General features: G+C 54.3%; 181 protein-coding genes, 2 tRNA genes, 1 other RNA gene and 1 pseudogene (1 of these 185 cut by a window edge). 129 read left to right on the top strand and 56 right to left on the bottom strand.

The window, feature by feature from the left end; genetic code table 11:
* The 9 genes from B4A77_RS04180 to B4A77_RS04140 form a co-directional block, all read left to right on the top strand.
* Positions 1-37, top strand: partial view of a hypothetical protein gene (locus B4A77_RS04180; protein WP_290738582.1) — the 3' portion only. 1,583 nt of this gene lie to the left of the window's left edge; only the last 37 of its 1,620 coding nucleotides appear in the window; its start codon lies off the left edge, out of view; the stop codon is at positions 35-37.
* A gap of 21 nt (positions 38-58) precedes the next feature.
* Positions 59-1,180: a ribosome small subunit-dependent GTPase A gene (rsgA, locus tag B4A77_RS04175; protein ID WP_290728297.1), complete on the top strand. Its 1,122-nt coding sequence runs from the start codon at positions 59-61 to the stop codon at positions 1,178-1,180.
* Between the two features lie 24 nt (positions 1,181-1,204).
* Positions 1,205-1,819: a hypothetical protein gene (locus B4A77_RS04170; protein WP_290728295.1), complete on the top strand. Its 615-nt coding sequence runs from the start codon at positions 1,205-1,207 to the stop codon at positions 1,817-1,819.
* A 10-nt stretch (positions 1,820-1,829) separates the two neighbouring features.
* On the top strand, positions 1,830-2,468 hold the full coding sequence (locus B4A77_RS04165) for a nicotinate-nicotinamide nucleotide adenylyltransferase (RefSeq protein WP_290727044.1): 639 nt from the start codon (positions 1,830-1,832) through the stop codon (positions 2,466-2,468).
* 12 nt (positions 2,469-2,480) lie between these two features.
* Positions 2,481-3,929: a DUF2914 domain-containing protein gene (locus tag B4A77_RS04160; protein ID WP_290738579.1), complete on the top strand. Its 1,449-nt coding sequence runs from the start codon at positions 2,481-2,483 to the stop codon at positions 3,927-3,929.
* 3 nt (positions 3,930-3,932) lie between these two features.
* Positions 3,933-4,892, top strand: coding sequence for a pseudouridine synthase (locus B4A77_RS04155; RefSeq protein WP_290738576.1), 960 nt, complete (start codon positions 3,933-3,935; stop codon positions 4,890-4,892).
* Between the two features lie 225 nt (positions 4,893-5,117).
* Complete coding sequence (locus B4A77_RS04150; RefSeq protein ID WP_290727047.1) at positions 5,118-6,434, top strand: FKBP-type peptidyl-prolyl cis-trans isomerase N-terminal domain-containing protein; 1,317 nt, start codon at positions 5,118-5,120, stop codon at positions 6,432-6,434.
* On the top strand, positions 6,434-8,350 hold the full coding sequence (mnmG, locus tag B4A77_RS04145) for a tRNA uridine-5-carboxymethylaminomethyl(34) synthesis enzyme MnmG (RefSeq protein WP_290738573.1): 1,917 nt from the start codon (positions 6,434-6,436) through the stop codon (positions 8,348-8,350). The genes B4A77_RS04150 and mnmG overlap by 1 nt, the downstream gene beginning before the upstream one ends.
* A gap of 107 nt (positions 8,351-8,457) precedes the next feature.
* A complete protein-coding gene (locus tag B4A77_RS04140; protein ID WP_290736222.1) occupies positions 8,458-8,763 on the top strand; it encodes a hypothetical protein in 306 nt (101 codons plus the stop codon).
* Between the two features lie 61 nt (positions 8,764-8,824).
* Here the strand turns inward: B4A77_RS04140 and B4A77_RS04135 are convergent, their stop codons facing one another.
* The 4 genes from B4A77_RS04135 to fabF are packed head-to-tail and all read right to left on the bottom strand — an operon-like array spanning position 8,825 to position 12,732.
* Positions 8,825-10,534, bottom strand: a complete 1,710-nt coding sequence (locus tag B4A77_RS04135; protein WP_290738570.1) for an AMP-binding protein — start codon at positions 10,532-10,534, stop codon at positions 8,825-8,827.
* A gap of 23 nt (positions 10,535-10,557) precedes the next feature.
* Positions 10,558-11,328 carry a polysaccharide deacetylase family protein gene (locus B4A77_RS04130; protein WP_173380791.1) on the bottom strand — a complete coding sequence of 257 codons (771 nt, stop codon included), beginning with the start codon at positions 11,326-11,328 and terminating at the stop codon, positions 10,558-10,560.
* Between the two features lie 7 nt (positions 11,329-11,335).
* Positions 11,336-11,464, bottom strand: a complete 129-nt coding sequence (locus tag B4A77_RS04125) for a hypothetical protein (protein WP_290727049.1) — start codon at positions 11,462-11,464, stop codon at positions 11,336-11,338.
* Between the two features lie 20 nt (positions 11,465-11,484).
* A complete protein-coding gene (fabF, locus tag B4A77_RS04120; RefSeq protein WP_290738567.1) occupies positions 11,485-12,732 on the bottom strand; it encodes a beta-ketoacyl-ACP synthase II in 1,248 nt (415 codons plus the stop codon).
* 207 nt (positions 12,733-12,939) lie between these two features.
* On the opposite strand from fabF, the gene B4A77_RS04115 reads away from it, so the two are divergent.
* The 12 genes from B4A77_RS04115 (at position 12,940) to B4A77_RS04060 (ending at position 26,833) form a co-directional block, all read left to right on the top strand.
* Positions 12,940-13,326, top strand: coding sequence for a hypothetical protein (locus B4A77_RS04115; protein ID WP_290728280.1), 387 nt, complete (start codon positions 12,940-12,942; stop codon positions 13,324-13,326).
* Between the two features lie 195 nt (positions 13,327-13,521).
* On the top strand, positions 13,522-14,121 hold the full coding sequence (locus B4A77_RS04110; RefSeq protein WP_290736207.1) for a riboflavin synthase: 600 nt from the start codon (positions 13,522-13,524) through the stop codon (positions 14,119-14,121).
* Positions 14,108-15,349 carry a bifunctional 3,4-dihydroxy-2-butanone-4-phosphate synthase/GTP cyclohydrolase II gene (locus B4A77_RS04105; RefSeq protein WP_097036473.1) on the top strand — a complete coding sequence of 414 codons (1,242 nt, stop codon included), beginning with the start codon at positions 14,108-14,110 and terminating at the stop codon, positions 15,347-15,349. Before B4A77_RS04110 ends, B4A77_RS04105 begins: the two co-directional genes overlap by 14 nt.
* Position 15,350: 1 nt before the next feature.
* On the top strand, positions 15,351-15,815 hold the full coding sequence (gene ribH, locus B4A77_RS04100) for a 6,7-dimethyl-8-ribityllumazine synthase (protein ID WP_173380795.1): 465 nt from the start codon (positions 15,351-15,353) through the stop codon (positions 15,813-15,815).
* 37 nt (positions 15,816-15,852) lie between these two features.
* Entirely contained in the window at positions 15,853-16,290 is a 438-nt protein-coding gene (gene nusB / locus B4A77_RS04095; protein ID WP_290738564.1) for a transcription antitermination factor NusB, read from the top strand.
* Between the two features lie 2 nt (positions 16,291-16,292).
* Complete coding sequence (locus B4A77_RS04090) at positions 16,293-19,421, top strand: DUF2723 domain-containing protein (protein ID WP_290736198.1); 3,129 nt, start codon at positions 16,293-16,295, stop codon at positions 19,419-19,421.
* Between the two features lie 13 nt (positions 19,422-19,434).
* A complete protein-coding gene (locus tag B4A77_RS04085; protein WP_290736195.1) occupies positions 19,435-20,364 on the top strand; it encodes a glycosyltransferase family 2 protein in 930 nt (309 codons plus the stop codon).
* A 24-nt stretch (positions 20,365-20,388) separates the two neighbouring features.
* Positions 20,389-21,102 (top strand): polyprenol monophosphomannose synthase, encoded by a 714-nt coding sequence (locus B4A77_RS04080; protein WP_290728271.1) that lies wholly within the window; start codon positions 20,389-20,391, stop codon positions 21,100-21,102.
* A gap of 3 nt (positions 21,103-21,105) precedes the next feature.
* Positions 21,106-22,797: a glycosyltransferase family 2 protein gene (locus tag B4A77_RS04075; RefSeq protein ID WP_290738561.1), complete on the top strand. Its 1,692-nt coding sequence runs from the start codon at positions 21,106-21,108 to the stop codon at positions 22,795-22,797.
* 78 nt (positions 22,798-22,875) lie between these two features.
* Positions 22,876-23,133: a Trm112 family protein gene (locus tag B4A77_RS04070; RefSeq protein ID WP_290738558.1), complete on the top strand. Its 258-nt coding sequence runs from the start codon at positions 22,876-22,878 to the stop codon at positions 23,131-23,133.
* The gene (locus B4A77_RS04065; protein ID WP_290738556.1) at positions 23,134-25,740 is read left to right on the top strand and encodes a hypothetical protein; all 2,607 of its coding nucleotides are present in this window, start codon (positions 23,134-23,136) and stop codon (positions 25,738-25,740) included.
* Positions 25,733-26,833 (top strand): type IV pilus twitching motility protein PilT, encoded by a 1,101-nt coding sequence (locus tag B4A77_RS04060; protein WP_073114012.1) that lies wholly within the window; start codon positions 25,733-25,735, stop codon positions 26,831-26,833. The genes B4A77_RS04065 and B4A77_RS04060 overlap by 8 nt, the downstream gene beginning before the upstream one ends.
* Positions 26,834-26,903: 70 nt before the next feature.
* Here B4A77_RS04060 and B4A77_RS04055 read toward each other — a convergent pair whose 3' ends face one another.
* Positions 26,904-27,629 (bottom strand): endonuclease, encoded by a 726-nt coding sequence (locus tag B4A77_RS04055; protein WP_290738553.1) that lies wholly within the window; start codon positions 27,627-27,629, stop codon positions 26,904-26,906.
* A 63-nt stretch (positions 27,630-27,692) separates the two neighbouring features.
* Here B4A77_RS04055 and B4A77_RS04050 point away from each other — a divergent pair, with 63 nt between their 5' ends.
* The gene (locus tag B4A77_RS04050) at positions 27,693-28,991 is read left to right on the top strand and encodes a bifunctional folylpolyglutamate synthase/dihydrofolate synthase (RefSeq protein ID WP_290738550.1); all 1,299 of its coding nucleotides are present in this window, start codon (positions 27,693-27,695) and stop codon (positions 28,989-28,991) included.
* On the opposite strand, the gene xseA is transcribed toward B4A77_RS04050, so the two are convergent.
* Entirely contained in the window at positions 28,988-30,256 is a 1,269-nt protein-coding gene (gene xseA / locus B4A77_RS04045; RefSeq protein WP_290738547.1) for an exodeoxyribonuclease VII large subunit, read from the bottom strand. The two genes, B4A77_RS04050 and xseA, sit on opposite strands and share 4 nt — an antisense overlap.
* Before the next feature lie 123 nt (positions 30,257-30,379).
* Between xseA and B4A77_RS04040 the strand changes: the two genes are divergently transcribed.
* The 3 genes from B4A77_RS04040 to B4A77_RS04030 all read left to right on the top strand — a co-directional run bounded on the left by B4A77_RS04040 (position 30,380) and on the right by B4A77_RS04030 (position 38,848).
* A complete protein-coding gene (locus tag B4A77_RS04040; RefSeq protein WP_290738544.1) occupies positions 30,380-31,117 on the top strand; it encodes a DsbA family protein in 738 nt (245 codons plus the stop codon).
* 98 nt (positions 31,118-31,215) lie between these two features.
* Complete coding sequence (locus B4A77_RS04035; protein ID WP_290738542.1) at positions 31,216-34,404, top strand: carbohydrate binding domain-containing protein; 3,189 nt, start codon at positions 31,216-31,218, stop codon at positions 34,402-34,404.
* 82 nt (positions 34,405-34,486) lie between these two features.
* On the top strand, positions 34,487-38,848 hold the full coding sequence (locus B4A77_RS04030; RefSeq protein WP_290738539.1) for a carbohydrate binding domain-containing protein: 4,362 nt from the start codon (positions 34,487-34,489) through the stop codon (positions 38,846-38,848).
* Between the two features lie 64 nt (positions 38,849-38,912).
* Here B4A77_RS04030 and B4A77_RS04025 read toward each other — a convergent pair whose 3' ends face one another.
* Entirely contained in the window at positions 38,913-39,356 is a 444-nt protein-coding gene (locus B4A77_RS04025) for a hypothetical protein (protein ID WP_173366924.1), read from the bottom strand.
* A 19-nt stretch (positions 39,357-39,375) separates the two neighbouring features.
* The gene (glgB, locus tag B4A77_RS04020; RefSeq protein ID WP_290738535.1) at positions 39,376-41,592 is read right to left on the bottom strand and encodes a 1,4-alpha-glucan branching protein GlgB; all 2,217 of its coding nucleotides are present in this window, start codon (positions 41,590-41,592) and stop codon (positions 39,376-39,378) included.
* Positions 41,593-41,849: 257 nt separating this feature from the next.
* Here glgB and B4A77_RS04015 point away from each other — a divergent pair, with 257 nt between their 5' ends.
* Positions 41,850-42,284, top strand: coding sequence for an acyl-CoA thioesterase (locus B4A77_RS04015; RefSeq protein WP_290738533.1), 435 nt, complete (start codon positions 41,850-41,852; stop codon positions 42,282-42,284).
* Positions 42,285-42,301: 17 nt separating this feature from the next.
* On the opposite strand, the gene B4A77_RS04010 is transcribed toward B4A77_RS04015, so the two are convergent.
* Both B4A77_RS04010 and sufB read right to left on the bottom strand, forming a co-directional pair.
* The gene (locus B4A77_RS04010) at positions 42,302-43,732 is read right to left on the bottom strand and encodes an aldehyde dehydrogenase family protein (RefSeq protein WP_290738529.1); all 1,431 of its coding nucleotides are present in this window, start codon (positions 43,730-43,732) and stop codon (positions 42,302-42,304) included.
* An 85-nt stretch (positions 43,733-43,817) separates the two neighbouring features.
* Entirely contained in the window at positions 43,818-45,233 is a 1,416-nt protein-coding gene (gene sufB / locus B4A77_RS04005) for a Fe-S cluster assembly protein SufB (protein WP_290738526.1), read from the bottom strand.
* 52 nt (positions 45,234-45,285) lie between these two features.
* Between sufB and B4A77_RS04000 the strand changes: the two genes are divergently transcribed.
* The 9 genes from B4A77_RS04000 (at position 45,286) to B4A77_RS03960 (ending at position 62,862) form a co-directional block, all read left to right on the top strand.
* Positions 45,286-46,695 (top strand): sodium-dependent transporter, encoded by a 1,410-nt coding sequence (locus B4A77_RS04000; RefSeq protein WP_290738523.1) that lies wholly within the window; start codon positions 45,286-45,288, stop codon positions 46,693-46,695.
* Positions 46,696-46,782: 87 nt separating this feature from the next.
* Positions 46,783-48,177: a hypothetical protein gene (locus tag B4A77_RS03995; RefSeq protein WP_290738520.1), complete on the top strand. Its 1,395-nt coding sequence runs from the start codon at positions 46,783-46,785 to the stop codon at positions 48,175-48,177.
* A gap of 13 nt (positions 48,178-48,190) precedes the next feature.
* Positions 48,191-51,829 carry an FISUMP domain-containing protein gene (locus B4A77_RS03990; RefSeq protein WP_290738517.1) on the top strand — a complete coding sequence of 1,213 codons (3,639 nt, stop codon included), beginning with the start codon at positions 48,191-48,193 and terminating at the stop codon, positions 51,827-51,829.
* A gap of 394 nt (positions 51,830-52,223) precedes the next feature.
* Positions 52,224-55,112: a carbohydrate-binding protein gene (locus B4A77_RS03985; RefSeq protein WP_290738514.1), complete on the top strand. Its 2,889-nt coding sequence runs from the start codon at positions 52,224-52,226 to the stop codon at positions 55,110-55,112.
* A complete protein-coding gene (locus B4A77_RS03980; protein ID WP_290738512.1) occupies positions 55,112-56,989 on the top strand; it encodes a GDSL-type esterase/lipase family protein in 1,878 nt (625 codons plus the stop codon). The genes B4A77_RS03985 and B4A77_RS03980 overlap by 1 nt, the downstream gene beginning before the upstream one ends.
* Before the next feature lie 2 nt (positions 56,990-56,991).
* Entirely contained in the window at positions 56,992-58,740 is a 1,749-nt protein-coding gene (locus B4A77_RS03975) for a GDSL-type esterase/lipase family protein (protein ID WP_290728238.1), read from the top strand.
* A gap of 118 nt (positions 58,741-58,858) precedes the next feature.
* Positions 58,859-59,791 carry a TIGR02147 family protein gene (locus B4A77_RS03970; RefSeq protein WP_290727083.1) on the top strand — a complete coding sequence of 311 codons (933 nt, stop codon included), beginning with the start codon at positions 58,859-58,861 and terminating at the stop codon, positions 59,789-59,791.
* Complete coding sequence (locus B4A77_RS03965; protein ID WP_290728235.1) at positions 59,781-61,481, top strand: right-handed parallel beta-helix repeat-containing protein; 1,701 nt, start codon at positions 59,781-59,783, stop codon at positions 61,479-61,481. The genes B4A77_RS03970 and B4A77_RS03965 overlap by 11 nt, the downstream gene beginning before the upstream one ends.
* A gap of 43 nt (positions 61,482-61,524) precedes the next feature.
* Positions 61,525-62,862, top strand: a complete 1,338-nt coding sequence (locus tag B4A77_RS03960) for a carboxylesterase family protein (protein WP_290738509.1) — start codon at positions 61,525-61,527, stop codon at positions 62,860-62,862.
* Between the two features lie 157 nt (positions 62,863-63,019).
* Here B4A77_RS03960 and B4A77_RS03955 read toward each other — a convergent pair whose 3' ends face one another.
* The 7 genes from B4A77_RS03955 to B4A77_RS03925 all read right to left on the bottom strand — a co-directional run bounded on the left by B4A77_RS03955 (position 63,020) and on the right by B4A77_RS03925 (position 67,722).
* On the bottom strand, positions 63,020-64,096 hold the full coding sequence (locus B4A77_RS03955) for a TIGR04133 family radical SAM/SPASM protein (RefSeq protein ID WP_290736148.1): 1,077 nt from the start codon (positions 64,094-64,096) through the stop codon (positions 63,020-63,022).
* A 53-nt stretch (positions 64,097-64,149) separates the two neighbouring features.
* Positions 64,150-64,533 carry a hypothetical protein gene (locus B4A77_RS03950; protein ID WP_290738506.1) on the bottom strand — a complete coding sequence of 128 codons (384 nt, stop codon included), beginning with the start codon at positions 64,531-64,533 and terminating at the stop codon, positions 64,150-64,152.
* Positions 64,534-64,577: 44 nt separating this feature from the next.
* On the bottom strand, positions 64,578-65,246 hold the full coding sequence (locus B4A77_RS03945) for a hypothetical protein (RefSeq protein ID WP_290727092.1): 669 nt from the start codon (positions 65,244-65,246) through the stop codon (positions 64,578-64,580).
* 26 nt (positions 65,247-65,272) lie between these two features.
* Positions 65,273-65,755 (bottom strand): hypothetical protein, encoded by a 483-nt coding sequence (locus B4A77_RS03940; protein ID WP_173381537.1) that lies wholly within the window; start codon positions 65,753-65,755, stop codon positions 65,273-65,275.
* A gap of 111 nt (positions 65,756-65,866) precedes the next feature.
* The gene (locus B4A77_RS03935; RefSeq protein ID WP_173381538.1) at positions 65,867-66,181 is read right to left on the bottom strand and encodes a YbjQ family protein; all 315 of its coding nucleotides are present in this window, start codon (positions 66,179-66,181) and stop codon (positions 65,867-65,869) included.
* Between the two features lie 40 nt (positions 66,182-66,221).
* A complete protein-coding gene (gene thrH, locus B4A77_RS03930; RefSeq protein WP_290738503.1) occupies positions 66,222-66,839 on the bottom strand; it encodes a bifunctional phosphoserine phosphatase/homoserine phosphotransferase ThrH in 618 nt (205 codons plus the stop codon).
* A 4-nt stretch (positions 66,840-66,843) separates the two neighbouring features.
* The gene (locus B4A77_RS03925; RefSeq protein ID WP_290738500.1) at positions 66,844-67,722 is read right to left on the bottom strand and encodes an Hsp33 family molecular chaperone HslO; all 879 of its coding nucleotides are present in this window, start codon (positions 67,720-67,722) and stop codon (positions 66,844-66,846) included.
* Between the two features lie 49 nt (positions 67,723-67,771).
* Here B4A77_RS03925 and B4A77_RS03920 point away from each other — a divergent pair, with 49 nt between their 5' ends.
* The 6 genes from B4A77_RS03920 (at position 67,772) to B4A77_RS03895 (ending at position 72,102) form a co-directional block, all read left to right on the top strand.
* Positions 67,772-68,317 carry a DJ-1 family glyoxalase III gene (locus tag B4A77_RS03920; protein ID WP_290727096.1) on the top strand — a complete coding sequence of 182 codons (546 nt, stop codon included), beginning with the start codon at positions 67,772-67,774 and terminating at the stop codon, positions 68,315-68,317.
* Between the two features lie 43 nt (positions 68,318-68,360).
* Complete coding sequence (locus B4A77_RS03915; RefSeq protein ID WP_097035422.1) at positions 68,361-68,789, top strand: hypothetical protein; 429 nt, start codon at positions 68,361-68,363, stop codon at positions 68,787-68,789.
* Positions 68,789-69,949 carry an NAD-dependent epimerase/dehydratase family protein gene (locus B4A77_RS03910; RefSeq protein ID WP_290738497.1) on the top strand — a complete coding sequence of 387 codons (1,161 nt, stop codon included), beginning with the start codon at positions 68,789-68,791 and terminating at the stop codon, positions 69,947-69,949. The genes B4A77_RS03915 and B4A77_RS03910 overlap by 1 nt, the downstream gene beginning before the upstream one ends.
* 2 nt (positions 69,950-69,951) lie before the next feature.
* Positions 69,952-70,713, top strand: coding sequence for a glycosyltransferase family 2 protein (locus B4A77_RS03905; RefSeq protein ID WP_290738494.1), 762 nt, complete (start codon positions 69,952-69,954; stop codon positions 70,711-70,713).
* Between the two features lie 17 nt (positions 70,714-70,730).
* Positions 70,731-71,324 carry a fibrobacter succinogenes major paralogous domain-containing protein gene (locus B4A77_RS03900; protein WP_290728223.1) on the top strand — a complete coding sequence of 198 codons (594 nt, stop codon included), beginning with the start codon at positions 70,731-70,733 and terminating at the stop codon, positions 71,322-71,324.
* 187 nt (positions 71,325-71,511) lie between these two features.
* Positions 71,512-72,102, top strand: coding sequence for a fibrobacter succinogenes major paralogous domain-containing protein (locus B4A77_RS03895; RefSeq protein WP_290728222.1), 591 nt, complete (start codon positions 71,512-71,514; stop codon positions 72,100-72,102).
* A 35-nt stretch (positions 72,103-72,137) separates the two neighbouring features.
* On the opposite strand, the gene slyD is transcribed toward B4A77_RS03895, so the two are convergent.
* Genes slyD through B4A77_RS03880 form a run of 3 tightly spaced genes read right to left on the bottom strand, consistent with a single transcriptional unit; the run spans position 72,138 to position 75,792 of the window.
* Positions 72,138-72,755: a peptidylprolyl isomerase gene (slyD, locus tag B4A77_RS03890; protein WP_290738490.1), complete on the bottom strand. Its 618-nt coding sequence runs from the start codon at positions 72,753-72,755 to the stop codon at positions 72,138-72,140.
* A gap of 57 nt (positions 72,756-72,812) precedes the next feature.
* The gene (locus B4A77_RS03885) at positions 72,813-75,347 is read right to left on the bottom strand and encodes a U32 family peptidase (protein WP_290738487.1); all 2,535 of its coding nucleotides are present in this window, start codon (positions 75,345-75,347) and stop codon (positions 72,813-72,815) included.
* Between the two features lie 43 nt (positions 75,348-75,390).
* Positions 75,391-75,792, bottom strand: coding sequence for a hypothetical protein (locus B4A77_RS03880; protein WP_290728218.1), 402 nt, complete (start codon positions 75,790-75,792; stop codon positions 75,391-75,393).
* A gap of 131 nt (positions 75,793-75,923) precedes the next feature.
* Between B4A77_RS03880 and B4A77_RS03875 the strand changes: the two genes are divergently transcribed.
* Entirely contained in the window at positions 75,924-76,064 is a 141-nt protein-coding gene (locus tag B4A77_RS03875; RefSeq protein ID WP_173366671.1) for a hypothetical protein, read from the top strand.
* Positions 76,065-76,089: 25 nt separating this feature from the next.
* Here the strand turns inward: B4A77_RS03875 and B4A77_RS03870 are convergent, their stop codons facing one another.
* The 5 genes from B4A77_RS03870 to B4A77_RS03850 all read right to left on the bottom strand — a co-directional run bounded on the left by B4A77_RS03870 (position 76,090) and on the right by B4A77_RS03850 (position 85,366).
* A complete protein-coding gene (locus B4A77_RS03870; RefSeq protein ID WP_290738484.1) occupies positions 76,090-76,593 on the bottom strand; it encodes a RidA family protein in 504 nt (167 codons plus the stop codon).
* 159 nt (positions 76,594-76,752) lie between these two features.
* Entirely contained in the window at positions 76,753-78,429 is a 1,677-nt protein-coding gene (locus B4A77_RS03865; protein ID WP_290738480.1) for a sodium-dependent transporter, read from the bottom strand.
* Between the two features lie 42 nt (positions 78,430-78,471).
* Positions 78,472-79,743 (bottom strand): chloride channel protein, encoded by a 1,272-nt coding sequence (locus B4A77_RS03860; protein ID WP_173381553.1) that lies wholly within the window; start codon positions 79,741-79,743, stop codon positions 78,472-78,474.
* A 149-nt stretch (positions 79,744-79,892) separates the two neighbouring features.
* A complete protein-coding gene (locus B4A77_RS03855; RefSeq protein ID WP_290738474.1) occupies positions 79,893-82,166 on the bottom strand; it encodes an aconitate hydratase in 2,274 nt (757 codons plus the stop codon).
* 47 nt (positions 82,167-82,213) lie between these two features.
* Positions 82,214-85,366: a cellulase family glycosylhydrolase gene (locus B4A77_RS03850; RefSeq protein WP_290738471.1), complete on the bottom strand. Its 3,153-nt coding sequence runs from the start codon at positions 85,364-85,366 to the stop codon at positions 82,214-82,216.
* Positions 85,367-85,504: 138 nt separating this feature from the next.
* Between B4A77_RS03850 and metH the strand changes: the two genes are divergently transcribed.
* Genes metH through hisD form a run of 5 tightly spaced genes read left to right on the top strand, consistent with a single transcriptional unit; the run spans position 85,505 to position 93,667 of the window.
* Complete coding sequence (gene metH, locus B4A77_RS03845; protein WP_290738468.1) at positions 85,505-89,134, top strand: methionine synthase; 3,630 nt, start codon at positions 85,505-85,507, stop codon at positions 89,132-89,134.
* A 25-nt stretch (positions 89,135-89,159) separates the two neighbouring features.
* A complete protein-coding gene (locus tag B4A77_RS03840) occupies positions 89,160-90,053 on the top strand; it encodes an NAD(P)-dependent oxidoreductase (RefSeq protein WP_290727112.1) in 894 nt (297 codons plus the stop codon).
* A gap of 44 nt (positions 90,054-90,097) precedes the next feature.
* On the top strand, positions 90,098-91,063 hold the full coding sequence (gene hemB / locus B4A77_RS03835; protein WP_290728200.1) for a porphobilinogen synthase: 966 nt from the start codon (positions 90,098-90,100) through the stop codon (positions 91,061-91,063).
* Positions 91,060-92,346: a glutamate-1-semialdehyde 2,1-aminomutase gene (gene hemL, locus B4A77_RS03830; protein ID WP_290738464.1), complete on the top strand. Its 1,287-nt coding sequence runs from the start codon at positions 91,060-91,062 to the stop codon at positions 92,344-92,346. The genes hemB and hemL overlap by 4 nt, the downstream gene beginning before the upstream one ends.
* 31 nt (positions 92,347-92,377) lie before the next feature.
* On the top strand, positions 92,378-93,667 hold the full coding sequence (gene hisD / locus B4A77_RS03825) for a histidinol dehydrogenase (RefSeq protein WP_290728197.1): 1,290 nt from the start codon (positions 92,378-92,380) through the stop codon (positions 93,665-93,667).
* A 72-nt stretch (positions 93,668-93,739) separates the two neighbouring features.
* On the opposite strand, the gene B4A77_RS03820 is transcribed toward hisD, so the two are convergent.
* The 4 genes from B4A77_RS03820 to B4A77_RS03805 all read right to left on the bottom strand — a co-directional run bounded on the left by B4A77_RS03820 (position 93,740) and on the right by B4A77_RS03805 (position 99,077).
* Positions 93,740-94,999 (bottom strand): CobW family GTP-binding protein, encoded by a 1,260-nt coding sequence (locus B4A77_RS03820; RefSeq protein WP_290728195.1) that lies wholly within the window; start codon positions 94,997-94,999, stop codon positions 93,740-93,742.
* 120 nt (positions 95,000-95,119) lie between these two features.
* Positions 95,120-96,004: a phosphoribosylaminoimidazolesuccinocarboxamide synthase gene (locus B4A77_RS03815; protein WP_290727118.1), complete on the bottom strand. Its 885-nt coding sequence runs from the start codon at positions 96,002-96,004 to the stop codon at positions 95,120-95,122.
* Between the two features lie 33 nt (positions 96,005-96,037).
* Positions 96,038-98,584, bottom strand: a complete 2,547-nt coding sequence (locus B4A77_RS03810) for an ATP-dependent helicase C-terminal domain-containing protein (protein ID WP_290738461.1) — start codon at positions 98,582-98,584, stop codon at positions 96,038-96,040.
* Between the two features lie 28 nt (positions 98,585-98,612).
* Positions 98,613-99,077: a hypothetical protein gene (locus tag B4A77_RS03805; protein WP_173366802.1), complete on the bottom strand. Its 465-nt coding sequence runs from the start codon at positions 99,075-99,077 to the stop codon at positions 98,613-98,615.
* A gap of 107 nt (positions 99,078-99,184) precedes the next feature.
* Here B4A77_RS03805 and B4A77_RS03800 point away from each other — a divergent pair, with 107 nt between their 5' ends.
* The 3 genes from B4A77_RS03800 to B4A77_RS03790 all read left to right on the top strand — a co-directional run bounded on the left by B4A77_RS03800 (position 99,185) and on the right by B4A77_RS03790 (position 101,906).
* Complete coding sequence (locus B4A77_RS03800; protein ID WP_290728189.1) at positions 99,185-100,555, top strand: POTRA domain-containing protein; 1,371 nt, start codon at positions 99,185-99,187, stop codon at positions 100,553-100,555.
* A 122-nt stretch (positions 100,556-100,677) separates the two neighbouring features.
* Positions 100,678-101,268: an inorganic diphosphatase gene (locus tag B4A77_RS03795; RefSeq protein ID WP_173366102.1), complete on the top strand. Its 591-nt coding sequence runs from the start codon at positions 100,678-100,680 to the stop codon at positions 101,266-101,268.
* A gap of 230 nt (positions 101,269-101,498) precedes the next feature.
* Complete coding sequence (locus B4A77_RS03790; protein WP_173366103.1) at positions 101,499-101,906, top strand: hypothetical protein; 408 nt, start codon at positions 101,499-101,501, stop codon at positions 101,904-101,906.
* A gap of 113 nt (positions 101,907-102,019) precedes the next feature.
* Here B4A77_RS03790 and rnpB read toward each other — a convergent pair.
* Positions 102,020-102,394: RNase P RNA component class A (rnpB, locus tag B4A77_RS03785), an RNA gene on the bottom strand.
* A 99-nt stretch (positions 102,395-102,493) separates the two neighbouring features.
* Here rnpB and B4A77_RS03780 point away from each other — a divergent pair.
* Both B4A77_RS03780 and B4A77_RS03775 read left to right on the top strand, forming a co-directional pair.
* Positions 102,494-104,194, top strand: coding sequence for a hypothetical protein (locus tag B4A77_RS03780; protein ID WP_290738458.1), 1,701 nt, complete (start codon positions 102,494-102,496; stop codon positions 104,192-104,194).
* A gap of 30 nt (positions 104,195-104,224) precedes the next feature.
* Positions 104,225-104,557: a hypothetical protein gene (locus tag B4A77_RS03775; RefSeq protein WP_290727124.1), complete on the top strand. Its 333-nt coding sequence runs from the start codon at positions 104,225-104,227 to the stop codon at positions 104,555-104,557.
* 22 nt (positions 104,558-104,579) lie between these two features.
* Here B4A77_RS03775 and B4A77_RS03770 read toward each other — a convergent pair whose 3' ends face one another.
* Together B4A77_RS03770 and B4A77_RS03765 are read right to left on the bottom strand one after the other, a co-directional pair.
* A complete protein-coding gene (locus B4A77_RS03770) occupies positions 104,580-106,658 on the bottom strand; it encodes an ATP-dependent DNA helicase RecG (protein WP_290738455.1) in 2,079 nt (692 codons plus the stop codon).
* A 24-nt stretch (positions 106,659-106,682) separates the two neighbouring features.
* The gene (locus tag B4A77_RS03765) at positions 106,683-107,702 is read right to left on the bottom strand and encodes an MlaD family protein (protein WP_290738452.1); all 1,020 of its coding nucleotides are present in this window, start codon (positions 107,700-107,702) and stop codon (positions 106,683-106,685) included.
* 84 nt (positions 107,703-107,786) lie between these two features.
* Between B4A77_RS03765 and B4A77_RS03760 the strand changes: the two genes are divergently transcribed.
* The 8 genes from B4A77_RS03760 (at position 107,787) to B4A77_RS03725 (ending at position 116,526) form a co-directional block, all read left to right on the top strand.
* The gene (locus B4A77_RS03760) at positions 107,787-108,917 is read left to right on the top strand and encodes a hypothetical protein (protein WP_290738449.1); all 1,131 of its coding nucleotides are present in this window, start codon (positions 107,787-107,789) and stop codon (positions 108,915-108,917) included.
* Positions 108,918-108,974: 57 nt separating this feature from the next.
* Complete coding sequence (gene rpsF / locus B4A77_RS03755; protein WP_173366109.1) at positions 108,975-109,346, top strand: 30S ribosomal protein S6; 372 nt, start codon at positions 108,975-108,977, stop codon at positions 109,344-109,346.
* A complete protein-coding gene (gene rpsR, locus B4A77_RS03750; protein ID WP_173366110.1) occupies positions 109,346-109,597 on the top strand; it encodes a 30S ribosomal protein S18 in 252 nt (83 codons plus the stop codon). Before rpsF ends, rpsR begins: the two co-directional genes overlap by 1 nt.
* A gap of 14 nt (positions 109,598-109,611) precedes the next feature.
* Entirely contained in the window at positions 109,612-110,058 is a 447-nt protein-coding gene (gene rplI / locus B4A77_RS03745; protein ID WP_173366111.1) for a 50S ribosomal protein L9, read from the top strand.
* A gap of 73 nt (positions 110,059-110,131) precedes the next feature.
* Positions 110,132-111,568, top strand: a complete 1,437-nt coding sequence (locus tag B4A77_RS03740; RefSeq protein ID WP_173381482.1) for a hypothetical protein — start codon at positions 110,132-110,134, stop codon at positions 111,566-111,568.
* Entirely contained in the window at positions 111,568-112,290 is a 723-nt protein-coding gene (locus B4A77_RS03735) for a hypothetical protein (RefSeq protein WP_290727129.1), read from the top strand. Before B4A77_RS03740 ends, B4A77_RS03735 begins: the two co-directional genes overlap by 1 nt.
* A 54-nt stretch (positions 112,291-112,344) precedes the next feature.
* The gene (locus tag B4A77_RS03730; protein ID WP_290738446.1) at positions 112,345-113,460 is read left to right on the top strand and encodes an efflux RND transporter periplasmic adaptor subunit; all 1,116 of its coding nucleotides are present in this window, start codon (positions 112,345-112,347) and stop codon (positions 113,458-113,460) included.
* A 6-nt stretch (positions 113,461-113,466) separates the two neighbouring features.
* On the top strand, positions 113,467-116,526 hold the full coding sequence (locus B4A77_RS03725) for an efflux RND transporter permease subunit (protein WP_290738444.1): 3,060 nt from the start codon (positions 113,467-113,469) through the stop codon (positions 116,524-116,526).
* A 6-nt stretch (positions 116,527-116,532) separates the two neighbouring features.
* Here B4A77_RS03725 and B4A77_RS03720 read toward each other — a convergent pair whose 3' ends face one another.
* On the bottom strand, positions 116,533-117,288 hold the full coding sequence (locus B4A77_RS03720; RefSeq protein ID WP_290739169.1) for a TrmH family RNA methyltransferase: 756 nt from the start codon (positions 117,286-117,288) through the stop codon (positions 116,533-116,535).
* Positions 117,289-117,358: 70 nt separating this feature from the next.
* On the opposite strand from B4A77_RS03720, the gene surE reads away from it, so the two are divergent.
* From surE to B4A77_RS03685, 8 genes and pseudogenes are all read left to right on the top strand, one after another.
* Positions 117,359-118,162: a 5'/3'-nucleotidase SurE gene (gene surE, locus B4A77_RS03715; protein ID WP_290727132.1), complete on the top strand. Its 804-nt coding sequence runs from the start codon at positions 117,359-117,361 to the stop codon at positions 118,160-118,162.
* 21 nt (positions 118,163-118,183) lie between these two features.
* The gene (gyrA, locus tag B4A77_RS03710; RefSeq protein WP_290738440.1) at positions 118,184-120,868 is read left to right on the top strand and encodes a DNA gyrase subunit A; all 2,685 of its coding nucleotides are present in this window, start codon (positions 118,184-118,186) and stop codon (positions 120,866-120,868) included.
* A gap of 204 nt (positions 120,869-121,072) precedes the next feature.
* Positions 121,073-122,956: a glycoside hydrolase family 11 protein gene (locus tag B4A77_RS03705; RefSeq protein ID WP_290738438.1), complete on the top strand. Its 1,884-nt coding sequence runs from the start codon at positions 121,073-121,075 to the stop codon at positions 122,954-122,956.
* A gap of 189 nt (positions 122,957-123,145) precedes the next feature.
* Positions 123,146-123,817, top strand: a pseudogene (locus tag B4A77_RS12875) (glycoside hydrolase family 11 protein); the annotation flags it as partial.
* Between the two features lie 3 nt (positions 123,818-123,820).
* A complete protein-coding gene (locus B4A77_RS03700; protein ID WP_349678372.1) occupies positions 123,821-124,879 on the top strand; it encodes a carbohydrate binding domain-containing protein in 1,059 nt (352 codons plus the stop codon).
* A gap of 161 nt (positions 124,880-125,040) precedes the next feature.
* A complete protein-coding gene (locus tag B4A77_RS03695; RefSeq protein WP_290738435.1) occupies positions 125,041-126,066 on the top strand; it encodes a hypothetical protein in 1,026 nt (341 codons plus the stop codon).
* Positions 126,067-126,081: 15 nt separating this feature from the next.
* The gene (locus tag B4A77_RS03690; RefSeq protein ID WP_173381491.1) at positions 126,082-127,344 is read left to right on the top strand and encodes a CsgG/HfaB family protein; all 1,263 of its coding nucleotides are present in this window, start codon (positions 126,082-126,084) and stop codon (positions 127,342-127,344) included.
* A gap of 70 nt (positions 127,345-127,414) precedes the next feature.
* On the top strand, positions 127,415-128,356 hold the full coding sequence (locus tag B4A77_RS03685; RefSeq protein ID WP_290738432.1) for an outer membrane beta-barrel protein: 942 nt from the start codon (positions 127,415-127,417) through the stop codon (positions 128,354-128,356).
* Positions 128,357-128,486: 130 nt separating this feature from the next.
* Here B4A77_RS03685 and B4A77_RS03680 read toward each other — a convergent pair whose 3' ends face one another.
* Together B4A77_RS03680 and dapA are read right to left on the bottom strand one after the other, a co-directional pair.
* On the bottom strand, positions 128,487-129,170 hold the full coding sequence (locus tag B4A77_RS03680; protein WP_290738429.1) for a hypothetical protein: 684 nt from the start codon (positions 129,168-129,170) through the stop codon (positions 128,487-128,489).
* A gap of 8 nt (positions 129,171-129,178) precedes the next feature.
* Positions 129,179-130,135 carry a 4-hydroxy-tetrahydrodipicolinate synthase gene (dapA, locus tag B4A77_RS03675; protein ID WP_088638771.1) on the bottom strand — a complete coding sequence of 319 codons (957 nt, stop codon included), beginning with the start codon at positions 130,133-130,135 and terminating at the stop codon, positions 129,179-129,181.
* Positions 130,136-130,252: 117 nt separating this feature from the next.
* Between dapA and B4A77_RS03670 the strand changes: the two genes are divergently transcribed.
* The 11 genes from B4A77_RS03670 (at position 130,253) to B4A77_RS03620 (ending at position 141,263) form a co-directional block, all read left to right on the top strand.
* Positions 130,253-131,818, top strand: coding sequence for a peptide chain release factor 3 (locus B4A77_RS03670; protein WP_173381494.1), 1,566 nt, complete (start codon positions 130,253-130,255; stop codon positions 131,816-131,818).
* A 79-nt stretch (positions 131,819-131,897) separates the two neighbouring features.
* Positions 131,898-132,293, top strand: coding sequence for a hypothetical protein (locus B4A77_RS03665; RefSeq protein WP_173381495.1), 396 nt, complete (start codon positions 131,898-131,900; stop codon positions 132,291-132,293).
* Positions 132,293-133,465 (top strand): OmpA family protein, encoded by a 1,173-nt coding sequence (locus B4A77_RS03660; RefSeq protein ID WP_290738425.1) that lies wholly within the window; start codon positions 132,293-132,295, stop codon positions 133,463-133,465. Before B4A77_RS03665 ends, B4A77_RS03660 begins: the two co-directional genes overlap by 1 nt.
* Before the next feature lie 8 nt (positions 133,466-133,473).
* Entirely contained in the window at positions 133,474-133,680 is a 207-nt protein-coding gene (locus B4A77_RS03655) for a type II toxin-antitoxin system Phd/YefM family antitoxin (RefSeq protein WP_290738422.1), read from the top strand.
* 257 nt (positions 133,681-133,937) lie between these two features.
* Positions 133,938-135,506: a 2-isopropylmalate synthase LeuA2 gene (gene leuA2 / locus B4A77_RS03650; RefSeq protein ID WP_290738419.1), complete on the top strand. Its 1,569-nt coding sequence runs from the start codon at positions 133,938-133,940 to the stop codon at positions 135,504-135,506.
* Positions 135,507-135,518: 12 nt separating this feature from the next.
* On the top strand, positions 135,519-135,857 hold the full coding sequence (locus B4A77_RS03645; protein ID WP_290738416.1) for a hypothetical protein: 339 nt from the start codon (positions 135,519-135,521) through the stop codon (positions 135,855-135,857).
* 26 nt (positions 135,858-135,883) lie between these two features.
* Positions 135,884-136,798 (top strand): fibrobacter succinogenes major paralogous domain-containing protein, encoded by a 915-nt coding sequence (locus B4A77_RS03640; protein WP_290738413.1) that lies wholly within the window; start codon positions 135,884-135,886, stop codon positions 136,796-136,798.
* Between the two features lie 143 nt (positions 136,799-136,941).
* Positions 136,942-137,883, top strand: coding sequence for a fibrobacter succinogenes major paralogous domain-containing protein (locus B4A77_RS03635; RefSeq protein WP_290738410.1), 942 nt, complete (start codon positions 136,942-136,944; stop codon positions 137,881-137,883).
* Between the two features lie 16 nt (positions 137,884-137,899).
* Positions 137,900-139,222 (top strand): pyridoxal phosphate-dependent aminotransferase, encoded by a 1,323-nt coding sequence (locus B4A77_RS03630; RefSeq protein ID WP_290738407.1) that lies wholly within the window; start codon positions 137,900-137,902, stop codon positions 139,220-139,222.
* Between the two features lie 47 nt (positions 139,223-139,269).
* Positions 139,270-140,373 carry a glycosyltransferase family 4 protein gene (locus B4A77_RS03625; protein WP_290738404.1) on the top strand — a complete coding sequence of 368 codons (1,104 nt, stop codon included), beginning with the start codon at positions 139,270-139,272 and terminating at the stop codon, positions 140,371-140,373.
* Between the two features lie 251 nt (positions 140,374-140,624).
* Entirely contained in the window at positions 140,625-141,263 is a 639-nt protein-coding gene (locus B4A77_RS03620; RefSeq protein ID WP_290727144.1) for a hypothetical protein, read from the top strand.
* 123 nt (positions 141,264-141,386) lie between these two features.
* On the opposite strand, the gene B4A77_RS03615 is transcribed toward B4A77_RS03620, so the two are convergent.
* The gene (locus B4A77_RS03615) at positions 141,387-141,980 is read right to left on the bottom strand and encodes an FKBP-type peptidyl-prolyl cis-trans isomerase (RefSeq protein ID WP_290727145.1); all 594 of its coding nucleotides are present in this window, start codon (positions 141,978-141,980) and stop codon (positions 141,387-141,389) included.
* A gap of 38 nt (positions 141,981-142,018) precedes the next feature.
* Here B4A77_RS03615 and B4A77_RS03610 point away from each other — a divergent pair, with 38 nt between their 5' ends.
* The 15 genes from B4A77_RS03610 (at position 142,019) to B4A77_RS03540 (ending at position 155,694) form a co-directional block, all read left to right on the top strand.
* Complete coding sequence (locus tag B4A77_RS03610; protein WP_173365448.1) at positions 142,019-142,747, top strand: metallophosphoesterase family protein; 729 nt, start codon at positions 142,019-142,021, stop codon at positions 142,745-142,747.
* A 4-nt stretch (positions 142,748-142,751) separates the two neighbouring features.
* The gene (locus B4A77_RS03605) at positions 142,752-143,213 is read left to right on the top strand and encodes a 23S rRNA (pseudouridine(1915)-N(3))-methyltransferase RlmH (RefSeq protein WP_290727147.1); all 462 of its coding nucleotides are present in this window, start codon (positions 142,752-142,754) and stop codon (positions 143,211-143,213) included.
* Positions 143,214-143,348: 135 nt separating this feature from the next.
* Positions 143,349-145,010, top strand: coding sequence for an endo-1,4-beta-xylanase (locus B4A77_RS03600; protein ID WP_173365450.1), 1,662 nt, complete (start codon positions 143,349-143,351; stop codon positions 145,008-145,010).
* 36 nt (positions 145,011-145,046) lie between these two features.
* Entirely contained in the window at positions 145,047-145,229 is a 183-nt protein-coding gene (locus B4A77_RS03595; protein WP_290738401.1) for a hypothetical protein, read from the top strand.
* Positions 145,230-145,231: 2 nt separating this feature from the next.
* A complete protein-coding gene (locus B4A77_RS03590; RefSeq protein ID WP_290738398.1) occupies positions 145,232-145,558 on the top strand; it encodes a stress response translation initiation inhibitor YciH in 327 nt (108 codons plus the stop codon).
* 76 nt (positions 145,559-145,634) lie between these two features.
* Complete coding sequence (locus B4A77_RS03585; protein WP_173365453.1) at positions 145,635-147,173, top strand: hypothetical protein; 1,539 nt, start codon at positions 145,635-145,637, stop codon at positions 147,171-147,173.
* Between the two features lie 85 nt (positions 147,174-147,258).
* Positions 147,259-147,331 (top strand) — tRNA-Arg (locus B4A77_RS03580).
* 189 nt (positions 147,332-147,520) lie between these two features.
* The gene (locus B4A77_RS03575; protein ID WP_290738396.1) at positions 147,521-149,026 is read left to right on the top strand and encodes an alginate O-acetyltransferase AlgX-related protein; all 1,506 of its coding nucleotides are present in this window, start codon (positions 147,521-147,523) and stop codon (positions 149,024-149,026) included.
* Positions 149,027-149,034: 8 nt separating this feature from the next.
* Positions 149,035-149,271, top strand: a complete 237-nt coding sequence (locus B4A77_RS03570; RefSeq protein ID WP_173365455.1) for a helix-turn-helix transcriptional regulator — start codon at positions 149,035-149,037, stop codon at positions 149,269-149,271.
* The gene (locus tag B4A77_RS03565) at positions 149,271-150,599 is read left to right on the top strand and encodes a TldD/PmbA family protein (protein ID WP_290727153.1); all 1,329 of its coding nucleotides are present in this window, start codon (positions 149,271-149,273) and stop codon (positions 150,597-150,599) included. The genes B4A77_RS03570 and B4A77_RS03565 overlap by 1 nt, the downstream gene beginning before the upstream one ends.
* A 157-nt stretch (positions 150,600-150,756) precedes the next feature.
* Positions 150,757-151,206, top strand: coding sequence for a hypothetical protein (locus B4A77_RS03560; protein WP_290728135.1), 450 nt, complete (start codon positions 150,757-150,759; stop codon positions 151,204-151,206).
* Positions 151,199-152,323 (top strand): squalene/phytoene synthase family protein, encoded by a 1,125-nt coding sequence (locus B4A77_RS03555; protein ID WP_290738393.1) that lies wholly within the window; start codon positions 151,199-151,201, stop codon positions 152,321-152,323. The genes B4A77_RS03560 and B4A77_RS03555 overlap by 8 nt, the downstream gene beginning before the upstream one ends.
* A gap of 15 nt (positions 152,324-152,338) precedes the next feature.
* Entirely contained in the window at positions 152,339-152,968 is a 630-nt protein-coding gene (gene lspA, locus B4A77_RS03550; RefSeq protein WP_290738389.1) for a signal peptidase II, read from the top strand.
* A gap of 2 nt (positions 152,969-152,970) precedes the next feature.
* Positions 152,971-154,248: an RluA family pseudouridine synthase gene (locus B4A77_RS03545; protein ID WP_290738387.1), complete on the top strand. Its 1,278-nt coding sequence runs from the start codon at positions 152,971-152,973 to the stop codon at positions 154,246-154,248.
* Positions 154,249-154,266: 18 nt separating this feature from the next.
* Positions 154,267-155,694 (top strand): UDP-N-acetylmuramate--L-alanine ligase, encoded by a 1,428-nt coding sequence (locus B4A77_RS03540; RefSeq protein WP_290738384.1) that lies wholly within the window; start codon positions 154,267-154,269, stop codon positions 155,692-155,694.
* Positions 155,695-155,807: 113 nt separating this feature from the next.
* Here B4A77_RS03540 and B4A77_RS03535 read toward each other — a convergent pair whose 3' ends face one another.
* On the bottom strand, positions 155,808-156,803 hold the full coding sequence (locus B4A77_RS03535) for a diguanylate cyclase (protein WP_173381511.1): 996 nt from the start codon (positions 156,801-156,803) through the stop codon (positions 155,808-155,810).
* A 78-nt stretch (positions 156,804-156,881) separates the two neighbouring features.
* On the opposite strand from B4A77_RS03535, the gene B4A77_RS03530 reads away from it, so the two are divergent.
* Entirely contained in the window at positions 156,882-158,135 is a 1,254-nt protein-coding gene (locus B4A77_RS03530) for an amidohydrolase (protein ID WP_290738379.1), read from the top strand.
* Positions 158,136-158,145: 10 nt separating this feature from the next.
* Here the strand turns inward: B4A77_RS03530 and B4A77_RS03525 are convergent, their stop codons facing one another.
* From B4A77_RS03525 to nadB, 3 genes are read right to left on the bottom strand one after another with little or no spacing between them, the layout of a single operon-like run.
* A complete protein-coding gene (locus B4A77_RS03525; protein ID WP_290738376.1) occupies positions 158,146-158,838 on the bottom strand; it encodes a CvpA family protein in 693 nt (230 codons plus the stop codon).
* 18 nt (positions 158,839-158,856) lie between these two features.
* On the bottom strand, positions 158,857-159,885 hold the full coding sequence (locus tag B4A77_RS03520; RefSeq protein WP_290738374.1) for a serine/threonine-protein kinase: 1,029 nt from the start codon (positions 159,883-159,885) through the stop codon (positions 158,857-158,859).
* Between the two features lie 10 nt (positions 159,886-159,895).
* Positions 159,896-161,479, bottom strand: a complete 1,584-nt coding sequence (gene nadB, locus B4A77_RS03515; protein WP_290727163.1) for an L-aspartate oxidase — start codon at positions 161,477-161,479, stop codon at positions 159,896-159,898.
* A gap of 119 nt (positions 161,480-161,598) precedes the next feature.
* Here nadB and B4A77_RS03510 point away from each other — a divergent pair, with 119 nt between their 5' ends.
* From B4A77_RS03510 to B4A77_RS03500, 3 genes are all read left to right on the top strand, one after another.
* A complete protein-coding gene (locus tag B4A77_RS03510) occupies positions 161,599-163,524 on the top strand; it encodes a peptidylprolyl isomerase (protein WP_290727164.1) in 1,926 nt (641 codons plus the stop codon).
* A gap of 76 nt (positions 163,525-163,600) precedes the next feature.
* Positions 163,601-163,673: transfer RNA gene (locus B4A77_RS03505), tRNA-Glu, on the top strand.
* Between the two features lie 73 nt (positions 163,674-163,746).
* A complete protein-coding gene (locus B4A77_RS03500) occupies positions 163,747-165,714 on the top strand; it encodes an FISUMP domain-containing protein (protein ID WP_290738371.1) in 1,968 nt (655 codons plus the stop codon).
* A gap of 5 nt (positions 165,715-165,719) precedes the next feature.
* Here B4A77_RS03500 and ligA read toward each other — a convergent pair whose 3' ends face one another.
* On the bottom strand, positions 165,720-167,861 hold the full coding sequence (gene ligA, locus B4A77_RS03495; protein WP_290738368.1) for an NAD-dependent DNA ligase LigA: 2,142 nt from the start codon (positions 167,859-167,861) through the stop codon (positions 165,720-165,722).
* A gap of 80 nt (positions 167,862-167,941) precedes the next feature.
* On the opposite strand from ligA, the gene B4A77_RS03490 reads away from it, so the two are divergent.
* The 6 genes from B4A77_RS03490 to B4A77_RS03465 all read left to right on the top strand — a co-directional run bounded on the left by B4A77_RS03490 (position 167,942) and on the right by B4A77_RS03465 (position 179,122).
* The gene (locus B4A77_RS03490; protein WP_290738365.1) at positions 167,942-168,817 is read left to right on the top strand and encodes a hypothetical protein; all 876 of its coding nucleotides are present in this window, start codon (positions 167,942-167,944) and stop codon (positions 168,815-168,817) included.
* The gene (locus B4A77_RS03485) at positions 168,814-170,139 is read left to right on the top strand and encodes a hypothetical protein (protein WP_290738362.1); all 1,326 of its coding nucleotides are present in this window, start codon (positions 168,814-168,816) and stop codon (positions 170,137-170,139) included. Before B4A77_RS03490 ends, B4A77_RS03485 begins: the two co-directional genes overlap by 4 nt.
* Positions 170,136-170,972 carry an FISUMP domain-containing protein gene (locus tag B4A77_RS03480; RefSeq protein ID WP_290738359.1) on the top strand — a complete coding sequence of 279 codons (837 nt, stop codon included), beginning with the start codon at positions 170,136-170,138 and terminating at the stop codon, positions 170,970-170,972. The genes B4A77_RS03485 and B4A77_RS03480 overlap by 4 nt, the downstream gene beginning before the upstream one ends.
* 253 nt (positions 170,973-171,225) lie before the next feature.
* Complete coding sequence (gltB, locus tag B4A77_RS03475) at positions 171,226-175,650, top strand: glutamate synthase large subunit (protein ID WP_290738356.1); 4,425 nt, start codon at positions 171,226-171,228, stop codon at positions 175,648-175,650.
* A 15-nt stretch (positions 175,651-175,665) separates the two neighbouring features.
* Positions 175,666-177,030: a glutamate synthase subunit beta gene (locus B4A77_RS03470; RefSeq protein ID WP_290738353.1), complete on the top strand. Its 1,365-nt coding sequence runs from the start codon at positions 175,666-175,668 to the stop codon at positions 177,028-177,030.
* A 40-nt stretch (positions 177,031-177,070) separates the two neighbouring features.
* Entirely contained in the window at positions 177,071-179,122 is a 2,052-nt protein-coding gene (locus tag B4A77_RS03465; protein WP_290738350.1) for an NAD(+) synthase, read from the top strand.
* A gap of 84 nt (positions 179,123-179,206) precedes the next feature.
* Here B4A77_RS03465 and B4A77_RS03460 read toward each other — a convergent pair whose 3' ends face one another.
* Entirely contained in the window at positions 179,207-180,601 is a 1,395-nt protein-coding gene (locus B4A77_RS03460; RefSeq protein WP_290728102.1) for a cellulase family glycosylhydrolase, read from the bottom strand.
* Between the two features lie 515 nt (positions 180,602-181,116).
* Between B4A77_RS03460 and B4A77_RS03455 the strand changes: the two genes are divergently transcribed.
* Together B4A77_RS03455 and B4A77_RS03450 are read left to right on the top strand one after the other, a co-directional pair.
* Complete coding sequence (locus B4A77_RS03455; protein ID WP_290728100.1) at positions 181,117-181,896, top strand: GGDEF domain-containing protein; 780 nt, start codon at positions 181,117-181,119, stop codon at positions 181,894-181,896.
* Between the two features lies 1 nt (position 181,897).
* Positions 181,898-183,043 (top strand): GGDEF domain-containing protein, encoded by a 1,146-nt coding sequence (locus B4A77_RS03450; protein WP_290738347.1) that lies wholly within the window; start codon positions 181,898-181,900, stop codon positions 183,041-183,043.
* A gap of 76 nt (positions 183,044-183,119) precedes the next feature.
* On the opposite strand, the gene thiC is transcribed toward B4A77_RS03450, so the two are convergent.
* The 4 genes from thiC to B4A77_RS03430 all read right to left on the bottom strand — a co-directional run bounded on the left by thiC (position 183,120) and on the right by B4A77_RS03430 (position 188,703).
* Positions 183,120-184,808 (bottom strand): phosphomethylpyrimidine synthase ThiC, encoded by a 1,689-nt coding sequence (gene thiC, locus B4A77_RS03445; protein WP_290728096.1) that lies wholly within the window; start codon positions 184,806-184,808, stop codon positions 183,120-183,122.
* Positions 184,809-184,845: 37 nt separating this feature from the next.
* Positions 184,846-186,705: a dihydroxy-acid dehydratase gene (gene ilvD, locus B4A77_RS03440; RefSeq protein WP_290738344.1), complete on the bottom strand. Its 1,860-nt coding sequence runs from the start codon at positions 186,703-186,705 to the stop codon at positions 184,846-184,848.
* 117 nt (positions 186,706-186,822) lie between these two features.
* Positions 186,823-188,418 (bottom strand): glycosyl hydrolase family 5, encoded by a 1,596-nt coding sequence (locus tag B4A77_RS03435; RefSeq protein WP_290738341.1) that lies wholly within the window; start codon positions 188,416-188,418, stop codon positions 186,823-186,825.
* A 90-nt stretch (positions 188,419-188,508) separates the two neighbouring features.
* Complete coding sequence (locus tag B4A77_RS03430) at positions 188,509-188,703, bottom strand: hypothetical protein (protein WP_290727334.1); 195 nt, start codon at positions 188,701-188,703, stop codon at positions 188,509-188,511.
* Between B4A77_RS03430 and B4A77_RS03425 the strand changes: the two genes are divergently transcribed.
* A complete protein-coding gene (locus B4A77_RS03425) occupies positions 188,632-189,177 on the top strand; it encodes a DUF5662 family protein (RefSeq protein WP_290734827.1) in 546 nt (181 codons plus the stop codon). The genes B4A77_RS03430 and B4A77_RS03425 overlap by 72 nt on opposite strands.
* Here B4A77_RS03425 and B4A77_RS03420 read toward each other — a convergent pair.
* The 5 genes from B4A77_RS03420 to hisS are packed head-to-tail and all read right to left on the bottom strand — an operon-like array spanning position 189,174 to position 197,081.
* On the bottom strand, positions 189,174-190,514 hold the full coding sequence (locus B4A77_RS03420; protein ID WP_290738338.1) for a THUMP domain-containing class I SAM-dependent RNA methyltransferase: 1,341 nt from the start codon (positions 190,512-190,514) through the stop codon (positions 189,174-189,176). The genes B4A77_RS03425 and B4A77_RS03420 overlap by 4 nt on opposite strands.
* A 28-nt stretch (positions 190,515-190,542) precedes the next feature.
* A complete protein-coding gene (locus B4A77_RS03415) occupies positions 190,543-192,393 on the bottom strand; it encodes an MBOAT family O-acyltransferase (RefSeq protein WP_290729667.1) in 1,851 nt (616 codons plus the stop codon).
* Positions 192,394-192,402: 9 nt separating this feature from the next.
* Complete coding sequence (locus B4A77_RS03410) at positions 192,403-194,139, bottom strand: GDSL-type esterase/lipase family protein (protein ID WP_290738334.1); 1,737 nt, start codon at positions 194,137-194,139, stop codon at positions 192,403-192,405.
* Positions 194,139-195,767 (bottom strand): hypothetical protein, encoded by a 1,629-nt coding sequence (locus B4A77_RS03405; RefSeq protein ID WP_290729673.1) that lies wholly within the window; start codon positions 195,765-195,767, stop codon positions 194,139-194,141. Before B4A77_RS03405 ends, B4A77_RS03410 begins: the two co-directional genes overlap by 1 nt.
* Positions 195,768-197,081: a histidine--tRNA ligase gene (gene hisS / locus B4A77_RS03400; RefSeq protein WP_290729676.1), complete on the bottom strand. Its 1,314-nt coding sequence runs from the start codon at positions 197,079-197,081 to the stop codon at positions 195,768-195,770.
* A 116-nt stretch (positions 197,082-197,197) separates the two neighbouring features.
* Here hisS and B4A77_RS03395 point away from each other — a divergent pair, with 116 nt between their 5' ends.
* Positions 197,198-199,078, top strand: coding sequence for a CBM35 domain-containing protein (locus B4A77_RS03395; protein WP_290738331.1), 1,881 nt, complete (start codon positions 197,198-197,200; stop codon positions 199,076-199,078).
* 451 nt (positions 199,079-199,529) lie between these two features.
* Here B4A77_RS03395 and B4A77_RS03390 read toward each other — a convergent pair whose 3' ends face one another.
* On the bottom strand, positions 199,530-200,051 hold the full coding sequence (locus B4A77_RS03390; protein WP_290738328.1) for a hypothetical protein: 522 nt from the start codon (positions 200,049-200,051) through the stop codon (positions 199,530-199,532).
* A gap of 77 nt (positions 200,052-200,128) precedes the next feature.
* Here B4A77_RS03390 and B4A77_RS03385 point away from each other — a divergent pair, with 77 nt between their 5' ends.
* Positions 200,129-201,001: a sugar phosphate nucleotidyltransferase gene (locus tag B4A77_RS03385; RefSeq protein ID WP_290738325.1), complete on the top strand. Its 873-nt coding sequence runs from the start codon at positions 200,129-200,131 to the stop codon at positions 200,999-201,001.
* Between the two features lie 2 nt (positions 201,002-201,003).
* The gene (locus B4A77_RS03380; protein WP_173366692.1) at positions 201,004-201,798 is read left to right on the top strand and encodes an RNA methyltransferase; all 795 of its coding nucleotides are present in this window, start codon (positions 201,004-201,006) and stop codon (positions 201,796-201,798) included.
* Positions 201,799-201,801: 3 nt separating this feature from the next.
* Here the strand turns inward: B4A77_RS03380 and B4A77_RS03375 are convergent, their stop codons facing one another.
* A complete protein-coding gene (locus tag B4A77_RS03375; protein WP_290738322.1) occupies positions 201,802-203,025 on the bottom strand; it encodes a vWA domain-containing protein in 1,224 nt (407 codons plus the stop codon).
* Between the two features lie 210 nt (positions 203,026-203,235).
* Between B4A77_RS03375 and B4A77_RS03370 the strand changes: the two genes are divergently transcribed.
* From B4A77_RS03370 to B4A77_RS03360, 3 genes are read left to right on the top strand one after another with little or no spacing between them, the layout of a single operon-like run.
* Positions 203,236-204,315, top strand: a complete 1,080-nt coding sequence (locus B4A77_RS03370; RefSeq protein ID WP_173382241.1) for an ABC transporter permease — start codon at positions 203,236-203,238, stop codon at positions 204,313-204,315.
* On the top strand, positions 204,308-205,162 hold the full coding sequence (locus B4A77_RS03365; protein WP_290729693.1) for a patatin-like phospholipase family protein: 855 nt from the start codon (positions 204,308-204,310) through the stop codon (positions 205,160-205,162). The genes B4A77_RS03370 and B4A77_RS03365 overlap by 8 nt, the downstream gene beginning before the upstream one ends.
* A 1-nt stretch (position 205,163) precedes the next feature.
* Entirely contained in the window at positions 205,164-206,207 is a 1,044-nt protein-coding gene (locus tag B4A77_RS03360) for an ABC transporter ATP-binding protein (RefSeq protein WP_290738318.1), read from the top strand.
* A gap of 23 nt (positions 206,208-206,230) precedes the next feature.
* Here B4A77_RS03360 and B4A77_RS03355 read toward each other — a convergent pair whose 3' ends face one another.
* The 3 genes from B4A77_RS03355 to B4A77_RS03345 form a co-directional block, all read right to left on the bottom strand.
* Positions 206,231-206,401: a hypothetical protein gene (locus B4A77_RS03355; protein ID WP_173366685.1), complete on the bottom strand. Its 171-nt coding sequence runs from the start codon at positions 206,399-206,401 to the stop codon at positions 206,231-206,233.
* A 191-nt stretch (positions 206,402-206,592) separates the two neighbouring features.
* The gene (locus B4A77_RS03350; protein WP_290738314.1) at positions 206,593-208,257 is read right to left on the bottom strand and encodes a diphosphate--fructose-6-phosphate 1-phosphotransferase; all 1,665 of its coding nucleotides are present in this window, start codon (positions 208,255-208,257) and stop codon (positions 206,593-206,595) included.
* Positions 208,258-208,469: 212 nt separating this feature from the next.
* The gene (locus B4A77_RS03345) at positions 208,470-210,671 is read right to left on the bottom strand and encodes a CotH kinase family protein (RefSeq protein WP_290738311.1); all 2,202 of its coding nucleotides are present in this window, start codon (positions 210,669-210,671) and stop codon (positions 208,470-208,472) included.
* Positions 210,672-210,884: 213 nt separating this feature from the next.
* Between B4A77_RS03345 and B4A77_RS03340 the strand changes: the two genes are divergently transcribed.
* The 16 genes from B4A77_RS03340 (at position 210,885) to B4A77_RS03265 (ending at position 230,547) form a co-directional block, all read left to right on the top strand.
* The gene (locus B4A77_RS03340) at positions 210,885-212,828 is read left to right on the top strand and encodes a polysaccharide biosynthesis protein (protein ID WP_290738308.1); all 1,944 of its coding nucleotides are present in this window, start codon (positions 210,885-210,887) and stop codon (positions 212,826-212,828) included.
* A gap of 10 nt (positions 212,829-212,838) precedes the next feature.
* A complete protein-coding gene (locus tag B4A77_RS03335; RefSeq protein ID WP_290738305.1) occupies positions 212,839-214,737 on the top strand; it encodes an OmpA family protein in 1,899 nt (632 codons plus the stop codon).
* A gap of 10 nt (positions 214,738-214,747) precedes the next feature.
* The gene (locus B4A77_RS03330; protein WP_290738302.1) at positions 214,748-215,929 is read left to right on the top strand and encodes a DegT/DnrJ/EryC1/StrS family aminotransferase; all 1,182 of its coding nucleotides are present in this window, start codon (positions 214,748-214,750) and stop codon (positions 215,927-215,929) included.
* A gap of 132 nt (positions 215,930-216,061) precedes the next feature.
* Entirely contained in the window at positions 216,062-217,201 is a 1,140-nt protein-coding gene (locus tag B4A77_RS03325) for an ATP-binding protein (protein WP_290738299.1), read from the top strand.
* Positions 217,201-217,887 carry a sugar transferase gene (locus tag B4A77_RS03320; protein WP_290738296.1) on the top strand — a complete coding sequence of 229 codons (687 nt, stop codon included), beginning with the start codon at positions 217,201-217,203 and terminating at the stop codon, positions 217,885-217,887. The genes B4A77_RS03325 and B4A77_RS03320 overlap by 1 nt, the downstream gene beginning before the upstream one ends.
* A 1-nt stretch (position 217,888) precedes the next feature.
* Positions 217,889-218,779, top strand: a complete 891-nt coding sequence (locus B4A77_RS03315) for a glycosyltransferase family 2 protein (protein WP_290738293.1) — start codon at positions 217,889-217,891, stop codon at positions 218,777-218,779.
* Complete coding sequence (locus B4A77_RS03310) at positions 218,779-219,633, top strand: hypothetical protein (RefSeq protein ID WP_290738290.1); 855 nt, start codon at positions 218,779-218,781, stop codon at positions 219,631-219,633. The genes B4A77_RS03315 and B4A77_RS03310 overlap by 1 nt, the downstream gene beginning before the upstream one ends.
* The gene (locus B4A77_RS03305; protein WP_290738288.1) at positions 219,630-220,388 is read left to right on the top strand and encodes a glycosyltransferase family 2 protein; all 759 of its coding nucleotides are present in this window, start codon (positions 219,630-219,632) and stop codon (positions 220,386-220,388) included. The genes B4A77_RS03310 and B4A77_RS03305 overlap by 4 nt, the downstream gene beginning before the upstream one ends.
* Before the next feature lie 14 nt (positions 220,389-220,402).
* Positions 220,403-221,452, top strand: coding sequence for an EpsG family protein (locus B4A77_RS03300; RefSeq protein WP_290738286.1), 1,050 nt, complete (start codon positions 220,403-220,405; stop codon positions 221,450-221,452).
* Position 221,453: 1 nt separating this feature from the next.
* Positions 221,454-222,404, top strand: coding sequence for a glycosyltransferase family 2 protein (locus B4A77_RS03295; RefSeq protein ID WP_290738284.1), 951 nt, complete (start codon positions 221,454-221,456; stop codon positions 222,402-222,404).
* Complete coding sequence (locus tag B4A77_RS03290; RefSeq protein WP_290738281.1) at positions 222,401-223,405, top strand: polysaccharide pyruvyl transferase family protein; 1,005 nt, start codon at positions 222,401-222,403, stop codon at positions 223,403-223,405. The genes B4A77_RS03295 and B4A77_RS03290 overlap by 4 nt, the downstream gene beginning before the upstream one ends.
* Positions 223,406-226,057: a Coenzyme F420 hydrogenase/dehydrogenase, beta subunit C-terminal domain gene (locus tag B4A77_RS03285; protein WP_290738278.1), complete on the top strand. Its 2,652-nt coding sequence runs from the start codon at positions 223,406-223,408 to the stop codon at positions 226,055-226,057.
* Between the two features lie 19 nt (positions 226,058-226,076).
* A complete protein-coding gene (locus tag B4A77_RS03280) occupies positions 226,077-228,227 on the top strand; it encodes a polysaccharide biosynthesis tyrosine autokinase (protein ID WP_290738275.1) in 2,151 nt (716 codons plus the stop codon).
* Positions 228,228-228,318: 91 nt separating this feature from the next.
* Entirely contained in the window at positions 228,319-229,239 is a 921-nt protein-coding gene (locus B4A77_RS03275; RefSeq protein WP_290738273.1) for a hypothetical protein, read from the top strand.
* 8 nt (positions 229,240-229,247) lie between these two features.
* A complete protein-coding gene (locus tag B4A77_RS03270; protein ID WP_173382260.1) occupies positions 229,248-229,418 on the top strand; it encodes a hypothetical protein in 171 nt (56 codons plus the stop codon).
* Between the two features lie 82 nt (positions 229,419-229,500).
* The gene (locus B4A77_RS03265; protein ID WP_290738270.1) at positions 229,501-230,547 is read left to right on the top strand and encodes a nucleotidyltransferase family protein; all 1,047 of its coding nucleotides are present in this window, start codon (positions 229,501-229,503) and stop codon (positions 230,545-230,547) included.
* The last annotated feature ends 139 nt before the right edge of the window (positions 230,548-230,686 follow it).

The following is a 230,686-nucleotide window of genomic DNA, read 5'->3' as shown; positions in this document are numbered from 1 at the left end:
CCGAGGCAAGGTCATTTTCAAGATGCTTGTGGAATAGTTTTTTACGGGACCTTGTGCCATGATGCTTGAAGACGATGAATTCCGCGAAATCAGGACGACGCGACGGGCGCACCGCTCCCGCCGAATCGACGCCATGCGCGAATGGGATTCGGGAATCGTCGACGAGCGCCCGACCAAGGAACGTTTTAGCCGCGAGTTCAAGAAGGCTAAAATCAAGCGCATCAAGGACCCAGTCGAAAACATCGGCGAGGAAAACTGCGTCGAGGGCCTGGTCGTGGAAGTGCACCGCCGCACATGCGAGGTGCGCCTTCCGGAAGAAACAGTGACCGCCATGTACCGCGCGACGACCTCAAAGGCGCTGGGCGAGTTCCCGGCCGTGGGAGACCGCGTGCTCGTCGGTCTGGTGAACGACGGCGAGGATACGGGCGACGGCGTGGGCTCCCAGAAGTACTGCGTGGTGCGCGTGCTCCCCCGCAAGAGCGAACTCAAGCGCCCTGGCCCGCGCGACAGTTTCTACAAGCAGCAGACGCTTGCCGCGAATATCGACCAGGTGGTGATTGTCGCAAGCGTCACGCAGCCCGAATTCAACTACGGGTTCATGGACCGCTTCTTGCTTGCGGCGAACCTCAACAATTTGCCGTTTGTCCTTGTGCTTACCAAGATGGATTTGCTGGAAGGCGAACTTCCGGAGTCGATACGCGACTTTGCAAGCATTGTAGACAAGTTTATTCCTATTTCCGTAAAGAACGGGGAGGGCCTTGAAACGCTGAAAGCCGAGCTCCAGGGCAAATCCTCCGTATTCAGCGGTCAGAGTGGTGTTGGCAAGTCGACTCTCGTAAATGCGCTCGTTCCCGATGCGGGCCTTGAGACGGGCGCCGTGCGCGAAAAGGACGGCAAGGGACGCCACACGACGATTTCTTCGAGTCTTTTCGATTTGCCGGGCGGCGGCTATGTCATCGATACCCCGGGTATCCGCAGCATCGGCCTCATGGACATGGATGCGGAATCCCTCGCGAAAATCTTCCCCGGGTTTTTCGAGAGCGATCTTTTTACCTGCAAGTTCAGCAACTGCCTCCACGTGAAGGAGGTGGGCTGTTCTGTGCTCGAAAAATTGCGCGATGGCAGGCTTTCGAAAGCACGTTATGAAAGCTACCGGCGCATTCTCGGTTCAAAAGATTGATTATATTGTAATAAGAATCCCACTATGAAACAAGATATCCGAAAATTCCTAGTCAGCCTCCTTTGGCTTGTCGCCACCTGTTGCGGTGGCGCCTTTGCGCAGAGCTCGAACGCCCCCAAGACTTCTGCCGCCCCTGCGGCGACCGGAACGTCTACCACCAGCATCCGGACACCTATTTTTGTGGGTGGAGCGCTCGGCTTTGGCTCGGGAACGGGTGTCGGTTCGGAGAAGGGACTGGGGTTACGGCAGATTGAACCCATGCTGGGCATCTGGTTTCCTCACGTCGCGTTCTTCCGTGTGGGCTATGGATTCTTCGATTGCGATGAAAAGACGGATGACGGCGACAAGGTGGAAGTCGAACATACGAACCTCGATGTCGAACTGGGCGTCCAGCTGTTGGGCGATGTCTATCTTGTCGGCAACTATTCGAGACTCAAGGACCTTTCCGACGAGGGCGATGTCGCCTGGAACGAATGGGGAGTTGGCGTCGGGTCGCTCCTGAATATCTTTTCGAAGACGATGCTTTTTGCGGAAGTGGGCTACAGGAGGGTTCTGGAACATTACGATCCCTTCCTGAACAAGAAAGTCTCGGGTAGCCGCATCCAGTTAAATCTCGGATTTGCGGCTTACGTCTACTAGGCGGAGCGTGATGTCTGGTTTGAAGAATATTGCCATCATGGGGGGCGCGTTTGATCCCGTCCATGAAGACCATGTCAAGGTGGCACGGATTTGCCTTTCGCGTGGACTTTGCGACGAGGTGTGGTTCGTGCCGAGCCCTGATCGTTGGGACAAGACGCTGAACGCCGCGCCCGAAGACCGTTTTGCGATGCTTGAACTCGTTACTTCCGACGAACCCCGCTTTGTCCTTTCGGACCTTGAAATTGAACAGGGAGATTTTCGCGGTTCCTACGTATTCTTGAAAGGCCTTGCAGAAAGGTTCCCCGACAAGAATTTCCGCCTCCTGGTTGGTGCGGACAGCTACGAGAATATTCCGCACTGGCGCGACCCGCTTCATTTCTATGGCACGGAATATAACGGCCACCTCCTGCTTCGGGACTTTGAACTGATTGTCTTTGCGCGCAATGGCTACGTGCAGCCCGATGTCGCGGAACACAAGGCGAAGGGATATGCGGACCTTTTCTGGATTGGGGAAAAGGAAAATTTTGTCGGCCGGATTTCGAGTACGGGAATCCGCAAGAGCCTGCTTTGCAATCGTAGCGAAAGGCCGGACGGGCTTGCGCCAGAAGTCTACCGCTATATTCTGGAACATGATTTATACAGGGATTGAGTTGGAGTAACGATGCAACTGGTTGACAATTTGAGGCAGAAGCCTCTAGTTCAGAAAGTCGAAAAGTTTTTTCCGGCAATAGCCTTTTTGGCGGGGTTCAGCTGGGATTCCATAACGCTTGGTCAGCAGATTGACCAGTCCGATTTGCTCTTCCTTCTGGCGTACTATATCGGCGCGTTCATCCTGGTGATTCTTTTGTCGGCACATCTGGAACATCCCGAAGGATGGACGAAGGAACGCCTGCAGGCTGCGAAATCGGCTTCCCCGGTGAAGGCGGAATCGAAGGTCCCGGAGAAAACGGATGCGGTAGAAGCGCCTGCCGCTGCGCAAACAGAGGCTCCTGAGCAGGTGCCGTCGCAAAACCCGGCTCCGACCTCCAAGATTTCGGCTGTTGCCGGTAAAATGGCGAATTTCGCGAAACCCGCAACGACAGTGGTCGCCTCGAAAATCAAGAACGTGGCTGATGCCTCGGCAACGAAACTCAAGAATGCTGCGGACGCCTCGACTGCGGAAGCCAAAAAGCTGGCTGACAAGATTGGTTACGAGTCTACCGCCATCCCCAAGAATGCCATCGTGGTGGAACACCGCTTTTTGGACCGAGAATGGAGCGAGGTGTGGAAAGACCGTTTCTCCTGGATGGTGCAGTTCTGCTTCGGAAGTATGTTCAGCGCACTGGTCGTCTGCTACTTCAAGAGCAGCGGTTCGCTGGCCTCGTTCCTTCTGGTGCTGTTTTTGGCCGTATTGCTGGTCGGTAATGAATTCCTCAAAAAAAAGTATGAAAGCTTCGGCGTGAGCCTCGCGTTTTTTTGCCTGCTCGGGACGATGTTCCTGAATTTTGCGATTCCGCACCTGGTACACCGAATAGGATTTATCTGGTTCTTTTTGAGCACGCTTGCGTCATTTGGCATCTGCGTCGGAATCCAAAAGCTGTCGCACCACAAGAGGCGCGTGCTGATTGCTCCGGCTCTGATCAGCTCGGCCTTGGTCATCGCCTATATCATGAACTGGGTCCCGCCTGTTCCCCTCGTGCTGAAGCAGCAACTGGTCTGCCAGAATTTTGATAAGAAGAACTACTCCTGCGATATCGACAAGCCGACATTCTTGCAGACACTCGGGTTCAAACTTCCGTCGGTTCATCGAATCGACGGTGCGGAAGTCTATTATCTTTCGTCGGTTTATGCGCCTGCGGAATTGAAGGCGGAACTGGAATACCGCTGGTACGTGAAGGATGAGGCGACAGGGGAATACAGGCTTACGGATAGAGTTTCTTCTGGCAGGATGGTCATGCGGGGTGGTCGCGAAAACGGCTACCGGAGCTACACGAAAAAGAAGAAGATTCCGGCTGGACGCTACCTTGTAGAAACGGCTTACAAGAATGGCGCTGTCATCGGCTCGCAGAAGTTCGAGGTCTTCGAGGATGGCCCGGCCCCCAAGGGCTTCGAACGTGATTCCTTAAGGTAACCTGTGCGTGCTCCGAGCGACATGTATTTCGAGAGCGAAGTCCGCCCGGAACAGGATGGGCGCCTTTTGCTCGATTCCCTGGTGGAACGCTTTACTTACCACAGCCGCGACGAATGGGTCGATCGTTTTGCTCGCGGGCTAGTTTCCCTGAACGGAGCTGTCGCGAACCTTGAAACCGTTGCTCACAAGGGCGACAAGGTCGTGTACCATGTTGAAAACTACGAGGAACCCGAAGTCCCGACAGATTTCGACACCGTGTTCGAGGATGACGAGTTCCTGCTTGTCGCAAAGCCTGCCGGAATCCCGGTGCACCATACCGGACGCATTTTCTACAACACGTTTACTGCCGTGGTGCGCCGTGCGACCGATTGCGAGACTGCGGTTCCCATGCACCGTCTGGACCGCGATACGGGCGGGCTCATGCTCTTTGCGAAATATGCGGAAACGGCGGCGCGCTTTCAGAAGAACCTGGACCGCATTCTTCTCCGCAAGTTCTATCTGGCGGTGGTGCGGGGGAGCTTTCCCTATGAGGAATACCGCTGCGACTTGCCCCTGCGCGAAGATCCGCAAAGCGCAATCCGCCTGAAGATGTTCCATTTCGAGGATGGAAAGCCCTGCTCGACGGTTTTCCGGACGCTTTCGCGGTTCGAACGCGACGGCGAGCAGTTCTCCGTGCTGGAATGCGAACTTTTGACCGGCCGCAAGCACCAGATCCGTGCGCACCTTGCCGAACTCGGGTTCCCCATCGTGGGCGACAGGCTTTACTGGCGCAATGGCTTCTATTACGAGAAAATGGCGACTTCGGGGCTGGATGACGAGGATTATCGCGTTCTCGGCGCGCATAGCCACATGCTCTATGCGTACAAGGTTGAACTTCTCTTGCCCTATTGGGACAGCCCGCGCACGTTTGTCAGCAAGAATTTCCCCGTCGAGATGAAGACCCTCCTGGTCGACATTGACTAGCTTTTTGTTCTTGTGAATTTTTGCAGGATGCCCCGAGGAGTTTGCCCCTATCTATACATAAAAACGGATGAAACGTCCAAATGAGCCCAAAAAGGCCTAAAAATTTTGTTTACGCTTCGGTTTTGCGCTGTTGGGATAAATTTATAGCGTCTCCCGTATCTCGAGCACGTATTTTTTTTATTTTTTGTCCGTAAAATTTTGAACATTGGTTCAAGGAGTTGAAAAATGAAATCTAAAGTGCTGTTTGGCCTTGCGTCTGTTGCCATGATGCTTGCCGCCTGCGATATGCAGGGTGGAGCCCAGTCCGAAGCCAAGATTACCCCGAATTCTACTGACGATCAGAAGTTCGCCTATATGTTGGGTGCCCAGTTCGGCCTCCATAACTTCAAGATGATTCCGTTGCAGATGGGTGAAGAACTTGACGAAGATGCCGTTGTCCAGGGTATCAGGGACGCCTACAAGTCCGAGAAGGATACGAACTTTAGGCTCCAGGTCGAACCGGATACGCTGAGGGATATCGGCTTTGACTACAATTCCAACGCCCGTGCCCGTATGGCGTCCATCCGCCCGGATAGCGCGACGAACGCCTCCTTCAACGGAGACCAGGCTAAGTTCCGCGCCTATATGGATTCGGCTATGAAGGCCCTCCCTGTTGTGAAGGCTCCCGCCCCCAAGAACCAACCCGTCGTTCTCGGTGCCGAGGCTACCCGCAACCAGAAGTTCTCCTACTTCATCGGTGTGCAGTTCGAAAACCAGTTCAGCAGCATCGGTGCGCAGTTCCAGACCGAATTCGACTTGAACTACTTCGTGCTTGGCTTGCGTGAGGCGTCTGCGAATGTCCGCGATACGACTGTAGCTCTTGCACTCCCTGAAGATTCTCTCAAGGCTGTTGGCGAACGCTACAACGAAAAGATGAAGGTCCTTCGTGAAGAGGCTATCAAGAAGGCTCAGGAAGCCGAGGCGAAACTCAAGGAAGAGGTGAAGGGCCTCCGCGGCGATACGCTTGTTAACGGCATGCCTGCCAAGATGAACTACAAGGTGAAGGTCACCGGCATCACGAACAAGGCCGAAAACCTCGAAACCTGGGCCGGCAAGCCACTCCTGATTTTCTACTTCTCCGCGACCTGTGGCCACTGTGCACACGCCGCTCCGCAGATTCTCGACATCGCGAAGGAATTTGCCCCGAAGGGACTTACGACGGTTGCCGTTGCTAGCGGTGGAAACAACAAGCCCGGCATCCGCAAGTTTGCCGACAACGCGAAGTTCGACGATACCGTCAATATCGTGTGGGACGAATCCCGCCAGTTCGGTGAACTCTACAGCGACGGTTACGTTCCGAAGGTCTACCTCGTGAATCCGGATGCCTCGTACAAGGAATACACTGCGTTCGAAAGCGAGAAGGAAACCCTCAAGCAGGAAATCGCCGCCCTCATGGAAGGCAAGAACGTTGAGTGGAAGATTGACCCGCCCAAGCCGGCAGTGGTCGATACGCTCAAGCCTGCTGCAGCCCAGGCGCCCGAAGCGAAGCCCGCTGCCAAGTAATGTCTCTCATTGCAGAATTCGATGTCGTCGTAGTCGGTGGCGGCCATGCCGGCATCGAGGCGACTCATGCCGCCTGGAAGCTCGGCGTTAAGACCGCCATGCTTACGATGGATGTGAACGCCATCGGACGCATGAGCTGTAACCCCGCCGTGGGTGGCGTGGCGAAAGGCCAGATCGTGCGCGACATCGATGCGCTCGGCGGCCTGATGGGGCTCCTGACAGACAAGGCGGGTATCCAGTTCCGCATGCTCAACATGAGCAAGGGACCTGCCGTATGGGGCCCGCGCGCCCAGTGCGACATGAAGTATTATAGCGAAGTTGCCCGCGAGGTGATTACGAACCTTCCGGGGCTTTCGGTAATCGAGGGCGAACTGGCCGCATTTGAACGCATGCCCGATGGCCGCCTGGAACTTACGCTTTTGAATGGCGAACGCTACGTGACGCGTGCACTCGTGATTACGAGCGGCACCTTCCTTGCCTCCAAGATGTTCACCGGGCTTGAAACGAGTATCGGTGGGCGAGTGGGCGAGCCGAGTGCAGATAAACTTTCGGAATGCCTTGCCGCAAACGGCATTGTGCTTCGCAGGCTCAAGACGGGTACGCCGAGCCGGCTCGACCCGGATTCCATAGACTTTGATGAATGCGATGTGCAGTACGGTGATGATGTCGCCTGGCCCATGAGCGACCGTCATTTGGAAAATACTGTCCCCGGCCGCGATGCGGATTATTTCTGGGGCGATGCTGCAAACAAGTTTGTGCGAAACGACTGCGTCTGCTGGATTACGCGCACGAATATCAGGACGCACGATATTCTTCGCAGCGGGTTCAAGGATAGCCCAATGTTTAGTGGTCGCATCCACGGCAAGGGGCCACGCTACTGCCCGAGTATCGAGGATAAGATTAACCGCTTCGGCGACCGCGATGGTCACCAGCTTTTCCTGGAACCGGAACAGGCAGATATCGGGCGTGTCTACATCAACGGGTTCAGTTCAAGCCTGCCTGCGGATATCCAGCTTGCTGCAATTCACACGATTCCGGGCCTTACGCGAGCCCGTGTGCTGCAGATTGGCTATGCGGTTGAATACGATTCCGTTGATGCCACGCAACTTTTCCCGACGTTTGAATGTAAGAAGGTTCCCGGACTCTATTTCGCAGGCCAGGTCTGCGGTACGAGCGGCTACGAGGAGGCTGCGGGTCAGGGGCTACTGGCTGGCATCAACGCGGCTCTCAAAATAAAGGGCGAAGGGCCCTTTATTTTAGGTCGTTCCGACAGTTACCTGGGGGTAATGGCGGACGACCTCACGAACATCCTGCTCGACGAGCCTTACAGGATGTTCACGAGCCGCGCCGAATACAGGCTCTTCCTCCGGAGCGACAATGCGGAAAATCGCCTCAAGGAACGTGCGCATGCAATCGGGATGATTTCGGATAACGACTTTGCCGACTGGAAACGCCGCTGCTCCCTTGTGGAAACGGCCCGCATACGCCTCGCCGAAGAATCCGCGCTCCCCGAGCAGGCGAATTGCATTCTCGAGGCTGGTGGCCAAGCCCCCGCGACCGAGCGCACCCGCTGGATTAACGTTCTCCGCCGCCCGGGAATCGACCCCGAACAGCTGTTCAAGGTTGCGCTTCCGGACTTGCCGCTGACGCGCCGCGACCGTTGGTTCATGTACGCCGAAGAAATTTACGCAGGGTTCTTTGACCGTCAGGCCCGCGAAATCGACGACCAGAAGAAGATGGAATCCGTTCGCCTGCCCGAAGATTTCGACTACATGCAGGTGACGTCGATTAGCATCGAGAGTCGTCAGCGCCTGAACGCGCACAAGCCGCTCACATTGGGCCAGGCTAGCCGTATTCCCGGTGTGCGTCCCGCCGACATAACGGTCCTTTCGCATTGGCTCGAAAACCGGGGCTAGAGGACGGCTCTCCGAAAGACCGTACTTGCAAAATTAGCGTTTTTTTGCTATCTTTGCGCGCGTCAAATTAACATCATTGTCGATAGACATTTTCCAAGAGGTACATCATGGCAGAAGAAACAGAAATCAAAACCACAGAAGAAGTCAAGCCTCAGGAACCGAAATCCACAGAAAAAGCTCAAGAAAAGAAGGCCCCGGCCAAGAAGAAGCGCCCGTTGAACGCCAAGCGCAAGGGTGCCGCTCCTTCCGCCAAGAAACCGGCCGTCTTCAGTGATTCCCTGGAAGACCGTTTCCCCGCCCTCGCCGCCAAGCTCAAGAAGCAGATCGAGGACGGCATCAAGCAGAAGATCAAGGAAGCCCAGAACGACCCTAAGGTCAAGGCCGCTTCCAAGAAGTTCGCTGCTGAAAAGTAAAACCTTGACACTTTTGAAAAAAGAGACGCCCCGTGGGGGCGTCTCTTTTTGTATACCGAATCTATTTTTCTTCGGGTGCCTGTTCGGTGGCCTCGGCTTCGGCCGAAGCGTCTGCCTTGTCCTTGTCGCGGATGGTGGCGCGGCGGATTTTACCGCTAATCGTCTTGGGCAGTTCCGTCACGAAGTCGATGATGCGCGGGCTCTTGTAGGAGGCCGCGACGTTCTTCGCGAAAAGCTGCATTTCCTTCGCGAGTTCCTTCGATGCCTCGTAGCCCTTCTTCAAGACGACAGTAGCTTTCACGGCCTGGCCGCGGTCCTTGTCCTCGACGCCCGTCACCGCCACTTCAAGGACGGCGGGGTGCTTGTGGAGCACTTCTTCCACCTCGAAGGGGCTGATGCGGTAACCCGAACTCTTGATGAGGTCGTCGGTACGGCCCACGAACCACAGGTATCCATCCTTGTCGCGGGTGGCGGTGTCGCCCGTATGGTAGACTCCGCCCTCGAACACCTTCTCTGTGCGTTCCGGGTCGCGGTAGTAGCCGCCGAACATGCCGAAGGGTTTACCCTGGTCAATCTTGATGATGAGTTCGCCCACCTCGTCGGTGGCGCAGGGCTTGCTTTCGGCATCCACGATTTCCATGCGGTAGCCCGGGGAGGGCATGCCGATGGAACCCGGACGCGGTTCGGTGAACCCGAAGTTGCCCGTGGTAAGCGTGAGTTCTGTCTGGCCGTAGCCTTCCTGCAAGCGTATTCCCGTCTGCTCGTAGAACTTGTTGTAGATGTCGGTGTTGAGCGATTCGCCTGCGGTAGTGCAGTACTTGAGGCTCGAAAGGTCGTAGCGGCTCAGTCCGTGGTGCAATATGTAGCGGTAGACGGTGGGCGGCGCGCAGAAGGTGGTCACCTTGTATTCCGCCATCTTTTCGAGCAGCTTGCCCGGGATAAACACCTTCATGTCGTAGGTGAACACTGCGCTACCCGCAATCCACTGCCCGTATATCTTACCCCAGAGGGCCTTGGCCCAGCCGGTCTCCGCGACGGTGAGGTGCCTGCCCCCGTCCACTACGTGCTGCCAGTACTTTGCCGTCACGATGTGGCCGAGCGGGTAGGTGAACGTGTGCGCCACCATCTTCGGGTTCGAACTCGTGCCGCTCGTGAAGTACACGATCATGATGTCGTCGTTGTGGGTCGCCTCTTCGCCTTCGGGGCGCGGGAACCTGGCGGGGAATATTTCGTAGTCGTCGTAGAAACTCACCCAGTTCTGGCGTGCGGTCTGGCCTACGGTTACGAGCTTTTCGACGGACGGGCATTTTGTTTTTGCCTTGTCCACTTCCTTTTGCAGCGAGGGTTCGTCGTAACTCACGACCATCTTGATTTCGGCCGCGTTGAAACGGTATTCCAGGTCTTCTTCGGCAAGCATGTTCGTCGCGGGTATTGCAATCGCGCCAATGCGGTGGAGCGCCAGGAGGAAGAACCAGAACTCGTAGCGGCGGCGCAGGATGAGCATCACGCGGTCGCCCTTCTTGATTCCCTGTTCCTTTAGGAAGTTCGCCGTGCGCATGGAGGCAAGCGAGAGATCCTTGAACGTAAAGATGTGGTCTTCGTCGTTGTCGTCGCACCACACGAGGGCTTCGCGCTTGGGTTCGGTCTTCGCGTATTCGTCAACCACGTCGTAGGCGAAGTTGAAGTCTTCCGGGATAGTTATCTTGAAATTCTTGTAGAGGTCCTCGTACGAATCGAATTCGATACGGGAAAGAAACTTGCTTAACATCATGTTCGAATCCTGTCGTATTGGTTTTAGAGATCCCTGTACATGATTTTTTCGCGCATGGTGGAAATGTAGCGGACCATGTTCAAAATGCGTTTTTCGCCGATGGTCCTGAAATCCTTGTCGTGGAACACCAGGCGGTGCGTGCCACCCGGCAGGAGCATGCGGAGGCAGGCGTAGGTCTGCACGATTCCGAGCATCGCGGGCGGGTAGATGGAAAAACTGAGCGGCCTTGACTTGGTCTTCTTGATTCCGTTTTCCGTCTTCTGGTAGATGCCGTGGTAATCCTCGTAGTAGTCGAAGATGTCGAGGGCGAGGTTCTTGAGGTACTTGTTGCCGAACCAGATGGGCGGAATGAACCCGGAAGGCTTTTCTGTGCCGTGGGCGTTCCAGAGGGCTAGGCTGCGCTTGAGGAGCGTCTGCGTGAGTCGCTCGTTCAGGCCAGCGAATTCGGCCTCGTTGTTCGAAATCCAGAGGGCGAACTTGCCCTGCAGGCTACGCTTGATAAAGAGGTCTGCGCGGTGGCGGGCACCGTGGAGCATAATCTCGTAGCCTTCCTGCACGAACTTCTCGAGTTCTTCGCGGAATTCGTCCGCCTCGGATTCGGGCACGGCCCCGATGGAGGGCACGACTGCGATGCTTATGGGCGAACCTGCGGCGTCCGCAAGTTTACGGATTTGCGTGCGGGCTCTCTTGAAGTTCGTCGCGCTGAAGCTGTGGTAGCACAGGATGAACTTTTTCTTCTTGTGTTGGTTCGCTTCGGCCGCCTGGATGTCGAGGATGTCCTTGTTCTGTTCCATGGGTTACCTACTTGTCCTTGCTAGATGTGAAGGATTCTTCCTCGAGTTTCTGCGAAATGAAAAGGTGATAAAAGAAGAACAGGATTGCCGTCAGTGCGGAAATCTTGAGCCACGATTTAAACAGCCAGTCGGACATATGTCGCTCCTTGATTCTGGTTATTCCTTGAATTTCTTGATGACGACCACGCCGTTGTGGCCGCCGAACCCGAGCGATGCGGATACGGCGACGTCGATGTTGCCTTCGATGCCCTTGTGCGGCACGTAGTCGAGGTCGCATTCCGGGTCGGGGTTGTCGAGGTTGATGGTCGCGGGGTAAAACGAGTCCTGCACGGCGAGTGTCGAGATGATGGCCTCGATGACGCCTGCGGCGCCCACGCAGTGGCCGGTCATGCTCTTGGTACTCGACACCTTGATCTTGTAGGCGTGCTCGCCGAGCGCGATTTTCAGCATCTGCGTCTCGGTGAGGTCGTTCAGGTGCGTCGAGGTGCCGTGCGCGTTGTAGTAGTCCACGTCGGTGGGGTCGACACCGGCATCCTTCAGGGCGCGGGTCATGGCCTTTGCGCAGGTTTCTCCACCCGGGCGCGGGCTCGTGATGTGGTATGCGTCCGCAGAGGCGCCATAGCCTGCGAGTTCCGCATAGATCTTTGCCCCGCGGGCCTTCGCGTGCTCGAGTTCTTCCAGCACCATCACGGCACCGCCTTCGCCCATGACAAAGCCGCTACGGTCTTTGTCGAACGGGCGCGACGCCTTCGTGGGGTCGTCGTTGAACTTGTCGGTGAGGGCGTGCATGCCCGCAAAGCTCTTGATGGAATATTCGGTAATCCCGCTTTCGGAGCCTCCTGCAAGGCACACGTCGAGCCTGCCCGAGCGGATGGAATCCAGTGCGACCCCGATGGCGTCTGTGCCGGAGGCACAGGCGGTGCAGACCGTGTGGGCGAGTCCCGTAATCCCGAGGGCGATGGAGACGTTCGCGCACGCCTCGTTCGGGATGAGTTCCGGCATGGCGAGCGGGGAAACCCTGCGCTTGCCGCCCTCGATATACTTGTTGTAGGTTTCGTCGAGGATGTCCATGCCGGATAGACCGTTGCCGGCCACGATTCCGGTGGTGTCCTCGGCGAGCTGTTCGCGGCTGAGGCTTGCGTCCTTGACCGCCTCGTTGGCTGCCCCGACTAGGAACTGCGTGAAGCGCGCCATGCGGCGTGCTTCCTTGGGGTCAATTCCGTGTTCTTCGGGCTTGAAATCCTTCACTTCGGCTGCAATTTTCACGGGGCAGTTGCTTGCATCGAACTGCGTGATGGGGCCGATACCGCACTTGCCTTCGCGGATGGCGTTCCACATTTCGGGGACTGATTTACCAACGGGGGTCACGGCGCCGAGGCCGGTAATGACAACTCTTCTTCTCATGGAGATCCTTGTTTCTTATCAATCCAAAGATAGTTTTTTTGGGCGAATGGCGGATTTGGGGGCGTTCAGAAGATGAAAATGGCGAAAACGATGCGTGTGTAAGATTTTTGAAATGTTTTTGTAATTATATGAAAAATTGAAAAAAGGAACGTGCGGGCTTTTTTTTGGTTATATTTAGTCTCGAACAACTTAAAGGAGAAACATATCATGAAAAAATTATTGATTTGCACAGCAATCGCCGCTGCAGCCATGTTCACCGCCTGTGACGACGACGATTCTACCAGCGCTTCTGACAAGACCTACTCTTGCGAAGTCAAGGCCAATCTGGGGGCGCTTCTCGGAGACCTCAACATTTGTGCAGAATCTGCTGACCAGACCAAGATGACTAATGCTTGCGGCAAGGCTGGCGAAATGCTGAAAGCCCTTGGCATCGATGATGCCGCCAAGACCGGTTCCAGCTGCCCCAGCGGTTCCAAGAAGTCTTGCGATGGCAAGCTTGATGGCGTTGACTACACAGTTTATTCCTATACCGAGGACGATGTGGAAAAGTCCTGCGATGAAATTACCGCGCAAGTGGATCAGCTCTCCAAGTAAGAGCGATGCTCCTTCTTTAAAGGGCCCGGCGGTAATGCCGGGTCTTTTTATATGGGGTAAACTAATATTTTGCCCCTGCGCATACGCTTTTTTTTCTAAATGGCGTCCTTTCAGGACGCATATAGATCGGCTCGGCTATGCCAACGCAATGCTTGTGTTGGCGCAGCACTCGCCTTTTTCTATATTTGCCGGCGTATGTTTACGGGAATTATCCAATCTACCGGCGAAATCGTCTCGATAGAGTCTCGAGGCGATGCGCTTTCGATGCGCCTCAGGTCGCCGGGATTTTTCAAGAATTGTAAACTGGGCGATAGCGTCGCGAACGACGGTGTGTGCCTTTCTGTTGAATCTTGTACCGATGATGAAGCTGTTTTTTGCCTGATGCACCAGACGGTCGAAAATACCGCCTTCAAGCAGGCCGCAGTCGGTAAATTGGTCAATCTGGAACTTCCGTGCCGTGCCGATAGCTTTATGGGCGGGCACTTCGTGATGGGCCATGTGGACTGCGTTACCGAGGTCATCCAGGTGGTTCCGCGCGAAACGGGCGTGGAAGTCGACCTCAAGATGCCTGCGGACCTCAAGCGCTACATTATCCGCCGCGGTTCCATCTCCCTGAACGGCATCAGCCTTACGGTCGCCGAGAAGTTCGAGGATTCCATCCGCGTGTGCATCATACCGGAAACCCTTGCCCGCACGAACCTGCGTAACTGGGTTGCCGGGACCATCGTGAACGTGGAAGTCGACATGCTCGGCAAGTACATTGAAAATTATCTGAAGGAACGTGACCTTGCTTAATACGATTGAAGAGGCCATTGAAGATTTTAAGAACGGCAAGTTCTTGATTGTGGTCGACGACGAAGACCGCGAGAACGAGGGCGATTTCGTCATCGCCGCCGAAAAGATTACGCCCGAGAAGGTGAACTTCATGCTCCACGAGGGCCGTGGCGTGCTTTGCTGCCCGCTGCCCATCCAGCGCTGCCATGAACTGAATTTGACCCGCCAGACTGCGGAAAATACCTCGATTCTGGGTACGCCGTTCACCATCATGGTGGACAAGATTGAAGGCTGCACTACGGGTGTTTCCGCCCACGACCGTGCGGCGACGATTCTTGCCCTTTCGGACCCTGCTTCCAAGCCGAGCGATTTTGGCCGTCCGGGGCATATTTCGCCCCTCTACGCGCAGGAAGAAGGCGTGCTTCGCCGTGCAGGCCATACCGAAGCAGCCGTTGACCTCGCAAAACTTGCCGGACTAAGGCCCGCCGCCGCCCTTATCGAAATCATGAACGAGGACGGCACCATGGCCCGCATGCCGCAACTTCAGGAAGTGGCGAAGAAGTTCGGCTTCAAGATTATCTCCATCCGCGACCTCATCGACTACCGCCTCAAGAACGAGAAACTGGTGCAGCGCGTGGCCGCCCCGCATGTGAGTACCAAGTACGGCGACTTTACCGCATACGCCTACAAGAGCAAGACCGACGGCGTGGAACACGTGGCGTGGGTCGCGGGTAACCCCGACTTCAGCAAGCCTGTTTACGTGCGCGTACACAGCGAATGCTTGACGGGCGATATTTTTGGCAGTCTGCGTTGCGATTGCGGCGAACAGCTCGCCGCCGCCATGAAGTTCATCGGCGAACACGGCGGCGTGTTCCTGTACATGCGCGGGCAGGAGGGTAGGGGCATTGGCCTCTGCAACAAGTTGCGTGCCTACGAACTGCAGGAAAAGGGCATGGACACGGTCGAGGCGAATCTGCACCTCGGGTTCAAGTCGGACCTCCGCCAGTACGGTACGGGCGCGCAGATCCTTGCCGACCTCGGCGTGAAGGAAATGCGCCTCTTGACCAACAACCCGAGCAAGATTTCGGGCATTACCGCCTACGGGCTTAAGATTGTGGAGCGCGTTCCCATAGAAATCAAGCCGAACAAGGAAAACCTGTTCTACCTGCTCACCAAGCAGAAAAAAATGGGTCACCAGCTGCATATCGATGGCGCGGTGCCCGAAGAGAATTTGAAAGAGGAAAAATAAGATGGCTAAAGAAATCAAGAATTCCCTGAATGGCTCTGGCCTCAAGATTGCAATCGCGGTCGCCCGCTTTAACGAGGTGGTGACCGACAAGCTCCTGGAGGGGGCGCTCCGCCAGCTCGAACTGCTGGGCGTTGCCGAGAAGGACGTGACTGTCGTGCGCGTTCCGGGCGCATTCGAACTCCCGGGCGTTTGCCGCAGGCTCGCCGATTCCAAGAAGTACAGTGCAGTGATGGCCATCGGTGCCGTAATCCGCGGCGAGACGAGCCACTACGACGTGGTGGTGAACGCTTCTACCGGCGGTGTCGCAAGCATCGCTGCCGAAGGCAAGCTCCCCGTGATTCTCGGAATCCTCACGACCGATACCGTGGACCAGGCGATGAACCGCGCTGGCCTCAAGGCGGGGAACCTCGGTGCAAACTGGGCTTCCACCGCAGTGGAGATGGCAAACCTTTACAAATCTATCTAGAGTCCATCTAACAATTAAAGACTAAAAGATTACGATTATGCAGAAAAGTTTTCGACCAGCCCGAGTCTTTGCGATGCAGCTCCTGTATTCCATGGAAATCACGGGCCAGACGGCGGGGGAGGCGCTTCCGGGAATTCTCGAAAGCCAGCCCCTGGATGACGAACAGAAAAAATATGGGATGAAGCTTGTGGACCTGGTTCAGGCGCACCACGACGAACTTGATGAGAATATCAAGACCGCCTCCGCGCACTGGGAAATCGAGCGTATGGCAAAATTGGACCGGATTGTAGCCCGGATAGCGATGGTCGAACTTCTTTACGTGGCGGATATTCCGATGAAGGTTGCGATTACCGAGGCCGTTCAAATCGCGAACAAGTACAGCACGGATAACTCGGGAGCATTTATCAACGGCCTCATGTCTGGGTTCATTCAGGCGCATGGAATGGTTTCTAAATCTCAGGAAAAGGAGAATTAGTGATGATTAAGGAAAAATGGATGAAGCATATCTTTGCTGGGATTGCAGGGCTTGTCGCTCTCATTGTCTATGCATTGACGATGGCTCCTACGGTCAGTTTCTGGGATTGTGGCGAATTTGTCGCTTGCGCGAATACCTTGGGCATCCCGCATCCTCCTGGAACGCCTTTCTTCGTGTTCTTGGCCCGTGCGGTCATCGTGTTGCTTCCGTTCGTCGAAGAAATTGCGAAGCGGGTGAACTACATCTCGGTGTTCAGTTCTGCGGCTACGGTCTATATCACGGCCCTCTTTGCTTGGGAGCTCCTTGCCTCCGTTATCGATTCCGTCAAAACGGATGCGGACAAGCTCGGTCGTCCCATCTTTAGCAAGCTGTCCGACAAGTTAGACGGCAAGGCTCGCACCATCGTGCTCGGTTCTGCAGCCCTTGTTGCCGGTTTTCTTCTCACCTTCTCCGATACGTTCTGGTTCAACGCGGTCGAAGCCGAAGTTTACGGCGTTGCCATGTTTATCCTGATGCTTATCTCTTACCTCGGACTTCTGTGGTACAAGAATCGCGAAGACGAAGGCAGCGACAAGCTCCTGATTTTCATCTGCTATATCGCCTTCCTCGGTGTGGGTGCCCATCTTTATACGATGCTCACGGTTCCTGCAGTGTTTGTGCTCCTGCTTGTTGCCCAGCCCAAGAAGATTTTGGAACGTCTGCCCATTTGGATTACGGGAACGCTCCTCTGCTCCGTGATATACATGGTCTCGGCTTTCATCGAAATTTCCTTGGCCTGTCTCATCGTTCTTGCTGTGTTGACGTTGGCGAAACCGTTCTCTCCGAACGTGAACAAGGCTATCCGCCTTTCGCTCGCCTTTGCGTTCTTTGCGCTTGTCGGCTACAGCACGCACCTCTACATTCCCATCCGTTCGGAACTCAACCCGATTATTGACGAGAACGACCCGGAAATCAACATTCGCGATGACCAGGGCAACCTCCAGCTCGGCAACCTGTTCAAGGGCGAAAACTGGGTCGCGTTCAATAACTTCGTAGAACGTAAGCAGTACGGTTCCGAAAGCATGCTCACCCGTGCTTTCTACCGTCGCTCGCAGCTTGCGCACCAGGTGCTCTCGTTCCCGAACATGAGCTACGGTGGTTACCAGATGGCTCAGTATCTGCCTTACAAGGTGGGCGGTGTCAATTATTCGAACGGCGTCTATAGCTTTGATAAGTCCGAGAATGTGCCGCTGGAAAGATTAGGCCTCAAGTTCTCGACGCAGATGAGCACGATGGGCGACAAAATATTCCCGCAACTGCTCATATTCCTTATCTTTAATGGCCTCCTGGTTCTTGTCTGCGTATTCGTCTATAGGCATAATAAGCATCTGGGCATTTACCTCTCGGTGCTTTATGGATTGTGCAGCCTTGGGCTTCTGTTCTACATCAACTTTGCAGACGGAACCCGCATGGAACAGCGTGAACACGATTACTGGGTAAGCGTGATGACACGCAATGTGTCCGATTTGAATGCTGTTGGTGCCGGAATTTCGAAGGTGCCCGACCCGAACGAGCTCATCGACCTCCGTCAGGAAATCGAACACGCCAAGTTGAGCATCGAATCCCTGCGCAATCGTGGGGCATCCGCTGCGGAAATCGCAAAGTACGAACGAGTCGTCGACAAGGCAGAGCATTCGACGGCATGGGTCAACTGGAAGAAAATCGAGAGCGGTTTTGCTCAGCGTGGCCTGCGCGCTCCGTTCCCCGACCCCGTGCATATGGAAGTGCGTGAACGTGATTATTTCTACACGCCCGCATTCATCTTCATGAGCATGATTTTGGGCGTCGGCGCGGGTATCCTGGTGCTTACGTGTGCTACCGGTGCCTATGCTTCGTTTGCGGCTCCCGTGGCCGCCGCGCTTGTCCTGGTGTCCTTCCTTGTTCCTTGTGTTTCGAACTACAAGGAACACGACCGTTCTGGTCTGTGGGTCCCGTGGGATTACGCCTATAACCTGCTCAACAGCTGCCGCCCGAACGCTATCCTCTTTACGAACGGCGATAACGATACATTCCCGCTGTGGTTTGCTCAGGAAGTTGCCGGTGTCCGCAAGGACGTGCGCGTGGTGAACCTCTCACTCGGCAATACCGACTGGTACATCAAGCAGATGCTCGTCAACGAACCGATTCTCAAGTTGTCTTACGACAAGAAGACGATTGACAGCGACATGGTGCTCGACAACAGCTCCGCCCAGAATCCGAACCATTCTGTCGCGACTTGGGTGAACAGGGCTAACCGCCTCATGCCGCAGCTCAAGAGCCGCATCGAGCAGATGGAAGGTCAGCAGCTTTCGGCAGAAGATTCCGTGAAACTGTATACGTTCAAGACCCACTACCAGATCTGGGATGCCTTTGTTGAATGGGCTGCCCGCACCCGCAGTGGCGTGATGCTTACGCAGCACAAGCTGGTTCTTGACCTCGCGCTCCAGAACATGGACAAGCCCATCGAGATTTCGACGACGGTCGGAACCTCCAATTTCATGGGCCTCGAAAAGTACATGGTGCAGGAAGGTCTCGTCTACAACTTTATCAAGGGCGATCTCAATCCCAAGCGTAACGAGTTTGATGTTGCCTACGCCTCGGGCTTGATTGACAGCGTTTTCAAGTTCCGTGGCTTAGGTGATGGTACTGCGTTCATCAACGACGAAACTTCAAGGCTCCTTTCGAGCTATGTGTCGCTCTACCTCCAGATATCGTTCGCTGCCCGCGAAAAGATTGCGGCTCTTCGCGTCCAGAAGCCGTTTACCGCGGAAATGAAGGCCGAGGCGGAAAAACTTGCGGCATCGTCCGTCAAGTATCTGGAACTTGGCATGAAGCAGTTCCCGCAGGAATGGCGCTGCTACTGGGCCGCCGGTTTTGTCTATGACATCGTGGGCGAGAAGCAGAAAGCGCTGGATGCTCTGGAACAGGGCTTGAAGAGCGTTTCGGAGTATGACGATGTGGGACTCTACCGATTGAAGATGAGTGTTGAGCAAATCAAGAACAGTCCTGCGAAGCCGATGACGGTCGATGAAATTGTCCCGGCCGCAGCAGATAGCGTTCAGGCAGATTCTGCGAAGGTGGATTCACCCACGGTCGTTGCGGCGGTGAAGTAGTCCGGAGGCGAAAATGGATTTAAGCCTAGTCATTCCTGTCAAGGAAGAGAGCGAGAATCTTCCGGAACTCTTTAAGGAAATCGTTGACGCGCTTGCGCCGACGGGCTTCGAATATGAAGTCATCGTTATAGATGACGGAAGCCGCGACAATACTTGGGAAGTGCTGGAAAACCTTTCTAAGGAATATCCGTTCATGCGCGGTATTCGCTTCCAGTTCAACTGCGGCAAGGCCGATGCCCTTGCTGTCGGTTTCTCGAAGGCCCGCGGCCGCTACGTGGCTACCCTCGATGGCGACCTGCAGGATGACCCGCTCGAAATTCCGAAGATGATCAAGATTCTGGATGATGGCTACGACCTGGTTTCGGGCTGGAAAATCCGTCGTCTCGATCCCTGGCACAAGACGTGGCCCTCCAAGCTGTTCAACCTGACCGTGTCCATGGTGTGCGGCCAGCGCCTGCACGATTTTAACTGCGGCATCAAGGCGTACCGCAGTTCCGTGGTCCGCTACATCGAACTCTATGGCGACTACCACCGCTTTATTCCCGTGATGGCCAAGTGGCAGGGCTTCCGCATTACCGAAATGCCGGTTGCACACAGGGCCCGCGTCCACGGGGTGTCGAAATACGGCGTGTCGCGCCTTGTGTCCGGGTTCCTGGACCTGATCTCGCTCATGTTCATGCGCAGTTTTTCGACCAAGCCTCTACATTTCTTCGGACTTGTCGGGCTCGTGTTCATGCTGCTCGGCCTGGGCGTTTGCGGCTATTTCGGCTACGAGTGGCTGCAGACGGGGGCCATGCATGTGCGTCCGCTCCTGCTTGCGGGTGGCTTTTCGCTTGTGATGAGCGTGCAATTCTTCTCGCTGGGGCTTCTGGCCGAGATGTTGAATGGCCGCAAGCGGCGGATTTATCCAGTTGCCGAAACTTTTGGCGGTGCAGATTTGTAGATTGTTGCGTATTGGAGTTAGAATATGGCATTCCCGAAGAGCTTAGTCATTGTCCCTACCTATAACGAGAAGGAAAACATCCTTCTTATCATTTCGGCGATTCTCGAACAGAACGCGTGCCTCGAGGTGCTCGTTGTCGATGATGGCAGTCCCGACGGTACGGGCGACATGGTCGATGAGGAGTCTAGGAAGAATCCTCGCGTGCACCTGATTCGCCGAAAGGGCAAGATGGGGCTCGGTTCTGCCTATGTGACGGGTTTCAAGTGGGCGCTCGAACGCGACTACGAACGCGTATTCGAGATGGATGCCGACTTTAGTCATGCTCCCACGGACTTGAACAGGTTCCTCGAAGCCGCCGAGGAATCGGACCTGGTTCTCGGTAGCCGCTACCAGAATCACCGCATCAGCGTGGTGAACTGGGACTTGCGCCGCCTTATCCTGAGCTACGGAGCGAACGTGTACACGCGCATCGTGACCGGGCTTCCGATAAGCGATGCTACCGGCGGCTTCAAGTGTTTCCGTCGCGAGGCCCTGCAGGCGCTGAACCTCGACAAGATGAAGAGCGATGGATACTGCTTCCAGATAGAGACGACCTTCAAGATTTGGAAAAAGGGACTCCGCGTGAAGGAAATTCCCATCGTGTTTACCGATCGCACGCGCGGAACCTCCAAGATGAGCGGTGGCATTATCTCCGAAGCCTTCTTCCTGGTTCTTAAGCTCAGGTTGGGACTCGCATAGCGCATGTATTCCTGTTCCATTATCATTGTTGCCTACAATTCCTGCGATTTCATTCCTGCATGCCTGAAATCGGTCCGAGATGCGTGCGAGGGAATCGATGCGCAGGTGATTGTGCTTGATAATGGCTCGGTCGAACCGATTCTACCCGAAATCAGGCAGTTCTTCCCCGAAGTGGAATGGATTGATTCCAAGGAAAACCTGGGCTTTGGTAAAGGTTGTAACTTTGCCGAAAAGCATGCGACAAAGCCGTACCTGTTCTTCATCAATCCTGATACGATTATCTCGAAGAACGCCTTCCGCGAAATGCTCAAGTTCATGGAAGAACACCCGGAAGCGGGTACGGTCGGTTGCCGCATCTTGAACGAAGACGGTACGCTACAGTGGGCTTGCCGCCGTTCTTTCCCGACAATTGTTTCCGCTGTTTCCAAGACGATTGGCCTTGCGGCACTCTTCCCGAAGAGCAAGACGCTTGCCAGCTACAACATGACGTACGCCGACCCGGACGAGATGATTGAAGTCGATGCCATTAGCGGCTCGTTCTTCTGCATCCGTCGCGATGTCTACGAAAAGTTGAACGGCTTTGACGAAGATTTCTTCATGTATGGTGAAGACCTGGATCTATGCTTCCGTACAAAGCAGATGGGCCTCAAGAACTATTATACGCCGGTCACGAACATTCTGCATTTTAAGGGGCAAAGCTGCCGCACGCGCCGCTGGGGGTCCTACGTGGACTTCTACAAGGCGATGCTTATCTTTGTGAAAAAACACAAGGACCTTTACTTTGTCCCGAATTTCCTCGTGTCGTTCGGTATCATGTTTGCTGCCTTCGTGGGCATGTTCTCGCGCCTGATTCCGAAGTTCTGGAAGATGTTCCTCGATTTGGGCGTTGTGGCGCTGTGGGCGTTTTCGTTCCTGAACTATGAAAGTGTCGTGTCGGATGTGTGCTTCCAAGATTCCAGTTGCCTTGAAAGTGAATGCGCAGGGACTAGCACGATTATAAAGCACTCCATTATGGATTTTGCCCAGTTTGAAGACTGGTGGCTTGTCGCTCTGGTGGTTGTCGTGAACTTTGCGTTCCTCATTTTCCGTGGGGAATATACGGAATCGAGCCTCAAGGGCGAAAAGTTCTTGCGCTACCTTGTGCCGCTGAACTTGCTTGCTGTAGGCGGGTATGAGGTTTTCCGCTACTTTACCCAGATGCCTGTCGTGTCGAATGGCAATAATTTCTGGCCGTACGACCCGCATTTGATGGCGTGGATTACTTGCTCCAGCCTCTTTATTCCGTTTGCACTTTTGGCCTGGCGCCGCATTGCATTCTGGATAAACTATTTCTACCGCATCTTTGCCAAGAAGCGCCACCGCTCCATATTGCTCGGCGGTCGCGAGGATTCCCTCAACAACTGGTTCGACAGCTACAACGTGATTCCCGGCATCGAGATTCTCGGCTGCGTGAGCGGTGAACCCGAAAAGCTCTCCGAAGAGAACCGCAAGCACCTGCTCGGGCCCCTTTCGGACATGGAAAGCATCTGCAACCGCACGGGCTGCCGCGAACTTCTGGTCGTCTCCAATTTCTCCGGTTATCGCGAGGATTTTGACATCAATTGGCTCGATAAGCTCGGCCTGAGGGTATATTTGCTCATCGGAAACGGCAAAAACGGCAATTTTGCCCTCGTAGACCTCAAATATCTGCACTAAAAGCCCTCTCCGGTTATCCTTTTCTCGAAAATAGAGTTATTTTTATATCAACTATAAGTTGTTGATTATAAAGGCTTTATGTTCGACTATAAACTCTTGGATATTCTTTGCTGCCCCGAGACTCGGGGTAAACTCCGTATGGCAGATGACGCCCTTTTGGCGACCATCAACAAGGCCGGTGCCGCAGGAACCCTCAAGAATGCGGCTGGCGAAAAGATTTCTGAAACTTTGACCGAGGTCCTTGTGAACGAGGCGGGCTCCCGTGCCTATATCGTTCGCGAAGGAATTCCTGTTCTTTTGACGGACGAAGCGATCTTGCTTCCCCTGGAGGGATAAATGGCCGTTACACTGGATACCCTGAAAAAGTCTATTGGCAAGAAGAAGGCGAAGTCTATGGCTTTCTCCTGGCTTGCCGACTATGAGTTCATGGCGGGAGACGTCGACAATGCGCTTGCCCGCGTGGATGCCGGTTTGCAGCTTTATCCGGGCGACATTCCCGGCATGCTGGTTCGCGCCAAGATTTTGTTCCAGCAGGGCAAATTCCTGGATTGTGTCGAAGAATGCAAGCGTGTCCTGGAAAAGGATCCGTTCTGCCTTTCGGCGCAGAAGCGCATGGGCGATGCTTACGATCAGCTGATTGGCCTTGCTGCCGGGGAAGAGGAAGCGCAGGAAAATACGGGAAACCGCAACCGCTGCTATCGCCGTGTTCACGATATGGATCCGCTCGATACGTTCTGGAAAGAAGAATACGAAGCTGTTCCTGAAACCTTGGGTGCTGCCGCCGTTGCCGGTGCTGCAGCCCTGGGGGAGGCCGACTTTGCGATGCCCGATATGGATGCAGCTGCAGACGTGGCTGCCGAGCCCGAGATGGAAACGGCCTCTGCCGAAACCGAAGCGCCTGCTGCGGAAGAATCGGATTCCCTTTTCGACAAGTCCCTCGACATGGATATCGATACTCCGGCCGAGGAGCCTGCTCCGGAATTTACGCTGACCGAGGAACCCGCCGAACCAGCCAAGCCGGCCTCTCCGTTCTCCATGGCGGACGACGATCCGTTCGCTTCGTTGAAGTCGCTTGGTGTTGAAGATGACTCCGTCGATGAATCCGCGATGGATACCCTGGAGAACTCGCTGAATTCCGCGCTGGATTCTGCCGAGACGGACATTACTCTCGACGAGGATGCCGCTCCGAGCGAAGAAATCTCCGGCAATGACGTGGATTCCGCGTTCTCGAATTTCTTTGGTGACGAAAGCGATGATCTTGAAACTGAATCGTCTCAGTCTTCCGCTCCGTCTTCTCCGTTTGCACAGATGGATTTGCCGACGAGCCTGGACGACGAACCCGTGGCTCCGCAACCCAAGGACGAGGATGTTTTCGGTTCGGAGAATGTCGAGGACAAGCCGCAGAGCATTGACGATGCGTTTGGCGATATCTTCGGCGAAGACGAACTTCCCGAAGAATTGCCCTCTTCCGCTCCGGCACTGGAATCTACGCCTGCTCCTGAAGAATCCTCGTTTGGTTCGGGTCTCTTCGAAAAGTCGGCGGATGCCGATATGGGCGTGGGCTCTGATGAGAATTCTCTGAAACTCGACGAGCCCGAACTGGAGGAGCCGGAAGCCGACAAGCCGCAGAGCTTGGACAGCGCGTTCAACGATATCTTTGGCGAGGATGAACTTCCCGAAGAAAAGCCTGCTGAACCGGCTGCCGAGGATGCTTCTGCAAATGAAGATGAATTCTCCCTGGGACTTGATCTGCCGGTCGAGGATGCTCCTGCAACTGAGGCTCCCGCTGCGGATGACGTGTTGGATCTCGATAGCGAAGACCTGACGTTCGGCGAGGAAAAGGCTTCCGAGGACGAATCGCTCGAACTGCCGGCCGAAGAAGAAGCGGTTCCCGAGGAACCCGCTGCTGAAGAGACCGCTGTGGAAGAACCCGCTGCGGAAGAACCGGTTGTCGAGGAAACGAATGCCGAGGAACCTGCTGTCGAAGAACCTGTAGTTGAACAAACTATTGCCGAAGAACCGTCTGTTGCAGAGCCCGAAGTAGCTGATGATGGCGGTATCCATGTGCAAAGTGCTCTTGACGCTCTCTTTGCCGATGATGACGAACTTCCGGAAGAACATGCCCCTGCATCGGATATGCCCGAAGCTGTGGCCGAGGACTCCCTTGTAGAAAGTGCTCCCGAAGAAGAAAAGGTCGAATCTGTTGCTGATGAAAACAAATTAAATGATGAGGATTCGCTTTCCAAGGAAATGGGAGACGCCTTCTCGACGCTGTTCGCCGATGACGATGATTTGCCGGTAGATGAATCCAATGCTGATGCGTCTGCGGAACTTCCGGAACAGGAGGCTGTGGCTTCGCAGGAAGACACGGGTGCTGCTATTGAAGAAGCGCCGCTTGCCGATCCGACTCTCGAATCGGATTTGGACAAGTCGTTCAGCAGCCTGTTTGGTGAAGACGATTCTGTTGCAGAATCTGAACCTGCCAAGGATATTCCCGCTGAAGAATCTGCTCCGACCGCGGATGCCGATGTTGCGCAGGAATCCGTGGAATCTTCGACGGATCACGAAAGTCTTGAATCCGAATTCTCCGGTGCGTTCAAGGAACTCTTCAACACCGATGACGATTCTCTTGATGAAAAGGAATCGCTCCCGAACAACAAGGGGATGGATTTCCTGATGTCGGGGGATTCCGATGACGAAGTCGTTGCCGGACTTGTTTCGGATCCGAATGTTCCTTTGGACAAGCTGCCTTCCGAAATAGACCCGAGTAGGAACACGCAGACTCTTGCTGAAATTTATTTTGAACAGGGCTACTACGACAAGGCTCTCGACATGTACAGGGACTTGGCGAGCAAAGATCCCGAAAACGAGGCTATAGCCAAGCGTTTGACCGAAGTCCAGAAGGCCTACGATTCCAAGTTCGGAGGCGAACAGAATGGCTGATTTGAGAATCGAGCAGCTGCTCCGTGCGATGGTCGAGAACAAGGCTTCCGACTTGCACATCCGTACGGGCGTTCCCCCGATTTACCGTATTAACGGTGCACTGACAAAGTTGTTCGAAACCCGCGTGGATGCCGGCATGATGGATTCCTTCATGGACGACATCATGAACCGCGACCAGAAAAACCGTTTCGAGACGAACAAGGAATGCGACTTTGCCGTGGGCGCCCGCGACATGGGCCGTTTCCGTGTGAACGTTTTCCGCCAGCGCGGCACGATTGCCATGGTGATTCGTCACATCAAGGCGAAGATTCCTGCGTTCGAGGAACTTCACCTGCCCGAAGTTATCCGTGACCTTGCGCTTACTCGCCGTGGCCTAGTGCTTGTGACGGGTACGACGGGTTCGGGTAAGTCGACGACGCTTGCTTCCATGCTGGATTACATCAACCAGACGGAAGCGGTGAACATCATTACCGTCGAAGACCCGATTGAATACCTTTACCGCGACAACAAGTCCATCATTTCGCAGCGCGAGATTGGCGTGGATACGCTTTCGTACGCGAATGCCCTGCGCGCCGCCCTCCGTCAGGACCCGGACGTGCTGCTGGTGGGCGAAGTCCGTGACCTCGAGACGATGCAGATTGCGCTGACTGCGGCCGATACGGGCCACATGGTGTTTGCGACCATCCATACGACGAACGCGACCGAAACGATTCAGCGTGTGCTTTCGATGTACCCGCCGCACCAGCACGACGAAATCCGTATTCTCCTTTCTGAAGTGCTTGCGGGTATTATTTCGCTGCGCTTGTTGCCGACTGCCGATGGCAAGGGCCGTGTGCCCGCTGCCGAGGTGCTCGTGAATACTGCTGCCATCAAGGAATACATCCGTGACAAGGACAAGCTTTCGCTGGTGGAACACGCCATTGCCGAAGGCCACATGCAGTATCATAGCCAGACGTTCGACCAGGCTCTGCTCGAACTTTACAAGACGGAGCAGATTTCGCTCGAGACGGCAATGAATGCCGCCACGAACAAGGATGACTTCGATCTTAAGATTCGCGGTATTTCTGGTACGTCCGACCGCGGCTGGATGTAGTTTTACTCAGAGTCATACCGCAGCCTTACGAAGTAAGGCAAGTGTATCTACTAGAATCATCATGCCTGCATTACTGCGGGCATTTTTCGTACACGAAGGGGTTGTGGTCGCCTTGCACTTTGAAGATGCGGCGGTCGCGTTCGCATTCCTTTTCGGTGACGGGGTACATCTTGTTCCAGGCTTCGAAGAGCTTGCGGTCTTGATTCGATAGCTTTACGCCGTAGGTCTTTTCCATGTAGAAACTTGCGCGGGCGATGATTCCGCGGGCCTCCTCGCGGGGCTGCGCCTTCTTTTCCTTGAAGTCGACGATGGTCTTGCAGCCGCCGTACATGGGGGTGGGATTGTTGGTCCACTGGCTATACATGAAGTTGTTGCGGTCGCCGTTCACCTCGCCGATGGCGGGGTAGAGGTTGTGCATGTCGCCTTCCATCAGCTTGAAGGTCGTGTCGTTCGCGCTGCAGTTCTTGCGGCCGCCGTCCTTCCAGCACGGGCGAAAGTGCCCCATGTTGTGCGCGGTCACCATGTGTTCCCACTCGATGCGCTCGGCACGCTTGAAACTCTTGCGGTTCGGGTTCTCGCGCGGCTTGAAATCGCAACTGCTGAAGTCGACGTTCTTCTTGTCGTCGTATTTGCAGCCGCAGTAGAGCGTCTCCTGCAGCTCGCCGTAGTACACGCGCCGCAACTGCTTGCTCGCGTCGCGGTAGTTGTAGTGCTGCGGTGCGGCGGTCGGGTCCACGCGCGCAAAGGCAACGGCGGAAAAAGCCGCCAGGACGAGGGTAAGGCTCAATAATCTCATAATAAAAACCGTTTGTCGAACTTCGAAGAATATAACAAATGGCCAATATCTAAATTTGTGCCCATGCAAAATGCCGGTATGGAATATCTGGAATCGCGCCTGATGTTCGGGATGGTTCCCGGGCTTGAATCGACGCGTGCGCTTTGTGATGCGCTGGGCAATCCCGAAAGGAAGTTCAGGTCGATCCATGTGGTCGGTACGAACGGGAAGGGCTCTACGAGCTATTACCTTGCGGGCATATTGCAGGCGCATGGGAAAAAGACGGGCCTTTACGTGAGCCCGCACCTGGTAAGCCTGCGCGAGCGTATCCGGATTGACGATACGCCCATTTCAGATGAAGACCTAGACCGTCTATTGCTGCGCGTGAAGTCTGCGGCGCAGTCCGTGGCGGTGGAGCCTACGTTCTTTGAAGTCCTGACGCTGGTCGCCTTCCTCTATTATGCGGAACGGGGCGTGGATGTCGCTGTGCTCGAGGCGGGCATGGGCGGCAGGCTCGATAGCACCGCGGTCGCGGGTGGCGAGATTGCGGTCGTGACGAGCATCGGGCTTGAGCATACGGAAGTTCTCGGGCCTACCGAGTCCGCGATTCTTCGCGAAAAGATGGGTGTCGTGGGTGAATCGCGCGAGGTTGCATGCGGGAAAACATTTGTCGTTGGCGGAATCTCGGGCTCGCTACTTGCAGAAGCGCGTGAATACGCATCTGTACTCGGCTGCGACTGCGTTGTCCCTGAAATCCGCGACGACATTGAACTCCCGAACCTCGGCCATCACTATATCGAGAACGCGAGCCTTTCGCTTGCGGCCGCTGAGATCTTTTTGGACGGCGCGTATGACGATGTACTTGCGCGCGAAACGCTTCGGACCCGCTCCTGGGCGGGCCGTATGCAGCAGCTTACTGGCAAGGACTGCAAGACGCGTGTAATCCTGGACGGGGCGCACAATTCGCATGCCGTCCGCCGCCTGGTAGAATCGCTCGATACGTATTATCCGGGAAAGAAGTTCCATTGCCTGTTCGGCGCCCTCAAGGATAAGGACGTGGGGGAGATGCTTAAGCTCATGGCGCCGCACGTGTCGCACTGGCACCTTACGAAGACGCCGTACCCCAGGTTTCGCGAGCTTTCAGACCTGCGCGCGGAACTGGAATCGCTAAACCTTCCCGTGGCAAGCGAGGGCGAACTTTCGCGCGAATACCTGGACAAGGTTTTGGCCGCCTGCGATCTGGATGCGCAGAATGCCGACATGCCGCTCCTGATTACGGGGAGCCTCTACATGATTGGCGCGAGCATCGAACTGCTCCGCAACGATTACGGGGAACTTGCATTTTTCCGCGGGCTCTCCGCCACGACGAACGAACACCGCTAGCGTACGGTCGATTCTACGGTTCCGTCCCTGAACTTTGTCCGCAACGTGTCGCCGGACTTGAGCTGCGATGCGTTCCGCACGAACTTCCCGCTCGCATCGAGGGTGAGCGTGTAGCCTTTCGCAAGGGCCGTTTCAGGATCGGCGCTCTTGACTCTAAGCTCCAGCAACTTGTACTGGGAGTGAGCGAGGTCGAGAATCTTGCGCGTTCCCTGCCTCAGGCCTTCGCTGTTTCGGTCGAGCCTTGCGGTTTCGCCCTTTAGGATAAACTGCGTGTCTTTTTTCAGGTTGGCCGCGAATAGCGCGTGCTTTGTGCGTTCGGCGTGGATGCGGGCGGTCACCTTCTGCTGTAGCCACGAGGCGTTCTCGCTTAGCTTCTGGCGGCTCTCGGTGAGCATGTCGCGCGTGGAAATCGAGATGTTCCTTGCGACATCGACGAGGGCGTTCCAGCTTTCGCTGGCGCGTTCGACAAGCCGCTTGGCGCAATCCGTGGGCGTGATGCAGGAGAGGTGGGCCACCTCGTCGAGCAGGCTCTTGTCGATTTCGTGCCCGATGCCTGTAAATACCGGGATGGGGTAGTTCGCGACGGCACGGCAGAGCGCCTCGCTGTCGAAGTAGTTGAGGTCTGTCTTGGATCCTCCGCCGCGCACGATGCATACGACATCGATTTCGCTGTCGGCGATGAGTTTGTCCAAAGCATCGAGGACGCTGGATTCCGTGTCGTTGCCCTGCATCTTGGCATAAGCCGTCACGACGGTAAAGCGGAATGGCGATGCGGCGAGTCGCGTCGTGAAATCCTTGTAGGCGGCGGTCGATTCCCCCGTGATGAGCCCGACGCGCAGTGGCATCTGGGGTAGGGGTAGCGCCTTGTTTTTTTCGAGCAGGCCTTCCAGGGCAAGCTTCTTCAGGATGGCTGCCTTCGTGACGGCGAGTTCGCCCAGCGTATAGACCGGGTCGATGTCGAGGATCTTTGCCTGCAGCTTGCCGAAGGGAATGTAGACGTCTGCCTGGATGAGCAGGCAGACCTTGAGCTGTTCGCGGATGGTAAAAGGCGTGGGCGCGGTCTCCGTCTTGTGGCGGAGGGCGGCAAACTGGCCCGAAAAGCAGCTGAGGGCGATTGTCGCGATGGGTTTTACGTCCCCCTCCGCGAAATCGGCGATACTCATGTAGACAACCTTCTGTTTTTCGGTAATTTGCGTAATGACCCCATGGACCCACACTGCAGGGGTGTCCCTAAGCTTGTTGCTGATGGAGGTCATGTATTGCAAGACTGAAAATGTACGGGCGGGCTGTTCCATGATGGGAGAAGAATAGCAATTTTTTATATATTTCCCCATAAATGCGGGCGGACTTCGCCTGCCGGACTATTTGTTTCAACTAGAAGGAATAACATGAAACGTATCTCTATCGTCGCTATGGCAGTTCTTGCCGCAAGTCTCGTCGCCTGCAACCAGGCTTCTGCCGGTGGCTCGTTCAACCAGCAGGCCCGCCTCGACTCCCTCGAGAAGAAGGTTACCGAGCTGGAATCCAACCTGGAAGCTGTTGGCTACATTCTTGAAAAGCGCGCCGGCATGTCTATCGAGGATGCCAAGAAGGAAATGGAAGAGGCCAACAAGGTCTGGGACATCCCTGACGAAGACAGCCCGGTCTTTGGCAACACCAAGAACCCGAAGCTCACGATTGTCGAATTTACCGAATTCCAGTGCCCGTACTGCTCCCGTATCGCTCCTGTGATGGAGGAACTCAACAAGAAGTACCCGGACCAGATCAAGTTCGTCTACAAGCACTTCCCGCTCAGCTTCCACTCCAATGCCAAGGCCGCTGCCGCTTCCGCCATCGCAGCCCAGAAGCAGGGCAAGTTCTGGGAATACCGCTACGCTCTCGCTCCGCATAGCCGCGAACTCTCCGACTCCACCTACCTCGCCATTGCCAAGGAAATCGGCCTCGATGTCGAGAAGTTCAAGAAGGACATGGTTCTCGACTCCGCCATGAATGCCCGCATCGACAAGGATTTCCAGCTGGGCGTGAAGGTCGGCGTGCAGGGCACCCCGAACTTCTACATCAACGGCAAGCGCCAGGACCGCTTCAGCCCGGACCTCGTGGAGAAAATGCTCAAGGAAGCCAAGTAGTGTTTTCGGGCGTGCACGCAAATGATGCGGGCACGTCGCCGTTTTTGGCGGCAAAAATTTAAATTCAGAAAAACAAACAACAAACAAGGAAACGACATATGATTAAGCATACATTGAAAGTCGCGACCGTCATCCTAATGGGTGTCAGCGTGGCAGCAATGGCTCAGCCGAAACCTCCTCGCGTAGTTCCTTACAAGTTCTTCAACGAAGAGATGCCTGAAGGCGGCGATACCTATGCATACGGCGGCAAGAGCAAGGGCTTTACCGTTGATGACAAGAATGGTTACAAGTCCAAGGCGGCTCTCAACCTCAAGCTTGATCCTAGCGAGTACTCTGGTGCCCAGATTTGCTTGAAGAACGACTTCTTCTTTGATATGGAGAAGGTTATGCTTGACGGCAAACTGGAACTCATGGTCAAGGGCAAGAAGGGCGGTGAATCCCTTATCGTTGGTCTTCTTGACGAAAAGAATTCCGACGGCAAGGAAACTCAGGTCAAGCTCACTGTCAACAAGTACATCGAAGGCGGCGCCATTACGACGGATTGGAAGAAGGTTTCCATTCCTCTCGTGGACTTCCCGGACCGCGGCAAATACTGGGACAACACCCGTAAGTCCGAATTCCCGGCCCGTATCGACTGGAAGAAGATTTACGCAATTCGTCTTTCTATCGACAAGGGTTCCGCCAAGGATTTCGAAATCTGGGTGGACAACATCGAAATCGTGAAGACGGGCAAGAAGGCTCCTCCGAAGAAGAAGATTGTCTACTGGGATGAAAACGAGGACGTTATCAACGGCCCGAAGAACCCCGAAAAGCTCGACGGCAAGGTCAAACCTGTTGCCAACGGCGTGTTCTACGACAACCGCGTCAAGGGCTTCAGCTACAGCTACGGTGGCCTTTCTGCCCAGCGCGAAGCTGAATCCAAGACTGCGGGCAACCCGAACGTGCTCGCCCTCTACATCGATAACAACGACTGGTCCGGCGTGACCTACTCCATTGGCGAAGGCAAGTACATCGACCTCTCCAAGGTGCGCAATAAGGGCGGTCTCTACTTCTGGATCAAGGGTAAGCTCGGCGGCGAAAAGGTTTACGTCGGTATCCTCGATAACCAGGGCAACGACATCAAGAGCCAGACCAAGATCAGCCTGAACGACTGGATTGAAGGCTCCAAGGTCGGTACGGACTGGAAACTCGTCAAGATTCCTCTGAAGAAGTTCAATGACAAGGGCAAGGCTTGGGACGCCAACAAGCAGGCCGAAGTCGCTAAGGACGTGCAGTGGAACAAGATTCAGGAAGTCCGCTTCTCCGTCGGCAAGGGCGAGAACCAGGGTGAACCGGGCAAGCCGGCTCCTGTGACCATCTTCGTCGACCAGATCACCTTCACCGAGACCATCGACTGGGTTGACCCGGATATCAAGTGGGACAACTGGAAGTCCAAGGCTCCGGATGTCGTGATTTCCGACTTCGAAGGCAAGTTCGCCAAGGATAACTGGGAACCGTCCAAGGGCCCGAAGTCCAAGGTCGAAGTTGAAATGCCGTTCAAGACCTCCAAGCTCGACGGCAACTCCCTCAACGTGAAGCACTTCGAAATGTCCGACTGGGTGGACGTCGTGCTCGACTTCACCAAGAACGGTGCTAACCACGATAACAAGCAGCGTGACTGGACCAACCACTGGGGCCTCATGTTCGACGTCTACTCTGAACGTGCATGGCAGTCCATCACGGTCCAGATCGGTGATGCCGGCAACGAACTCTTCGTGTCCAACACCGGTGTGCCTCGCGGCCGTACCACTGTGATCGTGCCGTTCCGCACCTTCAGCAAGTTCCCGTACTACCAGCCGCCTACCGCCAAGGAAAACGGCGTGTTTGACCTCAAGGGTGTTGTCTCTCTCGACTTCAAGCCGGGTGGAGAAGGTTCCAACGGTAGCTTCGAAATCGACAACATCAAGCTCACCAACCAGAAGGAAGTCAAGGCTGCTGCCCGTCCGGCTGTCGTGAAGGTTGACGTGAAGGGTACCGGCGATGTTCTCAACCCGAACATCTCCGGCGGCCTCTTCGGTATCAACGCTGCCCTCTGGGATGGCGACATGCTTGACAATCCGAAGTTCAAGGTCCAGACCCGCGAATACGTGAAGCGCATCAACCACGGCATCATCCGTTACCCGGGTGGTCTCCGCGCCGATGACGACCACTGGAAGGAAATCCTCGACAACCACGACTGGATGGTCGATACCGACGAATTCCTCGAATGGCTCAAGAAGACCGGTTCCAACGCAATGTTCACTGTGAACTTCGGTTCCGGCACTGAACAGGAAGCCGCTGCCTGGGTGAAGCACACCAACATCGACAAGAAGGCCGGCATCAAGTACTGGGAAATCGGTAACGAAGTCTACGGTAACTGGCACCCGTACTATGAAAAGTATGGTAAGGACGGCGGTACCATCTATGGTAAGCGCGCCCGCAAGTTCATCGAGGCCATGAAGAAGGTCGACCCGACCATCAAGGTCGCCGTGCTCGGCGTGCTCGATGGCGCATGGAACGACAACGTGCTCAAGGAAACCGGTGACATTGCCGACGGCATCATCGTTCACCACTACCCGCAGCACTACGGTGAAGAAAACGATTTCGCCATGCTCAGCTCTCCGCAGGACCTCGTGCCTATCTACAGCCGCCTGCACAAGCTTGTGGACAAGTGGACCAAGCACTTCAACAAGGACAAGAAGTTCGAACTCTGGCTCACCGAATGGAACTCCGTGGACTTCAACCCGGGTCCGCAAACAATCTCTGTCGAAAACGGCCTGTTCGTTGCTGACTACCTCGCTATGCTCGCCACCGAGAACGTGGACAATGCACAGTACTGGGATATCCACAACGACATCACTCCGGAAGGCGGTGACTACGGTTACCTGACCCGTTCTGCCGAAGAGTGCATGAACTGCCCGCGTCCGAGCTACTGGGCATTCCAGATGGCTTCCGACGCTCTCCGCGGCAAGCTCCTCAAGACCGTGATTACCGGTGACAAGGAATCGCTCATCACGACCTACTACACCGAAAACGGCAAGAAGAAGAGCCTCCTCGTGATTAACAAGAGCCCGTACAGCGACTACGAACTCAAGATTGACATTCCGGGCTTCAAGGGCAAGGCCACCGTCCAGACGCTTGACAAGAGCTCCGAAAAGCTCAAGGCCGGCTGGGAAAATGACCCGTCCAAGAAGGCCAAGAAGGGTGTCGACGTGAGCAAGCCGATCAAGGTCGGCAAGCGCACCGTCACGCTCATCACGATTGAGTAAGCAATCGTTTCCAGAGTAAAGCATTCCCCTGCTCATTAAGAGCGGGGGATTTTCTTTTACTATTTTTTCCCAGGAGATGAAAATGTCAAGAAATTCGCTGTTGTTTTTGTTGCTGTTATGCTCGATTCTTCACGCGGGGCATATATATGTCGCTGTTGTCGAAACGATTTCTGATAAGAATGTCATTACCCGTGATGAAAAATTGTTCCTCACGGACAAACTTCGTGAAAGCGCCCAAAGAGTCTTGCCCTCTCGTATGGGGTATGTCATCATGACTCGTGAAAATATCCAAGAGATGCTGCCTCCTGGAAAGGTTATAGAGGATTGCGAAGGGCAATGCCTTGTTGAAACGGGTAAGAATATCAATGCAAATTACATCGCCCAAGCTCGCGCAGGGCGTGTGGGGTCAAAATTGTCCTTGACTGTTGAACTATATGCGACGAATGGGGCCAATGTTGTTAGTTATTTTACCATTCGAAGTTCTAATGTGGACGGTTTGGTTGATGAACTTGAACGTAAGGCCGATGGCATGTTTAGGGCTATTACTGTAGGAAAGTCGAATTCAGGTCATACGGGATTTAGTGATCTAGATTTGGGACAGGATTACAAAGGGGATTCTCGTTCGTTCTATTTAGTCCACATGGATACTCGGCCTACAGGAGCCATGGTCAGTATTGATGGCCGCCCCAATGCCGGTTGTAGGAGTACTCCGTGCGGTATTGAATTGGTAGAAGGTGAACATAGTTTTTCCTTTGCAATGGAGGAGTATTCCGACAAAGATACAGTTGTCAATGTACGTGCAAATGGAGAACGGTATATTGTGGATTTGATGCCGAATTTTGGTATACTTACGATTAATCCTGCTACAGATGAACGCTTCGATGACATTGAAGGCTTGTCTATTTTTGTAGATGATGCACTCGTTTCATCGAAGGAAATACGATTGTCTCCTCAAAGAAAACACAAGATTCAGATAAAGAGTGCCTGCTATGAGCCCGTTTCGTTCGAAGTGTCTGTGAAAAAAGGCGACAAGATAGTGTTCGACAAGCCTCTTGTTGCTGCCAAGGGTACTCTGCTTTTGAGGGCGACAAAGGATAATCAGCCTGTATCTGAGATGGTCTACATAGACGGTCGCCCTATGGGAAACACTCCTTTTAATAAGGATATTCCGATATGTTCCAAAATAGCAATTGGTAAAAACCAGAACCCGGTTCCGGTTAGAGTTAAGTATCATGACAAAACAGATTATACCTATGTTTTAGAGAGCAAGAAAAAGCCACAGAGCGAAGGTTCTGGACGGCCTGGGCAGACTTATGATTCCGATGGAGCCGATTTTGATACACCCCGTGATGTTGTTTATATATTTTTCGATGAGCAGTATCGTCCGGGTGGTTTCGACTACTCCTACGGTGGCACCAGCAAGGGTGTGACCATCGCGAAGGACGGCGGCTACAAGTCCAAGGCCGCCCTGAACATCAAGCTGGATCCCAGGGAATATTCCGGCGCAAGTATTTCTCTTTACAACGAAACTTTTAATTTGAAAAAATTGATGCAATGGGACTCTCGTTTGGAGTTTATGGTTAAGGGGAAAAATGGAAATGAAAATTTTTCTGTAGGTCTTCTAGATGAAGATATTTCTGATGGCAAGAAGACGATGGCTAGGCTCCCGGTGAATAAATTTATTCAGGGGGGGAGTGTGACTAGAACTTGGAAGAAGGTCTCTATCCCTCTTGCGGCTTTTCCGGCCAGGGGTCTATACTGGGACAATAAGCGCAAGGTGGAAATCCCCGCTCGTGTGGAATGGGATAAAATCTCCGAAATTCGTTTTGCTATTGACAAGAGCGGAGATAGGGAATTCGAAATGTGGGTGGACAATATTGTAATCGTGAAGGGAAAAAACCAAGTTTCGCCGAAAAAGGATATAGTCTATTGGGATGAAAATGATGATGTAATCAATGGCCCTCGCAATCCGGAACGGTTGGATGGCAAGGCAAAAGCATTTGCAACATTCTATGATAATGGTGTTAAGGGTTTTAGCTATTCTTATGGTGGACTCACTAGTCAGCGCGAAGCCCGGTCTGGAATGTCTGGTAATCCGAATGTTCTTGCCATGTATATTGATAACAATGATTGGTCTGGTGTGACGTACTCACTGGGCGAAGGCAAGTATTTCGACCTCTCAAGAATCCGTAACAAGGGCGGTCTCTACTTCTGGATTAAGGGTAAACTCGGCGGCGAAAAGATCTATGTGGGAATCCTCGACAATCAGGGTAACGATACCAAAACCCAAACCAAAATCAGTTTGAATGACTGGATTGAAGGCGGTAAGGTCGGCACCGACTGGAAACTCGTGAAGATTCCACTCAAGAGGTTTAGTGATAAGGGACGAGCTTGGGACGCAAACAAGCAGGTCGAAGTCTTAAAAGATATGCAGTGGAGTAAAATACAGGAAATTCGATTCTCTGTGAACAAGAACGAAAATAAGGGTGAACAGGGTAAGCCTTCTCCTGTGACTATCTTTGTGGACCAGATAACCTTCACCGAAAATATTGACTGGGTTGATTCGGATGTCAAGTGGGATGACTGGTCTTCTCGGGCTCGAGATGTGGTTATTACCGATTTTGAAGGTGTGTATGCACAAGATGTATGGGAATTGTCCAAAGGACCGAATTCCAAGGCTTCATTCGAAATGCCTTATAAGAGTACAAGGTTAGATGGCAACTCCCTAATGGTCAAGAATTATGAATTGCATGATTGGGTGGATTTTGTTCTTGACTTTATAAAGAATAAGTCTCGTCACTCGGATATACAACGGGACTGGAGCAAACATTGGGGGCTCATGTTTGATGTGTTTTCAGAAAAGGCGTGGCAACCTATCACAATTCAGGTGCATGATTCGGGTCATGAGCTTTTCGTGGCAAATACGGGAGCGCCGAAGGGGCGTTCCACTGTGATTGTTCCGTTCAAGAATTTTATCAAGTTTCCCTATTACCAGCCGCCTAATGCCAAGCAAAACGGCGTGTTCGACTTGAATGGCGTTGTTGCTCTCGACTTCAAGCCGGGTGGAGAAGGCTCAAGGGGTCGCTTTGAAATAGATAACATAGCCCTTACCAATCAAAAGAAGGTCAAGGAAAGTTCCCGTCCATCTGTAATCCCTGTGGTGGTGAAAGGTACGGACAATGTCTATAATTCGAACATATCAAAAAATATTTTCGGCATCAATGCTGCCTTGTGGGATGGTGACCTGCTTGACAATCCGAAGTTCAAGGTTCAGACCCGCGACTTCGTGAGACGTGTCAACCACGGCATCATCCGTTACCCGGGTGGTCTTCGTGCCGATGATGACCACTGGAAGGAAATTCTTGATAACAAGGACTGGATGATCGATACCGACGAATTCCTCGAATGGTTGAAGAAAACCGGTTCCAAAGCTATGTTTACCGTGAATTTCGGCTCCGGCACCGAACAGGAGGCTGCAGCCTGGGTGAAGCACGCCAACATCGACAAGAAGGCCGGCGTTAAGTACTGGGAAATCGGTGATGAAGTCTTTGGTAACTGGCATCCGTACTATGAAAAATATGGAAAGGATGGCGGAACCATTTATGGTAAGCGTGCCCGCAAGTTCATTGAAGCCATGAAGAGGGTTGATCCCTCCATTAAGGTTGCTGTTGTTGGTGTGCTTGATGGTGCATGGAACGACAATGTGCTTAAGGAAACTGGAGACATTGCTGACGGTATAATTATTCATCATTTCCCGCAACATTTTGGCGAAGAGAACGATTTTGCCATGCTCAGCGCCCCGCAAGAATTAGCTCAGGCAATCCTTCGCCTTCGTAAGGTTGTGGACAAATGGAGCGATCGTTACAATAAAGACAAGAAGATAGAGCTTTGGCTTACCGAATGGAATTCTGTTGACTTCAACCCTGGTCCGCAGACACTTTCTGTTGAACAAGGTTTGTTTGTCGCTGATTATCTCGGTATGCTTGCAACATTGAGGATAGATAATGCTCAGTATTGGGATGTCCATAATGACTTGACCGAGGAACGAGGCGATTACGGCTATTTGACACGTTCTGCAGAGCCTTGCATGAACTGCCCGCGTCCCAGTTATTGGGCGTTTCGGATGGCATCGGACGCTTTGCGAGGCAAGCTCTATAAAACAGAAATCAGAGGAGATAATGATTCGTTCCTCACGACTTACTATACGATAAATGATGGCAAGAAAAGCCTCCTTGTAATCAATAAGAGTCCCTATAGTGATTACGATTTGAAAATTGATATTCCTGGATTTAGGGGGAGGGCTACTATCCAGACATTAGACAAAACCTATGAGATTCTCAAAGAAGGCTGGGCAAATGATCCCTCCAAGAAGACAAAAACAGTTGATGTGAGCGAACCCATTAGAGTTGGCAAGCGCTCTCTGTCGCTTATTACCGTTGAATAAGGCTAAGCTAAACAGCAGAAAACCCCGGCATTTCGCCGGGGCTTTTTGTATAGGGAAGAATGTTTTAGTTTTCTTTTAGGGAGTCAGATGCTTGTCCGGCATCTTTCTTGTCTTTAGAGGGCCTGTCGAAACCGCCGGCATCTTCAAAACGCTTTTGGTCTTCGGCCGACATGTGGGCGACTTTATCTGCAATTGTGAGTGCCATGAAACAGGCTGGCATAATACCTGAATCACACTTTTGGGAAAGGTCTTTTGCTATTTGGGCTAGAGCTTCCGGTGTTCTTGCGTAACCGCCTGCATTTTCGAACCGTAGCTTGCCTTCGGGCGTCATTGCTGCGACAGTGTCGATAAAAGAGAGGAATACGAAGCAGGAACGGATGTCTCCTGATTCACATTTTTGCGAAAGCTCTTTGGCTTCTTGAGCTTTGGCTTCTGGATAGTTGTCGCTGGCACCTAGTGAGAATGCGGATGCCGCAGCGAGTGCAACAGCGAAACGCCGAAATTTCATAAGAAGCCCTTTGCCTGTATTATCGTTCGAGCTGGAAGAACACGGCGGCGAGCGGCGGCAGCTGGATGTTCAGGCTGCAATCGCGGTTCTGCCACGGGATGTCCTGCGTCCAGACTTCGCCGAAGTTCCCGACGTTGGAACCGCCGAACATGGCCGCGTCCGTGTTGAAGATTTCCTTCCAGGCTCCGCGCGAGGGGGCTCCCAGGCGGTAGTCGTTGCGTACGACCGGCGTGAAGTTGAACACGCACAGAATCTGGTTCCCGTGGTCGTCCTTGCGCACGAAACTCACGATGGAATTGTCCGCATCGTCGCACCAGATCCATTCGAAACCGGTGTAGTAGTGGTCGATTTCCCAGAAGGGCGCATTTTCCTTGTAGAGGTGGTTCAGGACCTTCATCATCTCGAGCAGCTTTCCGTGGCTGTCCCAGCTGATGAGGTGCCAGTCGAGCGACTGCTTCTCGTTCCATTCACGCCACTGCCCGAACTCGTTGCCCATGAAGTTGAGCTTCTTGCCCGGATGCGCGTACTGGAACGCGTAGGTGAGGCGGAGGTTCGCGAACTGCTGCCAGTTGTCGCCCGGCATCTTGCGGAGCATGGAGCCCTTGCCGTGGACCACTTCGTCGTGGCTGAACACCTGGATGAAGTTCTCGCTGTAGGCGTACATCATGCTGAATGTCAGCTGGTTGTGGTGGTACTTGCGGTGGATGGGTTCGTGCTCGATGTAACTCAGGAAGTCGTTCATCCAGCCCATGTTCCACTTGTAGTGGAATCCGAGACCGCCCTGTTCAGGCGGACGCGTGATAGAGGGGAAGCTCGTGGATTCTTCGGCAATCAGGATGGCGTGCGGAGTGAGGCGGCCCATGATGCTGTTCAGGTGCTTCAGGAACTCGATGGTATCGTAGTTGATGTTGCCACCGTCCTTGTTCGGCACCCACTGGCCGGGGCCCTTGCCGTAGTCGAGGTAAAGCATGGAGGCCACGGCGTCGACGCGGAGGCCATCGCAGTGGAATTCCTTGAGCCAGTACATCGCGTTCGCGATAAGGAAGTTCTTGACTTCGTTGCGGCCCAGGTTGAAGATGTAGGTGCCCCAGTGCGGGTGTTCGCCCTGGCGCGGGTCGGCGTGCTCGTAGCAGGCGGTGCCGTCGAAACGGCCGAGCGCGTGCGCATCCTTCGGGAAGTGGGCGGGAACCCAGTCGAGAATCACTCCGATTTCGTTCTGGTGGCAAAGGTCCACAAAGTGGCGGAACTGGTCGGGCGTGCCATAGCGGCTCGTGGGGGAGTAGTAGCCCGTCACCTGGTAGCCCCAGGATTCGTCGAGCGGGTGTTCCGCGAGCGGCAGGAATTCGACGTGCGTGTAGCCCATCTCCTTCAGGTAGGGGATGAGGCGTTCGGAAAGTTCGTCCCAGTTGAGGAAACGGTCCGGATTCGCGGGGTCGCGGCGCCAGGAACCGGCGTGGACCTCGTAGATGTTCATCGGGGATCCGAAGACCTTGGTGGCCCAGTGGGTCTTCATGTAGAGCTCGTCGCCCCATTCGTAGCCGTCGAGGTGGGTCGTGATGGAGGCGGTGGCCGGGCGGACTTCCGCGAGCTTTGCAAGCGGGTCGATCTTTACGTGCAGGTTACCGTCTGCGCCGTGGATTTCGAAGCGGTAGAGTTCGTTTTCGCCGAGGTTCGGGATGAATATTTCCCAGATACCGGAGCTGCCGAGCATGCGCATCTGGTGACGGCGGCCGTCCCAGCTGTTGAAGTTGCCGACGACGGAGACCGCGCGGGCGTTCGGGGCCCATACGGCGAACTGTACGCCCTTGAAACCCTGGTGTTCCACGAGGTTTGCGCCCAGCTTGCGGTAAAGTTCGTAATGCGTGCCGGTCGAAATCAGGTGGCGGTCGAATTCGGTGAGAACGGGCTGGAATGCGTACGGATCGGTAAGCGTGTATTCGATTCCGTCGCCCTGCTTGATGATGAGGTTGTAGAAGAACGGCTCGTAGTCCATGTCGAGGATGGCTTCGAAGAAACCCGTGTCGCCGAGCTTCATGAAGTCGAATTCCACTTCGCCGTCGCAGGATTCACCACGGATGAACGCGGCCTGCGGCTGGTACGTGCGGATGACCGTCTTGATGCCTTTATCGGTTTCGAGCGGGTGGATGCCCAGAATCGAGAACGGGTCCTTGGTCTTGAAGTCCCAGATGGCCTGCATGTCCTCGGCAGAAAGGCTCGTAAAGTCGTTCCAATCCATACAATCTCCTGTAAAACGCCTTGTTATACACATTAAATATAATTTTCCAAACGAAAAATAAATTTTAAAAGCGAGAATAAAAAACAAATTACAAGGTTTTTTTGCGTAAGAACAATAGAAGCGTCGGCCAAGGATGGGGAGGGTGCAGGGAGGGGCCCGTGCGGCCTTCGCAACTCTGAGCTGGGGCCCCTCCCGCATAATTATTTTTCAATGTTATTTGAGTTGAAAAAACTATTTTTAGAAAAAAAGGAAATATTATGGCTATTGCGATGGAAGAAACGGTGAACCCGATGCAGTTCACGCAAGTGTTCAAGGTGACACCCGAGATGATTGACGACAACCACCACTTCAACAACGTCTGGTCGGTCAAGTGGATCCAGGATATCGCGATTGCCCATTCCGATTCCGTGGGCGGCACGCAGCTGATGAAGAGCGTAGGTGCCGGCTGGATGATACACGTTCAGCACATCGAGTACAAGAACCAGGCGTTCCTAGGCGATGAAATTCGCGGGACGACCTGGGTGGCGGCGTACGGACGCGTGGCGAGCCTGCGCAAGTGCCGATTCGAACGCGTATCCGACGGCAAGGTCATCTTTGAATCCGAGACGCAGTGGGTGCTCGTGGACCTGAACCGCGGCCGCCCCATGGCCATCACCGACGAGATGAAAAAACTGTACGTCGAGGGCGTGTAGACCGCTTCGGCGTGACGCTAGCCTAGAACTTTTTTGGCAAGATGCTGGATTATTGCGCGCCAGCCCTTGTCGCTTGCCTTGTGGTAAGGCGGATACAGGAACGATAGCGGGTCGAATGCGCCCTGGTGCATCACGTTGCGCTCGTGGCTGAACGTCTTGAACCCGTAAATCCCGTGGTAATTGCCAGTGCCGCTCATGCCTACGCCCCCGAAGGGTACAGAGAGGTTCTCGATTTGCAAGATGCAGTGGTTCACGCAGGTTGAACCCGAGGTGGTTTCTCGCAGCACGCGGTCGATGTCACGGCTCGACTTCCCGAAGATGTAAAGTGCGAGCGGTTTCGGGCGTGATTGCACGAACTGGATTGCCTCGTCGAGCGAATCGTAGGCGACAATCGGGAGGATGGGCCCGAAGATTTCGCTTTGCATGATATCCATGTCGGGAGTGACGTCGGTAAGTACGGTCGCGGGCGTGTAGCGGTCTGCGCTCTCGCAATAGACGGCGCCGCCGATGACGGCCTTCGCGCCCTTCGCAATAGCATCTTCGATAAGCGCCTTGTGGCGTTCGACGGCCCTGCTCTCGACAATGCGCACAAAATTCTCGCAGCTGCGGCGGGCTTCTTCCGTGTCGCCGTACATCTGCTTTATGTTGTCTGCAACGGCTTCGGCGAGCGGTTGCACTAGACGGCGCGGGCATAGCGCGTAGTCCGGCGCGATGCAGGTCTGGCCTGCGTTCAGGCACTTGCCCCAGGCGATTTTCCTGGCTGCATCTGCAATCTTCACATCGTCGAGGATGATGGTCGGGGATTTGCCGCCAAGTTCGAGCGTGATTCCGGCATGAACCTTCGCGGCGCATTCCGCGACGTGCGCGCCGACCTGCGGGCTACCCGTAAAGAACATGTGGTCGAAGGGGAGGGCGAGCAATCTATCTCCGACTTCGGCTCCGGCACCCTGCACTACGGCGATTTCGTGTTGTTCGAATATGCCTGCGATAAGCGATTCGAGGAATTCGCTCACATGGGGCGTCTTGTGGCTCGGTTTCGCGATAACGACGTTGCCTGCGGCTACGGCCGCCGCCACCGGGGCGATAAACAGCAGGAAGGGATAGTTCCACGGCGCCATGATAAGCACGCGGCCCTTCGGCTCGAAGTGGCTTACGCTCCTGTTCAGCGGGAACATCCAGCTCCAGCTGGCGGGCTTGTCTTCCATCCAGTCGGGGAGGTGCGCGATGTTGTAGTCGATTTCTTCGAGAGCGGGGAAAACCTCGGTGAGCCAGGCTTCGGTTCTCGGCTTGTGAAAGTCGGCCCAGACGGCATCGTAGAATTCCTGCTGGCGGTCTACAATTGCCTTGCGCAGTTTCTGCAGCTTGACAATGCGTTCCCTAGCGGTCGTGTTCGCGACCGCCCAACGCATTTTACCCTGTGCCTCGAAAATTTCTTCTAGAGAGTTCATCGCTAGATATTATAGTAAAAGGACGCGTCGATCTTGAATGAGATTGCTTCGGGGCTATGCCCCTCGCAATGACATCCGGTAACGATTATCCGACAGAATGCTCGAGTTTGAGTGTCAGCAGTTGCCTTGCTTCCGTGGCGAATTCGCCCGGCAGTTCCTTGAACACGTCCTTGCAGAACCCGCCGACCATCGCCTGGATGGCGTCTTCGCGCTTGATGCCGCGGCTTTCGAAGTAGAAAAGCTGGTCTTCACTGATGCGGCTCGTGGTCGCCTCGTGCTCGGTGGTGGAACTGGCGTTCGCGACCGTGATGTAGGGGAACGTGTGAGCGGCACTCTTGTCGCCTACAAGCATGCTGTCGCACTGCGTGTAGTTGCGTGCGCCCGTGGCCGACTTGCGGATACTCACTTCGCCGCGGTAGGCGTTGCTTGAGTAGTCGGCGCTGATACCCTTGCTGATGATCGTACTCTTGGTGTTCTTGCCGATGTGAATCATCTTGGTGCCGGTATCGGCCTGCATGTGCCCGTTGGTAAGGGCCACGCTGTAGAATTCACCGACGGAATTGTCGCCTAGCAGCACGCAGCTCGGGTACTTCCACGTGATGGCGGAACCCGTCTCGACCTGCGTCCAGCTGATGCGGCTGTTCTTGCCGGCGCACTTGCCGCGCTTGGTGACGAAGTTGTACACGCCGCCGGCGCCCGTCTCGCGGTCACCCGCGTACCAGTTCTGGACTGTCGAATATTTAATCGAAGCGTTGTCCTTTGCCACGAGTTCCACGATGGCGCTATGCAGCTGCTTGCTCGAATACTCCGGTGCGGTGCAGCCTTCCATGTAGCTTACGCTCGCGCCTTCATCGGCGATAATCAGGGTGCGTTCGAACTGGCCCGCTTCCTTGTTGTTGATGCGGAAGTAGGTGGAAAGGTCCATCGGGCACTTGACTCCGGGCGGAATGTACACGAAGCTTCCGTCGCCAAAGACGGCGCTGTTGAGTGCTGCAAAGTAGTTGTCGCCTGCGGGCACCACGCTTCCTAGGTATTCCTCGATGAGTTCGGGGTATTCCTTGATGGCGTCGCTGATGCTGCAGAACAAAATGCCCATTTCCATGAGCTTGCGCTTGTGGCTGGTGTATATGCTCACCGAGTCAAAGACCGCGTCCACGGCCACGTTGGCAAGTCGCTTCTGTTCGTCCAGCGGAATGCCGAGCTTTTCGAAGGTCGCGAGCAACTCAGGGTCCACGTCTTCAATCTTTTCGTGGCTCTTCTTGGTCTTCGGGGCGGAGTAGTAGACGATGTCCTGCAGGTCCACTGGCGGAAAACTCAGCTCGCCCCAGTTCGGCTGCTCCATTTGCTGGAGCTTTTCATAGGCTTTTAGTCGGAAATCGAGCATAAACTGCGGTTCGCCGCGGAGCTTGGAGGCTCTTCGGATGACATCTTCGTTCAGGCCCTTCTCGAAGGCCTCGTTCTCGATATCCGTCACGAATCCGTATTTGTAGTTTTCGCTCATTTTGACCTGTTTGCCTAAAAATGCGACACAAATATAGTATATTTGAGGAAATATGAGTGAAAAACGCGAAGGTTTTGGATCTAGACTGGGCTTCATCCTGGTGGCCGCGGGGTGTGCAATCGGGCTCGGTAACGTGTGGAGGTTCCCGTTTATCACGGGGCAGTATGGCGGTGCCGCCTTCATCTTAATTTATCTGCTGTTCTTGCTGATTTTCGGGTTCCCGATTCTGGTGATGGAATTTACCGTGGGTCGCGCAGCCCAGCGGGGGGTAGGCAGGGCTTTCAATGTGCTTGAAAAGCCTGGCCACAAGTGGCACTATGCGGGTATCCCGATGATTGTGGGGAACTACCTGCTCATGATGTTCTACACGACGGTCACGGGCTGGATGCTCTATTACTTCTACCGTATGGTTACGATGGGCGACCTCATGGGAATGACGCCTGAACAGGTTGGTGCCGCTTTCGGCGACATGCTCGGAAACGGGCCGCTTCTTTGCTTCTGGATGATTGTCGCGACATTCCTCGGGCTTTCCATCGTGGCGCTCGGCGTGAAACGCGGTGTGGAGGGCGTCACCAAGGTCATGATGGTCGCTCTTTTGTTCATAATGCTTTTGCTTGTGGTGCGTGTACTTACGCTCCCGGGCGCGGGAGAAGGGCTCGAATTCTATCTCAAGCCCGATTTTGCGAAACTGAAGGAGGCGGGGATCGGGAAGGTCATGTTTGCGGCGCTTGGTCAGAGTTTCTTTACGCTCAGCATCGGTATCGGGTCCATGGCCATTTTCGGAAGCTACATCGGTAAGACCCACAGCCTCCCGAAGGAGGCGGCGAACATCTGCGTGCTCGATACAGCGGTTGCGCTGCTCGCGGGCCTCATCATCATCCCGAGCTGCTTTGCTTTCGGCGTAAAACCCGGGGCGGGTCCCGGCCTCATTTTCGCGACGCTCCCGAATGTGTTCGCGCAGATGCCCGCGGGTCGTATTTGCGGAGCGGCGTTCTTCCTATTCCTCTCGTTTGCGGCACTCTCGACGCTTGTCGCCGTATTCGAAAACATTATCGCCTACTGGATTGACGCCCACGGCGTGGAACGCACGAAGGCGGTCCGCTGGAACTTTGTTGCCATAGTGCTGCTTTCTCTCCCGTGTGCGCTCGGTTTCAACGTGCTTTCCGGATTCGAACCTTTCGGTGCCGGGAGTTGCGTGCTCGACCTCGAAGATTTCCTCGTTTCCAATACGCTCCTGCCGCTGGGTTCGCTCGTGTTCGTGCTTTTCTGCAACCACAAGTTCGGCTGGAAACAGAAAAACTTTCTCACCGAGGCGAATTTCGGAAAGGGCTTCAACATACCCACGAATCCCGTGCTTTGCTTCTACTTTAAGTGGATTTTGCCCGCGGTAATCGTGTTTATCCTCATCATGGGGTATATCGAGAAGTTCGCGCCGGGGCTTTACGCCAGTATTTTTGGCTAGACGGCGGTCTTAAATCTGGACGAAAACTCTCGGAAGAGGGTTTTGTTATTACATTTTGGCAAAAATGAAGTAAATGGAGTGTAATCCATGGTTTTGAAGCGTATAATAGTTTTGGGCTCGCTTTTAACGTGTTTCGCGTTTGCCCAACAGGCAGATTCAACCTCCGGGGCTTCTGCGTCCGATGGTCAGGGTACCACGGTTTCCGTGTTCGTCAAAAGTCCCGAAGAAATCAGAAAATTGAAGGACGATCTCAAGAATTTGCAGATAATGGCTGGTGATTCGAATCCAGAAGTTGCTGCCCTCCTCAAGCGGGCGAACCGAATCGCCGAGATGAACGATCGTTGCTCGTCTGTTTCGTTGAACGACCTGCTCGATACGACCTGTGCTCAGTTCTATGAAGTGGAACTCCCTACGTTTGAAAATGACTATATGGAATTGACCGGTGAAGTTCGACTCGGTTCTATGCGCATGGCGACGACTTTCGAAGAGCGAATTCGCCAGCTAGCTAGTTGTTCCGAGGCACTCACGAGCATTGTTATAAGCCGAGACCAGTTGCTTCGCTTGCGAGGGAACGTCTATCTGGAACCCATCAACTATGATGGCGATTTCGATGCGGAATACGATTTTAAACTTTTGTATGATTCCGTCCGCGTAAGCCAGCAGCAGAGGCTTGCGAACTTGTGGATTGAAAAGTGCGGCTCCATTGTTTTGCGCCAGTCGGGCAAGGAGTTCGCTCCGATGTTCGCGGCGACGTTGAAAGTGAAAAATGACTCCTTGAACAAGGCCGGGTCAAACGTGAAGTTCGCGATGAGTCAGAAGAACCTATCGCTGCGCGTGGATATGCGTCGTCCAGTGCATGGGGCCTACTACTTGAACGGAGTGCGCCTGTTCGAGGCGACTGTTGGGGCTGACAAAAAACATTCGAATTTGTTTTTCGACATGAAGAACAAAAAGGCGGACCTCGTCCAGCCGAAGGATGCTGTGCTTCTGTCTTTTGAAGGTAAGCAGGTGTTCAAGAAACTCAAGAAAATGGAAATGGTGGGGCGCTGGGCTTGGGACTCCGAAAAGTTGCCCGATGAGGTGTCGTTGGACGAATCGGAGCGGATGACGGCAGCCGATTCTGCTGCTTACATGCAGGGACTGGCCGAGCTCGAACGTGCACTCGCCGAAGATGAGGCTACGAAGGATGCGCAAAGTCAGTCGGCTGCTAATGCCGCTGATGCGGCGAAGGGGAATGCTTCCCAGAAATCCCGTATCCACTGGATTCCGCTTTCGATCTCTGCCGCCGTGGCGGTTGGCGGTGGCGTGATGGCGGCCGTGTTCAACAGCAAGGCCAAGTCAGCGAGCGAGGTGACGCCGGTAAATCCCGACGAGTATAACGAACAGCATGACAAAATTGAGAAAAACCAGACGCTGCGCAATGTAGGACTTGGCATCGCGGTGCTTGGTGTGGTTGGTGTCGGAGTGACATTCCTGTTCTAGGGAGGGCTGAATCATGACGAAAAGAAGTTCTATCGTAAAAATGGTGGCTATGTCCCTGGCTGTTCTGGGACTTGAGGCTTGTACAGACTACGTCGACAAGTACGAAAGCGATTTTAAGGAAGCCTATGGAAACGAGGAAGTGTTCAAGGCCAATCTCGACAAGGCGGATTGGGAATGGGCTTCTATCTGCGATACGGGCGACTGGTTCTGGTGCGCCATTCAAGATGGCAAGTTTGTTAGTGAAGCGCAGACGGGAGCTAATTGGGAACAATTTTCGTCTGGTTCGGCGAGGTTGAGCTTTGCGGGTAAGGATGGTCGGGCCTATGACTTTACGACGGATATCTTGCCGGAGGACCTCACTCCGTTCATCCGTCTGAATGGCGGTATTTCTATCAAGCTGGAAAATGCTTCGAAAGGTTCCAATGCGGGTGTTGGCATTTCGCTGGACGGTTTCAAGGCCGACGAAAATTCCGCGATTGTTCTTGCATACGGGAACGAATACCCGGGTGCAAAGCTCTGCCTTAGGGATGTGGTTAAGGATGGGGTGAATAGCGAATGGTGCTGGACACTTGAACAGGGTGGCGTGACAGCGCAGACGTTTGATTACAAGGACTTGAAGTACTCGATGGGTGAAGAGGACCTGGATACATTCATCGGGAATGTTGATTATGTTGCTGTAGTGTTGACAGAAGATGTGGAAGTCAAGAATGGGCTTACCGTTGTTGCGGTTGGTTTCAGCGGAAAGGGGTTGGCAGCGTCCTCAAGTTCAAACACCGCGAAACCATCCAGTTCAAGTTCGGTGAAACCCAGCAGCAGTGCGGAATCTGGTTCCGAAAACACAAGTGGATTCCTCTGGAAAGGATCTGATAAATCAAATGTCGTGAAAACAGATGTTGGTAGCGCGAAATGGACGACTAAACTCGATGACACGGATGGTGGCTCTACTGCCATCATCGAACCGCAAGGAAACCCTTATGATACGTGCAATGGTCTTTGTGGCCTTGTAAAGTATGGTGGCGCTGAGGGCAATGTCGTTTATCCGTGGGCACAAGTGCTCTTTGATCTGGATAGCAAGGGAGGGACGCATGATGTGTCTTCTTGGGAAGGTCTCTGTATTGCCTTCAACATGGACAAGGAAGCGACGTTGTTGCTGCAGCCTGCAGACGCATCCGATTACGGTTTCAATGTGCCTGCCGTTAAACTCTTGACTCCGGAAACTGGGAAGCAGTATAGGGTGCAGAACTTCAAGTGGGAGGATTTCGAGCAGGAGAGCGGATGGGGCAATGAAAACAAAATTACGGGAGGGGAGGTCGCCAAGGCTCTCAAGTCCATTGCTATCCAATTCAACGGAAATCCCTATCAAAGTCATTTCTTCAATATTTACCAGATCGGAAGCTATGGACGTTGTAACGTGCCGCCCGATACAGTAGAGGCAAAAGATATCGGTGTGGATTATTTTAAAGAGCTTAGCAAGGTCAGTGCTTTAGATTACTTGAACCCGGATATTAAATATGATTCCGTCCAGGATTCCCGTGACGGCAAATGGTACAGGACGATTGAGAAAGGTGGTCTGACCTGGATGGCGCAGAACTTGAATTATGAGTCCGAGGGTAGCTATTGCTATGATGACAAAGAAGATTATTGTGACAAGTTTGGCCGCCTTTACAAGAGGAATGTGGCCTTGAATGCCTGCCCTAGCGGTTGGCGCTTGGCTAGAAAGGCAGACTGGGATTCTGTATGGGGGCCGTATGCCAGCATCGCCGGAAACTCATTGAAATCCATGGTGGGGTGGAGCGAAATAAGGGAAGACCAGTATAATGCAGGTTTTTCTGCTGTCGCTGCTGGATATAGAAAAGACACGGGAGAATACATTTCGAAAGAGGATTATGCGTTTTTCTGGAGTTCATCGGTGAATGAAGACGGAAAACCATATTATGTTTATTTGGCCTATGATAGTGATGCTGCTATAGTAGGAAATGTTTCACGCGGTTCTGAAATAGCGCTTTCCGTCCGTTGTGTCAAGCAGGAAGTTGATAACGAAGGTTGCGAGGACACGGATTTGTGGTGCAAGAATACGTCATACCGTGTAAAGACAGGAATAGATGCCGGTAGCGGTAATTCCGGATACTGGAAGGTTGAAATCGATCAGGAAGAAGGTGGTGAATCGGTCGTTGAATGGCCCGTTGAGTACAATGCGCGTGAGGAATTTAGTGCTGTTGTTGACTATTGCAAGGGCCTGTGCGGAACAGTGAAATTGGCGAGGGGCGAGATGCCGGATGGTTATAATCCTTGGGTCATGCTCACGTTCGATATTGCGGGATCCCCGGATGGGTCTGACAACAAGGTCCCGGTTGACGTGTCTGGCTGGGGTGGGCTCTGCATTACCTATACGTCAGATTCTTCGGCTATGCTGGAAATGGATTTTGATTTGTTGAAGAATTCCTATCTTTGGTATAACAAGCCGTTTGTCGAATTGTCCGCTTCGAAGACAGAAAGAAGGCAATGTTTTGAATGGACCGAATTTCAGCAGTTGGATTTGGGTGGAAATGTCCTGTCTGGCCCGGATGGCGCAAAGAGCCTGCATTCCATTGATATAAAGTTTAGAGCGCCCAAGGGAAGCCCGAACTTCAACATCATCCGTCTGGAAAAGTACAAAAAGGCAGGAAAAGCCACATTATCTACTTTTGGCATGATTAAGGATTTGCGTGATAACAATTACTATAGGACTGTGGAAATTGCTGATTTGGTCTGGATGCGTGATAACCTTCGCTTTAAAACCTCGAATGCGGTCTATTTCAACGGAGATGATAAATATAAAGACTTAGGGTATTTCTACAATATTACGGAAGCCTTGAATGCATGTCCGGAAGGCTGGAGGATTCCCACGAACGATGAATGGCGCAAGGCGATTAAAGCGTCTGGAGGCGATCCGAACTCGATTTCTGCGGGAAAAATGATGGACACCTTGGATATGCACGATAATTCTGGCTATTATTGGGGTAATCAAGGCAAATGGTATACCGATGGGGTCGCTTTCTGGTCGAGTACCGAAAAAGAGGCGGATGTGTATGTCGTGCCGTATTTTGGTAATGGCACATACAATGGGACGAATTCGACGGGTGGTTTGAGTGATTTGAACAATGTCCGTTGTGTTCGTAAGGAATGGTACAGTCCGCTTACTAATTCGTTTAAGGATGAACGCGACGGCCAGGTCTATAAGACGGTCGTTGTTAATGGCAAAGTTTGGATGGGGGAGAATCTCAAGTACCAAACGGGCGAGGCTATTTTCTATAGGGACAGCGCTTCATATTCCGATAGGGGCTATTATTACACCTATACGGAGGTCAAGGATGCGTGCCCCGCAGGTTGGCAGCTGCCGACAAAGAGCGAATGGGAGGCGGCTGTCAATAGCGCAGTGAGTATAAAGGCGTTTGTGGATACGATGGGTATTGTAGATGGCCAGGGGTATTATATGTATGCTAATAGGAATCAAGAAAATCAGGGGTGGTATGAGGAAGGAACGACATTTTGGTCGTCGTCACCTCTTAATTCAGGGCACATGACTCCTTATTTCAGTGGATTCGCCTATTATCGCGACGATACGTATTCTGGAAATGCGGATCGGAACCTTGCCCGCTGTATCATGAAATAAGGGCGGATTTTTGGTGTAAAACCTTTTTGCAATTGCCAAAAAAACGGCTTTTTGGCCGTTTTTTGCGTTTTTGAGCAAAAATGAATCTGCAGTTGTGTCTACAGTTATCACAAAATGTAGACTTTTAATTGTAATTATTTTTCTTAAAAAACTAAAAATTTAAAAAATTTACAAAGTTTTGTAGACTTTTTATTTTCAAATGAATTATATTTAGGAAAGGGAAAACGGCGCGTTGTCCGTGGGCAACGGATTCATGCGCCCGAAAGCCTGTTTGTGATGCGTTTTGTATAGTTTATGTGTATGGGTGCTTTGCTTTATTTTGTTTAGAATATATATTAGGAACGGTGGGATGTGGTGTCCGGGCTGTTCCGTCTCTTAAAACTTGGAGAAAAGTATGGTGATTGGTTTCAGAACTACGGCCCTGCTTGCTTGTGCGGCAACTGTTTTCGGGCTTGCACAACCTTCCTTCGCGGCGACCCGCCAGATGGAAAAGCTTTCGCGTGGCCTTGCGGTTGCGAATACGGGTAAGGGAATGCTCGTGAGCTGGCGCCTTTTGGGTACAGATGACCCCGCGACGGAATTCAACCTCTACCGCGATGGCGAGAAGATCGCTTCCGTCGGTAAGACGGGTGGCACGAACTACCTGGACGCCGCCGGAAAGACGACTTCCAAGTATACGGTTGCCGCCGTGGTGAACGGTAAGGAAGGCAAGGCGGAAGGTGCGCTTATAGTCCTGGACCAGAACAGCAAGGGGTTTCCGTACAAGACCATCAAGGGACTCAATGTTCCCAAGGACCAGACGATGCCGGATGGTTCCACATGCAGCTACAGCCCCAACGACATGAGCGTGGGCGACCTGGATGGCGATGGCGAACTGGATTTGGTTCTCAAATGGGATCCGAACAATTCCAAGGACAATTCCCAGTCGGGTTACACGGGTACCGTGTTTATTGACGGCTTGAAGATGGACGGGACCCTCCTGTGGCGTATCGACCTCGGCAAGAATATCCGTGCCGGCGCCCATTACACGCAGTTCATGGTCTACGACCTGGATGGTGACGGTATTGCCGAAATCGTGATGAAAACTTCCGACGGCACTGTCGACGGCAAGGGCAAGGTCATTGGCGACGGTTCCAAGGATTATCGCTCCTCTTCGGGAACGATCATGACCGGTAACGAGTTCCTGACGGTGTTCAAGGGGAATACTGGCGAGGCTGTTCATACGATTAATTACTGGCCTGCCCGTGGAAAGATTTCGGGCGACAACTACGGCAACCGTGACAACCGCATGCTGGCGGCGATTGCCTACCTCGACGGGGTTCACCCGAGTGTCATTATGAGCCGCGGTTACTATACCGAATTCTTTGTGGCCGCCTATGACTTTGACGGCAAGGAACTCAAGACCCGCTGGCAGCACAGTTCCGACAAGGCTGGCCAAGGACTTTATGGCGAAGGTAACCACAACCTTTCCGTTGGCGACCTGGATGGCGACGGTTTTGACGAAATCGTTATGGGGGCTGCCGCACTCAATCATGACGGTACGCTCCGTTACCGTACTGGTTTTGGCCATGGCGATGCCATGCATCTTTCTGATATGGATCCTGACCATCCGGGTTTGGAAGTCTACGATGTTCACGAAGAAAAGCAGAATGCGTATAGTGAAGAATTCCGCGACAAGGATGGCAAGGTCCTCTGGGGAACGACTCAGACTCAGGCTGGGAATGTGGACAATGGTCGTGGCATGGCTGCCGATGTCGATTCCACGAATCGTGGCTTCGAAATGTGGTCGGGTACTAGCGGTGGAATGCGTACCGTGAAGGGGACTCTTTTGAATGAGACTAAGCCCTCGGTCAATTTCCGCATTTACTTTGACGGTGACCTGCAGGATGAACTGCTGGATGCTACAGGCAGTGGCGGCAGCGGTGGAAAGATTGAAAAGTGGAATTCCAGCAAGAAGACCGTCGATCGCTACTTCAGCTTCTATGAAGTGAATAGCTCGACTCTGAACAACTACACCAAGGCGAATCCCTGCATTGTGGCAGACCTGTTTGGCGACTGGCGCGAAGAATTCATTGCCCGTTCCAGCACGGATCCTTCGACAATCACGATTTTCCAGACTCCCGTGACGACTCCGCACAGGCTCTACACGCTGATGCACGACCCGCAATACCGCGTGAGTGTCGCCTGGCAGAACGTTGCCTATAACCAGCCGCCCCACGCGAGCTATTACCTGCCCGACATGGTAAAGAACTTGAAGAAACCCGACATTTACATGCTCGGCACCGAAGGTGTCGCGGGCCTCGCTCCTTCTATTTCGAAGGTGGGCGATGGGCTTGAAAACCAGGGAATCCTGCTGGGTAATGCAATCGAGAACTTTGGCTACAAGTTTATCGGCTGCGACGGCGTGAAGGTGACTGGACTCCCGAAGGGCGTGACCGCGAAGGTAGAGGGTTCGACCGTGACCATTTCTGGAACTCCGACGGAAGCGGGCGTATTCGCCTACACTGTCGTGACCGAAGGTGGCGAAGGCGATGCCGCATCTGCGAAGGGCGTGCTCTCTGTTGCCGCTCCGGGAAATGCTGAAGAGGTTGCGACGAAGAAGGAGGCTTCCAAGGTCGATGCTTCTACGCCGGATGCGGGAATTGGCTGGTCCGAGACGACCAATACGGGCTTTGTCGAGAAGGGATACTTCAACTTCGACAATTCCACCGCAAGCTACGGAACATGGAACCTGTATTCCGAACATACTGCTTCTACCACCATCAGTATCCGCTTTGCAAACGGTGGCAGTGCCGCACGCGATATGGAACTTGTGGTGAACGGAGTCAAGGTAGGGACGGTCTCCATGGATGCGACCGGCGGCTGGACGACTTGGCTTACGACCGATGCGAAGATTGACTTGGCAAAGGGACTCAATACGATTACGCTCAAGTCGACGACTGCCGATGGTGGCGCGAATGTGGATATGTTCTACTTCGATATCGAGGGCGTGAGCGCCTATGCGGGCCAGGTCGACGAGCAGACCACGATAAAGCCTGTTGCCGCACCTGTGCATGGCGTGGTGTTTAACCCCATGACCGGTGTTTTGTACACCCCGAAGGCAGGCCTTGCTGAAATTTACTTCTACGACATGTCCGGTGCGATGCGCCTGGGCGTTTCCAGGAACGTGACTGCTGGCGCGACCTCGGTTGCATATGATTGCGAACTGCTCCCGAAGGGCATGTACGTGGTGAAGGTGAAACTTGACGGCAAGCTTGTCGCCGCGACGAGGATGGTAAAGTAATGGGCGCGTTCTCTAAAATCTGGCAGTCTGCCGTAATCGCCTCGATGCTTGCCGCTCCCGCGGTACTTGCGAAAGTGACCATCTACATGTGTGGCGACTCCACCATGCAGGACTGGAACGAAGGCTACTATCCCAAGCAGGGGCAGGGTCAGGATTTCCATTACTGGTTTGATCCGACCAAGGCGGCGGTGGTGAACCGTGGCCAGGGCGGCATGTCGCTCGGTGGCGGTGGTAAGGCCAAGGATGGCAGCACTGCTGTCGGTTATTACGATATGTTCTTCAAGAAGGGGTGTTCTGCCGGTAACTGCATTGCCGAAAAGTTGCAGGCGGGCGATTACGTCGTAATCCAGTTCGGTATCAATGACGTGAACTACAGTACCGAGGATTTCTTCGCTTCCAACATGAAGAAGATGGTGAGCGATGTCCGCGCGAAGGGTGCATACCCGATTATCATGAGCCCGATTCGCCGCCTGTATTACGATTCCCCGACGCAGATTCATAACAGCTACCGCGGTTATCCGGCGCTCAACAAGAGCCTCGCCGAAGAACTCAACGTGCCGTTTATCGACATGAGCGAGATGGTCGCGAACTACATGATTTCGGTGGGCGAGCAGTATGCGGCTCAGTTCATCTTCAACTATGCGACCACGGCTGAATACAGCAATCTTGGCAGTGACCAGACGGACCAGGTGCACTTGCAGATGAACGGTGCGAACGCTTTCGGGCGTATCATTACCGAACAGATGCGTGCGCATACGGACCCGATTGTGAAAAAGCTCGGCGACTACATGGCGCCCATGTACCAGGTCGATGTCAAGGTGAGCCCCGAAGGTGCTGCCGATGCGACGTCTCTCGGTGCGTATTATCCGCAGGGAATGACCGTGATGCTCAAGACCATGCCGAAGAGCGGAAAGAAGTTCCTCGGCTGGTACGACGGCAACGGCAACAAGGTGGGGGCACCGAGCCGCTCCAATGTGAAGTCTCCCTACATCCATACGTTCGTGATGGGCTCTGCCGCAACGCAATATACTGCGGTTTATGAGGGCGGTACGGCGCAGAAGTATACCGGTGACGGCAAGGCGTTGACGGCTTTCCCGACGACGACTCCGAAGAGCCTTGCCGATGTGACCTTCGTTCCGTTTACTCCGATTGAAGGTACCGAGCAGATTGATGTCGAGGTCGACAAGAACATCAAGAAGTTTTTCGATGCCTATAGCCCCGATACGGGCGTCGGCTACAAGGAAAACAACTGGACCGGCTTTATGGGCGATGGTTTTTTCAATCTTGAAAACTCGCAGACTTCCTTCGCTTCTTACAAGGTCAAGTTCCCGGCGGCGGGCTACGTGACTCTTGCCGTGCGCTACGCCAATGGCGGAAGTTCTGACCGCATGTTCAATGCCTATCTGGACCACGACTACCTCGTGAGTGCGCCGCCTACGGGTGCCTGGGACAAGTGGGATACGGCCTACGTGGTGATGGATGCCCCGCAGGGTGAAACGGAACTCAAGATTATGTCGCTTACGAGTGACGGCGCGCCGAACATTGATGCCTTCGGTTTCAGCCTTGCAGGCGTGTGCCGCGTGAGCGAGGGCTGCCCCGAAGTTCAGGATTCGACTAAGGATACGACTGATACGTCGATGACGGTTCTGCGCGGCGTGGCCGCAAATGCGGGAGTGCAACTCCGTGGCAGCATGCTCTCTCTGGTGCGTGATGCCGACGTGAGCGTGTTTGACATGCGTGGCCGCCTGGTAATGCGCAAGACCGCTTCTGCGGGCGAAATGAATTTGTCCGAAACTGTGCGCACGGCGGGGCTTTACCGCGTCGTTGTCCGCTCGGGTAGCGAAAAGTTTGTCGCCACGTGGGCGAAGGTGAGGTAGATATGAAGGGAGTGTTTAAATTCCTCATCGCCGCTGCCGTGTTTGCGGGTGTTGCCGTGAGCGATTCTACGAGCTTTAAGGTCCACGTGATTGGCGACTCTACGGTCTGTAACTACAAGGACAATGCCTACCCGCAAACGGGTTGGGGGCAGATTCTGGGGAGTTTCTTTGACGGTTCCCGCGTTCAGGTGGTGAACTACGCTATCGGCGGTCGCAGTTCCAAGACGTTCGTGCAGGAAGGCCGCCTGGACGAGGTCAAGGCCAAACTGCAGAAGGGCGATATCATGATGGTCCAGTTCGGGCATAATGACCGCTATTTTGGAAGCAAAGCTCGCGAGGTCCCCTTTGATTCGCTTGGCTACTGGCTACAGCAGTATGCCGATGTGGCTAAAGGTGCGGGCGTTACCCTGGTGTACGTGACCCCGATGAACATGAACATGGGGGCGAATGGCCGCAATATCTTTACTGAATACAACGTTGTCGGCAAGATGGAAGAACTCGCCAAGAAAAACGGCGCCGTTTACGTGAACCTGAACGCGAAATCCTACAACGCCTACAGCAAGAGCTGGGACCCGGCGTATGTTTCCCGCTACCAGTTCAAGATGTTCCTGAAGGGAGAATACCCGAATTACCCGGATGGTGTCACTAACGATGGAACGACGCACTTCCAGGAATCGGGTTCCATTGCGCATTGCCAGTGGATTGCCGAGGAACTTGAAAGCGCCCTGAAAAATGAATCGTACATTTCTGCCGATAACAAGGCGAACTTGACGCAACTCGTGTCCGCCCTCAAGCCGCGCTACGCATTTACGGTCAAGGCGAATATTTCGAACAGCAAAGGGCTCATTACGCATAACCAGCAACTCCCTGGCGGCGCTCCGCTTACTTTGCATGTGAGCCCCGGTAGCTTTGGCAAGAAGTTCGTTGGCTGGTACGATGACGACTGCAATAAACTTTCTGCCGATTCGAACTACTACGGGAAAAAGACCCTCTACCGCGCTGCGACCTATACGGCTGTCTTTGACGGAGGGCCCGCCTGCCAGCCGACTTCGCACGGCGAAGAAAATTCTCTCGATAGCCCGACCTCTTCCAGCTCCGCTGGGCCTGAATCGTCGAGTTCGTTTGACCCGAAAATTTGTTTCGACGGTGTTGCCGACGAAGCTTGGCCTTCTCCGATTGACATGGCTAGCCCTGAAGCGGGGGATGGCTGGACCGAGGCGAACCACGAAGGCTATACGGGCCAGGGTTTCTTTAACTTTGACAACTCCGCCTACAGCACGGCTACTTACAATGTGACTTCGGACCAGTCCGCATCGAACGCCCGCGTGATGATCCGCTATTCGTTCCAAGGAAATACGGATCGCGATATGAAGCTGACTGTCGATAATGGTGAGTACGATGTGACATTCAAGTCTACCGGAAGCTGGGACAAGTGGGATACCGCTTACGTCGAGGACGTTTGGGTGGATGCGCTTGACTTTAAGGTGAAACTTGCCTCTGTCTCGGCAGACGGCGGACCGAATATCGACATGATTGCTTTCGACATCAAGGGCGTGTACCGCACCGGATGCAGCCCTGCGAAGGTGAAGGGCGATGTAGAATCGTCTTCGAGTGGAACGGATGCGATTGTGAAACGTCCGACGGATGTTCCTGCGGTTCGCGATGGCCGTCGCTTCAATGCCCTCGGTCGCATGGTCCCCGGCGAAAAGACGCATTCGAAACTCCCGAAGGGACGCTACTTCTCCAGATAGTTTTTTGGGGTGATTTATTCCGCGATGGTGTGGGGCAAATCACGTCAGGGAATTTTTTTTGAAGTGTAGACTTTTTAAATATTCGAAATGTAGACGCTTTTGTTATATTTAAGGTGAAATGATCAATCTATTTGAGTATTTGAATTATCGCGAGTTTTTGCGCGATGCCTACGAGGAACGCCATGCGGGTGACTGGCGCTTTAGCCACCGCTATATTGCAGAGCGTGCCGGTTTCGATGCGTCGATGTTCAACAAGATTTTGCAGGGCAAGCGCAATTTGACCGCACGCCTCGTTTCTGTTTTTGCCGATATCTTCTGCTCCGATGCGCGAGAGAAATCTTATTTTGCCGACATGGTCGCCTTCAACCAGGCGAAAAACCATTCCGAAAGCAGGCAATACCTCGAAAAGCTTGTCGCCACCAAGGAATGCAAGGTGGAGAACGTGGCGAAAGACCAGTTCGAATACTTTGATCACTGGTACCACGCTGTAGTCCGCGAACTTGTGACTTTTTACCCCTATGTGGGCGACGATGCTGCGCTTGGTCTCATGGTGCGTCCGCCGATTACGGGCTCTCAGGTGCGTTCTTCCATCGCGCTTCTCGAACGCCTCTCGATGATTAAGAAGAATCCGGAGACCGGGTTCTACGAACAGACGCAGGGTCTGATTTCGAGCGGCTCGGAATCTTACAGCACGGCGGTGAATTCGTATATTCAGCAGAACCTGAACGTGGCGCAAGATGCGATGGACCGCTTTGGCCGTGGCGAGCGCAATCTTTCGACGCTGGCTTTTGCTTGCGACGAGTCGACATATAGCGAACTGGTAGAAATGGTCCGTCGCTTCCGTCGCGAAGTCTTGGCGAAGGTTGGCCAGTGCGAAAAGCCGAATCGGGTCTTCCAGCTCGGGATGCAGCTGTTCCCGCTTTCGGACCCGTATCCGCCTCCCAAGCGCAGGGGTCGCAAGCGCCGTATAGCGGGGCTCGATGCTGCTGCGGGTGAAAATGCTACTGGTGTCGAGAAAGATGGTGATGTGGAGGGTTCGGATGAGGCTTAGTTTATCTAAAGTTTGCAAAGCGCTCTCGGCCGGACTCTCGGCCTTGCTGGGCGCGGGTCTGGTTTCGGCCTGTAGCAACGACGGGAAGGTTGCGGGCGGAACCGAGGCGGAATCTACATTCGCCCTGCAGGTGCAGCTTGCCGACGGGTCTCCTGCCCCTAAAGCGCGGATTCGCATGCTCCCCGGCGATTTCCTGAGCGATGGCGAAATTTCTGCCGAGTGGATGGAATCCGATGCGGACGGCTTCGTGGAAATGGCTGCGGAACCGGGGGCCTACGCGGTTGAAGTCAGGAACGTGCGCGATTCCAGGGCTTCGGGCGCTGTGCTCAAATTTACGCTCGATTCGAACGATTCCAGAATCGATACGGTCCGGCTCGGAGAACTTTCGAGTATCGAAGGCTTCGTTTTCCTTGGCTCGGAAGCTCCTGTGATTCGCGTGGTGGGTCTCGACCGCTTCGTTGTTCCCGACAGCAGTGGACACTTTGTCATCGACTCGCTTCCGGCGGGAATTTTCGACATCCATGTAGCCGATGCCGCCGAAAAGAATTCTGCAACGCTCAGCTTTGTTCCGGGCGATACCTTGTATGTGGATTGCACGGATCCCGAATCCGAAATAAAGGTGTTCAAGAACCGTGAGCCGGTAGCGAGCAAGTATCCCGGGAAGGACTGGAGCGAACACGATGCGCTGCTTGCCCAGATGGAGGGCTATGCTGTCGGTACTCTGGGTGCTGCGGGCATTACCGATACCCTGGGGAACATCTCTAAGGCGGAAGGCGAAATCTGCATCGTCACCACGACGGAAGACTACCTGATTGTCGAGGACACGACGGAGGTGGATTCTGCGGGCAATGCGAAGACTTCTGCCGTAATCGCTCCGGGTTCGCTTCGCGACTGTGCCTATCGCGAAGGCCCCACGTGGATTCTTTTCGAGAAGAGCGGTACATACAACTTGCAGTCTCCGCTCCGCCTCAAGAACGACAAGACGTTCGACGGCCGCGGACGCGATGTGCGCTTTGCGGGCATGGGAATCCTTACCGAAACATCGAGCAACCTGATTTTCGAAAACATCACGTTTACGGCTCCCGCGATAACCGTGCTCGATACCAGCTCGCGCAGGGCGCTCTCGATTCACAACCGCTCGCATCACGTGTGGGTGGACCACTGCACCTTCGAGGAATACCCGCTGGTGGAACTCGACGTGAAGCGCGGCTCGCACAACGTGACCATATCCTGGTCGCGCTTCGAAAATGCGCAGACGGGCGTGCTCTTTGGACTTTCGGGCGATATCATCAAGGATACCGCGCAGAGCCTGACCGTGCATCACAGCTACTTTGCGGGCCTGAGCAGAGATGGTGTTCTCTCGCATGGCGGCGTGCTCCATGCCTACAGCAACTTCTTCGATGGTGTCGAGTTGTCTGGCGTGGTCTGTTCTGATTCTGCACGCTGCCTTGTCGAATCCAACGTTTTCAATAACGAGATGGCCGTGACGCTTTACCGCTGGTATAACGAAGACGGCTCTCCGGTAGATTCGACGGTCGGCTTTGTCGCGATGAAGGATAACCTGTTCACGGCGGGCGGCAAGCCCGTTGATGGCGATGCTCTCGGCTACAAGCCCGATTACGATTACAACGTCGATTTCGCCGATGCGGATAATGCGTGGATTGTCCGGACCGATAGCGGCGCCCAATAATTTGTTATAATTGCGCATAGGATGCTCAAAAAAAGGATTTGCCATGAAAAAGGGAATTCTAGCTTTTCTTGCGCTTGCTTTTGCATTTTCCGTTTCGTATGCGGGAGAACGCTACAGGGACCGCATGTTCGATGTCTCGTTCGAGAAGGATGTCGTCTACGCATCCGATGTCCCGCACCTTAACAAGGCGACTTCTATCACGCGCTTGATGATCGCGATGAAGGGGGCCGAAAGTGCGATTTATCTTTACGAAAATGAAACGGATATGGCTCCTGTCGAATTGCACATGGATGTCTATTCTCCCAAGGACGATTCCGAGAACAAGCGGGCCGCAGTCCTTGTGATGCATGGCGGAGCTTTTGCGGCGGGAAACAAGGCCGATATGGACCAGCAGTCTGTCGCCTATTGCGATTCGCTTGCGGCCCGCGGCTTTGTGGCTATTTCGGTGCAGTATCGCCTGGGCATTGCCACGAAAATCGAAAACAAGGTCCTTTCCATCGACAGTCTCGATTTTTCGAGGTCGGTCTATCGCGGAATCCAGGACGTGCGTGCGGCGGTGCGCTATGTGCGTTCCAATGCCGATAAACTTGGAATCGACAAGGACCGCATCTATCTCCTGGGCAACAGCGCGGGGGCAATTTTGGCCCTTGAAAATATCTACATGGACAAGGCTTCCGAAATTCCGCCTGTTGCGCATGACTCTCCTGACCTGGGGGGCCTTAATCCTTTTGGTGTGGCGGGTGAGGAATCCGAGGCGAACGCCGTTGTTGCTTTGTGGGGCGCTGTCCATGACCCCTCTATCATCGGGAATACCGAAACCCCCGTGTTGCTCGTTCACGGTACCGCCGATAGCACGGTGCTTTTCAAGACGGGGCGGCCGCTAAGGAATATCGCCGCGACTTTGGGTGTGAACATGGTGCAGATGTCGCTGGCCGGAATAGATTCCTTTGAAATTCAGACTCCTACCTTGTATGGAAGCTTTGTTATCGATTCCGTTCTCAAGGCAAAGAAAGTTGATCACGAGACATACTTTGTCGACGACATGCCGCACGAATTTTACGACGAGGACGACTACGATACGAAAGTGAAAGAAAAAGTGTTCGGCTTTCTTTATGGACTCACGCAGAAGCCTTCGACGGTGCGCGTGGTTGGAGTGTTGGCTTCGCAGGTGTCGAAGCTCCGTATGGGCGAGGGCAACCGCAGTTTCGTATACACGGGTTCCCGCAACGTCCAGTATGCGGTCACGGATTTGCGAGGCCGCATCGTGATGGACGGCTTTGCTTCGGCTGGCGAGGAGGTTGATTTGAACCGCCTCGACCGAGGCGTGTACGTGCTCCGCGTGAAGGGCGAACGTCCGCTGCGCTTCGGCCTCGTTAAGTAAATCTGATGGGGCTATGCCCCGGCGGCTTCCAAGCGTTTTACATGGCAATAAGCCAATTCCTTGGTCTTTTGTACTTTCGCTTCGCTCAAGTACCAAATGCTAGGCTCGGTCATGACCAAGTACACTTGGTCGCGACTCTCGCCTTACGCATTTGTCATCACGCACCAGCGGCTTCGAGTCTCGCTACGTGGCAGTATGCAAGCTCTTTGGTTTTTTCATCACGTAAATGCAGGCTGGAGCCTTCGCAGTAGCGCCAGTACTTGCAGGTCTTGCAGTCGCCAATTTTTGCCCAGCTGCGGTCGCGCATTACCTGGTAGCGGTTCTGCCATACGTCCCAGAGGTCGTCCTTGTAGATGTTGCCCTGGATGTAGTCACCGCGCAGGCTCGGGCAAGCCGAGATGCTGCCGTCGCAAAGCACTGAAGAAACGTTCACGCCGGCTCGGCAGAAGAACGGGTAGTTGCGGGCATCTTTTTCGTAGCTGCCGAGGAACCCTTCGCAGCCGTAGTTCACGTTGATGACGTTCAGCTTCTTCACTTCACGGATAAAATCGAACACCTGGCGGAATTCCTGGTTCGTGAGCTGGAACAGCGGATTGTCCTTCGCGCGGCCCTTCGGGAACACTGTCGCGATACGCCAACGCTTCACGCCGATTTTCAGGAGGATGTCGAGAATCTTCGGGAGTTCCTTCAAGTTCTGGCGGTTCACGCAGGTCATCACGTCGAAAGTGAGGCCTTGCGTGTGAGCGGCCATGTCGATAGCTCGGAGTGCGTTATCGAAACTCGTGGGGGCTCCGCGGAAATGGTTGTGGCTTTCCTTGAGGCCATCCAGGCTAATCGTGAGCGAGCGCAGCCCTGCATTCAGCAGCTTGGTGTAGCGTTCGGGGGTCATCGCAAGGCCGTTGCTGACCATTCCCCAGGGGTAACCGCGTTTTTTGATTTCCATGCCGCATTCTTCGAGATCCTGGCGCATCAAGGGTTCGCCGCCGGTAATCACCACGATAAAATGCTTTGGATCAATATGCGGGGCGAGCTTGTCCAGCACGCCCATAAAATCTTCGCGGGGCATGTCGGGGATGGCGTCTTTCACGCAGTCGCTACCGCAGTGCAAACAGTGCAGGTTGCAGCGGAGCGTGCATTCCCAGAAAAAGTAAGTCAGCGGGTGCGCCTTGATTTCGTTGTGGCGGTAAAGGCGGTAAGCTTCGAGAGCGAGTTTCTTTTTGAGAGAGAGTTGCATAAAAAGTGTGGAGTGTAAAATGTGAGGTGTGAAATGTGAGGCGTGGTTAGGGATTAATGGATGCGTTGTCCATCCACGTAGTATTTTGACTTGAATTCGTCTTCGCTATAGAGCGTCTTTTTATCCTTTTCGTCGTGACAGTCGAAAGTTTTCGTTTCGTCGTCGGTCGATTGGAAACAGGTGACGTCGTCTTCACAATAGTACGTGTCTGTGCACGCCGGATACGACATGGTGCAATTCTCGAAGTTCCCGGCAATCGCATCTTCCTCGTTTTCGCAATCGTAGAAAATACCATATTCGGGGCATATCTGATCAAAATCGCAGGCAATAAGCTTGTTGCCCGCTGAAGGGCTATCGCTGGAGGAATCATCACTGCAGCCGCTCCAGAGCATGGAGCAGAGGCTCAATAGAATTTTTTTCCAATGCTTTTTTATCATATTTTTCGACTTTCGTCTATAGGCTCATAGAGCCGTTCTTTCGTCTATTTCTCCATGCACTTGTTGATGCGTTCTTCGATTTCCTTCATCTTGTCTTCGTAGACCTTCTGGAGTTCTTCGTCCAGGGCAGGCTTGTTCGCTTCCCACTCTTCCTGCATCTTGAGGAACCTGGCGTATTCTTCGCTGGGCCTGGTAGAGCCATCGCTGCAGGATTCTACCGCATTATTGATGACGGTCGGGGCGCCGTAAAGGGCTACGAACATGTCAAGTTCCCTGCGCAAGTTCTCGAGGCACATGGGCGTTTCTGCCAGGGTCTGCTTGATGGAATCAATCTTGTCTACGGCATCGTGCTTGGCCTGTTCCTCTTTCCACATCTTTTGGGTGTCTGCGCTGTAATCTGTAGCGAAATATGCGACACTGGAATCCATGGGTACACACGTGAAGTCTACTTCTACGCCGTAGGCGGGCATGATTTGTTCGAACACGCTGCTGGAACTTTCGGGTTTGGCCGCCTCGGAACTCGACGAAGCGGTTGTTTCGCTGGAACTGGACTGCGTGCCGTTTGCGTCGCTGCTTTCGGGGGCCTCCATGCAGTGGTTCGAATCGCAGGGCGGCGCTCCGTACATGGGCGCTTCATTAGGCGAGTTGTCGCAGCTGGCCCAGAAGAAAGCGGTCAACGTAAGTGCAATTTTTTTCCAATGCTTGTAGAACATGTTTCCTCCTAAATTATGTTTTGTGATTAATCCTGCTTTTCCGGACAGTCGATGATGGGGTGACAGCCTGCAAGCGAATCCAGTTCTTCGGAAATGTTCGGGTTCCGTTCGATGCAGACGTCACCATTTTCTGTGCAGTTTATGGCTTTTCCGCTGCCGGCCTTCGGGGCGAATACCTGGACTCCTTCGGGGAGCTCGACGCCTTCCGCACCCGCAGCAGAGGGGTCCCTCAGGTACTTGTTGCCGTCGGTGCAGTCGATAATCTTGAACACCTTGCCCGAATCGTTCGTTGCGGTATCGTTGTAGCAAAGGACTCCCTGTTCGATAATGACTGGAGCCTCTACCCCATAAAGGCAAACCGCACCCCCTATAGAGTCGGATGGCATTACCTGAACGCCATATTCGGGAGCAAACATAGAAACTTCATCGCTGGAGCCATCGTCTCCGCAGCTGGCCCAAAAGAGCCCGGCCAGCGCAAGTGCAATCTTTTTCCAATGTTCGTAGAACATGTTTCCTCCTTTCTGCCACTGAGGGCATTCCGAATACTTTAAATATATACAAAATAAAAGCCCCCCGCAACGGCAGGTGGCTTTTGCGTGATAAAAGATGCGGTTTTTTGTTTAATTCTTGAATTTTACCGCTGTCCCGTAGGCGATAATTTCGGCAGAGCCGGCCATTACGGATGCCGTAGCGAATCGCACGTTCACGATGGCGTCTGCTCCGACGGCGGCCGCTTCGCGCGTCATGCGTTCGATGGCGATGTTGCGTGCGTCGTTGAGCATTTCGGTGTAGCCGGCAATTTCGCCGCCGATAATCGTCTTGAGGCCGGCAAATACGTCGCGGACCACGTTCTTGCTGAAGACCACGCTTCCACGCACCATCTGGAGGGTTTCGAATTCTTTGCCGCTGATAAAGTCTGTCGTGTAGAGCTTCATTGTTGTCTCCTTTTTTTATCGACTAAAAAAGATGTTTGTCTCACAGCGTGTTTTGGAACTGGTGGAACTTCTCGAGGAGTTCCGCGTACGTCTTTGTGGCCTCGAGCTGCGGGAACTGCGCCACGATAGAGTCCGGCGCGCAGAAGAAGCATCCCTTGTCGGCCTGCTTGAGCATGCCCGTGTCGTTGAAGGAGTCTCCGCTCGCGAACACCTTGAAGTTCAGCTCCTGCAGGTGCTTCACGACCTTCGTCTTCTGGTCGCTCATGCGCAGGTGGTAGCCCCTGATGCGGTCGTTTTCCACCACGAGATTGTGGCAGAAGATGGTCGGAAATCCGAGGTTCTTCATGATGGGGTAGGCGAATTCCTGGAACGTGTCCGAAAGGATAATCACCTGCGTCTCGTCGCGGAGCTTGTCCATGAACTCGCGCGCGCCGTCCAGAAGCCCGAGGTTCGCGATGACGTTCTGGATGTCTGAGAGCTTGATGCCCTCGCGGTCGAGGATGGCGATGCGGCCCTTCATGAGCACGTCGTAGTCGGGGATGTCGCGCGTGGTGAGTCGCAGGTCCGCGATACCCGTCTTCTCGGCGACGGCAATCCAGATTTCGGGGGCGAGGACACCTTCAAGGTCCAGGGTAACGACACATTGCTTCGTAAACATAGGGCTATTTCTTTCTCTCGTTTATAATGCTCCGCAAGTCCGCGACCGTAATCTGGTACGGTGTGCGGCAGAAGTCGCAGACGACTTCCAGGTCCTTGCCTTCGGCTTCGAGTTCCTGCAGGTCCTTGAGCGGGAGCGTTGCAAGCGTCGCCACCATGCGTTCGCGGTTGCAGGGGCAGTAGGCCTTCGGGTCGATTTCCTTCACGATGTCGATTTCGTACGGCCCGCGAAGCTGGTCCAGCAGCTCGTCCAGGTCAAAACCCTCGGGCGTGTTCATGTCTTTGAACTTCGGCAGGTTCTGCACGATGACTTCGATGAGGTTGATATCCTTGTCCTCGAGGTCGGGGAAAGCCTCGATGTAGAAACCCGCGGCGTAGTCGAGCTTGCTCGGGTCTTCGCGGTTGAATGCCGCCTCGATACCCACGGCGGAGCGGATCTGCTCGGACTGCAGCAGGTAGGTGGCGAGGTTTTGGCCCATCGAAACGGCGGGCGCCTCGATGATGCTCTCGTGGACACGCTTGCCCTGTTCGTTGAGTTTGACGACCTGCACGCTCTGCGGGATGAGCGCGGGCTCGTTACCGCCCACGGCTTGGAGTTCTGCCTGTGGGATCATCGCGCGCACAAGCCCCATCGGCGTCGTGTCAGACGATACCTTCGTGATTTCGCCGCCGAAGCGCGTAGTCAGCGAGACCGTGCCCGCGTACTTGAGGCTTGCGCTCAGGAAAATGCTTGCGATGGAGTTTTCGGCCAAAAGCTTGAGGGCGAACCCCTGTGCGTTGTGCTGCTTGCCGATTTCGTTCATCGTCGCGGTCAAGTCGACGACAATCAGGCGGAAGGGCGTCTTTTTGCCCGTGGCGCGGATAATGCGGTCCTTGAAATTCATGGGCACAAATGTAGTAAAATTATTATATTCATCAAAAAAGAGGTTCGATATGCAGATACTTTTTCTTATGGCCGATGGCTTCGAGGAAACCGAATTCGTCACTCCGTTCGATTACTTCCAGAGGGCAGGCTTCGAAGTTGCGCTCGCGAGCGTTTCGGGAGATTCTTTCGTGACGGGTGCCCACGGGCTCAAGATTGCGGCCGATTTCGCGCTTTCGGGTGCCGATACCGCCAAGTTCGATGCCGTTCTCCTGCCGGGTGGCGGTCCGGGCGTGCAGCGCCTCAAGGCATCTGCCGACGTGGAACGCGTTGTGTGTGACTTTAACGACAAGAACAAGTGGATTTTCGCTATCTGCGCGGCCCCGCTCGTGCTGAGCAAGGCCGGGCTTCTTGTAGATCGCACGGCGACATGCTTCCCGGGCTGCGTGGAGGAACTGGTCTGCAACAAGTTTGTGGAAGACCGCGTGGTGGTGGACGGCAATATCGTCACGAGCCGCGGGGCCGGAACCGCCGAGGAATTCGCGTTCGAGTGCATCGCGCAGCTGGGCGGGCGCGATTTGTCCGAAAAAATCCGCAAGCAGGTCGTGGCCCGCTAGGCGTTTTTGTATATTGTTCACATAAACAACAAACGAGGAATTTATGAAGTTTACCCATGCTTTGATTCTTGCAAGTTCGCTCGCGTTTTTCGCTTGCGGTGACGATGAATCTTCCACCGGTCCGAGCAACAACGATACTGCGGACTGCTCCGTGACCGACGGTGTGAAGGTCGTTTCCCCGAAGGGCGGCGAGGAATTCAAGGTGGGCGAGACCATCAAGGTCGTGTTCGGCTCCGACATGGATTTTGGCGGCTTCGGTGTTGAGCTCCGCTTCGACGAGGGCGCGAAGAAGGTGAACCTGCTCGAAGAAAGCATCGACGACGCTGTAATCGATGGCAAGACCTGCAACGAGTACAGCATCAAGCTGGATGCCGAGGGCATTGTTGCGGCAGACGACGCCTACATCTACGTCTACCCGTATTCCAAGCAGTCCAAGGCGGGCAAGTCCGGGACCTTCAAGGTCAAGGAGTAATGACCTCCCGCTTCGACGACAGTAGTTTCACCGTGGCCATCGTGGGCTGCGGTGGTTTTATCGGTAGCCATTTGCTCGACGCCGTGCTGGAACGTACCCGCTGGCGTGTTTTTGGCGTGGATCTCGATTTCTACAGGCTGCAGCACCGCCTGAATCATGAGCGGTGCGAGTTCCTGTGTGCGGATTTGGCCGACCCTGCTGTCGTGGAGCGCATCGCGCAGTTTCCGCTGGTGGTGAATTTGGCGGCGATTTGTACGCCGAGCCGTTACATGGGGGAGGCGTGCGAGGTTATCCGGAGCAACTATGACCATCCGGCGGCTTTGGCCGAGGCGTGCGCGAAGAGCGGGGCCTGGCTCGTGCATTTTTCCACGTCTGAGATTTACGGGAAGACTGCTGCCGATTCGGGCGAGCTGGTGGAAGATTCGACGCCTGCCGTGTTCGGGCCCGTTACCGCGAGCCGCTGGAGCTATGCGACGGCGAAACTCCTGGCGGAACGGTTTATCGCGGGGCTGCCCGGCTTGCGCTGGACGGTGGTGCGCCCGTTCAATTTTGTCGGGCCGTACATGGACTTTATGCCGGGCGTGGACGGCGAGGGAATCCCGCGGGTGCTTGCGAACTTTTCGACGGCGCTTTTGCGGGGCGAACCCCTGAAGCTCGTGAACGGCGGTAAGGCGAAGCGCTGCTTTACGAGCGTGCACGACGCGATTGATTTCTTGTTTGCGCTGTTCGATGCGGGACTTGGATGCGCGTTGAGTTTTGGTGTCGGTGATTCGCCGGATGCTGGTTGTAAAACCGCGGCGGGCGCTGGTCACTCGGGTCGAGATGCCGTGGGTGTATCGAAGGTAGGTGCCGCGCCGAATGCTGGTGTATTTTCGCAGGCGTTCAATGTCGGGAATGCGGGGAACGAGGTTTCGATTGCGGAACTGGCGCAGAAAATGCGCACGATTTTTGCGAAGGTGCGCGGGGTTGATGTCTCTACGCTGCCGGAACCGCAGGCGGTCGCGGGCGAGGAATACTACGGCGCGGGTTATGACGATTCGATGCGTCGCATGCCCTCGGTTGCGAAGGCCGAGCGCCTGCTCGGGTTCAGGGCGCGCATCCCGCTCGACACGGCTCTAGAAGAATCGCTCTCTTGGTTCGTGAAGCATTATTCCGTTTAACAATGATTTTCGACTACTTCATCTTTGTCCCTGCATACAATGTCGCCGCGACTCTCGCCGGCGTGCTGGGGCGCATTCCTCCCGCGGTCATGGAACGCGCGCAGGTGCTCGTGATTGACGACGGCTCGAAGGACGATACCCGCGGGGCTTACGAAATGTTTGTCGGTGCAGCTCCGAATACAAAAAATGCCGCCCATCTTGAGTACATGCGTTTCGAATTCAACCGTGGGTACGGAGCCGTTGTCAAGTGCGGAATTTCCGAGGGGCTGCGCTCCGGCGCAAAATACATTGCTTGCCTGCACGGCGACGGGCAGTACCCTGCAGAACAACTTGGCGAATTCTTCGCGCATCTTGAAACAGCGGACATTTCCTCCGCGGGCAATTCTCCCGCAATCGCTCTGGTGCAAGGCTCGCGCCGCCTCGTCCCGGGGGCAGCCCGTGCAGGCAACATGCCCCTCCACAAGCGTATCGGCGGCGCGTTCCTTACGGCGATCGAGAACATTGCCTTCCGGCAGAAACTAACCGACCGCCACAGCGGTTTCATTGTCTACAATGCGGAATTTTTGAAGACGCTCGACCTCGCGAAACTCAGCCCGAGCTTCGACATCGACCTGGAAATAATCTCCATCGCCGATGCCTGCGGCTACCGGCTGGCCGAACTTCCGATACCTACGCGATACGCAGACGAAAAATCCAACCTGAACGTAGTGACTTACGGCCTGCGCGTCTTGCGGCAGGTTTTGCGTCGACTGTGTTTGCGCTAATGACAAAGGATCCTGATATGAAAAAATTACAGCTAATCGCTGCTGCCATCGCCCTTCTTATGACGGGCTGCAATGAGGATGCTCCCTTCACGATGAAGGACAAGGCCGGCAACGTCTATAAGACTGTCATGATCGGGAACCAGGTTTGGATGGCCCAGAATCTGAATGTCGAGACTGAAGAGAGCTGGTGCTATTTCGACAATCCCGCGAACTGCGAAAAGTATGGCCGCCTGTATACGTGGAGTGCTGCAAAGAAAGCTTGCCCCGAAGGCTGGCATTTGCCTGACACGACAGAATGGAATGTCTTGATCCAAACGGCTGGTGGCGGCGAAATTGCTGGCGGCAAACTCAAGTCCACGTCCGGTTGGGATGAAGACAAGGGCGAAAGCGGCAACGGGACGGATGATTTCGGGTTCTCGGCGCTCCCAGCCGGCAGCAGGGGCATCTATGCGGGCTTTACCCTCAAGGGCGGCGTTGCATCCTCATGGACTTCTACGGGGACCAGCCGCTACTACGCGTACAGCATGTGCTTGAACTACAACTATGCCACAGCAAAACTGGGTGTCAGCAACAAGAACTACGGGTTCTCGGTCCGCTGCGTGAAGGACTAGCTGTCTAAGCAAAAATAAGGCGCTTTTTGCGTTTTTTGAGGGGCTTTGTCAAAAATGTTAAATAAGCGGTGATGTCTGAAGTTCTTTGAATTTTTTTTCATTTGCTACGACATTTCAGTTTTTTTTATTTACATTGAATGTGATAGAACTAGTTTGAGGTTTTTATAGAAAACTAAAGGATGAAAATATGAAAAAATTACTGATAATTGCTGCCGGCATTGCCCTTCTTATGACGGGTTGCAATAAGGAAATTCCCCTGACAGTAAATGACCGGGATGGCAATACCTATAAGGTCATCAAAATCGGAAAGCAGGTTTGGATGGCACAGAATTTGAATGTCCGGACCGAAGATAGCTGGTGCTATGACGACAATCCCGCGAACTGTGAAAAGTATGGCCGTCTATATACATGGGATGCCGCTGCGAAAGCTTGTCCCGAGGGATGGCGCTTGCCTAGCAAGGATGAATGGGAAGATTTGTTCGATGCTGTTGGCGGCTCAATGAGTGCTGCCAAGAAACTCAAATCCACGTACGGTTGGAAAGAAGATGATGGTGAAAGTGGTAATGGTACGGATGATTTCGCTTTCACGGCACTTCCTGCTGGCGCTAGGGATAAGCGTGTGGGATCCTTTGATGAAGGCTACATTACGAGATTTTGGAGTTCTACTGAAATCAGCGCCGATTTGTTGTACAATATGGGCTTGTCGAACTCTGGCAGTGCGGACTTGGGCTCCAATGGTAAGTCCTTTGGAATTTCAGTTCGCTGTATCTTTGACTAGGCCTACAACCGTCAGAGCTTTTAGCCGGGCTTAAACTACCCGTTGCCGTGGTGCTTGTCGTGGTTGGGGCAGCCGCAGCCGCCCTTGCCGTCGCAGTTTTCCTTGTGGCCTTCGCCGCCGCATTCGCATTCATGGCCTTCCTCGCCACAGTGGCACTCGTGGTCGCCTTCGCCCTCGTGCTTTCCGCAGCAGCAGTGGTGGCCTTGCGGGTTGAGTTCCTCTTCGGTGGCCTCGCGCACGCTCACGACTTCGATGGCGAAGTTCAGGTTCTTGCCCGCGAGTTCGTGGTTCGCGTCAATCACGGCCTTGTCGCCCGCGACGGACTTCACGCGGATGGGCATCGGGCCCATGGGGGTCTGGGCGTAGAACATCATGCCGGGTTCCACCTTGTCAACTCCCTGGAACACGTCGACCGGGACTTCCTGCGTCATGCGCTCGTCGTATTCGCCGTAGCCTTCGGCGGGGATGACCTTCACATCGAACTTGTCGCCGACTTCGTGACCGACCATCGCGTTCTCGAGCCCCACGACGATCATGTGTGCGCCCTGGATGTACTGGAGCGGTTCGCGGCCTTCAGAGGAATCGATGACGGCTCCTTCGTCGGAGGTGAGGGTGTAGTGCATCTGGACGACGGTCTTATCGGCGATTTTCATGGTGTTCCTTTGGCCCTGAGTCTGGGCGGTGAAAATTATAGGCGCAATATAGAAAAATTAGACCTTCTTGCGGTCGTGCCACACGCTTTCGTTGAATAGCTGGCCTTCGGAAAGCCCGTATTTTTCTTCGACGCCGGCGAGGCGGATGGCCTCGTCGATGGATATTTTCCCGCGGATGGCCTGCGTGTAGATGAGCGCCTTCTTACGCACTGTTGCTGCGTCTTCCTGGAGCATTTCGAGGCGGAAATGGTTCACTCCGGCGGCGCGTAAATCCGGCAATAATTTCAGGGCGGATTGCGGTTTGCCTACGAACAGTGTGTTGCGGCATTCCGCGTCGCTCTGCAGAAAGTGACGTTCGCCCTTGTGGTCGAGAATTTCGACCTTGTGCTGGGTGCAAATCTTGCCGCATTCGGGGAATCGCCTGCCGGTAGTGAGCGCGCGGGCAAACGCGCAGTATTCGGAATGGAAGGCGGGCATGTACTGGTGGAGCGTGAGTTCCATGCGGCTCCCGTCGATATCATCCAGCAGGTCGAAAAGTTGAGTGGAGTTCAGGTCCCACGAGGGGTGGAGCGTCTGCAGCCCCTGCAAAAGCAACCAGTCGTAGCTCAGGCAGTTTGCTGCATTCAGGCTGTAGTCACCCGCGAGCGGAATGCCACTTTCCTTGAGGATGGAGAGCGCACCGAGGTTACGGACCAGCGCAAAGTCGGGGCATAGCCGCAGGATGTTCTTGAGGTAGTGGCTTTCGCCCGGCTTGTGGATACGGAGTGTGGCCATGCCTGCCCTGAAACCGAGTTCGCGGATTTGTTCGAGCGGTTCGTCGTATTTTACGCCCCAGTCGAAATCCATGACAACGTTGTCTATGTCGAGGCCTTCGAGGGCTGAGATTTGTTCGGGACTGCGGACGAGCACCGAAATGACCGGTCGCGCGGCAGTGGGCGCAACTTTCGTGCCGAACTTTACGCTGTTGAGGAGGGCACGGCCCGCTACTGCGCTCGGGTTCAGTTCCTTCCATTCGCAGCGTTTTGCGTCGAGCAGTTCTATGGCCTTCTGGCGTAACGTGCGCAGGAGTTTGCCCGGAATGAATGCGCCACGCTCAACATTGACTTCAAGATTCTTGAGGCTGTAGGCGGTCGCGCTCAGCCCCGAAAGTTCCTTCTGTGCGAGGTCGCGCAGTTTATCGCCCATGTCACCGTTCTTCGCGGCTTCGAGCACCGTGTCACTTTCGATTTCAACGCGGTTGCGCGGTACATCGTAGACGGCGAGCTTGAGCACATTGCCGATGCTTCCCGAAAGTTCCATCTTCACGGGAATGCGCTTTGCCTGCTCGCGGTCGGTAAACGTCTTGCGCAGTTCCTTTTCCAGTGCGGGGGAGTCGTTCCTGTAGGCCTTCATCCCGCGGGCGACCTGCCGCATGTCGAAATCGCGCCCGAATTCCATTTTCAGGAGTTGCGGGCCGCAGCCGTGCGTAGATGGCTTGCTCTTGTGCTCGTGCACGACTTGCGAGGCGTAGAGTCTTGCACCCGCGCTTTGCGCGAATCTCGGTTCCTCGAAGAGAATCCCGTCACCCGGCCGCGGCATCATATCCGCAAGAACATTTTCATCCAGTTCCACCACGACACACCCGCGCTCCACGCGTACGACCGTCCCGAGGAACATCCCGTGATGGTTGCTGAACGTGCCGTCCACGAGTTCCTGGTGGTTGTCCCCGTCGAGCCAGCCCGTGCGTAGTCCGCGGCTGAACAGCACTTCGAGCGGTTCCATGTCCTTGCCTTCGAGCGGGATGCGGCCAAGCGCCTTGCGGTAGGCTCGCGCGACCGCCGCAACGTATTCCGGGCTCTTGAGGCGGCCTTCCACCTTGAGCGAGCTCACGCCGATTTCTTCAAGTTCGCCGAGTCGCGGGAGGGCGCACAAATCGTGCGGGCTGAACAGGTATTGCGCATCCGTATCGCGGTATTCCTTGCCGTCCACGAATATGCGATAGGGGAGCCTGCAGCTCTGGGCGCACTGCCCGCGGTTTGCGCTGCGACCGCCGAAATTCTCGCTGGTGAGGCACTGCCCCGAATAGCTCACGCATAGCGCGCCGTGAATGAACACTTCGAGCTCGAGCGGGGTCGCTTCCTTGATGCGGGCGATTTCCTTGAGCGAAAGTTCGCGGGCGAGCACGGCGCGGTTGAACCCCAGTTTTGCCGCCAGGTTCACGCTTTCGGCGCTCGCGAGCGTCATCTGCGTGCTCGCGTGAATTTCCTGCGTGGGCGCGATGGCGCGTATCAGGCGCGCAAGCCCGATATCCTGGATGATGAAGGCGTCCGGTTCCAGCGAAATCACCTTCGTGAGGAATTCCGGCAACTCTCGCAGTTCGCGCTCGAATACGAGAACGTTCATCGCAAGGAACGTGCGCACGCCGCGTACCCTCGCATACCGGATCATCTCGCCGACGTCTTCGAGCGAAAAGTCCTCGGTGCGCCCGCGCGCGTTCCAGTGCGGAACCCCGAAATAAACGGCATCGGCGCCGTTAGCGACGGCGGCCTCGAGCATCTCGCGCGTACCCACGGGCAAGAGAAGTTCCGGAGATGGCCTAGTATTCGAATTCATTTTATCAAAGATATTTTTTTCGTCTTCGCAGGGCGCTTTATGTCTACACGATATCTTCGAGCTTGTATCCGAATTTCACGACGGCTCCGGATTCGCGTACCATGAGGACCTTGCGGTGGGCGAGCCCCTCGAGGATAGCCTCGTCCAGCCGATCCTGGATGTCTTCGGGGCTGCCTTCGAACGAAATTTCCTCGATTCCGTTAGGGAAAACTTCTTCTGCCCAGTCGCGTGCTGCCTTGTTGCCCGCTTGCGTGATGACGGCCACTACGGTGTAATCCGGGTCCATCTCGTAGAGGGCTTCGTGGATGAATGTGTCGTCATCAGGTGTGTTTGCCTTGCTGGTGAACAATCTCGGCAGGCCAAGGGGGGGAACATTCGCATCTTTTACCGAAACGGAACCCTCGAAACCCTGAGCGACGAACCATGACCAGATTTTGTCAATCATAATACCCTTTTTTAAAGCTGATGGACTTTATTCTCTTTATTTATAATTAAATTTCGGCTATGAAAAAATTTTTCGCTATTTTGGCAATAACAGGTTGTTTTCTGGGACTTAGCGCTTGCGCTGATCAAGAAATGAACAATGAAATCGCACGGCTTACAGCGAACAAGGTCGAAATGGAACGCCAAATCCAGGCGATGCAGCAGGAACTTGATTCGCTGAAGCGTCAGAATGCGAAACTGGCGAGCGAACTATCCGCGCTGGACATGAACTAGCCCGGCGCAGAAGCCTTTAAGTTTTTTATTGCTCAATCCAGTTCATGCGGCCGGTAAAGCGCACTTCTTCGGGGACAACCTGGAAGGTGCAGCTGATTTCGACGGCGGCATTCTTCGGAAGCGCGGAAACACCCACGGCGGTACGCGCGTGCTTGCCGTTTTCACCGAGAATCTGGACGGCAAGTTCGCTTGCGCCGTTCAATACGGCGGGCTGTTCGTGGAAGTCGGCTGCGGACTGCACGAATCCCTGCATCTGCACTAGCTTGAGCGTTTCGCCGTGTTCGAGTTTCGTCATGGCGGCGGCGATGTTGTTGAGGAGGCAGACGCGTGCGGCCTCGGTCGCCTTTTCTGCAGAAAGTTCAGTCGGGATGGTACCCGTGTAGGCCGAAAAATCGCCCTTGACGCTCGGGAGCTGTCCTGAGACGACGATGGTGTCGCCGAAGCGAACGGCGGGAACGTATGCGGCAAGCGGTGCCGGGCATTGCGGGAGCGTAAGCGCCAGTTCTTCAATTCTCTTTTGAATATCCATTTTTTCTTCCTCTTGTCATCCCCGCAGAGGCGGAGATCTTTTTGTTAAACTTACTTCTTTTTAAACACCTTCGAGAAACAGAAGATGCATAGCCCGATGATGGCCGCCCACGAGGTGAGCATGAAAATGAGTCCGCCTGTCGTAAATTCTGCGTCCATGCTACTTCTCCTTTTTCTTCTTGTTTGCCAAGCGGTTGATGTATTCGTCCGACTTGCCGAGCGGCATCTTGTGGATGCTCGTGTCACGACCCATTTCGGCGGTGCCGCCCTTGCGCCAGGCATAGGCGATGGCGATATTCAGGAGCAGGACTATCAGGAGCATGAAGCCGCGGAAAGCCCAGGTGAAGTGGAGCTTCGAGAATTCTCCCCCGAGGAACGTCACTTTGGCATCGGCGGGAATGTTGCTCAGTGTGATGAGCGGGAGACCGTCGGTGAATGTGAACGAAACGAGCAGGATAATCAGGTAGGCCGGACAAACATACTGGATGATGGGCCTGAAGAAGCGGGGGAGCTTGAGCTGCGAGCCCTCGTTCATCAGGGCGAAAGCCACGGATTCGCCGGGCTGCACAATCTGGGACTTCTTGCGACCGAGCACGAACGAGAAGATGATGGCCTGGATGGCGCCGAATACCACCAGCAGGAACGTGCCGCCCCAGAAGTCGAGCTCGTCGACCGTCCCCGCGGCAAGGCCGAAGATGGCGGTGAGGCTGCCGATGAAGATGATGGTGCTGATGGTTGTGACGGACTTCTTGCGGCTGAACTTGAGATCGTCTTCGCAGAAACTGATGAGCGGTTGGATGATGGAAATGGCGCTGGTGATGCCTGCAAAGAACAGGAGCGCGAACCAGAGTGTCTGCAACGCACCGCCGAGCGGAAGCGTTCCGAACACGTATGGCATGGTCTGGAATCCGAGGCCGAAGGTGCCGAGCTTCGCGCATTCCTCGATGTTGGCGCCCGCGATGATGACCGCGATGGGGATGACGACCGTACCGCCGACGATGATTTCGGCAAATCCGTTCGTGGCGCTAGCGGTAAGGGAAGAGAGCACCAGGTCTTCCTTGGGCTTGAGGTAGCTCGCATAGCACCAGATGATGCCCATGCCGAGGCTCATGGTGAAGAACACCTGACCCGCGGCCGCCATCCATACCTTGGGGTTGGCGAGTTCGCTGAAGTTCGGGTTCCACATGAAGGCGAGGCCCTTGCCTATGTTCGGAAGCGTAAGCACGCGCACCACGAGGACGATGCCCAGGAATAGCAGGATGGGCATGCAAATCTTGTTCACGCGTTCGATGCCTTTGCGCACGCCCAGGGCGAGAACGGTCATGTTGCTGGCGAAGGTGATGAGGAAGAAGATGATGGCAGACGGGATGGGGCCCACGCATGTCTTGAGCATGATGAAGTCACCGAAGAACTGCGTTACCGCGGCGCTACCCTGGGACGTGACTTCCATGAGCTTGCCCGTGAGAGAGTAGTAGGCGAACGCAAGGATCCACGACTGGATGAACACGTAGTAGAAGACGATGAAAATCGGTGGCAGGAGCCCGATGGAGCCGAGGTGCTTTGCCCAGGGCTTCTTCTTGTCGAAGATGATGTGGAGCGTGCTCGGGGCGGTGCCGTAGTTGTGGCGGCCCGCGTAGCGTCCGAGTGTCCATTCCATCCAGGCGAGCGGGATGCCGAGGAAAATAAAGGCGATGAGGTAGGGAATGATGAATGCGCCACCGCCGTTGGTGGCCGCCTGTACGGGGAATCGAAGGAAGTTGCCGAGCCCGACTGCCGAACCTGCGACAGCGAGGATGACTCCTATCTTGGAGCCCCAGTTTTCACGATTGTTTTGCATGCCTTAAAATTAAGACATTCTATGCGGTATGGCAACCCGCTTTTAGCGCAAACGCAGTTTCTTTTGTGCGTAAATGCTTTTGCCGCCGTTGCACACGTAGGCTGCCGTGCAGACTACGAAGAATGCAGGGAGCAGGTCGAACCCGAAAATCTCCGCTCCGACGAGGATGGGGGCGAAGAGCGTGTTCGTGCCGGCTCCGAAAACAGCCGCGTAACCGAGGGCGGCGGCAATCGGGAGGGGGACGCCAACGATTGCGGCAAGTACCGTGCCGAGAGTCGCTCCGATGGTGAACAGCGGGGTGACTTCGCCGCCCTGGAACCCGACCGAGAGCGTGACGATGGTGAACAGCATCTTCAGAATCCAGTCGTAGGCGTAGATATCGCTGGCGGCAGATGTCGCGGAACCCGAAAAAATCATGTCGGTGAGGTTCGTGCCGAGTCCGGAATAGCGGCCCTGCCAGCAGAGCAGCAAGAGAGCGCTGAGAACCACGCCCATGATGGCGACGCGCTTCACGGGGTTCGGGAACTTTTCCGCAAAGAATTTCTTGGAAAGCGGGAGGAGTCTTGCAAACCCGCCGCCGACTATCCCGAAAATGGCACCAAGGACAGCGAGTCTCAGAATAAAGTAAATGTCGAGTCCGCTATCGTTCCAAAGAATCCTCGAGATGTCGCTCGGGAATATGTCGTTCATGGCGATGACGGTAGTTTCTCCGAACATCTGCGAGACCTTGCAGGCGGTAAAGGCGGCGACTGCGGCGGGGAGGAGGGCCGCCATCTCGAGGTGGCCAGCCAGGAGGATTTCGAGCGAGAGCGCGATGGCCGCGAGCGGTGTCTGGAAAAGCCCCGCGAAGCCTGCCGCCATGCCTGCGACAAGCAAAATGCGGGGAGCGTTCTCCACGTGGATCTTTGAGCTGATGTTGTGCCCGAGGGTTGCGCCAATCTGCATGGCCACGCCTTCGCGGCCTGAGCTACCCCCGAAGAGGTGCGTGACCCAAGTCGTTACCATGATGAGCGGGATGAGACGGAGCGGAATTTCCCTTTCCTTGCCGTGCGCGACGTCGAAAATGATTCCCATGCCGCGTTCGGAGCCCTTGCCGATTTTCATGTAAGTGAGCACGATGGCGACGCCACCGAGGGCGAGAGCTGGAATCCAGTACAGCGGGTTTGTGTCGCGAATGGCACCGACGCGGTCGAGTACCTGGCCAAAGAATGCGGTAAGCGTTCCGACGATGGCGCCGAGCAGGAGCGCTGCAACCACAAGTATCGGCTGCGAAAACCAGCGGGCGAGCTTTTCCTTGATTTGTGCTTTGGCCATCTTCATGGCCTGCTCCTTCATCTCGGGGCTCATGTTCTTGTAGATTTCTTGCCAGTTCCTGTAATCCATCGCGTATCCTTTTTTCGCCGCCAAATTTAGAAAAAAGCCCCCGCTTTTGCGAGGGCTTATAAATGACTATTGACTTACGATTACTTGTTGTTCGCGCGGATGAGGTTGAGGGCGGAACCCGCCTTGAACCATGCCCACTGCTGTTCGTTGTAGGTGTGGCTGAGCGCGATGTTATCGACAGAGCCATCCTTGTGGTGGGCGACGAGCGTGAACTCGGAACCCGGAGCGAACTTGGTGAGACCAACGATGTCGAACACGTCCTGTTCCTGGATCTTGTCGTAGTCGGCGGCGTTCTTGAAGGTGAGGGCGAGCATGCCCTGCTTCTTGAGGTTCGTTTCGTGGATGCGGGCGAAGCTCTTCACGATCACGGCCTTCACACCGAGGAAGCGCGGTTCCATGGCAGCGTGTTCGCGGCTGGAGCCTTCACCGTAGTTTTCGTCACCGATCACGATGGAGCCCGTGCCCTTGGCCTTGTAAATCTTCGCAAGTTCAGGGACTTCCTTGTATTCACCGCACTGGCAGAGGACCTTGTTCGTTTCGCCGTTAAATGCGTTCACGGCGCCGATGAGCATGTTGTTCGAAATGTTTTCGAGGTGACCGCGGTAGTTGAGCCACGGACCGGCCATGGAGATGTGGTCGGTGGTGCACTTGCCCTTGGCCTTGATGAGGAGCGGGGCTCCGGCGATGTCCTTGCCGTCCCAAGCCGCGAACGGAGCGAGAGCCTGCAGGCGCTTGCTTTCGGGGTTGATGGAAACGGTAATCTTGGAACCGTCTTCGGCCGGAGCCTGGTAGCCGGCGTCCTTGACTTCGAAGCCCTTCGGCGGGAGTTCGCACTGTTCCGGCGGGTCGAGCTTCACGGCCTTGCCCTCATTGTTTACGAGGGTGTCGGTCATCGGGTTGAAGCGGATGTCGCCGCTGAGCGCTGCAATCACGGCCATGAGCGGGGAGGCGACGAATGCGTGTGTGTTCGGGTTGCCGTCGGCGCGCTTTGCGAAGTTGCGGTTGAAGCTGTGGACGATGGTGTTGAGTTCCTTCTTGTCAGCTCCGGCACGGTCCCAGCGGCCAATGCAAGGACCGCAGGCGTTCGTCATAATCGTTGCACCGAACTGCTTGAACAAGTCGATGAGGCCGTCGCGTTCGGCGGTGTAGCGCACCTGTTCGGAACCCGGGTTAATGAGGAGCGGGCACTTCGGAGAAAGACCCTTCGCGAGGGCCTGCTTGATCATGTTCGCGGCCATGAAGAGATCTTCGTAGCTGGAGTTCGTGCAGCTGCCGATGAGGGCGGCGCTCACGACCGGGGTAGATTCCGGCTTGGTTTCGGTGGCCTTGAGGCTTTCGGCCATGTCGGTCACGGCGTAGGCGCGGTCCGGGCTGAACGGGCCGTTGAAGTGCGGCACGAGTTCGCTCAGGTTGATTTCCACGACGCGGTCAAAGTACTTTTCAGGATTTGCTTCGACTTCGGGGTCGGCTTTGAGGTGTTCAGCAATCTTGTCGGCGGCGGCGGCAACGTCGGCGCGGCCAGTCACCTTGAGGTAGCGGCTCATGGAATCGTCGTAGCTGAAGGTGGAGCAGGTAGCGCCCACTTCGGCACCCATGTTTGCAATCGTTGCCTTGCCTGTTGCGGAGAGGCTGCGTGCGCCTTCGCCGAAGTATTCGATAATGGCGTTGGTGCCGCCCTTCACGGTGAGGATGCCTGCGAGCTTGAGGATGATGTCCTTCGCGGTTGCGAAACCCTGGAGCTTGCCGGTGAGTTTCACGCCGATCATCTTCGGGTACTTGAGTTCCCACGGGAGGCCCACCATGGCGTCCACAGCGTCTGCACCGCCCACGCCAATGGCGAGCATGCCGAGGCCGCCAGCGTTCACGGTGTGGGAGTCGGTACCGATCATCATTCCGCCCGGGAAGGCGTAGTTTTCGAGCACCACCTGGTGGATGATGCCTGCACCCGGGAGCCAGCAGTCAATGCCGTACTTGGCGGACACGGACTGGAGAAAATCGTAAACTTCCTTGCTTTCTTCCTTCGCGCGGGGGAGGTCCTTTTCGACACCTTCGCGAGCGATAATCAAGTGGTCGCAGTGCACGGAACTCGGCACTGCTACGCGGGCCTTGCCGGCGGTGGTGAACTGGAGGAGGGCCATCTGGGCGGTTGCATCCTGCATGGCCACGCGGTCGGGGTGGAATTCGGCAAAATCCTTGCCGCGCTCGTAAGTCCTGTTCTCGGCGCCATCGATCAGGTGGCTGTAGATAATCTTTTCGGCGAGGGTGAGCGGACGGCCCAGCTGCTTGCGGGCAGCTTCAACGCGGGCGGGAATGCGGGCATAGACGCCCTGGATCATGTCGAAATTGAAAAGCATAGTCTCTTTGGGTTATAGGTTGAATTTTCGGGCGTAAAGATAGAAAATTATCGGGTCACGATGCGGTGGGCGATGTTGTTCCACAGGTTGTCGATGTGGCCTTCGCCGAGCCGCAAGCGTTGTGGGAGCGTTGGCGTGCGGTCGTAGAGCATCTGGATGTATTCGTCCTTTTTGCCGCCAAAATCAAGAATCTCGACGGTATAGACGCTCGGTACGCTTTGGCTGCGGGTGTTGCGGATGGCAACGACAGTTCCCGTAACCTGCAAGGTGTACATCTTCTTCGATATGGTGAGGCTGATGGGCTCGCCTAGGTTCAGGATGTTCAGTTCGTCGGTAAAGATGTCCACTCCGTGTTCCGTCAACTTCGTGGTAATGCCCTCGATTTCGTGTCCGTCCTGCTTTTTCACCATCACGTTCTCGGCGGCAAGGACCTTCACTGGTTCGCTGTCGGAGTCGCGGCCCATCCCGAGGAACAAGCACATGGTGAGGTAGTAGGCGTTGCGGAAAAGCCAGAAGAGAACGGCGAGAATTTCGATGTATCCGAGTGCGATAATCATGTAGCCCATGTGGACGATACCCGCAAGAGTGAGTACGAGCAATACGGCAAACGGGGCGATAGTCTTCCCGTCGGCCTGCGGTCGGACTGCGCGCTTGTCTTTCTGGGTCACCTTGAACTTGGAAAGCGTCATACCCAGAGTCTCTTTGACGATGGGCAAAAGCAGGAACGGCATGACGGATGTCTCGTAAATGCCGCTCCAGCGGGCGCTAATCTTCCCGTGGCTTGTGAAGCGGAGGGCCCACATCGACATCAGGTGCATCGGGAGCCAGAAGAGGGCGAGGTCGATAAGCGTACACTTGAATATCGGTACGCAGAATACGGCGAACATCAGGGGCGAAAGCAGGTAGATCAGGTTCTTGAGGGGGGAGAACCAGTAAAGTACGGAACTCAGGTAACTCAGTTTTTGCGAGATGTTCAACTTGCGATTGAACATAAACTTGAGCTGCTTTGTGGTCGCAATGACGCCGCGTCCCCAGCGGGTGCGCTGCTGGATGTGTTCCTTGAATGTCGAGGGCGCAATGCCCGATGCGAGCGGTTGCGAAAGACCGAGGCTCACAAAGCCTGCCGATTCGATCAGCATGCCAGTTGCAAAGTCTTCCGTGATGGATTTCGTGTAGAATCCGCCGATGGCGTCAAGTGCCTTGCGCGAAATAATCGTGTTCGACCCGCCGTAAATCACGCTGTTGGTGGATGTCTTTGCAGCCTCGATGACGCAGTAGAAGTAGTCCTGCTCGTTAGGGACCTTCGTTTCGGCGTAGAGGTTGTGCTGGAACACGTCGGGCGTGTAGAAACTTTGCGGTGTCTGGATAAACCCGAGCGGGCGGCGCGTTTCTTCGGGGAGGCTTGCGTTGATGCGTTCTGCATCCACAAAATAGGGGATAGTCCTGAGCAGGAACTTTCTCTGCGGAATCATGTCCGCGTCAAAAGTCACCACGTAGGGCGAACTCGTGCGGGCGAGTGCCGCGTTCAGGTTGCCCGCCTTCGCGCCATCGTTGTTCGTGCGGTCGAAGTAGTTTATCTCCAGTTCCTCGGCGAGTTTGCGCATTTCGCTACGGCGGTTGTCGTCGCACAGGTAGATATGCACCTTGGAGCGGTCGGGGTAATCCATGTGCTTGCAGCCGATAATCGTCTTGCGCAAAAGTTCGGGCGGTTCGTTATAAGTCGAAATGAAAATATCTACGTCGGGGTAATCCGCGTCGGCAATTTCGGGCAGGGGATGTTCCCGTAGCTTGAGCATTCCGCCGTAGTGTATGAGTGATTCGATAAAGCCGAGGACTTCTATGGCGAGCAGGAGGCAGCTTCCGATGATGGCAATCCAGCCGTAGGCATACGGAATGGAACATGTAAAACGCCAGCACAGATATATTAACGTGAAGAAAGTGCTCAGGAAGAGAAACAGGTCGCCGAGTAATTGCTTTGCTGGCCTGGAGTTGAATTTTTTCGCGCTTTCGTTCTTGCTGAATTTAAGAAGGTCGTCGTAGGTGCGGATTTTCTTGTTCCTGAATCTTTTCTTGATTTTCTGGAACAGGAATATGATGGCGAGCAATACAAATACGGGAGCGGCAAATATGGCCCACACAATATAGGGCTTCGTGCGGGCGAGAATCTTGAAACTCAATACGGGCTCGTAGATAAGCGGAATCTGGTTCAGGTCCTTGCCTTGGAAAAGAGCCCGCGCGTAAAGCCCCGAAAGGCTCAGGTCGGCGTCGGTAAGGGAATCTACCGCCCGGGAGTCGGAGTGGACCATGGCGGATTCCTCTTCCTTGTTCGACATGCTCCAGATGGTGTAGCTCAGGTGCAGGGAATCTAGGGTGGCGTACCACTGCTTGACGCTTTCCAGGTCAATCTTTCCGTCGCCGCTCGCTTCGCAGAGTCCGCTTTCGGTAATGAAGATGGGGGTGCCGCCGCCTACGACTTCCTTGAGGAGCGCAAGCGATTCGCCCTTGTGAGAAGTGGCATAGAAGTGGAACGAATACATCACGTTGTCGAAGGCCACCGGGTCCTTTGCCGGCTCCTGGATTTCGCGGTCGTAATTCGGGGTGCCGATGAGAATCAGCGCGTCGGGCTTGTGCCTGCGGATAACGGGGATGATGATGTTCGCGTATTCCTTGATGTCTTCCCAGGTGCAGTCGCCGTTGGGCTCGTTGCAGATTTCAAAGATCACGTTTGGGACGTTCGCGTATTCCTTTGCCATCATGTTGAAGAAATTGATGGCTTCGGCAAGGTTCTCGTTCGGGTTGTTGTCGTTGAGAATATGCCAGTCCACCATCACGTACATGTCGTTTTCGATGGCATACTGCACGCCTTTCCGCAGAATTTCGAGGTTCTTTTCGCGGTCTCCGTGCACGTAGTCGTTCGAATACATGGCTAGGCGGATCAGGTTCGTGTTCCATTCCCTGCTGAGCTGGCGGAAAAGGTTGGTGTTTACGTATTGCGGGAACCAGGTGAGCCCGTGGGTACTCGCGCCCTTGATGACAACCTGGTTGCCATGTTCGTCGAAGAGGTTCGTGCCTTCTACATGGAGTTTGCCGTTTATGGAGGGTCGGGCGTTTATGACGCTGGTCGAGTCCGCGAAAGCCCATGCGGCAAGGAGAAAGACTACGGCTGTAATCAAACGTAATTTTTTTAGATAGAAGGTCATGATTAGAAATATACGAAAAGATTTTTCTTTGTTTTAAAGGGGAATATGGGAGGGGAGAGGGTTGACCGAGTTTTTTTTTTCTATATTTATGCATATAAACAAATAAATGCATAAAGACTGGTTGCGGCGGTTTGTGCTATGGAAAAGAAAATGACGCTACGTGAAGCTTTCGAAAATAAGATGTTGCTGCTGGATGGCGGCATGGGTTCCGTGATTCAGACTTACGGGATCAAGGGCGCGAACAACGACATGCTCTCCATCGAGAAGCCGGAAATCATTCTCGATATCCAGCGGCGCTATGTGGACGCGGGCGTGGACTGCTTGACGACGAATACGTTCTCGAGCCAGCGCATAAGCCAGCACGAATACCACCAGGAACACCGCATTGCCGAAATGAACCGCGCCGCGGTGAAGATTGCGAAGCAGGCGGCGGCAGAGGCCATGGAAAAGTACGGCCGACAGGTGTACATCCTGGGCGACGTGGGCCCCACGAGCAAGATGCTCTCCATGAGCGAAGACGTGAACGACCCCGCGAGCCGTAGCATTACTTTTGACGAACTCGAAGACGCCTATCTGGAACAGATTCAGGTGCTGGTGGATGAAGGCGTCGATGCCATCCTGATTGAAACGATTTTTGACACGCTAAACGCGAAGGCCGCCGCAAGCGCATTTACCAAAGTGATGGAAAATGTTTCGCGCCCTGTCGAAGTCATGTTTTCCATGACAGTGAGCGACGCTTCGGGCCGTACGCTTTCGGGCCAGACGGTGGAAGCATTCGCCGTGAGCGTGATGCACATGCACCCGCTTTCCATCGGCCTCAACTGCGGTCTCGGTGCCGATGGCATGGTGCCTTACCTGCGCCGCATGGGCAAGGTCGCTCCCTGCTACATTTCTTGCCACCCGAATGCGGGACTGCCAAACCAGTTCGGCGGTTACGACGACACGCCCGAAGACATGGTCAACAAGATGCATGTCTATCTGGACGACAAGCTGGTGAACATGATTGGCGGCTGCTGCGGTACCACACCGGAACACATCGCCGCCATGCGCAAGATGCTGGACGCCCTGCCGGCCGATTACGAACGCCGTAAGCCCGCGCCCAAGTATGCGACGAGCCCGCTACTCCGACTCGCCGGTCTCGAGCCGCTGTTCAAGGAACAGGTGCGCCCGAGCGACGGTGCTGACAGCTGCAACGCCGAAGACTTCGTGAAGGTGGGCGAACGCTGCAACGTAGCTGGCTCCAAGAAGTTCCTGCGGCTCATCAACGAAAAGAATTACGATGAGGCGCTCGACATTGCCCGCAAACAGGTCGAAGACGGCGCCGACGTGATTGACGTGAATATGGACGATGGTCTGCTGGACGCCACCGCCGAAATGCAGACCTTCCTGAACCTGATTGCCTCGGACCCGGCTGTGAGCCGCGTGCCCATCATGGTGGACTCTTCCCGATTCGAAGTCATCGAGGCGGGCCTCAAATGCATCCAGGGCAAGAGCATCGTGAACTCCATTTCCCTCAAGATGGGCGAACAGGCGTTTATCGAGCATGCGCTTACCATCAAACGCCTAGGTGCCGCCGTCATCGTGATGCTCTTCGACGAAGAAGGCCAGGCCACCAACTACGAGCGTCGCGTACAAATCGCCGCCCGCGCCTACGACATTCTGGTGAAGCAACTGGACTTTGCGCCATCGGACATCATCTTTGACCCGAATGTGCTGACGGTCGCGACCGGCATGGCCGAACACAACGCCTACGCCATCGACTTTATCCGCGCTGTCCGCTGGATTATGGACAACCTTCCCGGCGTACGCATTTCGGGCGGTCTTTCGAACCTTTCCTTCGCCTTCCGCGGCAATAACTACCTGCGCGAAGCGATGCATACCACCTTCCTGCATTACGCAATCCCGAACGGCATGGGCATGGCCATCATGAACCCCAGCGCGATTATCGAATACAAGACGATTCCGCTGGAACTCCGCATGGCCATAACCGAAGTGCTGTTGAACACGGAACCGGACGCGAGCGAAGCGCTCATCGAAATTGCAAGCCGCATGACCGCAGCCGCCGCTGCCGCCACGGAAGCGGGCACCAAGTACGACCCGAAGGCGATTTTCGCCATGAGCACGGGCGCGGGCAGTTCCGACGCGGGTAGCAACAGCGTCGCCGACTCCGCGCAGGCAAAAACAACGCCCGAAGAACGCCTGCAAGAAGCACTCCTCAAGGGAACTTCGACAACGCTTCAGCCCGACCTAATGGAACTCATCAACCGCGGCGATAGCCCCGTGGGAATCATTTCCGGCCCGCTCATGGACGGCATGAACGAAGTCGGCCGCCGCTTCGGCGAAGGCAAGATGTTCTTGCCGCAGGTGGTGAAGACTGCACGTACCATGAAGAAGGCCGTGGAAATTTTGCAGCCCTACATCGAGGCGGGCAAGGACGCGAACGCTTCGAGCCGCGGCAAAATCGTAATCGCCACCGTGAAGGGCGACGTGCACGATATCGGCAAGAACATCGTCTCCGTGATTATGGCCTGTAACGGCTACGAGATGGTGGACCTCGGCGTGATGGTTCCCGAAGACGTCATCGTGAAGGCGGTCATCGAGAACAAGGCCGACATCTTGAGCCTCTCCGGACTGATTACGCCCTCGCTCGAAGAAATGTGCACTGTCGCGAAGGCCATGCAGGACGCAGGCCAGCGCATCCCGATTATCGTGGGTGGCGCAACGACATCGCCCACGCATACGGCAGTAAAGATTGCCCCATGCTACGACGGTCCCGTATTCCACGTGCGCGACGCCGCAAGCAACCCGGGCCTCGTGCAGAAGCTTTTGGACTCGGCCACCAGCGAACAGACCATTCAAGAAAACCGTGAAGAACAGCAGCGCATTCGTGACAAGCAGAACGGCATCCAGACCGAAGCTGCAAACGCCATGGCCGCAGCAGAGAAGACTCCGCTCGAACGCCGCTACATTTGCGACTGGAGCAAGTACCAGCCCGTGGAGCCGCCGTTCATGGGCGAAAGCAAACTCCCGCCGATTCCGCTCGAAAAAGTCATCCCGCTTATCAGCTGGGAATACTTCTTCTTCACCTGGAAAATCAAGCCGGACCAAGAAGAAGCCAAAAAACTCAAGGCAGACGCCGAAGAACTTATCAAGAGCCTCACAAAGCCCGAGTATGCGCTGCGTGCCGTGCAGGCGTTCTACCCTGCAGCCGGTACGGAAAATTCCATCAGGTTCAACACGGGCCGTACCGGCACCGACTCCGACTTTGTCGAAGTCGAAACGGCACGCCAGCAGAACCCGGAAGGCACATGCCTAGCCCTTTGCGACTACGTGGCTCCTGCGAACGCGACGACGGCAAGCGTGTTTAACGCTCCCTCCGGCAAAGATGTTTTCCGCGACATCGTGGGCGCCTTCGCCGTCACCGTGAGCGACGCCTTCGTCAAACGCCTCGAAAAGCTTAAGGCCGAACAGGGCGGCAGCGATTACGACGTTCTCTTGATGCAGACCGTCGCCGACCGCCTCGCCGAAGCAGGAGCCGAATACCTGAGCCAGGAACTCGCACGCGTAAGCAACTGGAAGGGCATCCGCCCGGCCGTCGGCTACCCCGTGCTCCCGAACATCAAGGAAATCTTCAACGTCGCAAAACTCATCGATTTTAACAGCGTAGGCATCAGCCTCACCGAGAACGGCGCCATGTACCCGCAAGCCTCCGTGAGCGGCCTCTACATCAGTCACCCCGACGTTGACTATTTCCATGTAAAGGTTTAGATTCGAAAATTCTATATTTGTAGCAATGAAAGCCATCTTGATTATTGCTCATCATTGCATTTTGCCCGGAGCCTACAAGGGCTTCGAAGGTATTTTGGATAAACTTCATCATGATTTGCCCGGCACGCGAGTGGCAAGTACGAGCCTGTTGGATTTGGAAAACGACCTGCGCACGCTCCTCCGCGAGGATGTGGAATCGGTGACGCTCCTGCCTTTTTTGCTTTTGAACGGCCAGCATACGAAAAACGATGTTCCCCGTGTGGTCGCGAAATTGCAGGCGGAATACCCGCAGATTCCTATAACGCTTATGCCCTGCCTTGGTGACTGGAAGGAATTTGCAAGCATGGTCGTGGACGGCATCCGCAATGTCCAAAATGATCTTGCTCAAAGTGCCGCAGGTACGACCTCATACCCCAACGCTCCGCAGGAGCGCGCCCATAGCTCAAGCCTCTTCTCCATCGAACTGAATCTCGAAGGCAGGAACGTTCTTGTCGTGGGTGGGGGCCGCATCGCGCTGCGCAAGGTCAAGACGCTCCTCCCGACGGGAGCCCACATTACCGTGGTTGCCCCGCAGCTCGACCCCGAATTTACAACGATATCGTCTATCGTCTTGAAAAGCCGTCCCTATGAGCCGCTCGACCTTCGCGGGATCTTCATGGTCTTTATCTGCACCGACAAGCCCGCCGTCAACGCCCAGGTTTCTAACGATGCCCGTGCCCGCCGCATTCTGGTGAACAATGCCTGTGATTACCTCGACGGCGATTTCATCGTGCCCGCCCGCATGGATTTCGGCGAAAACATCGCCGTGACCGTCTCCACGCAGGGCCGCGCCCCCTCGCTTGCCAAGAAACTCAAGCAGAAAATCCAGGAGGATTGGGGCGAAAGCTTAGTGCAAGTCGAACGCGATTTTTTACATTAAACAATAATCATTCCACATCTAACATTCCACATTTCACACTTGATATGATTATCCGTCCTCGTCGCTTACGCAAGAATGAAACTATCCGCAACATGGTTGCGGAAACCGCAGTGAACCCCGATTCCCTCGTGTACCCGATGTTCGTGGTAGAGGGGGAGGGTGTCAAGGAAGAAATCCCCTCGATGCCCGGCCAGTTCCGGTTCTCTATCGATGAAATTCTCCAGGAACTTGAATCCTGCGTCATTGCGGGCATCAAGTCCATCCTCCTGTTCGGAATCCCCAATATCAAGGATGAGATGGCGACTTCGGCCTACGATGACGATGGCATCGTGCAGCGAGCGGTGCGCTCCATCAAGGCGAAGTTTCCCGACCTCTTCGTAATTACGGACGTATGTCTCTGCGAATATATGAGCCACGGCCATTGCGGAATCATCAAGGACGGCGACGTGGATAACGACCCGACGCTCGAACTCCTGGCGAAAACCGCTGTTTCGCATGCGCGCGCGGGGGCGAACATGGTTGCTCCTTCCGACATGATGGACGGGCGCGTGGCGGCAATCCGCGCAAAGCTTGATGAGAATGGCTATGCGGATACACCCATCATGGCCTACAGCGCGAAGTTTGCGAGCGCCTACTACGGCCCGTTCCGCGATGCTGCCGATTCCGCTCCACATTTCGGGAACCGCAAGAGCTACCAGATGGACGTGCGCAACGCTCGCGAGGCCCAGCGCGAAGTGGAACTCGACATCGAAGAAGGTGCCGACATCGTGATGGTGAAGCCCGGGCTTGCCTTCCTCGACATCTTGCGCCAGACTGCTGAAATCAGTACTGTCCCCGTGGCCGTCTACAATGTGAGCGGCGAGTACTCGATGGTGAAGGCTGCCGCGAAGATGGGCTGGATTGACGAGAATGCGATTATCCGCGAGAACCTGCTTGCGATGAAGCGCGCCGGTGCCGATATCATCATCACCTACCATGCGAAGGAAGCGCTCGAGAAGGGGCTGGTATGAACCGCACCTTGAGCGAAAAACTTTTTGCAGAAGCTAAGAACCTGATGCCGGGTGGCGTGAACAGCCCTGTTCGCGCATTCAGTAATGTAGGTGCGACGCCTCCGTTTATTGCCCGCGCGAAGGGCAGCCACATTTATGATGTGGACGGCAACGATTACATCGACTACGTGGGCAGCTGGGGCCCGATGCTCCTGGGACACGCTCACGACGCGGTAATCAGTGCTGTTGCAGAAACGGCGAAGAACGGCCTCAGTTTCGGGGCTCCGTGCGGGCTCGAATCCGAACTTGCGAAGCTCGTGATGAGCCTTGTGCCGAGTGTCGAGATGATTCGCATGGTGAACAGTGGGACCGAGGCGACGATGAGTGCCATCCGTGCGGCCCGCGGTTTTACCGGCCGCGACAAGATCGTGAAGTTTGAGGGCTGTTACCACGGCCATAGCGATAGCCTCTTGATCAAGGCGGGTTCGGGCATGCTCACGACGGGCAAGCCAAGCAGCAAGGGAGTTCCGGCGGATCTCGCGAAGTACACGCTCACGCTCCAGTACAATGATGTGGCAGGCGTTAAGGAACTCTTCGACAAGATTGGCGACGAGATTGCGGGGGTCATCGTGGAGCCTGTGGCAGGGAATATGGGGGTCGTGCCCGCGAAGCCCGAGTTCCTGCAGACGCTTTCCGCAGAAACCAAGAAGCACGGTGCGCTCCTGATTGTGGACGAGGTCATGACGGGTTTCCGCGTGGGCATCCACTGTGCGCAAGGGCTTTATGGCATTAAGCCCGACCTCACGACCTTCGGGAAGATTATCGGCGGCGGTATGCCCGTAGGTGCATACGGCGGCCGGCTCGACGTGATGCAGCAGATTGCGCCGCTTGGCGGAATCTACCAGGCGGGTACGCTTTCAGGTAACCCGGTCGCGATGGCGGCGGGGCTTTCCACTATGCGTGAACTGCATACTCACCCGGAGTACTACGTTCACGCCGAAGCGATGACGAAGCGCCTGATTGCGGGCCTCCAGGATGCGGCAAAGGCTGCAGGAATCCCGCTTGCTGCAAACCAGGTGGGTTCCATGGGCTGCATCTTCTTTACGGAAGGTCCGGTCTCATGCTTTGCCGATGTACAGAAGTCCGATTTGGAACTCTTCCGCAGGTATTTCCTCGGAATGCTTGAAGAAGGATTCTACTTTGCTCCAAGCCAGTTCGAAGCGATTTTTGTGAGTGCTGCGCATACCGAAGATGAGATCGACCGCACAGTCGAGGCTGCGCACAAGGTTTTCAAGTCCCTCTAAAATTCTATATTTGGCGAAAAAGGTGGAATTTATGCAAATCGTAAAAGTTACTCCGAAATCTGCTGAAATTGAACGCATTTGCGGGCGCGAAGTCGCCCCGAGCAAGGAAATTCACGACAAGGTGATGCAGATCCTTGCCGACATCAAGAAGGGTGGCATCGCGAAGGCGACGGAATACGCCCAGAAGTTCGACGGCCTAAAGGGCAAGAACATCCGCGTGCCGGTTTCGGCCATCGCGAAGTCTGCCGCCAAGTGCCCGAAGGAACTGCAGAAGGCCCTGAAGCAGGCCATCAAGAACGTGCGCGATTTCCACCAGAACCAGATGGAAGAATCCTGGCTCATGGAAGGGAAGGACGGCGTCGTGCTCGGCCAGCGCATCCGCCCGATGAAGCGCGTGGGCCTCTACGTGCCGGGCGGTGCGGGAATCTACCCGAGCACCGTCATCATGAACGCTGTCCCGGCTCTCGTGGCTGGCGTGGAAGACATCGTGGTCGTGACCCCCATCAAGGGCGAAATCAACCGTGCTGTGGCATTCGTGCTGCAGGAACTCGGCATTGAAGAAGTCTACCACATCGGCGGCGCTCAGGCTATCGGCTTGCTCGCTTATGGTGCGAAGGATGCCAAGGGCAAGACCGTCGTGGAGCGCGTCGACAAGATTGTGGGACCGGGCAACGTTTTTGCGGCCATCGCCAAGAAGGAAGTCTTTGGTGTCGTGGACATCGACATGGTGGCAGGCCCCAGCGAAGTGCTCGTGATGGCCGACAACACCTGCGATCCGGACTTCGTGGCGGCAGACCTTTTGAGCCAGGCGGAACACGGTTCCGGCTTCGAGGCGGCCATCTGCATTACCGACAACATGGAAACCGCCCAGATGATTAGCGCCTGCGTGGATATCCAGGTGGAAAATTCCCCGAAGAAGGAACTCCTCGAGAAGGTGCTCGGCAACTTCGGGCGCATCCTCGTGGTGAAGGACTGGTTCGACGGAGTGGAAATAGCGAACCGCATCGCTCCGGAACACCTCGAAGTTATGACCAGCGAAGCGGAATCTATGGCGGCGCAAATCGAAAATGCGGGTGCGGTGTTTATCGGCCCGTGGTCCTCTGAGCCGGTGGGCGACTACTTCGCGGGCCCGAACCACGTGCTGCCAACCAACGGCACGGGCCGTTTCTTCAGCCCGCTCGGCGTGTACGACTTCTTAAAGCGCATGAGCATCATCCGCTACAGCGAGAAAGCCATCAAGAAGAACGCGAAGGCCATTGCCGCCGTCGCTACTGAAGAAGGCTTTATCCACCACGCTGCCGCGGTTCTCAAGAGGCTGTAGAGTCTGTTTCGATAGAAATATGCAAAAGCAAAAAAGCCGGCATTGCCGGCTTTCTTTGTCTCTGTAGGAACCTTATTCGCCGAGGCAGTTGTCCATCGCGGCGATAATCTTCTTCTTGTCCATGTGCTGGCCGATGAAGACAAGGCGGATGATGCGGTCACCGTACTTTTCGTCCCACACCTTTACGAGGTCCGGATTCTCGCGCAGCAGGCGCTTCTGCTCTTCTTCGCTCTCGCTGGCGAACCAGGGACCGAAATTCTGTGCGGAAGCCTGCTTGCCGGCCTGCTCGAACAGGTAGCTGTTGTTGCGTTCGTCCTCGAACCACACGAGGCCCTTGGTGCGGATGATGCTCGTGGGGTAGTTGTCGAGGAACGTCTCGAACTTGTCGCGGACTAGCGGGCGGCGGCGTTCGTACACGAACGTGCTGATGCCGTATTCGTCGCCATGCGGATGGTCCTTGTCGTGGTGGTGGCCGCAGTGGCACACGCCGTGCTCGTGGTCGCAGTGGCTATGGTCTTCGTGGTCGTGCTCATCGTCATGGTCGTGATGGTGGTGATGCTCGTGTTCGTCGTGGCCATCATCGTCGTCTTCGGGCTTCGTCTCTTTCATGAGTTCCTTCGCCCAGGCGGCGGAGTTCCCGACCTTCTCGAAGTCGAACTGCTTGGTATCGAGGATGTCCTTCATCTCGACCTTGCCGTAGTTCGTCTCGATCATCTTCGCTTCGGGCTGGAGCGCGCGGACAACCGCCTTCACGTGTTCGAGGTCGTTTTTGCTGATGGAATCGACCTTGTTCATCACGATGGTGTTGCAGAACTCAATCTGCTGGATAAGGAGGTTCGCGATGTCCTCTTCTTCGAGGTCGTTCGAAAGCAACTTCTGGCCGCCCGCGAATTCGTCGGCGAGGCGTGCGACGTCCACCACGGATACGACGTTGTCGAGGTGGCAGGCGAGGGGGCGTCCGTCGCGGCTCTGCAGCTGGCTGCCCGCCATGCAGATGGTCTGCGCGATAGGCACGGGCTCGCAGATGCCGCTCGCTTCGATGAGGATGTAGTCGAACTTGTTCATCTCGAGGAGTTCGGCAATCTGTTCCAGGAGGTCGGTCTTGAGGCTGCAGCAGATGCAGCCGTTGCTGAGCGGCACCACCTTTCCGGAATCTTCCTTCGTGATGTTCCCGCCCTTCTCGATGAGCGTCTGGTCGATGTTCACTTCGCCGATGTCGTTCACAATGACGGCGACGTGGTAACCCTGCTGGTTGTTGAGGACAAAGTTCAGGAGGGTCGTCTTTCCGGCTCCGAGGTAACCGGTGAGCAGCGTAATAGGTACAGATTTCATTTTCATATCCTTCGGATGAAAGTTTTTTTTCTAAAAAACGCAGACTGTTCAGCCTGCGTAGTTCAATCGGAATGTCACCCTGGAGCCGTAGGCGATAGGGTCCAGAATGACTTTTCCCAGTTACAATTCCGGCTGCTTGCCGGTGAGGCGCACGAAGATTTCTTCGTACTTCGCGAGCGTGTTCTTCACGACGTCTGCCGGGATTTCCGGACCCGGGTAGGTCTTGCCCCAGTCGAGAGTTTCGAGCCAGTCACGCACGTACTGCTTGTCGAAGCTTTCCTGGTTCTTGCCCACCTGGTACTTGTCGGCCGGCCAGTAGCGGCTGGAGTCCGGCGTGAGCACTTCGTCGATGAGCACGGTTTCGCCGTCGATTTCACCGAATTCGAACTTGGTGTCGGCGAGGATGATTCCCTTGCTGGCAGCGTAGTCGCGGGCCTTCGTGTAGATGTCGAGGGACATGCTCTTGAGTTCGGTGGCGACCTTTTCGCCCACGATGTCGAAGGTCTGTTCGAAGCTGATGTTTTCGTCGTGGCCGACGTCGGGCTTGGTGCTCGGCGTGTAGAGCGGAGTCTCGAGCTTCTGGCAGAGCTGCAGGTTGGAGGGAAGCACGTGACCGCAGATGCGGCCCGTCTTCTGGTAGTCCTTCCAGCCGGAACCCACGATGTAGCCGCGGACGATGCATTCCACGGAGTGGCGCTTCGCCTTCTTCACGATCATGGAACGGCCGCGGAGGTAGTCGGCGTGCTTCTTGAGCACTTCGGGGTATTCGTTCACGTCGGCAGTGATGAGGTGGTTCTTCATGCCGAGGTGCTTGAACCAGAACAGCGAAAGCTGGTTGAGGATTTTGCCCTTACCAGGGATCGGGGTGGGGAGCACCACGTCAAAAGCGGAAAGACGGTCGCTGGCGACCATCAGGAAGCTGTCGCCCAGGTCGTACATGTCGCGTACTTTGCCCTGGTGGAACAGCGGAACTTCGGTAATGGGGGTATCAAATTTTAGACTCATAGTGTCCCCAAATATAGCAATTTACTCGACTTGCTATTCGACTTTTTCGGGCCAGGGGTGCTTGGGGTAGCGGCCTCGGAGTTCCTTCCGGACTTCGGCGTAGGTATTCTGCCAGAATCCGGTCAGGTCCCAGGTTTTCTGGATGGTGCGGAAATTCGGGGCGAGGATGTCGTAGCGGACTTTTAGCTTGCCATCGGCGATTCGGTGTTCGCCGCGGAGCTGCATCAGGTCTTCGATTCGGGCGGATATTTCGACCAGTACGCCGTCTACGCTCTGGACAGACTTCCCGTCTTCGCTATTGTTGACGGGCTGGTAGCTATAGCGTGCGCGTTTGCCGTTCGGGAGCATGTAGTGGTCAGGGAAGGTCTTGTTGAGCCAAGGCAACATGGATTTGCCGAAATAATCTTCCACGATGCCCCGGTAGCGGTCCTCGTTGATATCGCGCAGCAGGAATTTCCCGCTGGTAAGTTCGTCGAATATCAGTTCCATGTCCTCGTCGTTGAATTCGGGAAGCCCGTATTCGGGGTATAGCTTTGCGGCGAGTCGCATCTTGGTGAGGAGAGTCTGGACAGCCTCGGTGAGGTAGCGTCCGCTCCAGTTTTCCTTTTCGATTTTTTCGCTCCAGGCGACGGCTGTGAGTTTTTTCAGTTCGTCGAGAACTTTCGGCGATGCTTCCTGCGTGAGGATTTCCTTGCGTGAAAGTTCGGTGCGGCCTCCGTCTGCGTTTGCCGTTTCGCGGATCTCGATACCGATGAACCGTTCCTGTCCGTTTCTCCAAAGGAGCTCGTAGCGGGTGGAGGCGCTTTCGCCTTCGAGCATCTCCTTTGCGATGGGGGCGTAGAGGTTGACCTTGAGTTCGGACTTGGTGGTCCCGGTACGGAGCATGCAGAGGGCAAGGATCGCATAGAGCGGTTCTGCAACCTGTAAACGGATGACGCTCTGGTTTGCGAGTTTGTATGCACTTCCGCTTGGGGTGGCAAGTCTGTCGGGAAAGGCTTTCAGAAGCTGCTTGCAGACAAAGGAATGGTTCCCGTCTGCCGATTCCGACGGGGCTAAGGTGTCCCTGTAATCGCGCAACTGACGGAGCGTAAACATGACTTCGCGAGGTGCTGCCGCTGTCTTTGATAGCGTATCGGCTGCGAGCGTCAGAATGTCGTAGGCGATTTTGCTTTTTTGCAAAAATTCGGTGCCGGAATGAATCCAGGCGAGAGCGGCGAGCAACAAGTCGGGAAGCTCGCTCTTGCTTTTTGCGGAAGCGAGGAGCAATGCGAGCGGGATGTTTGAAACGGGAGTGCGGATGGCCTTGAGACCTAGTTCGGTAATGGCGCCGTCCTTGAGCATTCCGAAACCTTCGAGGAGCTTGGTCGCCGCAATTTCTCGGGCTTCCGGAATCGCCGTCGGGAGCGTTATTCCTGTCCCTGCGGAGGACGGAATCTCACGTTCTAGCGCCGCTTTTTGCAGCAACAGTTCCGAGGGCTCTATCTGAGTGACTTCGGGGACGATTCCGCGCGGCATGCGCTTTTCGCTTTCTTCGCTCCACAGGCGTATGGCGCATCCGTTCTGCGTGCGTCCGCTACGGCCGCTTCTCTGGATGGCGTTCTGCATCGAGATGGGTAGCGTGCGGAGAACATTTACCTTTTCGCTGTCGTCGTAGAGGCTCACTCGTTCGATACCGCTATCCACGACGCCCGATACGTTCGGGACGGTGATGGATGTTTCCGCGATGTTCGTTGTGAATATGACCCGCGGGCGTTCGGTCGTTTCGAAAATGCGGTCTTGCGTTTCGCGGTCCTGTCCGCCGTAGAGTTCCAGGAATTCGGCGCTGTTTTGTCCGAGCGCTTCGGCGGCGGCGCTGTGGCAGCGGGCGATTTCGGCCTTGCCCGGCAAGAACACCAGGGTGGTCTGCCAGATATGGTTGTGGTAAAGTGTCTTGAGCGCCCGCACCACTTCGGCGTCGATGCCCACGCCCGATGTAAGCGACGTTCCCGTGGCGGGGGCCTGGTGGATAATTTGCACGGGGTAGAGCGGGTGGCCGAGCGTGAGGCATTTGACGCCGAGAACCGCTTCGAGTTCCTCGCGGTTCAGCGCCGCCGACATCACTGCAATCCTTGGCGCAGCCTTCTCCGGCTCTTGCTCTCGATTGACGGGGTTGGCCGGGGTCTTTCGATTGAAAAACGCGAACAGCAGGTCCATGTCGGCCTTGCGCTCGTGGTATTCGTCGAATACGATCCAGTCCGCATCCATTTTCCCGTGCAGGAGTTCCTGCAAGAAATTTCCGTAGGTCTGGAAGAGGATTCGCGTCCCCGCGCTCTTGCAGCTATCCTGCCTGAACTGGTAGCCGACGGTCTTTCCGCAGGGTTCTCCGTGCAGCTTCGCCGAAAATTGCGCCAAAGCTAACGCCGCAATCCTGCGCGGTTGCAAAACGACAACGCGTCCTGTGCAGTGCTTGCTTAAAAAGTAGGGGATGAATAGCGATTTTCCCGATCCCGTGGGAGCTTCGACAAGCAGGTTGCGCGACTCCAGGAGGGCCGCTTCCAGCTTGCCTTTTTCTTCGGCGAGGGCGAGGTCTTTGTAGGTCATTCAGCTCTAGTCGAGAGAAATGGACCCATTACCTCGGGTACTTGAGCTTTTCGCCGGTGGCAACGTCCATGTAGGGCGGTTTGCCTTCGCGGAACTTCTGGTTGATGACCAGGTTTTCGATGCGGCGGCGCAGTCCCTGTTCCGTCTTGCAGAAGAAGTACACGACCTTGTTGGTGCCCGGCACGAGGAACATGGCGAGCTTGTACTTCTGCTTCACCGCACGGCGGAAGAACATCATGTCTTCCTTTTTCGGCATCACGAGGTTGCTTCCTTCCTTCGTTTCGCAAATCATGTCGGCATCGGCGAGGAGGGCCTTCGACTTTTGCTTCAGGGCCGCGAAGTTCGGTGCGGTGTTTTTCTGGATGGTTTCAAGGTTGAATGCTCCGCCGCCTTCCTTGAGGGCCTTGCGGAGTCCGCGGAAAGCAAAAATGGCAAGAACGATGACAACGACTGCGATGAGCCAGGGCCAGTAGTTTGCAAGAAAATCAAGCATGGAAACCTCGGTGCTTCTCAAATTTTTGACGCTCCAAATATAGAAAAGGATAGGGCGTTTGGTGTGGGTTGCGGGCTTCGGAGAGGCGAATTTCTATATTTTGTAAGGTGAACCGAATTCGTAAAGTCGTATACATGGTCCTTTTCGCGCTTGTCTCGGCTGCATTTGCGGCTGCGGATTCGGCGTCTGCCGGTTGCGCGGATGGCCTGGTGGTCGCTTCGATCAACTTCGAAGGGCTCGTGCATACGAACTCCCGCGTGGTGGAGCGCGAACTCGTGAACCGCGTAGGAGAGCCTTTTGCTGCCGAAAAGTTCGAGGCTGAAAAGCTCCGCCTGCAGGACCTCGACCTGTTCACCGAGATTTCCGTTTCTTGCGAAAAGGCCGGTGAGCCTGCCGAACCGGGTCTTGTAAAACTCACATATTCCTTCAAGGAAATCTTCCGCTGGATTCCGGCACCCGCGGGCAAGAAGACCGACCGCGACGGTCTGATGCTCGGAGCCGCGCTTGCGAACATCAATGTGGCGGGCGAAGATATTCGGCTTGAGGTGCAGTACCGCACGACGGTGGACCCGTTCTTCGACAAGAACGAGGCCGCCTTCTATGCGAGTTCCCCCTACCTGTTCGGGCTTCCGCTCGGGTGGAACTTCGAGTTCCTCTTGACCGACAGTTACGACAACATCCGCGATTTCCAGGAAAAAAGCATCTTGCTCGACCTGGATTTGGAATACAAGTTCTTGCCGCACCTGTCGCTGCTGGGGACTGCCGCCTACCGTCGGTTGAGGGACTTTGCGAATCTTCCTGAATTGGGGCTTGGCTTTGCTTTCGATTATCGTGACAGCAAACTCGACACGCGCGATGGCGTGTATTTCGAATATATGCTTACGCACGTGGGCGCGGGTGAAGAATATGTTGCGTGCGGCGTCAATATCGAATCGGACGAATCAGGTGAACCGGTCGAAACGGAATCGCGCTTTTGCAACAGGGATAACGGCGAAAACTACTGGGAACTCCTGACCGATGCGCGTGCCTACAAGACCTTCGGGCGCTTTGTAACAGGTGCGACGGCGCTCGTGCGTTACCGTCCGGGCGAGGTGAAGTTCTATGATTATTACTACCATGGCGGTGCCAATACGTTCCGCGGGCACGAGGCCGACTCGGGCTCTCTCGGCGTCCACGAGGCACTCCTTACGTTCGAAGAAAGGTTCGTGCTTTTGGAACGCCGTTCCGCAAGTATTGCCGGCGTGAACTTCTTCTATGGGGTGCAACTTGTGGCCGGTCTCGACGGAAGCCTGCTCTGGGACAGGGGCCGCCCCGGCTGGGACGATTACGAGGGCGCCGTCTATGGCGGTGTGCATCTCGTGATTCCGGCACTCGACCGCATCCGCTTCGAGGTCGGCTACAGTCCCGACAGGGGAGAACCGGTGTTCTATTTCGGGCTGTTCGACAAGGTGACATCATCCAGGTGGCGCAGTCGGTAAATGGTTTTCTGCGAGCCGGAACACTTGACTATTTCATACATAAATGTTAAATTTGCGTTACTTTTTGAAGAATAAATAGAGAGTAAATAAAATCGGGCTCGACGTGGGCCCCTGGAGTATAAATGGCTATTAACTATCTCGATCTCCCTATCGGACGCAAGTATCCCTATGAAGTGGATTGCGTCGTGGAAATCGGCAAGGACACGAACCTCAAGTACGAGTACGATGAACGTCTGCATGTGTTCCGCCTGGACCGTTGCCTGCTCAGTTCGATGAGCTATCCTTGCACCTACGGATTTATCCCGAGCACCAAGGCAGACGACGGCGATGCGCTCGATATGCTCATCTACAGCCCTGCTTCCATGATGACGGGTTCCGTCTGCACCTGTCGCGTGATTGGCGCTCTCGACATGACCGATGGCGGCAAGAAGGACTACAAGGTGCTGGGCGTGCCGACATTCAACCCGCGCCCCATCAAGGATATCGGCGACGTGGACCAGATGTTCCTGCGCATTACGAAAAACTTCTTCCAGAACTACAAGGAACTGGAAGGCAAGGACGTGCAGATTGGGGAGTGGCAGGATGCCGCGTTCGCCCGTGAACGCGTGATTGCCGCGCACAGGGCCTATTTCCAGAATCAGGTCCAGATTCCCGAGACCTTCTACCAGGAACCGGAAAGCGCGGAACACCTCCCGCCCGACGAACTGATCTGATTGCGTTTGTATAGAAAAATCGCCGGATTATTCCGGCGTTTTTTTGAGGTGTTTTTTTTTGGATGCCTGGAGTGGGGCTTCGGTTGCATGTTGCTTTTTTCGGGTGTTTCTAGTCAAAAAAAATGGCGTTTTATCTAGTTTTTTTTCTATAGCCGTGCTTTTCGATGAAAAAAAAGTATATTTAGGCCATAGTTAATCAGTAAACATAAACTCTTATGAAAGGAGAACAAATGAAAAAGTCCCTTCTTGCAGTTATCGCTGCAACGCTTGTGCTTTCGTCTGGTGCCTGGGCAGGATTCTCTGTCCATGTGGATAACAGGAAGTCTGAACGCCGTAGCGATCCTCCTCCTCCGCCGCCGCGCGAACGCCTGGAATGCCGTTTCGAGAAGCCGGACTGCCGTCCCCGTGACCGCAGTTTCCGACTCGATTACCGCAACCGCCGTGTTCAGGTTGAAGGCCGCTGCGAACGTGGCGATGCCGAAGGCCGTTTCGATTACTACTGCAATGACGGTACCCGCTGGATGATCGTTGACTTCCACCGCAACCGTCCGGAACGCGTCGACTGCCTCGATCCGCGCCGTGGCCGTATGTTCGCCGCACGCAACGTGCGTGAATGCGTCGACATCCACGACCGCTAGTCTATCCTAAATTTTATAGACGGCCCCTCCCGTACGGAGGGGCTTATTTTATTCAAAATGAAGGGGCGGCTACGGTGAAAAGGAGAAGGCCCCCGCGGTTGGCGGGAGCCTTCAAGTCGGGTATCTATAAGCCGGGTTCTGTACCCCTTGCGGGGCGATGACCATCTCTCTGGGCCAGTCGTTACCGACCGCCTCAAGCGACCTACCCGGATATCCAACAGCCGCGGGCCGCAGCCGGTCCTTGCGGACGGATTCCTGCTTGGTCTTGCACCGGATGAGGTTTACCGTGCCGTCCCTGTCACCAGGAACGCGGTGAGCTCTTACCTCGCCATTTCACCCTTACCTTGCTCAGGCTTGCGCCCGAACCTGGCGGTTTGCTTTCTGTTGCACTGTCTGTCGCGTTTCCGCGCCTGGACGTTATCCAGCATCCTGCCCTGTGGTGCCCGGACTTTCCTCCAGCATTGCTGCCGGCGGCCATCCGCTACCCGCAGGCAAATTTAGAAAAATGGCATGGTTCGTGCAAGATGCGTATTTTCTATATTGTGCGTGTGCGTTTCTTGATTGCTTTTTCATTTCTTTTACTGCTTGTGGCTTTTCCCGTGGCGGCCGAATTGCCTGCTGCGGATTCTACCTCCCTTTTTCATGTGGATAGCATCGTCTACGATATCGGCGATGCGTTCGACGATTCCAAGGTGCATACCAAGTACGATGCGCTTGCCTATCGCTTCTTGAACTGGATCCATATCGAGACCCGCGAGCACACGGTCCGCAAGCTCCTCCTTTTTAATCAGGGCGATTTGGCGAATCTCGACCTGATGCTTGAATCGGAACGCTTCCTGCGCGAGCAGCGTTTCTTGAGCGACGCCTCCATTACGGTCTCCGAGGATGGCGGGAAAAACATCGTGAATGTGCATACGAGCGACAACTGGACGCTGACGATTCCGGTTAGTTTCGGGTTCAGCGGCAGCGAATGGAGCTACGACAATTTCAACTGGGGTGTCGGCGTGCAGGAAAGCAACTTCCTCGGCCTCGGCCAGTTGCTCGGGTTCTATTTCGGGCATAACGAGTTTCGCGACATGTGGCAGGTGGAATACGGCGACCCGCATTTCATTTTCCGCTACAACCATCTCGATTTTCTCTACAGCTACAATACCGACGGCTACCTCGCGAGCTGGCAGATGTATGTGCCGTTCCTCAGCCGGAGCGTGAACCAGTGGGCCTACACGCTTGCAGGCCTCAAGAACGAGAGCTATTACTACGTTTATGGCAGTGGCGACATGCCTGCCGGGGCAGTTGAGTACCCGACGGACAAACCCCTGGATTCCTTGCAGAAATATAACGGCAAGAAAACGGTCGAACTCATGCAGGTAAAGAAGTTCGTGAGCGACTCGCTGAGCTTCAGGATTAGCCGTTCCTTTGGCGGAACGCAGCGTAAGATTTACCTCGGTGCGACTTACGACTACCGCAGGCTTACCGCGAGCAAGGGAGAACTTTCGCGGTACTTGTTTACCGATGGCGAAAAGTCCTATGCCATCGATTCGGCCTCGGCATGGAACGAATGGCTTCCGGAACGCAAGGATTCGAGGCTCGGCGCTTACGTTATGTATTCGAACCTGCGCTACGAGAAGATCCGCAACTTCCACAATGCGAAGTGGACCGAGGACGTGGATCGTGGCTGGACGGCGAAGGTGCAGGTTTCCAAGAACTACGAGCAGATCGGGGCTGCCGATAACGACATCCGGTTCGATTTCTGGATGAATCTCTACCTCGGTTTCGGCATGCACCACCTGACTCTTTCGTCGAATGCGCATTTTTACCTGGACCATGGCGAAAAGCACGACTTTTTCGGCCGGCTCAAGGGAGAATACATTTTCCACCCGAATGACCGGTTCTCGACGGTGCTGACCGGGCTTGCCGACTTCTATGACGATGCGCGCCTTGGCTACCAGCTTTCGCTGGGCGGCTCCGACGGCTTTGTTGGTTTCCCGACCGGATATTACACGGGACAGGCGAGGGTCTACGGCAGCCTTGAACAGCGCTGGTTCCCGCGATTCGAAATTCTCACGCTGGTTCCCGTTTTTGTCGGGTATGGAAGCATCGGCGAAACGGCGTGGAACTTCTCGGATATCAACCGCGACGACCTGGTCTATGTGCTTGGGCTAGGCGTTCGATTTGTACAGACCAAGTCCATCTCCAGGCTGGTGAACAAGGTCGACGTGAGTGTGCCCCTGAACGGGGAGCGCAAGGGGGATCTGCATTACTCCATTACGACGAGCTACTCGTTGTAGCGTCTCCCATCCTTTTGTATATTTTCGATTATGGATGAACAAAAACAAAACGAGGTCCGTTCCCTGGCGCGCAAGATAAAGTCCATGTTCCTGCGTGTAGAGGTCATCATCGGCTTTTTTGCGATGGTGGCGGGCATTGTCGTTACGGTGATGGTCTGGAACGAGGGCTATTTTGCGGGGGCGCTGATGATGGTGCTTACGGGTATCCTCAACATGTTCCTCGCTGTCAAGGAACTGATTGCGCCGACGGACGGCATCCTGCATTGGCAGGCGGTGTTCTTCATGATCGTGCGCCGCGCCATGTTCTTCTTGAATATCGCGCTCCTTGCGCTTGTGCTCGGCACGTTCACCAATTTGATTTAATTGCTGCTCGAAACGCGCAAGCCTAGTGCACGCCGTCTTCGTTTGCGAATTCCTTTTCGCCGTACCAGGCCTGGATTTTCATGCGGGCGCTTTCGTCGAATGAACCCGAATCCTTCAGGATGTGTTCTGCCGTTTCGAGCGTCTGGCTGATGAGTTCCTGGTCGGCGATCCAGTCGAACCAGCGGAACACCCATGCGCCGCTCTGTTCGTTGCCTTCGAGGTTGCCTGCGCCGCGGTTTTGCAGGTCGAGTTCGGCAATCTCGAAGCCATCTTCGGTTTGCGAGAACTGCGATAGCCGTTCCATGCTGGAATCCGCCGCGTCGCCCTCGGGAATCATCAGGAAGCACCATGCCTGGGCATCGCCCCGGCCTACACGGCCGCGCAGCTGGTGCAGCTGCGCCAGACCGAATCGGTCTGGCTGGTCGATGACCATGAGGTTCGCTGCGGGCACGTTCACGCCGACTTCGATGACGGTCGTCGCTACGAGAATGTGGATTTCGCCTTTCGCGAATCTTGCGATGATGTCGTCGCGCTGCGCCTCGTCCATCTGGCCGTGGACTCCCGCGACCTTGAGCGTTGCTCCTCCCGGGATGGCCCTGCCCGGCCCCGCGATGTAGTTCCTCAGTTCATCGACAATTTCGTCGACGCTCCGGGCGCTACCTTCCTCGTCCGTGCCGACGCGGCTCGCAATCCAGTAGCAGAGGTTCCCGCCGGCGGCTTCCGTGCAAATGAATTTCTTCATGTCGTCGCGCTTGCTTGCGTTTACGAGGCGCGTCTTGATGGGTTTCCGGCCTGCGGGCTTTTCCTTGATGCTTATGACCTTCAGGTCGCCATAGAGCGTCATCGCGAGACTTCGGGGAATGGGGGTGGCGCTCATCACGAGCATGTCGGGGTAGTCGCCCTTGGCAAGAAGCGCTTCGCGCTGGCCTACGCCGAAGCGGTGCTGTTCGTCGATGATGACGAACCCGAGCTTCGCGAATGTGACATCCTTGCTGAACAGCGCGTGCGTGCCGATGACGACGTTTGCAAGTCCCATCTGCAGTTCGCCGAGGATTGTCTTCTTTTCTGCGGCGGGGGTGGCGCCTACCAGCAGGCGCACGCTGAGCCCTGCCGCGTCAAAAAACGGCTTGAGGCTCTTGAAGTGCTGCCGCGCGAGGATGTCGGTCGGGACCATGAGGGCGCATTGTTCGCCCGCGCCGCATACGGCCATTATCGCAAGCATCGCTACAACTGTCTTTCCGCAGCCGACGTCGCCCTGCAAAAGCGCGTGGAACTGCTTTTTGCCGTTGAGCCCCGCGACAATCGTGTCGAGAGCCTCTTCCTGTCCGCGCGTGAGCGAGAACGGCAACCTTGCTTTTGCGGCCATTACCGTCCCGAGGTCGATTTGGCGCTCGTGACCGCGCAGTTTCTGGTTCTCGCGGCGCTTGACCATGCGCAGGCAGAACGGCAGTAGCTCGAGTACCTTGAGTTCGCGTTTCGCCTTGTAGATCGACGGGAAATCCTGCGGCTGGTGCAGCGTGCGGAGATTCGCCATGACGGGCGCGAAATGCAGGTAGTCGGTCAGTTCCCTGGGGCATAGCCCGGAGAGCGTGAGCCCCGGGAAGTTGAAAACCGTCTTGTAGAGACCGCGGAAGAACTTCTGTTCCATCCGGGCTTCGCGGCAGGCTTCGCTGATGGGGTAGATGGGCTGGATGCAGCCGTTGAATTCTTCTCCTTCGTCGATAGGCTGCAGGTCGGGATGCGTTATTTGCAGTCCGCGGTATTCACCGACCTGGCCCGTGACGAGCCAGCGGGTGCCGTTCTTGATTTTCCTGGCCCAGAAACTCGTGCCTCGGAAAAAAAGCAGCTGGATTTCGCCGGAGCCGTCGGTGAGGGTGGCGATAAATCTGGAACTGCGCCCCCGCACGATTCCGGAACGGCTGATGGTGCCGATAAGCACGACCTTTTCGCCCGGATGGCAGTTGCCGATGGTTGAAACCTTGGTCTGGTCGAGATAGGTGCGCGGTATATTGTAGAGGAGGTCCGCGATGGAGACTAGCCCCGATTTACGGAGAGCCTCGACGCGTTTGGGGCCGAGTCCTGGAAGCTGTGAAATTTCCATGGGTGGAGCCTTCTTGCTTGCGCGTTACTCGCTCTCGGCGGGGCCGGAATCCGGAAGGCTTTCTCCTTTTTCGGCACGGAGTTTCGCCTTTTCGCGGGCTGTCTTGCCGATAAGGTTCGTGTTCTTCCAGGTGAAGAGCCTGACTTCTTTGCCCTGGTCGTCGTACATCTTGACGCCCTTCGTGTCGATGGCGGCGATGAGCGCCTGCGTCTTCTTGACAAGGTCGTTCGCGCGGTCGACGAGGTCCTTCGTGTTCAGGAGCTTGTCCACGGCGGGGGTGCTCTCGATGGTTGCGATAATCTGTTCGGCCTTCTTCGTGCCTTCGGTGATGGCGTGGATGGCGCTGTCGGCCTGCGCAATTTTCTCGTTGAGGGCGTCCGTCGTCACCTTGACGGTCGTGTCCACCTGGTTTGCCATGTCGGTTACGGAATTCGCCGCTTGGTTCAGCTGTCCTACAAGCTGCTTGATGGCGGGGGAGAGCTTGTCGAGAGTCTTGTCGGCATTGTCGAGGATCCCTTCGGTCGTCTGCATCACGGTCTCGTAGATTTCCTTTACGGACTTGTGGGTGGAGTCGCCCTCGGTAATGAGCGTGATGACCTCGCGCACGTGGTTAAGCTGTTCGTTGACGTCTTCCATGTAGCGGAGCGCCTCGGCGATGCCGGGCTCGAAGTTGCCCTGGTGGATAAAGTCTTCGGGGAGGACCTTGCCGTTCTTGTTCGGGACGATTTCGAGCCTGCGCTGGCCCATGATGGCGTAGTTCACGTTGTTGAACTTCGTGCCCTCGCGGATGGTGCGGGGCTCGTCGAACTTGATTTCCACGCGGGCGCGGTCGCCCAGCCAGGTCACCTTACCGATGGTGCCCACGGTGTAGCCGCGGATGACCACCGGGTCTTCGGGCTGTAGCGACCCGAGCTCCTTGAAGTCGACGTAGGCCTTGTAGGTGACCTTTTCGTGTGCCTCGAACATGCCGTAGGCGATGCCCGCGAACAGCCCAAGTAGGGCGAGTAGCGAAAAGTAGCCGATAGCCTTGTCCGAAATTTTCATGTGGTGAAATTTAACAAAAAAACGAGAAAAAGGCGTGATTCGCGCCCGAAAAAACATATATTCCTATGTAGTGAGGTGTGCTCTATGGGTACAGGAAAATGTCTTTGGCGTTCAGTTTCGATTTTGGCTTTCGCGTGCACGGTTGCCTTTGCCGAGGAATCCCCGCGCGATACCTTCGGCATAGAGAAGTTCTATCCCACGAAGTCGGGTACTGTCGAATGGAATTCGGCGCACTGGGCTAACGGCCATGCGCGCGGTATCGAATGGGATGGCGATGCCGACGATCCGCTGGAATGGACGGACAACCGTAGCGCGGGCGACGCGTCTCCCTTCTTCAAGATAGACGGCAAGGGTGTCATGCAGATGATGAGTTCCGGCCCGCGCTTCCATATCAACAGCCAGACGTCTCGGGCCGCAAAGAAGCAGTTCTATCGCGACGTGGAGTTTACCGCCTACTACCGCAGGGGCGAGGCTTCCGCAAACGGCCCCGACTACGGCGGCATGGTGATGGGCGTGCGGAGCGGCGCGCTTGGGCATGCGAGCGGCGGGGGCAACAACTGCGATGCAAATACATACTATGCGCGCTTTAGGCACGACGGCAAGTGGGATTTCGAGAAGGAATGGAAGCACCCCGGCAGCTACTACCAGAGCGAGGGCGTTGTGGGCAAGCAGACGCCTCTTTGGGGTGGCGCGAAACTCCCGACCGACCGCTGGATTGGCATGAAGTTTATAGTGTACAATAGTGCATACCCGGATAATGGTGGCCCCGACGAATCTAGGACATCTGTCCGTCTGGAACTCTACATTGACTCGATCTCGAACGGCGAGCCTGCAAACGCCAAGTGGGAGAAGGTAGGCGAGGCGCTCGACGAGGGGAAGGACTGGTCGGGGGCCTCGGGCGGGGCCGCGAAAATCGACGGCTGCAAGGATTATAACGGTCTCGAGGACGCCCTCGCGCCTATCGTCGAGGGCGGGGGAATAGCCCTGATGCGCACCGACGGCAACCAGAGCAACGTGGTCCAGGGCGAATATAAATATGTAAGTATCCGCGAAATCGACCCGGAGGGCTCGTTCGGGGATGGTCCGACCTCCATCCGCCGTTCCCCCTACACGTACAGGGGCGTTTTTCCCTCGAAAGCGGCCAAGTTCGACCTCAAGGGCCGGTCCGTGTTGACAAAAAGGCCTCGTTTTCTATATTTGCCGCACCGATTTTAGTCGGAACCCTCCCGGAGCCAATGTCGGTAGCCGGGCGATAGACCAAAGGGACTCATTATGAGACAATACGAAACGATGGTTATCATCGACGCTATGATCTCTGACGACGCCATCAACGCTGAAGTCGAGAACATCGGTGCCATGATCACCAACGGCGGCGGTGAAATTCTCCGTCGCGACGACTGGGGCAAGCGCAAGCTCGCCTACACCATCAACAAGCGCCAGCACGGCTACTACGTGATTTTCTACTACAAGGCCGAAGCCTCTGTGGTGGCGAACATGGAAGCTGCCCTCAAGCTGAACGAGAACGCTCTCCGCTGGATGACCCTCGCTGATTATCCGATGAGCGAAATCGTCTACAACCAGGATATGGCTCAGTCCACCGAGGAAATCATCCCGGTCGACGCAGAAGAAGGGGAGGCTGAATAATGGCTTTTGAAGACAAGAAACAGGCTCCGCGTATCCGCCGCAAGAAGACTTGCTGGTTCACGGAAAACAATGTCAAGTTCATTGACTACAAGGACGAGAAGACTCTCCGTCGCTTCATCTCTGAACGTGGCAAGATTATCCCGCGTCGCATCTCCGGCACGTCCGCCAAGTACCAGCGTATGCTGAACGAGGCTATCAAGCGCGCCCGCCAGATGGCCATTCTCCCGTTCGTTTCGGACAGCCTGCGCTAAGGAGGAACTAGACTATGGAAATTATTCTTAAAGCCAATGTTCCCCACTTGGGCAAGATGCTCGACGTCGTGAAGGTGAAGGACGGCTATGCCCGTAACTTCCTCTTCCCGCGCAAACTCGCCGTCCGTGCTACCAAGGAAGCCAAGGCCCAGATCGAAAGCAACCGCGCCGCCCTCGAGGCCCAGTTCCAGAAGGAACTCGCCGCCGCCGGTGACGTCGCTGCCAAGCTCTCCCAGGTTTCTGTCAACCTCGAACGCCGCGTCGTGGAAGGCGAACGTCTGTACGGTTCTGTGACCGCTGCCGACATCGCCGATGCCATCACCAAGCAGGGTGTCAAGGTCAGCCGTGCTCAGGTTGCCCTCGAAGAGCCCATCAAGCAGCTCGGTGTCTACACTGTCACCATCAAGGTGTTCAGCGACGTAGAAGCTCAGGTCAAGGTTTGGGTGGTCGCTGAGAAGTAATAATTCTCGCAACTACAAAAACTTTTAAAAGTCGCTCCTGTTATGGGGGCGATTTTTGCTATTTTAAGGCTATATGCGTAAGTTCGCTCTTTCATTTGTGGCCTGCGTGGCCAGTGTCTTTGTGGGCCAGTCCCTTGCCCAGCCCCGCGACCTGTTCGCGGAGTTCGAGGCCGAAAACGAGGCTGCCCAGGAGGTTTCCAGTTCCTCGGTGGTGTTATCCTCGTCGAGTGTCGCCGTTTCTTCTAGCGCGGTTGCCTCGTCTTCCAGCGTACCCGTTTCGCCGTCGAGCGCCCCGCTCTCGTCTTCTGCCGAACAGCCTGCCGCTCCGGCTGATTCTGCTGCCCCCGCGGTTGCCGACACGACCGCCCCCGCTGTGGCGGACACGGCTGCTCCTGCCGATACGGCGGTTGCCGACTCCGCTGCCGGCGATTCCGCGATGCAGATGACTCCCGAGGAGGCATACGCTGCAGAGATGAAGAGGCTTTCCGAAGAGAACCGTATCCGCGATTCGCTTGCTGCCCTCAGCTCCAGCAGTTCCGAACAGCCGGCTCCGGACATCTCTTCCAGTTCCATGAGCCGCCGCGACCTTCTCGGTCCGGTGAAGGTGTCCAAGGTCTACGGCATTGACGAACTCAAGGGCCGTTACAAGAGCCCGCGCAAGGCGCTGTTCATGTCGCTCGTGGTTCCTGGTTCGGGCCAGCTCTACGTGGGCGGGTCCACGTTCACCTATGTCCGCGGTGGCGCCTACCTCGCGCTCGAGGCCGCCCTTTGGACCAGCTGGGGCTATTTCTCGGTCTACAAGTATAACGACCAGGTCGACAAGTACAAGAAGTTCGCGAAGAAGCACTATTCCATTGGCCGCTACGAGGCCGGCATGCGCGAACTTTACGGCCAGCTCTCGGACGAGACGGAAGAATCGCGCTTCGAGACCCGCTACATGAACAGCCGCGAGGCGTTCTGCGAGGCCATCTATGGCGATGCGGGCAACTCGGGATGCTACACGGCGGGAAGGCTCTTCTATAAGGACAAGGCGCATACGGACCGGTTCTCCGTCTCGAACGCGTCGGCGCTGGAAGATGCTTCGCTTGGCGATGAGACCAAGGCGGTGGGCGCATTCTTCGATGCTTCCGCCCTGTTCCAGCAGATTTCTGACAAGACCTATGTGCTCGGCTGGGACGATGTGGAAGACCCGGCGGTGGCCATCAACCTTGGGCTCGAGGACGACGAACTGGAAGACGGAATCGTCCCGCTGGGAAAGTCGTCCAACATGGACAAGTACCGTTCCATGCGCAACAAGGCGAACGACTACGCCGATTTGCAGGTGTGGTTCTTTGGAGGTCTTATCCTCAACCATATTATCTCGGCGGTTGACGCTGCGTTTACGGCCAATGCGCACAACAAGGCGCTCTATTCCGAAGAACTTTCGTGGTACGACCATCTCCACTTCGACAGCTACGTGAACATATTCAACGGACTCGACGTGGGCGTGCAGGCTAGCTGGGGATTCTGATGCGGCTGATCCTGTCGGTTCTCCTGGGAGTCCTCGTTGCCTCGTCTGCCGCTTTTTCGCAGGTCGTGATTTCGGTCGACGAGAGCGTGAGCAAGAACCAGGACAAGAGTCTGTGGTTGGCGTTGGGCGCATCTGCTCTCTTGCCAGGCATGGGCGAACTTTACTTGGGCGAGAAGTCTCTTGTGCGGCCTTTTGTATGGACTGATGCGGCCCTCTGGCTTACGACTTTCGGTTCGTATTTTATTGGCGAAAAATACATCGCTTCGGCGCATTCCTATGCTGTCCGGTATGCGGGACTCACGAGTTCTAGCAAGAAAATCTCGATGCTCAATACGGTGGGCGACTACCGGAGCCGTGGTGGCGTTGCGGGGCAGAATTCCTCGCCCGACATGGACGAGGACTACAACCAGGCGATGATCCGCGCGGGCAAGGATGTCAACAGCGAACTCGACGAGAGCATCCAGTGGGACTGGGGAAGTTCTGACAATCCCGAGACGACGGAACATATCGACGAGTTCAAGAGTCGTTTGCGCCATTACCGTGTTAGCCGCATTATTTTCCAGGTGTCGGTGGGGGCGCTGGTGCTGAACCGCGTCGTCTCCATGCTCGATGCCATGCGCATCTACCGCGCGACGTCCTCCAAATCGTTCACGGAGCGCTTCAAGGTGACCCCCGAGTTCTATGAAGACGGCAGCGGGCTTCTTTTCAATGTGAAATTTTGACCGGGGAATTTCATTTAAATGCAACCATTAGTACCCGATATGCATCTAAATCGCGTGAAAAAGTTTATTGTATTCGTTTTTGTAGCCCTTTTCCTTGCCGCCTGCGGTGGCGAAGATTCCGCTGCGAGCGGTGCGAAGGGTGCCGGTGTTCCGGGCAAGGGTGGCCCGAGCGGGAAAGGCGGACCGGGAGGCAGGCCTGCACGCGAGATTGCTGTGGAAGGCTATATTGCCGAAGCCCACGAGGGCGGCAAGACGTTCTCTGCGATGGCGACGCTCGAACCCCTCAACAGTGTGGAACTGACCGCGGCAACATCCGGCAGGCTCATGAACCTTTACGCGAAGGATGGCGCCCAGGTGCAGAAGGGCTCGCTCCTTGCAAAGATTGACGATTCTGAATTGAGGGCGCAGCTCAAGCAGGCGGAATCGAACAAGCAGCTTGCCCAGCAGAAGTACGACCGCGCGAAGGGACTCTACGAGAAGGACGGTGCGACTAAGGCCGACATGGAAGCGGCGGAAGCGTCGCTCAAGTCTGCGGAAGCGTCGGTGGAACTCATCAGGGCGCAGATTGCGAAGACCGAAGTTCGTGCCCCGTTCGCTGGCAAGCTCGGTTTCGTGAACGTTTCGGTGGGCGCGTGGCTCACGACCGGGACCTCGGTCGCGACTCTCAGCGAAGTGAAGAAGTTGAAGGCGAAATTCGCCCTCCCGCAACGCTATGCATCGGCCCTCAAGCCGGGCGATGCCGTGGAACTCAAGGACGAGGAACGCAATATTTCCGCAAGCGGCAAGGTGAAGGCCCTGGAAGCGGGACTTTCGGAAAGTAGCCGTACCCGCCAGGTGCTGGTGGAAGTCAATAACGCGGGGGGCGAACTCCTTGCAGGTTCTTACGCAAAAGTGAACGTGACTATGCAGGCGGGAGTCGCAAAGAGCATCCCGATTCCGGCCGAGGCGTTCACGCTGGACAAGGACGGCGCCTACGTGTTCGTGGCTACGGGCGGGAAGGCGAAAATCAAGCACGTACAGACCGGGCTCCGCACGCCGATTACGGTCGATGTGACCGGAGGGCTCGACGAGGGCGATACCGTGATTACTTCGGGCCTCATTAGCCTGCGCGAAGGCATTTCTGTGCGCATTCGTGAAATCCGCCACAACGCCGATTACGAAGTGGAGTAAACGCGGATGAGTGTCGCGAACCTTTCCGTACGTCGCCCGGTACTCATGACGGTGATGGCGCTTGTCATCATCTTGCTCGGTGCGTTTGGCGCAAGCAACCTGGGCGTGCGCGAATACCCGAATGTCGACTATCCCTTGATTCAGGTGCGTACCTCGTACCCGGGCGCTAACGCCGCGGTGGTGGAGGCCGAAGTCACCGAAATCTTGGAAGCATCCATCAACAGCGCATCGGGCATCAAGGCGCTTACCTCCACGAGCCGAGATGGCTTCTCGTTCATCAACATCGAGTTTGAAACGGGAATGGATTTGGAGGCGGCCGCGAACGAAATCCGCGACCGCGTGAGCCGCGTGCGCCGCAGGCTCCCGGACGATGTCGATGAACCGACGGTCTACAAGTCCGATAGCGACAACGACCCGATATTGATGGTGAGCCTCGTGAGCGACAAACTCGACCCGATGGAAGTTTCCGAAATCGCGAACAACTTTGTGAAGGAACGCCTGCAGACTATCAACGGTGTGTCGGAAGTCGCCATCTGGGGCGAAAAGCGCCCGACGGTGCGCCTGTGGATTGACCCGGTGCGCCTGCAGGCACTTGGCGTTTCGGGTGCCGAGATGTCGGCGGCGCTCAAGCGCGGCAACCTGGAACTGCCTTCCGGCTCCATCGAAGGTAGCGAGACGACACTTTCTATCCGCACACTGGGCCGAATTCTCGACCCGAAAGCGTTCGAGAATATCGCGGTAAAGACGGCTGCCGACGGGACCGTCATCCGCATTTCCGATGTGGCGGATATCCATTACGAACCGAAGGATACGCGTACCGGGTTCCGCCGTAACGGCAAGAACTCCATCACGCTCGCCCTGATGGCGCAGCCGGGCTCTAATCACGTGGAAATTGCAAACGAGTTCTACAGGCGCGTGGAGGATATCCGCCGCGAGATTCCCGAGGGCGTCCAGGTGCTTTACGGGCGCGATACTTCCATCAACATCCGCGCTTCCATCAAGGAGGTGGTGGAAACCATCTTCATCGCGTTCCTCTTGGTGATTGCGATTATCTTTGCTTTCTTGCGGCAGGCCCGCACGACGCTCATCCCGATGGTGGTGGTGCCTGTGGCCGTTATCGGAAGCTTCTTCGTGCTGTACCTGTGCGGGTTCAGTATCAACGTGCTGACCTTGCTTGCGATGGTCTTGGCGATTGGCCTTGTGGTGGACGATGCCATCGTGATTGTGGAAAACATCTACCACAAGATTGAACGCGGCATGACTCCCAAACAGGCGGCGGTCGCGGGTACAAACGAAATCTTCTTCGCGGTGATTGCGACCTCGGTCGTTTTGATGGCGGTGTTCGTGCCGGTGCTTGCGCTGGGCGGTACTACGGGTCTCCTTTTCCGCGAGTTCGTGGCGGTGATGATCGGGACTGTTTTCCTCTCGACGCTCTGTGCGCTCACGCTCTCGCCGATGCTCTGTTCCAAGTTCCTGAGCCGCCAAAAACAGGGCTGGTTCTTCCGCGTTACCGAGCCGTTCTTTGACGGGCTCAACCGCATTTACGCTGTGCTTCTCGGTGGGTTCCTCAAGTTGCGATTCTTGCTTTTCCCGGTAGTGGCGGGCCTCCTGGCTATTGCGTACCTCTGCTTCAACAACATGAGTAGCGAGATGGCCCCGACGGAAGATTCCAACGCGGTCATGGTGAACCTGAACATGCCCGAAGGCGTGACGCTCACGCGCACCAAGCGCATGGCCGATGCCTTTGCCGAAGAAGTCATCGCGCTCATGGATACCAACGAGTACACCGAAATCCAGGCAGGTGCGTGGAACGCGGGCAACTCCAGGATGCGCATATTCCTGAACGATGACAAGAAGGCGCGCCGCCCGCAGAGCGAAATCGCCCGCAGCATCCAAGTACTCGGTAATGAGTACCCCGACCTTCGCGTGATGGTGTTTGAACCGCAGAGCATCAGCACGCAGCGTGGCGGCCTCCCGGTGCAGTTTGTGTTGCAGGCTCCGAATATCGAAATTCTCCGCACGCTCGTGCCCAAGTTCGAGGAAGAGGCGAGCAAGAGCCCGGTGTTCAGCGTGGTGAATACGAACCTGAGGTTCACGAAGCCCGAACTGCATATCGAGATTCTGCGCGACAAGGCGAATGAGGAAGGCGTTTCGGTGAACGACATCGCCCAGGCGGTGCAACTTGCGATAAGCGACCAGAGCTATGGCGAGTTCTACAAGGACGGACGCCAGTACGATATCATCGGTGCGGTGGGGTACCAGTACAGGAGTATGCCCGAGAACATCGCGATGCTCACGGTCAAGAACGCGAAGGGCGAACTTGTGAGTCTTGATAACTTCATCACGTTTAGCGAGCAGTCCGCATCGCCGTCGCTCCCGCGATTCAACCGATTCAGCGCCGCCACCATCCAGGCGGGCCTTGTGCCCGGCAAGACGATTGGCGACGGCGTGGAAGAGATGCGCCGGATTGCGAAGCACTTGCTGAAGGATTACCCGAGCGTGAGTACCGCATTGAGCGGCTCCTCCAAGGAGTTTGAGGAAAGTTCCAGCGGTCTCTACATCGTGTTCCTGCTTGCGCTTGCGCTTGTGTTCCTGGTGCTTGCGGGCCAGTTCGAAAGCTTCCGCGCTCCCTTCGTGATATTCTTTACGGTGCCTCTTGCGCTTGCGGGTGCGCTTGCTTGCCTGTTCATTACCGGCCAGACGCTCAATATCTTTAGCGAGATTGCGCTCATCTTGCTTATCGCGCTCGTGACGAAGAACGGCATATTGATTGTGGAATTTGCAAACCAGATTGCGGCGAATACCGGGTGCTCTAAGCTCGAGGCGGCTCGGCTAGCGGCAGAACGCCGCTTCCGCCCAATCCTGATGACAAGCCTGTCAACAGTATTGGGCGCAGTGCCGCTCATCATGACCGGCACCCCGAGCCGCATCGCGATGGGCATCGCCATTGCGGGTGGCCTCACGTTTGCCACGTTCCTCTCGCTGTTTATTGTGCCTGCGGCCTACAGCTTCTTTGCGGGCAAGGTCGATGCGACCAATACCACCGACGCATCGAAGATGGCATAGGGAAAGCTATTCCTTACAGTCGGTCCTGATCTTGAATGCCATGATGGCGAATGCGCCCGCGACGTTCATGCTCGCCTTGCGGCCTGCCATCGGGATGGTCACCTTCATCGTCGCTTCGGCCATGAGCTCGGGGGCGATTCCCAGTTCTTCGTTTCCGAGGAGGATGAGTCCCTTTTTGGGCCACTTCACATCGTTGATGCTCGGGATGTCTTCGCCGGTTTCGAGCGCGATGATTTCGTAGCCGTTGTCCTTGTGCCACTTGACGCAGTCGAAGGGGGAGTCCCAGCGCTTGATGGGAATCCATTCCTGGCATCCGCGGGCGGCGCTTTTTACCGTCACGTGGTCGGGTCCGCAGCTGTAACCGCTCAGGTGGACTCCTTCGAGCCCAAAACAGTCGGTGCTCCGGATGATGGATCCCACGTTAAAGGCGCTGCGCAAGTTGTGGACGAGCACCGCGAAGGGGAGGGGCTTTTCGTTCGGGGTTTCGCGGTCCCCCGGTTCCTGTTCCAGGTAGACGTCGCGTTCGAATCCGAGGCCTGCCCTTGTGCGGAACGTCTTGTACAGGTCAATCATCTGGGCCTGGTTTTTGCCTACGAGACGCTCTGTTTCGGGGAGTTTCATCCATCCGGCGTAGGTCTCGAATTCGCGCCTTGCGCGAGCCACGTCGTCGCCCAGTTGGAGTATGATGACGCGCAGGAGTTCCGCCATGCGTTTTGCCTTGGAGGTCTCTTTCATTGCGAGGAATTTCGGTTCGGTATACATCACGTAAAAAGCTAGAAAAATATGCTGATTTTTCCTTAAAATTTCCTGTTTTTTCTATATTTCCGATGACATGCAGAACACGCAAAAACCACGCGTCCTCATCTCGAACGATGACGGGATAAAAAGCGGCTATATGCTTGCTTTGGCGAATGCTCTTGTGCCCATAGCGGAGGTTTACGTGTTTGCTCCCGAAGAAGAACAGAGCGGTGTCTCGCATGCCTTTACGGTACGTCGCGGGCTCTCGGTAAAAAAGGTGAACCTGGGGAAGGATTGTTCCTCTGTTGAAGCCTATTCGATGTCCGGGACTCCTGCCGATTGTGTGAAATTTGCCCTCGGGCATTTTGCCTCCCATGGTCTTTCTACCGAGGGGGCCGGTCCGGGGCCCTTTGACGTGTGTTTTTCGGGCGTGAACCAGGGTGAAAATTCCGGAGTCTCCTCGCTTTACTCGGGGACGGTTGCCGGTGCGCGCGAGGCTGCCCTCTGGGGGGTTCCTGGCATTGCGCTTTCGCTGCACGGGGTGACGCCGAACATGCTTGAATTTGCAAAGGTATTTGCGGAGCGGGTCGTCCAAAATCGCCTGTTTGAAAAAATTCCCGCAGGAGTGTTCTGGAATGTGAATTTTCCAAAGGCCACTGCCGAAACATTCAGGGGTTTCAGGGAAGCAAGAATGGCCCTTGGAATGTTTACGGACCACTACTCGCATGAGGGTGGACTTTGGCAACTGGATGGCGACAAGTTGTGGGAAAAACAGCCCGAGGATAGCGACGATTACTTGCTCCATCAGGGCTACGCGACGATTACGCCGCATCGCATCGACCAGACCGATGAAAAAAGTTTAGAAGTGATAAATAAAATGCTTGCCGGGAACGGCTAGGCAATAACTAGAGGATAGAGAATGTCAGAAGAATTGGTTCCAGGATCGCAGTTCAAGAGCCTGATTGAACAGGACATGCAGGATAGCTATCTGCGCTATTCCATGAGCGTGATTGTCGCGCGTGCGCTTCCCGATGCACGAGACGGCTTCAAGCCGGTGCATCGCCGCGTGATGTTCAGCATGCACAAGCTGGGCGTGGTCCCGAACAAGTCGACGGTGAAGAGCGCCCGTATCGTGGGTGATGTCATCGGCAAATACCACCCGCATGGCGACTCGGCTGTCTACGAAACCTTGGTCCGCATGGCCCAGGACTTCTCGCTGCGCTACCCGCTGGTGTTCGGCCAGGGAAACTTCGGCAACATCGACGGTGATGGCGCAGCCGCCATGCGTTACACCGAAGCGAAGATGAACAACGTGGGTGCCCTGATGCTCGAGGATCTCGAAAAGGATACCGTCGACATGGGCCCGAACTTCGACGAAACCCTCGAAGAACCGCTGGTGCTGCCTTCCGCGCTTCCGAATATGCTCGTGAACGGAACGACGGGTATCGCCGTGGGTATGGCGACCTCGATGGCTCCGCACAACCTGCGCGAAATCGCCGCTGCAATTCATGCGGTTGCCGAAAATCCCGAAATCCCGGGCGAAGATCTGCTCCAGTACGTGAAGGGTCCGGACTTCCCGACGGGCGCCATCATCTGCGGTCGTTCCGGTTTCCGCGAAGCTTACCTCACGGGTCATGGCCGCGTGCGCGTGCGCGCCCGTACCGAAATCGAAACTGATTCCAAGGGCAAGCCGCGCATCATCGTGACCGAAATCCCGTACATGGTGAACAAGTCCGAACTCTGCAAGAAGATAGCGGACCTCGTTCGCGAAAAGCGCGTGGACGGCATTACCGACATCCGTGATGAATCGGCGAAGGATGTGCGCATCGTGATTGAACTCAGGCGCGACGCGGTGGGTGAGGTTGTCCTGAATAATTTGTTCAAATACACGCAGTTGCAGACGACCTTCAGCATCTACAACCTCGCGCTCGTGAACAACCTGCCGAAGCTTTTGACCCTCAAGGATCTCGTCCAGATCTATATCGATCACCGCATGGACGTGGTGACCCGTGCTACGCAGTTCGATTTGAACAAGGCGAAGGCTCGCCTGCACATCATCGAGGGACTTCGCATCGCGACCCAGAATATCGACGAGGTCGTGCAGATTATCAAGTCGAGCAAGACGACCGAAATCGCGAAGCAGAGCTTGCAGGATCGCTTTAATCTCGACGAAATCCAGTCGCAGGCGATTGTCGATATGCGACTCTCCCAGCTTACGGGCCTCAACCTCGAAAAGTTGGAAGCGGAATACAACGAACTCATCGCGACGGTTGCCGACTTGGAAGATATCCTTGCCAAGCGCGAACGCCGCATTGCGATTATCCTCAAGCGCCTCGATGAAATTGTCGACAAGTACGGTGACGAACGCCGCACCACGATTGGCGAATCTGTGGACGATAGCGACTACGAAGACCTGATTGCCGAAGAGGAACAGGTGATTACCCTGAGCAAGGAAGGCTACATCAAGCGTCTTCCGATTGATACGTTCAAGGCCCAGAACCGCGGCGGCAAGGGCATCATCGGTGCCACCCTCAAGGAAGAAGACAACGTGGATCAGATTTTCACGGCGTCTACCCACAGCTACCTGCTTGTATTCACCAACAAGGGGCGCGCCTACTGGACCAAGGTTTATCGCTTGCCCGAAGGCACGCGCAACGGCAAGGGCCGCCCGATAGTGAACTTCGTGGGACTTGTCGAGGGCGAGAAGGTACAGGCGATTGTTCCGGTGCGCAAGTTCGGTGGCTATTTCTGCCTCGTGTTTGCGACCAAGAAGGGCGTTATCAACAAGATGGATTTGACGCTGTTCAGCCGTCCGCGCAAGGCGGGTGTGAACGCCATCAGCCTCGACGAAGGCGACGAACTCGTGAAGGTTCAGCTCGTTGGCATGTCCGAAGAAGAATACAAGGCTTCCTTGAATGCCGGTGAAGGCGACGATAACGCGCCCGAAGCCGAAGTCGCCGATGCGCCGGAAGTCGAAGGCGACGACGCCGACGATTTGGAAGCCCGACCGATTCCTAAGGACTTGCTGATGCTTGCGACCCGCAATGGTCAGGCCGTTACATTCCCGATTAGCTGCTTCCGCGCCATGGGCCGCGGCACGCACGGCGTGAAGGGCATAACTTTGGCCGAAGGCGACGAAGTGATTTCTCTCCTGTGGCTCAAGGCCGGCAACAAGATTGTGACCATCACCGAAAATGGCTACGGCAAGCGCAGCGAACCTTCGACCTACCGCATTACCCGTCGCGGTAGCAAGGGTGTGCGCAACTTGAACGTGACCGACAAGGTGGGCGCCGCCGTGTTCGTTGAAAGCGTTGCAGACGACTACGACTTGATCATTACCAGCCGCGAAGGCCAGGTGATTCGAATCAAGGCTGCCGATATCCGCCTCACGGGCCGTAACGCCCAGGGCGTCAAGGCGATTAGCCTCCGCGAAGGTGACGTGGTGCAAGATGCGACTGCGCTCCCGAGCGTGGAAGACATCGAGCAGGATAGCGCCGAGGCGAAGGAAACCTTCGATCACGTGGAGGGTGTCGAAGTCGATGACGATTCCGTCGAGAAGGTCGACCCCGCCGATGCCGCTCCGGAAGCTCCCGCCGAAGAATAGCTCCGGCAACACATATAACATATATTAACAAAGGCGCCTCCGGGCGCCTTTTGTCGTGAAAAAAGTTTACAAAAACTGCCCGAATTTTGACAAATTCTGCGTTGAAATTTACAACAACGCTTTGTTTATCTTGTGTAAAAGAAAAGAACGTTTTCAATATAAATTATAGATAAGGGATCGCATCGATTCTTTATAGGAGTAATTATGAAGAAATGTTCTTTGGCCGGTATCGGCCTTGCCATGACGCTGGGGTTAGCGGTATCGGCTTTCGCTGCTGATGCCTGCAACGACAACATGGGTCATACAGGAAACGGCTCACAAGTGAGCGGCAACAGGGTGGGGTCTATCAATGGGACCCCTTGGGGCTACGAACAGTGGTATCAGGGTGGCAACGCCTCGATGACCTACTACAGCAATGGTACGTTCAAGGCCAACTGGAGTGGTTCTAGCGACTACCTGACTCGCGTGGGCTACCAGTACAACGGCAACGGCATCAGCCACAAAACAAAGAACTTTGCGGTCGACTACAAGTATACCAAGAGCGGTAACGCCCAGTACGGTTACATCGGCGTTTACGGCTGGACCAAGAACCCGGAAACGGAATACTACATCGTGGACGACTGGTTCAGTAAGCCGAGCGAACAGTATGTGGGTGAAAAGTTCGGCGAAATCACGGTGGATGGCGCCAAGTACTCCATCCACGCGTTCCTCCGCCAGCAGGAACCCTCCAAGTCGGGCACTTCTACGTTCGTGCAGTTCTTCAGCATTCGCGAGACTCCGCGTCAGTGTGGCCATATCGACATTTCTGCCCACTTCAAGAAGTGGGATGAACTCTTCACCGGCCAGCAGAAGCAGCTTCGCGGTTCGAAGGGCGGTGGATCTGCTTCGCTCAAGTTCGGTAACGTGACCGAAGTGATGCTCATGACCGAAGCGGGTGGCAATGCTACGGGTTCCGTGGACTACACATACTTTAATATGGTCGACAATGCTACGCCGTCGCCGACTTCTAGCGCCTCGTCGAAGTCTAGTTCCTCCGTGGCAAAGTCTAGCTCTTCTAAGGGTGGGACTGCAGTTTCGGGCACCATCGACGCCTGCAAGGACGCTATGGGCCATGAAGGCCAGAGCAAGACGGACAATGGCCGCAATAACTCAAGCTCTACGGGCAATATCGGCTCCACTGGTTACCATTACGAAATCTGGTACCAGGGTGGCAACAACTCCATGACCTACTACGACAACGGAACCTACACCGCCAAATGGAGCGGCACAAACGATTTCCTTGCCCGCGTAGGCTTCAAGTATGATGAAAAGCAGACTTATGAACAAGTTGGTCCCATCGATGCTTACTACAAGTGGAGCCACCAGGGCAGCGCAGGCGGTTACAACTACATCGGTATCTACGGCTGGACAGTTGACCCGCTCGTAGAATACTACATCGTGGACGACTGGTTCAACAAGCCGGGCGCAAACCTCCTCGGCCAGAGAAAGGGTGAATTCACGGTTGACGGCGATACCTACGAAATTTACCAGAATACCCGCTACAACGCCCCCTCTATCAAGGGCGACCAGACCTTCCCGCAGTACTTCAGCGTGCGTAAGAGTGCCCGTCAGTGTGGCCATATCGACATCACGGCTCACTTCAAGAAGTGGGAATCCCTCGGCATGAAGATGGGCAAGATGTACGAAGCCAAGGTACTCGTAGAAGCGGGTGGTGGAACGGGTTCGTTCGACGTGACCTACTTCAAGATGACCGACGCCAAGCATCCGCTCCCGCAGCCGGAACCGGAATCTAGCTCCAACGTGGCCAAGTCCAGCTCCAGCGGTAGCGCTAAATCCAGTTCTAGCCGTGGCGGTTGGAACTGGGGCCGCAGCAGTAGCAGCACGGATGCTCTCCCGTTCATGACCCAGGCTCTCGCGACTATGGATGGCCAGTTCATGGTGTTCGACATGCAGGGCCGCTCTCTTGGCGCAATTGATGTGCCGGCCGGTTCTACGGTTGCATCTGCCATCAAGGCGAAGTTCAAGAATACGGGCATCTACCTCGTGAAGCAGGGCAAGACCTTTCTCCGCGTGAAGGTGACTCCGTAAAAAACGCTTAATCTTCAGATACTCCTGAACGAGATTCCCTGCGAAAGTGGGGAATTTTCGCTAAAAACGGCAATTTTTTGCTCGTTGCGTGTTGTTTTTTGCAACAACGCCTTTTTGTTGGTTGTATTCCAGTTTAGAGTGTTCTGATATATCTTTAGGGCAGAAACCTAAACATTCAGGAGTTAGAAAATGAATAGGAGTATTGCAAAAATTACGAAGATGGGGATTGCCATAGCCGCAATTATGTCTTCCGTTTCCTGGGGGCAGACCACCCTTAACTGCTCTAATGGCCAATCCCAGAAAATGGGTAGCGGCGCTGGCTATGATTACGAACTCTGGAGCCAGAATGGTGCCGGCAACGCAACTATGACGCTTAACCCGAGCACCGAAAATGGTGGTGCATTCTCCGTTGAATGGAGTGGTACTATCAACATGTTGGCCCGTTCCGGAAAGCGTTGGGGGTCTAACTCCACTGTTACCGTTCAGAATGTGGGTAATATTACCGCCGAATTTGAAGTGGAATGGAGCTCCACCGACAACGTGAAGTATGTCAGCGTCTATGGCTGGGGTTATTACGACCAGCAGGACATTCCCAGTGGTTTCAGCAACGAAATTGAATACTACATTGTCCAGGATCGCGGAAGCTACAATCCTACCCAGGGCGGTAAAAAGTTCGGTTCTGCAGTTATCGATGGTATTAGCTACGATTTCTATACGACCGACCGTATTCAGCAACCTTCTCTTTCGGGTACCAGCACCTTTAAGCAGTATTGGTCCATCCCGTCGAATACGAGCCAGCATCGCACCAAGGGCACCATTTCTATTTCCAAGCACTTCAGCGAATGGGCTAAAGTGGGTATGAAGATGGGTAGACTGTATGAAGTTGCTTCCATGAAAATTGAATCCTACACTGGAAATACGGGCACTGCAAAAGGTCATGCTACCGTTAAGAAGAACCTGCTGAAAATCGGTGGCAGTGCCGATGAACTCGCCCTCAATGTAACTGCATCTCCGGCTGCTGCAGGTACTGTGACAAAGAGCCCGAGCGCTAACTATTATGCTCCCAAGACAACTGTTCAGCTCACCGCCAAAGCCAACGAAGGCTGGAAGTTTGTGGGTTGGGAAGGTGCTGTTACCGGCACTACCGAAACCATTTCTGTAACTATGGACAAGGAAAAGGATGTGGTCGCCAAGTTTGAATTGGTTGGCGAAACCACAGTGAACCTTCTTAAGGATGGTGATTTCCCGAGCAGCAGCGTGATTTCTACAAACCAAGATGCATCTTGGTTCCTAGGTCAGGGTTCAAACTGGGGTAACTCTGCTGCAAAGACTTCTGTTTCTGGTGGCACGGCTACGGTTGACGTTACCACTATTGGTTCAGAACCTTACCAGCCGCAGCTTGTTCAGTACAATCTGGCTCTTGATAAGGACATGACGTACAAGCTGTCCTTTAAGGCTAGCGCTGATGTAGATCGCAAGATTGAAGCTACTTTCCAGCAATCCGTAGACCCCTGGGGTGCATACGCCACTAAGGAATTTGACATCACCACTACGGAAAAGGAATACTCATTCATCTTTACTATGGAAGAAGCTTCTGATGATGCCGCTCAGTTTGCCTTCAACTTGGGACAAGCTACAGGTTCGGTCAAGTTTAGTGACGTCAAGCTGGTCTTCACCACTGCTAAACCGGGTTCCGAAAACGGTCCGGGCGACGATACGACGACTGTTATTGCCCAGCAGCTCCGCATGGACTATGCGCAGACGGTCAGTGTCTTTGACATGCAGGGCAAGTTCATGGGCAAGGTGGAACTCTCTGCGGGCACGTCGCTCAAGGATGCCGTCGCTGCAAAGTTCCAGAAGTCCGGCATCTACATGGTGAAGGGCGCCATGGGCGTCCAGAAGGTCCGTGTGGTGAACCGCTAGTTTATAGCATACTCCCTCTTTCTTTTGAAAATCCCTGCCTTCGGGCGGGGATTTTTAAGATTATGGGGGATGCCTTTTATTTTCAATGATTAGCTATTGACGGCAAGTAAAAAAAAACTTAAATTCAGAATAGCTTTATACCCTTTTCGAAAGAGGCGTGTATGAAAAAAATATCGACTTGTTTCCTGGCGTTGCTGGCGACGCTCGTTTTCGCTGTTGCAGGCTTTGCCTACGATCTCACGGGCGGCGGATACGGCCAGGTCCAGAAGAATCGTCCTTCCATTGCGTTCGTTCTCACCACGTGGGAAAAGAAGGGAATCGCCATTTCCAAGACGACAACCCAGGATACCAAGGTCCAGGGCTCCCGCGAGGAAGCTTCCGAGGATGGATTCGACGGCTCCAGGACCGATATCGAGACGAACAATCGTACCCAGACCGATGTCACGATTGGAGTCTTTACCGAAAATATCTGGAAGAAGATTCCTGACGCCCAGATTGTTGACAAGTTCCAGCAGCAGTTCGTGAAGCAGCAGTTCAACGTGAAGGCTTCCGATCTCGCTCGCAACATCGCGCTTGCGCCCTCGCTTGCCAAGACGGGGGTGGATCCTTCGGATCGTGCTGCCGTTCGCAAGCTTGCCGAGAAGGAGGGCGTGAATTTCGTGGCCCGTGGCGAAGTGGCGGTCATCAGCTACCAACGCGCATCGGGCAACAAGATCAAGGCTTCGCTGCAGATTGGCGTCGAAGTGGTCAATGTGAATTCCGGTGAGATTGTAGCCACGTTCTCCAATGCGGTGCACACGGTCGCATCTACCATGGAAGTTGCCCGTAACGGCGGGATCAACAAGGCTGCTGTCGTCGCTGCCCGCAACCTTTCCGAACAGGTTCTGGAAGCCTGGATCAACGCTGCGGACAATGGCTCGCAGTATACGGTCGAGCTTCGCAACATGAAGTCGGCCCGCAGCCAGAGGATGCCGTTTGAAAAGGCTCTCAAGGGTATCGCGACGCTCAACTCGCAGTCGCAGCCTCAAAAGGATATCGTGACCTACGCCGTGACGTTCAGGGGCTCCAAGAGCGACCTCGGCATGGCGATTCTTGAAGCGATTGGCGACAAGCCCGGCTTCGACGAAAAGTCCTTCGAGGGTCCGAACGACGACGAAGGCAAGATTGTATTTGAATTCCTAAAATAACGGAGTATCCTCAGAATGAAAAAGACATGGCTAGCCCTGCTCTCTGCAGCCACATTTGCTCTCATATCTTGCGCCGCGACAGGTCCGCACGTAGATGCTTTCAACCGTGCCCAGAAGGCATATAATGATGGCAAGGACGACAAGGCTATCGAAGAGGCTCTCAAGTCCTTGAAAATCAAGCCCGACTATCAGCCTGCTATTGACTTCCTCAACAAGACGTTTGACGATGTGGTTTCTGCGAAGAACGACACGATTGCGATGTTCAAGAAGCGCGATGACCCGAACCCGAAGCGCTGGGACAAGATTGTTCACATGGAAGAACAGAAGGCGGAATACGCAAAGCAGATCAAGCTGATTGCCCGCCGCAACGAGAAAATCAAGTTGAGCGTGGACTTCAACCCGAGGGATCTTAAGGTTGCAAAGGATAGTGCCGCTGCTTCGCACTATGCCGCGGGTCTCGAAAAGATGAACGGCCGTAACAAGTCCGACCAGCAGCAGGCCGCCATCCATTTCCGCAAGGCGTTTACCTACCACGATGATTACGAGGATTCCAAGAGGCTCTATGCGGAATGCAAGAAGCGCGGAACCGTACGTGTGGTCGTGGACCCGTTCAAGAACGACTACAGTGGCCGCATGGACGCAGCCCTTATTTCGGAACTCCAGAAGAACAAGGAAGCTTCCGAGTTCCTGTTGTTCCTCACGCGAGCCGACCTCGATCGCCTGCTCGACGAACAGAACCTGAGTTCTTCGGCAGACTTCCAGGATAGCGAAGGCGAGGAGATGATGGGCAAGCTCCGCAGTGCCGAATACCTCATCGCGGGTTCCATCGAGAAGCACGTCTGTTCCGATGATGAACGCGACGTGGAACGCGACCGCGAAGAGAAAGAAAACACCGCGCGCGTCCAGTATGGCAGCCACCAGGAATGTGAAACTCTGAAGAGTGGCAAGCGCCGTTGCTACAACGTGCCCGACTACAAGACGGTCTATGCGCACATCGTTATCGACTCCCTGACCAAGAAGGCTTCGACCTCCGGCTTTATCCAGATTCTCGATTTCGCGACGGGTGAAATCAAGAAAAAGTCAGACATTCGCGTGGGCGTGCTCTCGTCGGGAATCGTTGCCGGTTGCACGGGTGCGCCTGAAGCGTACAAGCCGGTGTGCAAGCATACGACGATTACGCTCCGCGCTTGCAGCGAGATGAACGACCAGATGACAATCGACTTCGCGCGCAAGTCCGTGAACGAGATTGCGAAATTTACGAAAGAATTCAAAAAGTAACATTGGTTCCGAGCAACCTTTTCCTAAATTTTACATTCAACAACAATACCCCCTTTAAGGAGAGATCATTATGAAGAAGATGTTCCTGTTCCTTGCTGCCGCAAGCCTTGTTAGCGCGACGGCATTTGCTCAGGATGACTATGACTACGGCGAGGACTACGGTTCTTCTGAATCCGCACCGGCGTCCGAAGACGGCTATACTGACATGGGTAGCAGCGACGAATCGGCCTCCGACAATTCCGGTTCTGACGTCGAATACAAGAGCATGGACGACGAGAGCAAGAAGACCAGCCGCACCGAAGGCGAAGGCGGCTCCGTTTTCGATAAGCCCTACAACCTCGGCTGGAATGTCGGTGTCGGTTTTAGCGGCTTCTTCAGCACGGAAGTTTGCAATCCCAATATTCCAGGCTCCTGCATTGACTACGGTGGAGACCTCTTCGGTGGCGCTATGGAGTTCGGTGGATCTTTGAACTACCACTTCAACAACAACCTCAGCTTGATTGCCGAAGCGAACATCGACATTCGCTTCTACATGGCCAACCTCGGTCAGTTCCGCATCTCTGGCTATGACGATTACGGATATTATGGCTCCTACTACAGCGACGTGACTGTGGATGCCTTTGTCTTTGGTCTCCAGGTCCCGGTGCTTGCCCGCTACAATTTCACCCCGACCATCTATGCCGAAGCCGGTCTGCAGTTGGAACTCAACCTCGGCACGAGCATCAGCTTCTCCGACGAAGACGGCACGGAAGTGACTGGCATGACGGAAGAGATGATGGGTAAAAAGTGGATCTACAATTACTTCGATGCCCAGTCCTTCGTGGCTTCGATTGTCATCGGTGGCGGTACCACGATCGATGTCGGCAAGTTCTATACCGATGTTGGCGTCCGCGTCATCATCGACTTCCTGCCTTACATCAAGCTTGATGACATGTTCACTAACGCTGGTTACGAAGAAAGCTCCGCCAAGTCCTGGCAGATCCAGTTCTACATGAACCCCTGGTTCAAGTAATCGGCTGACGATTCAGGAATTCGGCCCCGCTTCGGCGGGGCTTTTTCGTTTGCTGTTGCGATGGTTTTTGCTGCAATAAAAAACACCCTCGCGGGGGCGAGGGTGTAAATATTTGCCTTGAAACGGCCCCTTACTTCTTGTTCTTCTTGGGCGGGTGCGCGGCAATCTTCTTTGTGCCCTTGGCCTTGGCGGTTGCGGCCTTTGCAGCCTTCTCTTCGGCTTCGTAAACGGCCTGTGCCTGACGGAGAGCTTCGGTCGGGTCGATTTCGATAGCTTCGGAAGCTTCGTCCACGAGTTCTGCGAATTCGTCGTACCAGTCAGCGAAGATTTCCACTTCGAGGTGGTCGACGCCCGGAACTGTGAGGCGTGCACCGCAGGCTTCGCCGATGCGGTCGAGGAACTTCGCCATCTGCGGCTTCAACAGCGTGAGGTCGAGTCCGTCGAGGTCCTCGGGTTCAAAGTACACGGCGTCGACATCGCTGTCGTCGTCCTTCGCCTTCTTGCCCTTCTTGCACTTGCAGTCTTCGCCGCAGCACTTGCATTCCACGTTCTCGTTGCCGTAGAGCGCCATGTACTCTTCGTCGTCCATGCCGCTGTCGTAGTAGAACTCGTCGTCTTCGAGGTAGAGTTCTTCCACGAAGATTCCCTTTGCGCCGAGCGTCTTGGCCGCGGCAATGAATTCCTTGAGGTCGCCGCCGAAGTAGCGGGTCGTTTCCGCTTCCTCATTCAGGGTCTGAACGGGAATGGGGGAGAGCTTCTGCTTCTTGAGGTAGTCGCAGATTTCGTCAGTAATGGATTTCTGAATCTTAGCCATGGGGCCTCCTATACGTGATACTTCTTGAGGCTCGGGGCCTTTTCTTCGATAAGCTTCATGATGCGGGCGACAGCGTCGGCGCCGTTGGCCGTGTCCTTCACGCTTACGAGCGGCTGGAACAGCGGGCTGTTGAACAGCGTGCCCAGCGGAATCGGGTTCTTGCGGCAGAACGTGATGTCGATAAAGTCGCGGGCATCCTTCTGCAGGTTGTGCGCCTTCTCCTTGTCGCCGGCCTGGAATGCCTTGTACAGTTCTACGAACGTCTTTGTGGCCTCGGGGATGTTGCCCGAAGCGCTGATGAGGCCCGTGCCGCCCATCTCGAGGAGGTCGGCGAAGAGGCCGTCTTCACCGCTCATCACGGCGAAGTCCTTGCCCTTCGTTTCCTTGATGACGCGCATCGTATCTTCGTGGAATTTTTCGCCAAAGCCGAATTCCACGGCCTGCTTGAGGCCGATGATGTTCTTGTCTTCGGCAAGTTCGATGAGGGTGTCGGGGTGCACGTAGCTGGAGGTGCGGCCCGGAACGTTGTAGATGACAATCTTGGCGCCCGTCTCGCTGCTGAGCGTGCGGTAGTGCTTCAACAGGCCTTCCTGCGGCGGGTTGTTGTAGTAGCCGGTAACGCAGAGGACCGCCACCGGGGCAATCTTCTGCACGTTCTCGATCATTTCGATGGATTCGCGGGTGCAGTTGGAACCGGCACCGGCAATCACGGGCACGCGGCCATCCACGTAGTCGAGAGTAAACTTGATGACATCGAGGTGTTGCTGCGGAGAGACCGTCGCACTCTGACCCGTGGTCACGGCAGGGAGCACGCCACTTGCGCCGTTTGCAATCACGTCGTCAATCATCTGACCCATCTTCTTGTAGTCGATGGAGTTGCGGAGGTTCTTGGGGTCGTCGTTCTTGAGCGGGGTGAACAACGCGGGGAAAACACCAGTAAGTTGAGAAGCGTTAGTAATCTGCATAGTGCCATAAATATACTAAAAGGCGAGAGTCGCGGCAAAAGCTATTTTGTTTTTGACATGGATGCCCGCGAAAAAAACTATATTTGTCGCCTGATTACAAAAACGGGCTTTTGAACCATGAACGCAGAAATCGAGAAACGCCGCACCTTCGCCATTGTCAGCCACCCGGACGCGGGTAAGACCACCATCACCGAGAAGTTCCTGTGGTACGGAAACGTGATTCGCGAGGCGGGCCACGTGCGCGCCAAGGCGAACCGCAGCTACACGGTGAGTGACTGGATGAAGATCGAGCAGCAGCGCGGTATTTCGGTCTCGAGTTCCGTTTTGAATTTCCCGTTCGAAGGTTGCATGTTCAACCTCGTCGATACCCCGGGGCACCAGGACTTCTGTGAAGACACCTACCGTGCCCTGACTGCCGTGGATGCAGCCCTCGTGCTTATCGATAGCGTGAACGGCGTGGAAAAGCAGACCATCAAGCTCATGGACGTGTGTCGCATGCGCCACACCCCGATTATCACGTTCATCAACAAGATGGACCTCGACGGTCGCCATGTGCTCGACCTGCTCGACCAGATTGAAAATGTCTTGCACATCAAGACGGCCCCGTTTACGCTCCCGATTGGCGTGGGCAAGCTTTTCAAGGGCGTGTATTCCATTGCCGAGAATACGTTCCATACCTTCAACAAGGAAGAAGGCCACCAGGAAATCATCCAGATGGAAGGCCCGGACGATCCGCGCCTCGTGGAAATGTGCGGCGAGAACTGGGTGAACCAGTTCAAGGAAGAATACGAGATGGTCACGGGCGGTATGGATCCGTTCGACCACGAGAAGTTCCTGAAGGGCGAGATGTGCCCCGTGTTCTTCGGTTCTGCGGTGAACAACTTCGGTGTGCGTCAGCTTTTGAACGCTTTCGCAAAGCTTGCGCCGCCCCCGATGGTGCGCGAGACCGACAAGCGCCCGGTGAGCCCCGACGAGGATGCCTTCAGCGCATTTGTGTTCAAGATTCAGGCCAACATGGACCCCAAGCACCGCGATCGCACGGCTTTCCTGCGAATTTGTTCGGGAAGCTTTACCCGCGGGGAGAAAGTTTTTCACGTGCGTACCGGTCGCGAAATCCGCCTGGCCGCCCCGACGGCGTTCCTCGCGAAGGACAAGGAAGTCATCGACCACGCCTGGGCGGGCGACATCGTGGGTATCAACGACCCGGGACTGTTCCGCATCGGCGACACGCTCACGGACGGCGAGAAGATGAACTTCACGGGCATTCCTGACTTCGCTCCGGAACACTTCGCCCGCGTTACTTTGTTGAACCCGCTCAAGTCGAAGCAGATGGCGAAGGGCCTTGCCGAATTGAGCGAAGAAGGCGCAACGCAGTTGTACGAACCGCTCAAGTCCGCGATTCCGGTTATCGGCGTGGTGGGCGAGCTGCAGTTCGACGTGCTCAAGTTCCGCCTGCAGAGTGAATACGGCGCCGACGTCTCGCTGGACCGCGTGCCTGCCCACGGAATCCGCTGGGTTTCTGGCCCCGAGAAGGACGTGGGCAAGTTCGCCGAGGAATACGCGATGGACTGCATGATGGACAAGGAAAGGAACCTCGTGTGCCTCTTCCCGAACGAGTATCGTCTGAACCTCGCGATGAAGAACTACGAGAATTTGAAGTTTGCCGAGACGTCGCAGGGTTAACCCTTGCGGGTTCCGGTGGTCTAGAGCCGCTGTTCTTTACTATATTGTTGGGTGATTGGTTTAAATAAAGGAGTTCTCTATGAAATTGAGATTTTTTGCAGCGGGTGTAGCCGTTACGGCGGTTGCCCTGCTGTCTGGTTGTGCCGGAAGCGTAAATGCGACACGGTCGATTGAATATGCATCTGCCAATAAGGCGATTGCCGAGGAGGCGAAAGCGGATCCCGCACAGGTCGAATCGACAAATGCGAAACTCGATTCCGCAAAGGCCTTGCAGGCAAGTGGAGAAGACGAGCAGGCTGCCGCCCTTGCCGAACAGAGTGCCCTTGAATACAGGCTTGCCGTTGCGACGGCCGAGCGCGATGCGGCAAAGAAGGAAGATGAACGCGTCGAGAAGGAACTTCGTGGCGATGTCGAACGCAAGCTCATCTACCAGAACATTCTTGACCAGGAAACGAAAAAGGCGGAGGCGAAGTAATGAAGACAAGGAATCTGTTTGTTATTACTGCTCTGGTGGCATCCGCTTGCTTTGCTGCCGAAGAAGCCAAGGCCGAAGCTCCTGCTGTTGAAGCCCCTGCGGCTGAAGCCCCCGCTGCAGAACCGAATGCCGTTGAGGCGTGCAAGGCGTCTATCAATGCGGCGTCCAAGGATGTTCCCGCAAATGCCGTTTCTGCAAAGTATTCTCTCGCAGCCGCAAAGGCTACTCTCGCCGACCTGGAAGCGGCGTTCAATGATGACCCCGAATCCGATGGCGTAAAGGCTCTTGCGAACAAATGCGACATGACGGCGAAAATTGCTGCGGTCCAGGCCGAAACGCAGGCTCTTCGCAACCATACCGCCGAGAACTGGGAAAAGCGTGCAGCGACAGCGCGCTCCATTGAAGCCATCCAGGAACAGATCAACCAGGCCCGTAGCGGTAAGGTAAACGACCTTGAGGCTGAAAAGGCCAAGATGAAGGACCAGGAAGCCCGCCTCCAGGCCGAAATGCAGCAGAATCAGGAAAAGTTCCAGGCTGAAGCAGCCGCCAAGGAAGCGGCTCTTAAGGCCGCCAGCGAGCGCGAAGCCAACCTCCAGAAGCAGCAGGCTGCCTTGCAGCAACAGCTTGAAGCTGAGAAGAAGGCCCTTGCCGAGGAGCGCGCGAAGGCCGAAGCCCGCCAGGCCGAAGCCATGAACAAGCTGAACGAACTCCAGTCCAAGCTCATCCAGGTGACGAAGGACGCCCGCGGCATTATCCTGTCCATGTCCGACATCCTGTTCGACGTGAACAAGGCTTCCCTCAAGGCCGACCTCAAGACGAGCCTTGCGAAGGTGGCGGGAATCCTCTCCGTGTACCAGCAGTTCAACGTGTCTATCGAGGGTAACACGGACAACACGGGTTCTGCCGAGCATAACATGAAGCTCTCGCAGCAGCGTGCCGACAACGTGAAGAACTTCCTCGTGGAACAGGGCATCGACGCAGGCCGCCTTACCGCCAAGGGGCTCGGGATGACCATGCCCATTGCCGACAACAAGACGAAGGAAGGTCGCCAGAAGAATCGCCGCGTGGACCTCGTCATTCAGGACAAGGCCTTGCAGAACGCTGAACCTGCAGCTGAACCCGCTGCTCCTGCCGAAGGTGCCGCTCCGGCCGCTGAACCTGCAAAGAAGTAAGGTTCCGTATGGCAAAGACAGTCTCCGCCATGGAGGCGAGGCAGAACTTCGGCAACTTGCTGAACCAGGTCTCGCTCTCGCAAGAAGAAATCGTGATTGAACGTGCGGGCAAGCCGCTTGCGCGCCTCGTGAACGTTTCTTCTTCGCGTTCCGGCGGTGAACTGGACTTTCGCGATATCGGCAAGCTCCCGAACGGAATCTGGGAGGAACGCTAGATCGCGGGCGTCTCGAAACAGCCCCTTGCCACGTAGCCTAAAACTTTGTATATTCTATAGCATGAGAAAGATCCTTAACCTTCGACTTCTACTTGGCATCGCGCACGGAGCGAGGTTTTAGGCTATTTCGTTTTGAATAGGAATTAACTTAAAAGGCCCGCTTCCGTGACGAAGCGGGTTCTTTTTTAAGGCAAAATGCTATTTTTGAACAGGAAAAGGAACTTTGCGGCGCATGGAAGCCGGCAAGGAGATGAAAAATGAGCGAAAATAAGAACACGATTGAAAGACAACCCTTCTTTTACGATGTCACCCTGCGTGACGGTAACCAGGCTCTTCCGAAGCCCTGGAACAACGCCCAGAAGAAGGACGTATACCTGCAGCTCTTGAAGCTCGGCGTGCAGGGTGCCGAAGTCGGTTTCCCGGCTTCGAGCGAGATGGACTTTGAATCGTGCAAGGAACTGGCGCAACTCACCGCGAAGATGGCCGAAGAAGGCGACGAGGTGGCAAAGCGCGTGGTTGTCTCGGGCCTGGCCCGCTGCGTGGAAAGCGATATCCAGCGCTGCTGGGAAGCGGTACAGTTTGCGCCGCACCCGCGTATCCATACTTTCCTTGCGACAAGCCCGCTCTCGATGGAGCACGTGCTGCACCTGACCCCCGAACAGGTCAAGGAGAAGGCTGTTCATTGCGTGAAGTTTGCAAAGTCGCTCGTGGGCGACAAGGGCGACGTGGAATTCAGCGCCGAACATTTCGGTGACTGCCTCGAAAACATGGATTTCGTGATTGACGTGCTGAAGGCTGTGGTCGAAGCCGGTGCGACGACCATCAACCTGCCGAATACGGTGGAACGCTACCGTCCGTTCCTGTATGTGAACCAGATTAAGCAGGTGTACGAGGCGCTCCCGAAGGACGTCACGATTTCGGTGCACTGCCATAATGACCTTGGCATGGCGACGGCCGCCACCGTCGAAAGCTTCTTCGTGGGGGCAACCCAGCTGGAAGTCGCGCTGAACGGCCTGGGCGAACGCTGCGGCAACACGAACTTCTACGAAGTCGCGGTCGCGCTGCACAACTCTGGCGTACAGACCGGGCTCCACATGGAACGCATCTACGAGACGGCGATTCTCATCTCGCAGTGGTCCGGCATCAACATCTACAGCCGCGCCCCGCTGATCGGCGCCGAAGCCATCGTGCACCGTAGCGGCATCCACCAGGATGGCGCCTCCAAGACGAAGGACATGAAGAAGGGCGCCTACCGCCCGATTGACTACTCCATCATCGGCCGCCACCAGAACGATGCCTTGAGCTTCACGAGCCAGAGCGGCCGCACCGCCGTGTACGAGATTATCACGAAGTTCGGCTACAAGATGACGCTCGCCGAAGCCGCCGAACTGCAGCCGATCCTGAAGGCCTACAGCGAAAAGGAAGGCGAACTCAGCGCCGAGCGCGTGCTGGACGTGTTCCGCGAGCAGCGCGTGAACGTGAACGGCCGCCTGGTGTTCAACAACATCGAGGTCATCCCCGACGAGAATCGCTTCATTTTCCACTTCAAGAAGGATGGCGAACCGCTGGTGAGGTCCATTACGGCAGAAGGCCCGATCGAGGCGGCCCTCATGCTCATGCGCGAAATCGGCATGCCGGTGGAACTCGTGAAGTACCGCCAGCTTGTGGTGCCTGAAAAGGACAAGTTGTGGGCTGGCCGCGGGCTTAGCCGCATGCTCCTGAAGGCGGGCGATGTTGAGGTCGAAGGCCGCGGCGTCTCTAGCGATACGCTCAAGGCCAATATGCGCGCCCTCTTCGGCGGCGTGAACCTGCTGTATAAGAAGTAATTCGGAGGCCCCATGCTCGAACAACTCAAGCGCCCTTTCAAGAGACACTACGAAAAGTACCGTTCCAAACTGGACGGCTTTGTAGGCCCGGTCAAGGAATCGGCGTCTAAGTTGTTCACTATGCTCCCGAAGGGGGAGGCCTTCGCGGGTTCCGAGGACTTGGGCCAGGAATCCGACGGTTCCACCTCGGGCGGCAAACCCGGCCTGCTAGCCAAGCTCAAGGATTTCAAGAAGTCGTTGAAGGGACTTTCTGATTTCCAGAAGCTCATCCTGTTGACCATCGCCGTTGTGCTCCCCGCGGGCATCCTCATCGCGGTGGCGTTGGCTGGCTTCCTGCGCCGTAAGAAGTAGTTTTTTTGTAAAGAGGAGGAGAAAAAATGAAGTCGGTTTCAAGGTTGTCTTCGTGGAAGTTGCTGGCCCTAGTCGGGGCTTTTGCTTGCACAATGCTTGTCGCTTGCGGAGACGATGGAAGCGATGTCTTCCTGACGCGCTCTGACACGGAGTCTTCGGATGTCTCGTCATCTTCCGCCCAATCATCCTCGTCTTCGGACAGGTATTCTTCGAGCGTGAGGTCTAGCAGCGCTCGCTCCAGCAGCAGTATAAGCGTGGCTTACGCGGAACCTTGTAGAGACGAGTACTTTGATGATTGCGAATACGGAACCCTGGTTGACGAACGTGATGGGCAATCCTACAAGACCGTAAAAATCGGTGACCAGTGGTGGATGGCCGAGAACTTGAATTTTGCCTACCTGCAGCCGACCGAAACTCGAGATTCCTCCAGTTTTTGCTACGATGACGATGCTTTGAATTGTGAAAAATATGGTCGCTTGTATTTATGGGGCGCAGCGATGGACAGTGCCGCTATTTATAGCGATGACGGCATAGGATGCGGGTATATTCACGATTGCAATCCCGCTGAGAGGGTGCAGGGTGTTTGCCCTCAGGGTTGGCATGTGCCTACAAGGGCTGAATTCATGGTTCTTTATGAATCCGTAGGCGGTTATGACGATAATGTTGTTGCAAAGAAAAAATTAATGGCGGTCGATGAATGGCGCGACTGCGGTGCTGGGTGTACAGACTCCTACGGGTTCACTGTTCTGCCCGTAGGCTATTTCGATGAAAAGTATGAGGACTTGGGCAGCAATGCGCTTTTCTGGAGTTCTACTCCATATGATGAGGGGTCTTCTACTGATAACGCCTACTATATGTATGTCAATTTTTATATGGGTTTTGGTACTGCTGACAAAGATGATGTCAACTCTGCGAAATCGGTCCGTTGCTTAAAGGACTAAACTTGATGCTCTCTTCCCGTTTGCCTAAAGATCTTTCTCCGTCGCCGTTTTTTGTGTTCTGTCTAGCTATTTGTTCCATTGTCGGAATAAAGTAACGCTCAGTAGTGAACTTATTGTATATTTACGGAAAAAAGGAGGATTTTGTGAAAAAAAGTCTTTTGCTACTTGGAACCGGCATCTTCTTGACGGCGCTTTTCTCCGCTTGCGGCGATAACGGTTCGTCTACGGATGTTGTCGATTCGTCTTCCAGTGTCGCAGACGACAACGGATATTCGTCATCTTCCGTTTGGGCATGGGATACCCTTCCAGCGGCACTGCAATATATAGCAGATTCGCTACCCGAAATGAATCCGACGACGCCACCTTGCAAGACGGATAGCACGGATACTTGCGAATATGGATCCTTGACTGACGATCGTGATGGTCAAACTTACAAGACCGTAAAAATTGGTGACCAGGTCTGGATGGCGCAAAACCTGAACTTCGAAACGGGGAACAGCGTTTGCTTTGGAGACGCCGATTCCAATTGCGTTGAGTACGGGCGCTTCTATACATGGGCGGAGGCGATGGATAGCGCCGCCGTTTTCAGTACGAATGGTGAGGGTTGCGGGCATGAGCATGAATGTTCGCCGACTTACCCCGTACAGGGCATTTGCCCCGAAGGTTGGCATTTGCCTACAAGGGATGAATGGTGGATTTTGCTTCGAGCTGTGGTTGACACGAGTTTTAGAGGTAATCAGTTGGATACCGCAGGTTCCATGGCAGGAATGGTGTTAAAATCAACGAGTGGCTGGAACGCTAGCGAATATGGCGGATGGTACATCCCCTGTAATGATTCGATTTCTTGTTTTGTTCCTAGTGGAAACGGAACGGATGAATATGGGTTCACGGCATTGCCTGTAAGCAAACAGTCTTTGTTGGGGGAATGGGAATATGGTGATTATGCCTACTTCTGGAGTTCTTCGGAGTCTGATGAAACTCCTGGTTGTGCTGGTGTAATGGGGCTGACAGGTGCGTATTTTAAGGCTTCGCTGTTCGACTCTAGAATGTATAATCGAAAGAGTATTCGTTGCCTTAAGGACTAGCTATTAATCACTTCCTATGCTTTCTTCCCGCTTGCCTAAAGATCTTTCCCCATCGCCGTTCTTTGCTGAACTGGAACGCGTGAAGGCGTGTGCGAAAAAGGATGCTGCCGAGGGTGGGCTCCCGTTCATCGACATGACGGTAAGCAGCCCGGTGAAGGCGGGATTGCCGATAGACTTGAATGCGGCGGTGGAGGATGCTCGCAAGGATTTCGGTTGCTGGAATCCCGATGCTGCGGGTTGGAAGTCTGCGCGCGAGGCGGTGGTGGAATATTACCGCGAACGCGGCGGGAACTTTACGGCGGGTCAGATTATTCTGACTGCAAGCACGAGCGAGGCCTACTCGGTGCTGTTCAAGACCTTCTGCGACCCGGGCGATGTGATTCTGACGCCGATGCCGGGCTATCCGCTGCTCGATACGCTTGCGCAGTTGGAACACCTGGAATGTGCGCCGTACTTTTTAAAATTGCAACGGGAGAAGAAAAAAAAGATCCCCGCCTGCGCAGGGATGACATCGGGCGTGGATTTTCGATTCATACTCGATACTGATAGCTTGCTGGCTGCGCCGGAAAAGGCGAAAATCCTGCTGTTGGTTTCGCCGCATAACCCGACGGGACATTGCGTGTCGCGCGAAGAATGGAATGCGGCGGTTCGTTTTTGTGAAAAGAACGACATGATTCTTGTGGTGGATGAAGTCTTCGGCGATTACGCTTTTTCGCCGGAGGTCCGCCGTAGTTGGGAATATGTGTTTGGCGGAAAGAGAGATTCCCGCCTGCGCGGGGATGACTGTGGGCGAGAGTCTCTTTGGGATGCCGGTGGCGGCGACTTCATTAACCTTCCCGAAGACGGCCCCAAGTGCCCCATATTCTGGCTGAACGGCTTAAGCAAGGCCGTAGGTTCCCCGCAGCTCAAGCTCGGCTGGATGGCTTTTTACGCGCCCCGCGAACGCTTTGAAGAAATCCGCGCGGCACTCGAATTCGTGGAAGACGCCTACCTGAGCGTGTCCGCCCCGGCGCAGGCTCTCGGCACCGCGCTCCTCAAGCAGTCCGCCGCCTACGAATCGCGCGTCAAGGGACGCCTTTTGCAGAACTGGCAGACCCTTCGTGAAGCCTTCCCGTCCAAGTACTGCCCCGAGGTCCTCGGCGGCTGGTATGCGGTTATCCGCCTGGGCGAAGAAGACGAGGAACTCACACTCCGTTTACTCCGCGAAAAGCACGTGCTGGTGCAGCCCGGGTTCTTCTTCGACTTTGACGAAGATGGCTGGGTGGTTATCTCGCTCCTGCAGGAACCGGCGCTGTTTAAGGAAGCAGTAGCGAGGATGCGCTCGCTTGCGGATTCCTAGTACCTGAAAATTTGTATATTACACGCGGAAATTGAACAGGTCGTAACGTGGAAAAGAAAAAGATTTTGCTTATCAACTGGCGCGACATCAAGAACCCGGAAGCGGGTGGCGCCGAACTGTACTTTCACGAGATTTTCAAGCGCATCAACACCCGCAACTACGAGGTGACGGTCCTTTCGCATAGCGTGAAGGGCCTGCCCGACGAAGAGGTGGTCGATGGCATGCGCACCATCCGCACGGGCAACAAGTTCCTTTTCAACTACACGGCGCACCGCTATGCCCACAAGCACCAGCACGAATACGACCTCATCGTGGAGGACCTGAACAAGATTCCGTTCTTCACGCCGTGCAACACGAAGGTCAAGCGTCTCCACATGGTGATGCACTTTTTCCGCAAGTCGATTTTCCGCGAGACGTTCTTCCCGATGGCGCTGTACGTTTACCTGATGGAACGTGCGGTAGCGCTCTTCTACAAGGGCGAGAACTTCCTCGCGATTTCGCAGAGCACCGCCGACGAGATTGCCGACATGGGAATCAAGCCCAGGTGGACCGAGGTGGTGGAGCCGGGCATCGATACGGTGTACTTCCATCCGACACAACCCAAGGCTGACCCTCCGGTGATTTCTTACGTGGGCCGCCTCATGAAGTACAAGAACGCGCAGTTCGTGATCAACGCCATGCCGCGCCTCCGCGAACTGGTGCCGGGCGTCGTACTTGAGGTCGCGGGTGGCGGGGACTACCGCGCCGAACTCGAAAAGTTGGTCGATAAGCTTGGCGTGCGTGATTCCGTGAAGTTCCTCGGACGCGTATCCGAAGACGAAAAGCGCGACCTCCTGAGCCGCTCCTCCCTTTTCATAAACCCCTCGTTCAAGGAAGGCTGGGGCATCAACAACATCGAGGCGAACCTCTGCGGTACGATTTCGATGAGCAACAACGTCGCTGGCCTCAAGGATTCCGTGGTGGATGGCGTGACCGGCCTCCTGTACGAGAATGACGATCCCGAAGGCTTCTGCGAGAAGGCCGCGGCCGTTCTGCATGACAAGGCCCGCCTTGCCGAACTCGAAAAGAACGCCCGCGAACGTGCCCTGACCATGAGTTGGGACGCAATGGCCGAAAAAATGGAAAAAGTTGTTGAAAAAGCGTTTGTATAACGTTTTTTGACACAAAATTTTGTTAAATTTCCGCCCGTGATTGCCCCCTGCGGTTCATCGCTGCGGCGAAAACCGCCCTGCTCCAGATTCCTGAGCCGGACTCAAGTCCGCTGGATAGGAGCCCCTGGCCGTCAAGCTTCCCTAGAAGCGCTATTAAGATGGCCCTAAACTACACACACTCGCAATCACCCCTACGGCGGGTCTTTTCCAGCCTTCCGTTGTGGCTTAACCCTTATTTATGAGGTGCCCAGATGGAAACATACATCGCAATTGCTCTGTCGCTCGTCGCAGTGATTCTGAGCATCGTTATCCTGACTAAGGTTAACAAGGTTCTCGACAATCTCCATACTCCGATTGTTAAAAAGCTCACCCCGGACATGAACTTGAAGCCGAATTCCCGTCGCCCCGTAAGCGCACAGGACATGGCTCAGCGCGGTGACCGCAACAACAAGGACCATGGCAAGGATCGTCAGAACAACAAGGAAGCTCGCGGTGACAAGCAGGCCCAGCCCGCCCAGAACCGTGACCGCAACGAACAGCGCTCCGACCGTGGCCCGCGCCGTGACCGCCGTGAAGGCCGTCCCGACCGTCCGCGTCGTGAATTCAACAAGCCGGCTGCCGAAGTCGCAGCTCCTGCCGAGGCCGTCCAGGCTCCGGCCGCCGAAGCTGCCGCTCCCGTTGCAACCGAAGCCCGCCGTCCGCTCGCTCCGCGCATCCCGGTTGAAACTCCGGCTGCCCCTGCCGCTCCGGCTGTCGAAGCTCCTGTGGCCGCTCCCGCAGCCGCCGAAGCTCCGGTGATTGCCACTCCGACCGAGTTCGACCCGAACAAGGTCCGCTATGGCCGTCGCAACGTGATTAAGAAGCTCCCTGAGCTCGCTGACGAAGCATAATCGCGGTAGCCAAGCGCACAACAGGCGAAAAGCTTGAAAAAAGTCCCCTGGTCCTAGACCGGGGGATTTTTAGTTTGTGCGAAATACGGTGGTGTAGGCTACAGGCGCCTGCGGGCCTGCGCGTTAGAATTTTTCGTCGTAGCGGTCGCTGTAGCCGTCGTCGTAGCCGTCTTCATAATCGTCGTCGTCCGGGAATCCCGATTCGAGTTCCGTGAAGCTCGGTTCTTCGATGGAGACGACCTCCACCTCGAAGGTGAGGTCCTTGCCCGCAAAGGGGTGGTTCCCGTCTACGAGTACGGAATCGCGGTAGATTTCCTTGACGATGAAGATGCCGTCGCTTTCGTCGCTGTCGAGGTTGAGGTCTTCAACGAATTCGTCGGCGGTATCGGGCAACTGGAATTCGCGGATGTCGTTGTCCATGAACATCTCGAGCTCCATCCCGAGCCAGAGTTCACCCACGTCCTGGAGTTCTGCCTTGGGCACCTTCATGATGAGGTCGTCGCGGTAGGGGCCGTACCCGAGGTTTGCGGGAATGTCGACAGAAAACCTTTCTCCGAGCTTTCGACCGGCAAGAGCGGATTCGAGCCCCGGGATGATGTTGTTGTACCCGTGAATGTAGACAAAGGGGTAGGAGGCGGGAATTTCTTCGAGAATACGTCCCTTTTCCTTGAGTACATAGGCGATACTGACCTTTGTCCTGTCTTCGATAACTTCCATACGCGCGCAAATATAGATTTTTTTGCTACATTGCTGCCATGCTTTACGGAATTTGCTCTGACATTCATTCCAACGCGACGGCGTTCGAGGCGGTGCTTCAGTCCATGGAAGAAAACGGGGTCGAAAGGCGCGTCTGCCTGGGCGACCTGGTGGGCTACGGTGCAGACCCTGACGAATGTGTAAAACTCGCTCGCGAAAACATGGATATCTGCCTTATCGGAAATCACGATAGCGTGGCCATCAAGTACGAATCGAGCGTCGGGTTCAACCCTTATGCGAAACAGGCAATCGACTGGACACAGGCGCACCTGAGCGAAGAATCGGCGGATTACTTGAAGGCGCTTCCTTATATCCGTGAAGAAAATGACATCACGTTCGTGCATGCCTCTCCGCTTTCGCCTGCGGATTGGGTCTACGTGACCGACCTCGAGGAGGCGCTTGAGGCGTTTGACCATTTCCGTGGCACCTACTGCTTTATTGGCCACACGCACAGCCCTGTGATTGTCGCGAGCCGCCCGATGGCCATCCCCAAGATTTTGGACGAGTACGAATACACCATCGTGAATACGGAGCGTTTGCTCGTAAACGTGGGAAGTGTCGGGCAACCGCGCGACCGCGACTGCCGCGCCTGCTGGTGCCTTCTCGATACCGAGACCAAGTGTGTGAGGCTCATCCGCGTAGAATACGATGTGTTCCAGACGCAGGAACGCATGCGCAAGGCGGGAATGCCGAGCTTCCTCATCGACCGCCTGAGCGTGGGCCGCTAGCGCCATGAAATGGGTCCTCGCTGTTTTCGGTAAGGCCGGTTCGCCGTTTATCGCCGACGAGGTGGACAAGTACGTGAAGCGCTTGCGGGGCGGCATGTTTCCGCTCGAGGTCGTGGAACTCAAGGAATCAAAACTCGATGACCGCGTGCAGTCGCTTGCGCAGGAGGCCGCGCTATTCGAGAAAAAGTTCCCGAAGTCGGAATACCGCCGCGTCATCCTTTCCGAAGAGGGCAAGCTCATGGATACGGTAAAGCTTTCGGACACGCTCCGTGACCGCTTCTCGGGCAATATCGTGTTCTTGATTGGGTCCGCCTACGGGATCGACGAGAGCCTGAAAAAGACGGCGGACCTGCTGCTGTCGCTTTCGCCTCTGACGTTCACGCACGACCATGCCCGTGTGATTATGGCAGAACAGCTCTACCGCGTGCAGATGGTGATGCAGAACCACCCGTACCATCACCGATGATACGGGCTTGATACACTTGCTACACTTTGATATTTTTATAAAACACTTCTGTTTTTTCTTGTAAACGAAAAAAGGCATTTTATAGGGTGAACGTTGGTTTCCACAATCTATATTGTGCTAAAAAAGAGGTTTACTATGGATTTTTCGAAGACTGCGACTGCCCTGGCTCTCTCTGCCGCTTTTCTTGCTGCGCCCTCGATGGCGAAGAACGTGCTGAGCAACGGCGATATGGAATATGGAGACGGGGGCTGGTACCTGTGGAACAATCCCGACGGTCCGGCGAAGGTTGAGATGCAGCTTGCCAAGCCCGGCCTTGGATTCGACGGCTCGCAGGGCGTTAAGGTGGTGGTGAAGGATCTTCCTAAAATTTGGTGGGGACTCCAGCTGCAGCCGCCCCAGTGGCTGGCCGATTCAGCCTATTACACGCTCACCTTCAAGGCGAAGGGCAACATGCCTATCAATGCGGTGGTGCAGGGCGGGCCGCCCGACTATCGTCAAAAAGAAAGCGGGAGCTTCCAGCTTACCGACAAGTGGCAGACGTTCTCGATGACCTTCCTTGCCGACCAGAAGGGTTATGGCCTCAACAATGTGACGTTCCATGTAGGCCTGCAAAAGGGCTGGCTGCAGATGGACGATGTGGAAATCGAGAAGTCCGAGGCCATGGATACGGCCTGGTACAATAATGCGGAAACCCGCATCGACAGTCTGCGCAAGGCGGACTTCACGGTGAAGGCGGCTCCCGGTTCCCAGGTGTCCGTAAAGCTTGTCGAACATGCGTTCCCGTTCGGAACCGCCCTCAACATTACCACGAGCGACAAGAGTGACAGCATCGAGAACTGGTACAAGGGCGAAGCGAAAAAGCTCTTTTGGCATGCGGTGAGCGAGAACCAGTTCAAGTGGCCGGAATACGAACCCAAGAAGGGCAAGATTCTGAAGGACGAGATGTACCGCTACGTGGATTTCACCAGGGAAAACGGCTGGAAGCTGCGTGGACATGCGCTCATGTGGGGCCACCAGGGCTATGGTTTCGACAAGCACTACTCCAACCCCAAGAATGCGAAACAGTGCAAGGATTTCGCGAAGTTCCTCAAGGCCCGTATCGAGCGCGACCTCAAGGAATACAAGGGGAAAATTACGGAATATGACGTGTGGAACGAACCTCTGCATGAATCTTACACGTTCAATACTTGCGGCTGGGGCATCCTTGACAGTGCGTTTGTCTGGGCGCACCGTGCCGACCCGGACGCGAAACTCTACATCAACGAGTATAATGTCGTCGCGGCAGGGGAGACGGACCGCTACGTGAGCCTCATCAAGGGAATGCTCGCCCGTAAGGTCCCTGTCCATGGAATCGGCGTGCAGTGCCATTTTGGCCTGCGTCCGGTTGTGCCGGGTCTCATCAAGGAACGTCTCGACAAGCTTGCGAGCCTCGGGCTTCCGATCAAGGTGACCGAATTTGACGTTGGCGACTGGCAGGTAGGCATGAATGACCCCGAAGAAGTGCAGGCAGAAAAGTTCGAGACCTTCATCCGTACTGCGTTTAGCCACCCCGCTATCAACGGAATTGTGCTCTGGGGATTCTGGGACAACCGCCACTGGGTCAAGAACGGAGGCATCGTCGCCGCTGACGGTCGCGAAAAACCAGCCGCCAAGCGTGTCTATGACCTGTGGCACAAGGTGTGGACTACCGAGGCGACGGTGAAGGCCGGTGCGGACGGTGTCGCGAAGTTCCGCGGGTTCAAGGGCAGGTACAAGGTAACTGCTGACGGCAAGACGTTCGATTTGGAAGTGAAGTGACATCGCTTCATTTGCGGAAAAACTATATTGTGGGGCATGAAGCATCTTCCCGGCATTCTCTTTCTGCTTGCCATGCCCTGCTCGGTTTTCCTGTTTATCAAGGTTTCCGACAAGACTGGTTCCGATATCCTGGCCCTTGTTTCGGCGGTGGCGCTCTACGTTCTTGTCGGGCTCCTGGTTGCATTGGTCATGAACCGTAAATCTTCGGACAAGGAGTAGCCATGTCTGTCGAAGAACGTTCCACGCTCGTTTTTGCGACCGGGGTCGGCCGCGTCAAGGAAGAAAAGCCGAAGGTCGAGCGCCCGCAGGGCGACGGCGTCGTGCGCATTCAGTTAAAGCGCCTCGGGGGCGGCAAGATGGCGAGTGTCGTCTCCGGAATTCCGCTCGATGAAGACGAACTCAAGGATCTGGCGCGCGGTCTCAAGCAAAAATGCGGTGTCGGAGGCTCCGTGAAGGACTTCAACATCGAGATCCAGGGCGACAAACGTAATATTTTGAAAACAGAACTGGAGAAAAAGGGCTTTACGGTCAAGCTCTCCGGTGGCTAAACACGCTGTTTTTGCCCTGCTTTGCTCTTTTTCGGGGAAAGTTGTCTATATTTTATTCCTGTAAAGGAATTAAAAGATGACAAAGACCTTTTTAAAAGTTTGTGTTGCCCTGGCTGCGGTTGTCGCTGCGGCACAGGCTCAACAATTTAGCTCGAAGTATTTTGACTGCTGGATGGAGAATGTCGCGCACGTGAATGCGGACGAAATCCAGCGCCTTGGAATCAAGACCTATGGCGATGCGTGGATTTGCGGTTGCTTCAATGTCGAGGACACCGAAGGCGAGGACTGGCAGGAGGGCGAAGTGCTCACGAAGGTGAACAAGGTCTGGGACCTGCCGCCGTTCGAAATTTATCCCTGCCGCGCGAAGGACTGCAGCGATACGAGCGAGACCTACAACAAGAGTCTCGACCTCTGCGTCGACCACCTGAACAACAGCAGCTTCAAGCTGTCCGATTTCAAGGAGGGCGGCAAGGTTCATGATGCAATCGCTCAAAAATTCCCCGAGTCCAAGAAAAAGGCGAAGAAGGGGGAGGATTCCAATCTTACCGATTTCGGCAAGTATCTCGATGAACGCAAGGACCGTTCTGATAGTGTCCTCTGCTTTTTCCAGTATCATGAACGTCCGGGGACGGAACGTTTTCTGGATTGGGACAAGAAGGGGGTTTTCAGCATCTCCGGGCTCCCCGAAAAGCTGCTGCCCGAATCCATCGGGAGTTTCCCCGACTATAGCGATGTGCGCTGCAAGGACGGAAACGAATGGTCGGGATTCCTCGTGAACGGCTACATCGAGAACGTGATGCACGTGGATGCCGAAGGCAAGTTCCACGGCCGCGAGACGGGTTACGGCAACGACCTTACGCTCCCGGCGCGTCAGGGCAAGGATTTTGGCAAGGTCCTCTATACGGTGGACTATGTCCACGGAGTCAAGAACGGTACGGCCAAGTTCTACCGCTACAGCGCGATGGACAACCTTAGCGTGACCGACAAGAAACTCCATAAGAAGCTTGAAAAGTATTACTTCCTCCATCTCGAAGTGCCTTACCGCAAGGGCGCTGTACATGGCGTAGTCAACATGTTTTCGCACAAGGGCTTCCTCATGGCCGAAATCCCCTACTGGGATAACACGATTCATGGCAGGGTCGTGGTCCACTACCCGTTTGTCGAAGACGTGAAGGCGATTGAAGCTGCCGACAAGAAGGAACTGAAGCGCATTTCCAAGATCAAGAAGAAGAAAGACAAGGAAGAGGCCATGGAAGCCTTCAACAAGATGAAGGAAGAGCGCGAGAAAAACAAGCCGAAGGACAAGGTGACCATCGATTACAAGAAGGGCAAGCTCAATGGCCCGAACGACCTCGGATACTCCTTCGGCAACTACCGCGACGGTAAACTCGATGGCAAGTACATGACCTTTACCGTCAAGGAAACTTGCTATGAATGGATTCCGGTAAACGGGGTTGAGGGAATCGATCCCGAAACGACCAACAAGGTTTGCTTGACCGAGAAACAGGACAAAAAGAGCTGGGGCACGTTCCGCAACGGCGAACTCCAGGGCCTTATCGAATGTGCGAACGGAATCAAGGGCAAGGAGAACGTCGACTGCGACCACGCTTACTAGGCGGACTTTCGCCCCGATGACAAAACGGGCGCTTTTAGTTATATTTGTCGCGAACTTGAAAGACCGCAAGGCCTGAAGGTTGCATGCCTGGTTAGTTTAACAGGATAAAACGCGTCCCTCCTAAGGATGAGCTCCGCGTTCGAGTCGCGGACCGGGTATTACGCTGGTGGTTGATTCCACCAGCGTTTTTGTTGTCATCCCCGCTATACGATACTTGGCAACTTGTTGCCATAGTAGAGTTATCCTCTTTGGGGAGAAGGCGGGCGGACAGCACTTAGAGCTATGCTCTTTAGTGCGCGTGGCCACCATGGTGGGGATCTCGCAAATTTTTTTTCTAACTTTACATCGTGAAGAAAGTTTATCTCGTTATCGTAGTTCTATTTGCTTTGTTGTTGCTGCTGCCGTTTACGGTGCAGACCGTTGTGGATTTGCGTGGCGATAAACGGTTTGTTTCTTTCGATATTTTCAAGGATGTTCTTTATACGCCGTTTGTGCGCGAGTCGCGCATGGAGATGCTTTCGGCAAGGCTCGATAGCACCTGGAGGACCGCCCGTGAATCCATTGCTGCTGGTTCGGAAACCGCGGACGCTTTGGAACCGGTCATCGGTGCGCTTTCGGACTTGGAGGCGGTCGCGCTGACCGTCAACGCGTATGCGTCGCTCGATACCGCGGAGGCGGGCTACAAGCTGCTCAAGCAGGCAGACACGCTGCTGGCAAGCCTCGAGGACGAGCCCGAAAGTTTCAGGGGCGTCGATTCGACTCTCAAGGCGGTGGTGGGCGAGTTCGGGCATTTCTCTGTTGTGCGGGCAATTTCGGGTGTCAAGCATTACGGCGTATGGACGAGCCGCTACCTGCGGGCTTTCGAGAAGAAGGTTGAAGACGAGAATGCGCTGGTGCTTGCGGTGCGCCCGCGTTACCAGCTCGCGGTGTGGAATATCTTTAACGATCCGGGCGAGAAGGTGGTTCTCGGTGCGGGGGAAGACCGCTGGCTATTCTACCGGCAGGATGTGGAATTCCTGGTGCAACCGTCCCCGCTGGATGTGCGCAGTGCAAAACTGGATAACCCGATTGCAGCGATTGAAAAATTCCGCGACCAGCTGAAGGCGAAGGGCGTGGAACTCCTGGTGGTGATTACTCCGGGCAAGCCGAGCATCTATCCCGAAAGGCTGACCGGCGCATCCCCGGTCGCAGGCTTTAACAGCACAGGCCACGGCAAGGCGATTCTCGATTCGCTCGCACGGCTCGGGCTCCATACGGTGGATTTGTACACGCCGCTCCTTGCCGCGAAGGCTGACGATGCAAAACTCGGGCCGCTCTACCTGAACGACGACACGCACTGGACTCCGCGCGGAGCTGAACTTGCGGCAGGCGTGATTGCGGGCAAGGTGCGCGAGATGGCGGACGCGGGCATCGTAGATATTGGCGAACCGTCTATGGAATACGTCGCATCTGATTCCGTTGCCGACCGCATGGGCGATATTGGCGAGATGAGCGGACTCAACAAGTTCGGCGTGTTCAAAGTGCAGAAGGTAATCGGGCATGTGGTTTCCGATTCTTCACATATTCCCTTCAAGGACGATTTCCGCAAGGCAAAGATTTTGATTCTCGGAGACAGTTTCAGCCGCATTTACCAGACCGATTCGCCGGTGAACGCCGGATGGATTGCGCACTTCGCGAAGGATATGAACCGCCCGGTAGCTTCCATTGTGAGCGATGGCGGCGCTTCGACCTTGGTGCGCGAGAAACTTGCCCGCAAGGCAGGCGTACTCAAGGGCAAGAAATTGTTAATTTGGGAATTCGTGGAACGCGACCTCCGCTTCGGTGCGGAAGGTTGGAAAGACGTGGAATTATAGAGGTCTTTATGGCAAGGCATGGAACCCCCACTCCGGGGCAGGCTATTCTGGAAGGTATCGAATGGCTCAAGATGGACAAGGCCGAATTCGCGCGCCGCATCGGGGTGCCGATGGAAACGCTTGAAGGCTTGATTGCGGGAACGGTGGAAATCACCCGCGAACTTGCCGAATCGCTCGAATCCGTGACAGGTAGCCCTGCGGCCTACTGGCGCATGCTCGCATCTAAAGCAAAGAGGAATGCATAATGAATATTACCGATGCCGTTTCTTGTATGTGCGATCTCGCGATGGGCGAGGCGGAACAGTTTGACATTATCGCTTCGAATTCGCATTCCGAAGGCTTGTCCGTTTTCCAGGGGCAGGTGCAGAATACCGAAATTTCCGATTCCGTAGGGCTTGGCCTCCGCGTGATTAAGGATGGTCGCCCCGGCTACGCGCATACCGAACGCCTCACGAAAGAGGCGATTGCGCAGACCATCAGGGATGCCGTATGCCATACGCAATGGACCGAGCCCGTGAATATCAAGCTTCCTTCGCCCGCCAAGATTCCGGAAGGAAACCCAAACTACAATCCTGCGCTCGAAAAGCTTTCGCTTGCAGAGCTCAAGGATTTTTGCATTGAGCTGGAAAAGGAAACATTTGCACGTTCCAAGGAAATCGTGAACATCCCTTATCTGGGGGCGGACTTGAACCGCGAAATCTCGATAGTGGCGAACAGCAACGGGCTTTTCTACACCGACAGGGATAATTCGGTTTCGGTCGGGGCGGGGGCCGTAGCCATACGCGACGGCATAAGCAAACTTGGCAATTTCGTAAAGAGCAGCCGCGACTGGAACGAAATCTCGATGAAGGAAATCGCCGACAGGGCTGCGACGTATGCAACGGAACTTTTCGGGGCAAAAAAGATAGAAGGCGGCAAGATTCCGGTAGTGTTCTCGGAACGTATTGCGGGACGCTTTATGAACATGTATGCGTCTCCGTTTATTGCGGAATCCATGCAGAAGGGAACTTCGCGCCTTGCGGACAAGGAAGGCTTGAAAATTGCTTCGGACAAGTTTTCTCTGTGGAGCGATCCGAATTCCGAAAACTTCTGCAACAAGGTCTACTTCGATTCCGAAGGCTCGCTCACGCGCCGTGTGGAAGTCGTGAAGAACGGTATTTTTAACGAGGCCCTCTACAATCTTGAAACCGCAGCCAAGGCGGGGCGCTCTTCGAGCGGGAACGCTGCGCGCGGTTTTGGTTCCAAGATGGGCACGACTTTTTGGAACATGTTTGTCCCTGCGGGTGAGGCCTCGACGGCGGAACTCCTCAAGATGTTCCCGAAGTGCCTTCTGGTCGTGCGTCTCGAAGGTGGATCCGGCTGCAGCGCCGTTTCCGGCGAGCTCAGCATCGGGGCGCACGGGTTCTGGTGCGAAAATGGCGTCGTTCAGCACCCGGTTGACGGGGTGACGCTTTCCGGGAACTTCTTCGACATTATCCAGAATGTCGTTGGAGTCGGGAACGAGTATTATGACCGTTTCTCCGGAATCAAGGTCCCCGCTCTCGCCATTTCGGAACTGGCGGTTAGCTGCTAGATTATCGTTTTGGATTGTCGGTTTAATTTTTTAAATTTACTCTCGTATGCAAATTCTTGAAAGTATGGATTATTGGTTTTGGACCCCGCTTCTTTTTTGGGTCGGGCTTTATTTCTGGTTTTATCGAGTTTCCTACCCGACATATCTCAAGAAGCAGATGAAAAAGGGACACAAGTGGGCTTTCGTGCCCGAATGGAAGGGCTATTGGATTCCGCTGGATATCGTGTTTGGCGTGGTCGCGTCGGTCGCGTCCGTCATTCCCGTCGCATGGGCGCTGATGAAGCTGAGTGATTTGCTGTGGTTCTACGGCTTTGTTGCCGTTCCGCTGTTCTTTGCAATAGTGGCGGTTCTGAGCAATGTGGCGAAGAAGCGTACGGCACTGCTTTTCCAGTCTGCATATTTCCTTGAATACCGCAAGGTGCGCTACGAGACCGAAATCAAGGGCAATTTCCGCAGCGAGGCCGATGTCCACAACCGTACCATCTGGAGCTTTACCAAGAAGCTCAAGAATGCGGAAGCGCACGGACGTCTTTGGAAATATGTGAACGCCATGGCGAAAACCAAAAAGATTCCGCCCGACGTATATGCGGAGACCACCTATGTCTAAGAATATTTTGGACACGCTCGGAATGGGCGAGGAAGTTTTGGACGGGAAAAAGGCCTGGCAATATGCCGAGGAGATTTTGCTTCTCGTATCGAGGACGTTTGCGCTCAACATCAACGTGTTGAAGGGAAAACTCCACAAGAGCATCCTGCTTGCCTACCTTTACCTCCGCATTGCCGATACGGTGGAAGACGACCCCGACATGAACGCATCCGAGAAGGAAGAATTGCTCGGGCTGTTTGCCGACATTTTCCGCACTCCCGACTTGAAGGAGGAGGCTGTTATCGCATTCGAGGCGGCGCTCCCCGAAAGCTGGCGCAAGTCCGAACACCCCTACATGAACCTCTGTCTGCATACGCATGTGGTGGTGCCTCTGTTGAAGGAATTGCCGGAGGTTTATGCTGCTCCGGTCCGCGATGTCACTATCGAGATGTGCCGCGGCATGGCGAAGTTTGCCTTGCGTCAGGAGGCGGCGCTGAGCTCGGGATGGTTTACGCTCGAAAGCGTCGCCGATCTGGACGAATACTGCTACTATGTGGCGGGTATCGTCGGAAAGCTGCTCACGAACTTGTTCGCTGCGGATACGTGCCTGATTGGAGACGCCCGCAAGGCTCAAATGCAAAAGCTCGATGTGAGCTTCGGGCTTGCGCTCCAGGTCGCAAACATCGTGAAGGACTGCGTGGAGGATTCTGCACGTCGCGTGTGCTTTGTTCCCGAAGAAATCTGCCGCCGTCATGGCTTTGCGCATTCCTACGAGATGTTTGTTGCTCCGGCCGGTGTTTCTGAGGAAGTGAGGGCCGATTTTGATGCACGCCGCGCTGCCGTGATGGGCGAACTTGTCAAGAAGGCGTGGATGCATCTGGACGATGCGATTGCCTATACGAAACTTGTGCCGAACTTGAAGATGCGCACGAGGCTCTTCTGCCTTTGGCCGCTGTTCATGGCTGCCGAAAACATGAAGCTCATTGGTGACGGCTCGGGGCTTTTCGTTTCTGACAAGAAGATGAAGATTTCGCGAGATACGGTGAAGAAGATTATCAAGTCTACTTCGACGCATTTTTATTCGGACGGGTGGATTGAAAAATCCTACAGCAACTTGAAGAAGGAGGCGGGTGTCTAGTCGCCCGGTGTATTGATGAAGTTCTATAACAAGTGGCCGTTCCATATTGGTGTAATCCTTTTTAGCATTGTGGCAGACCAGCTCACGAAACTGTGGGCGCTTGCCCGGTTCACGAACGAGACGGGTGCGCCGAACCATGATTTTATCAACGTGATTGGTGAATTTGTGCGCTTCCAGCTGGTCTTTAACAAGGGGGCCGCGTTCAGCAGCCGCCCGCAGGACCTGATGCCGTTCTTGCCTCCTTGGTTATTCTTCTTGCTGATTTCGGTTGTCGCGACTGTTGTACTTTTATGGTTTTACAAGTCCATCGACAAGCGCGACTGGATGAGTCGCTTGGGCGTGGTGATGATTCTCGGCGGAGCCGTCGGAAACTTCATCGACCGCATGCGCCTCGGCATGGTTGTCGATTTTATCGATTGCGACTTGCCCGACTTTATCATGACACGTTTCCCGACGTTCAACGTCGCGGATTCCTTCGTTACGGTAGGTGTTGCCATCGTGATTCTGTCGCCTGTTGTTTTGAAGAAACTGCATAAGCAGATCAAGGAAGAAAAGGAAATAGAGAAACAGAAACTTGCCGATTCCAAGGCGCCCGAAGCTAACCAGGAATCGCAGGTGTCTGATGCAACCGAGCCGAAGGATTAGGCATGAACTACCTCGTACAAGAAAAACATTCCGGCGAGCGCATCGACAAGTTCCTTGTCTGCGCAATGGAGAACGTTTCCCGTACCGACGTGCAGAAGTTGATTGCCGCGGGGGAGGTGAAAGTCGGCGGTGCTCCGGCTTCCAAGAATTTCCGCGTGGAGACCGGCATGGTCGTCGTCGTGGAAAAACTTATCGAGAAGCCTTCGAGTACGCTCGAACCCGAGGATATCCCGCTAGACATCGTGTACGAGGACGAGGACATTGTCGTGCTGAACAAGCCGCGCAACCTGGTGGTGCATCCGGGGAACGGTGTGAGCAAGGGAACGCTTGCCGCAGGGCTCCTGCACCATTTCAAGGACAATCTCTCGGCAGTCAACGGCCCGCTTCGTCCAGGTATCGTGCACCGCCTGGACAAGGATACGCCGGGCCTCATGGTGGTGGCTAAAAACGACGCCGCCCACAGGCATTTGGCGCACCAGCTCGAAACCCGCACGCTGCACCGCACCTACAATGCGCTTGTGTGGGGCTGCCCGCGCGACCTGGAAGGCTGCATTGATGCCCCTATCGGTCGCAACCCGAAAAATCGCCTGAAGATGGCTGTGGTGAAGGGTGGCAAGGAAAGCCGTACGCATTTTGTTGCAAAGCAGTTCTTTGCGATTGCTACTTTGCTCGAACTGCAGCTCGAATCGGGTCGCACGCACCAGATTCGCGTGCACACCCGCTATACGGGCCACCCGGTGGTGGGCGACCCGCTGTATGACGGCCGCGAGGAGAGCCTGAACCGTGTGCCGCCCCTGATGAAGGAAATCGCGGAGAAGATGTTGAAAATAGCTCCGGCGCAGCTCCTGCAGGCGGTGAAGATTGAACTCATCCACCCGCGGACAGGCAAGAAGATGAAGTTCAAGGTTCCGATGGAAGAACCTTTCGCGAAGGTGCTGAAACTCCTGAAGAAGGAATGCCCGGCAGATGCGCCCGTGTTCGACGAGGAAGAAGGATTCCATGAGTTTGATGCGGACATCCGCTTTGACGAAGGTTCCGATGACGAACTCGATGAGGAATCGCTCGACAAGTTCGATGAATGCGTCTTCCCGGAGCTGAAGGAGCGTAAAACCCGCGCCCAGCGTCATGCAGAGAAGGCTGCTACGGCCGCGCAGCGCAGGGCGAAGGCCGCTGAACGCAAACTCATCAGGCAGATGAAGTCCGCGCGTCGTAAAGGGATTTCTGCCGAGGACTTCGTGGAACCCGGTTACGAACCCACGATTGACCCGGATTTGCTTTAGTTTTTAAGGTCTTGGACGATGACTGATTCATATTTCTTTATCGGTGTTGCGGGCGTGGGCATGAGTGCTATCGCCCAGTACCTGGCGGGCAAGGGAGTCGCGGTGAGCGGGTCCGACCGTCAGTTCGGTGAATTCCTGGCGGGCAAGTGCGAAAAGCCGCTCGTGATGGGCCAGCTCGAGGATTGCGGAATCAAGTGCTTCGCGCAGGACGGCTCGGGCATTGTCGCGGGCCTCTCTGCCGTGGTGGTGAGTACCGCCATCGAGGATACGAACCCCGACTTGAAGCGCGCGAAGGAACTCGGCGTTCCTGTTATGCACCGTAGTGAAATGCTCGCGAAGATTTCGAAGGAAGCCCGCACGATTGCGGTGAGCGGTACAAGCGGTAAAAGCTCCGTGACCGCGATGATTTACCACATCCTGGAATACGCCGGATTGCAGCCTTCCGTGATGACGGGCGCTGGTCTCGTGAACCTGCAGGCGCAGGGGAAGATTGGCAATGCCGTCAGTGGCAAGGGCGAATGGCTTGTGGTGGAAGCTGACGAGAGCGATGGAACGCTCGTGCGCTATGAGCCGGAAATCGGCTTGATTTTGAATGTGGACAAGGACCACAAGGAAATGGATGAACTGCAGGAAATCTTCCTCAAGTTCAGCCACAACATCCTTGACAACGGAAAGATCTTGATCGTGAACGACGCGCACCCGCTGGCGAAGAAGTTCAGTGCGGGTCGTGAATTTGATTTCGGGTTCGAGAACTACGTGGGCGTGCAGGGCACGGACTTCAAGACTGCCGGTACGCATATCAAGTTTCGCGTGCGCCATAAGGCGGAACTCGTGAACTTCGAGGTGCCGCTCCCGGGCAAGCACAACATGGAAAATGCGCTTGCGGCGACGGCTGCGGCGCTCTTTGCGGGCGTTTCGCTCCATACGTGTGCCGACGCGCTTGCAACGTTCCCGGGCGTGTTCCGCCGCCATCAGATATTGGGAACGTTCAATGGCGTTACCCTCGTGGATGACTTCGCGCATAACCCCGCAAAGATTGCGGCAAGCATCAAAAGCGCGCAGGACTTTACCGAGGGCCGCGTGATTGCCTGGTTCCAGCCGCATGGCTTTGGGCCTACGCGATTCCTCCGTAAGGATCTTGTGGAATTCATCGCGAAGACGCTTCGCCCGAAGGATTTTGACTTCGATCGCGACAACGACATGATGTTCTTCAGCGAAATCTACTATGCGGGCGGTACCGTCACGCGCGATATCAGCGCGGGCGACCTTGCCGACGACCTCCTGCTGAAGGGCTGCGAGGCCATCTACATCGAGAACCGTGACGAATGCGCGAAGAAGATGGTCGAATGCGCCCAGCCCGGCGACACCATCTTGTTGATGGGTGCCCGCGACCCGAGCTTGCAGGCGTATGCGCAATCGGTACAGAAACTCCTTGAAAACAAATAAAGATCCCCACCTTGGTGGCCACGCGCACTAAGCAACAAGTTGCCAAGTGCTGTCCGCCCGCTTGCGCGGGGATGACATTCAATGAACTGAAGCTTTGGCGGCTCTTTTTTCGATTACAGTAAATTGAACTTGCCGCCGCCGAGATTCTGACAGACGCGGTTCCTTCCGTTTTCTTTTGCCTGGTAGACGGCCTGGTCGGCGCGTTCGATGAGGCTTGCGACGGTGTCCCCGTCAACGCGTTCGGCAAAGCCGATGCTCACCGTAACAGGGATGACGTTTCCGTCGGGGAGCACCACGCTCATGTTTTCCATGTTGCTGCGGATGCGTTCGGCGATAACCTTCGCGTTTTCGGTCGTGGTTCCGGGGAGGAATACGGTAAATTCTTCGCCGCCGTAGCGCACGGGCATGTCGGAGGGGCGGAGGCTGTGCACTAGGGTCCTTGCTACAGAGATAAGCACCTGGTCACCGGCGAGGTGGCCGTAGGTGTCGTTCACGTTCTTGAAGTGGTCGACATCGATCATGAACGCGGTGAGCGAGAAGTTGCCAATGTTGCTGCGGTTGATTTCGCGCGTGTACATCTCTTCGAGCCAGCGGCGGTTGTGGAGCCCGGTCATGGGGTCGATTTTCGCGAATTCTTCCATGCAGCGGATGTGGTACTGTTCCTCGCAGACGACCTTGTTGTTGTTGCGGAGCCTCTGGCTCAGGATATGCAGGAAGTTCAGGCAAAGTTGGTGTGATGCGTGGACCATGACCGTTGCCACGTCTGCCGGGATGATAAGGAGCTTGCTTTTTTCCTTGGCGCTTACGGTTGCGCTAGGCTTGATGTCGTCAAAGATGGACATTTCCCCGGCGCAGTGTCCGGGTTTAATGGTGTCGGTGAATTCTCCGCCCTGGGATTCGAGCTTGACTTCGAGAAGGCCTTCCAGGAGGATAATCAGGCGTTGATTCTCGAGTTCCGGGTAGATGAGCTTGGTTCCCGGTTCGACAATTTCAGTCGAGCAGGAAAGGAGAAAGCCCGCCAGTTTTTCGAACTGCACGTTCTTGAAGATATCCAGATTGTAGAAGGTATTTCTGGAAATGGGTAGTGTTTCGAGTTCGTCGTAGTTCATAGGATTATTATATATTTTATTTTGCGATATAGAATAGCATGGTATATAAAAATAGGCTTTAAATTGAAAAAAATACTTTTGAAATCGGCCCTGGTCGAGGCGGAATGCGATAAAACGTCGCGAAAGGACATTGTTATAGGGGACGGGCGGTTCCTGAAAATAGCGGATGCGGCTGCTCCGGCAGATGCCGATGGGGCCGAAATTGTCGATTGCTCGCATTTTGCCGTGCTCCCGGCGTTTTACAACGGGCACACGCATGCGGCCATGACGCTCTTGCGCGGGTATGCCGACGATATGCCGCTCCAGAAGTGGCTGCAGGAATACATCTGGCCGTTCGAGGCCAAACTTACGGGTGACGATATCGACGTGGCTTGTCGACTTGCCCTTCTCGAGATGATTAAGTCGGGTACGGTTTTCTTTGCCGACATGTACTGGCATCGCGAACGTACCATCAAGGTTGTCGGGGAGATGGGCATACGTGCTGCAGTGGGCGTGACGTTTGCGGAATCTCTCATGTCGCCAGAAGCGATTGAGGGCAATTTCAAGTTCCTTGCCGCGCATACCGGTGAATCGGAACGCGTGCGCCTTGCGGTTGCCCCGCATTCCGTATACACAGTGGGCGAGACGCTGCTGAAGCGCTGTGCCGACTTTGCCCGTTCCGAAAATTTCATGGTCCATACGCACCTCTCCGAAACGAAAAAGGAACTGGAAGATTGCGAAAGGCAGTACGGGTGCAGTCCGGTCCGCCTGCTGGAACGTGCGGGAATGCTCGGTTCGAACCTCGCTGCGGCGCATTGCGTTCATCTCTCGGATGACGACATGAAGGCTTTCGTGGATTCGGGCGCGACGGCGGTATTGAACCCGAATTCGAACTTGAAACTTGCAAGCGGTATCCCGCCGATTGACCGCCTGTTGCGTGCCGGTGCAAATGTCGCCCTCGGTACGGACGGCGATTCTTCGAACAACAACCTCGACATGCACGAGGAGATGAAGCTTGCGGCGTTGCTTGCGAAGGTGCAGGGTGGCGCGGAAACTTTGCCTGCGCACGACGCGCTTAGAATGGCGACGGTGAACTCTGCGCGCGCCTACGGGCTAATGGATGCCGGCGAAATCAAGGAAGGCTACCTCGCGGATTGCCTGCTGGTCGACCTGAAGAACGAGCGGATGGTGCCTGGTCACAACCTGGTAAGTAACTGGGTGTACGCTGCCGACAGCAGTTGCATCGATTCGGTTATCTGTAACGGAAAGTTCGTAATGCGTGGCCGCCACGTGGATGGCGAAGAAGAAATTGTGCGTGAAGCCGAAGCCTGTGCGAAACGGCTAGCCTATTAAGGCGTGCCGCTTACTTGTCCGCCTTTTCCTTGACCTTGGAAACGGCGGAGTCTTTTTTTGCGTCAATCTTCTTGACTAGGGAATCCTTCTTTTCTTCGATTGCTTTTACGGCGGCTTCCTTGGCCTGCTCTGCGGCCTGGACGGAGGATTCCTTGACCTTTTCGACGGCTTTGTTCGTTAATTCGTTGCTGAGCTTCTTTGCCCTTTCTTCGGCCATTCCCACGAGGTCAACTTCCTTGGACGAGAATCCGAACAATTCGATGTTCCTTTTGTAAAGGCTGTAGGCGATAGCGTCGTTGCGAGCCTCGTGCAGGTCGCCGGAAACGGGCAGGATGTGGAGGATGGTCAGCAATACGAAACAGATGAGCCATCCCTTGCATAAACCCAGGATGCCGCCAAGGATGCGGTTTGCTTTTCCGAGCGAGGTGTCCTTGATTTTTTTTTCGAAGAAATGCCCGACGACGAACAAGGTGAGAAACGGGATGAGGAACCCGAGGCAGATGCAGACAATCCTGACGGTGAAACTGCCGATTTGCAGGTTGGACGCAATGGTGTTTCCCAGGAGGTCGTACGAGAAATATGCGCCGGCGATGGCGGTGGCCCAGGCGAGCACGCGGAACAACCCTTTCAGGAAACCGCGCCACACACCGATGAGTGTCAAGACGAGAATGCAAATGAGGCTGAATATGTCAATCCAATTCATAGTGACCTTTAAGTTCTTTTAGATGCTTGAAATGAGCAAGAATGCGCCTGCTGTAACTGCGATGGAGGACAGTGCGGTAATCGCGATAATCAGTTTGGACCTGTTTGCATATGTTTCCGGCTCGATGGTTGTTTTTTCGCCCTTCATGGTGGAGTTGACCCAGTCGGCGAGGTAGGGGGTAAGGTCGCGCGGGTAAATTCGCATGATGCGGCTGAGCTCTGCGGCTGCGTCGGCTGCCGAAAGAGGCCTCTTGGAGGGCTTCTTTTCAAGAAGACGCGTGATGAGCTTTACCAGTTCCTTTGGTGTGTCCGGCGGGAAAGCCTTTTTGCCAATGACCATCCTGCGGATATTTTGGAACGTCTCGTTTAGCGACTGTCCGCGGAATACGTTCTCGCCAAGGAGCATCTCGCTTGCGATGATGCCCATGCTGAAAAGGTCAGAAGCGGGCGTGGCTTCGTCTCCGACGGTCTGTTCGGGACTCATGTAGGCGCCGGTGCCGATTTGCGAGCCTGCCATGGTGAGCGTCATGTCGTCTTCGTAGCGCTTGTCGACGTGTGCGACGCCGAAATCGAGCAGGCGGATTCGGCCGTCGCGGTCAATCATCATGTTCGCGGGTTTCAGGTCGCGGTGGACGATGCCCGCACGGTGCACGGCGCTCAATGCGAGGAATATCTCGTGGAGGATCGCCATCACGACCCATACGGGCGGACGCTTGCACACATCGAGGATTTCGCGCAGGTTCTTTCCCATCACGAATTCCATCGAAAGCGAAAGCTGGCCGTCGGCTTCTTTCCAGAGGGCGTAAGGAACGACGATGGCGGGGTGGTTGAGGTGGGCGAGGATGGTCGCCTCCTGCTGGAAGCGGTAGATGAAGGAATCCTGGTCCAGAAGCTTCGGGATCATCTGCTTCACGATGACCATGCGGTCGAGCGACTCGTCGTGACAGAGCCATACGTTTCCCATGGCTCCGTGCCCGAGCATCTGCGTCGGCGTGTAGCCTCCGATTCGCTTCGGCAATGCGTCCTTTGTCTTTTTTGCCACAGCCATCTTGTCTGCCCTACTTCTTGTCGTTCAGGTAAATCGTGTGGTGTTTCGTTTTCGGGTCGGGATTCGGGTAATCGAGGATGTAGTGCAGTCCGCGAGATTCCTTGCGGTGGAGCGCCGCAATCAGGATCATCTTCGAAACCTGGAGAGCGTTCAGGAATTCGATGAAGTAGAAGTTGTCCGTCTCCTTGTTCTTGACGGCGGCATCCACGTCCTTTTCAAGCCCTTCGATAATTTTGAGTCCCTGGTTGAGTCCTGCGACGGTGCGGACGATTCCGCAGTGTGTCCACATTGTATCCTGGAGGATTTTTTTGCGCTTGTGCCAGTAGGCGCCCTTCGTGAAGGTGACGTGCTCTTTCTTGTTGGATTTTTTCACGTCGATCTTCGCATTGAGAAGTCCGCTTTCGAGGATGTTGTCGACGGCGCGGATGGCAAAGACGACGCTTTCGAGAAGCGAATTCGAGGCGAGACGGTTTGCGCCGTGGACGCCCGTCGCGGCGACTTCGCCGCAGGCGTACAGGCCCTTGATCTCGGTCCTCGACCAAGTATCGACCAGTACGCCTCCGCACATGTAATGTGCGGCGGGCACCACGGGAATCCACTCCTTCGTGATGTCGATTCCTGCATCGAGGCACTTCGCGTAGATGTTCGGGAAGTGGCTCTTGATATCCTTCGGGGTGCGGCCGGAGAGGTCGATAAACATGTTGGGCTTGCCGAGCCGCTGCATTTCGCTGTGGATGGCGCGGGCCACGATGTCGCGGGGCGCGAGCGAATGGAGCGGGTGCACCTGGTTCATGAATTCTTCGCCCTTGTAGTTCTTGAGGATGCCGCCGAATCCGCGCACCGCTTCCGAAATCAGAAAGGGCTTCTTGAGGCTCGGGGCGTAAAGGCTTGTGGGGTGGAACTGCATGAATTCAATATCCTGGAGGGCAGCGCCAGCGCGTGCTGCAATCGCCATGCCGTCGCCACAGCTGTCGGGCGGGCATACGGTATACTGCCAGATGCGGCCGGCACCGCCGGTCGAAAGGATGGAAGCCTTTGCAAGCAGGTCTTCGACAAGGCCCGTCTTCTGGTGGATAATCTTTGCACCCACGCAGCGCTTGTTCTTGCCTTCGCCCTTGCAGATGAGGTCCTTGATGTAGCAGTTCTCGATGTAATGGATGTTCTTGTGCTTGTGGAGCTCGGCGAGGAGCGCCCGCATGATTTCCTTGCCGGTGAGGTCCGCCGCGTGCAAGATGCGGTGGTGGCTGTGGCCGCCTTCGAGGTGCAGGTCGAACTGTGTCTTGTCGGCGGGCGAGGGGGTGAACTGCACGCCCCACTTGACGAGCTGCTTGATGGTCGCGGGCCCGCTCTTGGTGAGGATGTTCACCGGCTCTTTTTTGCAGAGGCCGGCTCCCGCTTCGAGCGTGTCGTCAATATGGAACTTGAACTTGTCTGTCTTTTCGGTGACGGTCGCGATGCCGCCCTGTGCGTAGTTCGATGAACCATCCGGCTTTGCGCCCTTTGTTAAAATAACGACCGAGAGGCCTTTTTCTGCCGCGTGAATGGCGGCGGAGAGGCCGGAAATGCCGGCCCCGAGGACTAGAATATCGTACATGACCAAACTCCGTTGGTTGGTTTTATGTCCCAACGATAGAAAAAAAGAGCCTTCTTGATTATATATCGCATTTATTTGTTATATTTTGCCCCGACAAAAATTTCTATGGAGTCTAATCTATGTTAACGTGGATTAATGAAAAAGCTAAATGGGTCATCGTCATTTTCGCGGTGGGTATCGCTGTCGGTCTTCTTGCCATGGACCGCGTCCCCAAGACGGCGCAGAGCTATCCGATTGTGGAAGTGAACGGCCACAAGGTGTCTTCTGTCGAATTTGATACCCGTATCAAGATGATTCAGCAGAACCAGAATGGCGAACAGCATCTCGATGACGAACAGTATGCCCAGCTTCGTAATGATGTCCTTCGCTCTTTCGTCCGTCAGATCCTGCAGGACGAACAGATTGAAAAAGCCGGACTGGCAGCCTCGGTTGTTGAACTCAAGGCCGAATTCAAGAACAATTCCAATGCTGTCCGTAGCCGCTTGGTGCAGGAAGCCCAGTACCGTCTTGCCGCTATCCAGCAGCAGGCGACTTCCCAGGAAGACTTGATGCAGCGCAGCCAGGCCTACATCGCCAGTCTTCCCAAGTTCATGGTCGATACCGCGGCCACCAAGGAAGATTACGAAGCTTGGCTCGAAACTCCCGAAGCTTTCAAGTGGGGCTCGATGCTCCAGATTGAAGAAGAACTCAAGACCAAGAGCGTTCCGATGCGTCAACTTCAAGTGCTGGTCGGGGCTTCCGTCCATCCGACTTCGCTCGAAGCCAAGTGGTCGGCCAACCGCCGCCTGACCGATTTCGATGTTGATATCGCTTTCGCTTCCAATAGCGATTTTGCCGTTGCCGACGATGTCGTCGATACCGCCATGGTGAAGGGCTACTTCAACGCTCACCAGGATAGCTTCTTTGTCGAAAACGATGCAGTGAAGTTCAATTACGTCGTGCTTCCTGTTGCGGCGACTGCCGGCGACGAGGAACGCATCCGCGAATACGCGATGACGATTTACTTCCAGCTTGCCGACACGTCCTCGACGGCTGATTTCGAAGAAATGGCCCGCATCTCTTCCGAGGACCCGGGCAGCGCTGCCAACGGCGGTATCCTGGAACAGCCCGCAGGCAAGGGTCTTTTCGTGCCTGAATTCGAGAAGGCCGCTCTCGCCCTTGATTCCGGTGCCATTTCCGAACCGGTTCGTTCCCAGTATGGCTACCATATCATCAAGAGCTTCGGCAAGACGACGGATTCTACCGGTGCCGTGACGGCCAAGGTCGGCCACATCCTGCTTGTCGTGAACGCATCCTCCGAAACGATTGACAGTCTCGAACGCATCCTGACGGGGATTAAGACCGAAGTCGATGCCGGAAAGGATTTTGCCGCTGCCGCCAAGGAACGCGGACTTGAAGTCAAGGAATCTGAATGGATTGGCCACAACGGAAGCATTTCCGCTGTCGGATACCTGAGGGGTCTTGTCTCGTATGCTTGGCCCAACGAAAACCTCCCGGACGAAAGCGGGATCGCTTCTCCGGTTCTCAAGAACAGCAAGTATGTCGCTTTGGCTGTGAAGGCTAAGGAACTCAAGGCTGGTGCCCGCGACCTGGATATGCATTTCGATGCTATCAAGAACAACCTGAAGGCCAAGAAGTCTGCCGCTGCCGCTGCCGCCTATCTCAACTCCGTCGCCGCCAAGGTGAAGGAATGGAAGGGCGCTGCCGATTCTACAAAGATCGAGAAGGTTAGCCTCCAGAACCAGAAGTCTTCTGCTGAAGGTTTCGTTCCCGGATTCGGTTATGCGAGCACGAACCTCTACAAGGTGCTCAATGGCCAGAAGGTTGGCGAATGGGGCCCGGTCATCGAAACGGAACTCGGTGCTGTCATGGTCCGCGTGAACAACAAGATCGAACCGGAAGCCTCCGCTGTCGAAACGGCCGTCAAGGACGAAGTTGAAAACAGCAGCCGTTTCGTCGGCATGACCGTGTTCAACGAGTTTGTCGGCAATCTCGAAAAGGGAACGCCTGTAGAGAGCAACCTGGACCTCTTCTACAAGGAATAAAAAAATTGCGTCGGCAGCTTCAAACCTGTTGACGCGGGTGTAGATTTTTTCTATACTTGTGCCGCTTGGCACACTTGCCCCTATCGTCTAGTGGCCCAGGACTCGGGATTCTCATTCCCGCAACAGCGGTTCGAGTCCGCTTGGGGGTACTAAAGAACTCATTTCGGTGAGTTCTTTATTTTTTTTTGTGAAAATGGTGCTTTATTAAGTTATTTTATTTGCATGAAGAAGAAAGTGATAATTTTTGTGCTCTTGATGTCGACTGTGCTTTTTGCGGTTGAACCGATGCCGGACCTGGTGGACTCGCGAGACAAGCAGGTCTACAAGACGGTGCAGATAGGCGAACAGCGCTGGATGGCCGAGAATTTGCGCTTCAAGCTCAAGGGAACCGAATGCTACAACAAGCAGGAAGTGAATTGTGAGGAATATGGCCGCCTTTATACATGGGCGGCGGCGATGAGGCTTGTCGATTATTACAATTCCACATCCATTACCAAGCTTAAAAAGCGCGTGCACGACGTTTGCCCCGCGGGTTGGCATGTCCCGACCAACAAGGAATGGAAGAAGATGAAGTATTTTGTGGGCAAGACGGGAAAGAGCGACGGTGTGGGCATCAGCCTCAAGTCCAAGGATGGCTGGGACCGGGAATTGCGCCTGCCTTTCGGAAGCGACGAGTTTGGCTTCAATGCCCTGCCTGCCGGCGAAAAGTATTTCATCGGCGAGTTCATGGACAAGGGGGCGTCGGCCCAGTTCTGGGCGGCAACCGAGTACGATGCGGGCGGAGCTTATTTTTGGCGCTTGACATACGACTCCAAGTCATTCGACAAGGTTCTCGATACCAAGGACAACGCTGTTTCCGTCCGCTGCGTCGAAGACAAACTCTACAAGATCAAGGAGCCGCCTCCGCCTCCGGTTGTCGTGAAACCCGAGGTCATGAAGGTGCAGAACAGGGAGATCTATGCGATACATATCGGCGACCAGGTGTGGATGGCCAAGAATCTGGATGTGGATGTCCCGGGAAGTTTCTGCTATGGAGGCGATTCGGCGAACTGTGCGAAGTACGGCAGGCTCTACACTTGGGCTGCGGCGATGAAACTTTCGAACGACTACTCGGAATTGACTGCTCGCGATTCTGTCAAGCGCGTCCATCGAGGCGTGTGCCCTGTCGGCTGGCATGTGCCGAGCATCTATGATTTTGAGCGCCTGAATGCGTATATCCAGGACATAGATGACGCGGTGGCCGTGGGAACAAACCTCAAGGCGCGCGATGTGTGGCCGGAAACGGAAAATTCGATGCCCGGTGAAAACGGGTTTGGTTTCAACGCGTTGCCGTCCGGTTTCTTGCCCGCTGTCTCTGCGTTTACCGGAAAGGATTCTGCAACCGGATTCTGGAGTACGGCCGAGAAAGATTCCGTGTCGGCCTTCTTCTGGTCGCTACGCTATGATGGCGACGACCTGTTGCGTGACAGTTCAGGAAAGGCGGCAGCCTTCCCGGTGCGCTGCGTGATGGATCCGCCCGGTATCGATGAAATTTACGACAGTACGGCGATTTACGATTCCCGCGACGAAAACCACTACAAGACGGTTCTCATCGGGAACAAGAGGTGGATGGCCGAGAACCTGCGCTTTGCCGCTCCCGGAAGCTTCTGCTACGAGGACAAGGATATTCGGTGCCGTAGCTACGGTAGGCTTTATCCGTGGCATGTGGCGATGAGACTTCCTGCCGACTTTATTGTTAATCCGGTCGAGGGCGCAATTCTGGAAGAACATCAGGGAATTTGCCCGGTTGGCTGGCATGTGCCTTCGCAGAAGGAATGGGACGAACTTGTCTCCAGTATCGCTCAGATTGGGAAGGGGAGTGTCGCTTCCGCGATGAAGATGCGCGAAGGCTGGGTCCGTGGCGGTGCGCCCATTACAGAAGTTTCTGGCTTTAACGCGATTCCTGCGGGGGCGCGCTACAGCGACGGCGAATTCATGGAACTCGGCTCCAGCGCCTATTTCTGGGAAGCGTCCGGCGGTGGGGACGTAGGCGCTGCCTACTGGAATCTCATCAACAGCAAGGATGAGCTGATGCGTGCGGAAGATTTCGAAAGCACGTCGTTTTCCCTGCGCTGCGTCCAGGATACACCTAGAGAAGCCGTGAATGATTCTCTGTTGCAAATGATGACGCAGGATCCGGCCAAGCCCTGACGATTTTAGAATAGGCTGAGCTGCCCGTTCGCATCTGCGACGGGCTTTTTGCTGCCGTCATTTTCGGTTGTATCGGGACCGGCGCTTTCGCCGGAATCCTCGCCGCTATCGCTGTTCGCGATTTGTGCGAGGAGCCACGCCTCGTCGTGTACGGGAATCCCGAGTTCATTCGCCTTGGTGAGCTTAGATCCGGCGGCTTCGCCCGCGAGGACCCAGCTCGTCTTCTTGCTTACGGAACCCGATACCTTGCCACCGTTCTCTTCGATTAGCTTGCGGGCCTCATCGCGGTCCATGCTCGGGAGCGTTCCGGTGATGACAGCTGTCTGCCCCTGGAACAGCGTCTTCACGATGCCCTTGAATTCGGTGGGACAGCCGAGCGCAATGAGTTCTTCGACCTCGTTGCGGTAGCGTTCGGTGTGGAAGAAGTCGTAGACGGATTTCCCGATGCGTTCGCCCACGTCCGTTACGTTTTGCAGGTCTTCGACGGTGGCGGCGCGGATTTTATCGAGCGTGCGGAAATGCTTGGCGAGATTCCTGGCGCTGGTGCGGCCCACGAAGCGGATGCCGAGGCCGTGCAACAGGTTTTCGAGGCTTTTTTCCTTCGATGCGGCGATGGCGTCGAAGACGTTCTTGGCGCTCTTCTTGGCCATGCGTTCCTGCGATTCGAGGTCTTCGAGCGTAAGGCGGTACAGGTCCGGAATGCGCTTGATTTTGCCCGTGGCAATTAGGCTTGCGATGAGGGCGGGGCCGAGGTTTTCGATGTTCATGGCCTCGCGGCTCACGAAATGTTCGAACAGGCATTGGACTTGCGCCGGGCAGTGCATGTTTTCGCAGCGCAAAATCACTTCGTCGTCGATGTGGGTGAGCGGTTCTCCGCAAACGGGGCATTTTTCGGGTGCTTTTACGGGTTCGGCTCCGATAGGGCGGAGTTCTTTTTTGACGTCGGTGATTTTCGGGATGATTTCGCCGCCCTTCTCGACGCCGACGGTGTCGCCGTAATGCAGGTCCAGGCGCGAGACTTCGTCGAAGTTGTGGAGGGTGGCGCGCTTGACGGTAGTGCCTGCGAGGCGCACGGGGGCAAGGTTTGCCACCGGCGTTACGGCCCCGGTGCGGCCCACTTGGAATTCTACGGAAAGGAGCGGCGTGTAGGCGCGCTCGGCCTTGAACTTGTAGGCGATGGCCCAGCGCGGGCTCTTGCTCGTAGTGCCGAGCGCGCGTTGCATGGCAAGGTCGTTCAGCTTCACGACCATGCCGTCGATTTCGAAGGGGAGGCTGTCGCGGCTCGCACCGATCTGCTCCGAAATCTTCATGATTTCTTCGGTATTGTCGGCAGTCCAGTAATCGTTCGTGTGGAACCCGAGCTTCTTGAGCTGTAGCAGGTTCTCTTCGTGCGTCTTGTTGTCGCTCTGCGGAATGTGGTAGGCGAAGAAACGCATCGGGCGCGTCTTGCATTCGGCCACGCTCTTGAGCTTGAGCGAACCCGAAACCGTATTGCGTGGGTTCTGGAAAATCTTCTTGCCTTCCAAGATGAACTGCTCGTTCAGGCGCTCGAAGGCTTCGCGTTCCATGTAGACTTCGCCGCGGACTTCGAAAGTGCCCTGTGGGATTTCGCTCGGGTCGATTTTCAGCTTCTTTGCATCGAGTTTTTCTGGAATATCCGCAATCGTGAGCGCGTTCAGGGTGACATCGTCGCCCTGGGCTCCGTCGCCGCGGGTGGCTGCCTGCTTCAGGCGCCCGTTCTCGTACACGATGGAAAGCGAAACGCCGTCGATTTTCCGCTCGCAGATCCACTTATGCGCGGAGGTCGTGCGCTTGTCGTCACCGAGGCTTTCGATCCCTTCCTCGGCCGCCTTGACGAACTCCGCCATTTCTTCGGCGCTGTACACGTTCGCGATGCTGAGCATGGGCACGGCGTGTGCGACCTTCGCAAAGTCGTTCGTCAAGTCGCTTCCAACCCGCTGCGTGAGCGATGCATTGCCGCGCAGTTCCGGATACTTCGCCTCGAGCGCTTCCATTTCCTTGAGGCCAAAGTCGAAATCCTGGTCGCTCATGGGGGAGACGCCTTCCTTGTAGTAAAGGCGGCTAGCTTCTTCCAGCTGTTTTTTCAGCTCGAAATACCGGGTACGGTCAATGTCTTTCTGGTCCATCGTCTTGATCTCTTTTCATCCTAAATATAAAAAAGATGGCTGTACGGGTGTGTTTTTTATTATTTTTCTCTATACAAACTATGCGAAAGATTTGCCTGCTGATTGTGTTTTTCTGCGCTTTTGCCGCGTGGGCGGACGATTATGTCGTGCTGTCGCCCAGTTTTGTACCGCAAGCGCTTTTGGCAAGGCAAATTGCTCCAGGAAGTTCGCGCATCTTTTCGTTCTCGACTTCTATTGGATCTTGTGATTACTGTAATATAACGGGGAATATCGTTAGCACTAGCGAGGATTTGCAAAGTCATTACTCGCGTGACAAGGTTGATGGGTCGAGCTTCCGCTTCGAAATGAACCTGGTCGATTTCAAATGGCCCAGAACAAAAAATACCGCGGGTGCGGAACATTGGGCAGGCCATCGTCTTGGTGGCGGATTGTTCCTGAATGCCTATTATTCTGCCCTTTTGAAAGTGGGTCTTTATCCCATGGTGGTTCAGTGGTTGGGCCCCCTTTATCTGGCGGCGACGTACGATCTGTCATACGGATGTTATTTTGGTTATGACGAAGATAATGCCATGACGACCGATGTCCATGAGAGTTTGCTTACGGGTAGCCTTAATGTCGGCGGCGGAACCATGGTGTTCATGAACAACCACGGCCTTGGCTTCGGACTCCATGGCGGACTCCGGCAGATGCATATCATCAATCCCGGTTTCCGTGAGTATACCCGTACGGATTATAGAACGGGAAATCATATAGACCCGGCCCTCCGGGATGGCTACCATGTCGAGGACTGGATTTATTACTATGGTATTGATTTTGTTGGCTATACAAACATCCCGTTGTTAAAAGAGTCTAACACCAAAAATCATCAGGGGTATATATTCTCTTTCGAAATGGGAACGCGTCCGGACGATAACCCGCTTATTTATTGGGCTTTTTCAATGAGTCTGCTCTTATGACGGTCGGATTGAAAAATAAGGCGGCCCTGTTTTTGCTCCTTTTGCTTGCCGCATGTCTTGCTGGCTGCAGTTCCGTGATGCGTCCGCCTCCGGCGGCGGCCTATATGGATAGCTATGCAAAAGATGGTGCGGTCGGGAGTTTCGGATTGTCATATTATGCGGGCGACCTGGAAAATGGCAGACACGAGAACAATTCCTACAGCCATTACAGCTATGCCGAGTGGTGGGGCGACGTGAACCTTGCCAGCTATATTAGCGGAGGCTATTTTACATTTGGGCTGGGTTACCAGACATTTTCTCCGTTCATGCAGATGGGTTTTGTCTCTCCCTATTTGGGGTTTACGGCTTGGAGCAACATGAACGCGATTGTCATACCCGCAATAAAATCCGATGAACGCGGTGCGCTGTGGCGTTATTCCGGCGGCGGAATGGCGATAGAACAGATTCCGTTGAACGACAACTGGAAAATCGGTTTTACGGAACACGTTTCTAGGAACGGCCGCGAAGTCTATTATGTCGATGATGATTGCTTGTCGATTGATTGCAAAATTCCGGTTCCGCGGCCCCGCTTTTACACGGAAGTTGGCGGCGGATTCTATGTGTCAAAGAAAATAGGGAACGACAGCAGGGTTTCGTTGGAATTCCGCTACGGTCGCGACTTGGATGAAGACCGGAACCGCTTTGCTCTGACTTTGGATATCTGGTCATCCACCACGGCGACACTCGGCGGAAACGACGTGATGCGTTCGATGGCGAAAAAGAATGCCAAGAAAATGAGGGAAATTGATGCAGTATATGCCGACAGCTTGCGGGATGAAAATGGGAAAATCGATTCGCTGCATACCATCAAGCGTCAGTGGTTCCGGATTCCGGATACATCGAAAACCATGTCGCTTGCGGAACATCCGAGCGATTCCATAACTGCGGTTACGTCCAAGGGGATCTGTTATGACGAAGGTTCCAGGAGTGTATGGCTCAAGCAGGATTACGGGAATACGGCCTACAGGGTGCCCGTCGATTCTTTCGATTACTGTCAACAGATGGAACACAAGGTTCTTTTCTGGCCATCTTTGTTGGTCGGGACGTTGTCCTTCTTGCCTGGGGCTCTGGCTACCAATAGTGGTGTAGGGGGACTCATGATTGGCCTTGGAGTTTCTGTGGCCTATTGGGCCGTTTCGAATTTTGCACTTGATCCCGAAGACCTCGTGCCGAAGGTTTATCCGGAATTGTGTTCCGAAAAACATTCTAGGGAAAATATTCTCGCTTGGCTGAAACAGTACCCTTGCCGAAGTGAAATGCAATCGCAGGAGGCGGGGAAATGAGAGTGAATGCGAAATTCCTCTTGCTGGCCTTGTGCGTCTTGATGCTTGCCGCATGTCTTGACGAAGGTGTTGCGCCCAGGGATATCCGCGGGGATAAAAGGTACGATATCCCGGTCTCCAGTTCGAGCGTTGCCTCGAGTTCTTTTGTGCCCCAGTCGTCGAGTTCCAAAGAATCCTTGTCGAGCTCCGAAGGAACTTCATCGAGTTCCCTTGAATCGTCTAGTTCTCAGCAATATACCGTCGGATATATTGCCCATGACGGTGATGCGGATTACAAGTTCACGTCCTTTATGGGGTTCACCTGGATTGCGAAAAACGAGGTCTCGGATTGCTACGATTTCTGGAGGTCCGACTGCGCGGATTCTTTGGGGGTCTGCTACGACATGGATGAGGAGAATTGCGCAGAGTACGGAAGGCTTTACACCTGGGCCGAGGCGATGCACCTGCCGGATTCGTGCAATTACACGCAGTGCGAATATTCGGAGAAGCAACGGAGCGTATGCACCGCTGGCTACCATGTTGCGACCTACCAGGATTGGCAGAATCTGGACTTTGTATTGGAAGAATCATGGGACTTTGAGAAGATGTCCTATTATCTGAAATCTTCTGACGAGTGGAACGGCGTAAATCAGTTCGAGTTTAACATATTGCCCGGCGGCTACCTGCAAGACGACGGATCGTTCGAGGGGCTAGGGGAGGCGACCCGGTTCTGGGCTCCGCATGATGGTGGTTTGTCGGGCTTTATGTTATTTGACAATTCGGATAGCGCGACTTTCGTAACCAAAACACCGCCGGGACTTGTTCGTGCCTATATCCGCTGCGTGCATGACTAGGAAAACGAGGGGGTATTCTCTCTTTTTCTTGTTTATTACGGAAATTGTAATAAACGCTATTTCTTTTACGTTTTTTGAAATTGAAAATTTGACTGAATTATAGAATTTGGTTTCTATTTTACATTTTATTTCCGCTTTTTCAATAATTGGCGGGTTGTACCGAGATTTGGCACGGTTTTTGCAAAGTCCTTTCGCAAAAAAAGGAAAAATGCGCGAATTTGAGAATGATTCGCAAATTTAGGAAAGGACGAGTATGAACGCTCAAGCATTATACGACCCGATGAATGAACACGACGCCTGCGGTGTCGGCCTGGTCGCCAATATTAATAATGTTGCCTCGCACCAGATTGTGCTGCAGGGCATTACTGTTTTGAAGAGGCTCATGCACCGCGGTGCAGCAGGTGGAGACCCGGAAACCGGCGACGGTGCGGGTCTCTTGCTTTCGATGCCCCACAAGTTTTTCCGCAAGGTGAACCCGGAATTGCCTGCCCGATACGGCGTGGCGATGTTCTTTGTGGAGAATACGCTTGCGGCGGATGCCTTTGACGCGAAAATCAAGGAGATTGCCGCTGCCGAGGGCATGCCGGTGTTGAACTTCCGCGAGGTGCCGGTGAATCCCGAAAAGATTGGCCGCACTGCCCGCGAGACTTTGCCGCATATCCGCCAGGTGTTCTTCGACGGATCCGCTTTCGAATCCGACAGTGCATTCGATATTAAGTTGTATGTTGCCCGCCGCCTGATGGAAAAGGCCTGCAAGGGCTTGTATGTTTGCAGCTGCAGCCGTCGTAGCATTGTCTATAAGGGCCTGCTTCTGGCAAGCCAGATTGAGGGCTTCTACAAGGACCTGAACGATCTCGATTTCGAGAGCCCGATTGCGCTTGTTCACCAGCGCTACTCCACGAACACGTTCCCCACATGGCCCTTGGCGCACCCGTTCCGCTACCTCGCTCACAACGGTGAAATCAACACCCTGCGCGGAAACCTCAACAGCCTGCGCGCCCGCGAGCCGCACCTGAAGAGCGAGATTATCGGCGACGACCTGCAGAAACTCTTGTCGCTCGTTCCGGCGGGGCAGAGTGACTCGGCCAGCCTTGACAACATGTTTGAGCTCCTCGTCGCTGCGGGTCGTAGCCTTCCGCATGCGATGATGATGCTCATGCCTCAGGCCTGGGGCAAGAAACATTACCTGGGTCGCGATGTGCGTGGGTTCTTCGAATATGAATCCATGCTTATGGAACCGTGGGATGGCCCTGCTGCCGTGGCGTTCAGCGATGGCGTAAACGCGGGTGCAATCCTTGACCGCAACGGCCTTCGTCCGGCACGTTACACTCTGTGTAAAGACGGTCTTTTCGTGATGGCCTCCGAGACGGGCGTGCTCGATTTGCGCGACGACGAGGTGGAAGAAAAGGGCCGCCTCAAGCCTGGCGAAATCATTTATCTGGATTTGGAAAATCACCGCATCTTGAAGAATGCGGAGATGAAGGCGCAGGTGGCACGCGCCAAGCCTTACCGTCGCTGGGTTGCCGAGAACAAGATGAGCGTTCGCGGGCTCTTCAGCGAAATCAACCCGTCCGACGTTCCCGACGACATTCTGGTGCAGCAGAAGCGCTTTGGCTATTCTGCCGAAGACCTCTCCATCATTTTGCAGCCCATGGCGAAGAACGGTGCCGAGCCGATTGGCTCCATGGGTAACGATGCCGCACTGGCTGTACTTTCGGACAAGCCACAACCGCTGTTCAACTACTTCAAGCAACTGTTCGCTCAGGTGACTAACCCGCCGATTGACCCGATTCGCGAAGAGCTGGTGATGAGCCTTACGACATACATCGGGAACCACGGCAACATTCTGGAAGAAACTCCGGAACAGGCGCACCTTATCAAGATTCCGCGTCCGATCGTGACCGAAGATGAAATCCGCCGCTTTGAAAATATCGGCGACAAGGCGTTCAAGGCGAAAGTGCTCAAGATGCAGTTCCCGCTGGGCGGTGACGGTTCCGTGCTGGAAGCGGCGCTCCAGAACCTCGCCGGCGATGCCGTGCGCGCCGTGCAGGACAACTACGATATCATCGTGCTTTCGGATAAAAACATCGACTGGGGCTACGTGCCTATACCCTCGCTCCTCGCGACGGCTTGCGTGAACCGTGCCCTGGTGGAAGCGGGTGTTCGCCCCGAAATCGGCCTGATTGTGCAGAGCGGCGAAGTCCGCGAAGTGATGCACTTTGCGTTGCTGCTCGGTTACGGTGCGACGGTCATCAACCCGTATCTCGCCTTCGAGAGCATCACCAATATGTGCCACAACGGCGACCTGGATGTGGACCCGGTAACGGCTGCCGCAAATTATGTAAAGGCTGTGGATAAGGGCCTGCTCAAGATTATGAGCAAGATGGGTATCTCCACGCTCCGCAGCTACCGCAGCGCCCAGATTTTTGAAGCCGTGGGCTTGAATCACGAGCTCATCGAGAAGTTCCTGCCGGGTACCGCAAGCCGTATCGAAGGTATCGGCCTGGAAGAAATTGCCCGCGAAGTGGGCGAGCGTCAGAAGATTGCATTTGCCGATGCAAGCAAGGTTCTGCAGTCGGGCGGCCAGTATGCATTCCGCAAGGAAGGCGAGAAGCACCTGTGGACTCCGCAGTCGCTTGCCGCATTCCGCCAGGCGGTGCAGGGAGGCGATTACGAGAAGTTCAAGGTCTACAGCAAGCTGATTAATGACCAGTCTGAACGTCAGGCGACTTTGCGCGGACTATTCAAGTTCAAGAAGGCGACCCCGATTGACATTAGCGAAGTCGAATCTCGCGAATCGATTATCCATCACTTTGTGGCGGGCGCCATGAGCCTTGGCTCCTTGAGCCCGGAAGCCCACGAGACGATTGCGATTGCCATGAACCGCATCGGTGCCATGAGCAACTGCGGTGAAGGTGGTGAAGACCCTGACCGCGATACTCCGGCCGCTAACGGTGATATCCGCAGTTCTGCAATTCGTCAGGTTGCCTCGGGCCGCTTTGGCGTAACCATCGATTATCTGCGTCATGCAAAGGATTTGCAAATCAAGATGGCCCAGGGCGCAAAGCCCGGTGAAGGTGGCCAGTTGCCGGCTCACAAGGTGAACGAGTTCGTGGCGCGTATCCGTCACTCCATCCCGAACGTGTCGCTGATTTCTCCGCCGCCGCACCATGATATTTACTCCATCGAGGACTTGGCGCAGTTGATTTACGACCTGCGCAACGCCAACCCGAAAGCCCGAGTTTCCGTGAAACTCGTGTCCGAAGTGGGCGTGGGTACCATTGCTGCGGGTGTCGCGAAGGCTCATGCCGACGTGGTACTGATTTCCGGTCACGATGGCGGTACGGGCGCATCTCCGCTCACTTCCATCAAGCATGCGGGCCTCCCGTGGGAACTCGGTATTGCCGAAGCGGAACAGACGCTGGTACTCAACGATTTGCGCGGACGCATCAAGCTTCAGGTGGATGGCCAGCTCAAGACGGGTCGCGACGTGGTGGTGGCCGCTCTCCTCGGAGCCGAAGAATTCGGTTTTGCGACAAACCTTCTGGTAAGTCTCGGTTGCGTGATGGATCGCAAGTGCCATACGAACCAGTGCCCGATGGGTATCGCCACGCAGGATGCGGACTACCGCAAGCGCTTTGCAGGCAAGCCCGAATACGTGGAAAACTTCCTCTTCTTCATTGCCGACGAAGTCCGCGAGATTCTCGCAAGCCTTGGCCTGCGCTCGTTGGCAGAAGCCTGCGGCCGCAGCGACCTCCTGGAACGCGACGAGGCGATTGCCTTCTACAAGGCTCACAACCTTGACTTCTCCAAGATTTTCGAGACCGTTAATGGCGGCATCAAGTCCTTCGACAAGAACTTCGTGAAGGAACCGCTTGAAAACTTTGACCGTCGTGAACTCCTGCCGTTCGTGGCAGACACGCTCAAGAGCGGCAAGGCCGTGGAACTCTGCACGGTGGTGCACAACGTCGACCGTACGGTGGGTACGGAACTTTCCGGCGAGGTGGACGAACACTTCGGCGTGAAGGGACTCCCCGAAGATACTATCAAGGTTCACCTTCAGGGTGTCGCGGGCCAAAGCTTCGGCGCCTTCCTCGCTCCGGGTATTACGCTCGACCTCGAAGGCGAAGCGAACGACTTTATGGGCAAGGGCCTCTCGGGTGGTAAGATTATCGTGCGTCCGCCTAGCAACGCAAGCTTCAAGGCCGAAGACAACGTGATTGCGGGTAACGTCATCGGTTATGGTGGAACTTCGGGCAAGATCTTTATCAACGGTCTTGCTGGCGAACGCTTCGGTATCCGTAACTCGGGTATGCTCCTGGTGAGTGAAGGCGTGGGCGACCACGGCTGTGAATACATGACGGGCGGTCGCGTTGTAGTGCTTGGCCGCGTGGGCGTGAACTTCGCCGCCGGTATGACGGGTGGCTTTGCCTACGTGTACGACGAAACGGGCCACTTTGACCTGAGCTGCAACGTGGATTCTGCCGACCTCGAAAGCGTGCTCCCCGGTACCGAGAGCGAAAGCGAATTGCTTGATATCATCAACCAGCACGTTCAGGCGACGGGTAGCGAGAAGGGCAAGCGCATTCTCGAGAACTGGAATAGCGAACGTCCGAAGTTCGTGAAGATATTCCCAGTGGATTACAGGAACGCTCTTTTGAAGGCCCAAAAGGCATAGGGATTTGAGGTTAATATGCAGGAAATCAACCGAATTGCAGACATCTACCGCCCTGTCGAAGAGCGTGTCAAGGACAACAACGAAGTCGAGCGCAAGCTCACCTCGATAGAGGTCATCAATCAGGCGGGCCGCTGCCACACATGCGGAATCCCGTTCTGCCATGGTGCGGGTTGCCCCCTCGGTAACCTCGTCCCCGAATTCAATGCGGCTGTTGCCGTGGGGAATGCGGAACGCGCTTACGATATCATCAGCAAGACGGCGTTCTTCCCGGAGTTCACGGGCCGCGTTTGCCCGGCGCTCTGCGAATCCGCCTGTACCGGCAACGTACATAACGACCCGGTGATGGTGCGCCAGATCGAGAAATTCATCATCGAGACCGCCTTTGAGGAAGGTCGCGTGGTGTTGCCGACGGCTGAGCCCAACGGAAAGTCTGCCGCCGTCATCGGCTCCGGTCCTTCGGGACTGTTTGCTGCCGAAGCCTTGCGCCGCAAGGGCTATGCCGTCACGGTTTTCGAGAAGCAAGCGAAGGCGGGTGGCCTTCTGCGCTACGGTATCCCGAACTGGAAACTGGACAAGTCCATTATCGACCGCCGCATCGCCTTGCTCGAAGCCGCCGGAATTAAGTTTGTCTACAATACCGAAATAGGGAAGGACATTGCCGCGGAATACATCCACAAGAATTATGACGAGATGTTTCTCGCGATTGGAACGCCGAATGCGCGTGACCTGAAAATCCCGGGCCGCGAAGCCGAGGGAATCTTCCTGGCCCTCGACTTCTTGCACGGAGCCGAAAAGCCGGGCGAAGCAAATCCCGAAAAGTTCAGCGCCAAGGGCCGCAAGGTCCTGGTGATTGGCGGTGGCGATACGGGTAACGACTGCGTGGGCAAGGCCATCCGTGAAGGGTGCGAAAGCGTGCTCCAGGTGGAATTCATGCCCAAGCCCCCCGAGGAACGTTCTCCGTCTACGCCATGGCCCGATTGGCCGTACATGCTGCGCACCAGCTATGCCCAGCATGAAGGCGGTGAGCGCCGTTGGAATGTTTCTTCCAAGCAGTTCATCGTGAAGGACGGTCGCGTGGCTGGCGTGGAAGCGGTTCGCGTGGAATGGGAAATGTCCCCGCAGGGTCGCCCGCTCAAGCCGAACGAGGTCCCGAATTCTACCGAAGTCATCGATACCGACCTGGTGGTGCTCGCCATGGGATTCACCGGCGTGCCTGCCGAAGGCATCGTGAACGACCTGGGCCTGCAACTCACCCCGCGTACGGCGATTATCGCAGATCCTGCCCGACACATCCATGCGGTGGGCGACTGTGCGAATGGCGCCTCCCTCGTGGTGCGTGCTATGGCCGACGCGAAGGTGAAAGTCGCGGCGCTGAAGTAATGGTTTACAGCTTGTCGTAATATAAACTGCGCGCAAAATTATGTTTGGATTTTACCGGTTCGCATGTGTTTCTCCGGTGTTGAAGGTGGCCGATACCGCCTGCAATACCGAAGAAATTATCAGGAGCGCGAAAATTGCTGCCTTTAACGGGGCGGCTTTTGTCGTTTTCCCGGAACTTTGCATTACGGGCTATACTTGCGGCGACTTGTTCCACCAGGAACTGCTTTTGCAGAACAGCACCCGCGCGTTGGTGCGGATTGCGGACGCCTTAAAAGAAAGCGGCGCCGTGATAGCGGTTGGCCTGCCTTTGCGCTTATTCGGAAGGCTGTATAACTGCGCCGCCTTTGTACAGCACGGGCGCGTTGTGGCGATTACGCCCAAGATTCACTTGCCGAACCAGCGCGAGTTCTACGAGAAACGGCATTTTTCGAGCGGGCGCGATTTGTTGCGCGGGGCATGTGGCGCTTCGGCAGGGAGTGCCGCGGGCGCTGTGACGTGCTTTATAGAAGGCGCAGGCGAAGTACCTATCACGAATTTCATCACCGTGAGCGGCCGCGCATCTGGCGGTCTGAATTGTACATCTAATAATCCGAATTGCGCATCTTGTAGCGATGGTTCCGAGGTCCGCGTGGGCGTGGAACTTTGCGAAGACTTGTGGACGCCGGCGCCACCCAGCGGGGAACTTGCTCTTGCGGGCGCGAACGTTATCGTGAATCTCTCTGCAAGCGATGCGCTGGTAGGCAAGCGCGACTACCGCAGGAACTTGGTGATGAACCAGTCGGCGCGTTGCATGGCGGCCTACGTGTACGCCTCCGCCGGAGTGCACGAATCTACGACGGACATGGTCTTCAGTGGCCATCTGATGATTGCAGAAAATGGGAGCATGCTCGCCGAAAGCAAGCCGTTCTCGCGGGAAACCGAAATCGTGTATGCCGAAGTGGACGTGGAACGACTGAATATGCAGCGCCTGAGCGAAGGCTCGTTCCAGGATTTTGACAGCCGTGCCATTATTGCGCGGGCGGCGACACTTGACTGCCTGCGTGGTTGCGATACGCTCCAGTACCGCTATGTTTCGCCGACGCCTTTTGTTCCCGGCTCACCTGAAACCCGCGATACATCTTGCATCGAGATTTTCAACATACAGTGTGCGGGGCTTGCCAAGCGCCTGGAGGCGACCCGAAGCAAGCGTGCGGTAATTGGCCTGAGTGGCGGCCTCGATTCTACGCTGGCGCTTCTTGTGGTTGCGGAAACGTTCATGCTGTTGAACCGTCCTGCCTGCGAGATTCTTGCGCTCACGATGCCCGGATTCGGGACAACGAATCGCACCAGGAACAATGCAGTTGAACTTGCGAAACTCCTGGGCGTGGAACTCCGCAGCGTCGATATCCGGAAGGCATGCCTCCAGCATTTTGCCGACATCGGGCACGACCCGCAAAAGCTCGACGTGACTTACGAGAACGTGCAGGCCCGCGAACGCACGCAGATTCTGATGGATATCGCGAACAGCGAAGGCGGAATTGTTATCGGCACGGGAGACCTCTCCGAAATTGCGCTCGGGTGGAGTACCTACAACGCCGATCACATGTCCATGTATGCGGTGAACTGCGATATTCCCAAGACGCTGGTGCGCCACATTGTGCGCTGGTATGCCGACCGCGCAATTCACAACCCGAGCGAAACCGGTGTGCATCTTGAAACCCGCGAAAAAGGCGCAGAACTTGCCGCAGTCCTCCGCGACATCCTCGATACGCCCGTCTCTCCGGAACTCTTGCCCGCCGATTCAAACGGCCAGATTGCTCAAAAGACGGAGAGCATTCTCGGTGCGTACGAACTGCACGACTTTTTCCTTTACCACTTTGCGAAATACGGAGCCTCTCCCGAAAAGCTCCGCTACCTCGCAAAATACGCATTCGCAAACAGACATTCTGACGAAGAAATCGACAAGGCTCTCGCCGTCTTTATCCGGCGCTTCTTTACGCAACAATTCAAGCGCAGCTGCATTCCCGACGGCCCGAAGGTCGGTACCATCTCGCTATCGCCCCGCGCCGACTGGCGCATGCCCAGCGACGCGAGCGCTTCTGACTGGCTTTAATACGGTGCTTCTTGCTTAAAAAGCATGGAAAATCCCGGAGGCCGTAGCCTCCGGGACTTCTCTCTCTTTGGTGTAAACAATGTCTTAGCGGACCTGGAAACGGACCTGCTTCATGTTTGCGCCCTGGCGTACACGCACCAGGTAGGTTCCTGCCGGGAGCGTCTCGAGGGCAATCCCGTTGATACCCGATGCGAGCAGCATCTTCTTCTGCAGGCGGGAATTGCCGAGGATGTCGAATACGTCGATGCTCGTCTCGCCGCTGGCGGTCGACTGAAGCATGAGCGTGCGGTTTACGACGGACACGTTGAAGCGGTCGCTGTTCATGTCGAACGAGATGGCCGAAACGGAGGAAGAGCTTTCGGGAACATTGGCCTTGCAGGCGGTGTAGCTTGTGGGGTTGGAGGCAAGGTAGCCCTTGACCATATTGCCGGAAGTGGTGTACTGGAGCGAGTTTTTGGAGGAAGAACCTTCAAAGGCGGCGGTTCCTTCGCTTACTTTTGAAGCACTCCAGTTTGCCCACGAAAGCTGGTTCCCGTCCATCCAGTTTTGCCAGCTTGTATTGCGGCTCTGGTCCGGGTTGCCACCGCCGTCGGCATTGGCGGTACCCCATTCCGAAACGAATACGGAAAGACCGGCATCGATTGCCTGCTGTGCGTTGGCGCCTTCGCAAGGAGTGTTCCAGGACGTCTGCCCGCTCCAGCAGTGGGAATTGGCGTAATAGTGGAAGGTGTAGGCGATGTTTTCGCCGGAGACGGTGTTGCCGATGGCCTCCTGCGGATTCTGGTCGTACTGCCTGTTGCCCACGAGAATCAGGTTGTCGGAATACTGACGGATAACGGGCACAATCTTTTCGGCGTAAGACTTAATCGTGCTCCAGGAAATGTCCTTGGGCTCGTTGAAAAGTTCAAAGATGACGTGGTCGTACTTGCCCCACTTCTGGGCCATTTCGGTAAAGAACTTGGTGGCGTTGCTCACCTCTTCGTTGGCCTGGTGCGAATGCCAGTCGATAATGACGTAGATGTCGTTTTCGATAGCGGCTTGCACGACGGTGTTCATGATGTTCGTCTGGAATTCGGGGTTGCTTGCGTAGCCGGTGATGTGCTTCGACTTGTCATCGCCGCAGCTTTCCGTGCCGTCGAGACAGCCCCACCAGTCGTCGCTGGTCGTTCCCATGGCGGCGCGCACAATCTGGATGTTCATGTCGCGAACCATGGTGGATATGCCTTCGGGAGTCCAAAATTCGGTCGCCTTGGGAACCATGCTCCAGTAAAGGCTCATGCCGCGTACCTGCACTTCCGCTCCGTCCTTCACGCCATCACAGCTGCCGTAGATACGGCCCTTGCCCTGCGCGTTCTTGCCGGTGACGAGCTGACCGTACTGGCTTACAGGCCCCACGCGGGTAGGGGTGATTGTTTGCGCGAAGGCCGCTGCGCTAAGGGCAGAGACCAGGGCGAGGGATGTGAAAATAGAATGCGACATGCAAACCTCCATACATTGTCTATAATATATCTGCATTTGCAGAATTTGGGCCAAAAAAACCAAAAAAAGGTGTTTACGCAAGAAAACGAGTGATTTTCCGCATATTTCTCAAAAAAAGATGTTTTTTTTAATAAAAACTTTTTATTATTAAAATGTTATTTGGGTCTGTGATGACTTTTTACGTGACGATAAATGTCCTCTGCTCCATCATAATCGTAATCATGATTGTTATGATGAAGTTTGGGGTTATGCATGAGACTGAGCAGAAGATATTCTTCAATCTCTGCGTCCAATGCCTTTTGTTCTTTTTCCTGGATGTTTTCTGGGTCCTGCTGGACGGTGCTGGTTTTGCTGGGGCTAGAACGTTAAACCTGTGCGTGAATGCGGCCTATTTTTCACAGCTAGGAATATTGTGTTTCTTTTGGAGTCGGTATTCCTTCTTCCTTGCCGAGTATAGGATTCGTTCGACCGATCTGCGCATCCTTTATTGTTCTCCACTGTTTATCAATGTTGCGATGTCTGTCGCCTCTATTTGGACGGGCTGGTTTTTCAATGTCGATGCGGATGGGCGCTACCATCGCGGCGACATCCTCTTTATCAATGTCCTGCTGGTATTCCTCTACCTCCTGACATCGTTCTTTGTGGCCTTTTTCATGGTTAAGCGCAAGAAGAACGTGGTAAAGAAAAACCGCCTTTATGCAGTGTCTGCGCTCGGCGTCATCCCTTTTTTGACCGAAATCCTTCAAATACAGCTTCCTGGTCTCTCCATCATTTGTGCGGGAACGACGATTGGCCTTATTGTGGTCTTTGTCGAAATCCAGAAGGAGATGATTTCCATCGATCCTCTTACGAAGCTTAATAACCGTAACCAGGCGAGCCTCTATTTGGATGCCCGTTTCAAACAGACGGTGCCCGGCAAGCGGCTTTACCAGTTCGTGATGGACCTTGACAAGTTTAAGCAGATTAACGACCATTATGGCCACATAGAAGGTGACCGGGCCCTTTTGGCGGTTGCCAATGTCCTTAAAGAAGTTTGCGGCCCGAGGGGGCATTTTATATCGAGATTTGGCGGTGACGAATTTGTCGTTTTCGCGAATCTTTCTACGGACACGGCGGCGAAGGCACTTTGCGAAACTATTTCGGCAAGGCTTGCCGAGGAGTCTAGTGGATTCCCCTTTAAGTTGTCGATGAGTTTTGGTTTTGCTTTCCGGAATGCGGGCGAAAGCGAGCAGGAACTGTTTGCCAGGGCGGATTCTGCCCTCTACGAAGCCAAGACGGCGAGGGAGGCCGGCTAGTATGTACCTGATGGGTTATGCCGAAATCATCCTCTTCTGCATCGCGGTTGTGCTGGTGATGCTCCTGGCGCTTCGATCCAGCATGAGCCGATTGGCAAACCGGAATATTCTCTCGCGCCTTTTTTTGCTGGTAATCTTTTCTCTCGTCCTGAATCTTGTAACGAAATGCCTTGCCGGAACCGATTTCCGGTGGAGCAATGCTTTGAATTCGATACTCAGCTGCGTCTACCTGGTATCCTGCCTCTGGGTGATTTTCATGAGCTGGAGGTTCGTTGGATACACGATGGAACTGGACTTTTGGAACAATCGTCGAAAGCTTCTTCTGTATGCAATTCCGAGTTTTGTTGGGTCCGCCTTCTCGATTGTTAGCATCTGGACAGGATGGGTATTCTACATCGGGAATGGGACTATCTATACGCGCGGCCCGCTGTTCGTTGTTTATGTCATTTGTTGTTACCTGTACTTGGTGTGGATGAGCCTCGTTGCGGGGCGTCGCATCTTCATGAAACGCTATTACGCAGACAGGTTGCTCTATTTGTCCCTTTCGTCCTTTGGGGCGTTCCCGATAATCGGGGTGCTGGTGCAGGTCCTCTATCCCGACATTCCGGGGGCGGCATCAGCCATGGTGCTTTCCATGCTTCTTGCGTTCCTTACGACGCAGTCGCGCATGATTTCTACGGATCCGCTAACAAAGCTCAACAACAGGAGCCAGCTGAATGCGTTCCTGGATGCTAAGCTCAGACAGCCAACTTCGGACAAGGGACTCTACTTCTTTGTGCTGGACATTGACAATTTCAAGTCGATCAACGACAATTTTGGTCACATGGAAGGTGACCGAGCTCTTAATTTAGTTGCAAAAATTTTGAAAAAGACGTGCGGCCCGAAGGGGTGCTTCATCTCCCGTTTTGGTGGCGATGAGTTTAACCTCGTGGCTACGCTCGGTGGTCGCGAAACTCCGGCAGATATCTATGCCCCGATTCGAGAGGCGCTTGCCTTGGAATCTGAATCTCTGCCCTACAATCTTTCGATGAGCATCGGTTATGCCGAATGCCTCGGCAATGGCGAGATGCTTCCCGACCTTTTCGCCCGAGCCGACGAGATGCTTTACGCCGAGAAGAAGGCGAAGAAGCAAAAGAAGGAAGAGTAGGCTTTCTTGCGAATAAATAAAACCCTTTGACGGATGTCTAAGGGTTTTGGGTAAAAGGGTGAAGTGTCCCGGGTGTCTAAACGTCGCCCACTTCGCCGGTCTTGACGAAATTCCGCACGGCGCGCGTGATGCGCATACTGCAGAAGTTCGGCCCGCACATGCTGCAGAAGTGGCTTGCCTTCGCCTGGCTGCCGGGGAGCGTCTTGTCGTGGAATTCCATCGCCTTCTCGGGGTCGAGCGATAGCGCGAACTGGTCGTTCCAGCGGAAGTCGAAGCGGGCGCGCGAAAGGGCGTCGTCGCGGAACTGTGCTGCGAAATGGCCCTTTGCAAGGTCGGCCGCATGGGCGGCGAGCTTGTAGGTGACCACACCTGCGCGCACGTCGTCGCGGTCGGGGAGTCCGAGGTGTTCCTTGGGCGTCACGTAGCAGAGCATGGCGGTGCCGTACCAGCCGATTTGTGCCGCGCCGATGGCCGACGTGATGTGGTCGTAACCGGGGGCGATGTCGGTGGTGAGGGGGCCGAGCGTGTAGAACGGGGCTCCGTGGCACTTTTCGAGCTGGCGCGCCATGTTGTCCTGAATCTTGTGCATGGGCACGTGGCCCGGGCCTTCGATAATCACCTGCACGCCGTATTCCCAGGCAATCTTCGTGAGCTCGCCGAGCGTGTCCAGTTCTCCGAACTGGGCCGCGTCGTTGGCATCGGCGAGGCTTCCCGGACGCAGACCATCGCCCAAAGAAACGGCAACGTCGTAAGCGGCGAGAATCTCGCAGATTTCGCGGAAGTGCGTGTACAAGAAGTTCTGCTGGTGGTGGCGCATCTGCCAGAGGGCAAGGATGGAACCGCCGCGGCTCACGATACCCGTGGTTCGCTTGGCGGTAAGCGGAATGTGTTCCAGCAACAGGCCCGCGTGAATCGTGAAGTAGTCCACGCCCTGTTCCGCCTGCTCAATGAGCGTGTCGCGGTACAGTTCCCACGTGAGTTCTTCGGCCTTGCCGTTCACCTTCTCGAGCGCCTGGTAAATAGGCACCGTTCCGATAGGTACGGGGCTATTGCGGATAATCCATTCGCGTGTTTCGTGGATGTGCTTTCCGGTGGAAAGATCCATCACGGTGTCGGCGCCCCAGCGCACGGACCAGGCCATCTTTTCGACTTCTTCTTCAATAGAAGAGGTGATGGCGGAGTTGCCGATGTTGCTGTTGATTTTCGTGAGGAAGCGGTTGCCGATAATCATCGGTTCGCATTCCGGGTGGTTGATGTTCCCCGGCAGAATCGCACGGCCCGCGGCGATTTCGTCGCGCACGAATTCCGGCGTAATGGGGGAGCCTTCAATCTTGATTTTACCCTGGGCCATGAGCTCGTCAAGGCGCTGGTTTTCGCGGATGGCCACGTATTCCATTTCCTTGGTGACGATTCCCTTGCGGGCGTAGTCCAGCTGCGTTAAGTGGTGGCCCGCTTTGGCACGGAGCGGGTGGTGTTCCGCGTTAAAGCGCAGGTGGTCGAGTTCGTGGTTTGCACGGCGGGCGCGTCCATAAGCAGACGTCATGTCGTCTAGCTGTTCGGCGTCGCCACGTTCCATAATCCACGATTCGCGGAAACGTTCGATGCCCTTCGTCACGTCGAGCTTGGCGTCTACATCGCTGTAAGGGCCACTCGTGTCGTACACGGGAACCACCGGCGTTTCGGGGTCCTCGGTCAAAATTTCGCGCATTCCCACGCGGATGTCCGGGTACATTTTTCCCGGAACATACACCTTGCGGGAATTCATAAAAGGTTTAAGGAGAGAATCCATTACTTTCCTTTTCTTACTTAACTCCAATCAGAGACAGGTCGCGCACAGCACCCTTGTCAGCAGACGATGCCATGGCGGCGTATGCCTGCAGAGCCTTGGACACAACGCGGTCGCGGTGTTCCGGCTGCCATGCCTTGGCGCCGCGGGCTTCCATTTCCTTGCGGCGTTCGGCCAGTTCTTCGTCGGTGAGCTGCACGTTGATGCTGCGGTTCGGGATGTCGATTTCGATGACGTCGCCCGTGTGCACGAGGCCGATGTTACCCTTGTTGGCGGCTTCCGGAGAAGCGTGGCCGATGGAGAGGCCGCTCGTACCGCCGGAGAAGCGTCCGTCGGTGAGGAGGGCGCAGGACTTGCCGAGGTGACGGCTCTTGAGGTAAGAGGTCGGGTAAAGCATTTCCTGCATGCCGGGGCCACCCTTCGGGCCTTCGTAGCGGATGACGACCACGTCGCCCGCCTTCACCACGTTCGGGTCGAGAATGCCCTTCACGGCATCTTCCTGGCTTTCGAACACCACGGCGGGGCCGGTGAACTTGAAGATGGATTCGTCGACGCCGGCGGTCTTCACGATGCAGCCGTCCACGGCGAGGTTACCGTACAGAACAGCGAGGCCGCCGTCCTTGGTGTAGGCATGTTCGCCATCGCGGATAGCGCCCGTGGCGCGGTCGAGGTCGTGGTCGGGGTACATGAAATTCTGGGAGAAAGCGACCAGGTTGTACTTGCGGCCCGGGCCGGCGAGGTAGCGCTGCTTGGCTTCGGCGGTCGGGTTACGCTTGAGGTCGTTCACTTCGAGGGCTTCGCCCATGGTAGCGGCGTGAACGGTCTTTGCATTCTTGTGGATGAGGCCCATGCGGTCGAGTTCACCGAGAATGCCCATGATGCCACCGGCGCGGTTCACGTTTTCCACGTGGATGTTGTGGACGGTCGGGGCGACCTTGCAGATGCACGGCGTGTTGCGGGAGAGGCGGTCGATGTCCTTCATGGTGAAGTCCACGCCAGCTTCCTGGGCCACGGCGAGTAAGTGAAGCACGGTGTTGGAGGAGCCGCCCATGGCGATGTCGAGGCGCATGGCGTTTTCGAAAGCGTCCTTCGTGGCGATGCTACGCGGGAGGATGCTGTCGTCGTTCAAATCGTAATACTGGTGGCAGAGTTCCACGATGCGCTTACCGGCGGCTTCGAACAGCTTCTTGCGTTCGGCGTGGGTAGCGACGATGGTGCCGTTGCCGGGCAAGCTGAGGCCCAGGGCTTCGGTCAGGGAGTTCATGGAGTTCGCGGTGAACATGCCGGAGCAGGAACCGCAAGTGGGGCACGAGTTCGCTTCGATGGCGGCCACGTCTTCGTCGCTGATGGTGTTGTCGGCGGAATCGATCATGGCGTCAATCAGGTCGAGGGCGCGGTCCTTGCCGTCCTTCGTGGTCACGTGGCCGGCTTCCATCGGGCCGCCCGAGACGAAGATTGCCGGAATGTTGAGGCGCATGGCGGCCATGAGCATGCCCGGAGTCACCTTGTCGCAGTTGGAGATGCACACGAGGGCGTCGGCGCGGTGGGCGTTTGCCATGTATTCGGTGGAGTCGGCGATGAGGTCGCGGCTCGGGAGGCTGTAGAGCATGCCGTCGTGGCCCATGGCGATACCGTCATCGACTGCGATGGTGTTCATTTCCTTCGCGACACCGCCGGCGGCTTCAATCGCGCGGGCGACCACCTGGCCCAAGTCCTTCAGGTGAACGTGGCCCGGAACAAACTGGGTATAGCTGTTCACCACGCAAATCACCGGCTTGCCAAAGTCTTCCACCTTGGTTCCTGTTGCGTGCCACAGGGCGCGTGCACCGGCCATTTCACGGCCTTCCATAGTCTTGAGCGAACGAAGTTTCGGCATAATATGATCCTTTTGTATTTTGCGGGTTTCATTATCCCGCGACCATTATAAAATATGCATAAATATAAAAAAAGACACCCGATGGGCGGGTGTCTCAGAGGTAAAAACGTTAATAGATTAGAACCTATTCTTCAATTCCTGCGGACATTCAACTTCCCTGTAATTGTGGAGCGGGTTACCTGCAGCTTCCATCCAGTTGGCCATGAACAGGCAGCCTTCCTTGGCTTCAGGATCGTTTGCGAACGAAGAGTTGCACTTGTTGGTAAGGCAGCTCTTGTAGGTGGATGCCTTGTAGCCCGAAGATTCTTCGCATTCTGTCAAAAGTCCACCGTATTGGGCGCCCTGGGAACCCCATCCCATTTTCTGGGAGCAGCCGTTAAAGATTCCGTAGCCGCCGCCCGGGATCATCACGTCGAACTGGCCGCCGGCCACGTCGTAGCCAACGTTGTTAGACATGACGATAAGGTGCTTACCCTTGAGTTTCGAGTGGTTGTCCGTGGCGTATTTGCCCTGGCCAGTAAAGGCGAGATCGAAGCATTTGCCGCAGTTGCTCTCGCCACCCGGGGTGGCTGCAAAGGCGAATGCCAAGGTGTCGTTAATGACAACGGGGAACTGGCTTCTACAAATGCCTGCATCGCCACCGTCACACATGCTTCTTGCCGATTTGTCGCTAATCTTGTTTCCCCTGGCGTCGCAGGTGCTTGCTGTTCCGCCATGTTCAGGCCATGCGCAGTGGGGCTTGCAGCAGTCCCAGTAGCGCGACGCGTAGCCGGAGCCGCTCTTTCCGCCATTTATATATTTGATTTGGTACGTGCCATTGTTGCCGCCCTGAGAGCTGCTCGAAGACTTCGCGCTGGAACTCGAGGATTTTGCACTGCTAGAGCTGGACTTTGCCGAAGAACTCGATTTGGCGCTGCTCGAAGACTTTGCGCTGGAGCTGGACTTCGGCTGCTGAGTCGAAACGCCCATATTCTTGCAATCCTTGCCGGTCGGATCCCAATAGCATGTAATAGTGCAGGACTTGTCGTAGGCGTACTGTTCGTCCTTGGGACCCTTGAGGCTAGCGTAGTGCTCGACGCACTTGTTGGAAACGGCGTCGAAGCATTGCTTTTCGCTGCACTGGCCGCTCGGGGTAGCAGCGGAGGAGGTCGGCTGCTGCTGTTGCTGGCTGGAGCTGGAGGATTTGGGCTGTTCCGGGTTGGTTGTCGCGGAAGAAACAGGATTAACCTGAGTCGCCGAGCTGGAAACGACAGGATTCTGTCCACCTTGGTTCGGATCCTGGCCCTGGTTCGGATCGGTTCCCTGATTTGGGTCGGTACCTTGGTTCGGGTCAGTGGTCGGAACAATGGGGTTGCCGGCAAGGTCGTAAATCGAGCCGTCGGGGTAGATAATGGTCTGTTCCGGGGTAATTACCGGGAGCTGAGAGAGGTCCGGGATAGTCGCAATGGTTGCTCCTGTGGCATCGATAACCTTACCTGATGCCGGGTCGTACGAGCCGACGGGGGATCCCGAAGCGGTCGACACGACAAACCCAGCCTCGGTGGGCGTAATGATGTAATTTTGGTCGCTGGAGAGAATCCAACTGGGGATTGTGACAGCAGCGAATTGATCTCCTCCTTGCGGGGTGGGAGTCGTAATCTGGTCGTCAGTGCAATTCCACGTGCACACCAAGGCGCATGCAACTAGCAGAGATTTGAAAAAAGGAGATTTCATTTTTTTACCTCATGTTTGCCCAAACATTCCCGCCAAAAATACATATATAAAGTGTAAAGAGATGTAAAAAAAAGATTAGCGTGACACATGTCAAATCAAAGTGTTCTCTAGGTGTTCCTGCGGGGTGAATTTTCCCATTTTTTTTACATTTTTTTGCTGAAAAAAGCTATTCTTTGCCCCGTGAGTTTTCATCCGTTTAGGCATTTTGTTACGATTACCAGGCACCGGCACGAGGTCATACGTCTGTGTTTCCAGGCGGGCATCGGTTTCCAGGGCTTGTTTCACGATCTGTCCAAATATAGCCCGACGGAATTCATTCCCGGTGCAAAATATTATACGGGTAACCAGTCGCCTAATAATGGCGAAAGGAATGACAAGGGCTACAGCCTCGCCTGGATGCATCACAAGGGTCGCAATAAGCACCATTTCGAGTTCTGGTACGACTACGAGATGGCGACCAAGAAGATTGTGCCGATGGACATGCCCGACCGCTACATCAAGGAAATGTTTTGCGACCGTGTGGCGGCTTCCAAGACCTACAACAGGGCTGCCTACACGCAGGAATCCCCGTTGCTCTACCTGACGCGCAGTTCCGCTCACGAGAAAATGACCAGAAAGACCTATCGCAAGTTGCTCTATCTGCTGCAGATGCTTGCGGAGAAGGGCGAAAGGGAGACGCTTCGGTTTATGCGCCGGACGCAGGTGCTTCCGGAAGCGGATGTTGCCGAGCCACTTGGAACGGAACCCGCGAAACTTTAAATCCTTGCAATTATCGCATTCAGGGCGAAGCCGCCATGGCTTGTGGCGATGCTCTTGGCCTCGGTGTTCTTGTCGGGGTCTAGCGCAGGGCATTCGCGCAGCAGGTTTGCGGTGCAGGTGTATCTTGAACCCGGCCGTGTGTCGTCCTTGGGGGCAAGGATGGCGACGGTAAGCGCTTTGTTGAACGGGGCCAGGTCGCGGGCGAGCTCGGCGAGTCGGCGGCCGATGTGCGTGTAGAGTCTGGGAGCGTCAAAGTCGAGCCGTTTGCCGTAAGGCGGGTTCAGCAAGATGATAGGTTGCGACGGGCCCGGAGCTGCATCGGCGATTTCTGCGGCTGTGTAGCTGAAAAAGTCGCGGACTTGCGGGTCGATGGTCGGTGTTGTGCCGCTTGGAGCGACCGTTGCGAGCGGGCTGCATTCCACATTGTGGCGGATGATTTCGACGGCCTTTCCGGAGATGTCGCTAGTGACGATATTGACGAGCTGGCAGAGCCTGCTTGCAGGTGGCGCATGGCTTGTGATGAATTTCCACGTCGCTTCCTTGAATGCGGGCTGGTGCTTCAGGGCAAAATCGCGGCAGAGGCCCGGTATAAGGTCGTTTGCCTGGTAGGCGGCTTCGAGGCTGAACGTCCCGCTTCCGGCCATCGGGTCGATGAGCGTGATGGATAATGGATAATTGATGATGGATGATTGATGATGGATGATGTGGAGTGTGGAAATGGCTTCGAGAATCATTCCCGCGGCGATTGTCTCCTTGAGCGGGGCGTCGTTCACGAAGCGCTCGTGACCGCGTTTGTAAAGTTCTTCGCCCGCGAGGTCGAGCCATAGCGTGCAGCGGTCATCTACAAGCGAGACAAAGAGACTTTGCGGGGTGCTCGAGGCGGGGAGAATCTTGTCGAGTCGCTCTGCAACGGCATCGCTGTGGTACAGGCGCGAATGTTTGCAGGTGACGTGGATGTCGACGCGTGCCGGGCCCTTGTTGTCTAGGAAAAGCTCCCACGGAATTTCGTTGGCCTTCTTCTCGAGCTCGCGGAAGTTTTCTGCCTTGAAGTCGGCGATGTGCATCAGGATGCGGTTCGCGATGCGGCCGTAGGCCGCTATTTTCCAGGCTTCCACGAGTTTCGCGGTGAATTCGACCTTCCCGTCTCCGGCAATTTTTACGTCAAGTGAGTTTGCGTCCCGTGCCTCGACCCCTTCTTGTCCAATAAATCCCAGTTCATCAACAAACGTCTGCTCGAATCCAAGCGGGACAACGGCCAAAAAGCGGTGAGGTTTTCCGATAACCTGCCGCTTGAGCCTTTTTTCGAATGCGCGATTCTGTCGATCTAGTTCTTCCACGCCGCCACACCCGAATTTTTCGTCTAAACTAGAACTGGAAGTAGATGAACGGGCAGCTATCCGCGCTCATGAACTGGTAAATCAGGAAGATGATGAACGCTGTCGAAAGCACCATCAGGGGGATGGGCTGCGATGCGAACGCGATGCGGTAGCGGCTCTTCCACTTCTTGGGAACCCAGTGGATGAGCATGCCCGCGATAAACACGAGGATGATGTTGATGTGCTGCCAGGCGATGGTTCCGATTGTGTCCCACCTCCAGGCGGTACCCATCTGCTGCACCATGTTCTTCGCGGTGTTCCAGGCGACTTCGTTTGCTTCGGCGGGGTCAAGATTCGAGCCTGCGCGGAAGAAGAGTCGCGTGAAGGTGATGAACACGAAGGTGAGCGTCACGTTCCATGCCACATAGAGCCAGTGGTACGTCTTCTGGCTGAAGAGGCGGAAGATAAGCACGGAATAGATGCCGAAGAACAGCACGCCGAAATATACCGCGGTAATCGCGAAGATGGCGATGTGGTAGTTCTTGAAGATGATGGCGCTTGCCGCGAACAGGATGAATGCGGCGCTTGCACGGAAGGTGATGCTGCGCTTGCACCAGATTTTGTTGAACACCTGGCCAAATCCGTTGAGGCCGCCCCAGATGATGAAGTTCCAGCTGGCTCCGTGCCACCATCCACCCACGATTTGCGTGGCCATGGCGTTCATGTTGGTGGTGATGAACTTGCGGGAATCGGGCTTGAAGTACGCGTAAATAGAAATGTAGAGGAACAGTGCGACAAGGGCGATTGCGACCCACACGCTGCCCGAAAGCATGATGGCCACAAGGCTCAGGAAGCCCATCCAGAAGAAGGTGCCGAGAGTCGCGTTGCGGTTGCCGCCCAGCGGGATATACAGGTAATCGCGCCACCAGCTGGATAGGCTGATGTGCCAACGGCGCCAGAATTCTGTGGGGGAGAGCGCCTTGTAGGGGCTATTGAAGTTTTGCGGCAGGCGGAAACCCATCAGGAGGGCAACGCCGATGGCGATGTCGGTATAGCCCGAGAAGTCGGCGTACACCTGCAGGGAGTATGCGAAGAGCGCGATGAGGTTCTCGAGGCCCGTATAAAGTAACGGCTGATCGAACACGCGGTCCACGAAGTTTGTCGCGAGGTAGTCGCTCAGGATAATCTTCTTGCCGAGGCCGTTCAGAATCCAGAATACGGCGATGCCGAAGGTGCGACGCGGGAGAAAGTACGGCTTGTAGAGCTGCGGGACGAACTTGTCGGCGCGCACGATGGGGCCCGCGACGAGCTGCGGGAAGAACGAGAGGTAGAAACCGAAGTTGAGGATGTTCGTGACGGGCTTGATTTTACCGCGGTAGATGTCGATGCAGTAGCTCATCGCCTGGAACGTGAAGAACGAGATACCCACGGGTAGAATGATGGTATCGACGAGCGAGTGCGTGCCGAACATCTTGTTGCTTGCCGCCGCGAAGAAGTTGTAGACGTGCAACTCGATGCCGGTAAAGTCGCGGAGTGCGTCGAGGAAGAAGTAGGAATACTTGTAGTAGCAGAGAACGAGCAGGTCGATGATGACGACGATAATCATCAGGAACTTCTTTTTCCAATGCGCCTGCGCCTTCTCGATCCACTTGCCGATAAAGAAGTTCGCGACCACGCAGAAGAGGAGAATGCAAACGTAGCTGCCGCTTGTCTTGTAGTAGAAGAAGAGGCTTGTCGCAAACAGGAATGCGTTACGGAGCAGGAGTTTGCGGTGGACGAGCGAGAAGACGGCGAAAACGACCGCGAAGAAACCCCAGAAGTAGAACTGCGTAAAGAGTAGCGGGCTGTTCGGGTCGAAAGCAAACGTGCGTGTGAGATAGGGGATTATGTAATCGAGCATGTTGAATCGTTATTTCTGGGTAGAATCGGCCGGGGCTGCTGTAGTCGTGTCTGCTTGGACATTGGTTGTGTCTGGGATAGCCTTCGTGGTGTCGGCTTGAGCCTGCGTCGAATCGGTAGCCGGGACCTCGGGGACGATGGGCTCCAGTGCGGGAAGTTCGGCGATATGCTGCTGGTAGGCATCGATGAGAGCCTTGTAGAACATGTCGCCGAGCAGGTGGTATCCTGCCATCGTAAAGTGGACTTTATCTTTTTTGGCGAGACTTGCCTTTTCCCATTTAGCCATGGAACCCAGGCCGCCCATCAGCGAAAATTTGTCCCAAACGCCAGCTTGGTATTTTTCGGCGAGCTGGAAGAATGCCTTGCGGGCCTGTTCGCCAACCGGATGTTGCACGTAACGGCGACGGCGCACCTTGCGGTACATGTCGTTGTTGGTTTCGAATATGAATGCGACGTTCGGGTTCACGCGCTTGATGCGTTCAATGAGCGTTTCGTAGTTGTTGCGGAATGCCTTTTCATCGAATTTTTCGACATTCGCGTCATTGATGCCAATCGCAAAAATGACAAGGTCGGGCTTTAGGAATGAGAGCTCCTTTTCGAAAAGAGGGCAGACGTTCTCGAAATAATGCGGCAGGCGGGCGCCGTTGATTCCGACATTCGTGTAGATAATTCCCGGATAGTCGGATTCGGAGATGACGCCTGTCAACGTAAAACGCGGGCGCACCGCAGACATTGTTTTTGATAAAGTAATCAAAGAATCACATACGACAACCTGCATGGAATCGGCCTGCGTTTTCTTGGTCGAGTCGAGAATGTCCGCACAGGCGGCAAGCATGCTCTTCTGGGATTCTTCGCGTTCTAGACAGAGGGTGTCCATGATGTCGCAACCACCCTGGAACATGGAGTCTGCGGAGGCTTCGGCTGGTTCCTGGGCGACTTTTTTGTCGTTCTTGGCTGCGCTTGAATCGGTTGCCGTCGTATCGAGGTTCGCACGGAAAATGGAATCCTGAATAAGTGAATCGACGACGTATTGCGTGACGTTCGCTTGCATTGCCGAATCTGCCCAGCGGAAGGCGAAGTTCAATGTGTCGATAGGGCGGGGGCTCTTGAATACATAGCTCTGGGTGAGCGTGTCAAGTTCTCCGTAGATGTCTGTCGAGTCGACCACGAGGACCGGAACGACGTTGTTGCTGTCACTGTAGCCGAAGAGGCGGAATTTAGTTTCTGCGTAAATCGGAGCCGAGTTGTATTTGTCGAGCAACAGCGTGAATTCGGCACGGGGATCCGAGGTGCTGACTGCAATTCCGAGAAGTCCGAGCGGCTTTTTTACTTCACGGAGCACGTTCTTGCTCATGTCCCAGATGCCCTTGTACTGCGAACCGTAGCTCGAGGGCGTGTTTGTACGTGCTGCGGAATATGGGAAAATGAATCCACGTCCGGCAGAAGAACCAGGATATTCCTTGACGAGCCTATCGCGAATGCGACCGGAAATGACATCGGCTTGCAGATGCGATCCGCCAATGTGCATAATCTTGACTTTACCCCTGTTTTCGAATACGAGCGAGTCCATTTTTTTGAAGAATGTCTCGAATGCATCCTTTCCCTTGGGGAATTGGATGTAGTTCAAGGTAGAGTCGATAAAGTCGTATTTTGTGTATTCGATGGCGTATTTAGCGGGTGTCGAAACTGGCGGTGCTGCAAGGAGCGCTGTTGCGAATGCTGCGAGGAACAGAATAACCTGTTTCATTATTTGCCCTCCGCGGTCGATTCGACTTTTTCTTCGATCGAAGATGTGTCGGCTGGTTTTGCTGCAACGGCGGCTTCCTTTGCCTTGTCGAGGCTGTCTGCATAGCCTCGAATGTCCTTCAGCTTCGCATCGTCAATCTTGTGCTTGTCGCGGAACTTGAAGTAGTCGTAATGCATGCGCAGCGCGTTGCAGAAGAGTTCGCCCATGTAGGCAGCCCCCCTGCGGCTGAAGTGGATGTAGTCGGCGCCGGCGAGCGGGGGCGACTGCTTGACCCAGCTTCTCATGGAGCCTTCTCCGCCCATCACGCGGTACATGTCCCAGTAGGCGGCGCCATTCTCGAGAGCGACTTCGCGGAGGGTCGCAATGGTGAGGGCCAATCCGGGGTAACTCTTGATTTTCCCGTCTATCTGCTTGGCCATGTCGGCAGGGCCGATAAAGACGATGTCTGCATCGGGATTCGCCTTTTGGATGGCTTGAATTTGACGGGCGATGAGCTTCTTCGTGTAGTCGACATTGTTCTTGTTGAGGCTCGGAACAAGGTTTCCGCCGTATTCCATGATGATGAGACGTGCGTTCATGACCTTGTACGATTCGGCAAGGAGCTGTTGGTCCATCCTGTGGAAGATTGTTCCCGAGCTACCGCGCATGGCAACGTTGTCTACGGCGACACCATAGGGACCGTCTACGGAGATGGCGTAGATTTCGGCATTTCCGCCGAGGTAAATCTTCGCGTTCGATGTTGTGTCGGGGAGCTTCCAACTGAACACGCGGAGCTTTTCGTACTTATCGTCCGTGGGAGCCGGAGCATCTACGAATTTCTTCTTGCGTTTTTCCTTGTCGGTTCCTTCGTTCTCGACGACGGTTGTTTCGTAGGCGAGGCGCACCTTGAGGCTTCCGCGCTTGCTTGCGAGCACCTTGATGTTGGAGTAGCCGCCAACGTGTGGGAAATCATCCTTCTTGTTTTCGCGCTTCTTGATGCCGATGACAGCGCTGCCTTCGAGTTTGCTGACCTGGGCGAGCGGGCCGTAGCGGTTGTGGTCGGCGCGGTCTTCTTCGGGACCAAAAAGCAGGAAGCGGGTAAGGTCTCCGTTGTTCCAGACGCTTGTCGATTGCGATGGAATGTTCAGCACGGCAGGGAGCATGCCCGGACCGCCACCGCCGAATTCTGTTTGCAGTGCTTCGCGGATGGTGGCTGAAATACGGTCTTCTTCTAGCTGAGAATCGCCGTAGTGCATGATGTGAACCACGTTCGAATCGATTTTCGCAAGCTCAAGATGCAGGAAGAACCGATCAAACCACGTGGGGTCGTCGCCGGGAACGTCGAAGCGGGTGCGCCCGTTCTTGAAAAAGTCCTCGTAGAATTTCAGCGAGTCGGAAAACTCGGCAAATTCCTTCGCCTGCGTGGCGGCCATCATTTCTTCGATTGCCTTCTGCGGGTCGTTTTCGACGGCAGCTTCCGGATGGTCCTTCTTTTCGGAAGGGTCTTGCTTTTCGAAGATGTCCGTAAGGGCAGGGAACCGGAATGTTGTGTCGGCGATGGTTATCCCGCTTGCCGGGTAGAGCCACGCCATGAGGCCTAGCACGACGAACAGGCTTAAAATGCTGAGGAATGTTTTGAAAGGCGTCATTTATGCTTTTTTCGGTTCAATGTTCATCTTGCTGCGTTCGACAATCGCGTCGGGACTGCCCACGAGCATTTCGCCCACGCGCATGTCCTTGTACTCGAATTCGCCTGCGCCGGCCTTGGAACCGTCCACGTAGACGACAATCTTTGCGCCCTGGTAGTTCGCCTGGTCGAGCTGCTTGCCCATCTTCATGGGGGCGAGCGGGTGGCTTACGGAGCAGTTTCCGTACTTCGCGTCGCGGAACATCTGGGCGGTCTCGAAGACCTTCTTCATGTCATTCGTGAAACTTGCGATGTAGAAGTCCACGCTCTGCTTGGGGCTGGGGAGCAGGTTGTGCTCGGCGAGCAGGTCGGCCAAGACCACGTCGCCCATGCCGAATCCCACGCCCGGGATGCGTTCGCCGCCGAGCTTTTCGGTGAGGCTGTCGTAACGGCCACCGCCAGCGATAGCACGCATGGATTTGCCCTTGTCGAACACCTCGAACACGATGCCCGTGTAGTAGGCGAGGCCGCGCACGATACTGAGGTCGAGGTTCACGCATTCGCCGTAACCGGCTGCAGTCAGCGTGGCGAACAGGTCCTCGATTTCGGCGAGGGCGGCGGTCGCGTTTTCGCTATGCACCTTGGTCTTGACTTCTTCGATGCTCTTGCAGCTCATGAAGTCATCGAGCTTTTTCACCTGGTCCTCGGTGAGGCCCGCTTCGGCGAGTGCCTTGGCAAAGGCCTCGGGCCCGATTTTCAGGCGGCGGTCAAGCACCGGGTAAACGAGCGCCGGGTTCGGGGCGCCAATCTCTTCGAGGTAGGTGGCCAAAAGTTTGCGGCTCGAGACGCCAATCGCAAATTCGCCGTCCTTGAGGCCGAACTTGCGGAGCATCGTCGCGATGGATGCCATCAGGTCGGCTTCGGCGTAGATGCTCTCGGTACCGATGATGTCCATGTTCAGCTGGAAGAACTCGCGCAGGCGGCCCTTCTGCGCCTTTTCGTAACGGAACAGGCGCGGCATGCTGAACCACTTGAAGGGTTTCTTGAGTTCGCGGGCCTTCTGGATCACGAGGCGGGCGAGTGTCGGGGTCATTTCGGGGCGGAGCGCGATTTCGCGGTCGCCCTTGTCCTTGAAGTTGTAGAGCTGGCTTACGATTTCTTCGCCGGACTTGCCGGTGTAAAGCTCCAGATGCTCAAACATCGGGCCTTCATACTCTTCGTAGGCAAAACTTTCGGCGACTTGACGCCAGGTATCAAAAATGTAGTTCTGGATGCGTTGCGCTTCCGGGTAAAAATCGCGCGTGCCCTTGGGCAGCTGAGGGATAGAAATGCTCATAGTGTCACACAATTTAGAAATTTTTGCGCAATGTTTGCGTAAACGCGGTCAAGGATGTATATTCATAGGTTGAAAAGAAAGGGAAGGTGTTTATGGAAAAATCTTTCGTTAGGGCAATGCGCATTATCTGCGCTTCTGCATTTGTTTCGTCTACGGCGGTATTCGCCAAGCAGGTGAATGTTTCTACCGTCGCCGACTTGACTTCGGCTACTTTGAATGCCAAGGCGGGGGATACCATCTGGGTTGCCCCGGGCAAGTACGAACTGCCAACCTCCAACTGCAAGAACGACAAGTTCGTGAACGAGACTGGTCGCGATTGTGGCCTCATCTGGCTCGGTGCCGACGGCACGAAGGCCAATCCCGTTGTCCTTGCCGGTTCGGATCCTGCACATCCGTCAGAGATTTTCAGCTCCGATTACAAGCACAACTACGGCGTTCACGTAACGGGAAATTATGTTGTTCTTAAAAACCTCAAGATCCATACCTTCAGCAAGGGCGTGGTATTCGACAATTCCGTCGGGGCCCTGATGGAAGACTGCGAGGTGTACCACACGGGAAATGAGATTGTCCATGTTCGCGATTCCAGCCAACAGGTGACACTGAACCGCAACTTTATCCACGGTTCTGGCTATGAAATTGCCAAGTACGGTGAAGGCATCTATGTCGGAACCTACAATACGGGGTGGGCCTCTTCCCAGCAGGCCGACAGGGATGCTGGCTTTTGGGGGACTGACGCCTCACAACATCGCTATAGCGGCTATGACTGGCGCGTGAACGATACGAAAATCACATGCAACATCGTCAGCGGGACTACTGCCGAGAACATCGACGTGAAGGAAGGAACGGTCAGGGGATTTGTCCAGGGCAATATGTTCATTGGGGACAGTCTTGATTACAACGGCGAGGTGTCCTATGACGACGCAAATATCGACATGAAGGGCGCTTCTTGGACTGTTACCGGAAACTACTTCTATAATTCCAAAAAACAGGGGCTGCCTTATTACAATCCCCATTTTAACTATTTTGTGGAAGAAGTGGTGATGCCGTCAAACGGGAATAAGGCTGGGAGTAATATTGAAAAATACGAGAAAGCTGTTGGCTACGTGGTCTCCGCCGATAAATACGCACAGAAAGGCTGGTGCGACGACAGCGGCACCGACAAGAACGATTGCGTAGAAAGCAAAAATACCGTGGTAGAGGAAATACGGGAAGTTCGCAACGACTGCGAGGAACTTTTCAGAATTCCGACGTCCGAGATCGTATATTCGTCGAGCTTTACGCCGCCATCCAGCGCGTCGGTCAATCAATCCAGTTCCTCGGTCAGCCCGTCCAGTTCTTCGGCGGGGAATGAATCCTATGAGGCCGTGCGCTACGAGGCGGAGGCCGCGACTTGCACCGGGTGCACCGAGAAGACGAATGATGCTGCGTCGGGTGGCAAGTATATGCGTACCGAAACGACGGGCAACATCACGTTCAATATCAGTGTCCCTGCGGCCGGGAAGTATGAGGTTGTAATCCGCTTCAGCAACACCGCTTCAAACGCCAAGACTCAGGATATCCATGTAAACGGGACGAAGGTCAAATCCCAGGAATTCCCGGTAACGCTTGAAGGGAACTTGGGTGGGGCCGCAGCTGCCTTTGAGGATATGCCGGTGCAGGTGTCGCTCAACGCGGGGGCCAATACCTTCGCCATCATCAAGAACTGGGGCCATGTGGATGTGGACTATATCGAGGTGAAGGTTCCGGGCGGAAATGCTACGCGGGTTGCGGGCTTTACGCCTGTGGCGGGTGCAAAATTCCATGTACAGGTGTCGGGTCGCAACGTTCACGTATCGGGAACGGACGGCGCTCCTGTCGCCATCATGGATATGCAGGGCAGGGTGCTGCGTTCCGGCTATTTGCAGGGGCGGCGCGGGCTCGATTTCCATGTGGAGCGGGCCGGCTCGTATCTTGTGCGCGTAGGCTCTGCGGTGCATCGCGTGAATATCGCCCGGTAGGGGAAGGTTCCTCGGGCGAACTGCTGTGCTCTAGGCGCGGTTTTGGGTGCGTCTCGGGGAGTTTTTGCGCGAAAATAGAACTAAACTACGCAAAAATGACCTTTTAGTCCTATCTATGGGCGCTTTAAATGCGTCGAATTCAAAAAATGTAGGACTAAATGCGCCAAAAGTGGCGATTTAGTCCTATCTTTGCGACGGTTTGACTCTCTTGGAGGATACTTTTTGTGCGAAAGTGACCTGTTTGATAGGACTAAAAAGGGTGAAAAGTGGGTTTTGGTACTATCTAAGGGCGTTTCAAAGGCGTCAAATTCAAAAAATGTAGGACTAAATGGATAAAAAGAGGTGGTTTAGTCCTATCTGGGGGCCTTTCGGGCGCATTTCGGACTTTCGGTGTGCATTTCAGGGCGCATTTCGTGCGCAGTTCGTGAGGCGTCGGCGCCTTGCTCTATAGCTACCAGGCAAATAAAAATGCAAGTGCTGAAATGAATGTTGCAAAAAGGACTAGGCCTTTGTAGTTTCGTTCTTTTATACAACGGTAGCCGTACTTGAATGGGGCCAGATAATAGAAATGCAACTGCGTTTTGAACATAGAAACAAGGTCGTTTTTAGAGTCATCCCGAGGATTATTCTTTTGCTCACTGTCGTACATAAATCCCAAGACCCCTAAAAAGGGAATGCATATTAAAAAAACGAATGCAACAAAATAAGTGGAGTTGAAGTTTATTATGTCCGGATATTCGGCAATAAATGTGTCTCTCGTTATTACGGTAAGACTTGTGATTCCTATTATGAATAAAATAAGCGCTGCGACATAGCGCTTGGAATACAGTCGTGTCTTGAGCGGGAGTTTTTTTTTGATCTCGACTGTCTCATCTTTTTCGTTAGAAGATTCTTTATGAGGCTTTGACGCTCCGCACCAGGGACAGCGGGGCTCAGAGAAATTGTAATGCTCACCACAGTTCGGACAGAACATTACAGGGAGTCCTTATTTAGGTTGAGTCTTCTCACAGTTTTGAATATACATTTTTTTATTTTTCTACATTTGAGGCAATGGAAAACTGTTCCCTGAATGTCTTGATTCTGGCGGCGGGACTCGGGACGCGGCTCCGCCCGCTCACGAACGATGTGCCCAAGCCGCTCGTGCCCGTGGTGGACGCTTCGATTCTCGATTTGCAGGCCCGCAAGGCGCGTGCGATTGGCGATGTGCGCCTGCATGCGAATGCGCATTACCTGGCGGAACAGGTGGTCGCGGCGGGCGAGACTCTCGGATTTGAGAAAGTTTGGGTGGAACAGCCCGAAATTCTCGGGACGGCGGGGCCGCTGCATCGCATTTATGCTGCAGGTTACCGCGGTGGCCTGCTCGTGATGAACGGCGACGCCTACTGCAGTTTTGATTTGAAGGCTTTCGTGAGCAACGCGCAGACATTGGCCGCGCAGCCGGACGGCCCGCAGGTAGCGCTCCTTGCGGTGGACTTCCCGCAGGTGAACACCTTCCGGGTGGGCGCTGACGGTCGCTTGGCGGGCATTGCCGGGCGGTTCGGCGCTACGGAAGGCTCCCCCGCGACATTCTCCGGCGTGTCGTGGTACAGCGACGCGGCCCTCTCGCGCATACGGGAAGGCGAGTTTGATATACGCGAATTCTGGAAGCAGGAAATTGCCGCAGGCCGCGCGCCCTTCGTGGACATGAGCCAGCTGAACGCTACCTGGATTGACATGGGGTCGCCCGAGGGCTTGATGCATGCGGTTGAGGCGCGCCTTGAGGAATTGGGCCGTGACCCGAACGAAGCTGTCGTCGTACCCGGCGTGGAACTGCCCGCGGGCGTGAAAATCAGGCATTCTGTGATTTATGCCGGCGCGGAAATCCAGCCCGGCGAAACAATCGAGAACGAAATCCGCGGGAAAGGGTTTAATTGGAAGGTTTAGTTATGCGTAAATTTAGAGTTGTCTTAGTAGAACCGGAACATCCCCATAACGTGGGCTTTGTCGCGCGCGCCATGCATTGCTATGCGTTGCCGGAACTGTATATCGTCTACCCGAAGCGTGACAAGGTCATCGAGAATTCCTACCACACGGCGGCAAACAGCCATGATATTCTAGACAATGCCCATGTGGTCCACAGGTTCGAGGATGCCATCGGCGACTGTTCCTGCGCGGTCGCGTACAGCCGCCGCATTTTCGCAAGTTCCATCAAGCACACTATGGTGCAGAACCTTTCGGAATTGCTCCCCGAAGACGGCACGATTGCGCTCGTGTTCGGGCGCGAATCCTGCGGGCTTGCGCTCGAGGAAGTGAACGCCTGCACGTACCAGTGCGAAATTCCGGTGCCGGGACTCATGAGCCTGAACCTGGGGCAGGCGGTTTCCATTGGCCTGTATGAACTATGCCGCAGTGGCGCACTTGCGAACGGCGAAGGGCGCGCAAAGCGTGGCACGAAGGGCGCGTGCGAGACGGCTCCCGCGACTATCCAGCAGATTGACGGATTCAAGAAGTTCCTCGACCGCTACCTGACGGGGCAGTACCATGACCAGGCGTGGCGCGACAACTTCCTCAATACGCTTGTGCAGCGCCTGCACCCCACGCGCAACGAACTTTCGGCTCTCTTCGGGCTGTTGCGTAACCTTGCTGGCAAGCCTGCGCGCCTGGAACGTGCTGCAGATAAAGCCGCTGCCGAAAAGGCTGCGGCGGGATCTGTCAAGTTTGCCGAAAAAATCGAAAAATAATGTTTATTCGATGTACTTCTTTATGAGTCTTGCCATCAGGTCGGCGAGAATTTCCACTTCGAAGTCACCAACGGAAGCTTCCATGTGATGATTTCCGATGCCGCTGTCGTCCGTGAGGAACACGTAGGTGCCGCCAGTCGCGAGGTCAAAGAACCTCAGCATGAATTCTGTAGGCTTGTCTACGCCGCTTGCCGCCACGGGGATCAGCTTGATGCCATTCTTGGCGAAGAGTTTGATGGATTTCTGGAGGCTCTTGATAATCTTATCTTCGTGGTGGGCTGGAGCGTCGAGGATGAAGAAGGCGATGCGTGCGCGTGCCGATTCGTTCCAGGAAAGATTCTGCAGCGCAGTTTCGAGAGCGGAGTGTACCGCTTCGGGGGTGTCGCCGCCGCCACCTGCATTTTGCTTGCTTATGAATGCCTGCGTCTTGGAGAGATCGCTGGAGAAATTGTCGTAGCGCGTGAGGTAGTCGTCCCCTTCGTCACGGTAGACTACCGCCGCCGTACGCATGTCCACATTGTTTCCCGATTTGGCGTTCTCAATGATGTTGTCGAGGTCTGATTTGAGAAAGTCGATTTCGTCGCCCATGGAGCCCGTGGCGTCCACGATGAAGGCGATGTCGGCCTTGGCTTCGGCCTGCTTGGCATCGCTTACAACAAAGTTGATGTTGAGTTCTTCGTCGCCTTTGGCCGAAATCGTGAGTGGTTCCGTGTAATCGCTCCCGTCGACGCTGAGCGAATATTCGGCGGTGGAATCGTTCGTGGCTCCGCCAAACAAGTTAATCCAGCAGTATGCAAAGCCTGCGTTATCGGTCTTGGCCGCAAATTCTACATCGCCATCCTTGAGAAGTTCGACGGAAACGTTCGCGATGCCGACGCTGTCTTCATCGACAATCTTTACGGCAACGAGTTTCTTCGGGTAAAATTCCCAGTATTCCGTATGTTTGTAGAACTCGTTCTCGTTGAGAAGGTCGGTCCAGAATTTCCAATTGTCAAGGTCGTTCCATTCGCCGGCCGTGAGCAAGCCCGAATAGGTTTGATTGCCTTGTTCGGATTCCGCGTCGCCTTCGCCGGGGGCTTCGCTACTGAAGCCATCCTTGGCGATGGCATCCTCGGAGAATTCGGTTGCGCCGGCCATATCTCCACAGCAATCGTCCGAGTTGTCACTGCAGGACATGCAGAGCGATGCAAGTCCCGCCATTAATAAATACCCGAATCCTTTTTTCATGTCGATTCCTCCTATTTATACGGTTCCCGAGGGAAGTCTATGTTAATTTTATGTTTTTTATGAAACAAATTCAAGATATTTTTTTGGCAAAAACGAATGTTTTTATAAAAATTTGTGGTTACGTCTTTTTTATGAAACGTATTGTTTCTTATGTCGATAATGCATTTTTTTTGAAAAAAAAAGATTGAACTTTTTTTATATTGTTGTATCGTGAAAATTCGCTTATCCACAGAGACTTTGAACCGGCTGAAGCGCTTCCGCAAGAACAAGCGGGCGTTCTGGTCGCTGGTGGTGCTTGTGGTGGCGTACTTCTTGTCGCTCACGAGCCCGTGGACAGTGAACGACGAGCCGCTCGTGTTGCGTTACGAGGGCAAGACGTTTTTCCCGGCGTTCGTGCGGTACAGCGATGCGGATTTTGGCGGGGAATACCAGACGGAAGCCGATTACGGCAAGCTTTTCGAGGCGGCTCGCGAGTGCGAGGAAGATGCCGCCGAGGGCTTTACCCGCGCGGGCGGATGCCCCGAGGTTTGGGCGGTTATGCCGCCTATTGCGCATGACCCGCTGAAGGCGGATCTCTCGGAAGATGGCGCCCCCCCGTTTGCGCCGAGTGCAAGACACTGGCTCGGGACGGATAGCAACGGCCGCGACGTTTTAGCGCGCCTGATTCACGGGTTCAGGATTTGCATTAGTTTTAGTTTGTTGTTGACTGTCCTCGGGACGTTCCTCGGGATTGTCATCGGCGGTATCCAGGGCTACCTCGGCAAGTTCTGGGATATCGGCATGCAGCGTATGATTGAAATCTGGTCGTCGCTCCCGATGCTCTACGTGGTGATTTTGATTGGAAGCATCTACGGGCGCAGTTTCTGGCTCTTGATTCTGATTATGGCGGCGTTCAACTGGATTTCGCTCAGCTACTACATGCGCGCGGAGTTCCTCAAGTTGCGTGGGATGACTTACGTGCAGTCCGCGAAGGTTCTGGGCATGGGGCACAGGCATATCTTTTTCAAGGAAATTCTGCCGAATGCGATGACGCCCGTGGTGACGCTGTTCCCGTTCACGCTCATTGGCGGTATCGGGAGCCTTACTTCGCTTGACTTTCTGGGATTCGGCCTGCAGCCGCCCACGCCCAGCTGGGGCGAACTCATGAGCCAGGGCCTCAACAACCTTTACGCACCGTGGATTTCAGTGAGCACGGTCGCCGCCCTCTTTGTGACGCTGCTTTTGACCACGTTTGTGGGCGAGGGCGTGCGGGATGCCATGGATCCAAAATCGGGAGATAGGTATGTCTAAAAAAGGATTGGTTCTCGAAGGTGGCGCAATGCGCGGCCTTTTTACCTGCGGCATTCTCGATACGTTCATGGAAGAGGGAATTGATTTTGATGGTGCTGTGGGAATTTCGGCAGGAGCCTGCTTCGGATGTAATCTCAAGTCAAGACAACCTGGCCGTGCCTTGCGCTATAATTTGCGTTTCGCTGGAGACAAGCGCTATTGCAGCTTCCGCTCGCTATTCCAGACGGGCGATATCTACAATGCGGATTTTTGCTATCGCAAGATTCCTCAGGAACTGGACCCGTTCGATTTCGAAACCCTTAAGAAGAATCCGATGGAATTCTACATGGGGGCAACCGATATCGAGACAGGCAAGGCGGTTTTCCCGAAACTCATAGATGGAAGCGACAAGGATTTGGAATGGATGCGTGCTTCGGCCTCGATGCCGCTTGCCGCGAAAATCGTAGAAATTGACGACGGTAAGTACATGGATGGTGGAATTGCCGATTCTATTCCGCTCCAGTTTATGCAGTCTGTTGGCTATGACCGTAACATAGTCATTCTCACGCAGCCCCGGAATTACGTGAAGGGTCCGAACAAGCTGATGCCACTAATGCGATTTATCTATCGCAAGTATCCAAAGTTTATTGAAGCGATGGCTCACCGCCACGAGATGTATAATGCCGAGACACGATTTGTATTCGAACAGGAAAAGTTGGGGAATACGCTCGTCCTTTGTCCCGAAGCCCCTCTTGGTATAAGCCGTATCGAAAAAAATCGTTCAGAACTCCAGCGTGTGTATGACATGGGTAAAAGGATTGCGTCGGAACGGATGAATGAAATCAAGAATTTCATTTCGAGGGATTGACATGGCTGAATCCTCAAGGAAGGTTGTTCTCTCGGTTGACGGTCTTTCCGTTGCGTTCGGTTTCGACAAGAAAGGAGCCCCGCGTGATGGGATTCCTCCGCTTCAGGTGACTGACAAGATATCGTTCGATATTCAGGAGGGCGAATTTTTTGCTTTGGTGGGCGAGTCGGGTTGCGGCAAAAGCGTGACTGCCATGAGCATCTTGAGGTTGCTTCCGCAGCCGAGCGCACGGATAGTAGAGGGGGCTGTCTTTTACAACGATGTCGGCGCCGATGCGACTCCTGTAGACCTTGCAAAAATTCCGCTGAATGAATTGCAAAAAGTTCGAGGTGCGGGCATTGCATGCATTTTTCAAGAACCGATGCAAGCGCTGAATCCTGTTCTGACCATCAAGAAGCAATTGCTAGAAGCGTTTTCTTTTGGAGCAAAATCGGAATTTCCTCTTGCCGAAATCAAGGAACAGCTTACTGCGGCTGGTTTCAGCGATCCGGATCGTGTGCTGGAAGCCTATCCGCATGAGCTTTCGGGCGGCATGCTCCAACGCGTATGCATCGTGATGGCGCTGCTTCCGAAACCGAAGCTGATTATTGCCGATGAACCTACGACTGCGCTTGACGTGACGGTCCAGGCGCAGGTGCTTGCGGTTTTGAAAGACATGGCGAACCGCACGGGAACTGCAGTTCTCCTGATCACGCACAACATGGGAATCGTCTCGCAATATGCAGACCGTGTAGCCGTGATGTATGCTGGCCGCATTGTGGAGTGTGGGCCTGTTCGTGAAGTAATCGATAACCCGCTGCACCCGTATACGCAGGGGCTATTGTCTGCGATTCCTGAGAACCATAACGACATGTGCAATCTGCGCTCCATCCCGGGCTCCGTGCCGCATCCGCGCGATTTTGTGAAGGGCTGTCGTTTTGCAGACCGCTGTGAAAAATGTGCTGGATTGTCTGCCGAAATTCAGGAGAAATGCCAATCGCAGGAGCAGCCTCCGCAAGTGGGCTCAGAACATTTTGCCTATTGTTATTCCTTGGAACATACCTAAAGGCGCAGTAAAAAATTCCTGCACTATTTGAGGTTGTATTTTTCCTTGATTGCAATACGGTCTTCTTCGGAGAGATTTTTCAGATAACTTCTCCAGCCGGGGCAGAAGTTGATGTGGAACCGCCAAAAACGCCCGATGAGGGACTTGGGGTTCTTGTCGTACTGGGCTCGGATTTTACAATTTGCACAGGCCATAATGTAGCTCCTTTCCTACAAACATAAAAAAATCCCTCGCGAAAATGCGAGGGACTTTTCAATGCTTGGAGATCCCCGCCTTCGCGGGGATGACATTGGGCGAATTGACGCCTTCGGCGTCCGCCCTACGGCTCAAAAATAAAAGAGAAGTCCTTTGGGCTTCTCTTTTGCTTTATTCGCCTTGTAGGCTATTACTTCACCTTCAGAGCGCCGCGTTCGAGCTTGATCGTGAAGTTCGTGATGTCGCAAACTTCGCTCGGACCCCAGTACTGGATCGGACCCGGATAGGTGTAGGATTCAGTCTTGGCCCAGACTTCGCGGTTCTTGGCGAAGAACTTGAACGGAGCACCGTCGAGTTCCACGAGAGCCTTCTGGATAACCGGCTTGTCGGCACCGTGACGACGTTCGATGTTCATCATCATGGTGATAGGAATGCCACCGGCAGTCCACTTTTCGATGCCCTTCGTGAGGTCACGCACAGAGCTCATGTAGCCGTTCATCTTGTTGAAGGCGAGCACAGAAGCGGTGAAGCCGAGGCTGTAGCAGTAGTCGGCGTCGAAGTTCGACGGAGCGGCGCAACGGCCTTCGTAACCGAAGAAGTGGTTGAGAGCGCTGAACTTGCCCTTGAAGTTCTTGCGGCTCTTGAGTTCCTTCTTGACCATCTCGATGATGAGCTTTTCGGTTTCGATGAGGGAAACCTGCACGTTGCCGTGGCTGTCGCGGTCGAGCATCAGCTGGCCCTGAGTGGTGGAGGGGAGGCTCTTGAGGACTTCAGCAGAAGCCTTGGAAATCCAGTTGCAGAGCTTTTCAACCTTAGCGGCGGTGTCGAGGCCTTCGACTTCCTTTTCGTGGTGGGCGAGGGCTTCGGAGAGTTCAGAGATGAGTACGCCGACATCCGGGATGAATTCGAGGAGGCCTTCCGGAATGAGGCAGACGCCGAAGTTCTTGCCGTCAGCAGCACGGGCAGCGACGATGTCTGCAACGTACTTGATGACCTGCTTGAGCTTCATCTTCTTGGCCTTGACTTCTTCAGAAATCAGGCAGATGTTCGGATGGGTCTGGAGAGCGGCTTCCAAAGCAATGTGAGAAGCGCTGCGGCCCATGAGCTTGATGAAGTGCCAGTACTTCTGAGCGGAGTTGGCATCGCGCATGATGTTGCCGATGAGTTCGGAGTAGGTCTTCACGGCGGTGTCGAAACCGAAGGAGGTTTCGATGTATTCGTTCTTGAGGTCGCCGTCGATGGTCTTGGGGCAGCCGCAAACCACGCAGGTAGCGCCGTTGGCCTGGAAGTATTCACCGAGAACAGCAGCGTTCGTGTTGGAGTCGTCACCACCGATAATCACGATAGCGTCGAGCTTCTGGGCCTTGGCAACGGCCATGCACTTCTTGAACTGTTCTTCAGTTTCGAGCTTGGTACGGCCGGACTGGATGATGTCGAATCCACCAGTGTTGCGGTAGGCGTCCATGATCTTTTCGTTGATCACGATGAACTTGCCGTTCTCGAGGCCGGAGGGGCCGCCGAGGAAGCCGAGGAGCTTGGAATTCTTGCTGATGCTCTTGATACCGTCGAAGATACCCGCAATCACGTTGTGTCCACCAGGAGCCTGGCCACCGGAAAGGACAACGCCCACGTTGAGAGCCTTGCCGGCCTGGGCCTTGGCGGCCTTCTTCATGCCGATGTACGGAGCGCCGTAGGTGTTCGGGAACAGGGCCTTGATCTTGGCCTGGTCACGGACGGACTGGGTGGGCTTGCCCTTCACGAGAGCAACTTTGAGAGCGCCGTCGCGGAGAGCGGCGGGGAGTTTCGGCTGGTAGGCCTTGCGAGCCTTGCCGAGGACGGACAGATTGTCAGCCATTGTTTCTTCCTTTTGAGTTTGCCCGGCGGGTTGACGCACAGGCAGGGTTAAAAAATTACGGGAGTAAATATAGAAAAATTTTTTGTGACAACGCCACGTTAAAAAAGATCCCCACCTTGGCGGCCATGCGCACTAAACAACAAGTTGTTAAGTGCTGTCCGCCCGCACGGAGGCGGGGATGACAAGAATGAGGCTCAGGATGACGCTTCGCGTCACTTGAACTGTGCGGTGATGGGCTGGCCGTTCGGAGTGTACTTGTGCGGGTTCTCGGTCGAGCCGTCGCTCCAGCCGGTAAACACGGAGCCGTTGCTCGGCACTGCCTGCAAGAGCAGGTCGTTACCCGCGTAGAACTTGCCCTGGTAATTGCTCTTCGGGAGTTTCATGCCGTCGACGAGCACGCTGCCGCTCCCGCTCACGTTGATGCTCACGTTCACTGCATTCTGCAGGCCAAAGTACTGCTCCATTTCCTGGCGTACGGTCTGGGTGCGGTTCTGGGCATACTGAATAAGGTCGCTACCGTCGGGAGACCAACGGAAATTGCCCTGGTTGCGTGGCCATCTCTGCTGGTCACGCTGCTGCTCGCTCGCGGGAATTGCAGCCATCATCTCCTGCACCTTCTTCTGCACATTTTCGTAGGTCAGGTAGTTGTCGAGCAATATACATGCGTTGTTGATGAACAGGCGCTTGAAATCGTTGTTGTCGAGAAGTTTGTTGAGCATCTGCGCGGGGCCCTGCTTTGCGCCGCCGAAGCCCCATCCGCCGCCGATATCCCAACCGCCCATGCCGGGGAATTGGCCCTGACCGGGCTGTTGCTGGCCGCCCTGCTGGCTGTTGTCCCTCGTGGCAGAGCCCAGCGCCCACTGGAACATGTTCTGGCTCGCTACGTCAAACCCGCTGATACCCGGCGAGAAACCGAATCCGTGGTCGGTATCGAACGCGACAAACTTGAACGGATTGCCGTTGCCGCCCCAGGCGCGGATGTTGTTTTCGGGCCAGTCGCCGTTGTGGAAGTAGAATTCGGCGAGCATGTACTGCGCGAAGCTGTTCATGTTGACCTTCTGCTTCATTTGTTCATAACTCTGGTTGTTGTCGCCGGCAAAGTTGCCGTTGATAATCTGGTTCGCAATGTTCTTGTATTCGTCGGCAGAGGCTCCCTTGGTGCCGCTAGCCTCGGCGCTGTTGCCCTTGATGTTAATCATGTTGATGGACTTGCTGTCGATACCGTAGTTCGTCTCGACAAAGCTCCTGTTCAGGCGTTCGCGCAGGTCGTGAATTCCGAAGTATTCGCCGTTGTAGAACACCACCACCTGCAGGCTGCGCTGGTAATCCACGTCGGTGCCTTCCATGAGGCTCGTCATCATGGCATCGCCGATGTAGTCCGTCCAGAAACGGTTGCCGTTGTTGCGCAGGTTGAAACTCTTCATCTTCTTTGCTTCGGGGCGCGTCTTGAAGAACGAGTACTTGAGCACCTTGTCGCCCCATTCGTCGTTGTCCATCTTGATGGCGACGCTCTTCTTGGGCTTGTAGCGGCTCCAGTTACCGATAAGCGAAATGCCCGCATCGATTTCCCACGTCTTTTCGGTGGTGGAACTGCCCTTCTCGAAGTATTCCACGTGCACGGGAAGGGAATCTTCGCACCAGAAGTTCGCCTTGAAGCAGGGCTCGGCACACTTGGAATTGTTGTTGTCGCTAAGGATTACACCCATGCTCGTCTTGTCGAAGTTCGGGTTGTTGCAACGGAGCTGGTTCATGGGGCCGGTCGCATAAAGGCCGTCGGTCGAGTCGAACATGTCGTGGTGATTCACGGTGAGCGCCACCACCGGCATCGAGACGTTTTCGCCGATAAAGTAAGTCTGCGTCGTGGTGTCGGCGGGCTGGCCATTCACGAACTCGCTACAGCGCACCACGGTGTTCTTGGTAATCTGCATCGCCGAGGTAATCGCCTGCGAACCCTGCGTGGGGAACGATCCGTCGAACGTGCACTTGATTTCGCCACCCTTCGTGGGGGTCGGCGGGTCGATGGTCAGGTTAGAGTAGAAACCCGCCTTGGGGAGGAACGTCGCTTTTGCCTTGTGGTTGTCGTCGTATTCCTTGAGCCCGACGGAAGAAGACATGGCGATTATCTGGGCCGACGAACTCGAAATGCCGGGCTGTGTCGCGCTGGAAATGCCGGGCTGGGCATTGCTTGATTGCGGATTGACAGGGCCCGTTGCGGAACTGAGCGGATTTTGTTGCCCCTGGCCCTGGTTCGGGTCGCCCTGCTGGTTGAGCGGGTCTTCCGGATTTATCACGGGGATGGAGTCCTGGATGCCTCCGTTCGGGTCGATCGGGTTCGCGTTTGTGGGCTCGTCTGAACATGCCGCGAAGAATGTGGCTGCGGTTACAAACGAGAGAAGAGCGAGTTTTCTTTGCATAATTGACCTTGACGCTAAAACGCCCTAAGTCCACACACCATCCCTTAAATTAAAAAGATTTCGCCAATTTTGACGATTGTTAACGGATTCTTTACAGTTTTTGGAAGGCAAAAAATGGGGTGTTTTGACGCAAATCACACTCATTTCCAAAATGGCGTAACATATCTTCCCGATAATCGAAAATGTTTATATCTTGGAGGGGCCCAAAACACGATGAAGAAAGATATATCCGAGCTGTTTACCAATTTCAGGCTCCGGAAGCGACTGCTCGCGCTTGCGGACGGTTTCATCGTCGTTATTGCGGGACTGCTCGCGAATTTCCCGATTCCCATATATGCATCGCGAATCGGACGCCCTGAGCTTTTCTCGTTCATGTCGACGTGCGTGGTATGCTGCCTTGCCGCCCTCCTCCTGGTAGGTGCATACAACAAGCTTTGGCGCTACTTCTCGCAAAAGGACTACCTGAGTTGCATTATCGGTGTCGTGCTCGGTTATTCCGTCGCTATTTGCCTCTACTATATTATTACCGGGGTCTCGTATCTGCGTTTCTCGGCGCTTTCGTGCCTGCTTACCATTGTGGGCATCTGCCTGTTCCGTTTCGTGTTCCGCGACGCCTTCTTGACGATTGCTGAAGTCGGCCGCAAGGATGCCGAACGCAAGCGCACCATGATTATCGGCGCGGGCGAGGCGGGGAAGCTCCTCATTACGGAGATAAACAGGCTGCCCGCTGTGGCGGGGGCGGGGTCGCTCAAGATTGAACCCGTATGCCTTATCGACGATGACCGCAACAAGATTGGCTCTACCGTCTGCGGGGTGCTTGTAGCAGGCGGTACTCGCGATATCGTGAAGGTAGCGAAGGCCGAGAATGTAGAACAAATTATCTTCGCCATCCCGAGTTGCCCGCCCAAGGACCGCAAGGCGATTCTTTCGATATGCAGCAAGACGGGGCTCCCGGTCAAAGTGCTGCCGTTTATCGGTAGCCTGCTCGATACTTCAAGCATTGGCGACGGCTCTACAAACTTCGTGGAACAGATTCGCGATATCAAGGTCGAGGACCTGTTGGGGCGTGACCCCATTACGTTTGATAACAAGGATGTCCGCGGCTATATCGAGGGCAAGGTCTGCATGGTTACGGGCGGAGGCGGCTCCATCGGGAGCGAACTCGTGCGCCAGATTGCAAAGTACGACCCGAAGCGGATTGTGCTTGTGGATATCTACGAGAACAACGCCTACGAAATCCAGCAGGAACTCCTCATGGAATACGGGAGTGCGCTTGACCTGGTGACGCTTATTGCGAGCGTGCGCGACTACAACCGCATGAACCAGATTTTCAAGAAGTACACGCCCGATGTGGTGTTCCATGCGGCGGCCCACAAGCATGTGCCCTTGATGGAAAATAGCCCGATGGAGGCGATTAAGAACAACGTAGCAGGGACGTTCAACGTGGCGTTCCTCTCGCTGTTCAACAAGGTAAAGAAGTTCGTGATGATTAGCACCGACAAGGCGGTGAACCCCACGAACGTGATGGGTGCAAGCAAGCGCTGCTGCGAGATGATCGTGCAGTATCTTGCCCAGCACAAGAGGAGCGGAACGGAATTTGTATGTACGCGGTTCGGAAATGTGCTCGGCAGCAACGGGAGCGTGATCCCGCTGTTCAAGCGCCAGATTGAGCAGGGAAGGCCCGTGACGGTTACGCATCCCGATATCATCCGCTACTTCATGACGATTCCCGAGGCGGTGAGCCTTGTGCTCGAGGCGGCCAGTATCGCGCACGGCGGCGAGATTTTCGTGCTCGACATGGGTGAACCCGTCAAGATCGTGACGCTTGCCGAGAACCTCATCCGCATGTACGGGAAGGTGCCTTACAAGGATGTCCCGATAAAGTTTGTTGGGCTCCGGCCTGGCGAAAAGATTAAGGAAGAACTCCTGATGGACGAGGAAGGCCTGCAAAAAACCGGCAACAAGCTCATCTTTATTGGAAAACAGCTCGAAATTGACAATGGCAAGTTTATTCCGCAGCTTCGCAAGCTTAGGGATGCGGCCTTTGCGAACGACGAGGCTGGAACCGTGCGTGCTTTGCACGAGATTGTGCCTACTTTTGTCTCCCCGGAACAGTACAACGCGACAGAAAAAGCTAAATTTGGCCAGTCTTTTTAACATGAATATTATGAAATTACGTTTTTTTTCTGTTTTGATTTTGGGGTTTGCGGTGGTTTGCCTTGCCCAGACTGGCCTTATGGGTGGTTCCGACGGTGTCCACCAAATTAATACCCAGACGCTCGGTACGGGGCAGGTCATTGTTGGTACGGGTGGAAATTTTGCGATTGACCCGTGGGCGCTTTCGCGCGGAGGAATCTTCTACGACGATGGCGAAAGGAAAAAGCTCCAGCACCTGAAGGTTTCGGCGACAGGTAACTTCTTCGGCGCGGTCGGGCTCACCCGGTTCATCGATATCGGTGCCGCGCTCAACATCAACTACGACAGGTCGTATGCGGGCAGCTACTGGGAAGCGGCCGGCAACATCAGGCAGGGAGACCTGGACCTTTGGGCCAAGGCGCGCGCGCCCTTCTTTAGCGATTCGAGCGTGTTCAGCCTGGCCGGACAGTTCGAACTGTACCTCCCGATAGGCGTCCGTTCCATCGGTATCCGCCCACGCCATGCATGGTATATCCACGGGAAGGGCGAAACGCACCCCTATACGGCGGGCGAAGTGGTCGTCGGGATGAGCGCCGTGACGACTGTTGATTTGACAAAAGTGAACGTTCCCTTGCGCTGGAACGCGAATATCGGATTTGTCTATGCGAACGAGGGCTCGAATACGCTGGTTTATGGCACCGGTATCGACTGGGACATGTTCAAGTGGATGACCTCCTTTGTCGAATATAGCGGCGAATTCCGCGTAGAAAACAATGGGCTCCCGATTGATTTTTGGGAAGATCCGATGACCTTGACTCCGGGTCTCAGGTTCCATCTGCCGTGGAACCTGGAGCTTTCTGGCGGCATCGACTTCTCGGTGCGCATGCTCCGGACGCTCTATGACCGCGACAAGGAAATGAAGGATGTCGATAAGTGGACTATCGGCTACACCGACCAGAAGGGATACAAGAAGACGTATGGCTACACGCCGGCCCCGACGTATGCCCTGACAGGACTCCTGACGTGGAAGTTCGGCATTGCGGACAAGGTTTCCGAACGCCAGTGCCCGCAGGGACTCCCGCCCGAAGAGCCGCGCGACACGGTGACCGTGGCCCGCATGGATACGATTGTGCATGTGGACACCGTATACACGGTCGATACGGTGGTGCAGAAGCAGTCTTACGTGAAGGTGGATTCGCTGCCGGATAGCGACAACGACGGTGTCTCGGATGACCGCGACAAGTGCCCGGATACGCCTGCGGGAATTACGGTGGATACGACGGGTTGCCCGCGCGACTTCGATGGCGACGGCGTCCCCGATCATAAGGACATGTGCCCGAATACGCAGCCGAACATCGGCGTCGATTCGACGGGTTGCGCCATGGACGAGGACCGCGACGGTGTTGCGGACACGAAGGACCTGTGCCCCGCGACTCCGAAGAACGCTCCGGTGGATACGACCGGATGTCCGATGGATTCTGACCGCGATGGCATTCCCGACTATCAGGACAAGTGCCCGAACACCCTACGTGGCGTGAAAATCGACAAGAAGGGTTGCCCTGTCAACAAGCGTGAAGACCTGGAAAGGCTCAAGAAGGGAATCAACTTCAAGAGCGGCTCCACCGTGCTGACCAAGGCGAGCTACAGGACTCTCGATGACATTGTGAAACTGCTGACCAAGTTCGGCGACGTGAGCCTCGAAATCCAGGGCCACACCGATAACGTTGGTGGCGACGAATATAACGAGAACCTTTCGCAGGGCCGCGCCCAGTCGGCGGTAGATTACCTTATCCGCAAGGGAATTCCGGTCGAGCGTCTCCGTGCGGTTGGCTTTGGACCGCGCAAGCCCATTGCCGACAACAAGACCAAGAAGGGCCGTGCCAAGAACCGCCGCGTGGAACTGATTCCGTTCTATAAGGATGATCCTTAAAGGAGAGTCGATGCGTTTCGAGAAGAGAGTCTGGCTTGCTAGCCCCACCATGCATGGCGATGAACTCCGCTACATGCAGGAGGCCTATGAGACCAACTGGATGAGCACCGTCGGGAAGAATATCGACGAGGTGGAATGCCAGGTGGCCGAGAAGGTGGGCGTGAAGTATGCCGTAGCGCTCTCGGCGGGGACGGCGGCGTTGCATTTGGCTACACGGCTTGCGGGAGTCCGTTTGTTCGGAATGCCCAAGGCGGGCGAGGGTACGCTGCGCGGGCAGAAGGTCTTCTGCAGCGACATGACGTTTGCCGCGACGCTCAACCCGGTGGCCTACGAGAATGGCGAGGCCGTTTTTATCGACAGCGAACGCGATACCTGGAACATGGATCCCGTGACTCTGGAAAAGGCCTTCGAAATTTATCCGGACGTGAAGCTGGTCGTGCTTGTTCACTTGTATGGAACGCCCGCGAAGGTTGACGAGATTCGCGCAATATGCAAGCGTCACGACGCCCTGCTCATCGAAGATGCCGCCGAAAGTTTCGGGGCTAGCTACAAGGGAGTGCAGACCGGGAGTTTCGGCGACTTCAACGCCATCAGCTTTAACGGGAACAAGATTATCACCGGTTCCAGCGGCGGCATGTACCTTACCGACAGCAAGGAAGATGCCGACCGTGTGCGCAAGTGGAGCACGCAGAGCCGTGAGCCCGCGCCGTGGTACCAGCACGAGGAAATCGGCTACAATTACCGCATGAGCAACGTGATCGCGGGTGTGGTGCGCGGACAGCTGCCGCACCTCGAGGAACACATTGCGCAGAAGCGAGCCATTTACGAGCGATACAAGGCGGGCCTTGCCGGGCTCCCCGTGCAGATGAACCCCTATGACGCGGCGAATTCCGTGCCGAACTTCTGGCTGAGCTGCATGATTATCGACGAGAATGCGATAGGCGAGGGTAGAGGCAAGGCGACGCCCGCGAAAATCCTGGAAAGCATTTCTGCGATGAATGCCGAAGGACGCCCGATATGGAAACCCATGCACATGCAGCCTTTGTATGCGGGACATGCCTTTGTGACTGCCTCGGGAGATGACGTCGGTGCCGATATTTTCGCCCGCGGGCTCTGCCTCCCCAGTGACAACAAGATGACCCCCGACCAGCAGGAGGCCATCATCGCTGCCATAAGGGAATGCTTTGAATAGCCTCCTTTTTATGTTTTTGGGGGCAAAAAGCCAGCAGGCCGTGTTGTACAAAGCCGACGTTTATATTATATTAGGTTGTAATGCGAATCTTTTTTGCAATGGTGATATTCGCATTGGTCACTGGGAGGTTCTGTGACGGCGCTTGAAAAAATGATTTCCGCAGGGGAAAACAGCAAGGTCGAATTCAAGTCGTCTTTCAATCAGGAGACGATAAAGCCCGTGGCGGTCCAGGGGCGTTGCTTTATGCGGCGCGAGAACAGTAACCACGTTATGTCTCCCGTCGAAATAAGCGATGCCATGCTGCAGACGCAAAACTCTAGCTGGGATTATGTGCTTGATGAATCCGGGTCAATGGAAGACGTTTCTCTGGAAAAAATAGAACGGAGCATCGAACGCATAAATTCACGCGGATACCACCTGCCGATGGACGCGGTCGAGTTCTTGCGCAAGAACCGTCTGTTGCGTGACGATAAGTTGACCTTTGCTGCCGAGATGCTGTTTGCCAAGGATTGGCACATGAACACTGCCGTACAGATGGGCTTTTTCCAGTCCCCGACAATCATCAGGGACAGGGACGAGGCCCATGGCGACCTGGTAAGCCAGGTGGAGCAAGTTTTCGGGTTCGTGAAAAAGCATATAAACTGTGCCGTCGTGATAAGCGGCAAGCCGGAAAACGACCTTGTGTGGGATTACCCGCTGGATGCGCTCCGTGAGCTTGTACTGAACATGATTGTGCATAGGGATTACCGCTCCCCTTCGGAATCCTGCGTCAAGGTGTTCCAGGACCATATCGAGTTTTTCAACCCTGGCAAGCTGCCCGACGACATGACTGTTGACGACCTGGTTAACGGCCGCTATCTCTCCACGCTGCGCAACAAGGCCATCGCAAACCATTTCCACCAGCTCGGCGAAATAGAAAAATACGGTTCCGGAGTGACCCGCGTGATAAGGCTTTTCAGGGCGGCCGGACTGCGTGACCCGAAATTCGAGATGATGGGCGCCGGAGTCAGGGTGACCGTTTTTGCCCGCGATGCGGACAAGCATGAGAACTACCGGAATATTCCGGAAACTACGGAGAAAACTACGGAGAAGGCTACGGAGAAAATTTTAGAGGCTCTCCGTAGGAACCCCGATGCCACAACTCAGATGCTTGCGGAACAGTTCGGAATAACCGCAGACGGTGTTTATTGGCACGTGAAAAAACTCAAGACGCAAGGGAAAATCCGTCGTATTGGTGGTGACCGCGGCGGCCACTGGGAGGTTCTTTCCTGATGTACTCCCGCTGCCTGAAACGTTTCTTCGACTTTTGTTGTGCTCTAGCGGCAATCTGCTGCCTGAGCCCGCTGCTTGTGGCCCTAACGATCCTCGGTGCAGTCAAGATGAAGGGTAATCCGTTTTTCACGCAGCCCCGTCCCGGGAAAGACGAAAAGATTTTCAAGCTCGTCAAGTTCCGCACCATGACAAACGAGAAGGATGCAAACGGCAAGTTGCTCCCCGATGACGTGCGCCTTACCGCGTACGGAAAGTTCCTGCGCAGTACCAGCCTCGACGAACTCCCCGAACTATTCAACATTTTAAAAGGCGACATGGCGGTAATCGGCCCGAGGCCGCAACTCGTGCGCGACATGGTGTTCATGACTCCCGAACAGCGCAAGCGCCACACCGTACGGCAGGGCCTGAGCGGGCTTGCCCAAATCAACGGCAGGAACGCCGTGACTTGGGAAAAGAAAATCGAGTATGACCTCGAGTACATCAAGAAAATCACCTTCCTGGGTGACGTGAAGATAATACTCACTACGCTGAACAAGGCCTTTATCAAGCGTTCCGACATCACCGAAGAAGGCTCCGACACCGCGACCGACCTCGGTGACTACCTGCTGGCAAGTGGCCGCATCACCCGCGAGGAATACGACCGCGGCCAGGAAGAAGCGAAAAGGCTTATTGCGGAGGCCGGGTAGCATGTCATCCCTCGTCTCCATAATCATGCCCAGCTATAACACGGCTCCGTACATTGCCGAGTCCATCAACTCGGTTGTTGCTCAGACCTATGAAGACTGGGAACTGATTATCGTTGACGACGCCAGCACCGACAGCACCGACGAGGTCGTGAATAGTGTTATTCAAGGCTGTCATCCCCGCGATTTATGCTGTCATCCCCGCGAAGGCGGGGATCTTTCATCGCGAATCCACTACCTAAAAAACGACCGCAACCGCGGTGCCGCCTACAGCCGCAACCGAGCCCTCCGCGAAGCCAAAGGCAAGTGGATTGCCTTCCTCGATAGCGATGACCTGTGGGCTCCCGACAAGCTCGAAAAGCAGATAGCCTTCATGGAAAAGAACGGCTACGCCTTCAGTTACACGCGCTACGAGGAAATGGAAGAGAACGGAAATCCGACAGGAACCATCGTGAGCGGCCCCAAGCACATCACCAAGACGGGAATGTATAACTACTGCTGGCCCGGTTGCCTCACCGTGATGTACGACCGAGAAGTCGTGGGCGACATCCAAATTGCCGAAATCCAGAAGAACAACGATTACGCCATGTGGCTGAAAATCTGTCGCAAGGCCGACTGCTACCTTCTGGACGAAAACCTGGCCCGCTACCGCAAACGCACCGGCTCGATAACACACTCCTGTCATCCTGAGCGGAGCGAAGCGAAGTCAAAGGATCTTCCAATCTGTCATCCCCGCGCAGGCGGGGATCTATCCCGTCACTTGTCGCTCATCAAGTGGCATTACAAGCTCTATCGCGAAGCCGAAGGAATGAACCCGGTTTTGTCTCTGTTTAATACCGGCCGAAACCTGTTCTTTGGCGTGTGGAAGAAAATTAAGTACGTGGGGAGGGGGTGATGACAGAAAAATTGATTCCCGGTTGGAAATACTATAATCATGCGGCTATCCCGACCTGTGCTCCGCACGAAATGCCTGATTTAACTCCTATTAAAGATGGTAGGATTTGGCATATAGAAGGCAAAAAGCCATTATTAGTTCGTTATACAACAGATTGGGATTGTGGATATGATACGGGTTGGTGGTATTTGATAAGAGAAGCGCCTTTTGATATCAACACCCTATCAAGTAATTCTCGGAAACACATCAAGGAAGCGTTTCGAAAAGTAAGAGTTGAGAAAATTGATCCGATGCTTCATATTGACGAATTGTATGAATGTAGCCATAATGCTTTTTTAAAATACAAGAACGCAAGTAATGAACCTTCTCGGTCGCAGTTTGAGCAGGAGTGCCAATTGGCCTGCGAAAAGAAAATTGAGTTCTGGGCTGGTTTTGATTTAAAAACGGAAAAAATTGTTGGTTGGTTGAATGTAAATGTTTATGATTCGTGGTGTGAAATTGTAACTGCCAAATTTGATCCTCGATATTTATATATGCGTGTGAGTGACGCTCTTTATGCTTCAGTATTGAAAAGTTACCTTAACGAATGTGAAAAAAAATATGTTTCATCTGGTTCAAGGTCTATTCAGCATACGACACGGACGCAAGAATATAAAGAATCTCATTTTGGGTATAGAAAATGCTTTTGTTTTTTGAATATTGTTTATTCCAAAAAATTGAATTTCCTTGTAACATTGTTGTATCCCTTCAGAAGGATAACATTACATTTGGGAAAATTTGTTAAACCATTGCATCAGATTTCGGCTATTATGCAAATGGAACAAATAAGGCGTGCACAACGGAGGTGTCAGTGAATATTCAGGTTCTTGTTGCAGCAATGCATCAGAAAGATCATTCTCTCCTTGAAAAAATGCACATAAAGACGGATGCTATTGTTGCAAACCAATGTGAACATAATTCCATAGAAGATTTCGAGTGGAATGGAAATAAAATTCGCTACTTGAATTTTGCGGAGCGTGGAGTTGGTTTGAATCGTAATAATGCACTTATGCGTGCTACGGGTGATATCTGCCTTTTTGCGGATGATGACATGATCTATGTTGATGATTATGTAGAAAAAGTGAAGAGTGCTTTTGAACGTTATCCTGACGCTGATGTTATTGCTTTTAATTTGATTGAACCAAAAGTTACACGGTATGTAATAAAGAAGGCTTATAAGGTTAGTTTTCTTAACTATTTACGCTTTGGTACTGCGCGTGTCGCTGTTAGGTTAAAGTCTGTTCGTGAAAACGGAATATATTTTAATCAATGCTTTGGTGGCGGAACAGAGCATAGTCATGGTGAAGACAATATTTTTTTGACGGATTGTCTCCGGAAAGGCTTGAAAATGTATGCTGTTCCTGAATATATAGCGGAACTTACGGAAGAGCGACCCTCTACGTGGAAATCTAGTTATGATGAAAAGTTCTTCCGTGATCAAGGTGCTTTATATAGGATGATTTCTCCTAGATGGTGGAAATTTCTTTGCCTTCAGGATGCGGTTCGACATAAGAAATTATATGGTTGTTCGTGGAATAAAGCGTATAAAAATATGTTAAATATTTTATAATATATATCGTTGAAATGTTGCCATTTGTATTTGTATCTATCTTAAGTCTTTTTTTTGCTTTTTTTGCGGAGCAACGAAATAGTCGTATTGGTATGTGCGTTTTAGCGTTGCTTCTTGCCTCTTTTTCTGGTTTAAGGGGGCCGGAAGTTGGCATAGATACTGATCAATATTACTATTTCTATGAAGAAATTTTACAAGGAAATGGTGTTTTTGGCATAGAAGATTCATTTATAAGTTTTTGCGAGTTTCTACAAATTTTTTCTCCAGATCCAGCACTGTTAATCTTTGTTATGTCATTTTTGACAAATGTCTTGATTGTAGCAAGATTGTGGACGTTCCGAAAGAGTTGTTCTTTTGCTGTAATGATTGCTGTATATTTAGCAGGATACTACCCAGAATCAATGAATATAATGCGACAGTTCTTTGCTGTTGCTTTGATTTTTGGTGGCTCCTATTTCCTAGAAAAGAATAAACCTTTGATTTTTATTCCGTTTCTTGTTATTGCCATTAGTATGCATACCTCATCTATTGTTGGGATACTGTTGTTGTTTGTTTATTTGTGGAGTGTAGATGACGAACGCAAGTCAATGAAAAGGGCTGCTATTGCGATTTTAGTTTTGCCGTCATTCTATATTGGCTATTCAAGAATAATGGATGCGTATGAGATTTATTCAAGATATTTTGAAACGGTAAAACAGAATTTTGGCTTCATGCTTATGTACAAGATGCTTCTTACTGTTTTTATTTGTTACATTTCAAGATACGGGTTTATTCGAAAGGGAAATGAAATAGTCGGTCAAAAAATAATTGATTATCGTGTATTGTGCTTTTATGTGTTAGGCCTTTGCTTGTGCTCTTTAGGAATGTTTTTCCCCTATATAGACAGAATTGGCTTGTATTTTCTAATGTTTGAAATGCCTTTTTGGGGATGGGCTGTGAAATCTAATGAGATGTCAATCCCGTATCGTGTTTTTTGCTACATCTTTATTGGCTACTTGTTCTTGATGACCCTGTTAACAGATGGACATGATATTTTCCCGTATAAAACTATATGGGGAGGGTAAAATGTTAATTAGTATTGTTGTTCCTGTATATAATGTTGAAAAGTATTTGCAAAGGTGCATTGATAGCATATTGGCGCAAACTTTTCCTGATTTTGAATTAATCCTTGTTGATGATGGCTCTACAGATAATAGCGGTAAGATTTGTGATGAATATGCAAAAAAAGATCAAAGAATCGTTGTAGTTCATCAAGAAAATAGAGGACAATCGCTTTCCCGTAATTTGGGCATATCCCTTGCGAAAGGGGATTACATAACATTTATCGATAGTGACGATTTTATTTTACCGCACTTTTTGGAGTACTTGTATAAAGAATGTACCAATGCAGGTGCGGACATGTCTATCTGTGGTTTTTCAAGATACCTAGATAAAGATGATATTTCTTCTGTGATTGAAAGAATGGACTACAAGAGCGAATCCTATGAAAAAACAAAAATGGAAGAATATCTTGTGTCGTCTAAAATTACAAATACGGTTTGGGGAAAATTATATAAGAAATCAATTATTTGTGATTTTAAATTTCCGAATAGAAAATATTGCGAAGACGTTTTTTCTACGTATATGTTGATTCATGCGTCGAAAAGAATTGTATTCTTTGATTACAATGGCTATGTATATCGGAATAATCTTGATAGTGTAATGAATGAAAAATATAGTCCACAAAAAAAAGATGGAATATATATCAGTGTGGAAAGAGCTCGTTTTATGGAACAAAACTATCCTGATTTGGCGAAATACGCCTATAGAGGCGTGATTTACTCCTGTAATCAGGTGCTGTTATGTATGGGACGCAGTCGTGTCATTGATGCGGAAATTCTTGTGGAAATGCAGCGATTGTATAGAAATTACGTGAAATATTACCTGCAATGTAAAACATCGGTTTCTGGAAAATTATTTGCATTGTTCTCTTTTTTTAATGTGCGATTAGGACTATTTGTTGCGAGATTTTTATGAAAGTTGGAATTCTTACATTGCCATTTGTGAATAATTATGGGGGGATTCTGCAGAACTATGCTATGCAGGCAGCCATAAGAAAGTGTGGGATGGAGCCGATAACACTCGATGTTGAATCTCCCAAAACGCCTGTATGGATTTTTATTGCGTCGTGGATTAAGTCATTTATCTTCGTATTGTTTGGGAAAAAGAGGGCTTTCCCTAAAACAAGAGTGAATAAGCGTTCTGAATTGCTAAATGATTTTATTCGCTCTTCAATTAGTACGACAGAAGAACTGAAAAACCTAAATGAGGATATTCTAAAAAAATATGGAGTAACAGCGGTTGTTGTTGGTAGTGATCAGGTTTGGCGCCCCAAATATACGCCGGATATTAGCAAAATGTTCCTAGACTTTGTGAAAAATGAAAACACCAAACGGATTGCATATGCGGCATCTTTTGGTGTAGATGGTTGGGAATACACTCCTCAACAAACAGTGGTTTGTTCAGAATTAGCAAAGAAATTTGATGCGATTAGTGTTCGTGAATCATCGGGCGTTCATTTGTGCAAGGAATATCTTGGTGCGAAGGCGATATGGACGCTTGATCCGACTTTGTTATTGTCCAAAGGCGATTATGAAACGTTATGTTGTGATATTCCTATAGAGAATACCCCATTTCTTGCTGCGTATATTTTAGAGAAAACTGATGATATTAAGGTAAAATGCAAACAAATAGCTTCAGAAAGAGGACTGACCATAAAGTGGTTTACTGCGGATAAGGCGGCATCTCTTTCTATACGTGAATGGATTGCAATGTTTAGAGATGCTTCTTATGTTGTGACGGATTCTTTTCATGGAACGGTTTTTTCAATTATCTTTGCTAAAGAATTCAAATGTGTTTGTAATGAAAGTCGTGGCTCGGCCCGTTTTGAATCGCTTCTTGAATTGTATAATACCGGAAAATTGGCTGAAATGCGTGCTTTTTCGTTGAACTGGTTAAAGAAAGCTTTAGAATCATAAATGCCCAAATCACAACTTAAAATAGGTGCGTTGCTCTCGTATGTAGTTCTGGCTCTTCAAAACCTGGTGGGCTTGCTATACACGCCATTTATGCTTCGCATGATGGGTAAGTCAGAATATGGTCTATATTCTCTTGCCGCGTCTATTGTTGCTTATTTGACAATTCTTGATCTAGGATTCGGTAATGCGATTGTCCGTTATACGGCGAAGTTTAGAGCCGAGGGAAAACAGGAAGAACAGTATGAAATGTTCGGAATGTTCTTTTTGCTTTATTGTGGTATTGGTCTCCTAGCACTCCTTGCTGGAGGTGCCTTGTATTTGAATGTTGAATATTTCTTTGATTCTACAATGACACCAAATGAATTGTATCGAACGAAGATTATTCTGATTTTAATGGTCATCAATTTGGCGATAACATTCCCGTTTAGCCTCTTTGGTTCTATCATTACAGCTTATGAGCAGTTTATTTTTCAGAAAGTTGTGTCAATAATCCGTATTATATTAAATACGGCAACAATGATCGTTTTGTTAAGTATCGGATACAAGGCGATTGCAATGGTTGTTGTGACTACAATCTTTAATATTTTGACTCTAGGGAGTAATTTCTGGTATTGTAAACGCTGTCTAAAAATTCAATTAAAATTCCGTAAATTTGAATGGGGATTCCTAAAGGAAGTGTCTTTCTATTCCTTGTGGATATTCATGAATGTGATTATGGATCGAATTTACTGGAGTACGGGACAATTTGTGCTAGGAGCGTTTGCCGGGACTGCTGCGGTTGCTGTTTTTGCTGTTGCAATTCAGTTGCAGCATATGTATATGAGTTTTTCAACAGCAATTAGCAACGTTTTCTTGCCGAAAGTGACTGCAATGACTGTCCAAGAAAAAAATGGTCGCGCTATATCGGATTTGTTTATCAAGACGGGACGTGTTCAGTATTGCGTGATGATTTTTGTATTGACGGGATTCTTTTTGTTCGGAAAGCAGTTCATTTGCTTGTGGGCGGGGAAGGAATATGAAAGTGCGTATACAATAGCAATGGTTTTCTTTGTTCCTTTTACAGTACCGCTTATTCAAAATATAGGTTTGACAATTTTACAAGCTCGGAATCAGATGAAATTCCGCTGTATTGTAAGTTTAGCGGCATCTATTTTTAGTTTAGGAATTCAAATTCCCTTGGCGAAATATTATGGTGGAATTGGCTGCGCTATTGGTATTGCTGTAGGTTTATTTGTAGCACAAATAGTGGTTATGAATATTTATTACCAAAGGGTTCAAAAAATCAATATTGTAAGATTTTGGTATGAGATTGCAAAGATGTCCGTTATTCCGCTAATGCTTGCAATTTGTGCGAATTTTGCAATGTGTCATTTTATTTTGGATTCTTTTTTGAAGTTGGTTGTTGCTATTTCGTTGTATTCTTTACTTTATATACCGTTGTTTTTCTTTGTATCAATGAACGAATATGAACGTAATTTAATTTTATCGTTTTTTAAGAAAAAAGGAAAAAGTGCGTTTAAATGTTCTTCTTGTGCGGCCTGCATGAATGTGTGTAATAATCATGCGATTTCGATGAAACTCGATCAGTATGGTTTTTATAGGCCTGTTGTAGATGAGTCAAAATGCAATCATTGTGGAGCGTGTGTAAGAATTTGCCCCTGGAGGCATCAGGTAGAGAATCCTTTCAAATCGTTTGATGAACCGAATGTGTATGCAGCTATATTAAAAAATGATGAAGTGCGTCTAAAATCCTCAAGTGGAGGAGTTTTTCCTTTATTGGCGGAAAATATTTTGCAACAAGGCGGATTTGTTGTTGGTGTTTCGCAAAAGGAGAACTTGCAGTTTGAGCATGTGATTATATCTTCTGTTAATCAGTTGTCTGATTTGCAGGGGCCGAAATACATACAAACAAATCCAAAATATATTTATACAGAAGTGTTAAAACTACTGAAAGAAGGAAATAAAGTTCTTTTTTCTGGAACACCTTGCCAAATTGCCGCCTTGTATGCTTTTTTGGGGAAAGAAACTTTTGATAATTTATGGACGGTAGATATTGTTTGTCATGGCGTTCCTAGTGTGAAGGTTCTTGAAAAACATATTAATGAAATGAGTGCGCGCCATAATTCAAAAGTGACGAGCATGTTATTTAGAGATAAAACGACAGGATGGAATAATTATTCTTTGACATATAAATTTACGAATGGTGATGTTTATAGTGAATTTTATGGAAAATCACAGTATATGAAACTTTTTTTAAGCAGACTTTGTCAAAATGATTCTTGCTATGATTGCTTGTATCGCAAAAAACCGCGCATAGGAGATTTGACATTAGGCGATTTTTGGGGAGTTTTGCGTTATCATCCTGAAATGTTCGATGATAAGGGAACCTCTTTTGTAATGGTTAATAATGAACATGGTGCGAAATTGTATAATACCATAGAAAATGGTTTATGCCATCGTGCGTCTTCACTTCGAAAGGCTGTGGCCAATAATCCTAGCATTCTTTACCCAAGTACGCCGAATTCTATGCGAAAAGCGTTCTTTTCTAATCTTGATAATTTGTCGCTTGATGATTTAATTGTTAAATATTGTCCTAGGGCTCCGTTGTATAAGAAATTCTTTATTGTTTTAGCGAAAATACTAAAGAATTGATGACTATTATAGGTATGTTATGGCTGTAGAAAAAGATTTGACAATGAATACACCTGAAGGATCTCGTGTGTCAAACAATACCATTACAATGGTTGAATTTGCTCTTCTTTTATGGAAGAAAAAGTTCATTGTTGTCTTGTTTGTGTTTGTTGCGGCCTTTTTGGGCGCAGGCTATGCGATGTGGGTCCGGCCTCAATTTACAAGCGATGTCTTATTGCAGGTAAATACAAAAGGTGCTAGTAGTAAGGCGACAAAAGCAATGGGTGAAATGGGAGCTGTCCTCGATCTTGCTAGCCCGGCTGATGCAGAAATAGAACTTATTAAGAGTCGTATGGTTCTGAGTTATGTCGTTGAAGCTGAGCATCTTCATTTTAAAGCGGAACCAGTAGATTTTTGGGATCGACTGACTCATAAGGAAGGACGCATGGATATTGACTCTTTGAAGATCCCAGAAAAAGTTCGTACAAAAAAATGGATGGCTGTTGCCAAGTCTGATGATGTCTATTCTGTTATATCACCGGAAGGTAAAGTTGTGTTGAATGGTAAAGTTGGTGAATTAAATTCTGCTCCGTATGGAGATGATTCCTTGTTTATTCGAGTGAATTATATGAACGCGCTTGCGGGTCAGAAATTTGCGATTAGTCAAGGTTCTCCTCTGAAATCGGAAAGAGCTTTGGCTGGGAGCCTGAATGTTGCAGAAAGGGGAAAGCAGACTGGTATTATTGCGATTCGATATAGTCATCGCTATCCAGATCGCGCTGCGTCTATTTTAAATACGATTGCCAAGACGTACTTACGCCAAAATGTTGAAATGCGTAGTGCCGAAGCAGAAAAGACATTAGAATTTCTTGAGGGGCAGTTACCTGGCGTCAAGGCCAAGTTAGATAGTGCGGAAAAAGTGCTTGCTGACTACCGTTATAAGATTGGTTCTGTGGATATGACGGGGGAGACTAAGGCGCACTTGGACAAGGAAGGCCAGTTGCAACGACAGATTATGCAGTTGGAACAGGAACGCCAAGCCGCGATGCGCCTGTTCAAGGCTGAGCATCCGAATGTACAGACGATTATTAAGCAGCAGAACAAATTGCGTGCGGAACTAGCTGCACTTAAGAAGAATGCTGAGAAGATGCCTCTTACACAGCAAGAGGTTAAGCGTCTTCAAGAAGAAGTGACCGTTAACAATGAAGTCTATACGAATATGCTCAACAACATTCAACAATTACGGGTGGTTCGTGCAGGAGAAGTGGGTAACGTTCGAATTGTTGATTTCGCGCAAATAGAGATGAGCCAAACAAAGCCGAATAAGTCAAGAATAATGATGCTTTCTCTTTGTGCGGGGTTTGTGCTTGGCGTTTTATTTGTTTTCTTAGTGTATATGCTTAAAAATGGGGTAAAGAGTGCTTCCGAAATCGAGCGCGAAACAGGTCTCAGCGTGTTTGCGAAGATTCCTCAGTCTCCGAATAAGTTGCTGCGTGGTCATAAACATTTGCACCACGGGGCTCCGTTCGTTTTGCAGAATACTGATGATAAAGTAAGTGAATCGTTCCGCTCGCTGCAGACGGCCTTGATGTTCCTGATGCCGAAACCGGAACATAGCGTTGTGCTTGTAATGGGGCTAATTCCTGGTGTAGGCAAGAGTTTTGTTTCGCTGAACCTGGCGGCGACGATTGCTGTGAGTGGTAAGAAGGTGTTGCTAATAGATGCAGATATGCGCCGTGGTGTAATTCACGGACGCTCAAAGTTTGGACTTGCTGATGTTTTGGCGGGAATTGCGACTCTTGACACAGCTGTTTCACAAAAACATGTTGATAATTTGTATGTAATGAATGCCGGCAAGACGAAACTTGCTGCCTGCGAGTTGTTACGTGGTGAGGCAATGGACAAACTTCTCAAGGAGGCCCGCGAAAAGTTCGACATGGTAATCGTGGATACGCCGCCGTTGAACTTGGTGACCGATGCCGAACTTATTTGTCCCTTGGTGGATTTCTCGCTTTTTGTGCTCCATTATGGTCGCCACAGCATGGAAGAAATCAAGGAAACTGTCGAACGCGTCCGTCGCTACTCCGACAAGCCTGCAGCAATTGTAATGAACCACTGCGAGCATGAACCGGGGCGCTATGGATATGGCTACGGGTACTACAATAAGGGCTATTACGGCAAAAAAGCGTGATTTTTGTGTGATGCTCGACACTTTACGGAAATATTACATTTTTCTATATTTGGCCTAAATCTATAGGTTGAATATGAATTTTTCCCAAAAAATGGCCATTTTGGCACTTTCGTTCGCTGTCGTGGGCGTTTTTGCCCAGGAAGAGGGCGCTATTCTTGGCGAATATGGCGCAATTACCGTTAAGATGCTTAATGGCAAGAAGACTGCACTCATTAGCGGTACCTCGACGGAAACGGTCGAGATTGCGGAAGATGTCGAGGTGGATTCCATCTATTATGATCGTGATTATTCGGGTGAATGGGGCAAGCCTGGCACCTTGATGTTGCCGTTTGATTTCCCGAATGGATGTCTTTCTGAATTTGGCCAAATTTACGAAATGACAGGAATTGAATTTAATGGCACTTCGGAAACTTGGCAGATAGATACGAAGACGATGGGTAGTAATGGCAATTTTGAGGCGAATAGGCCTTATTTCGTGCGTCCCAATAAAAATCAGGTTGTTTTCCCGGCATGGTGTGCTGGTAAAACAACCATGAAGAAGACGGTCGGTGCCGATACAAAGTTCTCTTTCGATAACTGGGAATTTCGGGGCATGTATTCCTATAAGACTTGGGATGAGGGAGACTCTGATATTGGTCGTGTTTATGGCTTTGCTGCAAAGGAAAAGGAAGTTGATGGCAAGACCATTAAGCAGGGCCAGTTCGTGAGGGTCAAGGCGGGTGCCTATATCCGTCCGTTCCGCGGCTATCTGATTTACAACAATAGCGCCGTTCTTACCAAGAGCGCTACGAATTCTGCAACCGCCTCTATCGATGTAGAAGATTTGCCTTCCACGATCGAGGTTGTTTTCCATGATGAAGATGAAACCACGGCAATTTACATGCTGAACCCGCACACGGGCGAGTTCTCAACGGCGACCGGCTGGTTTGACATGAAGGGCCGCAAGCTTGACAAGAAGCCGACCATCAAGGGTACCTATTTCCACAACGGCAACAAGGTTATCATCAAGTAGGGGTGGATATGAATTTGAAGTTTGAAAAGAAAGAATACGTTGCCCCGAAGCTCACTTTTATCGATATGCGCGGTGACATGTACCTGCTCGCTGGTTCCGGTGGTGACGGTCCCGATGCCGATGACTACGACGACGAACTCGGATTCAACCTGAACGAAGGTGCAGACCGTATCGCATAACGATTCTACGAGGCGTACGCGTCTCTTCTTTACACTCCTGCGATTTGCCATAGGGGCTTCGCGGGAGTTTCCTGTTTTTGGGGTGGGCGATATTTCTGCCGAAGACTGGGAATGGCTATACAGGCTGTGCGGTCGGCAGTCGCTTTTGGGTGTTGCCTTTTATGCGATTCAAAAGCTTTCATCAGGGAAGCCCGAAACTCTCGGGATGCCGCGCCAGCTTTATCTCAAATGGTATTACCAGGCTGAGGGCATCCGGTCGCTGAACGAGCGGCATTATGCGTGTTCTAGGGAGCTGACTCAGAAGTTTGCTGCGGAAGGTTGCCAATCGTTCATTCTCAAGGGGCAGGCGAATTCCCTGCTTTACCCGGACAAGTTTATCCGCCAGACGGGAGATATCGACATCTGGGTTTCTGGCGGGCGAGAACGTGTTCTTGAGCTGCTCCGGAAGATGGACTTGCTAGAAGATACGAAGATCTCTAGCCACGACGTCCTTCTTCCCAAGAAGGTGTTCGGGGAAGAGGTCGAGGTTCATTTCGGGTTCGGGGTCGACCGCTGCAGCCTTTTTGCGAACAAACGCATGCTCGCATTCCTTGACGTGGAATCGCATAACTTGACGCCTGTGCCCGAGGGCTTTTACGTCCCTTCCAAAAAGTTCGCGCTGGTCATGCAGCTCTCGCATATCTACAAGCACATGCTGGGCCTCGGGGTAGGGATGCGCCAGCTGGTAGATTACTTCATGCTGCTGCGAGCCTCGTCGAGTGAGAAACGTGCCGAGATTGCCTCGTTGCTCGGGTCCATGAACTTGCGGCGATTTGCGGGGGCGCTCATGTGGGTGCTCTCGGAATGTCTCGGGCTAGAAAGCGGGTTCTTGCTCTGTGCGCCCGATGCTCGCCGCGGGCGCATTCTCCTTCGCGAAATCATGCGTGACGGCAATTTCGGGAAATTCGCGGATCGTCGACGCGGCTCTGTTTGGCACTGGTGGCTCAAGAACCGCCTGCGTCTGCTGACGTTCCTCCCGTTCGATTTCTCCGAAGTTTTGTGGTTCCTGCTGCGCTACTGGGCTTTGTTCGTGTTCCTGACGCCACAGCGCATTCTGGCCCTCCGCCAGTATAAAAAGCACCACAAATAAAAATGGCGGCCCAACTGTCGCCAGATGGGGCCGCGCTTTTTTTAGAAAGATGCTCGCCTTCTCCCCAAAGAGGATAACTCTACAATGGCAACAAGTTGCCAAGTATCGTATAGCGGGGATGACAAGTAAAGCGGCGGGA

The organism is Fibrobacter sp. UBA3718 (assembly GCF_002371935.1).
Taxonomy (GTDB): domain Bacteria; phylum Fibrobacterota; class Fibrobacteria; order Fibrobacterales; family Fibrobacteraceae; genus Fibrobacter.
The sequence above is the reverse complement of the archived record's forward strand: the minus strand, read 5'-3'. Positions and strand labels throughout refer to the sequence as shown.

Coding starts and splice junctions, on each gene's coding strand:
- rsgA (WP_290728297.1), top strand. CDS start 59: ATGATGCTTGAAGACGATGAATTCCGCGAAATCAGGACGACGCGACGG.
- B4A77_RS04170 (WP_290728295.1), top strand. CDS start 1,205: ATGAAACAAGATATCCGAAAATTCCTAGTCAGCCTCCTTTGGCTTGTC.
- B4A77_RS04165 (WP_290727044.1), top strand. CDS start 1,830: ATGTCTGGTTTGAAGAATATTGCCATCATGGGGGGCGCGTTTGATCCC.
- B4A77_RS04160 (WP_290738579.1), top strand. CDS start 2,481: ATGCAACTGGTTGACAATTTGAGGCAGAAGCCTCTAGTTCAGAAAGTC.
- B4A77_RS04150 (WP_290727047.1), top strand. CDS start 5,118: ATGAAATCTAAAGTGCTGTTTGGCCTTGCGTCTGTTGCCATGATGCTT.
- mnmG (WP_290738573.1), top strand. CDS start 6,434: ATGTCTCTCATTGCAGAATTCGATGTCGTCGTAGTCGGTGGCGGCCAT.
- B4A77_RS04140 (WP_290736222.1), top strand. CDS start 8,458: ATGGCAGAAGAAACAGAAATCAAAACCACAGAAGAAGTCAAGCCTCAG.
- B4A77_RS04135 (WP_290738570.1), bottom strand. CDS start 10,534: ATGATGTTAAGCAAGTTTCTTTCCCGTATCGAATTCGATTCGTACGAG.
- B4A77_RS04130 (WP_173380791.1), bottom strand. CDS start 11,328: ATGGAACAGAACAAGGACATCCTCGACATCCAGGCGGCCGAAGCGAAC.
- B4A77_RS04125 (WP_290727049.1), bottom strand. CDS start 11,464: ATGTCCGACTGGCTGTTTAAATCGTGGCTCAAGATTTCCGCACTGACG.
- fabF (WP_290738567.1), bottom strand. CDS start 12,732: ATGAGAAGAAGAGTTGTCATTACCGGCCTCGGCGCCGTGACCCCCGTT.
- B4A77_RS04115 (WP_290728280.1), top strand. CDS start 12,940: ATGAAAAAATTATTGATTTGCACAGCAATCGCCGCTGCAGCCATGTTC.
- B4A77_RS04110 (WP_290736207.1), top strand. CDS start 13,522: ATGTTTACGGGAATTATCCAATCTACCGGCGAAATCGTCTCGATAGAG.
- ribH (WP_173380795.1), top strand. CDS start 15,351: ATGGCTAAAGAAATCAAGAATTCCCTGAATGGCTCTGGCCTCAAGATT.
- nusB (WP_290738564.1), top strand. CDS start 15,853: ATGCAGAAAAGTTTTCGACCAGCCCGAGTCTTTGCGATGCAGCTCCTG.
- B4A77_RS04090 (WP_290736198.1), top strand. CDS start 16,293: ATGATTAAGGAAAAATGGATGAAGCATATCTTTGCTGGGATTGCAGGG.
- B4A77_RS04085 (WP_290736195.1), top strand. CDS start 19,435: ATGGATTTAAGCCTAGTCATTCCTGTCAAGGAAGAGAGCGAGAATCTT.
- B4A77_RS04080 (WP_290728271.1), top strand. CDS start 20,389: ATGGCATTCCCGAAGAGCTTAGTCATTGTCCCTACCTATAACGAGAAG.
- B4A77_RS04075 (WP_290738561.1), top strand. CDS start 21,106: ATGTATTCCTGTTCCATTATCATTGTTGCCTACAATTCCTGCGATTTC.
- B4A77_RS04070 (WP_290738558.1), top strand. CDS start 22,876: ATGTTCGACTATAAACTCTTGGATATTCTTTGCTGCCCCGAGACTCGG.
- B4A77_RS04065 (WP_290738556.1), top strand. CDS start 23,134: ATGGCCGTTACACTGGATACCCTGAAAAAGTCTATTGGCAAGAAGAAG.
- B4A77_RS04060 (WP_073114012.1), top strand. CDS start 25,733: ATGGCTGATTTGAGAATCGAGCAGCTGCTCCGTGCGATGGTCGAGAAC.
- B4A77_RS04055 (WP_290738553.1), bottom strand. CDS start 27,629: ATGAGATTATTGAGCCTTACCCTCGTCCTGGCGGCTTTTTCCGCCGTT.
- B4A77_RS04050 (WP_290738550.1), top strand. CDS start 27,693: ATGCAAAATGCCGGTATGGAATATCTGGAATCGCGCCTGATGTTCGGG.
- B4A77_RS04040 (WP_290738544.1), top strand. CDS start 30,380: ATGAAACGTATCTCTATCGTCGCTATGGCAGTTCTTGCCGCAAGTCTC.
- B4A77_RS04035 (WP_290738542.1), top strand. CDS start 31,216: ATGATTAAGCATACATTGAAAGTCGCGACCGTCATCCTAATGGGTGTC.
- B4A77_RS04030 (WP_290738539.1), top strand. CDS start 34,487: ATGTCAAGAAATTCGCTGTTGTTTTTGTTGCTGTTATGCTCGATTCTT.
- B4A77_RS04025 (WP_173366924.1), bottom strand. CDS start 39,356: ATGAAATTTCGGCGTTTCGCTGTTGCACTCGCTGCGGCATCCGCATTC.
- glgB (WP_290738535.1), bottom strand. CDS start 41,592: ATGGATTGGAACGACTTTACGAGCCTTTCTGCCGAGGACATGCAGGCC.
- B4A77_RS04015 (WP_290738533.1), top strand. CDS start 41,850: ATGGCTATTGCGATGGAAGAAACGGTGAACCCGATGCAGTTCACGCAA.
- B4A77_RS04010 (WP_290738529.1), bottom strand. CDS start 43,732: ATGAACTCTCTAGAAGAAATTTTCGAGGCACAGGGTAAAATGCGTTGG.
- sufB (WP_290738526.1), bottom strand. CDS start 45,233: ATGAGCGAAAACTACAAATACGGATTCGTGACGGATATCGAGAACGAG.
- B4A77_RS04000 (WP_290738523.1), top strand. CDS start 45,286: ATGAGTGAAAAACGCGAAGGTTTTGGATCTAGACTGGGCTTCATCCTG.
- B4A77_RS03995 (WP_290738520.1), top strand. CDS start 46,783: ATGGTTTTGAAGCGTATAATAGTTTTGGGCTCGCTTTTAACGTGTTTC.
- B4A77_RS03990 (WP_290738517.1), top strand. CDS start 48,191: ATGACGAAAAGAAGTTCTATCGTAAAAATGGTGGCTATGTCCCTGGCT.
- B4A77_RS03985 (WP_290738514.1), top strand. CDS start 52,224: ATGGTGATTGGTTTCAGAACTACGGCCCTGCTTGCTTGTGCGGCAACT.
- B4A77_RS03980 (WP_290738512.1), top strand. CDS start 55,112: ATGGGCGCGTTCTCTAAAATCTGGCAGTCTGCCGTAATCGCCTCGATG.
- B4A77_RS03975 (WP_290728238.1), top strand. CDS start 56,992: ATGAAGGGAGTGTTTAAATTCCTCATCGCCGCTGCCGTGTTTGCGGGT.
- B4A77_RS03970 (WP_290727083.1), top strand. CDS start 58,859: ATGATCAATCTATTTGAGTATTTGAATTATCGCGAGTTTTTGCGCGAT.
- B4A77_RS03965 (WP_290728235.1), top strand. CDS start 59,781: ATGAGGCTTAGTTTATCTAAAGTTTGCAAAGCGCTCTCGGCCGGACTC.
- B4A77_RS03960 (WP_290738509.1), top strand. CDS start 61,525: ATGAAAAAGGGAATTCTAGCTTTTCTTGCGCTTGCTTTTGCATTTTCC.
- B4A77_RS03955 (WP_290736148.1), bottom strand. CDS start 64,096: ATGCAACTCTCTCTCAAAAAGAAACTCGCTCTCGAAGCTTACCGCCTT.
- B4A77_RS03950 (WP_290738506.1), bottom strand. CDS start 64,533: ATGATAAAAAAGCATTGGAAAAAAATTCTATTGAGCCTCTGCTCCATG.
- B4A77_RS03945 (WP_290727092.1), bottom strand. CDS start 65,246: ATGTTCTACAAGCATTGGAAAAAAATTGCACTTACGTTGACCGCTTTC.
- B4A77_RS03940 (WP_173381537.1), bottom strand. CDS start 65,755: ATGTTCTACGAACATTGGAAAAAGATTGCACTTGCGCTGGCCGGGCTC.
- B4A77_RS03935 (WP_173381538.1), bottom strand. CDS start 66,181: ATGAAGCTCTACACGACAGACTTTATCAGCGGCAAAGAATTCGAAACC.
- thrH (WP_290738503.1), bottom strand. CDS start 66,839: ATGTTTACGAAGCAATGTGTCGTTACCCTGGACCTTGAAGGTGTCCTC.
- B4A77_RS03925 (WP_290738500.1), bottom strand. CDS start 67,722: ATGAATTTCAAGGACCGCATTATCCGCGCCACGGGCAAAAAGACGCCC.
- B4A77_RS03920 (WP_290727096.1), top strand. CDS start 67,772: ATGCAGATACTTTTTCTTATGGCCGATGGCTTCGAGGAAACCGAATTC.
- B4A77_RS03915 (WP_097035422.1), top strand. CDS start 68,361: ATGAAGTTTACCCATGCTTTGATTCTTGCAAGTTCGCTCGCGTTTTTC.
- B4A77_RS03910 (WP_290738497.1), top strand. CDS start 68,789: ATGACCTCCCGCTTCGACGACAGTAGTTTCACCGTGGCCATCGTGGGC.
- B4A77_RS03905 (WP_290738494.1), top strand. CDS start 69,952: ATGATTTTCGACTACTTCATCTTTGTCCCTGCATACAATGTCGCCGCG.
- B4A77_RS03900 (WP_290728223.1), top strand. CDS start 70,731: ATGAAAAAATTACAGCTAATCGCTGCTGCCATCGCCCTTCTTATGACG.
- B4A77_RS03895 (WP_290728222.1), top strand. CDS start 71,512: ATGAAAAAATTACTGATAATTGCTGCCGGCATTGCCCTTCTTATGACG.
- slyD (WP_290738490.1), bottom strand. CDS start 72,755: ATGAAAATCGCCGATAAGACCGTCGTCCAGATGCACTACACCCTCACC.
- B4A77_RS03885 (WP_290738487.1), bottom strand. CDS start 75,347: ATGAATTCGAATACTAGGCCATCTCCGGAACTTCTCTTGCCCGTGGGT.
- B4A77_RS03880 (WP_290728218.1), bottom strand. CDS start 75,792: ATGATTGACAAAATCTGGTCATGGTTCGTCGCTCAGGGTTTCGAGGGT.
- B4A77_RS03875 (WP_173366671.1), top strand. CDS start 75,924: ATGAACAATGAAATCGCACGGCTTACAGCGAACAAGGTCGAAATGGAA.
- B4A77_RS03870 (WP_290738484.1), bottom strand. CDS start 76,593: ATGGATATTCAAAAGAGAATTGAAGAACTGGCGCTTACGCTCCCGCAA.
- B4A77_RS03865 (WP_290738480.1), bottom strand. CDS start 78,429: ATGCAAAACAATCGTGAAAACTGGGGCTCCAAGATAGGAGTCATCCTC.
- B4A77_RS03860 (WP_173381553.1), bottom strand. CDS start 79,743: ATGGCCAAAGCACAAATCAAGGAAAAGCTCGCCCGCTGGTTTTCGCAG.
- B4A77_RS03855 (WP_290738474.1), bottom strand. CDS start 82,166: ATGCTTTTCAATTTCGACATGATCCAGGGCGTCTATGCCCGCATTCCC.
- B4A77_RS03850 (WP_290738471.1), bottom strand. CDS start 85,366: ATGACCTTCTATCTAAAAAAATTACGTTTGATTACAGCCGTAGTCTTT.
- metH (WP_290738468.1), top strand. CDS start 85,505: ATGGAAAAGAAAATGACGCTACGTGAAGCTTTCGAAAATAAGATGTTG.
- B4A77_RS03840 (WP_290727112.1), top strand. CDS start 89,160: ATGAAAGCCATCTTGATTATTGCTCATCATTGCATTTTGCCCGGAGCC.
- hemB (WP_290728200.1), top strand. CDS start 90,098: ATGATTATCCGTCCTCGTCGCTTACGCAAGAATGAAACTATCCGCAAC.
- hemL (WP_290738464.1), top strand. CDS start 91,060: ATGAACCGCACCTTGAGCGAAAAACTTTTTGCAGAAGCTAAGAACCTG.
- hisD (WP_290728197.1), top strand. CDS start 92,378: ATGCAAATCGTAAAAGTTACTCCGAAATCTGCTGAAATTGAACGCATT.
- B4A77_RS03820 (WP_290728195.1), bottom strand. CDS start 94,999: ATGAAATCTGTACCTATTACGCTGCTCACCGGTTACCTCGGAGCCGGA.
- B4A77_RS03815 (WP_290727118.1), bottom strand. CDS start 96,004: ATGAGTCTAAAATTTGATACCCCCATTACCGAAGTTCCGCTGTTCCAC.
- B4A77_RS03810 (WP_290738461.1), bottom strand. CDS start 98,584: ATGACCTACAAAGACCTCGCCCTCGCCGAAGAAAAAGGCAAGCTGGAA.
- B4A77_RS03805 (WP_173366802.1), bottom strand. CDS start 99,077: ATGCTTGATTTTCTTGCAAACTACTGGCCCTGGCTCATCGCAGTCGTT.
- B4A77_RS03795 (WP_173366102.1), top strand. CDS start 100,678: ATGGCTATTAACTATCTCGATCTCCCTATCGGACGCAAGTATCCCTAT.
- B4A77_RS03790 (WP_173366103.1), top strand. CDS start 101,499: ATGAAAAAGTCCCTTCTTGCAGTTATCGCTGCAACGCTTGTGCTTTCG.
- B4A77_RS03775 (WP_290727124.1), top strand. CDS start 104,225: ATGGATGAACAAAAACAAAACGAGGTCCGTTCCCTGGCGCGCAAGATA.
- B4A77_RS03770 (WP_290738455.1), bottom strand. CDS start 106,658: ATGGAAATTTCACAGCTTCCAGGACTCGGCCCCAAACGCGTCGAGGCT.
- B4A77_RS03765 (WP_290738452.1), bottom strand. CDS start 107,702: ATGAAAATTTCGGACAAGGCTATCGGCTACTTTTCGCTACTCGCCCTA.
- B4A77_RS03760 (WP_290738449.1), top strand. CDS start 107,787: ATGGGTACAGGAAAATGTCTTTGGCGTTCAGTTTCGATTTTGGCTTTC.
- rpsF (WP_173366109.1), top strand. CDS start 108,975: ATGAGACAATACGAAACGATGGTTATCATCGACGCTATGATCTCTGAC.
- rpsR (WP_173366110.1), top strand. CDS start 109,346: ATGGCTTTTGAAGACAAGAAACAGGCTCCGCGTATCCGCCGCAAGAAG.
- rplI (WP_173366111.1), top strand. CDS start 109,612: ATGGAAATTATTCTTAAAGCCAATGTTCCCCACTTGGGCAAGATGCTC.
- B4A77_RS03740 (WP_173381482.1), top strand. CDS start 110,132: ATGCGTAAGTTCGCTCTTTCATTTGTGGCCTGCGTGGCCAGTGTCTTT.
- B4A77_RS03735 (WP_290727129.1), top strand. CDS start 111,568: ATGCGGCTGATCCTGTCGGTTCTCCTGGGAGTCCTCGTTGCCTCGTCT.
- B4A77_RS03725 (WP_290738444.1), top strand. CDS start 113,467: ATGAGTGTCGCGAACCTTTCCGTACGTCGCCCGGTACTCATGACGGTG.
- B4A77_RS03720 (WP_290739169.1), bottom strand. CDS start 117,288: ATGTATACCGAACCGAAATTCCTCGCAATGAAAGAGACCTCCAAGGCA.
- surE (WP_290727132.1), top strand. CDS start 117,359: ATGCAGAACACGCAAAAACCACGCGTCCTCATCTCGAACGATGACGGG.
- gyrA (WP_290738440.1), top strand. CDS start 118,184: ATGTCAGAAGAATTGGTTCCAGGATCGCAGTTCAAGAGCCTGATTGAA.
- B4A77_RS03705 (WP_290738438.1), top strand. CDS start 121,073: ATGAAGAAATGTTCTTTGGCCGGTATCGGCCTTGCCATGACGCTGGGG.
- B4A77_RS03700 (WP_349678372.1), top strand. CDS start 123,821: ATGGGTAGACTGTATGAAGTTGCTTCCATGAAAATTGAATCCTACACT.
- B4A77_RS03695 (WP_290738435.1), top strand. CDS start 125,041: ATGAAAAAAATATCGACTTGTTTCCTGGCGTTGCTGGCGACGCTCGTT.
- B4A77_RS03690 (WP_173381491.1), top strand. CDS start 126,082: ATGAAAAAGACATGGCTAGCCCTGCTCTCTGCAGCCACATTTGCTCTC.
- B4A77_RS03685 (WP_290738432.1), top strand. CDS start 127,415: ATGAAGAAGATGTTCCTGTTCCTTGCTGCCGCAAGCCTTGTTAGCGCG.
- B4A77_RS03680 (WP_290738429.1), bottom strand. CDS start 129,170: ATGGCTAAGATTCAGAAATCCATTACTGACGAAATCTGCGACTACCTC.
- dapA (WP_088638771.1), bottom strand. CDS start 130,135: ATGCAGATTACTAACGCTTCTCAACTTACTGGTGTTTTCCCCGCGTTG.
- B4A77_RS03670 (WP_173381494.1), top strand. CDS start 130,253: ATGAACGCAGAAATCGAGAAACGCCGCACCTTCGCCATTGTCAGCCAC.
- B4A77_RS03665 (WP_173381495.1), top strand. CDS start 131,898: ATGAAATTGAGATTTTTTGCAGCGGGTGTAGCCGTTACGGCGGTTGCC.
- B4A77_RS03660 (WP_290738425.1), top strand. CDS start 132,293: ATGAAGACAAGGAATCTGTTTGTTATTACTGCTCTGGTGGCATCCGCT.
- B4A77_RS03655 (WP_290738422.1), top strand. CDS start 133,474: ATGGCAAAGACAGTCTCCGCCATGGAGGCGAGGCAGAACTTCGGCAAC.
- leuA2 (WP_290738419.1), top strand. CDS start 133,938: ATGAGCGAAAATAAGAACACGATTGAAAGACAACCCTTCTTTTACGAT.
- B4A77_RS03645 (WP_290738416.1), top strand. CDS start 135,519: ATGCTCGAACAACTCAAGCGCCCTTTCAAGAGACACTACGAAAAGTAC.
- B4A77_RS03640 (WP_290738413.1), top strand. CDS start 135,884: ATGAAGTCGGTTTCAAGGTTGTCTTCGTGGAAGTTGCTGGCCCTAGTC.
- B4A77_RS03630 (WP_290738407.1), top strand. CDS start 137,900: ATGCTTTCTTCCCGCTTGCCTAAAGATCTTTCCCCATCGCCGTTCTTT.
- B4A77_RS03620 (WP_290727144.1), top strand. CDS start 140,625: ATGGAAACATACATCGCAATTGCTCTGTCGCTCGTCGCAGTGATTCTG.
- B4A77_RS03615 (WP_290727145.1), bottom strand. CDS start 141,980: ATGGAAGTTATCGAAGACAGGACAAAGGTCAGTATCGCCTATGTACTC.
- B4A77_RS03610 (WP_173365448.1), top strand. CDS start 142,019: ATGCTTTACGGAATTTGCTCTGACATTCATTCCAACGCGACGGCGTTC.
- B4A77_RS03605 (WP_290727147.1), top strand. CDS start 142,752: ATGAAATGGGTCCTCGCTGTTTTCGGTAAGGCCGGTTCGCCGTTTATC.
- B4A77_RS03600 (WP_173365450.1), top strand. CDS start 143,349: ATGGATTTTTCGAAGACTGCGACTGCCCTGGCTCTCTCTGCCGCTTTT.
- B4A77_RS03595 (WP_290738401.1), top strand. CDS start 145,047: ATGAAGCATCTTCCCGGCATTCTCTTTCTGCTTGCCATGCCCTGCTCG.
- B4A77_RS03590 (WP_290738398.1), top strand. CDS start 145,232: ATGTCTGTCGAAGAACGTTCCACGCTCGTTTTTGCGACCGGGGTCGGC.
- B4A77_RS03585 (WP_173365453.1), top strand. CDS start 145,635: ATGACAAAGACCTTTTTAAAAGTTTGTGTTGCCCTGGCTGCGGTTGTC.
- B4A77_RS03570 (WP_173365455.1), top strand. CDS start 149,035: ATGGCAAGGCATGGAACCCCCACTCCGGGGCAGGCTATTCTGGAAGGT.
- B4A77_RS03565 (WP_290727153.1), top strand. CDS start 149,271: ATGAATATTACCGATGCCGTTTCTTGTATGTGCGATCTCGCGATGGGC.
- B4A77_RS03560 (WP_290728135.1), top strand. CDS start 150,757: ATGAAAAAGGGACACAAGTGGGCTTTCGTGCCCGAATGGAAGGGCTAT.
- B4A77_RS03555 (WP_290738393.1), top strand. CDS start 151,199: ATGTCTAAGAATATTTTGGACACGCTCGGAATGGGCGAGGAAGTTTTG.
- lspA (WP_290738389.1), top strand. CDS start 152,339: ATGAAGTTCTATAACAAGTGGCCGTTCCATATTGGTGTAATCCTTTTT.
- B4A77_RS03545 (WP_290738387.1), top strand. CDS start 152,971: ATGAACTACCTCGTACAAGAAAAACATTCCGGCGAGCGCATCGACAAG.
- B4A77_RS03540 (WP_290738384.1), top strand. CDS start 154,267: ATGACTGATTCATATTTCTTTATCGGTGTTGCGGGCGTGGGCATGAGT.
- B4A77_RS03535 (WP_173381511.1), bottom strand. CDS start 156,803: ATGAACTACGACGAACTCGAAACACTACCCATTTCCAGAAATACCTTC.
- B4A77_RS03525 (WP_290738376.1), bottom strand. CDS start 158,838: ATGAATTGGATTGACATATTCAGCCTCATTTGCATTCTCGTCTTGACA.
- B4A77_RS03520 (WP_290738374.1), bottom strand. CDS start 159,885: ATGGCTGTGGCAAAAAAGACAAAGGACGCATTGCCGAAGCGAATCGGA.
- nadB (WP_290727163.1), bottom strand. CDS start 161,479: ATGTACGATATTCTAGTCCTCGGGGCCGGCATTTCCGGCCTCTCCGCC.
- B4A77_RS03510 (WP_290727164.1), top strand. CDS start 161,599: ATGTTAACGTGGATTAATGAAAAAGCTAAATGGGTCATCGTCATTTTC.
- B4A77_RS03500 (WP_290738371.1), top strand. CDS start 163,747: ATGAAGAAGAAAGTGATAATTTTTGTGCTCTTGATGTCGACTGTGCTT.
- ligA (WP_290738368.1), bottom strand. CDS start 167,861: ATGGACCAGAAAGACATTGACCGTACCCGGTATTTCGAGCTGAAAAAA.
- B4A77_RS03490 (WP_290738365.1), top strand. CDS start 167,942: ATGCGAAAGATTTGCCTGCTGATTGTGTTTTTCTGCGCTTTTGCCGCG.
- B4A77_RS03485 (WP_290738362.1), top strand. CDS start 168,814: ATGACGGTCGGATTGAAAAATAAGGCGGCCCTGTTTTTGCTCCTTTTG.
- B4A77_RS03480 (WP_290738359.1), top strand. CDS start 170,136: ATGAGAGTGAATGCGAAATTCCTCTTGCTGGCCTTGTGCGTCTTGATG.
- gltB (WP_290738356.1), top strand. CDS start 171,226: ATGAACGCTCAAGCATTATACGACCCGATGAATGAACACGACGCCTGC.
- B4A77_RS03470 (WP_290738353.1), top strand. CDS start 175,666: ATGCAGGAAATCAACCGAATTGCAGACATCTACCGCCCTGTCGAAGAG.
- B4A77_RS03465 (WP_290738350.1), top strand. CDS start 177,071: ATGTTTGGATTTTACCGGTTCGCATGTGTTTCTCCGGTGTTGAAGGTG.
- B4A77_RS03460 (WP_290728102.1), bottom strand. CDS start 180,601: ATGTCGCATTCTATTTTCACATCCCTCGCCCTGGTCTCTGCCCTTAGC.
- B4A77_RS03455 (WP_290728100.1), top strand. CDS start 181,117: ATGTCTGTCGCCTCTATTTGGACGGGCTGGTTTTTCAATGTCGATGCG.
- B4A77_RS03450 (WP_290738347.1), top strand. CDS start 181,898: ATGTACCTGATGGGTTATGCCGAAATCATCCTCTTCTGCATCGCGGTT.
- thiC (WP_290728096.1), bottom strand. CDS start 184,808: ATGAATTCCCGCAAGGTGTATGTTCCGGGAAAAATGTACCCGGACATC.
- ilvD (WP_290738344.1), bottom strand. CDS start 186,705: ATGCCGAAACTTCGTTCGCTCAAGACTATGGAAGGCCGTGAAATGGCC.
- B4A77_RS03435 (WP_290738341.1), bottom strand. CDS start 188,418: ATGAAATCTCCTTTTTTCAAATCTCTGCTAGTTGCATGCGCCTTGGTG.
- B4A77_RS03415 (WP_290729667.1), bottom strand. CDS start 192,393: ATGCTCGATTACATAATCCCCTATCTCACACGCACGTTTGCTTTCGAC.
- B4A77_RS03410 (WP_290738334.1), bottom strand. CDS start 194,139: ATGAAACAGGTTATTCTGTTCCTCGCAGCATTCGCAACAGCGCTCCTT.
- B4A77_RS03405 (WP_290729673.1), bottom strand. CDS start 195,767: ATGACGCCTTTCAAAACATTCCTCAGCATTTTAAGCCTGTTCGTCGTG.
- hisS (WP_290729676.1), bottom strand. CDS start 197,081: ATGAGCATTTCTATCCCTCAGCTGCCCAAGGGCACGCGCGATTTTTAC.
- B4A77_RS03395 (WP_290738331.1), top strand. CDS start 197,198: ATGCGCATTATCTGCGCTTCTGCATTTGTTTCGTCTACGGCGGTATTC.
- B4A77_RS03390 (WP_290738328.1), bottom strand. CDS start 200,051: ATGTTCTGTCCGAACTGTGGTGAGCATTACAATTTCTCTGAGCCCCGC.
- B4A77_RS03385 (WP_290738325.1), top strand. CDS start 200,129: ATGGAAAACTGTTCCCTGAATGTCTTGATTCTGGCGGCGGGACTCGGG.
- B4A77_RS03380 (WP_173366692.1), top strand. CDS start 201,004: ATGCGTAAATTTAGAGTTGTCTTAGTAGAACCGGAACATCCCCATAAC.
- B4A77_RS03375 (WP_290738322.1), bottom strand. CDS start 203,025: ATGAAAAAAGGATTCGGGTATTTATTAATGGCGGGACTTGCATCGCTC.
- B4A77_RS03365 (WP_290729693.1), top strand. CDS start 204,308: ATGTCTAAAAAAGGATTGGTTCTCGAAGGTGGCGCAATGCGCGGCCTT.
- B4A77_RS03360 (WP_290738318.1), top strand. CDS start 205,164: ATGGCTGAATCCTCAAGGAAGGTTGTTCTCTCGGTTGACGGTCTTTCC.
- B4A77_RS03355 (WP_173366685.1), bottom strand. CDS start 206,401: ATGGCCTGTGCAAATTGTAAAATCCGAGCCCAGTACGACAAGAACCCC.
- B4A77_RS03350 (WP_290738314.1), bottom strand. CDS start 208,257: ATGGCTGACAATCTGTCCGTCCTCGGCAAGGCTCGCAAGGCCTACCAG.
- B4A77_RS03345 (WP_290738311.1), bottom strand. CDS start 210,671: ATGCAAAGAAAACTCGCTCTTCTCTCGTTTGTAACCGCAGCCACATTC.
- B4A77_RS03340 (WP_290738308.1), top strand. CDS start 210,885: ATGAAGAAAGATATATCCGAGCTGTTTACCAATTTCAGGCTCCGGAAG.
- B4A77_RS03335 (WP_290738305.1), top strand. CDS start 212,839: ATGAAATTACGTTTTTTTTCTGTTTTGATTTTGGGGTTTGCGGTGGTT.
- B4A77_RS03330 (WP_290738302.1), top strand. CDS start 214,748: ATGCGTTTCGAGAAGAGAGTCTGGCTTGCTAGCCCCACCATGCATGGC.
- B4A77_RS03320 (WP_290738296.1), top strand. CDS start 217,201: ATGTACTCCCGCTGCCTGAAACGTTTCTTCGACTTTTGTTGTGCTCTA.
- B4A77_RS03315 (WP_290738293.1), top strand. CDS start 217,889: ATGTCATCCCTCGTCTCCATAATCATGCCCAGCTATAACACGGCTCCG.
- B4A77_RS03310 (WP_290738290.1), top strand. CDS start 218,779: ATGACAGAAAAATTGATTCCCGGTTGGAAATACTATAATCATGCGGCT.
- B4A77_RS03300 (WP_290738286.1), top strand. CDS start 220,403: ATGTTGCCATTTGTATTTGTATCTATCTTAAGTCTTTTTTTTGCTTTT.
- B4A77_RS03295 (WP_290738284.1), top strand. CDS start 221,454: ATGTTAATTAGTATTGTTGTTCCTGTATATAATGTTGAAAAGTATTTG.
- B4A77_RS03290 (WP_290738281.1), top strand. CDS start 222,401: ATGAAAGTTGGAATTCTTACATTGCCATTTGTGAATAATTATGGGGGG.
- B4A77_RS03285 (WP_290738278.1), top strand. CDS start 223,406: ATGCCCAAATCACAACTTAAAATAGGTGCGTTGCTCTCGTATGTAGTT.
- B4A77_RS03280 (WP_290738275.1), top strand. CDS start 226,077: ATGGCTGTAGAAAAAGATTTGACAATGAATACACCTGAAGGATCTCGT.
- B4A77_RS03275 (WP_290738273.1), top strand. CDS start 228,319: ATGGCCATTTTGGCACTTTCGTTCGCTGTCGTGGGCGTTTTTGCCCAG.
- B4A77_RS03270 (WP_173382260.1), top strand. CDS start 229,248: ATGAATTTGAAGTTTGAAAAGAAAGAATACGTTGCCCCGAAGCTCACT.